The following is a 176,400-nucleotide window of genomic DNA, read 5'->3' as shown; positions in this document are numbered from 1 at the left end:
TCGCGTCACGACGGAACTGCTCCGGATACTTCGACCTGCGAGGCACCAGGACATCCTCCCTCCAGACCAGCGTCTGGAATCAAGGTGTCCGCATCGCGGGGGCAGCTCCACCGCGGTTCTTCAACTCGGTAAGCACGTGCAGCCAGTACTTGGCACCCTCGCCACCGTCGCCGACCCACAAGCCAAGGATGTCCCGACGGCCCTCGCAGGTCACCGCCAACGCGACATAGATCGGCCGGTTGGCGACCTTGCCATCACGGATCTTCACGTGGATCGCGTCGATGAAGATCACCGGATAGACCGGGTCCAGTGGCCGATTCTGCCATTCGACCATGCCCTCGACCACCTTATCGGTGATGGTGGAGATGGTCTGCCGCGACACTTCGGCGCCATAGACCTCGGCTAGATGCGCGGAGATCTCTCCGGTGGTCAATCCCTTGGCAGCCAAGGAGATCACCATCTCGTCGACCCCGGTCAGGCGCTTCTGCCGCTTCGCGACGATCTTCGGCTCGAAGCTCGCGTCCCGGTCCCGCGGCACGTCGACCTGCACAGGCCCGACGTCGGTCAGGACAGTCTTGGAGCGGGTGCCGTTACGTGAGTTGCCGGTCCCGCGACCAGCTGGGTCGTGCTTGTCATAGCCCAGGTGATCAGTGATCTCGCCATCCAGCGCGGACTCCAGCAACCGCTTGGTCAGCTGCTGCAATACCCCGCCCTCACCGGTCAGCTTCAGCCCACCGGCCTTGGCACGGTTCAGCAGCTGCTCGACGAGCTGGTCGTCCAGGCCCTCCAAACCCATCTCGGGCTTCGAGTCCTCAGCGTTCTCCACGCCGGACATCATCTCGGTCATCAGGTGCACTTCCATGATCGGGAGTTACACCGAACGTTTTACAGTCCCGCGAGTTGCTCACTAACCACACGCCTCTGGCTTACCTGACATTCGGTAGTTGCTTAGGGCGCCTGTGGCAGGGGTATGTGAATATCTCCGTGTGCGTGGGTCTGGGGAAATCAAATCCTGTTTACCTGCTGTGCTGGCCAGTCCTGGTGGGGCCGGGCCGATATGCCTGCAGCGCCGCCACGAGAAGCTGATGGTTGACACGTACGGCCTCGGTCAGTGCGTGGATCCGTGTCGGTACGGGTTCAAGGGGGTAGGTCTTTCCTCCTTGGGGAAAGCCGTCGTCGCCGGCCAGCATGGAGAGCGGGGTGCTCATGGGGGTCAGTTCGTAGACGCGCCATCGGGGCGCGGTGGACTCGGCGATCGCGAGCGTTTTGCCTTCTCTGAGAACCACGGTGGTCTTGTGCTCATTCCGGGCGAGTACCGCGGACGGTGTACGCACGAGAGTCGCGGCCCTGGCCGCAACACGTCGTGGGTTGCGGAACGTGCCGTCGATGACCCATACACCGTCCTGCATTTCGGCGGGCAGGTCCTCTTGCTCCAGCGCGGCACGGTCTTCCGCGTGCGGATCGTCGACTGCGGTCGCGGCGAGGTCGATGACGCCCTTCACCTCGCTCCACGTGGGGACCCGTGCATAGGGCTTGTCCGGGGCGTAAAGGTATTCGTCCGCGAGCTCCGGGTCGGCGTAGGCCACCAGTTCTACTGTGCCCGCCCAAGCCGACTTCGCGATGACGTCGTATTCGCCGCCACCGTGCAGCGTGGCGTCCTGAAGCAATAGGGCCAGGCATGCGGAGATCAGCGAGCTCAAAAAGTCCAGTGCTTGCCCTGGGATGCTCGATTGTTCGTCGGCATCGGGAACGAGTGAGCACGCGAGGTCACGAAGCTCCGGTCTCCAGCCTTCGTCTGTGCCCCAGACTGACGCGGCGAGCAGTACCAAGTAGGTGCGGGCGACGAGCATGCGCAGTTCCAGGGGTGGTCGGGGAACGGCCGTCGCCGCCTTCGTCCACCGGTGCGCCCAGGCTCGGTATTGACTTCTCTGCGATGTGGAAATGTCCGGTGCTGCGCGGCGAGAATCGGCTGGGGTATCGGTCAAACCCTCGATCGTGTCGTCGGACTCTCCCTCGGCAATCTCTGAATCGTTGGCTTCGGGGCCGACCGCCCACTCGGTTGTCGTGGTACCAGGACTGACGAAAGCGCCAGGGAAAAGCACACCAGTGAGGTGGGGACCGAGGCTGCGTTCCACGGATTCCAGCCAGATGCCCCAACGGTCGTCGGAGTCTGCGGCCGATGCCGTAACCGCAGTCGAGCGAAGGGGTGCCGTGGCAGTGGCCGTCTTGTGTTCCTGCACATGGCCGAGGAGTCGGAGCAGGTCGGCGTTGAACCGGCCTGCCAGGACCTTGTCGGTGAGGACGGTGTCATCGTCGCCGACGAAGGTCATCCGTGGCTGGTCGGAAGTGTCGGCGCGAGGGCGGCACCGAACCGTATCGGTGAGGAAGACGACCGGTGATACTACCTGCTGGTCTCCCACCCGGGCCTTGGCACGAACGGCGCCCCCGAGCTGTTCCGGCGCGATGAACTGCACACTTTGGACAGTGGAACCGTCAGGGGTGAAGACTTGCAGGGCCGTCCACGTGTCCGGGGAGCCGTTGGGGGAAGACTCAAGAGTGATCGGCTCTTGGGTGGTGGTGATCAGCTCGACGGTGATCGCGTGCTGGACCCGTCGCGCGCCCAGGACGACGAGCGCCACGGCGGGGTCAGTGCGCAGGTCGCCAGGGATCGTGTCCTTTCGGCTGAGCGTGGACCGGTCGACTGATGCTTCCCAGGGCAGGAGCGACGTGAGGATCGGGGCTGTGGTCACGAGTTCGCAGTTGCCACCGTCCACCGTGGTCGTGAGCAGCGCCGCGGCACTGAGGTTTGCGCTGCCGGTCATGGCCGTCGTCTTACCGCCGACGCTCCATTCCACGAGTTTGCCGTGCCGGGTGCGGTTCTCGTCCAAAAACGAGAAACTGGTTCGTGGCACGGCGGCCGTGGCATCCAACAATGCTTTCCCGCTGTATTGGGAAAGGCTTTCCTGGAGTGCCATGGAGACCTCATCAGGGCGCATCCTCCCGATCAGCGCCTCTACCGCGCGAGCACGCGCATCGAAGAACGGTGCAGTCATCCGCAACGAATCCACAGGGCTCGTCGGAAGCTGGTCGATCAGCGAGCGTCGGAGGTTGCCGAATACCCGGACCCCCGGCAGGGTGTCATCGATCTCGGACGGGGTGATCCAGTCCCCGATGAGCGCCACGGTGTCGCCGACCCAGGACGGCATCTTGACGACTCGTGGCAGGTCGGCGAGCCAAGCGCCGAGGTCGTGCAGTGCCCGTGGCCCCGTTCGGCGGGAAGCCCGGATCACGAGCCACAACTCGAAGTTGTGGCCCCAGCCGGACATGGTCGGGTTGCCTGATCCGATGGCCACCCAGACGTCGTCGTCACCGGCAAGGACGACGAGCTTCGGGTGGAATGCCCCGCCACAGCTTGCCTGACCGTGTTGGTAGGCCCGGCCTGCGTGCCGTACGTCGACGGCTTCGTGGACGGTCTGGGCGGCGTCGCCGAGCACCGTGATCCTGGCGCCCAGTGCGCGCGCGATGGAGACGCAGTGGCGTTCGAAGAAGACCAGATCGAGGGTGAAACCGGTGACGAGGAGCTCACGCAGCGGCGCGCCGTCCGTGCGGCCTTCCCACTCGTGCAGGAGCGACAGCGGCGAATGGAACTGGAAGTCGGGTTTGCTCATGTGTGCAGGTCCAGCAGTGTCTCGGCTAGCGGGGTGATTACGAGGCGGTCACCGCCTGGCTCGGTGAATCCCAGTTGCCCGGCCATGAACTCGAGCTGTTCGACCCGCAGTCCGACATTGCCCGCCCCCTCCGCACCGACCGCATAGTACCGGCCGTTCCGCTCGTGCAGCTTGGTGAACAGCTTCATCCGGCCATAGGTGTCGAATTTGAGCTTGCGCAGCGCGACTCGGCGGGATTGCGCGAGCATGTCGTCGACGAAGGAACGAGCGAGCTCGGCCATTGTTCCGCTTGCGTGTTCGCGGTGCCGGTTCGCCACCCAATTCGGATCCAGGAACTGCTTTCGCTCGGGATATCGGCCGAGAAAGGCGGCACGGCTGCGTCCGGTGAGCTGCTCTTTACGCCGTCCACCGGCCAGTAACACGGCGAGATCTGCCAGGACCGGTGGATGTTCGGCCCGCAGTTGTTGTTCGGCTGGGCTCGGTTCGTTTTCGCCATCGACCAGCGGCGGCCAATTCGCGACAAAGTCCTGTACGGTCACCGCCGTTGCCTCCGCCGAGATCCACTCGTACAGGTCATCCTTCGTCGCCGAGCCATTCTCACTGACCTCACTGACCAACTCGGCCCAGAGTCGCCGCCAGGCACCGACGGACAGCCTCCGGAGAAGGGTCCCCCGCCAAGCCGATGCCCGTTCCTCGCCGCTCAGCACCGGGTCGGTTCTGATGCGGCCGCCGTAAGCGACGCTGAGGTACAACGCATCCGACCAGGTCGAAGCCGTCGGCTCGAGTTGTGCCGATCTGGCAAGGATCCGCAGCGTCGAGCGGCGGGTCCGATCGTCACCCGTCCAGTCAGCGGGAAGGTGAAGTCCGTCGCGGGTGGCGGTGAAAAGCTCTCGCAGAGGTCCCAGATCCGCGGTCCCGGTCGCGTCCATGGCGAGCTCGGCCAGGTCGATGGCTTCCTCCGGCTGAATCGGACGATCGGCCGCAGTCTCGAGCAGAGGCGCATACATCTGCCGCACGGCAAGTGGACAGTCGCGACGACCAGGACGTAGTGCGCCTTCTTCGACCGTAACCGTTCCCATGACGACACTGGGGCCGTTGTACTGCGACCAGAAGCCCCAGGCACGAGGCGAGTAGGAGCCTCGACCGAGTTCGGCGAGTTCGTCAACCTTGCCGGTATCCAGCAGTGATGCGACTCGGTCGCCGCCGTGCGCGGCGATCTCATTGCCGCGTGAGACGAGAGCCAGCGCGACCTCAGAACGTCGCAGGACCGTCTGGCACTTTTCGGCGCCCCAGCCTCTTCGCCCTGCGATATCCGCTAGCGCCCAGTAGAGGGAGTAGTAGCGCACGAGTCTGGTCAGCGTCGAAACGCCGGGCACCAACGTGTCGACCATGCCCATCACTGATGCCTCGACCGAGAGAGGGTAGCGGCCGCCGCCCAGGTCCAGGCCTGGCTCGCACCAAGCTGGACCCGCGACCTCGGCCTGCGTCGCAGTCATCGTGTCGCGCCCCCGAAACGTCCTCGCTGGATCATGAATACTCCGTCGGTGGTCACCGATGTTTCGTTTCATGTGATCCGGCCGCGCGTCTGCGCAGTCGCTACGTGACGAACAAGTGCTCCGGAACCACGCAGAAGAGGACCGATGCGAAATGGCGACGAGTACGACCTTCAACAACGTCTGATCAGCACATCTGACTGGGGACTGAGGAGGCACAGGAAACGCCTCCGGGAGACTCGTGGGCAAACGATGGTTCTGGCCTCGGCAGGGCCGTACTTGGCATGGTGCCTACGACTGGGTGGGGTTGCCGTCGGGGTGTTGGTTGATCCAGGAGAGGCCGCCGAGGTCGAGCTGGTGCTGGGCACGGGTGACGGCGACGTAGGCGAGGCGGGCTTCAGCGGGTTCTATCTTCCCGGGCATAGGGTCTCCGCCGAGTTCGGTGTCTTCGGGGTCGTCGGGCTCGGGGAAGTCGTCGGCGATCCGGACGGTGGGCCATTCGCGGCCTTTGGCGGCGTGGGCGGTGGAGACGGTGACTTCGGCGTGGGTTTCGGCACTGAGCTGGGCCAGGGTTTGGAGGACGACGTCGACGCCGTGTTCGTCGATGACGTCGACGAACGGGAGCAGGTCGCGGCCGTCGGAGTCCCACTCGACGTACTCCTGGACCTCTCCCCAGGTGGAGAACAGCAGCAGGTCGCGATGGGTGGTGCGCTTTCCGGCTTGCAGGTCGCGGGCGGCTTCGGCGAGTTTGCGGAGTTCGGCCGCGCGGCCGGCGAGCGCGACCTGGCGGCCGTCGCCGAGCTGGGTGAGGAGCTCGGCGATCGCGCCGCCGTTGGTCCGGCACAGGATCGCTTTCGGTGCCGTGACCGGAGCGAGCTCGCTGTTGACATGCGGGGAGCCGGTGAGGCGGATCGGTGCGCCGGCGATCGCGAGCCATCGGTTCGCCTCGGCCGCGATCGCGGGGCCGAAGCGAAAGGAGTGCGACAGCGCGAGCTGCTGAGCGCGGAAGCCGGTCATGACGTCGCGGGCTCCGCGCCAGCCGTAGATGGCTTGGGCGGAGTCACCGACCATGACCAGCTGGGCGTGCGCGCCTTGGTCGAGGAAGACCTGCTCGACGACCGGGTTGGTGTCCTGGGCTTCGTCCAAGAGCAGGAACTCGCCGTGGATCCGCGGACGGGTCAGTGCCCACATCTTCAGATAGTGGTCGTGCTTGAACGGGACCTTCCCGCGGTCGGGAGTTTGCAGGTCAGCCCACATTCGGGTGGCTAACGGCAGCACGATATCCACGAGCTGGTCGTGCTCGTTCTCGTCGGTGATGCCCTTGGGCCAGGGGACGTGCAGTCGGTTGAGGACGTCGTCAGCGGAGTAGCAGTACTGCATCACGGTGTCCCGGGCGATCGAGCACAGGGTCGAGGGCTGCAGTTTCCGGGTGCCGATGGTGACGTTCATCCTGATGCCCAGCAGCTGTGCCAGCTTCACGGTGGCCATCCGCGGCCTTTCCATCCGCTCGACGAACTGGTGCCCGATCGCTTTGAACGCCAGGCTGTGCGCGGTCGAGCAACGCACGTTGCCGCGGAACTTCCGCCGCGCTTCCTGCGCTATCGCCTTGTTGAACGCCAGATACTGGCCTTGCCAGCACGTCGCCGCGCCGAGCATGGTCAGCGTGGTGGTCTTACCTGTTCCCGCTCCAGCCTGCAGCACCAGATCCGTGCCGCTGCGGAACACCTCCACAGCCGCGTCCTGCTCAGGTGTCGGACGACGTGACGAAATCAAGTTCCCTCCCCGGAACCGTTGACGATCACATGATCACATACCTGCACGACAATTTACGCGGAATGCACTTTCGCTTTGATCCAGGGTGCTCGGGTCCTGTACAACTCACGGCTGCTTCTCCGGATTGACCGGCGGCCAACTACCGCCGGGAAGCAGTTCGGTTTCCGTCAGCAGGGGGAGCTCGGCCGGGCAGTACTGAGACTCGACAAGACCTGGCACTGACGGAGCGGTTCAGTCTGATTGACGAGAATTGGCGGCGTTAGAGCTACAGTCTGCGCCATCGCGACCGCGTCGGCCGTCATTACCGGGTGATGATCTACTGGGTCAGGCGCATGGTGGCCGGAGCACAAGCCGCATCTGCGTTGTGAGCAGGGCATATACCGTTGTCGATCGCGCTGACTGCGGGCGGCGGGGCGACTGCCAGCAGATCATTCCGGTCTGTCGGGTACCGGAACGTCCGGCTGATCTGTGGTGACCTTCGTCGGGTTCAGCCCGTCCAGCAGCAGTCCCTTCCTTTGATGGGCAGGGTATCCCGGGTTCGCGAAATTTGTCGGTGGGGATCTCTAAGGTCGTGACCGTGACGATCGATGATCAGGTTCCTGGCGTGGTACTGCAGCCGCGTGGTCGCTCGGCTACTGCACGTGATCACTATGAAAGGTCGATGCGGCGAGGCATCAGTCTGGCTGAGTACGCCGGGCCATTGGACGCCCAGCTCGAGGTCCTTACCAGGTTGTATCCGGATGGTGTCGCGAGACTTTGGGGCGCAACGCCGACCGACAGCACGAGCAACGAGAAGTTTCAGGCATTGCGAGATCGGCGAGTGGGAGACATCGTCCTGTTCTATGCGGACAAGGCCTTCTACGCGCGTGCGTCGATCGCCTACCTGTTCCGAGATCCGGCAGCGGCGCGAGCAATTTGGGGCGTCGAACTGAACGAGGGGCGCGAGGTCACCTGGGAACACATGATGGCTCTGACCGATCTGCGACCACTTGATCCCCCGATGCCGGCGGAGGAACTAGGTGTGACAGTCCCGCTGCGTGGCCTGCGCCTGGCCTCGCCCGACCAGACCACGGCCATACAGATCCAACTGGACGGTCGAATGCATCACGCCGAGCATGTACCTGCGCAGTCTGCACAGGCCAGGTTGACGCGGCAAGAATTCGTCACCGCGCTCACGTTGCTGGAGCCTTCCCGATGGGCGGACACGGTGACCGTGTTATGGATGATCGGCAGGCAGGTACACGGCGGCTCCAGGCGGATCCCTTGGCCGGAAGTTCGCGAAGCGCTGGAAGAGCTGCTGGTCAAGGTTGGCTCGTCCGAGCCGCCGAAGGTGCAGGTCCTGTCGCTGTGTTCCACCGGCTTCTGGGAGGCCGATGGATTCGATCCCCAACGTGGCGACTTCGACGAGCGCGGCACGGTGGGTTTCACCGCCGCCGCGGGCAAGCTGCTCGATTCTACGAAAGCACAGGGTGAGATCATCGCAGTGCTGATGCGTAGGCTGCCCGACGAGATAGACAAGGCCGATCTGCTTGAGACTGTCGGTCTGGCTGGGTTCACCAGCGCAAGCGGACAGCCGGTCGAACGGGTCGAAGGCCGTGTTTCGCACATGCTGCGGGATGTCGAGCTTGCCAGAAGAGTCAAATCTCTCCACGCCGATACCTGCCAGGTCTGTGAAGTACAGCTGGAAACCCGAGATGGTTACCGGAGCGACGCGGCCCACATTCGTGGCCTCGGCAGCCCGCATGACGGGCCGGATGAACTTGAGAATCTACTGTGTCTCTGCCCGAATCATCATGCGCAGTTCGATGGATTCGGGATTTACGTTGACGAGGACTGGAACGTTAGGCGCACTCGGGACCGCCGGTTGCTTACACCACTTCGTCGCGAGGATGGACATGCCATCAGTGACGCTCACATTGCCTACCACCGTGCCCTGTGCGGGCGAGAGATCTGAATCGACCCGCGCCTTGGAACCGATCCGACAGGAGTCGGCTGAATCGAAACTGTCAGATCCTGGTTGTACGCTGTGATCGTACCCGCACCGACTAGCAGCCATAGCACTGGTATCGGCAGCTCCGGGCTGCCTGAGCTAAGGGCAGCCTGCGCCGACCAGCTGTAGTGTCGACACGGCCGCCGGTAATCCCTTTGTCTGCGACACTTGGCAGACAAAGGGATTCCGCTTCCGGAAGAACGAGGAGATTGTGTGGCGATCGAAGACGTCTACTTGTTGGCGATGCATGAGCCCTACCAGGCTCCAGAACACCCTGTGCCGATCAACGCCATCGTCGTGCACGCAAAAACACTGCTTCACACATCCGTTCCGCAACCCGATGGCGGCCGCATGTACAGGTGCCTCACGGAGTTTCCGGTCCGCAAACCAGGATGTCTCGTGCCGCTTTCCACGCTGACCTTCGAGCTTGGCGGTGGCCGACTCTGGCCCGTAGTCGCAGATTGGGAACGCGTGGTTGACGCTGTCGTGCATGTCGCTCGCCACAAAGGCTGCGACGCTATGCCGATGGGCCTGCCAGACGCAATGGCCGCCTTGCTGGCCCAAGGCCCCACCTCCACCTTGACGATTCATTACCCCGATGGGCGACAGGTGCAGGTGGGATGGCAGGAGCGTGAACAGCACATTGACGAGCTCATGGGTCATATCCGCGGCTACATCGCGCGGGGCGGCCCCTTTTGGCCAGGCGACGACCTCGTGGCGCCGCCCACCCAGCCGCAGGTCATGCCCTACCAGCCCTTCGGCGGGTAGGCACGTTCAATCAACTCGCTGGCGTGCACACGACTTCAATTTTCGGAAACTGAGCGACGAGCCCAGTGGGACTCAGCACTGATCAGCGCGTCCAGGATTCGTTGCTGCTCGCCGCTGCCGGTGGTCGGTAGCCGCAACAATGGCAGGTCGTGCACGCGCAAGATCTCGTTCTTGAGGGCGTCTCGCGCCAACTGAGTCGGCTTGTTCTCGTGGAAGGCGAACCCGTCGACCTCGATGGCCAGCAGCGGTTGGTTGGTCACCCGGTTGTACACCACGAAGTCGAGCGATGCCCGGTTTTTCACGTAGGTGGCTTGAGCCGGGGTGAGTCGATCGGAATTCGGCAGCAGATTCTTCAGAAGTACCTGGGGAACGGCCGTCAGATGCGCGTAACGCCGCTCAGCGAAGATGTCATGCAGCACGGTCCAGATGATGTCTTCGGATAGGTACTTGCGTTCCTTCCTGAGTCGCGCGGCCAGTGGTCGCAGCCGCTGCGAGTAGGCTTTGTAGAGCAGATCGAACACGGAGACCACGGTGCTGTCGACGACTTCGTCGCCGGGGTTGTGATAGCGGATGTAGCCGACCAAGTCCTGAATATGGCGACTGGTGGGCATCATGGCGTGGTTCGTCACGAGGATGAACCGTCGGACCGCACGTGACACCGCTACATTGATCATCTGTGGATCGTCGACGAACGGCAGTCCCGTGCGGCCGCGCCACGTCTCGTCCAGGACGGTGGTCAGGATGACCACCTGCTTTTGGCGGCCTTGAAATCGATGAACCGTGTCAGCCTGGATCTGATCGAGTATGTCGCGGGTCTTGTCAGCTTGTAGCCTGTAAGGGGTGGTGATCCCTATGTCCGCGTCGGCGAAGCCCCGGCAGTGATCCCTGATGACCTCTTGGCTGATGACGTCCACCTCGCGCTGGTTCGAGCGACCTCCTGCGTGGTGGCGGCGCATGTGATTGCCCTCGACGGTCCGTACCACGAGCATCGGCTGCTCGACGCCGCTGGTGGTGTACGGGATCAGTTCGCCTTCGTAGAACTTTTTGTTACAGAATCCGATAATGGCGGGGTCGCATCGGTAATGCTCTCGCAGCAGCGCGCTTGGTAGTTCTGCGCCGTACTGCTCCGACAGTGAGGACAAGAGATTGTGGCGTCGGTAGTCATAAGCAGGCATCGGCGGCGTGAGATCGGCTGCGGCTTCGACAGGGATGGGCGGGAGTTGCTTTTGGTCACCGACCACGATCACGTTGCGAGCGCACGACATCGCCAGGCCTGCCAGCAGGAGGTCGACCTGAGAAGCCTCATCGATGATGAGGTAGTCGAGCAGGTATCCGTCGGAGATGCTGGCCCGCAGTGAATGACACGTGCTCAACAACGCTGGGTAGTCCTCCATGAAAGTCGCGAACGTGCGCCCGTTCTTATAGGAGTCCGCGTTGTAGTTGGTACGGGGAAGCTTTCGGTATCGATCGGCGAGTTCGGCGTGGAGGAGCTGGATGGACAACTGCTGGTGGTCTTGAGCGATCTGCTCGAAGGCGGCCCGTTGCAGTCGACTGTCGAGAAGCTCGACTTCGTGCTCCAACTCGGCGATTCGTTTGGTGTAGTACGCCAGTTGCAGGCGGAGCACGACATCGGTATCGGCCGGGTCGAGTGTACGCAGCGACCCGTACTTGAAGTAGTTACTGATCCGCCTCAGTAGTCGCGGGCGCGAGCCCGCCAGGGCTAGCTGACTCTCGGCCAGGTAGTCGATGATCCGGTCAGCAGACTTCCTCAGCAGCGGGAGTTTTTCCAGCTCAGGAAGCTGCACCTGCTCGAGATGACGTTCGAAATGCCGTAGTTCGAGACGGTGGGCGTCGAGCGTCTGACGCCGGTCTGCGCGGACGCGTTCATGCTCCTGCAGCTCGCGCAGTCGCCGATCCAGATCTGTCAGCTGTCCCGGGTCAGGTGGCTGTGGGGCACCGGATACGAACTGCGAGACTGCCGCGTTGCGGGCCGGCTGTCGCGTGAAGAATTCCTCTCGCTTCTGTTTGCGGCCGAGGTTGCCGAGCATGTGTCCGAAACCGAGTTCGTCGAGTTTGTCGCGAACGTTGTCGACGGCGGCATTGCCGAACGAGACGATGCCTACGGTCTTGTGCTGGACGGCGGTGATGTTGGCGATCAGGTTGAGGATCGTCTCGGTTTTCCCGGTTCCTGGCGGCCCCTCGATGACCGAGATCGACCGGCTCAAGGCGTTCTCGACGGCTTTGCGTTGGCTGAGATTACAGCGGAACGGGAAGATCGGGGTGGTATCCAGTGGCTGCGACGCTATCGGTGCCCCTGTCAGGTACGAACTGAGCACACTCTCCGGGTGGACAAAGGTGAGCCGGTCATACGCGGATCGCAAGGGATCATCGGAGTCGAGGCGGGAGACGATCGTGCGCCAGTAGCGCAGCACGTCGTTGACGAGCGGTATGGCAGTTCCTGATGTGATGACGCGGACCTGGGCAGCGGGGTAGGTCCGGTACGACTCTCCAGCGCGAGTTCGATAGAAGACTCGACACCATGCGCCGTGGACTCCGGAGAACATGACGGTTTCGGTCGCGCTCTCCCACAAACTTCCGTCGACTTCGACTCGGTCTTCGCCCGTCACGATGCGTCGTACCGCGTTGCGCAGGACCTGCACGCGATCCGGCCCATACGAGAAGACCTTGCCTTGGCCGTTGAAGGTGATTCGGATTCGCTGACTCCCAGGCTGAAACTCGTATCGCGCTACGCTCCGGGTTTCATCCTTGAAGACACCGGTCTGGCGATCGCGGATCAGCACCGCTTCGTTGCGTAGATCGATCACGCTGCCCCCCATTGATCCACCTCTCCGCGGAGTGGCGTGCTAGTTCGGACGAACTACGAGGGTTTGTGGAATGGCACGCAAGGTGCAGGTCGTGTCCGGCCAGCCGGACAACAATGCCTCGGGAATGCCGTCAATCTGCCACTTGCTCTCGTGATGCTCGGAGTTCCAGCTCACCCCAGCGAATCAACGAGGTTGCGTCGCAGCGCGCCCATGTACAGAGGCGACGCCACGGCGAGTGCCTGGTCGAGCGTGCCCCAGTCCACCGGGTAGGCACGGCCGTCCAGCCCCGTGACGGTGGGTTCGACCAGGATGTGGGCGTGAAGGTGTGGTTGCTGGTCAGCACTGCTGAAGTGTGGGACCACCGTGGTGTTGAGGCCTTGGCAATCGAGCATGGCCGGCCCGGAGCGGGCGAATGCGGCCTTCTCGTCGAGCCAGCGAAGAGTGTCGGTCACTGCTGCGTCGTGACCGGCGATCACGGCACTCAATTTGTCGTCGTCAGGGGAGAGGAGTGCCAGCAACGCGGATACCGATTTCGGTGCCGCAAGCGTGATGTCGCGCGTTCCTGGGGGGACCGCCGCCGGGGCGCTTCTATTCGGCAGTGTGGCGGCATCGAACAAGCGAGTGGGATCGATTCGTTTGAGCTTGCGACGCAAGAAGGACACGCCAGTTGACCTTACATGCGGTTGTCGAGAGTGAGAGTGCAGGCCCGAGCCGCGGGGCCACCTGCATGTTCGACGATGCAGAAGTCGAGCGCGGGCGGTTAAATTGAAGTATGCTACGCTACGATTTTCACCGGTCGCACCGCATACTATTACTGATTCTCGAGAAAACGCGGCTTGAAATTGATGCTTTCCGTCGGGTGAGCTGACCGTGCTACCCCGAGGCTAAGCGAAGCTATCGGGCAAGTCTGTTGTGGAGGGACTCGTTCGCGTGCAGCCCTCGTTACCAAGCGCTGCTAGGTCTGCCCAAATGCGTCTTGTCCGGCATGGTCACGGAGTCTTGCGCAGCCCCTGCCGCCACGGACGGAGGTTGGGCCGTGTTGGGAAGCAGGATGTTGCGCAACGCAGGTGAGGGCACTCCAGCGATCTCGAGGGTGCAGGAGGCCGGGCCGGAGCGCTGACGGAGCTGCATACCTACTGTCGGTCTTCTGACCTAACCGTTACGAATTACGAGGGGGTTGTAACGTAACGGAGTGTGACGTCGACTCGATAGCGAGTGAGTGACTATCGACTGCCTGACCTCGTAGGGTGCAGCACCTACCTGGCGTAGGCACCTAGGATCGTCGGCGGTCGGTTGATCAGCAAAAGGGGAGGCTGTGTGTCGGGCGGTGGACCATCTGTACCCAAACCTGGACCTTCATCGCAGCGGAAGCGCTGGTTCCAGGAGCGGACATCGCCCTACCCGTGGGAGCAAGACGGGCTTGATCATGTACGCAGGCTCATGCCCAACGCGGAGCCTTACCGCGCGTGGGCGACCTTCTCGTTTACGGGGGCCTCAGGCCGGGTCAACGAATGCGACCTGCTGATCGCGGTCCCGGGCGGTCTGTACCTGGTCGAGCTCAAAGGACACCCTGGGCGGGTCGTGAACAACGGCGAGACCTGGCGGTTCTTCCAAGAAGGCTCCCGTCGGCCGCGAATCCTCCGTAACCCTCTGCATCTCACCGACCTCAAGTCCAAGGAGCTCAAGGGGAGGCTGGAGTGGGCCGCGAAGCGGCTGCAGATCAGCCAGCGGGTGCCACGCGTTGAACCCGCCGTGTTCCTGTCGGCGCCGGACTTGCGGTCCGAGCTGGACGAGGTTCAGAACACCAAGGTTTTCGCCCGCGACGGTGTCTCTCATGGTCTGCCGGAACTGTGGGCAGACCTCCTGTCCCGTCCGCCACAGCAGGACTCGCAGCGGATCACGCCTGCCTTCTCGGCGGTTCTGCCGAAGCTCCTCGAAGAGATCGGCATCCGCGCATCGACGGCGCATCTGCGCTTCGGTGATGACTGGACACTCGATTCGGAGCTGCTCGACGCAGGTCCGACCTGGGAAGACCGTCTTGCGGAGCGGAAGGGGATCGTTCGCGAAGAGGGCAGGGTGAGGATCTACCTCACTGCCCTGCAGGCGAGTGAGGAACGACAGCAGTCGGTGGAACGCGCGGCACGCCGCGAGTATCAGGTACTGCAGGGCATCACCCACCGCGGTATCGCCCAGGCGGTACAGATTCGCGACCATGGGGGCGGACCGGCGATCCTGTTCCACCATCGTGCGGACGATCTTCGACTGGATTCGTACCTCGCGGTCCATGGTGAGCACCTCGATGCCGATGTTCGCCTCGACATGGTGCGCCAGCTCGCCGAAGCCGTCCGCTATGCGCATAGCCGCTCGCTCTACCACCGTGCGCTGGCCGCCCGCTCGGTGTACGTGTCGGCCAAAGATGATGGGTCTCGCCCTGTCATGCGGATCATCGACTGGCAGGCGGCGGCACGCGACTTCGACACCACCGGTTTCTCCTCGATCGGAAACACCTCGCTGCCGGGTGAGCACGTTTCGAACTCCGCTGAGGTGTACCTCGCGCCGGAGGTCGACACACCGTTCGCTGACCCCGTCGACCTCGACGTCTTCGGGCTTGGCGCGATCGCCTACTTCGTCACGACCGGTCAGCCTCCTGCTACCCAGCGCAGTGGACTGATCGAACGGCTGGCCACCGACAAGGGCCTGCACCCCTACGCTGTCTCCGACGTCGTTTCCGACCCCCTTGACGCGCTGATCTTCGACGCGACCCGCGCCGACGTCGCAGACCGGCTCGATTCGGCCGAGGCGTTCCTGGCACGCCTGGATGCTGCCGCGAAAGACACCGCTCCCGTCGAAGAGTCCACCGCGCTGGTGGACCCTCTCACCGCCTCGCCCGGACAGATGGTCGATCGCGACTGGGAAGTCGAACGGGTCCTCGGCACCGGCGCCACGGCCCGAGCCCTGCTCGTCAAACGGGATATCGAGGACGAGGACGGCAGGCCGCGCCGTGAGCGGCGCGTCTTCAAGGTCGCGCTGGACGACGCCAAGGCAGCTCGGCTCCGTGCCGAGGCAGCGGCGCTGGGCCAAGTCGGTGGTGGCGTGATCGTCCGCTTGCTCGACGGTCCTCGCGAGCTCGCCGGCCGGACCGTGCTTGATCTCGAGTTCGCCGGTGGTGAGGACGTATCCGGTTCGACGCTTGGTGCGCTGCTGCGCGCCGAAGGGAAGCTCAGCTACCACAACCTCGACCGCTACGGCAAAGACCTGTTCACCGCCCTCGATCACCTCGCCGGAAAGGGCGTACGGCACCGGGACCTCAAGCCGGACAACTTCGGGGTATATCGGCGGGCTGACCGGTCCACCCAGCTGATGCTGTTCGACTTCTCGCTCGCGGACGCCTCCGATCGTGACGTCCATGCGGGTACTCGCGGTTACCTCGACCCGTTCCTCGGCTCCGTCCGGCGTCCTGCCTTCGACGACCACGCCGAGCGATACGCGGCAGCGGTGACCTTGCACGAAATGGCCACTGGTCAGCGCCCGGTGTGGGGCGACGGCATGAACAACCCGCAGACAACTAACGACGAGACCCCGACGATCGCTTCTGATCTCTTCGACTCGGCCCTTCGGGATGGTCTCACCGAGTTCTTCCTGCGTGCCTTCCATCGCGATGTCGACCAACGCTTCGACACGTACCGGCAGATGGAGGACCAGTGGCGCGCGGTGTTCGTCGACGCAGACACCGCCGCCCCACCCACCACGCAGGCCACGGTCGGGCTGGAAAACGGGTCACTGGAGGCCACTCGTGACGCCCACGCGGCCGCCGCCAAGCTGGACACCGCGCTCGAGCTGGCCGGCCTGACACCGCGCGCGGTGTCGGTGGCCCAGGGCTTCGAGGCCACCACCGTGGGCCAACTGCTCGATGTTCCGCTGCACCTGATCGCCAAGGCACGCGGCGCGGGCGCGGTCGTCCGCAAGGAGCTCAACCGTCGGCACAAGCAGTGGTCCAAGCAGCTCCTGCATGCTGTGGAGTCCGCAGCCGCGCATACGGCCGACGAGGACCACCAGACCATCGAGGACCTGGCCGCATTGCTGTCACCTGCGCAAACGCGCCGGGGGTCGAAGAAGGCCGACGTCATCCGGTTGACGCTCGGTCTGCCTGACGGCGGCGAGCCGCTGGAGCCGTGGGCCTCGCAAGGCGCGGTCGCCAAGCGCCTCGACATCTCGCAGCCGTCGGTGTCGCGACACCTCAACGCCGCCACGAAGGAGTGGGCGGCCGCGCCGTGGCTGACCACGATCCGCAATGAGCTCGTCGACGCCGTGGCCGAGGCCGGCCGGGTCGTTACCGTCCAAGCCCTGGCCGCCGCGCTGCGTACCCGGCACGGCGCTGGCGACGACGATGCGGAACGCACCATGGCGCGGGCGATGGCGATCGTGCGCGCCGCGGTCGAGACCGAGGTTTGGGCCGGCCTGCACACCGACGACGTCGAAGGTAGCGGCCCGCGACTGGCGGTGCAGCGGCGTGGGCAGCGGGTGCTGATTGCGCTGGAGTCGCTGCCGGGCTCCCAAGACCCGAGTGCCCCGGAGATGGCAGACTACGCCTTCGCTCTCGGTGTCCGCGCCGACGATTTGGTAGGGCGGGAGCCACTGCCCGGCCGGGGGGTCGTCGTACGCGAGCTGCGCGCGGTGCCTGCACCGGAGGGCCTGCAGCCACTGGCAGACACCCTGCTCGTCGAGCTGGCGTCGGTGATGTCCGAGCACGCGGCGGCCTCCCCGCGGCTGGAGCTGTACCCGCGTGAGCTGGACCTGGTGCGCGCGCTGCGGATCTCGCAGGCCGCCGCTGGCGTGCGTGATCGCGGCATCACCCAGCCCGACCTGATCGCCAAGGTCCGGGCCCGATTTCCCGCCCTCGACGTGAACGAGCGGCTTACTCACGTCGAACTCGAAGACGCTTTGCACGCTGCCGGCTTTCCGCTGAACTACGACACGTCGGACAAGGTGTTCCGGCCGCCGCCGCTCGAGCAGCCGCGCTTTTCCGCCTCTGCGTCAGCGCTCAGCGGACACGGACACTGGCGGGCTGCCGGCGCGGATCCCCATGAGGTTCTGGCGCGGAAGCTCACTGCGGCGATCGAGCGTGGCGGATTCCTCGCCCTCACCCTGAGAGGGGCTTACCTGCCTGGTACTCCGGAGGGCATCGCTGCCCGGTATCCGGTGCGGTCGATCGATGTCGACCGTGAGTTCGTGGAGGCATTCCGGGCGCTGGTCACCGAGCGCGGACAGGATTGGGCGAAAGTCGGCAAACTGGACGCCCGGTTCAGCGAGACCGGCGTCATCTCGCCTGGCCTGGCGTCCTATGTGCGGGCGACCTGGGACCGGGTGCGATCCCGCATCGGCGACTCGGTGCGCGGGCCCGGCGTGGTGCTGTTCCTGCACCATGCGGGCATGGTCGCACGCTACTTCGACGAAGGTGGCCACGCCTTGCTGACGGAGCTGCAGAACGCGGCCCGCCGGCCCGACGAGGCGCCGCACGGCCTGTGGCTGCTGTGCCCGGGGGAGTCGGCGCTCGACACCCCGCAGTTGGACGGCAAGATCGTTGAAGTACTGACCGACAGCGAACGTGTGGTGCTCGATCGCGCGTTCCTCGAAGAGCTCCACACCACGGATGGTGCGGCGTGAGTGAAGGACAAGGGCGACTGGTGACGACGGCAAGGCACGCGGTGGACGGCAAGCAGCTGGTGAAGGACCTGCAACGTCAGGTACTGCTGCTAGAAGACGATCTCCGGGAGCGCGCCGGCGAGGAGCCCGAGTTCGCCACCGCGCTGCGAGCCGAATACGACGACGCCTTCGAGAAGAAACGCACCGCTGCGACCTATGAGTCGTGGCTCGACGCCCGCGTTACCCAGGTTGCGGCCGCATGGGTACTCGGTACAGTGTTCGTGCGGTTCTGCGAGGACAACGGGCTCATCGAACGGCCGTTCATCTCTGGCCCTGGCGAGCGGCTCAGGGACGCCGAGGAACACCACGAGGCATACAACCGCAAGTTCACGGGGCACAACGACCGTGACTGGCTAATCGCGGCGTTCAATCACCTTGCCGCCGCCCATCCCACTGCCGCCGGGCTTTTCGACAAGCGGCACAATCCGTTGTGGGAGATCACACCCTCATACGAGGCGGCCACGTCGCTACTGAAATTCTGGCGACGCCCTGACGAAGAGCTCCGTTACGACTTCACAGATCCCGAGCGGGACACCCGATTTCTCGGTGACCTCTACCAAGATCTCTCTGAGCATGCCCGCAAAACGTACGCCTTGTTGCAGACCCCGGAGTTCGTCGAGGAGTTCATCCTTGACCTGACGCTGGAACCTGCGGTCGACGAGTTCGGCCTTAAGGGACTACGCACCATCGATCCGGCTTGCGGCTCCGGCCACTTCCTACGCGGGATCTTCCATCGACTGCTCGCGAAGTGGCGTAGCGCCGAGCCCGGGACCGATAATTGGGAACTGATCAAGCGTTCACTGGAGTCGGTGCACGGCTGTGACAAGAATCCGTTCGCGGTGTCCATCGCCCGGTTCCGGCTGCTGGTCGCCGCACTGCACGCCGCCGGCGAAACGCGCTTGGCAGCTGCGCCGACGTTTCCGATCAACGTCGGGGTCGGCGACTCCTTGATGCATGGTCGCGGCGCCCCTGGTATCCAGGGTGAACTATTCCCGTCCAAGAAACCGCACACCTACGCTACCGAAGACGTCAATGAGTTCGTCAACTCCTGCGACCTGTTAGGTAGGGCTTCTTATCATATCGTCGTCGGAAATCCTCCATATATCACGGTTAAGGATAAGCAAGAGAATCAGAACTATCGCGATCGATACGACACCTGCTCCGGCATATATAGTTTGTCGGTGCCTTTTGCGCAGCGCTTATTCCAACTCGCGGTCCGTCGCGACGGTAACGGCCGCGACGCCGGCTTTATTGGCCAAATAACGGCGAATTCGTTCATGAAACGCGAGTTCGGAAAGAAGCTCATAGAGCAATTTTTCAAGACCGTAAACCTGACCTACGTGATCGACAGCTCCGGCGCCTACATTCCGGGACATGGAACGCCGACGGTGATCCTCGTTGGTCGCAATCATCCCTATCGTCGCAATGATTCCATCAGGGCTGTTCTCGGCGTTCGAGGAGAGCCGAGTCATCCAACGGAGCCAGCAAAGGGTATGGTTTGGTCAGCGATCATCGATCAGGTCAACAAGCCCGGATGTGAATCCGAGTGGGTTACCGTCGAGGATGTTGAACGCCCTCGCTTCGATAGTCACCCTTGGAGTGTGAGTGGCGGCGGTGCAAGTGATTTGTTTAACGTGATCGAATCTGCATCGAGCAAACGGTTGTCCGAGAACGCCCTTCGCATTGGATTCATGGCCATGAGTCATGCAGACGAAGAATTCACGTTACCGCGAGGCGGCGTTCGTCGTCTGCGCCTTGATCGACAACTTTGGAAGCCGCTCGCGATTGGTCAAGACCTGCGTGACTATCAAGTCTTTGACACGCTGGAGACTTGGTTTCCTTACGATGATCGGAATCAATTGATCGATATTGATCAATTCGAGCCTTCATCGAAGCATCTCTGGTTTCTTCGTGCACAGCTAGGAAATCGAAGCACTTTCGGGGGTGGCTCATACTTCTCCGAAAAGCGTCCATGGCATGAATGGCACCAGGTGCCCCGCGATGAGGAAGCCGCAAAACTATCACTAGTATTCGCATTTGTGGCCACGCACAACCATTTCACCCTTAACCGGGGCAGTAAAATTTTCAAGCAATCGGCGCCAGTAATCAAGTTGCCAGCCAGGGCGGACGAGGATGACCACCTGGCGTTACTGGGCGTACTTAACTCATCGACGGCATGCTTCTGGCTCAAACAGGTGAGCCACAACAAAGGTCGCCCTGGCGCCGAGCAAGCTGGAGCAGATGAACCCTGGGAACATCGGTTCGAATTCACGGGAACAAAACTGCAAGAGTTTCCGCTACCTGCAAGACTGCCGCTTGAGCTGGCGCGCGATCTAGATGCACTCGCTCAACAACTGGCCGATGTGGAGCCGAGTTCCCTATGTGCCGAGACGCTCCCTAGCAGGCAGAATCTCGACGCGGCATGGACAAAGCATGAATATATCCGCTGCCAGATGATCTCACTGCAAGAGGAGCTGGACTGGACTGTTTACGGCAGTTATGGACTACTCGGCGGTTCATCAGCTGACCGGATGGTTGCTTCTGAAAAGCAAACAGTGCCGCCGGTGAAGCCGAGCGAGCGAGCATTCGCTATTGTCTTAGCTCGTGGAGTGGAACGAGGCGAGATCAGCACAACTTGGTTTTCGCATCACAATCATAAGTTTGAAGCGATGACTGAGATCCCTGAACATTGGCCCGAGTGGTATCAGCAGATCGTCCAGGCTCGCATCGACATTATTGAGCAGCGCCGCGACATCGCGCTGATCGAGCGTCCAGAGTGCAAGCGTCGTTGGGCGACGCAGTCCTGGGAGAAGAAAGAAGCAGAGGCTCTCGAAACCTGGCTGCTCGACCGCTGTGAGCGACGCGACCTCTGGTACAGCCTGCGGGACGGATTCGAGCAGCCGCGGGTACTGACGATCAGCCAGCTCGCCGACACGTTCCGGGACGACGCCGACATGCAGTCGGTCGCGCAGCTCTACGCCACCGACCATCTCGGCAAACGCGACCTCACGCTCGCCCAGGTCCTCGAACGAGTCATCGCAGAAGAGCACGTGCCGTTTCTCGCCGCGATGCGCTACAAGGACCCAGGGCTGCGCAAGCGTGCGCAGTGGGAGAAGGTCTGGGAGCAGCAGCGCCAAGAAGACGAGACAGGCAAGCGCCTCGACATCCCGGTGCCGCCGAAGTACACCTCGGCAGATTTCCGCAAGACCAGCTATTGGTCCCAGCGCGGAAAGCTCGATGTGCCCAAGGAACGCTTCATCTCCTACCCCGAGGCGAGTCCAGACGGTGACCCGACGCTGTTGCTCGGCTGGGCTGGATGGGATCACAAAGACCAAGCGCAGGCCCTGGTCAACGTCATCAACGACCGCACGCAGGAAGCCGGTTGGGAAGCCGAACGTCTGGAGCCGTTGCTGGCCGGGCTTGCCGAAGTCATGCCGTGGGTCAAGCAGTGGCACGGCGAGTACGACGCAGAGTGGGGCGGCGTGCCGGCCGAGGAATACCAGGCGTTCCTCGACGAGCAGCTGACCAAGCATCAGCTGGCGATACAGGACCTGACCGCATGGCGTCCCACGGCTCCGCGCCGCGGGCGCCGCACCAGCAGCGCAAAGGGTGATCAGCAGTGAGCGGCCCCGAGATCTACCTGCGGGACGTCATCGACATTCCGGAATCCGTCCACGCCGGCGACTTCAAGATCGACCTCACGAAGGGTTTCGTCGAGACCGACGCCCGCGTCGCCGAGTACGTGGTGACCGATCAGCTCCGACAGGCGTTCGGCAAGGCGCTGTCGATCGTGCGAGCCGCCGTTCGAGACGGTGCTTCCCATGCCGCCTACCTGCATGGCTCGTTCGGTTCCGGTAAGAGCCACTTCCTGACCGTGCTGCACGCGGTCCTCAACAACGAACCGGTCGCCCGCGCCAAGGCCGGGCTGCAGCCGGTGATCGCTGAGCATGACGACTGGTTGCGTGGCAAGAAGTTCCTGATGGTGCCCTACCACCTGGTCGGCGCCACCGACATCGACTCGGCGATCCTCGGTGGATACGTCAGCACCGTCCGCCGTCTGCACCCTCAGCACGGCACTCCGGCCGTCTACCGTGCCGATGCGATGCTCGACAACGCCAAGGGGCAGCGGCAGTTCCTCGCCGACGACGCGAGGTTTGCCGAATGGCTGGGCAGCGAAGCGCCAGCAGCCGCGGAAGACGACCTCGACGATCTGGACGTCATCGAGGGCTCCACCGTTCAGGCGTGGACGTCCGCCAAACTTGATCAGGCGTTCAGCGCTCCCGCGGGCGATCCTGTGCGCGAGGCTTTGGTCTCAGCGCTGCTCTCCGGACCGATGTCGGCGTACAGCCGTGGTGCCACGGGCGATGCCGAGGCGTTCCTTCCGCTGGAGGACGGCCTGTCGGTGATCAGCCGCCACGCCCGCGGCCTCGGTTACGACGGGCTGATCCTCTTCCTTGACGAGCTGATCCTGTGGTTGCAGGCTCACATGGCCGACCAGGAGTTCGTCAACACGCAGGTCAGCAAGCTCGTCAAGCTGATCGAGTCGGGCAACGCCGACCGCGCGTTGCCGATCGTCTCGTTCATCTCCCGGCAGCGGGATCTGTCCAAGCTCGTCGGCGAGGACGTCACCGGCGCGGACGTGAAGAACCTCGAGGCACAGGTGCAGTACCTGGCCGAGCGGTTCGACATCGTGTCGCTGGAAGACCGCAACCTGCCGGCGATCATCAAGGAACGCGTCCTCAAACCCAAGACACCGCAGGCGAAGACCGTGTTAGAAGACGCTTTCGCCGCCATCGAGTCCACGAACTCGGCCGTACGCGATGTGTTGCTGGACGCGAACGGCGCCACCGGCGCCGACTGGACGGACTTCCGCGCCGTCTACCCGCTCTCACCTGCGCTGCTCAACGTGCTCGTCGCGCTGTCCGGTGCGCTTCAGCGCGAACGCACCGGCCTCAAGCTGCTGCAGGAAATGCTGTATCGGCGCCGCGCCGACATGAAACTCGGCGAGCTGATCCCGCTGGGTGACCTTTGGGACGTTCTCGCCGACGGCACCGGGGAAGCCTTCACCGAGCGCTTGCGGCAGGATTCGGCGGCAGCACAGCGACTCCATACGAAAGTGCGCGCCAACCTGCTGGGCAAGTATGGCAGTGAAAGCGATCCGCGGTTCATCGCCGATGACCGGTTCGTCAAGACGCTGATGCTGGCCGCGCTGGCGCCGGACGTGTCCGCTCTGGCACGGTTGACCGGAGCACGGCTGGCGGCCTTGAACCACGGCTCCATCCGCTCGCGTACCGTTGCTCCCGGGACAATGGTGGTCACCCGAATGCGTGAGCTGGCCGCGGAATTCGGTGAGCTGCGGTCCGAAGGCGACGAGGACCCGGTGTTCCGCCTGCAACTGTCCGATTTGGACATCGAGCCGTTGCTGGACGCCGTCGGCGAGCAGGACTCGATCGGCGCCCGACGGATCTGGACCAAACGACAGCTGTGGCAGAAACTCGGCATTCGCGATGTCGAGAACTTCGTCTGCGAACGCGAGGTCGTGTGGAAGGGGACACGCCGAACCGCGGAATTCGTGTTCGCCAACATCCGCGACAGCCAGGACCTGCCGGACGTGCAGTTCGGTCCCAGCGTGCCCGGGCGGATCCGGATCATCCTCGACTACCCCTTCGACCAGCACGGCCACCCGCCGAGTGACGACATCGCGCGCGTGAACCGGCTTCGACGCGAGGGCTTCACCGGCGCCACGGTCACCTGGGTCCCGCACTTCCTGTCCACGCAGAAGGTCAACCAGCTGGGACGGCTGCTCAAGATCCAGTATCTGCTCGAGCGCAACCGGCTCGACGACTACGCCGGGGAAATGTCCGCGGACAACAGGGTCAAGATCCGCCACCAGCTGCAAGCCCAGGCCGACACCCTCGAATCCCAGCTCACGGCGTCCCTGATGCAGGTCTACGGCATCGCGCGAGCCGAAGAGTCCACACTCGGCGCGCAGGTGGGCGATGATGGTCACGTGCTGGCGCTGCAGCCCGGGCACACGCCACGGCTGCTGGCCGGCGCTGGCTTCGAGCAGAACGGGCTTGCCCTCGCGGACGGCTTGTTCTCCGCCCTTTATCCGAAGCACCCGGACTTCGACACGACTGGGAACCGCAAGGCGGTCACCATCGGCGAGTTGAAGACCGTCCTCGGCTGGATCACACAGGCGATGGAGGAGGGCAAGCGGCGAGTCGTGGTCGACCGGCCGCAGTTGGCACTGGTCCGGCGGATCGTGCATCCGCTCGAACTCGGTGAAGTCTCCGACGGCCCGCTCAACGTCTCCGCGGAGTGGCGGCGCCGAATCGATCAGGCAGCCGGACAGCATGGCGTCGACGGCGATTACTCCGTCGAGAACATCCGTTTGTGGATCGAGGAGCTCGGGTACACCGGGCTGGACAAAGCAGTCGCAAACTTGATCATCGCGACCTACGCGCTGCTGTCCGACCGCGCCTGGGTCATGCATGGTTCACCGCTGCGCGAGGCGCCGGAGCTGGACAAAATCGGTCCCGGGCACGCTTTGCGGGCTCAAGACCTTCCGTCAGCGGATGAGTTCGCCGTCGCGCGCACCCGGGCGTCAGCGCTCTTCGGGGTGAACGTGCCTGAATACCTGGTGGCGCGTAACGTCAACCGCCTCGCCTCCGATGTTCGCGAAAAGGTGACAAGCCTGGAGACAGCGGTCAACAACCTCCGCCGGACGCTGGAGACGCGTGCTGATCAGCTGGGTGTCCCGGTGACGGCAGCTCGCATCACCATCGCTCGCTACGCCGCCAACCTGCTCGCCCGGCTCTCCGCTACCCGCGACGCCACGACGATCGTGCGTGAACTCGCCGATGCTGACGATCACGACGTGAACGACCAGGTGTTGGGCAATGCCATCGCCACCGCGCCGCAGGTGCTCGACGCGCTCGACCAGGTCGACTGGAAGCTCGTCGAATCCGTAGGCAGGTTCGTCGGCCGGGGGGACGCCGTCGACACGCAGGCCCGTCGGCTGCTCGCCGACATCGGCGACACGGCCGCAGTCGACGAGTTCACCCGCTCGTTGCCTCCGGTGCTGAGTGGTGTCCGCCGTCGCGCCGTCGGACTGATCGAGGAAGCCGCGGAGCTCGCCGCTGTGGCGACGCCTCGTCCTGCGCCGACCCTCCCGCCGGTTCAGGAAGGGCTGCCGCTGGACTCGCCGCAGCCCCAACCTGCGGAGAACCCACAGCCAGTCAGTGGACAGGCGAAGCCCGCGCGCCGGATCACGGCCAGCGTCGTTGAACAGCGGCTGCAAGCCATTCTGGACGACTTCTCGACCGAGATTCGTGACTACGCGAAGGATCACCCGGACGTGGAGATCGTCCTGGACTGGCACATCGTCCACGAGGACCGGCCGTGACCACAGCACCGCCGCAGCTGACCAAACGGATGATCGAGACCTTGCTCACGGACTGGCTGCCGCGGGCCAAGGAGCGTCGGCTCGTGCTGATCTACGGTCGGTACGAAGACGGGAGCAGCGACTTCACCCTGAACACCGAGCAAGACCGGAAGCGGGTGCATGTCACCGATCAGCACTCCGTGCTCGGCATTGTCGAAGCGTGGCAGCGGCATCAGGCCGAGCGAGGTGCCGACGATGTCCTTGTGGTGACTACGAGCCTCGATGACGACCAGCTTGGCTGGGACATCCGGGGCTACGCGCTCGGGCGTTCCACCCACACCGCCGACCGTGCCCGGATCGTGGCGCAGCGATTCGGTGCCACGGACGTCGATCCGCGCGTTCGCGCCGAGCCGTGGCTGATCGACGCGCTGCTTGAAGCCGAACCGCCGGGTGGCTGGCCCCGCAGCGGGTCGGTGCTCACGCGCGACACGGCCATGCGCACGCTCATAGGCGCCCGGCTCGGTATCGGCACGCTGCGCGAGGACGCGCTCGATGCCGGTGCCCTGCTCGCCTGGTCGCTCCACTCGACCGGTCCGGACCGGTTTGCTCGCTTCGCCGAATCCGAGCAATCCGGTATGACCGACTGGTTGGCCAATTCGGTTGGTGAAGTCGCTCCGATCGTCCTGCGGCTGGCCTCCGCGGGGAAAGCAGCCGACGCCATGCCACTCGGTCTTGTCGGCAGGGTGGCGACTCGTCCGGACGCCTCTCCAGAGGCCGCGCTGGCCTTCGGCGGGCTACTGGCCGGCGTCCGGCCGCCGGCATTGCGTGCTTTCACCGACGCGGTCGAGGGAACGTTGGAGCGCTGGCTCAGTGAGGCCGAGTCCGGCGGGCAGGCAGCCCGGAAGCGGATCCTCGAAGTCGCGAACCGTGCCGAGCAGCTCGCTGCGAGCGCGCACCTCACCGAAGCCCTTCGCGACAGCCGGTTCCTGCCGTCCAGCTACGCAGCCGCGCTAGGAACACTGGCTAGTGCGCTGTCACCGACGCCCGTCAAAGGCAGCATCACCGAGGTCGAACGAGCGCTCGACGAGATCCGCGATCATGGCCTGGCGCGGCTCGAGCCGGACCGTCTCAAAGCAGCGGAAATGGCGGTACGGGTCCACCGATGGCTCGCGTTGCCGCTTCCGGACGTCGGCTCGGTCGCGGTCGCCGCGAACCGCCAGGTCATGGACTGGGCGTGGACGGACCGTGCCCTGACGACGTTGTGGGTCGGCGACGGCGGCGATCCAGCCGTTGCTCAGGCTTACCGGGCCTTGCACCAGGCTGCACGTGCTCGGCGGGACCGGCTTGACGAGCAGTTCGCCGCGAGACTGGCAGAGTGGGTTCCCCGCGCGTCGAGCATCGACTCCGGCGGCTGTCTGCTGGTCGAAGACGTCCTCAACACCGTCGTCCGCCCAGTCGCCAGCCGGCGCTCGCCGCTGGTCATCGTCCTCGACGGGATGAGCGCCGCGATCGCCACCGCGATCGCCGAGGAAGCCGCCACCGGCGGTTGGCGAGAAGCCTCTCCGCGCCAGGGCGAACGCATCGCTGCGGTGACGATGTTCCCTTCGGTGACTCAGGCAGGCCGCGCGAGCCTGCTTTCCGGAGTGCCGAAGGTCGGCGACCAAGCAGCAGAGCGAGCCGGTTTCACCGCGTTCTGGCAAAAGCATCGGCGGAAAGCCGCGCTGTTCCACAAGAACGACCTCGCAGGCGACGCCGGCCACCGGCTCTCCGAGGGGCTGCTTACCGCACTTGCCGAGGACGGTGTCGTCGGCGTCGTCCTCAACACGATCGACGACGCCCTCGACCACGGGCAAGAGGGCGAGCGCGCCGGCTGGTCGATCCGCGACGTCACCTACCTGCGTGAACTCCTGGACGCCGCGAGAGGGTACGGGCGCCCGGTCGTGCTCGTATCCGACCATGGGCACGTTCTGGAACGGTCGGCGGAGAAGCTGTCCAAGGCCGAGGGGACGTCGGCCCGATGGCGCACCGGCCCGGCAGACGACGGTGAGATCGAGCTGGCCGGACCGCGCGTACTGCTCGGCGACGGCCGGGTGACCGTTCCGTGGCGCGAAGACATCCGTTACACATCACGGAAGTCCGGATACCACGGAGGTGCCTCGCTCGCCGAGATGATTGTGCCTGTTCTCGTCCTCCTGCCATCCGACGAGCTCGTGCCGGTCGGGTGGCACGTCCTTCCCCCCGAAGCCGTGACCCCCGCTTGGTGGGAGCAGAGGCGTACGGTGCTTCCGGAACAGCCTGCACCGGCTCGCAAGCCCAGCCGTCGAAAGCCCGAGCCGGATTCGGCCGTACCGCTGTTCGCGGTGGGGGCGCCGGACGAATCCGTCGGTACCCGGATCGTGGCGACCGACCTCTATGCCGCTCAACGGGCTTTCGTACCGAAAGCACCGGACAAGCAGGTCGTGGCGGCGGTGATCGACGCATTGCTCGAAGCAGACGGGACGCTCTCGCTCAGTGCGGTCGCGGAGCGCGCAGGCCGGGCAGCACGCCGTCCGGAGTTCTTCGTCCGGGCGTTGGAGCGCTTGGTGAACGTCGATGGTTACCCCGTACTCACGCTGCGCGACGGCGACCGCAGCGTCAAGCTTGATCGCGAGATGCTTCAGACGCAGTTCGGAGTGCGAGTGCGATGACCGTCCAGGCGAGCGAGGCTCGGCGACGCGAGGCGGTGGATGCCCTGCGACGCGGCACAGTGCCGCAGTCAGGACTCGACCTACTCGCCGTCGGCCTGGACCGGTTCGCCGGCGCGATGGAGGAAGATCTGGCGACCGTCGCGCGCAGCGGCGCCACCTTCCACGCCGTGCGAGGTGAATACGGGTCCGGGAAGACCTTCTTCACGCGCTGGCTTGCCGAGCGCGCGAAACGTAAGGGGCTCGCGACCACCGAGATCCAGATTTCCGAGACCGAGACACCGCTGCATCGTTTGGAGACGGTCTACCGGCGCCTTACCGAGCGGCTGACCACCGCCACCCATCAGCCCAGTGCTCTGCGCGCCGTCGTCGATTCCTGGCTCTACACCCTTGAAGAACAGGTCATCGAGACCGGTGAAGTCGCCGAAGACGACGAACAAGCGCTGACTGCAGCAGTCGGCCAGTTGATGGAGCAGCGCCTCGCTGAAGTCGCTCGGACCACCCCGGCGTTCGCCGCGGCGCTGCGGGGCTACCAGCAGGCTGTGACCGCCGGCGACAACGCCACCGCAGAGGCTCTCATCGCGTGGCTGGGCGGGCAGAAATCAGTCGCCGCGGCTGCTCGCCGGACCGCCGGAGTGCGTGGCGACCTCGATCACTTCGGGGCGCTCGGCTTCCTCCAGGGACTGCTCACCGTGTTGCGCGACTGTGGGCACCCTGGCTTGCTTGTAGTGCTCGACGAAACCGAAACACTGCAGCGTGTGCGCGGCGACGTGCGGGAGAAGGGGCTCAACGCGCTCCGGCAACTGCTCGACGAAATCGACGCGGGGCGCTTTCCCGGTCTGTTCGTTGTCATGACTGGAACACCGGCGTTCTTTGACGGGCAACAAGGTGTCCAGCGCCTGCCACCGCTTGCCCAACGACTGGCGACGGACTTCAGTACTGACGCCCGGTTCGACTCTCCTCGCGCCGTGCAGCTCCGATTGCTCGGCTTCGACCTGGATCGGCTCGTGGAGCTGGGACAACGGACGCGTGAACTGTATGCAAGCGTCGCGCAGCATCCCGAAAGGATCGCGAGGGAAGTCGACGACGCGTACCTGCGGACACTGGCCTCGGCGCTGACCGGCCGGCTCGGCGGCAAGGTGGGTGTCGCGCCACGGCTGTACCTGCGCAAGCTGGTGGCCGATGTGCTGGACCGCGTCGACGAGTTCGCGGACTTCGATCCCCGCGTCCACTATGCGCTGACCGTGTCGAACACGGAGTTGACCGAGTCCGAGCGCAACGCCGCCGCGAGCGCGGACGACGTCGAGCTGGATCTGACGTGACCCAGGCGTTGGCGCGGCTGCATCCCGCGCTGGTACACCACATCGTCAACACCTTGGGCTGGCGATCGCTGCGGCCCCTGCAGGAACAGGCGATCGATCCGGTCCTCGATGGAGACGATGCGGTGCTGCTCGCCCCGACCGCCGGAGGAAAGACGGAAGCGGCGACCTTCCCCCTGCTGAGTGCGATGGAGGAACATCGCTGGACCGGCCTGTCGGTGCTGTACGTATGTCCGCTCAAGGCGTTGCTGAACAACCTGTTGCCGAGGCTCGAGACCTATGCCGCGTGGCTGGGCCGGCGAGTCGGGCTCTGGCATGGCGATATCGCGGCGGGTGCCCGCCGTGGAATCCTCCGCGACCCGCCCGACCTGTTGCTCACCACGCCCGAGTCGCTCGAGGCGATGCTGGTCAGCGTCAACGTCGACCACAAGCAGCTTTTCGCCGGTGTGCGGGCGATTGTGGTCGACGAGGTGCACGCATTCGCCGGTGACGACCGAGGGTGGCACCTCCTTGCAGTCCTCGAACGTCTGTCCCGGCTCACCGGCGCGCCGATCCAGCGCATCGGCCTCTCGGCAACGGTCGGCAATCCACATGAGCTGGTGACCTGGTTGCAGGGTTCGAACCGAGCTACGCGAGAGGGCCGCGTGGTAGCCCCGGACGTCAAGCCGGCCTCTGGGGCCACTCCGCCGGGCGAGCTCGAGATCGATTACGTCGGCTCGGTGCACAACGCAGCCACCGTGATCGCGGCCTTGCACCGCGGCGAAAAACGGCTGGTGTTCTGCGACTCGCGTCAGCTAGTCGAGGAAATCGGGGCCGCGCTGCGCGAGCGGGGCGTGACAACCTACCTGTCGCACGCTTCTCTCTCCCTTGACGAACGCAGGCAAGCCGAACAGGCGTTCGCCGAGGCGCGGGACTGTGTCATTGTGTCTACTTCCACCTTGGAGCTGGGCATCGACGTCGGCGACCTCGACCGCGTCATCCAGATCAACGCGCCGTCCACGGTGGCTTCGTTCCTCCAACGCCTGGGCCGGACAGGGCGTCGGCCGGGCAGCACTCGGAACTGCCTCTTTCTCGCCCTCGAGGAGAGCTCCCTGCTCTGGGCGTACGCGCTGGTTCTGTTGTGGAGCCGCGGTTTCGTCGAGCCGGTGCACGCGCCACCTCAGCCTCGCCACATCGTCGCTCAGCAGATCCTCGCCTTATGCCTGCAGGAGAATTCGGTCGGCAACCGGCTGTGGAGCGAGGCCTGGAACGGGCTCGCGCCGTTCGACCGTAGCGCGGAGCCGATTACCCGTTACCTCGTCGAGGAGGGCTTTCTCGACCAAGACGGTGAACTTCTGTTCATCGGCGAGGAGGCCGAACGTCGCTTCGGCCGTCAGCACTTCATGGGAATGACCGCGGTGTTCACGGCTCCGCCGCAGTTCACAGTCCTCGAAGGGCGCCGCGAGATCGGCCGGACCGATCCGGCGTTGCTGACCGAAAAAGTCGACGGCCCTCGCCTGCTGTTGCTCGGTGGGCGCAGCTGGAAGGTCACGTGGATCGACTGGAAGCGTCGCCGGTGCTTCGTGGAGCCTGCCGAGTCTGGAGGCCGCGCACGCTGGATGACACCGGGCGTTGGTGGCGTGGGGTTCGATCTCGCCCGCGCCGCGCGTGACGTTTTGCTCGGCGAGGATCCGCCAGTGAAGCTGACGCAGCGAGCCACGCGGGTTATGGCGGAGCTGCGCGAGGACCGGCTCGCCTCGGTACACCCCGGCGGCACGGTGATCAGTAGGCAGGGCATGGACGTGCGCTGGTTTACGTGGGCTGGATTCCGCGCCAACGCCACCCTCGCTGCGACCTTGAGCTCGCTGGCCGACGAGAAGCAACGGTTCGACGACGTGTCCGTCCGGCTTCGCTCCGACCTGACCCGCGAAATGTGGCGGTCAGGCGTCGCGGATGCCGCGCAGCGCCTGTGTCTGCCAGACGTCGATGAGCGGGCGATGGAAGGGCTGAAGTTCAGCGAGGCCCTACCGCAAAAGCTCGCCATGGCCACGTTGGCAGCACGGCTCGCGGACCTGGATGCGGCGGCGGCTCTGCTTAGGGAGCCCACGCGGTTCGTCACTGGATGAACGCCGACGCGTGATCCGCTTCGTCACATCGATGTGGCTGGTCTGAGCGTGAAGACCAATACATGCAGGAACAGCTAGTTTGCTGTCAACGACAAACGACCATGAAACCGACGGGGGTCTCATGGTCGTTGTTCGTTAGGTTTTCAGGCTCAATTCCCTAGGGTCTTGAGCCCCCACGTGTCCGAGGGGCGAGTTGCTCACTATCCACACGCCTCCAGCTACCGAACTGACAGACAATGAACAGACTTGACGCTTCGCCAACACCTAGGACCTGCTGTGGTTGCTGCGAATCTGTGCAGGAGGGATCGGAATCCGTCACGCTCCTGGCGATGACAGCCAACTCGGCGTCAGGAGCCGCCAGTGTGGAGACACCGGACCGGTTCGGCTTGCTTTTGCCTCGAACATGTTGGTCCCGTCGGGCCGTTCGCCCCGAGAGTCGAAGTCAAAGCTGTCATCGCCCTGGCTGCCTGCGAGTACCTTGGCTCGGTTGGTGGATACCCAGCTGGTGGACATGGCCGGGCGGCTGGATTGCACTACCCAACCACTATGCTTCTCACAATCGAAAGGCTAACAGGGACCAAGGGGGCGCCAATGGATGTGATCAAGTCCTTCATTGAGCGGTACGTGAAGGAGTATGACTTCTACGACCGGGCCGCGCGACTCGTGCGCGATCGCCTGGAAACCAGCCTTCGCGCCTCCGGGGTCCGTTGCATCGTGACCTCGCGAGCCAAAGATGTCGACCGCCTTGAAGAGAAATGTCAGCAACGCGCTGGCAAGCGAGGCGGATTCGAATCGGTCGATGAGATCTTTAGCGACATAGTAGACTTGGCCGGCGTTCGTGTTGCATTGTATTTTCCCGGCGAACGCGAGCTGGTGGATAAGGCAATTAGCAAGCTATTCGATCTCTCCGAGGAACGCAAGGAGTTTCCGAATCCTGGAGCCTTAAAGAAGAACAAGAGGTTCTCCGGATATTCAGCCCGCCACTATAGAGTTCATTTGAAAGAAGATGATCTCGCGCAAGCTGATCAGCGCTACACGCAAGCCAGGGTGGAAATCCAAGTAGCGTCTGTACTCATGCATGCATGGTCCGAGGTTGAGCACGATTTGGAGTACAAGCCGAGAGAGGGCGAATTATCCGAAGATGAAAAAGCAATCCTTGATCAGCTGAATGGCATGGTCATCGCTGGCGAGATTGCCCTGGAGGGGCTGCAGCGTGCTGGAACTCGCCGCGTCGCGGAAAGTGGGAATAAATTTGGTAACCATTACGAACTCGCAGCCTATCTCATAGGCCTCGTGGACCCACTCACGGACAAGCCGATCGACGAGACTGGCATGGGCCGAGCCGACATCTTATTCGAACTACTGGGTCGCCTGAACATAGACACTGTGAAAGCGCTAGGTCCATACGTTGATTCACTGCATGGCAATCTGGAAAAGCGCCCCCTTGTTGAACAAGTTGTAGATCAGATTGTGCGCGGCGACGAGACGCGATATGAGATCTACCGAAGCATTGTAGAACATGCACGCAGGCGTACCGGTAGCGATCAGTCAGCAGTCAGTGATAGCTATCGAGAGATGGCACGCTTCATCGAACAGTGGGCCGACCTTGAGCATTTTGTAAATGACATGCTGGGGACTAAGCGAAATGTGCAAGGGGCGCCAATGGTTACGTTTTCGCGTCAAATCGCTTTGGTTGACGCGGGGATAGCCCGCGAACTAGACGACCTTCGACAGTTGCGAAATAGGCTCGTGCACCCCAAAACCAGAGATGTGCTGCCCTCGGCTGAGTCGTTATCTGCGGCAGTAGATCGCCTCGTGTGGATTAGCTCAAGGTTGCGTCAGATGCTCGCGCCTGATAACGACAGCGAGAATGAAAACTGACTGCTATTGCTGTATTTCGTGCACGGTCAGTTCATCGATCATGAGCGTCGGAGTACTAAGCTGTTTTCGCAAAGTGCGGGCGCGTGACCGTCTCAACGAGGTCAATACCCAGCTCTTTCAGTTAGCTTCCCGAAGGTCTAAGCGTTCAACACTTGTTATCGTCGACAATTCGAAGATCATAGAAGGCAAAGCGATAGCGGGTCCTCCCGAGATCTTACCTCTGAGATGGCGAATAGTTGAATTCACCGCAGAGACGCCCGCCGCATCCTCGCATTGAGACAGTAAGCTTCGAAGCCGTATTAACTTGCGCAGCCCGGCGACATCCCCCTCGTCTAATGCATGCTTGGAGGCGGAGCTGTATAGAGCAGCCCATAGTTCATCGGAGATCAAGCGAAGCTGCCCTCGACGCAAGGAGTTGAAAAAAGTCAAGTATGCAATAAGTTGATCAAATGTCTCGCTGGAGCTTATTGTCGCGCGCGCGTCCAAGACGTTCATGACCACGCAAGACTGGTCAAGGCAAATGAAGAAAATGTTCTCAATTTCGGATGGGACGCGCGTTGCAATAGTAATTGCGTTTACTAGATTTTTGGATCGAATAGAATCGAATGTGACTTCGAGAAGCGGGGCACCATTGATAGTAATGGCACGCTGGTCATAAGATACGTCCACTTCGATGAGTGGCCAACCGAGAACTAGTCCAGATACTTGAAGCATTTGACCAATGGGGAGCTCTTCCGTGGATCCCACTAGTGAGACGATGTCGACGCCGACCTCGGCCGCGAAGACTACTACCGCGAGCGTCATCGCCAGCGATAGCACCTTTCCTGCCAGCACCAGGTCAACCAACTCGATACCACTAAGGGAACGTTTCAGATTTCCACGGTCATTTAGTATATGAACCTCACAATTTTCTGTTATCCGGTAGGACCGATGAGCAACGGCATTCCGTAAATCTACACTTAATAGATCGGTCAATTCACTTAAACCATTACGTTGCAATATGCGAATGCATTCAGCGGCCCCCTTTTCTACGGCAGACCGGTATCCAAACGGGCTGAGCAACGCCGCCATTAGCGCTATTGGATGCCGCGCGCTTGACTCGACAATGGCATGCGCATTCTGCAACAAACCATCAACTGCAAGACGATTGTTATTCGAGAGCACGGTTAGTGCGTGCAGCATTCCACCTGAACGATACATCTCGCCCACAGCCCGCGAAAAATTGTCCTGAAATACAATCGAACGAACGATTTCAGAAGACTTCGTCGAGGCTGCGCGTAAAGTTTTAAGAGTTGGCATAAAATTAGCTATAAGTGAATCTTGCTCACCGACAGAATCCGCCAGTTCGACAGCTACTTTTATAAACTCGGTAAGTCCGGGCGGAGTAGGCCGAGGGAGGTGAGAAATAAATAGATTCTCGGATGGCGCTTTAGCGATACGCGCGCCAGGCACCAAGCTGCGATACACGCCAAGTACAACTTGATCCTCGGGCGAAAGGCCAAAAACTGAAGATAACTGCGCTACCGAATCCCGCCATCTTTGAATCGATTCTTCGGCTGCGTCTAAGTGGCTCTGCATAACGCGTTGCGCTCGCTGCGCATCTAGCATTGAGGTTGCGGCGAATGCATCTAGAGCGGACGACCAGACTCCTGTCAAGTTTTTGAGAGTTGCTTCAATATGCCTGTATAGGCCGCGCCATGGCCGTATTCGCGCGATTCTCTGGAAAGATTCCGCAAGGGTGAGAAGTTGTTCAGTGAGCGCGCAAGCTTGTGCCAGTCCGCGTTCATGCGCGTTTAAGGCCTCGAAAAAACTTGGAATCCAGTTCTCTAGATCATCAAAAACTTCGTTGAATATTCCGACGCCAAACGTTGTAAACTCTATGATTGGGCCAGACTCTACGTCTCTTATTTCTTTGACCAGCCGCTTGCGACGCTGCACGGGTTCATTGATCTCATGTGGTTTCGGGCGCGCGCCGCAACCTGGGCACGGCAGACCGCGAATTCTTTCTTTCTCTCCGCAATCGCACCTGATTCTGGAGAAAGTAAGATGTAAACCACGTCTGCTAGATTTCATGGACATTTATAGCACTCCGACATCTTGCAATGGCGGCCCCAGCGTGCATCGTGGAGCGTCATGGTATTTAACACTGATACGACGTCATCGTGTCACGCGTCAGCCTCGTTACAGATCTGACTGGAGCGTTATAGTCTTGCAATATTAGTGTCGAATGCCGTTGGTTAACATTGCTGGATTCTTGAGCGGTTCGGTAGATCGTCATTCGAGCTCGGACAAATTATTAATGAGCCAGTCTCGGGTTTCTTGGCGGGTTAGAGCCTCGTTTGCGATGCGTTTAACCTGACTTTTGTAAAAAGCAACGTCATGCTCGTTTTCAAGGAAAAGGCTTGTCGTGGAATGTTGATGGTAGACGACTGGGTAGTGTCTATCGTGGCAGTATAAAGTGAATCCCATTTGAATAGCTTTCATGCTGAAGCACGCAGGGACGAGCCGGATGTGGCAATGAGGTAACGAGGATAGAATAAGCAGCTGCAGTGCCTGTTCATGAAGGCTGGCGGGATCTTCTATGCTTTTTCGCATCGTATTTTCGTGCAAGTAAAAGGTGAAGGTGACTGGCAAGCGGAGGGCTGTGGACTGGCTGGTGAGCCGCGTCTGTACTGCGGTATCGAGAACGGGCCCCTCCCTGTGACCGATTCTGGTAAGGGTCTCGTGGATATAAGGTTCGACCTGAAGCTGCCGTGGGATTTCGACGGTGGCGTAGGCCGTGACGGACTGGCTGCCACTGTCGAGCACTTTGACGAGTGGAAGGTCGTCGGGGAAGCCTGTGGGGTGGCTTCTGACCTGGTAGCCGTTGTCGGGGAGGCGGTCTAGGGCTACGAGGTCGTCGAGTTCGTGAGGTGTTGCCTTCGCGCGGGCGAGGTAGATGGCGATGTCGCCGGCTTGGTAGTTGCGGAGGCCGCTTTCCAGGCGCGAGATGGTGGAGGCGGGCCAGCCGAGCATGCGGCTCATGTCGGTTGCGAGGTAGCCGGCGCGCATGCGGATTCGCCGTAGCTCGGCGCCGAGTTCCCTCTGCTTGGCGGTCGACAGTTGCGGTGTCTTCTTCGCTTTCACAGGTTCCTGCTCAAGGTCATTGCGGGAGATGGCCGTCCCGCGTGGGCATGAGGCCGTCACAGGTGCTGTGACGGCATGAGATGGCGGACTACCTGCAGAAACTGCGTGCGTGACAGCTGCGTCGGCTTGCTTCGCACCCGTCACGTCGGCCGTAAATCGGCTCTGGGAAGTGCGGTTTCGAGAGGTGGCGGTCAGCTGTCACGTCGGCGAACGATGAGCGCCGTGTCGTGCGGTGACGAGTTGCGCGGCAGTGCCTGCGACGGCTTGGAGGGCAGTTACGTGTCCGGTCAGTCGGTCGAGCCCAAGCGGGGTGAGGCGCAGCTTGGTGCGGCGACCGGAGACCCGGACGGACACGTAGCCGGCCGCGGCGAGGCGCTCGACGTGGAGAGCGACAACGGGCTGCTTGATACGCAGAGCGTTCGCCAGAACAGCGTCTTCGTGCCAGTGCAGGTCAGCGAGAAGGCACATCACAAACAGCCGGACCGGCAAGAGGAGAAGCGGGTCGAGGTCGCGATGGGAGGACAGAACCGTAGGCCGTGATGTCGGCATCACTGCTCGCCCCTCGCCGGTGCGGCAGAGTCAGGTCTGCAGAGGCGGAGCGTTGGGGACGATTCAACAGGGCTTCTCGTCAGTTCGAGTGCGCCAAGGGCGTAGGGGGTGCCGCGGTGCGTGGCTGGGCTCTGCGGTGCGACGCCACCGCGAGGGAGCTGGCGCGCGACATGTCGGGACTCGACCGCAGGGTCGGGCCGTGGCGCGATGATCAGCTGGTCCGTCCTCAGGCGCCCTGCCGCACATCGTAAACGGTGGGCGCGGTGCCGCCCCGCGTCCACCGACGTAGTGGTCCGGCCGTCGCGCTCGGGGGTAGCACGCGCGCGTTGACGTGGGCGCGACTGCGGGACGGCCGGAGTCTGATGACGGCCGAAGGGGCAGCACCAGCGGTGAGTCTTCCGGTGTCGTCCGGGCTCAGCCGTGGGGTTGGTGGGGCGGTTGAGTGCCCGGAGTACCGCGACGCACGCGACGCATGGAGGGCCAGGCGGTACGAGGCACGAGCCGATGAGGACGACGTGACCGCAGACCGCCAGGTAACAGCCCTCCTGGAGTTCAAGCCCCTGGGCGAACGCTTCATCGGTGACGGCGTGATCGAGGCTGTCGCCTGTGCAGCGGTACCAGCGAACGTAGAGGCGGGGACGCTGTGACCTGCTTGTGCCGCTCATCTCGCCCGCCCCTAAGTCCGCTCGGTGTGTTGAAATCATCAAAGTGAGATCAATGACGAGAGACCAGGGCGAAAGTGTCGGAGTTTGGTGACAGGGCGGTGACATACTTCGTCTTCACCTGGATATATGGCTGATATGCTGAGTCGCAAGTCAAGTAGCGCGAGGTGATCGATGATCGGCGTCCGACGACGTGACGGGCTGGTTTCAGCTCGTAAGGCTGTGGGGCTGAGTCAGGAGAAGCTCGCCGAGATCATGAACGTCGATCGCCGGACGGTCATCCGTTGGGAGGCGGGCGACTTCGCGCCGCTGCCGTTCCAACGGCCGAAGCTAGCGAGAGTTCTGGGTCGTTCCCAGGACGAGTTGCGCGTGCTAATTGACGGCTCGCCGGTGGCTGATCTGCCGTATGAGCTTGGCCCTGCGTTCAGCTGGTTGGATCGTCGTGCGGGTTGGAGCCCTGGCACTACGCGTGAACGGGTAGGGGCACGTGTATCGCCAGATCGGCAACCTGGACCGCGGGTCGATCGAAGCCATGCTGCCGACGCGTTGGCGATCTATTACGGCGAACCGCCTGCTGGCTACGCGCTCTATCAAGCGCGTTACGGAGAGAAAGACGTTCGGACCAGCATTCTGAGTCGGTCAGAGTGGCTGGACTTGAGCTGTGAGCTGACGCCGGAGAACGATCAGCTGGTTCTGCGGCCTGGCCTTGAGGGCTGTTCCTGCGGCATCAACGAGAAAGCGGCCGTCGGAAGACTCGCCGAAGCGGCTGAAGGTGGCGTTCGGGTGGCTGACGTGCCGATCTACCGTCTGACGGAGCTCGATGTGGGCGGTGGCGCTCTATCGGGCAGCTTGGACGTCGCGCCCTTCGTCGAGTACGCCCTGACCTTGGATCTACTTGAGCGCGAGTTGTCCGAGATGCTGGCGGCAGGTAGAGGCCTGCGTCCTGGTCACGCGCCCCTGCGGGACAAGTACTTGCCGGACGTCACGACGGTGCTCGACCTGGCCAGCCGGTTGTGTGCGGGCGGCGTGCTTGCCTTGACCGCGATCGCTCGGCCTGCGGATCCGTATCGCGGCGGTCGCGACTACCTGCTGCTCATCCAGGAGCGGTCCAGGAACGTGCTGAACGCGGCCGGCAGCTTGGCCGTGATCCCGAAGGCGTTCCACCGGCCATCGACGGATCAACGCGCGGATGCCCGGATCGGCGCAACCCTGAGGCGTGCGCTGGAGAACGAGCTGTTCGGGCGGGTCGACGTCGACAACACCGCGGGCAGCCAGAGAGCAGCCGATCCGATGCATCCGCGCAGGTTGTCCGCGCCGATGAGGTGGCTGACCGACCAACCGGGACGGCTACGGATGGAGTGCACCGGGTTCGGTCTCAACCTCGTCAGCGGTAACTACGAGTTCGCCAGCTTGGTCGTCATCGACGACGAAGAGTTCTGGTCTCGCTTCGGCGGCGAGGTAGAGGCAAATTGGGAGTCGGCTGAGTTGCGCTCGTATTCGACGCTCGACGGCGATTTGATCGGCGGACTGATTGCCGATGAATCGTGGAGCAATGAAGGTTTGTTCTCGCTGCTCCAGGGGTTGCGTCGGCTCGCCAAAATTGGCGGCGATCGGCTGACCGTTCCGGGCGTTGAACTATGTCGCTGAGGGCCAGCGCACGGTCATGACAACCGAGTCCGTAATTGCTTCCCATGAATGGTCGACTCCTGGCCCCCACATGACGTAGTCGCCTTGCCGGGTCATGGTCTTGCCGCCGCCGGTGACATCGACGCGGAACTCGCCGGAGATGAGCAGCACGAGGGTGGTCCGCTGGTCATCGGACGTCCACTCTGGGCGCTTGTCACCAGCAGGATGGTTGGCCCACTTGACTTCTACGTCTTTCGACGAACGTACGCCCTGGGACGGGTCGATGAAGTGTCCGACCAGCCAGCCGCGGGTGTCAGCTGCGTCTTCGTTGGCGTTTCCGGCGGTCCAGCCGTCGCTCACTTGCTGAGCTCCCATTCGATCGGCGGCAACTTCACGCGTTCTCCTCCGGTTTCCGCCAGACGCCTTAAACCTTGCATCATCGCGAAGAGTCCCTCATTGCTCCACGCTACATCACTCAGTAGCTCAGTGACGAGATCTGTATCGGTCGTTGAATACTGACGAAGTGTCGCTGATTCCCAGTTCGCTTCGACCATGCCGCCGTAGCGTTGCCAGAACTCCTCGTCATCGATGACGATCAGGCTGGCGAATTCGTAGTTTCCGCTGACCAGGTTCAGGCCGAAACCTGTCGACTCCATCCGCAGCCGCCCTGGTTGCTCGGTCAGCCAGCGCATCGGTTCGGAGTGGCGTGCCGGGTGCATGGGATCCGCTGTCAGCATCTCGCCGAGCGTGTTGTCGATGTCCGGACGTCCGAACAGCTCCTCTTCCAGCTCTCGCCGGAGCGTCGCGCCCACCTGCGCGTCCCGGCGGACGTCGGTCAGTGGCTGGTGGAAGCCCTTCGGGATCACTGCGAGCCGTCGCGCGGCGTTCAGAACATGGCCTGAACGTTCCTGGACGAGCAGCAGGTAGTCCGCGTCGCCCCGGTACGGATCAGCCGGCCGGGCGATGGCGGTGAGCGCGAGTACGCCTCCTGCGCAGAGCCGACTGCCGACGTCGAGCACCGATCGAAGGTCAGGTAGGTGCCGGTCGCGAAGTGGCATGGACGGTGAGCCTGCAGCGATGGCGTCCATGAGTTCGCCTTCGAGCAGGTCCATTGTCAGCGCGTAGTGCGCGAAGTGAGTGACGCCGAACGAACCGCCGAGCTGGTGTTTGCGGATGTCCGCGCCGAGCAGGCGGTAGATCGGACTGTTCACGAGACGGGTGTTCATGGCCAGCGTCTCCGCCAGGCGCTGAACGGCGAGACCCGCCGCGCGTTCATCGAGTTCGAGGCCGGCATCCGGCCGGGCGTTCGTTGCCGTGGACCGCTCTTGCTCTGGTCGTAGCTCGCAGGCCACATCCAGCCAATCGGCGCAGGTCAGGATGCTGGTGTTCACGGTGGCAGCGCCGATTCGCCCGCCGTACAGACCGTGATTCTCGATTTGATGCCCGTAGTACTGGCGGAGAGCGTCGACGACCTCCCGCTGGCTCACCCAACTCCGTCGGGTTCCGCGGTTGTGGAGGTCTTGGACGGACACGTCGGCGACACGCGCAGCGACCGCGCGTCGAGCTGTGCCGGGAGTCCAGCGGGCTGAGCGGTCGAGCCATTCGAGAGCTGCCCCGATGTGCGGATCTGTCGTGAGTCGCTCGTCCTCGGTGGCGCCCGATGCTGCCTTAGCGGCCGGCGCTTCGCCGACCAGCTCGGTAAAGCGCGCACGCTCCGCCGCCGACGCTTGCTCAAACGCGGTGTCGAGCACCTGTTGCATCTCGGACTGCTGGACCAGGTCCGGCTTCTTGCGCCATGACGCCACGGTGCGCGCGGCGACGCCCAGCTTCTCGGCAAACCGCTCATTGCTCAATCTCAGTGCGGCTTGAAGCGCTGACGCTGATCGGCCGGTCCATTCGCTGGTCCGGCTCATCGGCGCGCCGAAAAGTCGATGTGCAGCGAATATGCAGTGGTTGTGCAGTGCTCCCGCACTGGTTGTGCATGGGATCGTGCGCCGATTCGGCCTTGAATTCTAGGTATGGAAATCACCTGGATCACCAGCCCGAATCGCCCATCTTCAACGCTTCGAGCGGACATGCTCGACCACGATCGCGAGGTTCGACTGAATGTCTTCGAGACGCTCAGTGAGCTCAGCCATGCGCTGTTCGAGCGCATCCAGTCGAGGCCAGAGATCATGCCCGTCGTCGGCTGGCTCGTCCGGGTGCGGCGGAGTGCGATTTTGCAGCACTGCCAACAGATGCTGCGGGTGCCAGCCCAACGTCGTCGACAGGGCTTCGAGCGTGCGGGCGCTCCGGCGACGCTCCACAGTGTGGTGCTGCAACTCGCGCACGATCGCCTGCGACACGTGCGACCGCTCGGCCAGCTCGCGTTGACGCCAGCCGAGTTCGTTGACGCGCATGCTGATCGCCTTCGCGACTGCCGCCCAGTCTTCCGACACGTATCCCTCCGCGCTCCGCCTCAGCGCTGAGATTAGCGGCTCATCGCGCTTTTATCGCGTCGCCTAGCGCATTAGCGGCGGCGCGTCGGACAAACGCACCATTTGAAGCGCTGAAATCAACAGCATAGTCTTGAAATCATCAGATTGGTCTTTCTTATGAACTCGCAAATGACTTTCCACACCATTCAGCAGGCCGCCTGGATTCTGGGTGTCTCGCGCTCGACTGCGAGTCAGGCGATCCGTACCGGGCAGCTGAGGACGATTCGCTCGCGGTCCGGTCTGCGGGTGTCGTCGACCGAACTCGCTCGGCTGCTCGGCACCACGAAGCAGGACGGAGGTGCGGCATGCACGCCGATGACCTCCGGCTGATCGGGATCGCGTGGCGGCTGGACCGCTTGCGGTGGATTCCCTCGGACGTCCTGACCGCCATCGTCACCAGCGAAGGGGTCTGCATGTGGCCTTCGGCGGAGGACGAACCGCCACCGGCGCAGACCGATCAGCAGCTCGCCGACCGACTGTGCGGAGGATGCCCGGTCCGGGACGAATGTCTGGAATTGGAGCTGCGTACTGCCGGGGCGGACACAGCCGGGGTCTGGGGCGGGATGACCGACGACGATCGCCGGGAGCTTCATCCGCACTGGCTTCGACGCGGTGAACGGGTCGAGCGAGGTGCGCGATGAACGGCCTCTCCTTGACGCCAACGCAGATACTCGCCGGAGTCGGCGTGCTGGTCGTGCTGTTCTGGGTTTGGCGGGCCGGCGCTCGCCGGGCGAAAGCCGCGGCAGAGAAGACGCGCAGCGGTGCACGCCTGGTCTCCCTGACCGGCCGCGTGCTTTTCAACGCTGGGTTGATCGTGGCTGTTCAGTGGGTCGTCATCTCGCATCCGAGCAGCACGTGGCTGCGGCTCGCGGTACTCGGACTACCCGCGCTGTTCGCGTCTCATGCGCTGACTCGCGCTATGACCGTGACGACCGTCGACACCTCGAAGCGGGGTGGTCGCCGATGACACGAGCGCAACAGCTGGCCCAGGACGCGGCCGAGGCCGCAGAGGTACGGGCGTACGAGACCGATCCGGACGTCGTGGCGCTCCGGATAGAACGGGTACGTCGGCAGGTCGACTGGATGTGCTGGACGGGGATTGTGCTCGGGCTGGCCTTCACGATGACGAACGTTCAGACCTTCGCCTCGGCTGGGACCCGGCCGTGGTCGCTGCCGTGGCTGGCTGCGTGGGTCCTGGACCCGACGGTGTCTCTCGTACTGCTAGCGATCCTTCGCGCGGAGCAGGTGACTGCCCGGTACCAGGTTCGCACCGGTGGATGGGTTCGGCGGGCGAAGTGGTTCACGCTCGCCGCTACCTACGTCATGAACACGTGGACGTCTTATGCGAATGGAGATCCAGCGGCGATCGTCCTGCACTCGGTGCCTCCGCTGGTCGTCTTCGCCGCGGTCGAGGCGATCACTGATCTGCGCGACAAGCTGACCGATGCTGCCATCGTGGCTGCCGGTGAACGGCGAGGTGTTCAGGGCGAGTCCATGAACGCCGGGCGCCGGAAGCTGTTCGCTGACTACCTGGCCGACGCTCGGCGACGCTGGACACCCGATGTCGACGTCACGCCGGCGTGGATCCGGCAGGCGACCGGATGTTCGCGCGGGTTGTCGCCGCGGCTGGCGCGTGCGTTGCGCGCGGAGGTGGCCGATGGCTGAGCCGGGCGCACTGCCAGTGAAGGCAGGTCCCGTGCTGGATGGCGAGCTGGTCGATGACACGTTGCCGCAACCCCGTCGCCGCACACGTCGCAACCGGCTGGTGATGTGGTGGCTGCACTCGCAACGCGTGCCGTTGTGGCTCAAGAACAAACCGCAAGCGGTTCAGGCCGCGAAGGACGCGGTTGCCTGGCTGGTCATGTCACCGGTGCGCTTCCTCGGGGCGGTTGTCCGCGGGGTGGTGGTCGGTGCGCGGTGGTGGCGTGGCTGGGTGACGGTGCGGGACTATCGGGCTGCCGCGGAGGAGGCCGAGAAGCTGGCCGACAAGTTCACGGAGATTCGCGGGCTCACGCTGTTCCGCTGGAAAGTCACGGGATTGGTGCTCGCCGTCGTTGCTCTGGCGGTCGCGATGGTGGATCTCCTGTACGGCGCCGATCCACTGTGGATCGCGGGCGCTGGTGCATCGGTCGCCTTGGCGATTCTTGGCCGACGCAAAGACGGGAGTCCGGGACGGAAACCTGCGCTCGCAGGTCCGCGCACACTGACATGGACGATGGACCCGCAGGTGCTGGTGGACGCGTTTCGGGATGCGAAGCTCATCGGCAAGGACGAGTCGCTGAGGTTGGTCGAGCGGGCAACTCGGGTCGGTGATGGCTGGGCCGTCACAGTCGACCTCCCCGCCACCCGCAAGGCCGCGGACGTCGTGAAGAACCGGGACGCGCTCGCGTCCGCCTTGGCGGTCGATGAGGTGCAGCTCATCGTGGAACGCGTCCGAGGCAACGGCGGTCACGCTGGTCGGGTCTCGATGTGGGTTGCTGACGAAGACCCATACGCGTCGCCTCCGCTACGGACGCCACTACTCGGGGCGGCCCAGTGGGATGCGTGGCGTCCGGTTCCCTTCGGGCGAGACGCACGGGATCGACGGATCGATCTCCCTCTGGTGTGGACGTCGTTGCTTGTGGGCGCGATTCCGCGACAGGGCAAGACATTCGCTGCGAGGCTCGCCGCTTCTGGCCTCATCTTGGACGCGTGGGTGCGGCTGTACGTCGCGGACTTCAAGGCGGGCAAGGATTGGGACTCGGCCGGCAAGGTCGCGCATCGGTTCATAGCGGGCGACGAATCCGAGCATGTCCTGGCCCTCATCGGCTGGCTCGCCGAGCTGGTCGCAGAGGTTCAGTCGAGGTTTCGGCGGATGCGGGATCTCGATGACCTGACGTGCCCGGAGTCGAAGGTCACGCCGGAGATGTCTCGCGACAAGGCGCTGAACATGCCGATTACGGCGATCTTCATCGATGAGGTCCAAGTCCCGCTTGAGGACCGCACATCTATTGAGGTGCAGGGGAAGAGGCTGACGGCGGGCGAGTACGTCGGCGAGTTGCTGACGTGGTTGGCGAAGAAGGGGCCAGCTGCCGGGATCGTGCTTGTACTGGCGACGCAGCGGCCGGACTCGAAGACGATTCCGTCCGGCTTACGTGCGGTGCTCGGCTCGCGGTTCGCGCTCCGAGTGATGGACTGGCGCGACTCGAACATCGTGCTCGGCGAGCAGATGAACACGCGCGGGTTCGATTCGTCTCGTCTGCTGCCGTCGCACAAGGGCGTGGGCATCCTGCGCCCGGACGGCGACACTGCAGCCGGAGCCGATGTGCTCGCGATGACAGTCCGGACCTACTACATGCCGAACGAGGACTGGCGGACGATCTGCGAGCAGGGCCGGGCGCTGCGGGAAGCGGCCGGAACGTTGACGGGGCACGCGGCGGGTCAGGACGCGACGCCAGTGCTCGACCACGCTGCGGTGGTCAAGGAAATCGGTTCAGGTGGCGGCGGTGACGCGGTTGGCGAGTTGCCTGAACCGTTCGCATCGATCGTCGACTACTTCGGCGACGACCTTGGTCCGGAGGGGCGCGAGTTCGTGCCGACTGCGGAGCTCTTGGACGCGTTGAAGATCGATCGGATGACGCTCGCGCAGCAGATGAGTGAGGCGGGATGCCGGCCGACGCGGGATCGGATCACGACCGAAAGCGGCGAGACACGGCAGGTTCGCGGGTATCTAACAGCTGAAATCAAGAGCGCCGTAGCCCGCGTGGCCAGCGGTGCCGTGTCGGAAGATTTCGGTGATCAGGCATGAGCGCCGATCATTCGAAGAATCAAGGCGTTCAAGTTATCCTACCTGCTGGATTGCCTGCTGTGTCGCCTGCGGTCGCACGCGGATTGCTCGCCATCCTGATCGAGCTGACCGAAGTGCCTGTCCTGGACGGACCGGCGGAGGAGGCAGGCAATGACGGCTGAAATCAGTAACGATCCGTGGTCAACGCTGGACGACATTCTGGGACTACAGGCCGCAGACCCGGTGGACGAAGGAATCGGAGAGCTTGCGGTCTACGGCCGTTGCTCGACCGAGGACAACCAGGACCCGGAGACCTCACGAGGCTGGCAGTTCGGCAACGCGCGCAAGTTCGTCGAGCCGCTCGGCGGCCGGATCGTGGCGGAGTACTTCGACATCGGGCAGTCGCGCTCAGTGCCGTGGGAGCGCAGGACCGAGGCATCCCGGTTGCTCGCCGAGCTGAAGAATCCGCGTCGGACGTGGAACGCCCTGGTCGTCGGCGAGGGCACCCGTTGTTGGTTCGGCAACCAGTTCTCGCTGATCGCCCCGCGGTTCGCCGCCTATGGGGTGGAGCTGTGGGTGCCGGAGCTCGGCGGGCGGTTTGATCCGCGGAACCCTTCGCACAAGATGCTGATGAGCGTGCTCGGCGGCATGAGTGAATCGGAGCGGCAGCACGTTCAGGCTCGGGTCAGGGCTGCGATGGATGCGCAGGTCCTCAACGAGGGACGGCATCAGGGCGGCCGCGCCCCGTACGGCTACGTGGTCGTGGATGGCGGACCTCATCCGAACCCCAGGAAGGCTGCGGAGGGTTTCCGGCTGCGGGTGCTCGCGATCGACGAGCCTGCTGCGGAGGTCGTGCGGCGGATCTTCGCCGAGTACCTCGACGGGAAGGGTGATCGAGCGATCGCGAACGGGCTCAATCTCGATGGGATCCCGTGCCCTTCTGCTCGGCGGCCGGAGCAGAACAGGCATCGGCTCGCCGACGGATGGCAGGGCAGCACAACGCGATCGATTCTGGAGAATCCGCGCTACACCGGGTACGCCATCTTCGGCCGATGGGCGAAGCACGAGACGCTCCTGAACCCTGACGACGTAGGTGCCGGGCATGTGGTCCGGTTCCGGCGCGCGGCACCTGACCGCATCGTGCGCTCACGGCAGCCTGCTCATCCGAAGATCGTTTCGGTTGAGGACTTCACTCAGGCTCAGCTCATGCGTCGGTCACGGGCTGCCGGTGGACTGCGTGGCATCGCGAAGCTGGATCGCGAACGTCCCGCGGCCAAGCACATATACCTATTGAAAGGGTTGGTGCGCTGCGACATCTGTGCTCGGAAGATGCAGGGTGCTGCGATTCGGAAGGGCATCTACTACCGGTGCATCGCGCGGACGATGGCGCCGGGGTCGCCGGTGCTGGCTGATCACCCGAAGACGGTGAACCTTCGCGAGGACGTCGTGATTCCACCGCTCAATGCCTGGCTGTGCCAAGTGTTCGCCCCGGACAACCGCGACGAGACCGTGGCCACGATGGTCGGAGCCCAGCCGGGTGGGTCGGGAACGGGACGCGAGACCGTTGAGAAGCGGTTGAAGGCCGCAGAGGCACGGTTGCGGCGTCATCAGGCGGCGATCGAGGCTGGAGTGGATCCGGCGGCGCTCGTGGACGCTATGAATCTTGCTCAGGCGGAGCGCCAGGCGGCACGAGAGGAGCTGGAGAACCTGCCTGAGTCCGCCACGATCGACGCGGCGGATATGTACGCCATGCTGGACTCGCTGGGTGATGTCGAGCGAGCGTTGAACTCGCGGAACCCGGACCGCATCACGCAGGTCTACCGGGACCTTGGGCTGCAAGTGCTCTACGACAACAAAAAAGAGGCGGTCGTGGTGACCGCCTCTCCCCGTGTGGATAACGTGTGTGTCCGAGGGGGGACTTGAACCCCCACGTCCGTTAAGGACACTAGCACCTCAAGCTAGCGCGTCTGCCATTCCGCCACTCGGACTTGCTGATGTGAGAAGAGTATACGGCGCCTTGAAGGCCTTAATCAGGGGGGTCCGTATCGTCACGCAGACCTACATTGAGACGATGATTGGTTACCCTCTGACAACTTTCGTACCTCGGATGGACGAGTGACGCCAATAAGCCCGCAGGTCCGAGGCCTGAAGTGCGCAGTGTGACGACTGGTTGCAATAAGTGACTGGTGAGGGTGGGTGGCAGGGAATCAAACCCGGTCACCGGACGCTTACACGTGCGTGAAGAAGATTGGTTTCCTGTCCTTCGGCCACTGGTCGGCGAGCGCGCACTCCGAGACCCGATCGGCCGCCGACTTCCTGCACCAGTCGATCGACCTGGCGGTCGCGGCCGAGGAGCTCGGCGTGGACGGCGCGTACTTCCGTGTGCATCACTTCGCGCGGCAGGCGGCGAGTCCGTTTCCGCTGCTCGCGGCGATCGGCGCCCGGACGTCGAAGATCGAGATCGGCACCGGCGTGATCGACATGCGCTACGAGAACCCGATGTACATGGTCGAGGACGCCGGCGCCGCCGATCTGATCTCCAATCGCAGGCTCCAGCTCGGGATCAGCCGGGGATCTCCGGAGCAGGTGATCGACGGTTGGCGGTACTTCGGTTACGGCCCCGCGGAGGGGCAGACCGCCGCGGACATGGCCCGGCAGCGCACCGAGGTCTTCCTCAAGCTGCTCGACGGGGAGGGTTTCGCGCAGCCGAACCCGCGGCCGATGTTCCCCAATCCGCCGGGGCTGCTGCGCCTTGAGCCGCACTCCGAGGGGCTGCGCGAGCGGATCTGGTGGGGCTCCAGCTCGAACGCGACCGCTGTCTGGGCGGCGGAGCAGGGCATGAACCTGCAGAGTTCCACCCTCAAGGACGACGAGACGGGCGAACCGCTGCACGTCCAGCAGCGCAAGCAGATCGAGGCCTACCGCGAAGCGTGGAAGGAGGCCGGCCACGAGCGGGAGCCGCGGGTGTCGGTCAGCCGCAGCATCTTCGCGTTGACCAACGATCTGGACCGCGCCTACTTCGGCCGCGATCGGAACTCGCGTGACCAGGTCGGCATGATCGACGAGACGACCAGGGCGATCTTCGGGCGGTCGTACGCCGCGGAGCCCGACGAGCTGGTGCGGGCGCTCAAGGAGGACGAGGCGATCGAGGCCGCGGACACCCTGCTGCTGACCATCCCGAACCAGCTCGGTGTCGAGTACAACGCGCACGTGCTGGAAAGCATTCTCACGCATGTGGCGCCGGAGCTCGGCTGGCGCTGAGAATGCGCGATTCGGCGGATGGGCCGGGGCTGCTCGCTGGTTACGATCAGGGCATCCCCGGCCATCGGAGGGTCCCATGAGGCTGCCCCGATCCCACTTTCTGCTCGGCCTGGTCGCGCTCTTCTGCCTCGTCCTGCCGCCGACCGCGCAAGCGAGCGCTCCCGCCCCGCTGGGCGGCGGGAGCGTCTTGCAGGGCAGCGCTGCGTCGCGGTGCACGGCCGGATTCGCCGCCGTCGCGGGGAAGGCCGGCTACCTGATCGCGAGTTCCGCCTGCGGCAAGCCCGGCGACACCATCCGCAGCGCCGGTCGTGTGGTCGGGGTCGTCCTGGGTGCCCAGGCTCCGCCGAACGGCGCGATCGTCATCCGCGTGACCAATACGACCGACTGGCGGCTGGTGGGCTCGATCCCGCCGACCGACAGCCGGGTGACGATCACCGGCTCGGTCGAGGCCCCGGTCGGCGCGTCGGTGTGCAAGTACGGCGCGACCACCGGCTGGCGGTGCGGCACCATCCTGGCGAAGAACGTGTCGATCACCTTTCCCGAGGGAACGCTGACCGGACTGACCCGCACGTCCGTCTGCGCGGAGCCCGGTGACAGCGGCGGGCCGTTCGTCAGCGGGACGCAGGCACAGGGTGTGCTGGTCGGTGGCAGCGGGAACTGTTCCAGTGGCGGCACCACCTACTTCTTCCCGGTCAACCGCGTCCTGTCGGCCTACGGGCTGACGATCCTCACCGGAACCTAGAACGGCAGCGCCCTCGGATACGGGGGAGGGGAGTGCCGCGCGAACGCGGGCGTGGTCGTGACCCGGGTTTCTCCGACGGTGTCGAAGATCGTCTGGTGTTCCGGGGCGAGCTTGCCAGCGTCGGCGTTCAGTGCGTCAGGGGCACTTGACGGCCACTGTCCGCGGTCCAGCCGCTGCTCCAGCGTGCGTAGCGCGGTGATCTCCTCGGACGCGGTGAACACACAGTGTCCGGCCCGGTTCACGAACAGCTGACGAAGTTTTCCCGGGGCACCGGCCAGCGCGACTCGCTCGGCATAGGCGCGTTCGTGCGCCGCCGGCGCGATGCCGTCCGCGACGGTGTGCATGGTCAGCACCGGAACCGGCGTGCGTCCCAGCGGCAACCCGAACCTCGCCAGATAGCCGGCCGCGGTCGGATCAGGGGAGATACGTGGCGCCTTCGCCAACTCTCCGAGGTCGACGTCGAGGTCGAGTCCCGCCTCCGCGTATGCCTGTTCGACCAGCGGCCGCTCGCCGGCCTTCGCCAGGATCCGCCGGTAGTCGATCCCCACGTTCCAGCTCGGGTTGCCGCCCGCGCGCTGTTCCAACGCGATTCTGTCGACGCCGAACGCGCCGGCGCGATAGAAGCGATCCCATACGCCCTGCCAGAAGACCTGTTCGGCGACAGCCGACGGCCGGGGTCGGGTGGCGTCGAACCAGCCGGGGATCTCGGCCAGCGCGTTCGCCAGCGCGAGTCTGGCCTGGCCTTGCGGTGTCGCGGCGGCGGCCTGGACCACGGCGGTGAACCGGTCCACGTTGGCCGCGGGATCGGTGATTCGCACCAGTTCCAACCGCGCGTCGAGCAGCGTGTTCAGCACGTATCCGAGATCGAGACCGGAGTTCCAGTGCGCGGCCCCGCCGGCGAGGTTGCCGCAGAAGGTCATCAGTCCGGCGAACCGGCGCGGGTTCCGCTCGGCGAGGAGGGTCGCGGTGATCGCCCCCACCGATTCACCCGCCGCGACGGTGCGACGCGGCGGGCCGACGGTGCGGGAGAACCAGTCGTGCAACCGGATCTGGTCGGTCAGCGCCTCTTCGATCGACCAGCCGCGCACGGCCCGATACTGGGACGCGGCCAGTGCGTACCCCTGCGCCAGCAAGAAAGTTTCGGTCGTGGGCTGTGAGGTCAGCGCGATCCGCTCCGGTTCCGGATACGCCAGGGAGTACATCCCGTGACTCCACAGCATGAGCGTGCCGTTCCAATTTTCCGGCACCAGCACCAGATAGCGTGCGCCGTCGAGTTCGCCTTCGTACCTGGTGACCGGGTCGGCGGCCGAGGCGCGGGGGACGACCACCAGCCCCAGCACGATGGTGAGCACAACAAGGAAAGTCAGACGGCGCCGCGCCATGACAACCACCCCCGGGGAGCCATCTTCCCGGCGGCCGGGGCGAATTGTCGAGATCCGCTCGGCCTAATTGAAGAGCACCGAGCGCGGCAGAAGCCTGTCCGAGCCATGGCCACCGTGGGGGCGGAGTGAAAAGTAGTCCTCGTTCTCGCACTCGTCGTCCTTGAACACCACAGCACTTGAGTCGGTGTTGTTGTCCGGACGGAAGGCGGAGGCATCCCACTCGGCGATCTCGGGAATTTCGACGCATTGTGGACCTGACCCGGGCCGGTGATCGATAGTGAGGGCATGTACACCGGCAACCCCGACGTCCCCGATGACGTCTTCGCGGACGTTCTCGGCCAGATCGACGACTTCGTGCGTAGTCGCGTGATGCCGCGTGAACTCGAGATCATGAGCACGGACGCCATCCCGGCCGACCTGCGGGCTCAGGCCGCGGAAATGGGATTGTTCGGATACGCGATCCCACAGGAGTGGGGCGGGCTCGGCCTCGACCTCGTCCAGGACGTCGAGGTGGCGATGGCGCTGGGGTACACGTCCTTGGCGCTGCGGTCGATGTTCGGCACGAACAACGGCATCGCCGGGCAGGTCCTGGTCGGGTTCGGCACCGAGGAGCAGCAGGCCCGGTGGCTGCCGGGGATCGCTTCGGGGGAGGTCGTCGCGTCGTTCGCGCTCACCGAGCCGGGTGCGGGATCGAACCCCGCCGGACTGCGGACCAGCGCGAAGCCGGACGGTGACGGCTGGGTGATCGACGGCGGCAAGCAGTTCATCACCAACGCCACCGAGGCAGGCCTGTTCGTGGTGTTCGCGCGGACGGGAACCGGGATCGCGGTCTTCCTCGTGCCCGCCGACGCGCCCGGCATCCAGGTCGGCGCGAAGGACGCGAAGATGGGGCAAGAGGGTTCGCGCACCGCGGACGTCTCGTTCTCGCAGGTCCGTGTCGGCCCGGAGGCGGTGGTCGGGGGAGACGGCGACGTCGGCTACAAGGCGGCGATGACGTCGTTGGCGCGCGGCCGGATCCACCTGGCGGGCCTGGCCGTCGGGACCGCGCAGCGGGCGCTCGACGAGTCGGTCGCGTATGCCGCCACCGCGACCCAAGGTGGCACGCCGATCGGGGATTTCCAGTTGGTGCAGGCGATGCTCGCCGATCAGCAGACCGGCGTCCTCGCCGGCCGCGCGCTCGCCCGTGAGGCCGCGCGGCTCTACGTGACCGGTGAGGACCGGCGGATCGCGCCGTCGGCGGCGAAGCTGTTCTGTACCGAGATGGCGGGGAAAGCCGCGGATCTGGCGGTGCAGGTGCATGGTGGCAGCGGCTATATGCGCGAGGTCGCGGTCGAACGGATCTACCGTGATGTCCGGTTGATGCGGCTCTACGAAGGCACCAGCGAGATCCAACGGCTGATCATCGGCGGCGGACTTGTGCGCGCTGCGAAGAAAAAAGCATGACCCGGCCGCTTGACGGGATCACGGTCGTCGCCATCGAGCAGGCTGTCGCGGGGCCGCTGGCCACTCGCCATCTCGCCGACCTCGGCGCGCGGGTGATCAAGGTCGAGCGCGTCGACGGCGGGGATTTCGCGCGCGCCTACGACCACGCCGTCCACGGCACCGGCGCGCATTTCGTGTGGCTGAACCGCGGGAAGGAATCGCTCGCCGTCGACCTCAAGACCGCCGAGGGCTGTGACGTCGTCCGGCGACTGATCGCGAAGGCCGATGTGTTCCTGCAGAATCTCGCGCCTGGCGCGGCCGAGCGGCTCGGGTTCGGCGACCTGCGGGACGAGCGGCCCGAGCTGGTCGTGGTGAACCTGTCCGGCTTCGGCGCGGGCGGGCCGATGGAGCGGCGCAAGGCCTACGACATGCTGATCCAGGCCGAGGCCGGCCTCATCGCGATCACCGGCACGGCCGAAACCCCGGTGAAGACCGGGATTCCGACCGCCGACATCGCCTCCGGCATGTATTGCGCGCAGGCAGTGCTGGCCGCGTTGCTGCGCCGCTGGCGCACCGGCGAGGGTGCGACGATCGAGGTCTCGATGCTGGAGGCCACCGTCGAATGGATGGGCTACGCGCTCAACACCCGGATGTACGCCGGAACCGAGCCCGACCGGATGGGCCTGAGTCACGGTGCGATCGCGCCGTACGACGCCTTTCCCACCAGCGACGGCCAGATGCTGATCGGTGTCCAGAACGACCTCGGGTGGCGGACTCTCGTCACCGACGTCCTCGACGCGCCGGAGCTCGCCGACGACCCGCGCTTCACCACCAACGTGCGACGCGTGGCCCACCGCGCGGAATGCGACGCCGCCGTCGCGGCCCGGACCTCGCGGTGGTCCAACAGCGAACTCGACGAACGGCTCGCCGCCGCCGGGGTTCCCGCCGCCCAGCTGAAGGACGTCGGCCAGGTCGCCGATCATCCCCAGCTGCGGGCCCGTGCTCGCTGGCGCAAGGTCGGCACCGAGTTCGCCCGCGTCGACGCCTTGCTGCCACCGGTGACCTTCGACGATTTCGAGGCGTGCATGGGCGACGTCCCGGCGCTGGGTGAACACACGCGAGCCCTGCTCGTCGAGTCCGGAGTGGACGCCGACGACTACTCGCGCCGCGGTATCGCCCGTTGAATTTCGGCCGGGCGACTGGAGGAACTCCAGGTTTACGATCAAGATCATGCGATTCGCCATCAAGACTTCGCCGCAGGACACCGTTTGGTCCGACATGCTCGCCGTCTGGCAGGCCGCCGACGAAATCGAACTCTTCGAATCCGGCTGGACCTTTGACCACTTCTATCCCATTTTCTCGGATTCGACCGGTCCCTGCCTGGAAGGATGGGTCACCCTCACCGCGCTCGCGCAGGCCACGAAACGGCTCCGGCTGGGCACGCTGGTGAGCGGCATTCACTATCGGCACCCCGCGCTGCTCGCGAACATGGCCGCGACACTGGACATCGTCTCCGGCGGTCGTCTGGAGATCGGCGTCGGCGCGGGCTGGAACGAGGAGGAATCCGGCGCGTACGGCATGGAACTCGGCACCATCAAGGAACGCAGCGACCGGTTCGAGGAAGCCTGTGAGGTGCTCGTCGGTCTGCTGACCCAGGAGACCACCACGTTCCAGGGCGAGCACTACAAACTGACCGACGCCCGCTGTGAGCCGAAGGGTGTGCAGAAGCCGCATCCGCCGATCTGCATCGGCGGCAGCGGCGAGAAGCGGACGTTGCGCACGGCCGCCAAGTACGCCCAGCACTGGAACTTCGTTGGTGGCACGCCGGAGGAGTTCGCGCACAAGCGTGAGGTCCTCCATCGGCACTGCGCGGACATCGGCCGGGATCCGAGTGAGATCACGCTGTCCTCGCACGTCCGCCTCGGGGTGGACGGCGACTACGCCAAGGTCGCCGCGGACGTCGAAGCGCTCGGCGAAGTGGGCCTGGACCTGGCGATCATCTACCTGCCGCCGCCGCACACCCCCGCCGTGCTGGAGCCGCTGGCGAAAGCGCTCGAACCGCTGCGCTGAGCGTGGGCACCGATCATCGGCCTGTGCGGGGACAACTCGTCCGCGCACAGGCCGACCGTGTGTCCGGACGGTCACTTCTTCAGCGTGAGCGGCGACCGGAGGACTGCGCCGAGTTCGCGATCGACCCGTTAAGGGACGTGGTTACTCAGGCAGCAGATAAAACTACACAAAGTGGCGACTATGTCGCCCGCGTACTCGGCGCCGAGCGCCATTGCGGAAGGGGGCCGTCTCGCTATACGGTGGCAGAACTAGAACAGGTTATAGTTCTGCACGGTGGCGGACCGAGGAGCGGGAATGGCGAACAGGGCGCCGCGCGGCGACGAGGCCGATTACGTGGTCGTCGGATCGGGCAGCTCGGGGGCCGCGATCGCGGGCAGGCTGGCGGAGTCCGGAGCCAGCGTGATCGTGCTCGAGGCGGGTAAGAGCGACGAGAGGCTGCTCGTCAAGAAGCCGGGGCTGGTCGGCCCCATGCACGCGGTACCCCAGCTCAAGAAACCCTTCGACTGGGGTTACTACTCGGTCCCGCAGAAACACGTTCTCGATCGCCGGATGCCAGTGCCGCGGGGCAAGGTCGTCGGCGGCTCCAGTTCCATCAACGGCATGGTCTACGTCCGCGGCAACCGCGCCAACTTCGATTCCTGGGCCGCGGAAGGCAACAAGGGCTGGGACGCCGACAGTGTCAACGCCGCATACAAGCGGATGGAGGACTTCGAGGACGGCGAGAACACGTTCCGCGGCGCGGGTGGGCCGATCCGGGTCACCCGCAACAAAACCCCGCAGGAGGGGACACTTCAGTTCCTCCAGGCGACCGCCGGCGCGATCGGCTGCGAGATCCTCGACGACTACAACGCCGCCTCACAAGAGGGCGTCAGCCGGATGCAGCAGAACGCCGCCGACGGCCTGCGCTACAGCGCCTCGCGCGGCTACATCCACCGTCTCGCGCCCGCGACCCTGGAGGTCCAGTCCGGGGTGCTGGCGAAGAAGGTGCTCATCGAGAACGGCCGTGCGGTCGGCGTCGAGGTCGTCGACGCGAACGGGCAAAAGCGAACGCTGCGCGCGGGCAAGGAGGTCATCCTCTCGGCGGGCTTCGTCGGATCCGCGCACCTGCTGATGTTGTCCGGGATCGGCCACGCCGAGCACCTCAAGGAGCACGGCATCGACGTCGTCGCGGATCTGCCGGTCGGCGACAACCTGCACGACCACATGTTCCACGCGCTGACCTTCCGCGCGTCGTCGAGCAAGAACAGGGGTACGCCGCCGTACTTCGCGCGCGGCCTGGTCAGCGAACTGATGCGGCCGGGCACGACGTTCCTGGCGCACTCGGTCTTCGAGGCCGTCGCTTTCCTGAGGACTTCCCAGGCCGCCGAGGTCCCGGACCTCCAGTTGCATCTCCTGCCGTGGGCCTACGTGACGCCCAACCAGGACGCGCCGATCCGGCACGACGTCGACAAGCGGCCCGCGCTCACCGTGCTGACCACGCTGATCTACCCGAGGAGCCGCGGCACGCTGCGGCTCGCCTCGGCCGATCCCACGGCGGCGCCGCTCATCGACCCCCAGTACCTGTCCGACCCGGCCGATCTCGAAGTGCTCGGCGAGGGCTCGGAGATGGTCCGCGAGATCTTCGCGTCGAAGGCGTTCAAGGGGTCGATCAAGGAGGAGCTCCACCCGGGCAAGGCGTTGCGGGGCCAGGAGTTGCGCGACGCGATCCTGAACCGCGCGACGTCGGTCTACCACGGTGTCGGCACCTGCCGGATGGGCGTCGACGAACTCTCCGTCGTCAGTCCTGACCTCAAGGTCCGCGGCGTCGAAGGCCTGCGGGTCTGCGACGCTTCGATCATGCCGTCGATCACCGGCGGCAACACCAACGCGCCCGCCATCATGATCGGCGAGATGGGCGCGCAGCTCGTCCTCTCGGACAACTGACCGGACAACTGACGGAAAAGAGGGCCATGACCGTCACTCCGCTCGCGCTCACCCGTCCGGCGTCGGTGACCGACGCGTTCCTGCGGCGTCTCGTCGCCCGAGTGCCGGGCTCGTCCGGCGCGACCTGGAAGCTCACCGAGGTCTACACCGGCGAGGTGCTCGTCGAGTTGCCTCAGTCGACGCCGGCCGACATCGAGCATGCGTTCACCACCGCTCGGGCCGCGCAGGAGAAGTGGGCCGCGACCCCGCTCAAGCGGCGGCTGGAGGTGTTCAAGCGGGCGCACGCGCTCTTCGTCGCTCGCGCGCGGATCGTCGCCGATCTCATCCAGGTCGAGAGCGGCAAGAACCGCCGGATGGCGATCGAGGAGACCTGCGACCCGGCGATGGTGATGAGCCATTACCTGACGCGGGCAGCCAGCCTGCTGGCGCCGACCAAACGCGGCGGACCGGTGCCGTTCCTGACGACGTCGACCGAGATCCGGCAGCCCAAGGGGGTCGTCGGGATCATCGCGCCGTGGAACTTCCCGTTCGCCACCGGCATTTCCGACGCCGTCCCCGCGCTGATGGCAGGCAACGCCGTCGTGCTGAAGCCGGACAACAAGACGGCGCTCTCACCGCTTTACGGCGTCGAGATGCTGGAGGAGGCCGGGCTGCCGAAGGGCCTGTTCCAGGTGGTGTGCGGAGAGGGCCCCGACGTCGGCCCCACCCTCATCGACCAGGCGAATTACGTGATGTTCACCGGTTCCACGGCCACCGGCCGGGTGATCGGCGAGCGTGCGGGACGGAACCTCATCGGCTGCTGCCTCGAACTCGGCGGCAAGAACCCGATGATCGTGCTCGAAGACGCCGAGCTGGCCGAGGCCGTGCAGGGTGCGATCTTCGGCGCTTTCGGCAACACCGGGCAGATCTGCATGCACATCGAGCGGATCTACCTGCCGGAGTCCCGCTACGACGAGTTCAAGACCGCGTATGTGGCCAAGGCCAAGGCGCTCGACGTCCGCGCCGCCTACGACTTCGGGCCCGACATGGGCTCGCTCGTCTCCGTCGACCACATGAACCGCGTCAAGGCGCACGTCGACGACGCCGTCGCGAAGGGCGCGACCGTCCTTTGTGGAGGAAAGCCGCGACCCGACATCGGTCCGGCGTTCTTCGAACCGACGATCCTCGAAGGCGTCACGAAAGACATGCTCTGCGGCGTCACCGAAACCTTCGGACCCGTTGTCGCACTGCACACGTACCGCACGGTCGACGAGGCCGTGGCGTTCGCCAACGACACCGAATACGGCCTCAACGCGTCGGTGTGGGGCGGTGACGTCGGCGCCGCACGCGCGGTGGCCGCGCGCATCGAGTCCGGCAACGTCAACATCAACGACATCCTGGCCACGGCGTACGCGTCGAAGGGGACACCGTCCGGTGGCGTCAAGAATTCGGGCGTCGGCGCCCGCCACGGGGACCAGGGCCTGCTCAAGTACACCGACGTCAAGAACGTGGCTGTGCTCAAGAAACAGGTCATGGGTCCCCGCGGCGGCCAGACCTACGAGAAGTACGTCGAGGGAATGCTTTCCGGGCTGAAACTCATGCGGCGGCTGCGCGTCCGCTAGACCTCGTCGGTGTGCCCGGGGTGCGGCCGGCACGCAGGCGATGCTGAGCACGCGCCACGAAGGCGGCGATGGTGAGCGCGTTGAGGACCAGCGATTCGGAGACGTCGACGGTGGGATCTGTCGCGTACGCCGTCGCGAAGGTGGTGACGAGGTAGTAGCCGCCGACCGCGACGGGCAGTACGCAGATGCCCAGCAGGATCGGTTTCCAGTTCGTCCGCACCGCGTAGAGGATCGGCGCGCCGGTCTCTTCGACCTTCAGCCGCACGACGAGACCGACGCCGATGAGCAGGACGGACGCGCAGAACGGGATCCGCCAGTCCCAAGTGGTGAGCCATTCGGTGCCGCCGAGGCTCAGAAGGCTGAACAGGCCGGTGGCCAGCAGTGCGTGTTTGACGGCCATGAGCACGGCGTCACCCCACCCCTCGGTCAGCGCGGCCGCCGTCAGGGTGAGGTGACGCGCCAAGGCCACCCTCGGGGTTCTCGAGCGCACCGTCCGGCGGCGCGGCGCTTCGCGTCTTCGAGCACATTTCCGCTGCCGCGCAAGGCAGAATGACGTCCGTGCGCACTCTCTTCGTAGCGGCCGCCCTTGTCCTGCTCGGGGTGACCGGATGTCAGGCCGAGGTTTCGGGCCAACCCGAGCCCGATGGTGACGGTTTCGTCGTCAAAGACGGGTCCCGGCTGCGGTTTCGGCCGGTCCTGACCGAGCTTCCACCGGGACCGGCGACAGGCTCGGCCACGAACCGGCAGAGCACGGACCCCGCCGAGCAGCGCGCCGCCGCGGCGGCGCTCGACTGCTCACCTGGACAGGACCCGTTGGAGGGCCGTGATGATCCAGCGCTCCCGTTGGTCAGCTGCGACCGCGTCGAGGGCACGAAATACGTGCTCGGCCCGGCGTTCCTCACCGGGGCGGAGGTCAGCCGGGTGCGTGCCCACCTGGATCCGCGGCAGGCGAACCCGATCATCGACCTCACTTTCACCGCCGCGGGTGCGCGGACGTGGGCGGACTGGACCACGGGGAATGTCGGCAAGCAGGTCGCGGTGGTGCTGAAGAGCCGCGTCCTGACCGCGCCGATGATCCAGTCCGCCATCACCGGCGGGGAAGCTCAGATCACCGGCAAGTACACCCTCCCGCAGGCGCAGCAGCTGGCGCGTGACATCGCCGGGGGATGAGCACCTTCGGCGACGGAATATGATCGACGAAGGACACGTTTGAGCGTTCAACTACTTTTGAGGAGTTGGACATGGGCTACGAAATCCTGAGCACGCGGCAGGAGCCGTCCTTCGGCCTGGACACCTTCGGTGACGTGGAGAACGGCGTGGACGGCCAGCCGGTGAGCCAGGCCGAGGCCATCCGCCAGGTCGTCGCCGAAGGTGTGCTCGCCGACCAGGTCGGCGTGGACTACTTCGGGGTCGGGGAGCACCACCGCACGGAGATGGCGGTGTCCTCACCGGACGTCGTCCTCGCGGCGATCGCCGGCCGGACCGACCGGATCCGGCTGGGCACCGCGGTCACGGTCCTCAGTTCGGACGACCCGGTGCGGGTGTACGAGCGGTTCGCGACCCTCGACGCGGTTTCCCGTGGCCGCGCCGAGGTCACGCTCGGCCGGGGCTCGTTCACCGAGTCGTTCCCGCTGTTCGGCTACTCGCTGGACGACTACGAAGTGCTGTTCGCCGAGAAACTCGACCTGTTCACCCATCTGCAGAAGGAAAAGCCGGTCGACTGGAGTGGAACCGTCCGGCCCGCGCTGGACGGCGCGCAGGCCTTCCCGCTCACCGAGTCCGGCAGCGTGCCCGCCTGGGTCGGGGTCGGTGGGACGCCGCAGTCGGTGGTCCGTGCGGCCGCGTACGGCCTGCCGCTGGTGATGGCGGTGATCGGTGGATCGCCGGAGCGGTTCACCCCGCTGGCCGACCTGTACCGGCGTGCCGTGAAGGAAGCCGGACACGGGGAGCTGCCGATCTCCATGCACAGTCCAGGACACGTCGCCGAGACCGACGAACTCGCGGTGGCCCAGCACTTCCCGCATCACCAGGCGGCCTTCGCCAAGATCGGCGCCGAACGGGGCTGGGGCCCGATGTCCCGCGCCGATTACGACGCCATGGCCGGGCCGCGCGGCGCGCTGTTCGTCGGTTCCGTCGAAACCGTCGCCCAGAAGATCGCGTGGGCGGTGCGGACCCTCGGCCTGTCGCGCTTCCAGCTCAAATACGGCGCGGGCGCGCTTCCGCACGAGCAGCGGCTCGAGTCGATCCGGCTGTACGGCGAGCAGGTCATCCCGCGAGTGAAGGAACTGCTCGCGCGGAGTTGACCTTCGCCGTTCGAAGCGCGCTAGCCTCGAAGTCGTGGTGTTCCACTCCGAGCGTTTCGACCTGCGGCCGTATGCCGGTTTCGACATGGCCCGCTACGTCCGGCGGACCTACTGCAGCTGGGAGGAGTCCGGCTGGCAATCCCTGCTGGTCCAGCGGTTCGACCATGTCCCCGTCGCCGAGGACATGGAAATGCCGGCCACCGCGGATCTGCACCTGGTCTTGCCGGTCTCGGGACGGGCGTTGCTGGAGACCCGCGGTGAGGGCCGCTGGAACCGTTCCGACTGGCGGCCGGGACGGCTCACCCTGGCGGTCCCCGGCAGGCCAGTGCTGCACCGGTACCGCGGTGACGAGTCGATGCGCAGTCTGCAGGTGCACATTCCGGGCACCACGGTGGAGTCGATCGCGACGCGGCTGGGCGGCCGCGCGGTCGACCACGAGGCGATGGCGGCCTCCTTGGCCGGGGGAGATCCGCTGCTCGACGAGCTGGTCCGGGCACTCGGGAACGCGAGTGAGGAAGACGACCTGTACGCCGAATCCGCGGCCGCCTTCCTCACCGTGCACCTGCTCACCCGCCACGCCCTGAAGCCGTCTCCGCCGAGGGCGGGGCGAGAAGACGCCCGCGTCCGCGCCGCTGTGGCGATGATGCGCGAGCGGCTGGCCGACCCACTGAGCCTGGCCGACATCGCCGGGGAAGTGCACCTGAGCGTCTACCACTTCATCCGTGTCTTCAAGGAGAAGACCGGCGAGACCCCGCATCGGTTCCTGGCCCGGCTCCGGATGGAGGAGGCGCAACGGCTGTTGCGCGACACCGATCTCGCGGTCACCCAGATCGCACCGAGATGCGGATTCGCCACCCCCGGCGCGTTGTCGGCCGCTTTCCTCCGGCACACCGGTGTGCGCCCTTCGGACTATCGCAATTCCTGATCGGTCCGCCGCAACCTCACGCATGGTGACCGGGCTCGCCCGTTTCTAAAGTGACGGTGTGAGTAGTTCCCGAATGCAGTCGTACGACGTCACCGCCGAATCGTCGGCGTCACCCGCGACGGTGTGGGCGCTGTTGCTGAACGCCCGAAGCTGGCCGGTCTGGTCGCGGGTCGACGCCCTGGAAACCGCCGCGTCGCAAGGACTTTCCGCCGACGGACGCGACGGCGTCGGCGCGACCCGCGCCTTCCGGACCGGCAAGATGGTCACCAAGGAGCGGATCACCGCGCTCGAACCCGAACGCCGGTTCGCCTACGAGGGCGTCGAGAACCCGACGATGGCCGACTACCAGGCGGCCGTCGAACTGCGTGAGACCTCCGGCGGCGGGACGCAGATCCGTTGGCATGGAACGTATCGCGCCCGCCAAGGCATGGCGTGGTTCTTCCAGTGGTATCTGCGCCGCTTCATGCGGGGGATGGCGACCGGGCTCGCCGACCACGCCGGCGGCCCGGCCCGGTGACCGTTACGGGTGGTGGTGCTGGTGCTGGGCGGCTTCACGGTGGAAGCCGGCGATCATCGCCTCCGTGCTCGGCGGGTTGAAGGGTTGCCCGAGCGTGCGCATGAGCGAGTTCACGCTGGGACGGTACATCCCGGTCTTGCAGTAGCGCGATCCCTCGAAGGCGCCGACCGTGCCGCCGTCGGGAGAAGGCTTGCCGAGCCAGGCGTACCACTTGGCGCGGCGGTCCCTCATCTGCGTGGCGGTGAGCGCGCTCGCGTTGGGCTCGCGCGGTTCGCGGGTTTCGCAAGTGCCGTAGTCGTATTCGTCGGCGAGCCCGCCGATGGAATGCCCGAGTTCGTGGGCGACGATCTGGCTGGCCTGGGCGTTGGCGCCCGAAGACGTGGCCACCCCGCCGCCGGCACCGCCGTACTTGGTGGTGTTCGCCAGCGCGATGACCTGATCGACGTCCGGCGCGGCCGCGGCGTACTGGTTCGCCTTGGTCTCGTTGACGCACAACAGCCGTTCGATCCCGCCACACCAGAAGTACATGCCCAGCGCGGTGTTGCGCCGCACCCCTTGGGTCGGGTCGTTCGTGACGCCGGATTGGGCGGAGACGACGTCGACCTGCCAGAGGTTGAACTGCTTGCGGTAGCTCTTGTACGGCTCGATGGCGAACAGTGCCGCGATGCTGGAGCGGACGTGCTGCGAGTAGGTGGAAAGCTGGCCCGAGGTGTAGCCGTCACCGACGAAGACCAGGTCGAAGGTGGTTTCGCTGGGGCCGTTGATTTCGATCGGGGTCACCGCGGCGGCGCTCGCGATCCGCTGCGGTAACGCGGTTCTGTCCGAAGCCGGGCGGCTGACTTCCACCCGCCTGATGGTTCCGCCGGCTTCGAAGGCCTCCATCGACGTGGTGAACCGGGGAGCCGGGGCCGCCGATGCCGTCGCGGGAAGGAGACCGGAGACGAGGACGGTGGTCAGCGCGAACATGAGACCTGCGCGTCGCATGCGTACTCCTTGCGGGGAGGGGAGGAAAGAAGAGAGGAGTACGAAAAACGATCCCGACTTTCGACGGCTTCCGGCACATCCCAAGTGGCCATAAGGTCCGCGTGATGGATGTCGAGTTACGTCATCTCCGAGTGGTGTGCGCGGTCGCGGACGCGGGCAGCATCACGCGCGCGGCGATCGGCATCGGCAGCACCCAGCCCGCGCTGACCGCGGCGGTCCAACGGATCGAGCGCGCGTTCGGCGGAACGTTGTTCGTCCGGGGCAGGGGAGGAGTCGTCCCCACGGCGTTCGGCGAACGCGTGCTCGCGCACGCGCGGACCGTCCTCGCCGCCGCGGACACGATGCACCGCGACGCGGCCCGCTGGCTGGCGGACGAGGAGAAGCGTCCGGTCGCGCTGGGTGGGATCGGCGGGTCGATGGTCGTCGAGCTGGCGGACCGCCTCGGTGATTCCGGCCGGGCACCAGCGGTTTCGGTGACGACGGAGTTCTCGCCGTTGCGGCTGCTGGATCTCGTGGCGGGCGGCCAGCTCGACGCCGCCGTCGTCGCCGACTATCCCGGGCACGTCCTGCCCGCCGCACCGCGGGTGGCGCTGCGGCCGCTGGCCGCGCAACCGGTGTTCGTGGCGATCGCCGCGGATCATCCGGCCGCCCGAGGCGCCGAAATCGCTTTGGCCGACCTCTCCGCCGAACGCTGGGTGCTCGGGCCGTCCGACGGCGCCGGCTGGCCGGAATGTTTCGAGGAAGCCTGTGCGGCGGCGGGATTCCGGCCGCAGGTGGCGCACCGGAGCACGGAACTGCGGCCGCTGCAGCGCCTGATCGCGGCGGGCCGGGCGATTTCCCCTTGCCAGGTCACGTTTCCCGCCTCGCCCGGGATCGCGATCCGGGCGCTCGCGGGGGATCCGTTGTGGATGCGGTATCTGATCGCTTGGCACACCGAAGGCGCGTTCGGCGGGAACAGTGACGCCTTGATCGCCGCGGCCGAGGCGGCTTACCGGTCCGACACCGACAGCAGCCACACCTATCGCCACTGGCTCACGCGCCGCGGCGAACCCGCCGCCGCCCGGCGTGCCATCGGGTGACACCTGGTCGGGGAATTCCCCTTGTCGGGCGGCGGTCCTAGCCTCGGATCACCTCATCGACGAAGGGTAAGAAATTGCGTCTGCGCGCCCTGCTGGCCGCTGCTGTCCTGACCATCGCCACCGCTCCGGCCGCGCTCGCCGCGCCGGCCGTCGCCCACGGCTCCGACGTCCCACCAGGGCAGTTCGGGTTCGTCGCGAAGATCGCGATGACGAAGATCCCCCGCCCGGACGGCTCGACCTACAGCAGTTACTGCACCGGTGCGCTGGTCGCGCCCGGCTGGGTCGTCACCACCGGGCACTGCTTCCACGACGCGCACCGCAAGCGCGTGGCGGGCAAGATGCCGTATCCGACGACGGTGACGCTGGGCCTCGTCGACGAGGCGATCGAGTCGGGGGTGGCCCGCAAGGCGACCGAAGTGCTGCAAGCGAAGGAAAACGACGTCGCACTCCTCCGGCTCGACACCCCGGTGAGCATGGTGTCGCCGGTGAAGGTGAGCCGCGTGCTCCCGAAGGTCGGACAGCAGCTGACCCTGGCGGGTTGGGGCAGCCTGACCGCCACGAATCCTGCCCCGGCGACCCGCATGCAGCAGGGCACCGTCCAGGTGGCGACCGTGACGCCGACGACCATCGGCGTCCGCGGCGCGGCCCCGGCGATCACGACGAGCGCCTGCACGTACGACTCGGGTGCGCCCTATTTCCTCCCCGAAGGCAAGGGCGGCACCTTGGTCTCGATCGAAACCACCGGCCCGGCCTGTCCGCACGCCGGGATCGAGACGACTTCCCGCGCCGACGTCATCGCGGACTGGATCGCCACCCAGACGGCCTAGCGAGGGCGGGCGGCTGAGCCACGGTCTGGAAGTCCGTGATGGCCTCCTTCCCTACTTTGAGAGTAGGGAAGGAGGCCATCACGGGCCTGTTTCACCTCGTGACCGAACGGGTAGCAGCGTCAACAGGAGGTAGAGCGATGACGAGTGATCGAATGACCGCGCCTCCGGCGCCGCCGAACCCCATGCCGCCGGATCCGGGGCTGCCCGACCCCGGTATTCCCGAGCCGGTGCCGGACCCCGGGAGGCCCGAGCGGCTACCCGACCCGGGGGTTCCAGAGCGACTCCCGGAGCCGGTACCGGATCGTCCGCTGCCGGAACCGGGAAGCCCGCCGGAGCCTCAGCCGGGAGCGGCCCCGCCCGGGCCGTGAGCCGGAACCGTCCGGGGTCAAAGGGTGAACGCGAGCCACAGCGCGAGCCAGGCGCAGGCCGCGACCGTGATGACGATCGCGCACACCCGCAAGCTCGCGGCGGCGATCCGGAGTGACGCGGTGCCGTTGTGGTGCCGGTGATTTCCCATGGTGCCGCCCTCCTTTCAAGATCATCTTCCGCCCTCCGGGAGTTCACCGCAGCGGAGGGGAGCTACCTGGGTGACCCCATCCGAGTGAGGGCGGTTCGCGGCGAGGGCCGCGTTTAGTCCTCTGAATGCGCTCGTGCGTGTCGCGAACTACCGCATTCAGAGGGCTAAACGCGTTGTGGGGCCGCCCCGGGCGCCGGGCGATCGGCAAGGTGCTCTGGGGGGTCAGCGCGCCGTCCCGCAGGGTGTAGACGGTGCGCGTGCCCGAATAAGTGATCCGGTCGACGGACGCACTGATGTCGTCGGCCTCGGTGGCGACGGTTTCGAACGTGCGGCCGCCGCCCTCGAGCGGGGTGCCGGTGTGGTTCATGATCTCTCCCTCCCACTTCCGGTGAACTTTTCACCGAAAGTGCTCTCGTAAAGGGAGACGGTCACGGATCAAGATCGTGCACCGGGAGTGTGATGCGCCACACGAACGCAACCCGTGACCTCGGATCTCAGAGCCAGCCGTTGTGCGCGGCGAAGACCCCGAGCTGGAACCGGCTGGAGACCCCGGCGCGGTCCATCAGGGTTTCGAGGTAGCGGAACAGGGTGCGCCTGCTGACGCCGAGTTCGGCGGCGATCTCGTCATCCTTGCGCCCGGCGGCGAGCAGGAGCAACAGCTCTCGTTCGATCGGCCGGATCGCCTGCTCGGCCGCCCGCCCCCGCTGGTCGAGCGGGAGTGCCGCGGCCCAGGAGGTTTCGAACAGCCCCTCCAGTGCGGAGAAAAGGCTGCACGGGCGCACGATGACGATCGACTGGTTCCGGTCGGCCTCCCGGATGGTCAGCGCGATGGTGGCCGCCCGGTCGTCGAAAAGCGTGAGTTTCACCGGGAGCTCGGGCAGGAGCCGGGCCTGTTCGCCGGCCCGCAGACACGGCAAGATGTTTTCGGCGAGGTAGCCGGGATCGCCCAAGGACGCTCCACTGTAGACACAGCGGTAGCTGATCCCACGCCGCAGCTGATCCTCCTCCAGGAGATTCCGGTGGCCGCCGGTGAAGTAGGGCGGCGAATCGAGACGGCGCACCTGGTGCCGCACCATGGTCGCGAGGTGCTGGAGCCTCGGGACGATGGCGTCGCCGGTGACCACTTCGAGCAGGTCCTGAACGTGTGGCATCCCGGAATGCGCTCGCCGGAAGGCGCGGTACGCGGTCTGGACCGCGAGGCGGGCGTCGTGCAGTTCGGCCTGCCGTCGCGTGGTCAGCGCGGCGAGCGCCTCACCGGGATTGGCGGGGAGGAACCCGGTTCCGTCCACTCCGGACGACACCGCCAACCCGGCGTTCGTCAGTTCTGCCAGTGCCTGACGGACGGTCTTCGCGTCGCCTTGGCTCGGCACCAGCTCCGCGGCGGTCACCGGGGCGCTTTCGAGCATCCGGCCGTAGACCCGGGCGGTGGTCTCGCCGAGGCCCAGCCTGATGAGCTGCGCGCCGAGTCCGTCCGGTGGCGTCATTCTCGACTCGTTCACCGAACCTAAACGCCCGAGGTGTCGCGGATCCAGGCGCGGTTCGCCGCGATACCGGTGTGCGTCGAACTGTCCACTTTGTTGCCGGCGATGTGTACGCCGACCTGCTTGCCGCCGACGAACACCGGTCCGCCCGAGTCGCCGCCGTTGGTCAGGCCGTCGCCCTTGCGTGCCTTGATCAGTCCACTCCCGACACTCGTCACCGTCATTCGGGCGACCTCGAGACAGCGTTGTAGCCCCAGCCGTGAACGTATTCGGTGTCGCCAGCGGCCACTGAGGATCCGAGTGACGCGTAGGTAGTGGTGGCCGAGCGGTTGAGTCGCAGGAGCGCGATGTCGGCGCCGGATTCGTCGACGCAGTGTTCGGCGGTGAGTACCCAGCGGGCGCTGATGATCGAGCCGGAGCACCACTGCTCGCCGTTCTGCTCGATCATGGCGCCCATGGTCCGGACTGGGCGTAGCCGCCGTCGATGATCGGGGCCGCGCCGGCGGCGGGCGCCGCCGTGAGTCCGGCCGCGCACAGCAAAGCGGTGAGAAGTCCTCGGATGCGCATGGGTGCCTTCCGCTGGGGACAAGAGAGAAAGGAATGGGGAGCGCGACGGGTCGCGGCGTGCCTGGCCGCGGCGGATCGCCAGGGGCGCCCGGCCGGATCCGCTGCCGGTTTTCCCATGCTAAGCAAGCGGATGCGGTCGCTGATAGCGACTAAAGACGGGAGAAGGCCGCGTCGGGCGGCAAGGCACTCGGCCTGTCGGCACGAATATGCCGATGGCACGGCTGTGTCAGGACTTGAGCGTCCCTAAGCCGTCAACGACGGCGGCTTTTCCCGGGCAGCCGCTTCGCGACTTGGGCCCGGGTCGTCGGCTTGGGGTCGATCAGTTCTTCGGCGATGAGGATGGCGCGGTCCGACAGGGTCACGGACAAGCGCTCCACCGAATCCCCGATCCGGCCCGCTTCGCGGCGCACGCCCTCGCCCACGGGCTTGCTGTGCCGATCCGCGAACCCCGCGAGCCTGCTTCCGGAGAGCAGGACCAGATCGGCGAGTTGTCCGCCCAGCTCGGTCAGCCTGTTCGCCGTCCTGCCCGCGCGGCGGGCCACCAGGTCCTCGGTTTCCCGCCGCAACTCGCGGACCGCGTGCCTCGACTCGGCCGTCGACCCGGTGAGTGCGGACTTCAGGGTTTTCGTCACGTCCATCAGGGTCGACCTCCACGCGGCTTACTTGCGCTTGAGTGTACGCCTGTACTCCTGTGCTTCGGAATACGAAACCGCCATTTGCCTGCGCTAACTCAGACATGCAACAGGCTCAGTGCACATTTGTAACCTGAGTCGATAAAACGGCGGGCGTTCCTGTGACCACTCTGACGGTTCCCCGCGCGGGCGGCAAGTAGCGGACGTCCGTCCGGCGTGATGGTCAGCGACCCGGCCCCCGCAGTCGGTCGAAAAATTCCTGATATATGTCAACTTCTTGCATTCGTCTCCGGGTACAGCATGCTCGTACGGCTCTGCCTCCCCCGCTGCCTCAAGGACCACCTGGGCCGGCCGCGCTGAAGGACCCGTCGCAGGACATCGCGCACGACAACGTGTTCGCCAACAACACGATCCAGCTTCCCTGGCGTGTCAACGGGATCGCGATCTACGGCGGATACGGACATTCCCGCGGTCGCGCTGCGGGACACCGAGATCCACGACTCGACCTACGACGGTATCCAGTACAAAACCGGCGGCGGTGTCGTGACCGCGGCAGCGCGACGCTGGCGAACGTGACGATCACGAACTCTTCCACGGGCGACATCGTCCGCGAACCGGTTCGCAATTCGTGCTCAACGGAGGCCCGGTACCGGCGGTGGTGTCGACCGGCCGGTGCGGCACGAGGTAACCCCGGAGAACGGCGTTTGACAAAACGGAACACTGCTCCGTATGTTTGTGGAACAGTGTTCCGTTTGTCTGCCGATTCAAGGGAAAAACACGTCATGAGCGTTTCGACCCTCGCGCCCACCCCTGTCCTGTCGGTCAGCCCGGTGGTGCTGCCCACCCCGGACCGCGCCGTGGACCTGCAGGTCCGGGTATCCGCGCCGATGACCGGGGACGAGCTGCCGATCGTCCTGTTGTCGCACGGCCAGGGTTACTCGAACCATCTGTCCTCACTGAACGGCTACGCCCCGCTCGTGCATTTCTGGGCGGCGCAAGGGTTCGCCGTCCTCCAGCCCACGCATCTGAGTTCGAGGACGCTGAGCCTGGACTCCGACGACCCCGAAGCGCCGCTGTACTACCGGTCCCGCGCCGAGGACATGATCCGCATCCTCGACCGGCTCGACGAGATCGAAGCCGCCGTCCCGCGGCTTCGTGGCTGCCTGGACCGGGGCAAGATCGCCGTGGCGGGGCATTCGATGGGCGGGCACACCGCGAGCCTGCTGCTGGGCGCGCGGTACACCGACTCCCATACCGGAACGGAAGTGAACCTCGCCGAGTCTCGTATTTCCGCCGGAGTGCTGCTCGCCGCGCCCGGCCGGGGCGTCGACGCCGTCACCGAGTTCGTGGCGGAGAACTATCCCGTCTTCCTGAGCACGGACTTCTCCGCGATGACGACCCCCGCGCTCGTGGTCGCCGGTGACAAGGACGCCTCCACTCACCTGACGGTCCGCGGTCCGGAGTGGCACGCCGATCCGTATCTCCTTTCGCCGGGGCGCAAGACCTTGCTCACGCTGTTCGACGCGGAGCACGGGCTCGGGGGGATCTCCGGGTTCGACGTCGCCGAGACCACGGACGAGAACCCGGACCGAGTCGCCGCGGTGGCACGGCTCACCTCGGCCTACCTGCGCAGCGAATTCTCTCCGGGAGATCCGGCTTGGCGACAGGCGTGCGATGAGCTGACCGGCGGCTCCGATCCGCTCGGGCGGGTGGAAACCAAGTAGGTCTCTGTCGGGTCAGGGCACCGCGATCTCCGCCCACACCGTTTTGACCCCGGCGCCGGTGTCCACGCCCCATTCGGTGCTGATCGCCTCGACCAGCGCCAGTCCTCGTCCGTGCGCGCTCGCCGGATCCTGCTTCGCCACACGGCGCGGCTTCAGGTGGGGGCGATGATCGTCGACTTCGACGCGGATCACGTCGCGGCCGACGGGGACGGACACCCTCACTTCGGCGGCGCCGTCCGCGTGTTCGTGCGCGTTGGTGACCAGTTCCGTGGTCAGCAGTTCGGTGTCCGACACGGTGGTGATTCCGAGGTGGCCGAGCTGTCCTCGCAGCCAGGCCCTGATCTTTCCCAGCGGTGGGGCACCGCCGCTGAGGAATTCGTAGGCGTTCGTTGTTCCCACGTGAGTCTCCTTAGCGGTTCGCCACGGGGATACCCAAGGAGGGCGGTGTTCACACTCGCCATCGCGGTTCCCCGGATCTCCGGCGCGCCGAGCCTGAAAAGGGAGGAGCTCTGGTGTTCGCATCGAATTCCTTCGGCATCGGGGAACGTGAAATCCAGGGCGGTGACGGGCAATCCCCAAGTCGCAGAGCGGGTATCCCGGCAGGCCCTGGTGTCTCGTCGCGTATCGGCCGACACTGCGCCATTCGGTGACGATTCACTGACGAACATCGGTGGGACTTCGCGTTTCGCCCGGCGAGGTGAGCACGGAGGCCGGCGGGACCTTCGACACTTCTCACACTGAAGAGTGAAAGGTGTCGAAGGTCTTGCGGTTGAACGGCGTAGCGCGGACATGGTCCGAGTAGGTCGGATTCGCGGTAACAACCCGTTGAGCGCATCGCCGCGAGGCGCTCCGGGTGATGTCCGGCTCTCGCGCTAACGAAAGCCGAGATTTTCCGTCTTCCTCAGGCAACCCACAGAATTCCGGCTGTGGCCGGGTCTCGAAAGGGAAGTCCATGTCGCGAAGACCACTGCTCGTCGTCCTGACCGCCGTCACGGCGATGCTCGTATCCACCGCGGTCGCCGCCGCGGCGCCGCCGGGTGTCGATCCGGCCACGGTCGACCTCACCCTCGCCGCGGGGCAGAGCACGACCGTGATCAAGAACGTGACGACCTCGGCGGTGCCGCCGAACCCCGATCTCGTCCTGCTCGCGGACACGACCGGCAGTATGGGCGGGCCGATCGGCAACGTTCGGGCCAACGCCAATGCCATCACCGGCGACGTGCTCGCCGCGCAGCCGACCGCGCAGTTCGGCGTCGCCGAGTACAAGGACTTCACCGACTCGGTGCCGTTCAAGGTCAACCAGGCCGTCACCGGCGACACCACCGCGGTCCAGACGGGAATCAACCAGTGGGTGGCCTCAGGCGGCGGGGATACGCCGGAAGCCAACCTGAACGCCCTCTACCAGTTGGCCACCGGTGCCGTCTCCTTCCGGCCGGACGGCACCCGCATCGTCGCGTGGTTCGGCGACGCGCCGTCGCACGATCCGAGCGGCGGGCACACGCTGGCGCAGACCATCGCGGCGCTTCAGGCAGCGAAGATCCGCGTCGTCGCCGTGAACGTCGGGGCTCTCGACGCCACCGGACAGGCCAGCGCCATCACCTCGGCCACGGGTGGGGTCCTGCTGAACAACGTCCCCGCCGGCCAGGTCTCCCAAGCCATTTTGGACGGCATCAAGTCCATCGAGGTCACGGTGACCCCGAAGGTGACCAGCTGCGACCCGCAGCTCACGGTCACCAATGACCCGGGCAGCGTCAAGGTCGCCAGCGGCGGCGTCGCCCAGTTCACCGAGACGATCACGGCGTCGGCCGAGGCCGCTCCCGGCACTTACCACTGTGTGGTCGATTATCAGGTCGACGGTGTCTCGCTGGGGTATCTCGAGACCACGACCGTGCGCGTGCTCGGCTTGCGAATCGACGACGTGACGGTCGACGAAGGTTCCGGCGGCGCACCGGTCCCGGCGACCTTCACGGTGTCACTGCTCGGTGGTCCGGGCCCGAATCCGGTGACGGTCCAGTACGCGACCGCCAACGGCACCGCGACCGCGCCCGCCGACTACGCGACCGCGAACGGCACTGTGACGTTCGCACCCGGGGAGACGGCCAAACCGGTGACCGTCCTGGTCGACCCGGACACCGTCGACGAACCGAACGAGACGTTCACGGTGACCCTCTCGGCCCCGTCGGGTGCCGGGCTCGTCGATCCGGTCGGTGTCGGCACGATCGTCGACGACGACCGTGACGGCGTCTTTTCCTGCACAGGTACCGCGGCGAACGTGCTCGGCGTGACCGCGGCGCGGGCCAACCCGGCGAATCTGCCGTGTGCCGACGACGTGAGCACCGTGGCCGCCGCGACGCTCAACGCCGGTCTGATCAAGGTGGACACCCAGGTGCTGACCGCGTCGACCGATCTCACGCCGGACAACCAGTCGACGGCCCCGGCCCCGGGCGACCGCGCGTTGGCCACGGCCAGGATCGACAAGACGGTGATCAGCACGGTCGGGCTGACCATCGAACTCGGCGTGATCCAGTCGCAGGCCACGGCGACCTGTCAGCCCGCGCCGGGCGGTCTCGCCCCGGTACTGGCTGGCAGTTCGCATGTGGCGTCGCTGAAGATCAACGGTTCGGCGGTCACGGTGGGCTCGGCGCCGCTGACCATCCCGCTGGTCATCGGCTCGCTGAAGCTCAACGGCCAGACCGTGTCGAACGGCGTCGTGAAGCAGCAGGCGGTCGCCTTGGACACCGCGCTCGCGAAGATCGTGCTCGCGGAGTCCCAGGCCGACGTGCACGGCACCACCGCGCACCCGGCGGGCAACCCTTGCCGTCGCTGACGGAATGAATCGGCCGGGCGGACGGGATCTCCCGTCCGCCCGGCCGGTCAAGCCGTGCGGTGAGTCAGGGAAGCAGCTTGACCGCGGCCACGGTGGCTCGCGCGAGTAACGCGTTGTCGATCTTGGCGTCCTTTGTGGACCGATCAGTCAGGACGGAGAGGACGATCGGCGCCCGGTTCGGCGGCCAGACGACGGCGATGTCGTTACGCGTGCCGTAGCTCGCCGTCCCGGTCTTGTCGGCGACGGACCAGCCGGGGACTCCCGCGCGGATGTTCGCGTCACCAGTGGTGTTGGCGCGCATGATGTCGACGAGGATCTTTCGTTTGTCCTCGGGCAGGGCGTCGCCAAGGGTGAAGGCCCGCAAGCTCATGGCGAGCGCGCGCGGCGTGCTGGTGTCCCGGATGTCGCCCGGAGCGGTGTCGTTGAGTTCGGTTTCGATCCGGTCGACGTGCGTCGTGGTGTCGCCGATCCCGCGCAGCACCGAGGTGAGGCCCGCGGGACCGCCGAGTTCGCGGAAGAGCAGATTGCCGCCGGTGTTGTCGCTGTAGCGAAGGGTGGCGTCCATGACCGCGCGGAGCGACATGCCGGTGCCGACGTGTTTCTCCGTGACCGGCGATCCGGTGACCACGTCCTGCTGGCTGTAGGTCACCGTCCGGTCCAGTTCGGCGACCGGCGTCCGTTGCAGGACACCGCCGGCGGTGAACACCTTGTGCGTCGAGGCGTAGGCGAACCTCTCGTCGGCGCGGAAGGCGACCTCGCGGCCGGTCGCGGTGTCCACCGCGTACACCCCGAGCCGGGCGCCGAAGGCGCGTTCGAGCTGCTCGAAGTCGGCACGGCCGTCCGTCGCGACCGCGATGGCGGCGGACGGGGTGGCCGGTGCCGGCGCGGGGGCGGGGGCGGGGGTGGAGCACGCGGCGAGGGACACGACCGAGAGCGCCAGGAGGGCCGCCCGGCCGGTCCAGTGGCGAGAAGAGACGGACACGGTGATTCCTTTCAAGATCGTTCGATGTCCGCAGTCTGGTGAGCGCCGGTCATGCTGTCCAAGACACAAACGAGCAGTTTCATGCGAATCCGGCATAGTATGTGGTCGTGGACCTGATCGGCGGCTGCCGAGCGTTCGTGAGCGTGAGTGAGGCCGGGAGCTTCACCGCGGGAGCCGCGCTCGCCCGCATTCCCCAACCGGTGGCGAGCCGCCGGATCGCCGCGTTGGAACGGCATTTCGGCGAGCGGCTGTTCGACCGCAGCACCCGCCGCGCGCGGCTCACGCCGTTCGGCCGGGACATGCTGCCGTCGGCGAAACGCCTGGTCAGCCTGGCCGACACCATGGAGCACGACGCGCAGCGCGCCAGGCTGCGGCCGACGCGGCTCGCGATGCCGGAGATCTGCACCACCCGCGAGCTCGCCGAACTCGACGCGGCGGCACGAGCACTGGACGTCTTCCTCGAGTTCCGGCAGGCCCCGCCCCGGGAACGAGCCGAACTCGTGCGGACTCAAGAGGTCCGCGCGGCTCTCACGACGGTCCCCGGGGGAGAGGGCACCTGGAAGGTCACGCTGGGCCTGGCCGGTACGAGCAGGCAGGGAAAGGGCTCCCTGCACCTGGAAACGTTGCGCGTCGGCCGGTCCGGCCGCACGCCTCGCCGGGTCTGGATCCAGCCCGAGGACGACGTTCCGCATCTTCGCGACCCCCTGTTCCGGGTCCGCGATTCAGTGGGCCTGCGACCGGCGCAGGTCGCCGTCGCCGATTCGCTCACCGCGGCCGCGGCGGCCGTGTTCGGTACGGCCGATCTGCTGCTGTGTTCGACGGCGCAGGCCATCGAACTCGGCTTGGCTTGGCGGCCCATCGGCGAGATCCGGCTCGTCCGCGGCTACGAGATCACGGCGGGGCTCGGCGAGGACGCGCAGCGGCTCCGTGCACGCTTATGGCCGGACATCGCCCGGTGTCTCGGCGCGGAGGAGACCACATGACCATGGAATCGCTGCTCGCGCGGTTGCGCGAGGAACTGGCCGACGGCGGTCTGCGCGGTTCGTTCCTGGTACGGGACCTGCGGACGGGATACGAGATCGGCATCGATCCCGACCTCGAGTTCCCGTGCGCCTCATTGGTGAAGATCCCGCTGGCCGCGGCGACCCTGGAGCGGATCCGCCGAGGCGAACTCGACGGCGCGGCGCCGATCGAGGTCAAGCCCGGCCGGGCCACCGCCCCGGGCCCGACCGGGCTGACCCGGTTCCGGCATCCGGCCAGGGTGGCGATCGAAGACCTGCTCTACCTCACCATGGCCATCAGTGATGAAACCGCGGCCGACGCGCTCTTCTCGCTGACACCGCCTGCCGAAGTCACCAGATTGACGCGGGAATGGGGTGTGTCCGGGATCTCCGCGCGGCATCCGGCGGCGGATCTGAGCGACACGCCCGCGGAACGCTTCGGGCCCGAGGACGTCCACCTCGCGCACGCGCTCGCGATCAACGCCGGCACAGCCGGACAAGGACATCCCATTCCTCAGCTTGACATCACGCGGGCGAGTTCCGGTTCGGCGCGAGCTTTCATCCGGCTGCTGGAAGCCTTGTGGAGGCCGTCCAAAGTGGACGAGCTCGTGGCGGCGAGGGTGCGCGAGCTGATGGGGCTCAACCTGTTGCGTCAGCGGCTGAGCCCGGACTTCGTCTCCGATGCCACGAAGTGGTCGTCGAAAACGGGCACCCTGCTCAACCTGCGGCACGAGGTCGGCGTCGTCGAACACGCCGACGGCGGAATCTTCGCGATCGCCGCGCTCACCGAATCCCGGGTCCCCGCGGCGATCCAGCCGGAGGCCGAAGTGCTGATGGCTCGCGTGGCGCGGACGCTGCGTGATCATCTGCGCGGTGGATGAAGGACGGTCCCGGCGTTTGCGGAAGGACCATCACGGGTACCCGGCGCACGTGCTCGACCCATCGCCTGCTCTTGCCGCGCACTTCCCCGAATTGCGGGACCAGCGTCTCGTCGTCGACTACGACGACGCCGACGACCCCGTTCTGCTCCGTCCCGACGGTTCCCCCATCGACACCTGGCGGGAGAACTATCCGTACTCGACGCGCATGCCGCGCGAGGAGTACGACGTGGTGAAACGGTCGCTGCAGATCGAACTGCTGAAACTGCAGTACTGGATCAAGGACACCGGTGGCCGCATGGTGATCCTGTTCGAAGGCCGGGACGCGGCGGGCAAGGGCGGCACCATCAAACGGTTCACCGAGCATCTCGACCCGCGTGGCGCGAGAGCGGTGGCGCTGGGCAAGCCCACCGAACGCGAACGGGGCGAGTGGTATTTCCAGCGCTACGTGAACCATCTGCCCACCGAGGGCGAGATCGTGCTGTTCGACCGGTCCTGGTACAACCGCGCCGGCGTCGAAACGGTGATGGGGTACTGCACCGACGAACAGTACGAACGCTTCATGCGGCAGGCGCCGCTGTTCGAGCGGATGCTCGTCGACGACGGGATCGTCCTCGTCAAGCTGTGGTTCTCCGTGTCGAAATCCGAGCAGCGGACCCGGTTCCTCATCCGGCAGGTCGACCCGGTGCGCCAATGGAAGCTGAGCGCCAACGACATCAAGTCGCTCGACCGCTGGGACGCCTACACCGAGGCGAAGGTGAAGATGTTCCGCGCCACCGACACGGAGATCGCGCCGTGGACGGTGGTCAAGAGCAACGACAAGAAACGGGCGCGGGTCGAGGCGATGCGCAGTGTGCTCGCCCGGGTGGACTACGCGGACAAGGACGAGGACGTCGTCGGCGAGCCGGATCTGAAGGTGGTCGGCGCCGCGGCGACCCTCCTGGAGGAGGGCGAGGACGAGGCGTCGCTCAGCCCGACTCCCATCGCGCCCTCGGCGGATTCCGACCACGGTCCCGGGTTGCACCCATAGTCGCGTCCATGGTGCCGAAATTCCGGCATGTCGGATACCCACCAACTCCGAGCCGAGTAGGTAAGCTGATCATCCGTCTTTACTTCTCGTACGGACGTCGGGGCTCCTGCCGAAAGGGATGATGGTGATCAGTAGTACGGGAAAAACGCGGAAAGGCATCGTGGCCGTGGTCGCCGGTGCCTTCCTGGCGTCGGGCCTGCTGCTGGCTCCGGCGACGGGTGCGGCACCCGCGGATAACGCGGAGCCGGACACCGCGGCGCTCGCCGGTGCGCTGACCGAGCAGCCCGTGACCTGGGGCGAGTGCTCGTTCCCTTCGGTCGCGCCCGCGGCGGAAGCCGAACTGAAGAAGGTCAAGGGCTTGGCCTGCGCGACCATCCAGGTGCCGCGCGACTGGCACAACCCGCAGGACGGCAACACCATCGGCATCCGCGTCTCCAAGACCGCGACCGCCTACCCCGGCACCGGCAGGCAGGGCATCGCGCTGGTCAACCCGGGCGGCCCCGGCGGGCTAGGACTGCCGTGGGGCGCCGCGATGGCGAAGCGCAGCCCAGTGCTGGCCGGACAGTACGACTTCGTCGGCTTCGACCCGCGTGGCGTCGGCCTGAGCACTCCGCTGACGTGCAGCTACACCGTCCCGGACAGCACCGATCAGAACGTGATCAATCGCGCGAAGGTCGACGGCTGTCTGAAGAACCCGCTGACGAAGTTCATCACCACCGAGCAGACCGCGTACGACATGGACTTCATCCGGGTCATCCTCGGCGAGAAGAAGACCAGCTACATCGGCTACTCCTACGGCACGTGGCTCGGCACCTGGTACGCCACCACGTTCCCGAGCAAGGCGCACCGGTTCCTGCTGGACTCCTCGACCGACGCCAGCCGCTCGACCCTGGAGAAGACCTGGGACCTGCAGCCGCGCAGCCGTGACCGCCAATTCCAGGAAGCCCTGCTGCCCTACATGGCGCGCAACGACGCCAAGTACCAGACGGGCACCGACCCGCTGGAGATCCGCCGCAACTGGGAGAAGGCGGGCGGCACCCGGGAATACACGGGCATGGTCTACGCCGCCTGGTTCATCATCCCGGCGATGTACGACACCACGCAGTACCCGTCGGCGGCCTCGATGGTGGCCACGGTCGCCAAGGGACCGGCGCCCACCGGGACCGACGCGGAGAAGCTCGACCAGGTCGTCGCCAAGGCACTGAGCACTCCCGGCCTGTCCAACGCGAACAAGGCGTTCCTGACCAAGGCGAAGGGCAACGCGCTGAAGGCCATCGCGAAGAAGGATTCGGTCGAACGCAAGGCCTCTTACCAGGGCGGCGCCGAGGTCGAGACCTGGAACGCCGCGTTCGAGGCGATCCGCTGCCAGGACGGGCAGTGGAACCAGAACCTTCACTACTGGAGCCACTGGCAGGCCGACCTGACCGTCAAGGCGCCGTTCATCGCGCCGATCATGGCTCTCTCGGGCGCGCCGCTGTGCGCGTTCTGGCCGACCGCCAACGCCAAGCCCGCGCCGGACCAGAAGACCTTCCCGAAGCTGCTGATCGTGCAGACCGAGCTGGACGCGGCCACGCCGTACGAGGGCGGGCTCGCCACCGCGAACACCCTGCCGGGCGCCAAGATGGTCAGCGTCGACAACGAAGGAAGCCACGGGATCTTCCCGTACAACACCGACTGCGTCGACGACCCGATCGTGGCCTACTTCCAGACCGGCTTGACGCCGAAGAAGAAGTTCACCGGCTGCCAGGGGCTGCCACTACCCGGTGAAGACAAGACGGTCGAGGTCGGGGGTCACCTGGGGCACGACGGCAAGGTCAAGATCAAGATGATCAGCCCCGAGGTGCGCAAGGCGAACGAGATCGTGCGCGAACTCCTCGGAGGTGCCGTCACCGCGGCGGCCGACGAGAAGGGGATGCCCGGCAACAGCTGATCCCGGGTTCTGCGATCCTTTCGTCACCGGTCCAGTCGCACGAACTACGGCCTTCCTCCCCAAGAACGGTGAGCGCGAGCGGAACCGCCGCGCCTGACATCGATGTCAAGGTGGCTGGCTCCGAAGCCGGTTGTGAGTGGCGATTCGGGTTAGAACCCGAATCGCCACGCACGACCCCGGCTGAACCGTGCATAGGTGTCCATCGCACAGCTGAGCGCGGGTGGCTGTCCCGTGCGGTCACTCTGGCGTGGTCGGCGCCCGGAGCCACACCTCGAAGACGCCATGAACGTGGTGGGTCGGGTCTCGTGAGTGTTTTGGGTCGTTCTAACGAACCGTCTCTTAAATACCTACTCGTGCTCTGCGGTCTTGTGGGCGTGCAGTACATGAAGGCCCCCTTCCTTGCGCTAGGCGCAAGGAAGGGGGCCTTCATGTACTGGGGAAGGGGTGAAGGTCGTGTAGTCGAGGGAAGGGGCGCCTTCGCGCGCCGCCGCTGTGACCGGTGGTGCTGCTAAGGCTCCTGATGGCGTTCCAGGCAGGTAAAAGGACTTTGAGGGACCCAGAGTCCCTCAAAGTCCTTCACGGACCGGCCGCTACCGACATCGCCCCCGTGGGTACCTAAAACACGTTCGGCTCCAACGACCCAAAACACTCACGACAACCCGAGCCAGTCGCGGGAAGCTTGTCATTCCGACGCGGGTTTCGCGCGAGGTATTCGCGGGGCCCCTTTTCAGGACTCGTGAGTGGTAATGACGGTTCTAACCGTCATTACCACTCACGAGGTGACCAATGATTCCGACGCTGGTCATGATCGCGCTCGGGGCGTTCGTCACCACTCTCGACAACACGATCGTCGCGGCGGGCGCGCCCTCGATCGCGCGTGACCTCGGCCTCGACCTTCCCACCCTGCAATGGGTGAGCATCGGCTACATGCTCCCCTTCGCCGGGCTGCTGCCGGTGGCGGGCACGCTGGTGGACCGCTGGGGGCAGGCCGCGACTTTGCGGGCCGGGCTGCTCGCGTTCGGCGCCGGAGCGGCCGTCGGCGGACTGGCCACGACGGTGTGGCTCGTCATCGCCGCGCGGGTGCTGCAGGGCGCGGCCGCGGCGTTCCTGGTCCCGGCCCTGCTGAGCCTGCTCCGCACCAATCTCGACGCGCGAGGGCGCGCGGTCGGCGCGACGGTGTGGACGGCCTGCCTCGCGGTCGCGTTGGCACTCGGCCCGCCCCTCGGCGGCGTCCTGAGCGAGTACCTGGGCTGGGGCTGGATCTTCTTCGTCAATCTTCCCTTCGTGGCGGCGATGCTGGCGTTGTGCCGCAAGGTCGCCACTGCCGGCCGCGATCCGGCGGCGAGACGGCCCGCCGTGCTCTCCATGCTGGTGGCGACCACCGCCATGGTCTTGATCACCGCCGCCGTGGTGCGACTGGGCGAGGGTGCCGTGGTGGCGCCCGTGGCCTGCGGTGTCGCGGGAACCGCCCTCGCGACCTGGTTCGTGCTACGGGAAAAACGCGCGCACGAGCGGCTGGTTCCCGCGGAACTGACCGGGCAGCGGGTCTTCACCGGCGCGCTCGGCGTGCAAATGCTGTGGGGACTGGGGGTCTCCGGGGTCTTCTTCTTCACGCCGTTGCTGCATCAGGAGTTTCTGGGCCTCGGGCCGGTGCTCGCCGGGCTTCCGCTGGTCGTGGTGGCGGTCGCGGTCGTCGCCGCGACGCCGCTGGTGCCCTGGGCGGTGCCGCGATTCGGTCCACATCGGACGGTCGCGGCCGGATTGGCCACGGTCGCCGTCGGACTGCTGATGCTCGCCGCGGTCAACCATGTCCCGGAGGTGCTTCCGAGGATTCCCGGGCTGGTGCTGATCGGCGCCGGATCGGCCTTGACCACGCCGCTGACCTCGTACGCGCTGGAGATCGTGGCGGAGCGGCACTCGGGTACCGCCTCCGGCCTGCTCACCGCGTCCCGCGAGCTGTCGAGCGCGTTGGGGGTCGCGCTGATCGGGACGGTACTGGCGGTGGTGCGTACGGCGCGCCTCGACGAAGGCGCCGCGCCGGCCTTGGCGGGTGGCTACACGGCGGGCCTGCTGACCGCGGCCGCACTGGAACTCGCCGGTGCTCTCCTCGCGTTCAGGCTGCTGAAGGAGCGCGCGGGCCGAAATCCGTCTCCAAGTGACAAGCTGGGTAACCCGTTTCTCACTTCCCCGTGAGCACGGCCGCATCGCCGTCAGCGTTTCGCGGTCCCCGCATTGACACTCTTCCCGCCTGATCCATACAGTTCGGCGCAGACAAAGAACGGTCTCCGGAATGGAATCCGCTTTCGGCAACGGTGCCGTTCCGAATTCACCCGCTCCTGCTCACGTCGTCAAACGAGGGGCCATGGAAACCATTTCGGAAACGGTCGTCGTCGCTCACGGGCAGGACGGCGCACTCGCCGGGGAGTCGTTCGCGACCCTGCTCGAGTATTGGGCCCGCCGGCTCGGTGACGAGGTCGCCGTGACCTACCTCGACCATCGTTCCGGCGCGGACGGCAGGGCCGTCACCCTGTCCTGGCGCGAACTCGACGACCGGGTCGACGTTCTCGCCACGCGGCTGGCCGACTTCGCCGTGCCAGGGGAGCGGGCGGCGATCCTGGCCAGGCAGTCCGCCGACTACGTCGTGGCCTTCCTCGGCGCGATCCGGGCCGGGCTGGTCGCCGTCCCGCTGTTCGGCCCGGACCTGCCGGGGCACGCGGGCAGGCTGGCGGCCGTGCTCGCCGACTGCGCGCCGCGGGTCGTGCTCACGACCGCCGACGCGCTCGACGGCGTCTGCGGTTTCCTCACCTCGACGGAGATCGAGCGCCCCGCCGTGCTCGCCGTCGACACCCTTACCCCGGTCGCGGCCGGTGAGCGTTCCTGGCCGCGACCGGAACCGGACGGACTGGCGTACCTCCAGTACACGTCCGGTTCCACCCGGAGCCCGGCGGGAGTGATGCTGACCCACCGCAACGCGCTCACCAACGCCCGCCAGGCCTGTGACTCCTACGGGGTCGAAACCGGCACGACGTCCACCGTCAGCTGGCTGCCGCTCTTTCACGACATGGGGCTGATCCTCGGCATCGGCGCGCCGATGGCGGCGGGCGCGGCCTCGGTCCTGATGGATCCGGTGGCGTTCCTCGAACGCCCGTCGCGGTGGTTGCGCGCGCTCACGGCCAGCCCCGGCGCGATCAGCGCGGCACCCAACTTCGCCTACGCCTACGCCGCTTCCCGCGTGACCGAAGCCGAGAAGAGCTACCTCGAACTGAGCCGGGTCGTCTCGCTGATCAACGGCAGCGAGCCCGTTCTGCCCTCGACCATCGCGAAATTCCACGACGCGTTCGTGGACTGCGGCCTGCGGCCCGAGGTGCACCGCTCGTCCTACGGCCTGGCCGAGGCCACCGTGCTCGTCTCCGTCACCGAGGCGGGCAAGGCGCCGCGGCAGGTCACCTTCGACCGCGACCGGCTCGCCGCCGGGTTCGCGATGCCCGCCGGACCCGGCGCGGCGTCCACCACCCTCGTCTCCGGCGGACTTCCCGCCGGCCAGCGGATCCGTATCGTCGACCCGGTTTCCGGGGCCACGGCGAGACCGGGCGAAGTCGGCGAGATCCAGGTGATGGGCCCCAACGTCGGCGTGGGCTATTGGGGGCGGCCCGGCGCCTCGGCCGCCGTGTTCGGTCTGCCGCCGGTCGATCCGGACTCCGGTTCGGGCTGGCTGGCGACCGGGGACCTCGGCGTGTGCTATGACGGTGAGCTGTTCGTGACCGGCAGGCTGAAGGACCTCGTCGTCGTCGACGGCCGCAACCACTATCCGCAGGACATCGAGCAGACGGTGGAGACGCATCCCGCGGTCCGGCCGCATTCCGCCGCGGCCTTCGCGATCGAGCACGAAGACGGCGAGGCGGCGGTCGTGGTGCTGGAACGAGCCAAAGGGGTCGAGGCCGACGTCGCCGTGGTGACCGCGGAGATCCGGAGAGCGGTTTCGGCCGCGCACGGTCTGCGCCCATACGACGTCGTCTTGCTCGAACCGGGTGCGGTGCCGCGCACCTCCAGCGGCAAGATCAGCAGGGTCCTGTGCCGGAAGTCCTATGTGGATGGTGCGCTGACCGCACGGCGGCTCGGATGACCGCGGGGATCCGGGACTGGCTGATCGCGCGGGTGGCGGAACGGACCGGGCTGCCCGCGGACCACGTCGATCCGGACCGGCCGCTGCACGAAAGCGGGCTTTCGTCGCGGGAGTCGATGGCACTGGCCGCGGATCTGGGCCGGTACCTCGGCCGCCCGCTGGCACCGACCCTGGTGTGGCAATGCCCGACGATCAACGCCCTCGCCGAGCACCTGTCCACAGTGGAGCATGACGACGTCGCGGCTGTGGACGGCCGCGAAGGGGAACCGATCGCGATCGTCGGGGTGGGTTGCCGCCTGCCGGGCGGGGCCGAGTCCGCGGACCGGTATTGGCGTCTGCTGGACACCGGAAGCGACGGTATCCGCGATGTCCCGGAGGATCGGTGGGAGGCGTTCGGCGCCGACCTCGGCTGGCTGCCCGGCCGCGGCGGTTTCCTGGGTGACGTCGCCGGTTTCGACGCCGGGTTCTTCGGCATCACCCCGGGCGAGGCCGAAACGATGGATCCCCAGCAGCGGATGCTGCTCGAAGTCGCTTGGGCCGCGTTGGAAGACGCCGGGATCCCGCCGTCGGTCCTGCGGGGAAGCCGGACCGGCGTGTTCGTCGGGCTTTCGGCGGGCGAGTACGGGCACCTGACCATGTCCGACCCCGCCGCCGTCGACGTGTGGTCCGCCACCGGGGCGGCGACCAGTATCGCCGCCAACCGGCTCTCGTACCTGTTCGACCTGCGCGGCCCCAGCCTCACCCTCGACACCGCCTGCTCGTCTTCGCTGGTGGCGGTGCACCAAGCGGTGCAGAGCCTGCGTCACGGCGAATGCGGGACGGCGTTGGCCGCCGGGGTGAACCTGATGCTCACACCCGCCGTCACCGCGACCTTCCACCGCGCCGGGGTGCTCGCTCCCGACGGTCACTGCAAACCGTTCGACGCCGCCGCCGACGGCATCGCGCGCGGCGAGGGCTGCGGGGTGGTCGTGCTCAAACCGCTCAAGGCCGCGCGTCGTGCGGGGGACCGGGTACTGGCGGTGATCCGCGGCAGCGCGGTGAACTCCGACGGCCGGTCCAACGGCCTCGTGGCCCCCAGCCCGGACGCGCAGGCCGCGCTGCTGCGGGCCGCGTACGCGGCGGCGGGCGTGGAACCGTCCTCTGTGGACTACGTGGAAGCACACGGGACCGGCACCGCGCTGGGGGATCCGATCGAGGCGGGCGCGCTCGGTGCGGTGCTCGGAGCCGGCCGGGAATCCGGCCGCCCGCTGCTGATCGGTTCGGTGAAGGGGAACCTGGGCCATCTCGAAGGCGCGGCGGGTATCGCCGGGCTGATCAAGGTCGTCCTCGCGATGGTCCATCGGCGGCTGCCGCCGACCCCGCATCACCACGAGCCGAGTCCGCACATCGACTTCTCCGGTCTCGGCCTGCGCGTGGTCGGCACGGCGACGGACTGGCCGCGCTACTCCGGTGTCGCGCGTGCCGGGATCTCCGCGTTCGGTTTCGGCGGTACCAACGCCCACGTCGTACTCGAAGAGTGGCCTGCGGCGTCGTTTCCCGCTCGGGGAAAGGATACCGAGGGCCCGCGGGTGTTCGCACTGTCGGCCAAGTCGCCCGAAGTGCTCCGGGCGCGGGCCGCCGACCTGGCGGACTGGCTCGACGACCCCGCCCATCGCGCGGTGCCACTGGACGCCGTCGCCGCGACCTTGGCGCGGAGCCGGGATCACCTGCCGGTCCGGGGCGCGGTGGTCGCCGAGGAGCGCGACCGCGTCGCCGCCGCACTGCGGGAAATGGCGGCCGGGCGCGGGGGTGTCACTGGTGAGGCCGGGCGCGTGCCCGGCATCGTATTCGTCTTCTCCGGCTACGGCTCCCAGTGGCCCGGGATGGGCCGCCTCCTGCTGCGCACCGAGCCGGCGTTCCGCGCGGAGGTCGAGGCACTCGATCCGGTGTTCGTGGCCGGAGCCGGGTTCTCCCTGCACGAGGTGCTTTCCGGCGAGTACGAGCTGCCGGATCTCGGCGCGACGCAGCTCGCGTTGTTCGGCGTGCAGCTCGCCCTCGCCGGGCTCTGGCGTGCGCACGGGGTCGTCCCGGCGGCGGTGCTGGGGCATTCGATGGGCGAGGTCGCGGCCGCGGTGGTCGCGGGGGCGCTGGACGTCGCGGACGGGCTGCGCGTGATGGCCACCCGGGCGCGGCTGCTCGCCGAGGTCGACGCGACCGGAGACGGCGCGATGGCCGTGGTCGAACTCTCGCCTGCCGAACTGGCCGACCTGGAAGCGGAGTTCCCCGGGATCACCGTCGCGGTGTACGCCTCCCCGGTCCAGTGCACCGTCAGCGGGGCCGCGGATCAGGTCGAGGCACTGGTTTCGCACGTCGAGAGCCTCGGGAGGCTGGCCAGAAGGCTGCCGGTCGGCGGGGCCGGACACTCGGAAGCCGTCGATGCCGTCCTCGGCCGGTTCCGTGCCGACCTCGACGGGCTTACCCCGAAACCGGTCGACATTCCTTGCTACAGCAGTGTTCTCGTCGATCCGCACCGGACTCCGAGGTTCGACGTCGAGTACTGGGCGGCGAACCTGCGCCGTCCGGTGCGGTTCAGCCAGGCGCTGGCGGCGGCGACCGCCGACGGCTACGGCGTCTTCGTCGAGATCTCCCCGCATCCGGTGGCACTGGCCGCGATCGAGCAGAGCACCGGTGCGCTCGCGCTGCCGTCGGCGAGCCGCAAGAGCGACGAGCGGACGGCGTTCCTCACCACGCTCGCCCGGCTCCACACCCTCGGCTTGCCCGGCGTGCTCGACGCGCGCGGTCCCCGCCCGGTGCCGGTGGCCCTGCCCGGCCCGCGCTGGCGGCACGAGCGGTTCTGGCCCCGGCGCCCGGCCACCCAGGCCGGATCCGGTGGCGCGCATCCGTTGCTGGGTGTCCACATCGAACAACCGACCGGCGACGGCCACCTGTGGCGCGGAGACGTCGGGACCGCGGTGCTGCCGTGGCTGGCCGACCACGCGGCGATGGGTGTCCCGCTGTTCCCCGCCGCCGGCTTCCTGGAACTGGCGCTCGCGGCGGTCAAAGCCGTGCTGCGCACCGGCAGGCAACTGCGCGTCGGCGATATCGAACTGCACCGGGTGCTCCCGCTCGCCGCGCACACCGAGGTCACGACCAGCCTCGGCACCGGTTCCGGACCGTCCGAAGTGGACATCTACGCGCGGTCGGCACACGGCGGCTGGATCCGGCACGCCACCGCGCGAGTCCGCGAGGGAGACGCCACGGTGGTGCCGTTCGGTGCCGTCACCGGGGAGGCCCGGCCGGTCGACCTCTACCAGGCGCTGGCCGAGATGGGGCAGAGCTACGGCCCCGCTTTCCGCGGGCTGCACGCGGTCATGGCCGCGCCCGGGCGCGCCTCGGCGTCGATCACCTTGCCCGCCGACCATCCGGCGTACGTCCTGCACCCGGTGATCGCCGACGCCTGCCTGCACGCGCTGGCCGCGGCGGGCGGGGACGCGCTGCGCGAAGCCGACGGCGTCTTCCTGCCGCTGACCGTGGGCGAGGTCGTCGTGGCCGGGGACCCCCGCCGCGGGGTCCGGGTCGACGCCCTGCTCGATTCACTCGATCCGGCCGGTGACGGCCTGGTCGGCGGGGTCCAGCTGGTCGACGGCGACGACGTCGTCCTGGTCGAGTTCCGCGACGTCTACTGCCGCCGGTTCCAGCGTTCGGCCCTGCCGGTGCCGATGACGGACCTGCTGTTCGAAACCGTCTGGCGGCAGGCCGAACTGCCCACGGTCGAGGCGGGCGAACACCGCTGGGTCGTGCTGTACGACGACGAACACCGAGGCGCGCCGTGGCTGAGGTCGTTGCGCGACCGGCTCACCGAGGCAGGGGACGAGCTGACGACGGCCCCGCTCGGCGACCGGGCGGCGCTGGCGGAACTGCTGCGGTCCCGCGACGTGACAGGCGTACTCGCGTGTGTCGCCCCGACGGGTGAGCCCGACCCGATGAGGGCCGGACAGACGGTCGCCACCCTCTCCGCCGTCGTCGCCGAACTGGCCGAAAACGCCGTACCCCCACGGTTGTGGCTGGTCAGCGCGGGTGCGTCGGCCGTCGAACCCGGTGAGCGCGGCGATCCCGGCCAGGCCTGCCTGCGCGGGCTGATCCGGGTCCTCGGTTTCGAACATCCCGAGCTGCGCGCGAGCCAGGCCGACTTCGACGCCGAACCGGATCCCGCCCTGCTGTGGGTCGGCAGGCTCGTGGCGGAGATCCGTGCCGACGCGCCGGACGACGAGATCGCGTGGCGCGAAGGCATCCGGTACACCCGGGTGCTGGGGCGTCCGCGGCTTGGTGAACCTGCCCGCGAAACCGTTGTGCGCGAAGGTGCTTACGTGATCACGGGCGGACTCGGCGGTCTCGGCCTGGTCGCGGCGGACTGGCTCGCCGGACGCGGCGCGACCAGGCTCGTCCTCTCCGGCAGGCGCGGCCCGGGCCCGGACACCGAAGCCGCGCTGGCGGCGCTGCGCGACCTCGGCGCCGACGTTCACGTGGTGACGGGCGACATCGCCGAGCCGGGGACGGCCGAGGCACTGGTCGCGGCGGCCACCGCGGGCGGTGTGCCGTTACGCGGCGTGCTGCACGCGGCCGGTGTGCTGGCCGACGGCGCCACCATCACCGTCGGCACCGACACGGTCGAGGCCGCCTGGCGAGCGAAGGCGCTGGGAGCGTGGCGGTTGCACCAAGCGACCGCAGGACATGACCTCGACTGGTGGCTGGCGTACTCGTCGGCGGCCGCGTTGTTCGGCTCGCCCGGCCAGACCGCCTACGCCACCGCGAACGCCTGGGTGGACGCGCTCGTCGCTTGGCGCCGGGCCGGTGGCTTACCGGCGGCGACCATCGGCTGGGGAGCCTGGGGTGAGGCGGGGGCGGCCGTCGGCAGCCGCAACCCGGTGCTCGAACCGCTCGGTACGGAAGAGGCGCTGGCGGCGCTGGACGCCGTGCTGACGCGTGACCGCCTCGCGACCGGCATCGCCCGCGTCGACGCCGGAACCGTACTGGCCCTGTTCCCCCGGCTGACCGAGCGACCGTTCTTCGAAATGCTGGTACCGGGGGAGGAACCCGGATCCGGACCATCCACTTGGGACGGATTGGACGCACTGCGCGCCGTGCTGCCCGAAGCTGCCCGCGAGATGCTGGCCGACTACCTGGCCGGGCTCGTCGCCGGGATGCTCGGCCTCGCCGCGGACGAGATCGACAGGCACGCTTCGCTCACCCGGCTCGGCCTGGACTCCCTCACCGCCATGCGCGCCCGAGGTGTCGTGGAACGCGACTTCGGCCTGCCGCTGCCGATTCCGTTGCTGTTGCGCGGCGCCAGCCTCGGCGAACTCGCCGATCACCTCGCCGAACAGGCCGGGTTCGGCACGAGCGGCCCGCGTCCCGCCGGACCGGTTGTCAAGGTCGGACCGCGTGATCCGGCCGAGCGCTGGGTCGCCCGGCACTGGCAAGCGGAATTGGGCGCGGACCCCGGCGTCCACGACGACTTCTTCGCCGCGGGCGGGGACGCCGAAGGCGCGGAACGGTTGCGGTCGGCGTTCGCGGGTCAGCTCGGCGCGGTGCCCGACGTCGACCGGCTCTTCGCCACTCCGACGATCGCCGCGATGGCCGACCTGCTGCGCGCCGAAATCGAGGGACGCGGGGACTGTCCGGTCCGGCCGCTGCGCGCAGGCGGCGGTGAGCCGGTGTTCCTGTTCCACCCGGCAGGCGGCCCGACGAGCGTCTACGAAGGACTGGTCCGCCTCCTGCCCGGCGGCAGGGCCGTCTACGGGCTCGAACGGATCGACGACGAGGACACCATCGAGGGAAAGGCCGACTGCTATGTCGAACTGATCCGGGAAATCCAGCCACGGGGGCCGTACCGGCTGGGCGGCTGGTCGTTCGGCGGCTGCCTCGCCTACGAGACGGCCCGGCGGCTGACCGCGGCGGGGGAGCGGGTCGAGGTCGTGTTCCTGATCGACAGCATCCTGCCGTTGCCGGCCCCGGGGAAACCGGCGCACGAAATCCTGCTGGATCGGTTCGACCGGTTCGCCGAGCACGTCGAACGGACCTACGGCGTCCCGCTGGACCTCCCGCGCGAGGACCTCGTCCAGCTCGGCGAGGACGCCCAGATCCGGTTGGTGATCAGCAGACTGGCCGCACAGGTGCCCGGAATGGGGCAGGGTGTGCTGCGGCACCAGTACGAGTCCTATGTGGACGCTCGGGTGGCCGAACGGTACTCCCCGGAGCCGTACGCCGGGCCGGTGCTGCTCCTGCGCGCGCAGGATCCGCATCCGCTGACCACCACCCTCGACCCGCGCTACCTGCGCACCGACGACACCCTCGGCTGGGACGCCTTCTGCGCCGACCTCGAGGTCGTCCGGATCCCGGGCGATCACCTGTCGATGATCGACCCGCCGCACGTCGAGGTGGTCGCCACGGCGCTCGCGAACCGGCTCGCGGCACCGAGGGCGGCGCGGCCATGACCGACGTCCCCTTGACGCCGACGACGGCGTTCCGGATCGCCGAGCTGGCCGCCCGTCAGGACGAAGCCGTCCGGATCGCGGAGAAGCGCGCCGTCGACCGGCAGCACGCCAAAGGCAAGCTGACCGCGCGTGAACGCGTCGATCTGTTGCTGGACCAGGGTTCCTTCGTCGAACTCGACCAGTTCGCCCGGCACCGGTGCGCCGACTTCGAGATGGACGCCAACCGGCCCTACGGCGACGGCGTGGTGACCGGGCACGGCACCGTCGACGGCAGGCGGATTTGCGTGTTCTCGCAGGACTTCACCGTCTTCGGCGGCAGCATGGGCGAGGTGTTCGGCGAGAAGGTCCTCAAGGTGATGGATCTGGCGATGACGCTGGGTTGCCCGATCGTCGGGATCAACGACTCCGGCGGCGCCCGGATCCAGGAAGGTGTCGTCTCGCTGGCGTACTACGCCGAACTAGGCAGGCGCAACGCGCTGGCGTCCGGGGTCATCCCGCAGCTCTCGCTGATCATGGGCCCCTGCGCCGGGGGCGCGGTCTACTCGCCGGCGATCACCGACTTCACCGTGATGGTCGACGAGACCGCGCATATGTTCGTCACCGGTCCGGACGTCGTCAACGCCGTCAGCGGCGAACGCGTCACCGCGCGGGAACTCGGCGGTGCCGTGGTGAACAGCGAGGTCTCCGGGAACGCCCACTACCGGGCCGCCGACGAACAGGACGCGATCGACTGGGTGCAGACCCTGCTCGGCTACCTGCCGTCCAACAACCTCGACCCCGGCCCGGAGTACGCCGACGAGACCGATCCCGAGCTGACCGCCGCCGACCTCGAACTCGACCGGCTGGTGCCCGATTCGCTGAACCAGGCCTACGACATGACCGAAGTGATCGTCCGCCTCGTCGACGACGGCGAGTTCACCGAGGTGCACAGCGGCTTCGCGCCCAACATGCTCTGCGCGTTCGGCCGGGTGCGGGGCCGCACGATCGGTGTCGTGGCCAACCAGCCGCGGCATCAGGCGGGCGTGATCGACATCGACGCCTCGGAGAAGGCCGCGCGGTTCGTGCGCTTCTGCGACGCCTTCGACATCCCGCTGCTCACGCTCGCCGACGTCCCCGGTTATCTGCCCGGTGCCGAGCAGGAGCGGAACGGGATCATCCGGCGCGGCGCGAAGCTGATCTACGCCTACGCCGAGGCGACCGTGCCGAAGGTGACCGTCGTGATCCGCAAGGCCTACGGCGGCGGCTACGCGGTGATGGGATCGAAGCATCTCGGCGCGGACGTCAACCTGGCGTGGCCCACCGCGGAGATCGCGGTGATGGGCGCCGAGGGCGCGGTGCGGGTCCTGCACCGGCGAGAACTGGCCGCGATGCCGCCGGAACAGCGGTCCGCCGAACGGCTACGGCTCACCGAGGCGTACCGCGAACGGCATTCGAACCCTTATCTCGCCGCGGAACGCGGTTACGTCGACCAGGTCATCACGCCGTCGCAAACCCGCCTTCAGGTGGCGAGGGCGTTGCACGCGCTGCGGACCAAACGGCAAACCCTCCCGGCCAAGAAGCACGGAAACATCCCTTTGTGACCAAGGAGAAATGATGAACCGAACGCGGCGGTGGGGTCTGCTGGTGCTGTCGATGGTCGCCCTGCTCGGGACGTCGATCCCGGCGAGCGCCGCGCCCACGCCGGCCACCGCCGACAACGGTGCGAAGGTCGTCGAGGAGACCTGGCTCGACGCGCGCACGGTCGACCTCAAGATCAACTCACCCGCGCTCGGCACCACCGGCATGGTGCGTCTGCTGGTCCCGACCGGCTGGGCCGCGCAACCGACGCGGACCTGGCCGACGCTGTACCTGCTGCACGGCTGCTGCGAACCGGTCGATTACCGCTCGTGGGACCAGTTCACCGACGTCAAGGCGTTCACCGCGGACAAGGACGCGCTCATCGTGATGCCGACCGGCGGACCGGCCGGAATGTACACGAAGTGGTGGAACTTCGGCCTCAAGAGCACTCCGGACTGGGACACCTTCCACACCCTGGAGGTACGGCAGATCGTCGAACGTGGGTTCCGCGCCGGAACCCGCCGCGCGATCGCCGGGCTCTCGATCGGCGGGTACGGCGCCCTCGCCTACGCGTACAAGCACAAGGGGATGTTCGGCGCGGCCGCCTCCTACAGCGGTGTCCCGAATACGCTTTACCAGGGAACTCCGCTGTTCATCCAAGGGATTCTGGCTCGCGCGGGGGTCTTCAACTACCTCGAACTCTGGGGCGACAGCTGGGGCATGCGGCCGCTGTGGTCGGCGAACAACCCCTACGACCACATCGAGGACCTGCGCGGCACCGCGCTCTACGTCTCCTGTGGCAACGGCCAGACCGGGCCACTCGACCCGCCCGGTCAGTCCGACATCTTCGAACCTTCGGCACTGGGCACCTCGGTGAGCTTCACGGATCGGTTGAAGCTCAAGGGAATCCCGGTGACCGTCGACTACTACGGCGCCGGCACGCACAGCTGGCCCTACTGGCAGCGGGCTTTGCGTAATTCGTGGCCGGTACTGGCCGGCGCGCTCGGCATCTAGAGGACTAAACGCGGGCAGGTGGGCGCCGTGCACCCGCATTTAGAGGACTAAACGCGGGTGGTGATGAGTTCCGCGAAGCGTTCCGGGCTGACGTTTCCGCCGCTGACGATCACGCCGATCCGGCCGGAGGCGGGCACCGCACCACTGAGCAGCGCGGCCAGACCGGTCGCCCCGCTCGGCTCGATGACGAGCTTGAGGCGTTCGAACGCGAACCGCATCGCTTCCCGCACGGCGTCGTCGGTGACCAGCGCGATGTCGTCGACAAGCTTCCGGTTGATCGAGAACGTCAGTTCGCCGGGCACGGAAGCGGCCTGGCCGTCGGCGATCGTCCGGGGGACCGGAATCGAGACACGTTCGCCCGCCTCCAGCGAGCGTTTGGTGTCATCGCCCGCGGCGGGTTCCACGCCGACGACGCGGATCCCGGGCTGCACGGCTTTCGCGGCGGTCGAGCTGCCCGCGATGAGACCACCGCCGCCGACCGGGACGATCAGCGTGTCCAGCGAACCGGCGTCCTCCAGCAGTTCCAGTGCCGCGGTGCCCTGCCCGGCGATCACGTGCGGGTGTTCGTACGGCGGGATGAGCGCGAGGCCTCGTTCGGCGGCCAGAGCCTCACCGATCGCGACGCGGTCGCCGGTGTACCGGTCGTAGGTGACGATCTCGGCGCCGTAGCCCGCGGTGGCGTCCTTTTTGGACTGCGGGGTGTCCTCCGGGATCAGGATGACCGCGCTGCTCCCGAGTTCTCGCGCCGCGAGCGCGACGGCCTGGGCGTGGTTGCCCGAGGAGTAGGCGGCGATGCCTTTGGCCAGCTGTTCTGGTGAGAGCCGGGAAGCGGCGTTGTACGCGCCACGGAACTTGAAGGCGCCGACGCGCTGGAGGTTCTCGCATTTGATCAGGACTTCGGCGCCGACGAGGTCGTCGAGGGTGCGGGAGCGCACGACCGGGGTCCGGTGTGCGACACCGGCCAGGCGGGCGGCGGCGTCGCGGATGTCGTCGATGGTCACGGGGGCGGTCATGATGCTCCTTGATCACGGATTTCGGACAGGTAGTTGTACGCGGAGGCGCGGGAGATCCCGATCCGGGCCGCGACCTGCGGCACCGCCCGCCGGACGGCGAAGACCCCGCGCGCGTGCAGGCTGCGGAACAGGTCGAGCCGCTCTTCGCGGCTGAGCGCGGCCCACGGTTTGGTCAACCGCAACTGGTGTTCGTCGACGATCGCGTCCACCACCGCGTCGACGTCGTCGCCGAAGGTGGTGGTCGGCGTCTCGGCGGTGGTGCCGACGTCGGCGAGTTCGCCGACGAGGGTCCGCAACTGGCCGAGCGCGGTGACGTCGAGATTGACGCACAGTGCCCCGAACACCGAGCCGCCGCTGTCGCGCAGCAGCATGGTCGAGGACTTCACGAGCTTGCCGGACGCGGTGCGGGTGACGTAGTTCAGCTGGTCCTCGGCCTCGTCACCGCGGGCAAGGAGGCCCATGCCGATCTCGCTCATCGACCCGCCGACACTGCGCTCGGTGACCGATCCCGCGATCGCCACCACCGACTTCTCCGGGCGACGGAAGTCGTGCACGACGACCTCGCAGAACGAGCCGAGGGTCGCCGCGATGCCGTCGGCGACCGGGGCGAGCGCGTCGAGGATCGCGTCCTGCTCAGACATCGCGTACCCGGGCGAGGGCCTCGACTTCGACGACGCCGCCGTAGGGCAGGGAAGCCACGCCGACACAGGTGCGCGCGGGCCGGGGTTCGGCGAAGAACTCTTCGTAGACGCGGTTGAGGCCGTCCCGGTCGGTGATGTCGGTCAGGTAGGCGACGACCTTCACCACGTCGGCCCGGCTCGCGCCTACCGAGTTCAGGGCGGCGTCGAGGTTGGCGAAGGCCTGCGGACATTCGGCGTCGAAACCGCCCGGCGCCAGCTCGCCCGTCGCGGTCACGCCGAGCCGCCCCGACACGGAAACCAGGTCGCCGCTGCGGAAGGCCGGGGGATACGGATGCTCGTTGCTCACCAGACTGACTGTATAAGAGTTGGACAAAAAGTCCAAGTGGTGCCGGTCACGGTGGGCGGTGGAGGGCGATCACCACAGCTGCGCGTGAGGACCCCCTCCCTCGGCTCAGCCGAGGAAGCTCGACCTTCACATCTTCCCCAGTACATGAAGGCCCCCTTCCTTGCGCCAGGCGCAAGCAAGGGGGCCTTCATGTACTTACCCAAGCGCCATGCCCGACTAAGCCCTACCGGCACCAGAAAGGCCTTCGTCAGACGGGATCACGCCGGCGACGGCTCCTCGGCACGCCTGGAGACCGACGGCAGAGGCGGCACCCGGCAGGACACCGTGCTCACACCACCTCGAAGTTCGCCATCATCGCCATGTCCTCGTGTTCGGCGTTGTGGCAATGGAAGACGTAGCGGCCGCGGTAGCCGTCGAAGCGGGCGATGACCTCGACCGACTCGCCAGGCTTCAGATCGACGGTGTCCTTGATCCCGCCGTCGAACGGCCCAGGCGGGCGGCCGCCGCGGGAGAGGATCCGGAAGCCCACCAGGTGCAGGTGTACGGGGTGGTGGATGTCGGCGACGAACCGCCAGATCTCGACGTCGCCAAGGCGCGGGCTCGCTGACATCAGGTCCGGTGAGAACGGTTCGCCGCCGATCACCCAGCCCGCGCGGCCGTGGACGGTCCCGGCGCGGAACGAGAACTCCCGTGTGCTCGTGGCCTGCTCCCGCGCGAGCGGCTCGATTTCGCTGAGCTTCGCCGGGACCCGGCTCTCGTCCGGTGCGCGGCGGGCGACGACGAATCGCATGACCTGGGCGGTCGAGCCGGTGCCGAGCCGGTTCACGAGGGTGACTTCGGTGCCCACCGGATACCGGCCGAAGTCGACGACGAGGTCGTACCGCTCCGCCGGTGCGATGGGGAGATGGTCGTGTTCGCGCGGCGCGTCGAGGAGGCCTTGGTCGCCACCGATCTGGACGAAGCCGCCTCCGCCGGGCGGGGGAGGGTCGAGCGCGAGGTCGTAGCGGCGGGCGTTGGAGCCGTTCAGGACGCGGAGCCGGTATCGCACGGCCGCCACCTCGTGCACCGGCCACGGCGCGCCGTTGACGAGGATGACGTCCCCGAAAACGCCTTCCACGAAAGCACTTTCCACCCCCGGCGTGGTCCGCAAGGTCCGGTCGAGCGACGGGTACGCGAAGGCACCGTGCTCGTCGAAGGAGCGGTCGGCGATCATCAGCGGCAACTCGCGTTCCCCGGACGGGAGCCCCAGCGCCTCTTCCTCGTCGTCGCGCACCAGATGGAAACCGGCGAGGCCCCGATAGACGGCGGGGCCGGTGAAATCCATGCGATGGTCGTGGTACCACAGCGTCGCGGCCCGTTGCCGGAACGGGAAGACATAGTCGCGTTCACCGTTCGCGATCCGGGCGCGGGCGTCGACCATGCCGTGCGAGCCGTGTCCGGCGTCCCAGCCGGACAGCGGCAGGACGAGGTCGGTCGGGTAGCCGTCGGAGTCGGCGGGCGTGTGCCCGCCGTGCAGATGGACCACGGTCGGGACGGGAAGTTCGTTGCGGTGGCGTACCACCGTCGTCCGGTCCCGCCGCGATTCGATCGTGGGCCCCGGGAAGATCCCGTCGTAGCCCCAGATCGGGGTCCGGACACCGGGAAGGATCTCGGCCGTCGACGCTCGCTGGGTGATCCGGTAGTGGTCCGCGTCGTCCGTCCTGTGTGGACGAAGCACCGGCGGGATCGGCAACGGTACCCGGAACGGTTCCGGCAGGGGGAGCCCGCTGCGCAGCAACTCACCGGTCCCGGGCGAACCTTGCGCGAGCAGCCTGGGTGCGGTGAGCCCGGCGGCGAGGAGGACACCGGCTCCGCCCGCGAGCCCGAGGAACGTCCGCCGGGGAAGACGGCGGCTCATCGGGCCGTCCGCCAGACTTGCGGACGCCAGAGCGCGACGGTCGTGAGCACCATCCCGGCGACGAGGGCGACGCCGAGAGGGATGTGCAGGTCGAGCGCGCCGTCCATGCCGGCGAAGTACTGCGCGGTCTCGCCCGCCGCGAGCAGCAGGCTGATCCAGAACAGCCAGCGCGGTCCGCGGACCAGCCACAGGACGAGCGCCGCCAAGATCTGGGCGTACGCCAGGAACGACACGGCGTCGGCACCCACCCGGTGCAGCGAGAGCATGTCGTAGTCGCCGCCCAGATAGCCGCCGGCGAAGACCGGCTGGCCGATGATCGCGACGGCGTGGGCGCTCACGAGCACCCGGTTCACCATCAGCGTCCCGATCGCCTTCCGGCTTCGGGTAGTCACGGTTTCACTCACGTGACCGAACGTAAGAGCCGAGGCCTTATGCTGTCCAAGACAAGATCGGTTATCTATTCATAGCAGACTGGGTATCAGCGATGGATCTTCTGGCGCTCCGGTATTTCCAGACGGTCGCCCGGCTCGAACACGTCGGCCGCGCCGCCGAGAAACTGCGTGTCGCGCAGCCCTCGCTCAGCCGGACGTTGGCCAGGCTGGAAAACGACCTCGGCGTCCCGCTGTTCGACCGGCACGGCCGCCGGATCCGGCTCAACCGGTTCGGCGCCGCGTTCCTCCGGCGCGTCGATCGGGTTCTGGCCGAACTCGAAGACGCCCGGCAAGAACTCGACGACGCCGCCGGGCTGGAACGTGGCACCGTCACGGTCGCGGCGGAAAGCCTGCTGGCCCTCACCGAACCGCTCCGCACCTTCATTCCCGGGCATCCGCTGGTGGACGTGCGGCTGTCGCAGGCATCGGCGGAGGGGATGGCGGAGAAACTGCGATCCGGCGACGTCGACCTGTGCGTCACGTCGCAACCTTTGTCCGGCAACGACATCCGGAGCCGCGTGCTCCTGGACGAACCCGTGATGCTGTGTGTGCCCTCCGGCCATCGGCTCGCCGGCCGCGGCCGCGTCGGCCTCGCGGACCTCGCCGGAGAGCCGTTCCTCACCACACGGCCCGGCTACTGGCAACGCGAACTCGCCGACCACCTTTTCGCGAAAGCCGGTCTCGACCTCCACGTCGTCTGTGAAGGCGACGAAGCGGCCGTACTCTTCCAGCTCGTCGACGCCGGTCTCGGCATCGCGTTCGTGCCCTCGCTCGGGCTGCGGGCGGAGATCAGTGGTTCGGTGATCTGGCTCGACGTCGACGAGCCCGATTGCCGCCGCGTGCTCAGCGTCGCGTGGCGCGAGGACACCTACCTTTCGGCCGCCGCCCGACGGTTCCGCGACCACACCGTCGACCATTTCCACGCGCAGGCCGAGGCCGGGCCCCGGTCGGACTGACCAGGACCCGGCCTCGGGAACCGCTACGGGTTGAGCGTGACGCTGTAGGCGCTCATGGCCTCGCCGAGCGGCTGGAAGTACGAGGTTCCGCTGCCCTTGCCGGAAGTGATGCCGAGGCCGACGCTGCCGGAGAAGAGGCAGCCGCCCGAGTCACCGGGATTGACCAGCGCGCTGGTCTGGATCAGCTGGTGGACCGAGCCTTCGGCGTAGTTCACCGTGACGTTCAGCCGCTGCACTGAACCGGAGGTGAGCCGGGTGGTGCTGCCGCTCTTGCTGATCCGCTGCCCGACGGTGGCGGATCCGGCGGAGGCGATCCGCTGGGTGGAGCCGTTCCACAGGGTGACCGCGCCGGGCGCGCTGCCGGTGGTGTTGCGGATCAGGCCGTAGTCGTTGGTCGGGAAGCTCGCACCCTGCGACGGGCCGACGTTCCATTGCGACACCGCGCGGGTGCAGTGGCCGGCGTCGAGGATGTAGTTCTGGCCGCCGCGGTTGGCGTTGAACCCGACCGAGCAGCGGGTGCCGCCGCCGGTGATGGCCTCACCGTTGTAGATCGCGGTGTGCATCTCGCCGGTGGTCCGCTCCACGCGGACCCGGTCGCCGAGCGCTTCGGCGGCCTTCACGAGGGCTTCGGCGCCCTTGGCCGCGTCGGACACGGTCAGCACGACCTGGTTGCTCTGCGGGTCGAGGCCGATCGACGTGTGCGCGACCGCGGGCAGCGCCTGCAGGGCGTTCTGCGCTCCCGCCAGCGCCGCGCTGGAGTGTTTGACCACCTTGGCGCGGGCGCCGGTCGCGGTCACCTGGTCCGCGGCGGCCTGGTCGAGCACGTTCACCACCGGTTCGGCGGCGTCGTCGAGGTAGCCGTCGGCGGCACGGGAACCCAGGGCGGCGGTGGCCTTCTGCAGGGTCTCGACGCTGCCGGTCTGCTTCCGCAGCAACTCGGTGGCGGCCGCTTTGCTGATCCGTGCCTCCGCGGCCAGCGAGGTGACCGCCTCGTGCTGCACGGTGGGGGAGTAGCCCTCGATGGTGGTGGCGGTGGCCGTGGACGGGGCGAGGAAGCCGATGACCGCGGCCGCGGCCACCAGCGTGGTGGCGGTACGGGCTGAGGGGGTTGGGCGCATACCGGTGACTCACTTTCGCGAGGGGAGATCCAGCGCGAGGGGTGGCCGCACTGGACACAGTGGGTAGCCGGGCGCGACCAAGGTGGCCCGGCACCGGTGATCCGGTGTCGATCAGGGTGATCCCGCGACACCGGACCCCGGTACCGACTTTCGTTGGACAGGAAGAAAAATAGGTACCGCGCCCTTCGCCCTACCTAAACCTCGTGAGTGATAACGAGGGTTATTGAGAAGAAAGACAACCGTGTCGTGGTTGCGGGCGGGCTTGTTCGTCGGGGTGAGGGGCAGGGCGAAGGCGTAACTCGCGTGCTCAGAGACGTAACTCGCGTGCCTGGACCCCGCACTCGGGTGTTACGCCTCCAAGCACGCGAGATCCGGCTCCAAGCACGCGAGATCCGGCGCCGCGTCACCCAAACCACTATCCCGCCCGGACACACCACGTTTGCCTTATCCCTCTATAACCGTCATCACCACTCACGAGGTTTCTTCAGCCGCCGAGGCCGAGCCGCGCGAAGCGTTCCCCGATGAGCCGGTGCGTGGCAGCGTCCGGATGCAGCTCGTCGGGCAGCGGCAGTTCGGCGTTGTCGGCCTCGCCGTACAGTTCGAGGCCGTCGAGGTACCGCAGGTTCGGGTCGGTGGCGGCGCGCTCCTTGACGATGCGCGCGAGTTCACCGCGGATCGTGGTGAGGGTCAGCTTGCCCGCCGCGGTCTCCGCCGGGTCGCCCGTGGCCACGAACCGCAGCTTTCCTTCGCCCAGCGCGCCGGGATCCATGGCGCTGGGGCCCGGCGTGTGCTCGTGGATGGCGCAGTAGATCGGCGAAACGACCAGCAGCGGCGTGGTGGGGTGTCCTTCCCTGATGGTGTCGAGGAAACCGTGCACGGCCGGGCCGAACGCGCGCAGCCGCAGTACGTCGGAGTTGACGAGGTTGATCCCGATCTTGACGCTGATCAGGTCGGCTGCCGTGTCCCGCATGGCCCTGGCGGTGAATGGGTCGAGCAGCGCGCTGCCGCTGAACCCGAGGTTGACCAGATCCATTCCGGCCAGCCTCGCCGCCAGTGCGGGCCAGGTACCGGTCGGGGTCGCCGCGTTGGAGCCGTGACTGATCGAACTGCCGTGATGCAGCCAGACCTTGCCGGTGGACTGTACATTGTGGACTTCCGCGTCGGTCCGCAGAGCGACCAGCCGGGTGGCTTCGTCATGCGGCAGCCAGAGCTCGACGTCCTTCTCGTGGCCCGGCAGGCCGGAGAAGCGCAGGGTCCGTACCGGGCCGGGCTCGGCCTGCGCGGTGCCCGTGGCCATGTCGATGGTGAGCGTGTCACCGTCTTTTACGCCGGCCTGGCCCGCGAGCCGCCCGTCGACGACGAGTTCGTAGACGCCGTCGGGCCGCGGTGGCGCGCCGACGTAGACCCGTTTGGTGGCGACGACGTCCAGCTCGACGATCGTGGCCGCGGTGCGGAACACCAGCCGCACGCCGGAGGGCTGCGCTTCCGCCATGGCCAGCAGGGCGTCGGGAATCTGCTGCCGCGCGTGCGCGGTCAGCCGGTGGGGGAGCACACCGCGTTCGGTGTACTCCAGGTCCAACGCGCCGCGGACGAGGGCGGCGGTGATCGGGGTCGTGATCATTTCCTTGGTCATTTCTTTCGGGGCCAAGCGCGCAAGAGGACATCGAGCGCGTCGAGGATTTCGGTCCAGCTCTCCTGTGAGCCGGGACTGCTGTGGCTGAAGCTTCCGGAGGACTCCAGGCCGACGTAACCGCTGAAGACACTGCCCAGCAGCCGCACCGCGTGCGTCTGGTGCGGTTCGGCGAGGTCGTAGCCGCGCAGGATCGCCCGCATCAGCTGGGCGTGCCGGATACCCGCGCTGGTGGCGGCCTGCTCCGGGGCGAGCCGGAATCTCGCGGCGGCGAACCGGCCGGGGTGTTCGAGGGCGTAGTCACGGTGGACGTTCGCCAAGGCGATCAGCGCGTCCTTGCCCGCCAGGCCCGCCACCGCCGCCGACGCCAGGTCGGCGAGTTCCGCCAAGGCCAGCAAGGCGATCTCGGTCTTCAGTTCGTGGGCGCTTTTCACGTGCGAATACAGGCTCGCCGTCTTGACGCCGCACCGCTTCGCGAGCTCCGTCGGCGTCACCTGCTCGAAGCCGATCTCGTCGGCCATCTCCGCCCCTGCCCGCACCACGCGCTCCGTGGTCAGTCCCGCCCTTGCCATGCCGCCACGTTACCATAGTCCATTCTGGATTTGCCTAATCCTTTTAGGGAACAAAACCTGGGTTCGGTAGCACCCGCTCCGGCGGAAGCTGGGCGCGAGCCGAACGGAGGTGAGCGTGATGAACACAGTGGACCCGGCGCGAGCCCGGCACGACCGCATCGAGCGCTGGAGGGGAGACCGGCGCCTGCTCATCGGCGCGATAGTGGCTTCGGCCCTCACGCTGGCCTGTGGTTTCCTGGCCGGGCACGGCTTCGGCACGCTGGTCGAGATGTTCCGGACCATGGCGATCGACAGCGTCTTCGACGACCGGGGCGACAGCGATCCGCCGTACGGGGTGATGTGGGGGACCTTCGGCTTCGTCGGCTGCCTCTTCGCGGCGACGCTCGCGGGAGGTGCCCTGCGGCGCTTCCAGGGTCGGCCGTCGGGGCCGGCGTTCCCGATCGTGCTGGTCTTCGCGGCCATCACAGTGGGCACGGGGGACTCGTCTCGCGGGTGGCTTCCGCCGCTCGCCGTCGGCACCGCGGTCGACCCCGTCTTCCACGAGGACGAAAAGTGGGGGTTCTGGGCGTGGCTGATGTACTACGCGGACCGGTGGGTGCCCCTGCTCATGCTCGTCTTGACGCTTCTCGTGCTGTGGTACGGCGTTCAGATCTCGCGCCGGTACGCCGAAATGGTCCGGACCCGGGACCGGCTCCTGACCTACGGCCGTCGTGTGCCCGCCCGGATCGTCGAGGTGAAGGTCCATCTCGGCGGGGACGAATCGGGGAAACGGGCCGTCGGCGCGACCGTCACGCTGTGCTTCCTCGATCTCGCGGGCGTCCCGCACTGGGTGACCCGCCGCACCCGGGACACCACGATCGCGACCGCCGAAGTGCTGTTCGACCCGGCATCACCGGACGACGACAAGAAGATCTTCGTGGCGCTCCGGCGCTGTCCCGCCCTCAGCGACTGGCTGCCCGCGGCCTGACCGCCGCCCGAAACTCTGGAGTACGTCCATGTCGGTTGCCCCCGCACCCGCCCGGCCCGGTCCGCTCGCCGTCGTCCGCGGATTCCTGGCCGGGATCGTCATCGGGACGACACTGTGCGCCTTCGTCGTCGGCATCATCATCGAGTACGTCCCCCTGATCGTCGCGGGTGTGGGGCTTCCTCTGGTCTACGGTCTTCTGCTTTACGCCGCCGGGGCTCCGCGACGCGCTCGCGAGGCGGCGATCGTCCCGGTGGTGGCGCTCGCCAAGATCGAGAGCCTGCGGGCGAGTGGCACGGAAACGGGAGACATCCCGGTCGACTTCGACCTCACCGTCGCGCCCGACGGCGCGGCGTCGCACCGCGTGAAGATCACGCACGGCGTCAATCTGGTCGACATCCCGGACCACCGGCCGGGCAACGTCCTCGTCGTGCAGTATCCGCCGGACCGGCCGTGGAAGGCGAAGATCGTGGAGCGGCTGTCACCGGAGTGGGAGCGCCGCGTGGCCGAAGCCGTGATCGAATCCGCCCCGGAGTCCAGCCTGGTGCAGGAGCCGCCGGAGGGCTGTGTGTTCGGCGCGGTCGCGTTCCTCGGGGTGCTGCTCGGCGCGGCGCTCGTGCTGTTCCTGTTCCGTGCGGAACTGTTCACGCCGGAAGCGCCCGCCCGGACGGAAGAGACGCAGTCCAGCGTGAGCACGTCATCGTCGGGTTCCGCGACGGTCACCGTCGACCGGCCGCTGCTGGGCGAGGGGGAACTGCGGCGGGCGATCGACTCGCTGGCGCGGGCCACGGACGTCTCGCAGGTGCTCACCGCGGTGGTCGAAGAGCGGCGGCTGACCGTGGTCTTCGCGCCGACGGACGCGCAGGTGCCGCGGTTCGACCTGCGCGCACTGGCCGTCGACCGCGTCCCGGCACTGGTCGAGCGGGCGAGGACCACGATCGACGTCGGTTCGCCGCGGACCTGGCAGGTCACCGTCGTCCCGTTCGGTGGCGACGTCAGCCTCCGGGTCGTCGTGACCGGCCCCGACGGGAGTGGATCGCTCCCGGAGGGCGGCTGATAGAACTGTCCGATGCGGGATTTCTTCAAGGGTTTCAAGATGTTCGGGCAAGGCCTGAGCATTCTGCTGCGATCGCCGAAACTGCTGCTGATCGGCGCGCTGCCCGCGGTGCTGACCACACTGCTGCTGCTCGGCGGTGTCGTCGCGCTGGCGTTCTGGATCGACGATCTCTCCCTCCTGATCACCCCGTTCGCGGACGACTGGGATCCGGGCTGGCGGACCACGATCCGGGTGGCGGTCGGCGTCACGGTGTTCGGGGTGGTGCTGGCCCTGTGCCTGATCGGGTTCACGGCGATCACCCTCGCCGTCGGCGGGCCGTTCTACGAGCACATCGCGGAGAAGGTCGAAGATGACCTCGGCGGGGTTCCCGGCGCGGTGGACCTGTCGTTCTGGCGGTTGCTCGGGATGGGCCTGAAGGACGGGCTGTCGCTCGTGCTGCGCTCGCTGATGTTCACGATTCCGCTGTTGATCGCGGGCTTCATCCCCGTGATCGGGCAGACCGTGGTGCCGGTCCTGCTGGCCTTGGTCACGGCGTGGTTCCTGGCACTGGAGCTGATCGCCGTGCCGTTCTACCGGCGCGGGATGGACCTGAAGCAGCGACGGTCGCTGCTGCGGAAACGCCGCGCGCTCGCCCTCGGGCTCGGACTTCCCGTCTCCTTGCTGAGCCTGATTCCGTTCGCCGTCCTGATCGTGATGCCGGTGGGCTTCGTCGGCGGTGTTCTCGTCGCCCGTGAAGTCCTCGCGGCCGATCTTGGTGCCCAGAAGCTCTGAGCCGGTATCCGAGTGAGAGTGACCGGCAGGCCCTGTCGCGGGCCTGCCGGTCACTCTTTCGTTGTCAGGCGACGGGTTCGATCCAGATGTTGCGGAACCGCGGGTTCTCCCCGGGGTCGCCGTGGTCCTGGAGCCGGATCGCGCCCGGCCCGGCGTTCTCTGGGTTGCTGTCGCCCGTGCCGCCGTCGATCTCCACGTTGTCGTGGACCACGACGCCGTTCCACACCACGGTCACCCGGGCGTTGTCGGTCTTGTTCCCGGCGCCGTCGAACCGCGCGGCGCGGAAGGTGACGTCGTAGGTCTGCCACGTTCCCGGCGCCGCCGCCATGTTCCGGTCGGGCGCCTTCTTCAGGTAGATCGCCCCGGCTTCGTTGCTGGCGAGAGTGGTGTCGCCGAACGATTCCAGCACCTGAAGCTCGTAACGTTCCTGGAGGTAGACGCCGCTGTTGCCCCTGGCCTGCCCGGTCACCTCGGGCGGATAGTTCGGCTCGTTCCACTCGACGTGCAGCCGGAAGTCGCCGAACTGCTGCTTCGTGCGGATGTCACCGCCGTTCGACTCCATCGCCCCGCCCGCCACCGGCCAGGTCGCGGCACCGCCCGCGCGTTTCTCCCAGGCGTCGAGGTTCTTGCCGTCGAACAACTGGATGCGCTGGGTCGCGGTGACGGTGAGGCTGTCGAGGTTGACGTTGCCCGCGTCGCCGCTGTCGTAGCGATAGGAGATCGAGTTCGTTCCGGCGGCGAGGGTCAGTGTCTCCGGCTGGGAGTTCCACGTGTCCCAGTTGCCCGTGCCGGCGAGCCTGACCTGTTTGACCTTGGTGCCGTTGACGTAGACGCTCACGGATTTGGTCCCGGGCGCCGGATCCGGGCCGTTCGCGTAGCGCAAGGCCGCGTTGTAGGTCCCGGCCTTGGGGACGTTCACCGTGAACGTCGTCGCGGCGCCCTGGTTCCAGTAGCCGTCGACGAAGCCGGTGCCGGTGTAACCCGCGTGGTTGGTGTTGGCCGCGGCGCCACCGCTGAGCGCGGCGCGTTCCGCTTCGTAGGTCGTACTCGCCGCCGGGCCACCGACCAGGGAATTCAGCGTGTACCACGCCTCGGTGCTCCACAGTGCCGCACCGGACTCCGCGGCGAACGGGCGCGGGGACCGGACGTGCACCACGTGTCCCGCCTTCAGGCCGGACATCCGCAGCGTGACCTTCTTGCGGTCGGGCGACAGGCTCGCGGAGGTGACGGACAAGGTCTGCTCGTCGATCTTCGGTCCGCCGTACGCGGGAGTGGGCTGGTAGCGCCACTGCTGCGCCTGGTACTTCGCCGCGAGGTTCTGCGCCGTCTCGGCCGACAGCGGCTGGGTGTACTCGAGTTCGAAGCCGCCCGCGACGGCGCGCATCGCGCGGATGTCGAAAGCGTTCGTGCCGTTCGGCGTCACCTTCTGGAGGCCGTAGGCGAGCTTGCCGGGCTGGCCCCAGTTACCGCCGCCGTCGATGCCGCCAGTGTAGATCGCGCCGTCGGGGCCGAGGCTGATCCGGCTGACGCCCGACTCGAGTCCTTGCGTCATCCTGAATACGGCGCCCTGGTACTCGCCGTTGACCTTCTCCAGGAACGCCCGCTGAAGCCCGCCGTAGGTCACGTCGCCGTACACCATCTGCCCGGCGAACGGACCTTGCGACAGCATCACCATGTTGCTCGGCGAGTTCGCGATCTCGTTGTGCGGCAACCACAACACGGGCGCGGTCACCGGCTTCGCGTCGAACGGTCCCGGAGGATTGGTGTAGTGATTGAAGAAGCGGTCCTGCTTGATCCGCACGAGCTTGTTCGCGGGCAGCCAGCCGCCCTGGTTGTCGGTGACGAAGACGTCGCCTTCCGGGCCCCAGCCGATGCCGTGCGGGGTGCGCAACCCGCCGGCGATGTAGGAAACCTGACCGGTCGCCTTGCTGATCTTGATCGTGGTGCCGCGGTTCGGCGCGGGCTGCGGGTCGGTTGTGGCGCCGCCGTAGTTGATGGACACGGAAAGGTTGGCGTAGAAGAAGCCGTCCTTGTACAGCAGGCCGAACGCGAATTCGTGGAAGTTGCCGCCGAACGGCCAGGTGGCGACCGTGCGGTAGTCGTCGGTCACGCCGTCGCCGTTGGTGTCGTTCAGTTCGACGAGCCGCGTCTTCTCCGACACGTACAGCTTGCCGTCGACGTACTTGATCCCCATCGGTTCCTTCAAACCGCTGGCGACGCGTTTGGTCTGGACCTTGGTCGGGTCGGTGTTCCCGGTGACGTTGCTCAGCAGGTGGACCTCGCCGAGGACCTTGTCGGAGCCGCCCCACGTGGCGATGGCGAGGCGTCCGTCCGGCAGCCAATCCATCCCGGTGACCTGTGGCTGGAACCCGCCGGGCCGCAGGTTCGTCAGTGTGAACCCGGGGTGGACACCGTTCAGCGGCAGGCCGTCACCGGGTGAGTCCGCGACGCCCTCGCACTCCTTGCGGCCCGGCGAGGTCACCCGGACGACGTCGGCGTCGGTGCTGAGCACCGAATTCGGCACGACCGTGAAATCGGCCGCGCCCGGTGGCCGCCATTCGAGGGTGATCTGCTGGTCGTAAAGGTTGTCGAAATGGTCGATCCGCAGCGCGCGGTAGCCCGTGGCCAGTTCGACGGAGCCGGTCGCCGGGGTCGCGCCGTGCAGGCCGTCGTGGTTGATCACCCGCTGGCCGTCGATGAGCAGCCGGGAGCCGTCGTCGCTGGTGAGACGGAATTCGTAGCGGCCGGCGGTCGCGACGTTGAGGTTGGCGGTCACTTCGGACACGAACTGCTCGCCGATTCCGAAATCGGCCGTGCTGGTCCAGTTGATGGCCGGCATCAATTTGTCGACGTTGGGGGTCTGACCGGACTTGATCACGCAGAGCTTGTCGATTTCGCGCTGGAGGTCGTACGTGCGGAGCGTGACCCCGGGTTGCTGGGGCGGGACAGCCGCTTCGGCCGGTGCGGTCGCGAGTCCTGACAGGGCCGTGACCAGCGCCAATGAGGCGACGATGGACCGGTTGAAGCGCTTGCGGACAGACGGAAGCATCGTTGCTCCTCGAGGTTGGCGGCGGAGCACCTCTGTGACGTCCGCTGAACCTAAGAGGACTTTCGTCCGAAGTCAACGAAAGTCTGTACAACTCGGACGAAAGTTAGTCCGAACGGCCGCGTTGTGTCCACAAAGGACGGAGAGGGCGCTACCGGGCTTGCGCCATTCAGGTGGCAACCCGGCGAGTACGCGACGATCGCCGGTGCCGGGACGATTGAGCCGGTATGGATGGTCCGGGTGGGGGTTCGCCGTTGACCCCACATCAACTGCCTGCCGTGCCCGCCACGTTCGTCGGACGGGAGACGGAGCTGGCCAAGCTCAGCGCTCTCGCCGACCGGGCGAGGGACGGGCAGTCGATCGCCGTCGCGATCGTGGCCGGGGCGCCTGGCGTGGGAAAGACCGCCTTGGCCGTGCAGTGGGCGCGCCACCAGCGAGAGCGGTTTCCGCACGGCGACCTCTACTGCGACCTTCACGGCTACTCACCGGGGCCGCCGAGCACGCCCCACGAGGCCCTCGCCGGGTTTTTGACCGCGCTCGAAGTGCCGGGGAAGCTGATCCCGCGCAGTCTCGAAGCGAAGTCGGCCCTGTTTCGTTCCCTGGTGAACGATCGCCGCCTCGTCATCGTCCTCGACAACGTCACGTCACCGGACGAGGTCCGTGCCCTGCTGCCCAGTACGCCCGGCTGCTTCGTGATGGTGACCAGCCGCAGCAGCCTTTCGGGTCTCGTCGTCCGCAACGGCGCGCATCGGATCACCCTCGACATCCTGACCCCGGCGGAATCCGAAGCCCTGCTGCGCAAGGTGATCGGGCGGGAACGGGCGGACGGCGAACCCGGCGCGATCGGCGACCTGGCCGGCCTGTGCGGGCATCTGCCGCTCGCACTGCGGATCGCGGCCGAGCGCGTGGCGGCCCATTCTTACCTGCGGGTCTCCGACCTGCTCGGCGAACTCACCTCGGAGGCGCAGACCCTGGACGCCCTCGAGACGGGTGACGACGAGATGTCCGCGCTGCGGCCCGTTTTCTCGTGGTCGTACCGAGCCCTCGACCCCGAGACCGCCCGCGTCTTCCGGGTGCTCGGCCTGCATCCCGGTCCGACCATCAGCGTGGCCGCCGCGACCGTGCTGACCGGTTCCCCGGCCGCGGACGTCCGGCGCAGGCTCGACAACCTGACCGGCGGGTGCCTCCTGTTCGAGGTGGGTCGCGACCGGTTCCGGTTCCACGATCTCCTGCGTGTATACGCGAAGGAGCGGGTCGAAGCCGAGGAAACGGCCGACGAAAGGGAAAACGCGGCGAAGCGGCTACTGGAGTGGTACCTGGCCTGTGCCGATTCCGCGGATCGCGTGCTCACCCCGATGCGCAGGCGCGCCCCGCTCGGCTTCAGCGTCGCCCCGTCCGAGCTGCTCGAATTCGGCAGCTATGGCGACGCCCTCGCCTGGTGCGAGGCCGAACAACCCAATCTGGTGGCGTCCGTACACGCCGCGCCGGCCGCCGACTGGCCGGAGATCGCGTGCCGGCTGCCGCTCGCGTTGTGGGCCTTTTTCACGTTGCGCAAGCCATGGGCGGACTGGATCGCGACCTACAAGGCCGGCGTCGAGGCCGCCCGGCGATGCGCCGACCCGTTCAGCGAAGCCTCTTTGCTGGCCGGGCTGGGCATCGCCCACCGGGATCTGTGCCGGTTCGAGGAAGCTCTGGAATACTTGGGATCCGCACTCGCCGTCCGGCGCCGGATCGGTGACTCGTGGGGACAGGGACAGGCCTTGGTCAGTCTCGGCATCGCTTATCACGAACAAGGGAAGTTTTCCGAGGCCCTCGACCATCACGGCGAAGCGCTGGCTTTATTCCAGGAACTCGACGACGAATGGGGAGTCGCGCAGACCCTGCACTTCCTCGGCCTGACCAATCACGAACTGGGCCGTTCCGACAGGGCCTACGAGAACCTGCAGGAGGCCTTGGACATCCGGCACCGGATCGGTTATCGCTACGGTGAGGCTGAGTCGCTGGTAGGGCTCGCGCTCGTCTTCCAGAAGATCGATCGGAGCGGTGAGTCCCACGGTCACCTCGATCGCGCGCTCGAGATCCGCCGGGAAATGGGGGATCGCTATGGGGAAGCGGCGGCGCTCGATCACCTCGGCCAACTCTGGGAGGCGACGGGCAAGGTGGGCTCGGCGAAGGCGTGCTGGGTTGCCGCCTTGAAGATCTTCACCGAGCTGGGCGCTCCCCGGGCCGCCGACGTGTACGCCCGCCTCCAGCGGATCTCTTGAGGGTTAAGGCAAACGTGGCGTGTTGCGGGCGATGTCGGCTCGCGCCGCGACCCCATGCCCCCAATGCGGCATGGGGGACGCTGACCGTCTCCAATGCCGCATTGGGGACATGCCCGGCACCGATTCGCCGCTCGCACCACCTTTGCCCAGGGACACCGATGCCCCAGGCGTCGAAGCCGTCAGGACACGCCATGTGCGAAGAGAGGTCCGCCACCACCGTCGGCACGTTCCGGCGCGTCAGCAGCCGCGAGAGTGCCCCGGTGCCGCCTCCGACGTCCAGTACGAGTGAGCATCCTTCGGCCGCGAGCCGCTCGGCGATCTCCGGATGGACGTCGCCGCACGAGGAGAACCACGCCGTCGAGAGGACGTTGGCCGCGAAGCGTCCGGGATCGGTGTCGTAGTCGACGGGTATGGCATCGTTCGCCGACGTCGACATTCGAGGCTCTCCTCCCGCCCGCTGCCTTCCAGAGTAGGGACCGGGAAAAGCCGCTCGCGTCGTCTGCTCGGTTAGAGTGCAAGCAGCGCGAGGGGAGGGTGATGACGACAAGTTCGGGCGACCCCCGACTGCGATCGGCCGTCCTCGCGCGGGCATGGGAGAAGATCCCGGGGGTGGAGGTGCTCTCGTCCGCCGACGGAGGCCCGCTGACCAGGACGATCAAGAAGATCATCGATCCGCTGGTGATCCGCACGGTGGCGCGTCCCCAGCTCGGCCGTCCGGTGCTGGACCCGGTCGCGGCCGCCGAGCTGACGGAACTGCTGCTGGCCGACGCGGACAGGCTGCGCGCCACCGCCGCGTGGTTCACGCACCTGAAGCGCGAGCGCCGCGCGTTGCGCATCACGGCGGGCAACGTCCAGGACGTATGCTTCCCGCTGGCCTACGAGCTGGCGACGGGATTCGGCGCGCCGGGTCCGGAAGCGCCCGCGACGGCCGCGGCGACGTTGCGTGATCTGCACGGTGAGGGTGGCGCGGCCGGTGTCGATCAGCTCACCGGATATCTCGCGGACCCCCGGGTGTCGGCGGATCTGACCGCCGAGCTTCATCGCCGCTGGCACGCCGAATCCGGGGCGCCGCAGGACATCCCGGCGCTTCGAGCGTTCGTCGAAGGTCTTTCCGACTCCGCGTGGCGTGCCCTCGCCGCTTCGGCCACCGGGCACGCCCTCGGGCTGGCCCTCCGCGGTCCGGACGGGATACGCGCCTTGAGCGAGACCGTCCGAGAGAGCTCCGGTCTGCCCGTGCCGGATCTCGGTCTGCAGCGCGGGGAGCGCACCGAGGTCCCGCCGTTGAACCGGCGTGACGAGACCGGCGCCGAACTGCTCGAACGCAGTGTCGAACGGCGGGTGCGGGCCACCCTGCGCCGTCTCCCGCCGGACGAGCGGGCCCCCGTCGCCGACCTCGTCGACGACGAACTCACCCGGGTCGCCGCCGGGTTCGGGCTCGGTCTCCCCGCGCTGGCCACCTGCTTCGCGGTCGGTGTCGTGCTCGCGCCCGCGCTCCGGCCGCTCGACGGCGCCGCGCCCGCCGGTGTCCCCGAGTTCGCGCGGCAGCTCAACGCCCAGGTCGCGAGGGAGGGTTACGTGTTGCACGCCCGCCGGGCAGTGGCCGGGGCCACCCCGCTCACCCCGCGACCCGACGCCGAACTCCTGCGTGATCTGCGCGAATTCGCCAAGCAGTTCCTCAGCAGGCTTTGGGTGCGGCTGCACGGTTTCGACGTCCGCGGTGACCTGCCCGCCGACGCCGCCGACGTCCGCGACCTCGTCACCGGCGTGGTGCGGTCGACTTCGATGGACCTGCGGACGAAGGTGCGGCGCGCGCTCGTGGCCCGCCTCCCGGATCTGGAGGCCGTGTCGTGACGCATCCGGTGCACACTCCCGTTGTCGCGGCGGACGGCGCTCTCCTCCGCTTCGCTCTCGCCGATCTCCTTTCCGGCAGGGCTTCATCGATGCGGATCGAACTCAGCGACGCCGGGGTCGCCGAACCGTGGCTCACCCGGCTCGTCGGTGAGGAAGCCAGTCTGGACGCGCTCGGCAAGGGACATGCCGACGTCCCCGCCCGGCCCGAACTGGCCAGGCTCGCTTTGCTGCTGTGGATCCGTCGCTGGTGGCCCGCCGGCCCGTCGCTCGGCGTGCCGTCGCTCGACCCGGCGTTGCTGGACCTCGAATCGGCGGTCGCGACGGCCGCGGTCGAGGATTTGGCCGAAGGCCTCCTCGAAGGTTTCGAGGCCTCTCCGGCGGAGCTGTTCGACACGGCGATCGCGGACGACGCCTTGCCGGCCGCCGCGCCTCCGGTCGCCGACGAGGTTCGTGGCCTGTGCGGCCGCCTCGCGGCCTGGTTCGACGACCAGGACGACGTCGTGCGCGCCGAAGCCGCGGCGGAAATGGTGGCACGCCTGGAAACCGCGGCGCCGACCCAACGCGCGTACACGCTGGCCGCCGGAACCGAACCCGTCGCGTCCGGTGAAGGCGTACTGGCTTCAGGCCGGGCGAGCGTCGACTGGGCACGGGTACCGCCGGGGATCCTGGACGCCGCCGAGGACACAGTGACCTGGCGGATCGTCATGGCGGCGGCCACCGGCCGGCTCGAAGTCGACGTCGCGGGCGCGTTCGCCGACGCGGCCCTCACCGCGACAGCGATGTATGACGGAGAGCCGTTCGCGGAGGTCCCCCTTTCCCTCGGCGCCGGACGGTTCACCGGGACCGCCGACCTCGACGAGGCCTCGACCCGGCTCGCGGCGAGTGCCCAGAGCGTCCGCAGTGTCCACAGTGGACGGATAACGCTCGTCGTCGGCGTTGCGGGGGAGGGGACCACCGGGACCACGGCGGAAGACCGGGCGGAAGTGGTCGCGCTCGTGCGGGCCCGCCCGCCGGAAGACCGGACACTCGCCGAACGGGCGGCGGCCGCTTCCACCGAAGAGGAGTTCTGACGTGCTCGTCGGCATGCCGCCGCCCCAGACCCCGCCGGACCGGCCGCTCCCGCCCGAACTGAGCCCCGCGACCTCACACGGCTACAACTGCCGTTGTGTCGCAAGGCATTTCGGTCTCGACCCGGCTTCGTACGGCGAAGTGCCCGCGTGCTCGCTGTCGGAGGGGAAATACCGCAAGCTGCTCATGGAAGCCGCCAAGGTCCAGGACCAGGCCAAGCGACTCGCCGCGGCGCGGAACGTCGCCGGCGCGCACCGGAAGTACGCGCGGCTGCGGGAGATCGCGCGGAAACTCGACCGGACCGACCTCGAACTCGCCGCCGTCAGTGATCTCGCCCACGTCTGCTACTCCGCGGGCGACCTGCGCAACGCGCGGCAATGCGCCGAGGCCGTGCTCGAGGTCTTCAAAGTGAGCGCCGCCGCCATCGTCCACTTCGGACAGTACACCGAGGCGCGGATGATCGAGGGCTCCCGGGAGGTCGCCGAGCGCGTGCTGATCTCACTGGCCACGGAGGAAGGTGACGTCGCCAAGGCGCGTGAGCTGATCGCCGGGCAGCGCCGCCGGGCGGCGTTCCGCAAGGAAGCGGGACCGGACCAGTATCCGCCCGAGTTGCTCGACGTCCACGGTGCCGACGAGCTGGAACTGCGGATCTTCGAAGTGCGCGTCCAGATCGCCGCCGGGGAGCCGGCGGGGGCGCGGGCCGCGCTCGAGGAGATCCTGGCGGCGTTGGACGTCCTCGCGGAGATCGACGAGGTCCGCGAGCGGGCCGTCCAGCAGCAGGCCATGGCCAGGGCCGAACGTGCCCGGATCCTCCACGCGGGAGGTGAGGACGCCGACGCGCGGGCCGACCTACTCAGGCTGAGTGCCCAGCACGAGGGCGCCCCCGTGGCCGCGAAGGCCGACATCGGGCTGGCGGAGGCGCGTGCCCTGGCGGGCGACTTCCCCGGCGCGGTCGCCGCGATCATCGCCGCCCGCGACGAACTCGCGGCGGCCGGCCTGACCGGCGATGTCGCGGAGGCGAGCCACGCGCTGGGCACATTGCTGCTGTACGCGGGCGACGTCGCGCAGGCCAGGGCCCAGTTCGAGCACGCGAAGACGATCCGGACGGCCAACGGTGACGTTCCGGGCCTGCGCCTCGTGGACACGGCGCTGGCGCGGTGCGCCGCGGCGGCAGGTGACTGGGCGGCGGCGGAGGAGTACGCGAACCGCGCCAGGGAATCGGCGCGGACGTCGGGGGACTGGTCGGACCACCTGCACACGGATTTCGTGGCGGCCACCATCGGGTTCGCCCGCGGGGAAGACCTGCGGGTCGTGCTGGATCTGGCGCTCCCGCTGACCCTCGCGGCGGCGGATTACCGGTTCGAGTTCGTTTCGCCACCGGCGCGCACGGCTTGGGCGCGCGACATCGCGGCTCCGACGATGGCTTTGACACTGGCGTTGCTGGCCCGGTTGGAGGAGCCGAGGCTGGCGGCCGAACTGATCGAGCGTACCTGCGCGGTCGGGGCGTACACCGGGGTCGAGGGGCCGTCGCTCGGCCTGACCGGAACGCTCCCGACCCTCGAACTGCTTCCGTCCATTGAGGACGATCGGCTTCCCTTGGCGGCACTGGGTTCCGTCACGTCGTCCCTGCCACTCAGGCTCGCTCCACCGCCCGCCTTGCGCTGGTCGCCGTCTTCAGCCATGGAGCTGGACCCGTGGCTCCGCCTCGCCGCCGAGCGGTACCGCCTGCCGCGGCCCGCCACGGAAACCGTCGAGACGTGGCCCGCCGCGCGGCCCGGACGCGAGACGTTCCTCCTGCGGTTCGCCGACGCCGGCCACACCTTCCTCACCTGGCGGACCACCGAGGACCTCGACACCGTCCACACGCATCCGATCGACGCCGCCCTGGTCGGCACCGCTCGCGAGTACCTGGACGCCGCCTCGCCGACCCCGCACGACGGCGAGAGCGTCACCGACGCCGTCCGGCGGTCGCTGAGCGAAGAGGCCTTCGGCAGCCACGTCGGTGAGCAACGCCTGGCCCGGGTCCTCGCTCTCAATCTCCTGCCCGCCGACCTGGTCGAACGGCTCCGGCTGGCCGCCGCCGGAGGAAACCGCCCGCTGCTGCGGATCCAACCGTCGCCGAGCCTCGCCGGAGTTCCGTGGGGACTGCTCGCCCTGCCCGAGCGGCGGGCCGATCACGTGCTGGACATCGGCGAGATCGGCTCGTGTTTCGACGGCGACGAGCGCGTTCTCGACCTCGCCGACGTCTCATTGCTCGCCCCGGCCGGGATTCCGCGCCGTCCACCCGCCGCTGACGGTCCGCCCGTCTACCTCCTCGACCCGCGCGTCCCCGGCCAGAGTGCCTTCGGTGAGCTGGGGTCCGTGCTCGGCAAGCAGGACGCGGCGTCGCCGCTGATCCGGCATTTGGACGCGCGGCTGGCCGAAGGCCCGGTCCTTCCCGCCGTCGCACGCGGGGTCGAGCTGGTCCGCCGCACCGACACCGACCGTCGTCTGCTCGCCGACCTCCTGGCCCGGCCCTGTTCGCGGCTGGTGTTCGTGGGACACGTCAGCCGCGTCCGCGACGAGTACGGCGCACAGACCGCGCTGCACCTGTCCTGTACGGCGGAGCTGCCCGGCACGGCGGCGCCGATCGGGACGCACCGGCCGTTCACCGCCGCCGACCTCGCACTGTCCGAAGTGGACACCATGCCCGCACGGGTGGCGCTGATCGGCTGCGCCAGCGCGAGCGACTTCGGCCTGGCAGAGCCGTTCGGCGTGCTGCTCGCCGCCGTCGCGGCCGGAGCGGGCCTGGTCGCGGCCACGGTCTGGGCGCTGCCGACGTCGGCCGCGGTCCCCGGCGCGGACCCGATGTCCGATCTGGTCATCGCCGTCGACACCGCCCTCGCCGGTGAGGATCCGGTCACCGAGCTGAACGCCTGGCAGCGAGCGAGGCTCGACCGCTGGCGCGAAAAACCGGAGCCGGCGGGCTCGCCGGTCTTCTGGGCGGCCCTGACCTGCCTCGACGCCACCGACGACGGGAAAACCTGGGTTCGGTAGCGCCTCGCCCCGCCGAAGCTGTGTCCAGCGAGAACGACACGGCGAAAGGCGGCACCCGATGTTCAAGAAGATCCGCGACAAGATCAACGACGCGACACAGCAGGGTATGGCGCGGGGTGCGCAGGACTTCCAGCGGCACGCCGAGCAGTTCCGGCAGGCGGCCGCCGCGCAGGGCCACGACATCACCCCGCAGTTGCCGACACCGCAGCTGGCCGCGCAGGCGTTCCGGAACCTCAACGCCGACCCGGACATGGCGGCGTTCCTGGCGCTCCCGATGGAGGAGCAGCTGCGCCAGCAGCAGGAACTGCAGGCCTACGGCACCGAACTGCGGCGGCTCTACGACACCTGCGAGCCGGCCACCCTGGTGATCCGCGCACTGGAGCCGACCGGCCGGAAGATCGCCGGGCAGGCGCAGTACACCGCGACCCTGGAGGTCACCCGCGCCGACGGCACCACCTACGAGACGGTGACCCCGCTGATCGCGCCGCTGGCGACGGTCCAGCAGTACGCGCCCGGCACCCGGCACGAAGCCCGGGTGGACCCCGCCGACCCGGCCAAGGTCGCGGTTTTCGGCCCGATCTCTTAGAGAGGCGGAAATCATGTTCGGGTCCTTCGAGTTCGGCGTGCCGGGCGATCCCCGGCAGGCCGGCCGTCCCGGCCTGCGCCTGTGGCTGCTCGGCGTGCCGACGACGCTCGCGTGGGCGGTCGTCGGCTGGTCCGGCGCACTCGGGCTGCTGGACAGTTTCCGGCTGATGTCGCTCAACCGTGTCGACGCGTGGGGCGCCGACACGGGTCCGGCGGTTTCGCTCGTCCTGTTGTTCAGCATCTCGATCACGGTCGCCTCGTCACTCGGCTTCGCGATGCTGTGGAGTGGCGGGATGTCGTTGCGGGGAATGGGGGTCGGCTTCCGGGCGAGCTCACTCGCGGCGTCTCTCGGGGTGGCGCTGGGCAGCGGTGTCGCGATTCCATCGTGGACCCCGCCCGAGGCGGTGGGGCAGCGGCTGCCGGTCGGCCGGGGCGCGGCCGAACCCTGGACCGACGTCGACTGGGTCGTCTACTACGAGCCGTATCTCCTGCCGGGGGTGGCCGGGATGACGGCGCTGGTCATGATCATGGTGCTGGGGCGGGCGTTCGTCACCAAGGCGGAGGCGGACGACCGTGCGGAGGCACTGGCACAGACCGGCCGCCAGGTGATCGGCCACCTCGACGGCGTCGAGTTCACGAACGTCTGGGTGATGGGGAACCCGCGGTTCGCCGTGCGGGTCCGGTTTTCCACGGAAACCGGGGAGCGGACGGTGGACACGACGATGATCACCTCGCCACTGCAGGCCCCGTCCCGTGGCTCGACGGTGAAGGTCACCTACGACCCGCGCGACCCCGGCACGGTCCAAGTGGACCCGGATCCGGCTGATCGGGCAGCGGGCGGAAATTTCGGTGCCTTTCTTCCCCCGCTGTTCTGATCGCCCCCTACACTCGCGCGATGGACGAACAGACGGCAGAGGTGTCCACCGCGCCAGCGGTACGCAAGGCGATGATCCGGCTGGTCCCGTTACTCGGGCTGCTCTACCTGCTCAACTATCTCGACCGGGTCAACGTCGGGTTCGCGGCGCTCACCATGAACGCCGACCTCGGCATCAGCTCGGCCGCCTACGGGCTCGGCGCGGGCCTGTTCTTCGTCGGGTACTTCTTCTTCGAGGTACCCAGCAACGTGATCCTGCACAAGGTCGGCGCCCGGATCTGGATCGCCCGGATCATGGTCACCTGGGGCATCGTCGCCTCGGCGACCGCGTTCATCCAGGGCGAGGTCAGCTTCTACATCGTCCGGGTGCTCCTCGGTATCGCCGAGGCCGGTTTCTTCCCCGGCATCATCCTGTACCTGACCTACTGGTTCCCGCGTAAGCAGCGAGCGAAGATCGTCGCGCTGTTCTTCCTCGCGGTGCCGCTCTCGTCGGTCATCGGCAGCCCGGTTTCCTCGCTGCTCATCAAACACGGCGACGGCGTCCTGGGCTTCGACGCCGGCTGGCGTTTCATGTTCTTCGCCGAAGGAGTGCCTTCGATCCTGCTCGGGGTGGCGGTGTTCTTCCTGCTGCCGAGCAAACCGAAGGACGCGAAGTGGCTGACCCCGGGGGAGCGCACGGCGTTGCAGTCGGCCATCGACGCGGAAGACACCCGTGAGGTCGGCAAGGAGGTGAGCACGCGATCGGCGCTGACGGATCCGCGCGTGCTCGCGTTGAGCGCCGTCTACTTCGGGATCGTCTTCGGCCTCTACGTGCTCGCGTTCTTCCTCCCGCAGGTGGTCAAGGGCTTCCAGGAACAATTCCAGACCAGCTACACCATCGTGGAGATCGGCCTCATCACGGCGATCCCCTACGCGGTGGCCGCCGTGGCCATGGTGCTGTGGGCACGCCATTCGGACCGCACCGGCGAACGGGCCGGGCACGTCGCCATTTCCGCGTTCGTCGGCGCGATCGCGATCGCCGTCGCGCTGTACCTCGGCTCCCCACTGTGGGTGATGATCGCGGTGACCCTCTGCGCGGTCGGCGTGTTCACCGCCATCCCGGTGTTCTGGCAGCTGCCCAACGCCTTCCTCACCGGGGTCGGCGCCGCCGCGGGCATCGGCTTGATCAACTCCTTCGGCAACCTGTCGGGCTTCGTCGGCCCCTACCTCACCGGCTGGCTGCAGGGGCTGACCGGCAGCTTCCGCGCCGGGATGTGGGCCGTCGCGTTCTTCATGGCGATGGCGGGCTTCATCGCGTTGTCCTTCCGCCACAAGGACAAACGCGCGATCAAGTGAGGTGGTCGAAGTCGCCGTTCACCCACCGGATATGGGTTTCGGCGCTGCGGCGCACGACGGCACGGGCGTCCTGATCGATGGTGTCGCCGCCGAGGGTGTAGAGCCGGTCGTAGCCGAAGTCGTCGAGCCGGTCGACGATGCGGCGGACCACGGCGGCGGACATCGGAATGTGCTTGGGGAAGTTGCGCTGGAACGACACCCAGTTCGGCGCGAGCCCGCCGCTGATCGTGTCGCCGGCCAGGATGCTGCCGTCCGGCGTGCGGGCCACGGCGCTGCCGCGCATGTGCCCGCCGAGCCGGACGAGTTCCAGGCCCGGCAAGGGCTCGCTGTACTCGTCCCAGAACTCGAAGGCGGGATCGGCCGCGGGGAGCCATTCGCGGTTGCGCTCGTTGACCAGCACCGGGACGCCGCCCAGCGCGCGGCTCCAGCTGAGCTGGGCGCCGAACATGTGCGGGTGGCTGGTGGCGATCGCGGCGACGTCACCGAGGTCGCGGACGACGTCGAGCACTTCGGTGTCCAACCAGGACGGCGGATCCCAGAGCAGGGAACCCGCCGGGGTCACCGCGATGAACGACCAGTGTCCGATCGCGAAGTGCGGCTCTCGTTTGATGCTGTGCAGGCCACGGCCGTGCTCACGGTGCAGGGTCCGGTGCGGCACGGAGAGCAGTTCCTCGTGCGTCCACCATCGTCCGGTGTGCGGGCCGAGGTCCCCGGCTTCTTCGATGCCGACCTCGCCGCGGTCGAGCACGCACCGGGGCGGCTCCGGGGTGGCTGGATGTTCGATACCGCACCTGTCGCAAATCCACATGATCGACAGCTTGCGACCTCCAGTGCGCTGGAGGTCAAGACGCGTCTTCCCCCGGCTCGCCGAGCCGGGGGAAGACGGGTGGTCAGCTGACGGTCGTCTTGCCGAGGACGGCGTCCTGGTCGGGCGGGTCGAGCGTGAGGTCGACGTCGAATTCGCCGAGCGAGCTGTCGGTCTTGATATGCGAGGTCGCCGCGGCGTCCACGCTGCTGGTCGCGTCACCGGCCGGGGTACCCGCCGGGATGGTGAAGTCGACCTTGCCCGTCGCGGTGAACTTCAGCGAACCCTCGGCGGGCACCTCGGTGTCCGGGATCGGCAGCTCGATAGGGATCGCCACCTTCTGCTCGCCGAGCGCGATGTTGACCTTCGAACTGATCGTGCCGGAGAGCTTCTTCGCGCCGACCAGCCGGAGCCCGTCACCCGCGGCCTGTCCGGAATCGACGTCGAGGGTGAACGGCACAGAAATCGGCTCACCGGCCTTCGCTGTCGCCGGGATTTCGGCCTTCACGACCACCGCGACCTGCTGGTCGCCGATGATGGGGAAGCCGCCCTTGTACGTGAGATTCTTTTCGACGGCGGCCGCGGTCCCCGCCGCGGTGAGCATTACGGTTCCGGCGACCGCTGCCGCGATCCCGGCCGCGCAGAACCGGCGAACGCCCTTTCGTACGAGGGTTTCCGTCATTTCCAGGTCCTTTCGTCGTTGAATGGGCTCGGAGCCGAATGTAGGTGGAAAGTCACCAACGAGGAAAGGGAAAGATCGCTCGCGTTTTCTTTACGCGTCGATCTTGTCACGTGTATACGGAATAGCCTTGTCGCGAATTGTCACGTGAAGGCCTGAAGGGGAAACGCGGGCCGGATTGTTGTCACCCCGGTGACAGGTGGTCCGGTCCGCCGGCGGGCGGGCTATCGTCTTGATCGTGACCGACCGACCCGAGCCGTGGCACCTCCGGACCCGCCGCTTCCTGCGCGCGACGGACCAGCGAGGCGAACTGGTGCGCGGGGCGCGGTTCCTGCGGAGGCTCGTCCCCGGTGACGACCCGCTCGCGCCGTCGACGAGCCGCTCGTCCGATCGGCTCGCCCGGCTGCTCGCCGAGGCGGGCGCCGACCGGCCCAGCGCGACCCGTGAGCTGGGGCTGGCCGCCGTGCAGGCGTGGAAGGCGCTCAGGCGGACCGGAACACAGCCGAGGGCGGCGAACGGCGTCACGGTCTTGTTCACCGACCTCGTCGGCTTCTCGACCTGGGCACTGCACGCCGGCGACGACCGCGTTCTCGAACTGCTCCGCGCGGTCTCCGACGTCACCGAATCGATCGTCACCGGGCATGGCGGCAGCATCGTCAAAGGGCTCGGCGACGGCGTGATGGCCGTGTTCGCCGACCCGGGCGAAGCGGTGAACGCCGCCTACGAAACGTGCTCCGCCGTGAGCGTGATCAAGGCCGAGGGTTACCTGCCCCATCTGCGGGCGGGTCTGCATCGCGGGAACCCGCAGCGGGTCGGCGACGACTACCTCGGCGTCGACGTGAACATCGCCGCCCGGATCATGGCGGCCGCGGACGGCGACGAGGTACTGGCCAGCGAAAGCGTCGTCGAAGAACTCGACGCGGACACGGTCACCGTGCGGCCGCGCCGGAACTTCCGCGCCAAAGGCACTCCGAAGGATCTGCGCGTCTACCGCGTCGTCCCGCGCTACTCGTCCGACGGCTAGCGGCACCCCACGCGGAACCGCACATAGAGACATCAAGGGACACCCAGTCGGCAGGAGATCGCGGACTTCGTGGCTTTAGGCTCCGGTGAGGAGTGGGCTGGGTTGGTCGTGAGTGGCGATTCGGGTTCTAACCCGAATCGCCACTCACGACCCTCCTCCGAGAGCCGCACACTGCCGGAAGCTCCTCCTGCTGCCCTGAAGCCAGCGAACAAGCCTCCGCGGCAGAGCGTGGGCTGGTTCGTGCTCCGCCTAGCCGGGCATCTCCGAAGGTTGCGAATCCAGCCCTGCGCGAGGCTTCGTCCAGCCACCGCGCGTGAAGTCCGGCACGGCGACCGGCTTCCCGCCTTTCGCCAGCGAGACCACGCTCAACGGCACGGGGGAGCACCAGGCCGCGGAGTCGTAGACGTCGATGTCCGGCACCAGCCCGGCGCGCATCTGTTGCACGATCCGCCACTGCAGCACGTAGTCCATGCCGCCGTGGCCGCCGAGGTTCGGGTCGTCCTTGAGCTTCTTCCACAGCCAGTGGTCGTGGCGGTCGCGGTACGGGCCGAAGTCTTTCCACGCGTGACCGCTGTGGTCGGGCTCCACGTAGATGCGGGCGGGGTAGTCCTCGACGATGCCGCGGCTGCCCGCGAGGCTGTTGATGCGGCTGTACGGGCGCGGCGAGCTGACGTCGTGTTCGGCGCGGATGACCCGGCCCCGCGCGGTCTCGATCAGGCAGGTCACCAGGTCGCCGTTGATGTAGGTCTCTTTCCACGACGGGTGGCCCGGCGGCATGTGCCGTTTCCGGTAGTCGGCGAGACCCTTCGGCTCGGTCGCCGTGGCGCGCAACGTGGCGAACCGGTCGCCGCGGTTGACGTCCATGCAGGCGGCGATCGGGGCGAGACCGTGCATCGGGTAGAAACTCGCGGTGCTGCGGGTGTGCCACTTCCGGCGCCACGCGTCGGTGTAATACGTGTCGGAGAACAGCAGTTCGCGCAGGTCGTGCAGGTAGCCGCCGTGCCCGTTGGTGACCTCGCCGAAGACGCCACCGTGCGCCATCTTGAGGATGGCCAGTTCGTTGCGGCCGTAGCTGCAGTTCTCGGCGAGGAACAGGTGTTTGCGGGTCTGCTCACTGGTGTTGACGAGGTCCCACAGCTGGTCCAGCTCGGTGGCGATCGGCAGTTCGACGCCGACGTGCTTGCCGGCCAGCAGCGCGGCTTTCCCTTGCGGGTAGTGGAACTCCCAGGGGGTGGCGATATAGACCAGGTCGATGTCGGCGCGGGAGAGCATCTTCTTGTAGGCGTCGGCCGATCCACCGTATTCGGCCGGGCGTGGCCGTCCGTCGGCGGCGAGCTTGTCCGCGGCGGCCTTCGCGCGTTCGGCGCGGATGTCGCAGACCGCGGTGACCACCGCGCCCGGCACGGCGCTCCACCCGCCGATCATGGACATACCGCGGTTCCCGAGCCCGATGAGTCCTATTCGGACGGTCTGGTGCCGCTCGAACGGCACCCCGATCATGCTGCGCTGACCCGGACGACGGGGCGTGCTTTCCGCTTCGACGGCCTCTTCCGCGGCGGCGGCGCTCGTCGGGATCGCGGCGAGCGCCCCGGCGGCGAGGGCGCCACCGAACAGGGTCCGCCGGGAGACAGAGGGCAGGTCGGCCATGAAGAACACTCCTTCGTGTCACCTTCGATGCCCCGACTGTGTCCAATCGCCGCCAGATATGTCAAGAGATGCGTCAAAGTGTGCAGTAAACTGCACTAATGCGCAGTTTGGCTGTGTAAAACCGGATGTTTCGCGCAACCCGGGTGTTCGTACACCCGGGTCGCGCGGGTGGTCAGCGGCGGATCAGCACCTGGTCGATGGACTTGCGCACGAGGTTCGGCACCACGCAGTCGTCCGCCGGATAGCCGACCGGGATGACGGCGAACGCCTTCTCGTTCTGCGGCCGCTCGAGCAGTTCGCCGAGGAAGCGCATCGGCGACGGCGTATGCGTCAACGCGGCCAGGCCGGACAGGTGCAGCGCCGTGATGAGCATGCCGACCGCGATGCCCACCGATTCGTCGACGTAGTAATGCTTGTGTTTGGTGCCGTCCTCGTCGAGGAAGTAACGCTGCTGGAAGACCACGATGAGATACGGGGCGTCGGTGAGGTGGGTCTTGACGGAGTCGGTGCCGAGCGGGCGCAGCGCGGACAGCCACTCTTCGCCGAGCCTGCCCTCGTAGGAGATCCGCTCCTCCTCTTCGGCGGCCTCGCGGATGCGCTGTTTGGTCTCGGCGTCTTTGATGAGCACGAAGGTCCACGGCTGCTGGTGCGCGCCGCTGGGCGCGGTGGCCGCCACCGCGATGGCGTCCACCAGCACCTGCTCGGGTACCGGGTCGGTGGAGAACATCCGCACGGTGCGCCGGGTGTCCATGCGGCGGCGCAGATCGGCGGCCGTGGCCAGCGATTCCGCCGCGGACGGACGAGTGGGCCGGTAGGGCACCGGTTCGAAGGGGTCGCCGTAGGTCGGGGTCCAGTGTGCTGCGGTCATGATCCGATTGTGGTGGCGGGCGGGGCTTTCGGGAAGTCCCGAGGCGAGGTTATGTCCCTGGGGTTATGCCGCCATCTGTCCCCAGTGGACGGACGTCGGGTGGAGTAGTCGCCGACCTGTTCCGCTACCTAGAGGAAACCCCTAACGGTCACCGCGGCGAAGAGATAGGTACCTACTGCACGACTTTCGTCGGTGTCCGATTTCTCTTGCCGCGTCCCAGAATCAGCACACCCGTCCCCATCGCGCGGCCGAACCCGGGCCGCAGAAATGAGTCGGAACCATGCGACTGCGCTCCTTCGCCCTGATCGCCGGCACCGCCTTCATGGCGCTGCTCGGCGTGACCGCTCCCGTGGCGTCCGCCGCGGAACCGGCCACGGACCCCGCCGGTGTCCAGCCGATGATCATCGGCGGCCAGTACGCCCAGAGCGGGCCGTGGGCCGCCAGGCTCTTCGCCAACGGCCGTCAGACCTGCACGTCGACCATCATCGCTCCGCAGTACATCCTGACCGCCAAGCACTGTGTGGCGAGCAGTGGCACGTTCACGTTCCGGATCGGCAGCCTCGACCAGCAGAGCGGCGGCACCATGGCCACCGGCTCCACGGTGACCCGGCATCCGAGCGCGGACCTCGCGATCGTGCGGCTGACCACGTCGGTCAACGCCACCTACTCGCCGCTGGGCACCACCAGCGACGTCGCGACCGGGCAGACCGTGCAGGTCTACGGCTGGGGCGCGACCAGCCAGTGCGGTTCGGAGATCAACTGCCAGTCGCGGTACCTGAAGGTCGCCAACGTCCGGGTCACGTCGGTCGCTTGCCGTGACTACAACGGCGGAGTCGCGGTGTGCGCCAGCCGCGGGGACGGCATCACCGCCGGTGGGGACTCGGGTGGCCCGATGTTCGCATCCGGCCGTCAGGTCGGCGTCGCTTCGACCAGCGACCGGCAGACCACCACCGCGTACACGAACATCACCCGGTACCGGCCGTGGATCCAGCAGGTGGCCGGCGTCTGATCCGTGGTGGAGCCGGAGCCCTCTCCACGAGCACAGGGGAGGGCTCCGCTCCCCATCCCCCTCCCGGTCGGATGGCGTTGGTCGGCTAGCCCAGCTTCGCTTCCCACCTGGTGTTGGAGCCGGCGGCGTCGGCTGGGAGGCGGTCCCGTGCGGCGGTGTCGCCGTACATCGTCCAGCGGGCCCAGTCGACGACGGTCCTGGGGAAGCGCTGGTCGCCCCAGAAGCTGGTGTGGCTGCCGCCGACGAAGGTGAGGAAAGCCTTGGGCGAGGCCATCTCGTTGTAGGCCTGGCGGGCCGAGTCGTACGCCGTGGTCGAGTCCCGGTCGCCGTGGACGAACAGGACCTTGGCGGAAACCGAACCGGCCGGATTGCCCATGTCGACACAGGACTGCGGGGTGGCGGAGATGATCCGGCGGTCGGGCCAGGAGGTCAGCAGGCCGTGGGTGATCATGCCGCCCAAAGAGTGCCCCGAGACGCCGACGCCGATGGTGGTGTTGATGTGCCCGGCCAGCGGCCCGCTCGTGTTGAGCCCGAGGGTGTTGGTGAGGATCTGCGAGACGTCCTTGGAAGAGTTGCCGTTGCCGACGTCGCCGAAATTGTGGTTGAAATGCGGGGCGGGGACGATGAAGCCAGCCGAGGCCAGCGCCCGGATGATGAACAGGGAGTTCTGCGGGCTGCTGCCGTAACCGTGGGTGAAGTTGTAGAGGGGGAAGACACCGGTGGCGACGGGGGCGTTGGTCACCGGGTTGCCGCCGGCGGTACCGGTGGCGGGATAGTAGACGTAAGTGGTGCACGGTCGGCTGCCGCGGGTCCAGTCGTACCGCCGCACGCCGACCGCGAACGGCGTGGTGGGCGCCGTGCCCAGCGGCCCGACTGTGGCCAGAGCGTGTCCCGCGCCGAGCAGGGTCAGGCCGACGCCCGCCGCTCCGGCCGCGGTCGCGCTGAGGAAGGTCCGGCGCTGCATGGTCATGAACGACTCCTTGGGTGTGGGGAGAGGGTCAAGGTGGTGCCGCGGCCAAGGTGATCCGTGTGCCGAGCCTTCGGTCAGACCGACGAAGGCACCCCGGCATCCCGGCGCCGCGCGGTGCCGCGGACGAGGGCGAACCGGCCGGGACCGATGGCCGCGATGACGAGCAGCGCCCAGCAGAACAACGCGGCCGCCTCGCCGCCGTTCTGAATCGGCCAGAGCGCCGACGGCTGGTGTACGACGAAATAGGCGTAGGCCATCGAACCCGCCCCGAGAAGGGCGGCGGGCCGGGCGAAGATGCCCAGACAGACCAGCACGCCGCAGACCAGCTGGATCACCGCCGCCCACCATCCGGGCCAGGTGCCGACCGGCATCGGGGCCTTGGCGCCTAACAAGCCGAACAGGGTCTTCACGCCATGGCAGGCGAACAGGAATCCCACGACGATGCGATGGAGCCCGATGATGTGTTCTTTGGCCGCGTCGAGCCGGTGCACGTTACCTCCATTGTGGACATCGGAACGGCGTTGTCAGCGCAGGAGACCGGCCAGGGCCAGGTTCAGTTCGCGAACACCCTGCACGACGAGGTTCGCCATCTCCGCCCCGCCTTGCGCGGAGAAGTGGGTATTGTCGCCGGTTTCCCTGGTGAGGTAGATCCGCTGGGACGCTGTCGAGCCCAGTGACTCGACCAACGCCTTGCTCTTGGCGGTCAGGTCGATCACCGGCACGTTCGCGCTCCGGCCGAGTGCCCGGATCACCGACGGCAGGTCCACACCCACGCCGTTGACGTGTAAGGCGGTGGGCGTGAGCTTGGTGCCGTCGAACTGCCTCCGCACCGGTGGCGTCACCAGCACCGGAACTCCGCCGCGTTCGCGAACCCCGGTGACCACCTTGGTGAGGTTGTCGCGGAAGGCCGTCGCGGTGGTCGTCTTGTCGTTGTGCCCGAACTGGATGAGTACCAGGTCCTTGCTCTTGATCAGGGGTTTCATCGTCGGGAAGAGCGCGCGGTTGGACAGGAAACTGCCGGAACCCTCACCGGAGTCGCCGTAGTTCGCGACCACCGCGCCGCCGCGCACCCGGGCAGGCAAATGCTGGCCCCAGCCGGCGTAGGGCGCGGTCGGCTGGTCGCAGACGGTCGAGTCGCCCGCGAGGTAGGTCACCAGCGGTGCTTTGGCCGGCGTCACGGTCAGCGAGCCGATCGCGGGCGCGCTACCGCTGAACGTGATCTGCAGACCCGGCGTGCCGCTGCCGCCCTGGCCGGTCGGCTGGCCCTCGGGATTACGGACATTGACCGTCGCGGTGGTGCGGACCAGCTGGCCGGCGGTGGTGGAGACGGCGTTGAGGACCTCCCTGCGTGCCTCGACCGACATCGAGGTGCTGGCCGCCTTGGCGGGGCTGCCGATCTCCACCGAGACGTCGTAGTTTCCCGGTGCCACGGGAAAACTGCAGTTGATCGGCGCGGTACCGGAGCACTGCGGTGGTAACGCTGTGGTCGCCGCCATGGCCGGGATCGGGACCAAGGCTGCCGCGGCGGTAGCGGCGGTGAGGATCGCGAGACGTTTGAGAGACAAGGATTGTCCTTTCCCGCGGTTATGAGAGGCCCCTCATGATGGCGTCGATGATTCCCCGCTGAGTCACGGCTTGGGAGCGCCGGTCGAACAGCCCGAAGCCGTACCGTCCGGTCGCGCCGTTGTCCCAGTAAACGGATACTGCTCCGTATTTCTTGGAAGTGGACACGATGGCGCGGGCGAAGTCCGCGCGATACCTGTTGTTGGCCGAATCGAACGACGACTTGTCGATCGACCCGTATTCGCCGACCACCACCGGGTAGCCTTTCACGACGAATTTGTCGTACATCAGCTTCAGCTGGGAATCCAGGTAGTCCTCCTGCCCCCAGGTGGACTTCCTCGCCGGGTCGGTCGCCGCCCGTCCCCACTGCGTGATGGTGCTGTTCTCCTCGCCGGCGAAGTCCCACGGGCTGTAGTAGTGGACGGAGATCATGATCCGCTGTTCGCCGCCGGGGATGGCGGGGGACCGGTACTGGTCGGTCGGGAGCACGAAGCCGTAGTTCCCGGCGGTGTAATCGATGTTCGTGTTCCAGCCGGGAACGAGCAGCCACCTCGAAGTGTTGTTCCCGCCTGCCTTGCGCACGGTGTCGACGAAGATCTGGTTGTAGGCATTGATGTTCGAATAGCACGGTTGGGTCGGACGGCCGAACTGCCCGTCGAACTCCTCGTTCATGGATTCCAGGATCAGGTGCTGGTCATAGCTTCGAAACCTGGTCGCGATCTGCTGCCAGACCTTCTGGTACTTGGCCTTGATCGTGGCCTGTGAAGAGGAGTCGCAGATCAGCCACGAACCGGTGATGGTCTTGTAGCCGTCGCCATGCATGTTGATCAGCACGTAGAGGCCTCGGTGGTAAGCGTAGTCCACGACCTGTTGGATTCGGGCCAGCCAGCCGGAATTGATCGTGTAGTCCGGCCCTGGTCCGATGTTGTTCAAATAGGACATCGGGATGCGAATCGTCTTGAACCCGGCCGCTTTGACCTTGTCGATGAGTGCTTGCGTCACGGTCGGTTGACCCCATGCGGTTTCGCTGGGAGTGCCATTCGAGTTGGCTTCCAGCTGATTGCCCAAATTCCAGCCCGCGCCCATGTCGGCGACGATCTGTGCGGCGTTCAGCTGTGCCGCCGTCTCCGCCGACGCGGGATTCGCCAAGCCGGACATGGTGCCGGTGGCCGCCATGACGGCGGCGCAAACAATTACCCTGAGCTTCCGTGCTTTCGAACCCATAGGTCTCGTGCTCTCCCTGTTCGGCTTGTCTCTCACTTTTTCGGCGCAGGAGATCGACGCGCTTCGGCGGGTGCGCGTGATTGCCGGGTTTTTGTCGGCGCGGGATCTCTCTGGCGCCTGGATTGTTCGAGTGGATTACCGCAGAGCGCGGACGCGGCCGTTCGCCCCAGTCCGGGCGGTGGCCGGTGATGATGTCCCTGCCGACGCCGGGGTGACGACCGGAATCGTGGCGATTCCGCAGGTCAGAGCACATACGTAAGCGCGCATGGATGAGTTCCTTCCGAGCGACTTTGCGCGGACGGGCGGCAGGGGGTGGTGTATCGAAGCGATTCGACAACTATGGCACCGACCACATCCGGGGTCAAGATTTTGTGCGCCCATGGAGCATTGGCGGCCGGAATCGGTGCCGCGAAAACGACAAACGCTCAATGTGGGGAGACGATGAGGATCGCGGCCCGCGGGGCGTTGCCAGGTCACGCCGGAGTCCCTGAGTGCTCAGGGTGGATTTCGGCATCGACGCGTCGTGGCCCGCCGTCTTCTACGTCAATGTCCCACTCGCGGGGTTCGTCGCCCTCGCCGCCTTGTACTTCGTCCCGCGTGGCGAGCGTCAGACCGATTCCCGCGGGTTCGACCTCTCCGGCGCGCTGACGGTGACCGTCGTTGAAAGGCGCTCAGCACCTCGCGTCGCGTTCCGCATCGGAGAGGCGGGCCGGTCGATCGGCGAGCGGGCCACCCGGGCGAAGGAGGGATCCCAGGGTTTCGAGCGGTTCGGGGACGACGCGGTACCAGCTCCAGGTGCCGCGTCGTTCCCGTTCGAGGACGCCGGCGGAGACCAGTACCCGAAGATGATGGCTGAGCGAGGGTTGGGGCATGTCGAAATCTTCGGCCAGGTCGCAGAAGCACGCCTCGCCGCCGGGGGAGTACCGCACGAGCGACAGCAAACGGATCCGCACCGGATCCGAGAGCGCTTTGAACAGCTTCGCCGCCGCCTCGGCGTCGCCGGCATCGACGACGGCGGCGGGTTCGGCCATCAGGAGGGTCACCGCGATCGGTTTCCGGGTGCGGCTGTTCGCGCTCGCCATGGTCCCTCCCTCGCTCCTGGTGGCCACCGATCCCAGCATACCTGCTGAATTGACAAAATTCGATCCAGACTCTTCAATTGGATCGGCATACTTCGATTCAGTTCCGCCCCCTGCGATCAAGGAGACCGGGCATGACCCGCACGCCTGAGGTGCTGTTCGTCTGCGTGCACAACGCGGGCCGGTCGCAGCTGGCCGCCGCGTTGCTGCGGCACTACTCGCTCGGCCGTATCGCCGTCCGGTCCGCCGGTTCGGAGCCCGCCGAGCAGGTGAACCCGGCCGCGGCGGCCGCGCTCGCGGAGTGGGGGTTGGACATCACCGACGAGGTGCCGACCAAGCTGTCCACTGAAGGACGTCGAAGCGTCCGACGTGGTGATCACCATGGGCTGCGGTGACACCTGTCCGGTGTTCCCCGGCAAGCGGTACCTCGACTGGCCGCTGGAGGATCCGGCCGGTCAGGGAGTGGCGGCCGTGCGGCCGATCAGGGACGAGATCGACCGGCGCGTCCGCGGCCTGGTCGCCGAAATCCTCGACGCCTGACCTTCCCGCCGCCGACCTCAGGAGATCAGCACCGTGACCCGAACCGCGGATCCGGCCGAAGCCGACGTCCTGCGCAAACTGTCCTTTCTGGACCGCTTCCTCCCCGTCTGGATCATCGTCGCGATGGTGGCCGGTCTGCTGCTCGGCAGCGTGATCCCCGGTCTGCAGGGGGTGCTGGACGCGGTCAAGATCGGGCAGGTGTCGCTGCCGATCGCCCTCGGGCTGCTGCTGATGATGTACCCGGTGCTGGCGAAGGTCCGCTACGACAAGCTCGACACCGTCACCAAGGACAAGCGCACGATGGTGCTTTCCCTGGTACTCAACTGGATCCTGGGGCCGGCGCTGATGTTCGCCCTCGCCTGGCTGCTGTTGCCGGACCTGCCCGAGTACCGGACCGGACTGATCATCGTCGGGCTCGCCCGCTGCATCGCGATGGTGATCATCTGGAACGACCTCGCGTGCGGTGACCGCGAGGCCGCGGCGGTGCTGGTCGCGCTGAACTCGGTCTTCCAGGTGATCATGTTCGGCGTGCTCGGCTGGTTCTACCTCGACCTGCTTCCCGGCTGGCTGGGCTTGGACACGACGACCCTCGACTTTTCGCCGTGGGAAATCGCGCTCAGTGTCATCATCTTCCTTGGTATCCCGCTCGCCGCCGGATATCTGTCCCGCCGCGTGGGGGAGCGGAGCAAGGGCCGCGACTGGTACGAGGGGAAGTTCCTGCCCAAGATCGGCCCCATCGCGCTCTACGGCCTGCTGTTCACGATCGTCATCCTGTTCGCGCTGCAAGGCGACAACATCACCTCGCGGCCGCTCGACGTCGCCCGGATCGCGTTGCCGCTCTTGGTGTACTTCGCGGTCATGTGGATCGGCGGCTATCTGCTGGGCAAGGCCTTCGGCCTGTCGTACGAGCGCACCACCACGCTGGCTTTCACCGCCGCGGGCAACAACTTCGAACTCGCGATCGCCGTCGCCATCGGCGTCTTCGGGGTGACCTCCGGGCAGGCGCTCGCCGGCGTCGTCGGCCCGCTGATCGAGGTGCCGGTGCTGGTGGCCCTGGTCTACGTCAGCCTCTGGCTGCGAAAACGCTGGACCGTGGGATGACAGGAACAGTGCGCGGTCAGGCCCGGCTGGTGCCCATCCCTCGCCACAGCAGGTCGAGAAGGTCCGCGACGTCGCGCTGCCAATCGCCCTCCGGATCGAGGTACAGTAGCCCGCCCAGGCCGCGAAGGACCGTCTCGGGTCGGAGGTCCGCGCGGACGGTGCCGGCGTCGACATTGGCCTTCAGCAACGTGGAAACCGCGCCGATCATGGCTTCGTAGGCGTTCGCGGGTAGTTCGCCGTGATGCGCCGTCGCGGTCCGCAACGCGTCGGCCAGGCCGCGCTTGGTCATCATGTAATGCGCCAGGTGGTCGATCGTCCACTTCCGGAAGGCCTGCTCCGGGGCGTGCTTCTCGAGCAGGCTCGGCACGATGTCGACCAGTTGGCGGACCTCCCGGCGGTAGACGGCCAGGATGAGGGCTTCCGGAGTCGGGAAGTGCCGGTAAACGGTACCGACGCCGACCTCGGCCTGCTTCGCGATGGCGTTGAACGAGACCTCGCCCGAGCGGCCCAGTGATTTCGCCGCCGCGGTGAGGATGCGTTCGTGGTTGCGCCGGGTGTCCGCCCGTCGCGGGCTGACCGAACCCGTCGTCATGACCTCTCCCGTCCGCCGATCCAGTTCCCCGTGAATGTAGCCGAGGAATCGCTGGACCTGGAGCGACTCCAGGAAATACGGGCGTTGCGCGGGGGATGGCAATCCGCTAGCGTGAAAAATGAAGCGGATGATTATCCGGTTCAGTCCGTGAACGGACTACCCACCACCACAACCTACGCCGTCCGGCCACCCGGCTGTGACGATCCGCGGAAGGGATTCAGTGGACATCTCACTCGAAGTCAACGGCCACACGGAACACCTGAGTGTCGATCCGGGTGTGACGCTGCTGGACGCGCTGCGGGAGCGGCTCGCGGTCACCGGTCCGAAGAAAGGCTGCGACCGGGGGCAGTGCGGCGCCTGCACGGTGCACGTCGCCGGACGGCCGGTGCTCTCCTGTCTCACTTTGGCCGCCACCGTGAAACAACCGGTGACCACGGTCGAAGCACTGTCCACAGGGGACGAACTGCATCCGGTCCAGCAGGCGTTCGTCGATCAGGACGCCCTGCAGTGCGGGTTCTGCACGTCCGGGCAGATCATGTCGGCGGTCGCCGCCGTCGAACAGGACGTTCAGGACGTCCGGGAATTCATGTCCGGCAACCTCTGCCGATGCGCGGCCTATCCGAACATCGTCGCCGCGATCGAACAGGCGAGGCGGGCCGATGCGTCCCTTTGAACTGACCGCACCCAAGACCGTCGAAGCCGCGGTCACCTCGCCGGGCACGTTCTTGGCCGGCGGGACCACCCTCGTCGATCTGATGAAACTCAACGTCCTGGCGCCGAGCCAGGTCCTGGACATCAACGAGGTGCCGTTGCGCGGCATCGACATCTCCGACGGGTTGCGGATCGGCGCGCTGGAGCGGATGGGCGACATCGCCGGGCACCCCGGCGTGTACCCGGCGATCTCCCGGGCGCTGCTGCTCAGCGCTTCCCAGCAGATCCGGAACATGGCCAGCATCGGCGGGAACCTGCTGCAGCGCACCCGCTGCTCGTACTTCCGTGACGTCACCATGCCGTGCAACCGCCGGGAGCCCGGCAGCGGCTGCCCGGCGATCTCGGGCGCCAACCGCATGCACGCCGTGCTGGGCACGAGCGATTCGTGCGTGGCGACCCATGCCAGCGACGTGGCCGTCGCCCTGGTCGCCCTCGACGCGGAGCTTCGGCTGGTCAGCGCCACCGGGACCCGCACCGTCGAGCTGGCCTCGTTCTACCGCTTGCCAGGGGACACCCCCGAGGTGGAGAACGAGCTGCGCCCCGGCGAACTGATCGCCGAAGTCGTGGTTCCCCCGTTGGCGTGGGCGTCGAACTCCACGTACGTCAAGGTGCGGGACAGGCAATCCTACGAGTTCGCGCTGTGCTCCGCCGCGGTCGCGCTGGACGTGCGGGACTCGCGCGTCGTCGACGCGAGGGTCGCGGCCGGTGGCGTGGCGACCGTGCCGTGGCGGCTGCCCGAGGTCGAAGCCGCCTTGCGCGGCGCACCCGTGACGGCAGCCGCTTTCGAGGAGGCCGCTGCCCTGGCCGCCGAGGGGGCGCGGCCGTTGTCCGGGAACGGATTCAAGATGTCGTTGCTGCGAAGGACCATCGTCCGCGCACTGCTCGAGCTGACCGAGGTGAGCCACTGATGACCAGCAGGGTGGACGGGCCGCTGAAGGTCACCGGTCAGGCCAAGTACGGGGCGGACCACACCTTCCCGGGGCTGCTCCACGGGTTCGTCGTGACCAGTTCGATCGCCCACGGTGAGATCGAGGCGATGGACGTCAGGCTGGCGAAGGGAGCTCCGGGCGTGATCGGCGTTTACACGCCTTTCGATCCGCTGGAGTTGCGCGTCCCGGTCACGCCCTTCTTCGGCGAGACTTGGGTTCCGTTGCAGGACAAGGAAGTCGTCTACCGGGGACAGCCGATCGGCTTCGTGGTGGCCGAGACCTACGAACAGGCCCGCGACGCGGCGATGCTCGTCGACGTCTCCTACCTGCCTCGGCCCGCGCTGACGTCGCTTCAGGACGGACTGGCCTCGGCCGAAGACGCCCCTGCCGCACGGAACGGCGAGCCGCCGTCGCTCGAAATCCTCACCCCCGGCGTGGAGTCCATCGAGGACGCGCTGGCCGCGAGCCCGGTGGTCGTGGAAGCCACCTATTCCACCGCGCCCCAGCATCACGCCGCGATGGAACCGCATTCCGCGGTCGCGGTATGGGGCCCCGGCGGCTTGACGGTCTACAGCGGCAATCAGGGCTCCCACCTCCAGGCGGCGGAACTGGCAGGCGCGCTGGGCACCGAGCCGTCCGAGGTGCACGCGGTCAACCCGTTCGTGGGGGGTGCGTTCGGCGGCAAGGCCCGTACCTCCGCGCCGGCCTTCCTGGCCGCGGCGGCGGCCAGAGTCCTCGATCGGCCGGTCAAGGCCGTGCTCAGCCGGGAACAGGTCTTCACCGCGACGGCTGGCCGGGCCGCGACCGTGCAGAAGATCGCCCTCGGCGCGGAGCACGACGGCACGCTCAACGCGCTGCGTCACGACTCGTGGGCCAGCACCGCGATGGACCGGTCGTTCGTCGAGCCGACGTCACACGGCACCTCGCGGGAGTGGTACGCCACCCGGAACCTGGCCATCAGCCAGAAGATGGTGCCGCTGAACATCCCGCCGACCACCTTCATGCGGGCGCCGGGCGAGGCACCCGGCTCCTTCGCGCTGGAGAGCGCGATCGACGAGCTCGCGATCGCGCTGGGCATGGACCCGGTCGAGTTGCGTCAGCGGAACAACTCGACCGCGCCACCCGGCAACGATCTGCAATGGTCGAGCAAACACCTCGACGAATGCTTCCGCGTCGGCGCGGCCCGGTTCGGCTGGGCGGATCGCGCTCCACAGGGGCGGGTCGACGGCGACTGGCTGGTGGGCCTCGGCACGGCCACCGCGATGTTCCCCGCCCTGCGGTTCCCGGCCACGGTCGAGATCACCCTGCGGCCCGACGACACGGCCGTCGTCGCGACCAGCGGTGCGGATCCGGGTACCGGCCTGCTGACCGTGCTTTCCCTGGTGGGCGGGGAATCGCTGGACATCTCCCCGGACCGGATCGTGCCGAAGCTCGGTGACTCGACGCTGCCGTCCGGCGGCCTGTCCGGCGGTTCGACCGCCACCGCGAGCGCGGGATCCGCCATCATGATCGCCGCCGCCAAGGCGATCGACGATCTGCTGGGACTGGCGTCGGCCCCGGGCGCGCCGTTCGACGGCATGGAAGTGTCCTATGCGGACGGCCGGGTGCTGGCCGGAGACCGGACGATGACCTTCGGTGAGCTGTTGCGGAGGATGAACCGCCCGTCGATCTCCGCGACCGGTTCATCGGCTTCCGGCGAAGAACTGACGAAGCATTCGTTCAGCTCCTTCGGTGCCCAGTTCTGTGAGGTCCGCGTGCACAAGTGGACGCGCGAGATCCGGGTGTCCCGGATGCTCGGCGTGTTCGACGCCGGCCGGATCATCAACCCGAAAGCGGCTCGGAGCCAGCTCATGGGGGGCATGATCTGGGGAGTGTCGGCCGCTCTGCACGAGGGACTGGAGCTCGAGGCCGACGGGCGCTTCGCCAACGGTGACTTCGCGAGCTACCTGATCCCGGTGAACGCGGACATTCCTGAGGTCGACGTCCACTTCGTCGAGTATCCGGACACCCTGCACAACCCGGTCGGCGCGAAAGGACTCGGCGAGATCGGCATCGTCGGGATGGCGGCGGCGGTCGCGAACGCCGTCCACAACGCCACGGGGATCCGGGTACGGCACATTCCCATCCTGGTCGAGGATCTACTCGATCAGGGGTAGGGCCGGCGAGGGGAGTGGTGGTCCCTTGACTGTCCACAACGGACGCTCCCCTGCGCGGAGGGTCGTGAGTAGCGATTCGGGTTAGAGCCGAGAGTATTTTAGGTACCTGCGGTGGGTGGGTCCGATAGTGGCCGGGCCGAGCCGTCACCGGCAGCCTCAGTGACACCACCAGCCACAGCGGCGGCGCGTGAGGGCCCCCTTTCCCTGGGGTCAGCCGAGAAACTCGACCTTCACACCTTCCCCAGTACATGATGGCCCCCTTCCTTGCGCTAGGCGCAAGGAAGGGGGCCATCATGTACTGCACGCCAGCAAGGCGGTAGGTACGAGTAGGTACCTAAGAGACGGTTCGGTTGTTGAGGGGTAAGGCAAAGGTCATGTTGCGAGTGACGTCGGTTCGCGCCGCGGCCTGATGTCCCCAATGTGGCATGGGGGACGCTGACCGTCTCCAATGCCGCATTGGGGACATGCCCGCCTCCCGATTATCTGCTCACACCGCCAGGGGTGACCGACCCTCCCCGGCCCTCAAAAAGGTGTCGCGAAAGCCACTTTCGGGACATGTGATGTCCCGAAAGTGGCTTTCGCGACACCTTCGGGACGCCACTGCCCAGTGCCGAAGCCTGATGCCTAACGTCTCGCAGGCCCTCCCGACCACGCCACGTTTGCCTTACCCTTCAATAGAACCCGCATCGCCACTCACGACCACCCCGGCCCACTCGTCATCGAACGCCTCAGGTCAGGAAGTCCGCGAAGGCCTCCTTTCCCGCCACGAGAGTCAAGGGTCCCGGCAAAGTCGGGATATTGCCAGCCTGATTTTGGACGCCGATAGGGCTTCAATGTCCACAATGGACATTATCCGACGATTGAGTGTCCGGTTGACGTCTTTATGTACGGTTCCGCGGCGGGTCGTGAGTGATAACGAGGGTTAGAACGAGCCAAATCATTCACGACCCCCTCGCGAAACCGTACCAATCGACCAACCCGGGCACCTTCGTCGCGAGCAGTGTCCCTTATGGACAGTCAAGGGCCGGTTGAGACTCTCGTGCGCGCCGGCTCCATCGCGACACGTTCGCCTTGTCGCGCTGTGGCAGTGGCGCCGACCGGTATTCGCGGGCACGCCTCCTTGCGTTACCTCTCAAGAGAACCCTCTTTGTCACTCACGAGTCCCCCTCGCGCCGCGGCCTGCCGGGCTCGGTGGTTGGCGACGTTGACGCGGTTCCCGCACAAGCCCGGCATGCAGTAGCGACGCCGCCCCGGTCGGGTGGTGTCGATGAACGCTCCTCGGCAAGTGGGTGCGCCGCAGGCACGAAACCGTTCGGCGCCAAGAGTCCGTACGACGCCGAGGATGCCCACGCCGCAGGCCAGCGAGAGCGCGTCGGCGACGGTCGCGCCCGGCCGGAGTGAGGCGGTCCACCGGGGTGGCGAGTGGTCGGCGAGCAGGGTGATGGCGCCGACGGGAGCCGTAAGTGCGGAGGCGCCGGCGACAAGACGGTCAGGCGAGGGATGGTCGATCAGCTCTCGTACCGTCGTGCGCAGCCCGTGTACCGCTCGCAGGTCGGCGCCCCGGGCGCGGCGGGCGAGCTCGGTCAGTGGATCAGATCCGTGAAGCTCGATGAAGGCGACTAAAGACGTCAGGTCCGGTAGGTGGTCTTCGCCGTGCCAGACCTCCGCGGCGGTGTTGGCCAGTTCTGTAGCGAGGCCCGCCGCCCAGACGTAATCGTCCAACGCTACTTGCATCCCTTACCGACCTCTCGTACGTTCACGGTAAACAGGTACTTTAACCCTTACCGGAAGGTCGTGTCCGTGGAGATCGACGCTTTGGTGTTCGACGTGCTCGGCACGCTCGTCGACGAGCCGGCCGGGATCCGCGCCGGTATCCGTGACGTCGTACCGGACGCCGACGTCGACGGGTTGCTCAAGCTCTGGCAGGACCATGTCGAGAGCGAGCAACAGCGCATCGTCGAAGGTGGCAGGCCGTACGTGGCCAGCGACGTTCTCGACCGTGAAGCCGCTCAGCTCGTCGCCGCTGCCTGTGACCGTGATCCCGGCGAGTTCGCGATGGCCGGACGACGGCTCCCGGCCTGGCCCGACACCGTGTCCGGGCTCGCCAGGCTCGCCGAGCGGTTTCCGCTGATCGGACTCTCCAACGCCAGCCGGGCCTCCCTGCTCCGTATCAACGCCCACGCGGGCCTCCGCTGGCACCAGGCGCTCTCCGCCGAGGACGCTCGGACCTACAAGCCGGACCGGGCCGTCTACGAACTCGCCGTCAAGGTGAGCGGTGCGCCCCCGGAGCGCTTGCTGATGGTCGCCGCCCACGCGTGGGACCTGAGGGGAGCGCGGGCCGCCGGTCTGCGGACCGCCTACGTCGCCAGGCCCGTCGGGGACCCTCCATCGCCTTCGGACCGCTTCGATCTCCATTTCGATGATCTCGCCGGCCTCGCCGACCGGTTCGGCAGGTGGTGAGACAGAACTGTCGGTGCCTCCCGCTAGGTTCTTCCCAGTCCCCACCGAGGCACCCCCGCAAGGAGAAGATGCGTTGTCAGACTGGGAAAGAGCGAGCACGGCCAGGGTGTTGCCACCCGCCCGTCCGCGCAAGCTCGCCAAGGTCCCGTTCGTCGAACTGGCCGACGGGCGAGTACAGGGCGTGGTGTCCAGCGGTTCGGACATCGGGCGCGTGTACGTCTCGTCGGTCGCGGCGGGCACGTACGAATTCGCCTGTAGTACCAACAACAATCGGCCCTGCGGCGGGGCGAGGGGCATGTTCTGCAACCACATCCTCGCCTTGCTCAACGAATCCGCTCTTCAGTACGGCGCCGAGCGGGTCGCACGGTATCTGCGGGTGGAGGTCGCGGCCGAAGAGCTGACGGCCCAGGCCATCTCGCAGGCCATGAGCGCCACCGGACCGTCGCAGGGCGACAGTGCCGCCGCGTCCGTGTTCAGCCAGTTCCTGCGGCATCTGGCGTACCTCGAATTCGAGCCGTCGACGACGCCCGTGCCGGAGCTGCAGTGGTTCCCGCAGACCAGGGCGGTGGTGTGATGAGGATCGATCTGCTCAGTGACCCGATCGCCGGGCTCGACGAGGCTTTGGCGGCGGTCGACGCCTTCGATCACGTGCTCGTGGGCGGTTTGCTCCGGCCACAGAAGACCGCCGGATTGACCGGCCTGGCCGACGCCGTCGCGGGGGCGCCGCTGGCCGTGCGCGTCGCCGAGGCCGCCGAGAAGACAGCGGCCGGTGCGGCGGGGGAGGAGCACTTCGTTTCCCTCGCCGCGGCGAGGATCGCGGTGTTCGGCTCGGTGCACGACGCACTCGTGCACCGGCTGGCCGAGGCGACCGGGCGGCCGCCCGGCGAGGAACCCGCACCGGATGCCGCGTCGACCGAGTCGCCGAATCTGCTGGCCGCTGCCCGATCGTGGCTTTCCGATCTGGCCCGTGCCGGCTGGCAGGGCATCGATCACGACCTCGTTTCGGCCGCCGCGCCGGTGATTTCCGCGCTGCTCGCGGAACCCGGCCTGCGCCGGCTGGCGGTCCTGCTCGACGGCTTCGCGGCGGAACTCGCCGCGTCCTGCCCCGGCGCGGCGCTGGAGCGGGTCCCGGTTCGGCGCTGGGGTGACCTCTGGTCGCGCGGGATGCTGCTGACGGTGCCCGGGGTGGCGGCGACGCCCGCGATCGGCACGGTCACGGGCCGCCTTCTGCCGCTCGGCGTCGACCTGCTCGAACACGCGACGGCGGCGCAGGCCCAGGTCCACGCGGTGTTCGAACCGGAGGACGGCGGCGCGCCGCGGCTCGTGCGCGCGAGTGTGACCGCGCCGAAGCCGGACACGATCATCGGCGCCGGTATCTGGCAGCTGCTGCGCCCGCGGCTGTCGCTGCTCGCGGCGGTCAGCGAGGGCCGCTCGATGGACCTCGTCGACATGCCGGTCACCGCGGAGGGCGACCTTCTCTGGCGGGACGAGCAGGCTCGCATCGGTGAGCCCGCGGACGCCTTCGCCACCGCGCGAGTCGCCCTGGCCACCGCCACCACGCCGGTGGTCGTGCCGCTGGACCGGCATCCGGCGTGTATCGCTGTTCCCGTCTTCCTGGAGGGTTATGGCATCGAGGGTGACGAAGACGCGCTCACGTTCACTTTCGCCGGGAATCGCCTCGCCGTCGACACCGATCGCATCCCCGCCGCCGGCCCGCTCATCCCGAAGGCGGTCGCGAACTCCAGCGCGTGTCTCGGCCTGATCCGGTGGGACGACGGTGGTTTCCGGCTCCAGCCGCTCGCCGTCGAAACCACCGTGCGCAAGAAGACCACCGCCGTGCACGCCGGAGCGTGGGCCGGGGGCACCACGGACAAGGCCGGGCTGAAAGCCGAGAAAGCGGCCATCGACGCCGCGGCCGTACTGCGCGAACGCGCCGGAAGGCTGCTGCGGAAATGACCGAACCCGAAGACAACCGCCGCCAGGTCTTGTACTGGCGTCTGCTCGCCCGGCTTTTCGACACCGACGAACAGGCCTCGCTCGAAGCGGCGAGCGTGGCCGTGGTCGAGGACATCGGCCTCCCGGCCGCGGTGCTGGACCCGAACGTCGCCGTCGACTCGATCGTTCAGCGTCATCCGGAGCTGGCCGCCGAATTCGACGGGCTGATGGTGCCCGAAGCCGAGGACCGCCGGGACAAGGTCGCGGAAGTGCGGCGTGCGGCGCTGGTGTCGAAGGTGCTGCTCAACGTCTTCGCTCAGGCGCCCAGCACGGTGACGGCCGGGCAGCTGTCGTCCTGGCAGGCCGACGCGGGCTGGTTCGAGCGTGCGCTGGGGTGCCGTCCGGGCGAGCTGCGGGGCGGTCGTCCTGGGGGAGCGCCAACCGGGCTCGGTGGCACCGGCGGGGGCGGGACACCCGATCTGAGCACGCTGCTCCCGGCGATCGGGCCGGAGCTCGGCGCCATCGAGGCCGACCTCGTCAAGCGGATGCATCTACGTGAGGTGCTCGCCGATCCCGCGCTCGCGGCGAAGCTCAGCCCGAGTATGTCGCTCATCGAACAGTTGTTGCGGGACAAGGACAATCTGTCCGGAGTTGCGCTGGCCAACGCCAAGTCGCTGATCCGCCGCTACGTCGACGAGATCGCGGAAGTCCTGCGCACCCAGGTCGAGAAGGCCTCGACAGGCAAGGTGAACCGTTCGGTCCCGCCGAAGCGCGTGTTCCGCAACCTCGACCTCGACCGGACGATCTGGAAGAACCTCACCAACTGGAGCCCGGAAGAGGAACGGCTTTACGTAGATCGCCTTTACTACAAGCAGACCGCGAAGAAGACGACGCCTCAGCGGCTCATCGCGGTCGTCGACCAGTCCGGCTCCATGGTCGACTCGATGGTCAACTGCGCGGTACTGGCCTCGATCTTCGCCGGACTGCCCAAAGTGGACGTTCACCTGATCGCCTACGACACCCAGGCACTCGACCTCACCCCGTGGGTGCACGACCCGTTCGAAACCCTATTGCGCACCAATCTCGGCGGCGGCAACGACGGCATGGTCGCGATGGCGCTGACCCAGCCGAAGATCGCCGAGCCCGCCAACACCGTGGTGGTGTGGATCTCCGACTTCTACGAGACCCGCGTCGAGCAGCTGTTCGAGAGCATGGCGGCGATCCACCGCTCCGGGGCGAAGTTCATCCCGGTCGGCTCGGTCACCAGCGCCGGCCGCGGCAGCGTCAACCCGTGGTTCCGTGAGCGCTTCAAGGACCTCGGCACGCCGGTGATCTCCGGCCACATCACCAAGCTCGTCCACGAACTCAAGACCTTCCTCACCTCCTGACTTCCTGAACTTCTCGAAAGGCACGACATGTCCGACGTCCTGCGCGCCCCCGCCGAACTCAAGTACGCCGAAGAGCTGGATTGGCTGGAGTCGATCGACGACAGCCCGAAGCCGTTCGCCTGGCGTCTGTCCCCGAAGATGGTGCGCCTGTTCGTCCTCGGCGCCGAACGCGCCGATGGCCTCGATCGCGAGATCGCGCAGAAGTGGTTCGGAGACCGCAGCATCGTCGAGCGAGCCATCGTCACGCTCGCCTCGGACCGGGGGCTGCTGCTGATCGGTGATCCCGGCACCGGCAAGAGCTGGCTCGCCGAACTGCTGGCCGCGGCGATCTCCCGCAACTCCACGCTCGTCGTCCAGGGCACGGCGGGGACCACCGAGGACCACATCAAGTACTCGTGGAACGTCTCCATGGTCATCGCCAAAGGCCAGTCGCGCGAGTCGATGATCCCGTCGCCGATCATGACCGCGATGGAGGCCGGATCGATCGGTCGCTTCGAGGAACTGACCCGGTCCACCAGCGACGTGCAGGACGCGCTGATCTCGATCCTGTCCGAGAAGTACATCTCGGTGCCCGAACTGGACAGTGACGGCATCGTCTTCGCCAAGCCCGGGTTCTCCGTGATCGCCACCGCCAACAGTCGCGACCGGGGCGTCAACGACCTGTCCTCCGCGCTCAAGCGCCGGTTCAACTTCGTCCGCATCCCGGTGGTGACGAACAAGAAGAGCGAGGCGGAGATCGTCCGCTTCCGCACCGAGGAGCTCCTGCACCGCCATCAGATCGAGCTGGACGTGCCGCCGACGCTGCTCGACGTGCTGCTGCGCAGCTTCGGCGACCTGCGTGCCGCGGCGGCGTCGGCGGGCAGCGACGACGAGAAGCTGGAGTCCGCCTTGTCCACCGCCGAACAGATCGGTGTCCTCGAAGACGCGGTGCTGCACAGCAACTTCTTCGGGGACCGAGCCTTGACCGCCCGTACGCTCGCGTCTTCCCTCGTCGGCTCCCTCGCCCGCCGTGAGCCGGAGGATCTGGCGATCCTCAACAAGTACCTGCACGGCGTCGTCGAGCCGCGCAGCAAGGACGAGGGCGGGGACTGGCCGGAGTTCCTCGACGGCGGCCGCGACGCGATCGCCACCCTGTCGTGAGCGGCGCCTTCGAGGCGTTGCGCGGCCAGTTACGGGAGGCCGCGGCCGCCTTCGCCGACGGGCCCGGCGCGCTGGAGGGCATCCTGCTCGGGCTCGTCGACGACGTCGATCGCGCGGTGCGGGAGCCGTTGGAGATCTTCCCGGTCTGCCACCATTCCCCGGCTTCGGCCGTGGCGATGGCACGGCGGCTGCGGGAGAAACAGCCGAAGGTCGTCTACCTCGAACTGTGCGAGGACATGGCGCCGCTGCTGACCGAGCTGCGCAACTGCCGCCTTCCCGTGGCGGTACAGGCTTTCGCGACGGACGTTAAGGGGTTCCCGGCCGAGTGGGCGCCGCTGTCGGTGGTCGCGCCGATCACCGAGGCCTCGGCCGAGTACCAGGCGATCGCCTACGCGCTGGACACCCCGGGGGTCGAACTCGTCCTGGTCGACCGGTCGGCCGACCACGTCTTCCAGTGGGACGAGCGTGAGCAGCCCGCGGATCCGGACGCGCCGCCCGCCGAGGAGGAAGCCGCGTTGCACGGTGACGCGGTCGGGGTCGAGATCGGCGATCTGCGGCCCCGGTTCGCCGAACTCGAGGAACACCTGCTGCGTCACGGGCGGGTACGGCATTGGTCGGAGTGGTGGCACCAGTACGTCGAGCTGCCGCTTGGCGACAGCGACCACGACACCTATCGCCAGGTCATGTTCCTGATCGGCAGCCTGTTCCGGCGGCTCGCTCCCGGAGACACCCGTCGAGTCCGGGTGGACGAGGATCGCGAGCGCTACATGTGGACCCGCATGCGCGAGCACCTCGCCGCTTCGGGCGCCGACCCCTCGGACTGCCTTTACGTCTGCGGCGCGTTCCACGCCGCCAGCCGGGTCGCGGAGTTCGGCATCAAGGGCACGGACGGGTTCGTGATCAGCCCGCGCAGCGCGAGCACGTGGCAGTACGGGCTGATCCCGTCGAGCCACGCGTCGATCGAGGCGCAATTCGGCCTGGCCGGGGGATCGGTCTCGATCGCGGCGACCGAATGGGCGAAGAACCTCAAGCGCACCCGCGTGAAGCAGTTCCAGCTGGACGGACAGGTGGGCGGGCCGAAGCGGAAGAAAGCCGCCGGGCTGCCCGAGCCCACCGCTGATCCGGTCTCCTCGGATCAGTTGACCGGCTTCCTGCGGCGGCCACCGGTCCTGGACGAACTGGACGAGGCCGAGCTGCTGGGCTGGTCGGTCGAGATCGTGCGGGCCGCGCGCCGCAACGGGTATCTGTCCTCGACAGCCGACGCCATCGCGGTGTTCGAGACGTCGATCCTGCTGGCGGGTCTGCGCGACCGGGCGAAGCCGACGCCCTACGACTTCCAGGACGCGGCCGTCACCTGCATCGAGAAGGACGTCGTACCCGGCAGGCGCGACGTGCGCCGCCTCGTCGAGATCATGATGGGCGGCGACCGGATCGGCCAGGTCGGCTACGACGCGCTTCCGCCGCTGGCGCGCGACGTGCACGACAGGCTCGCCCCGCTGAACCTCAAGCTGCAGCAACGAGGTGTGCAGCGGGCGCTGCTCGACATCGCGACGCGGCCGGAGCTCGAGCCTTGCTCCGATCTGCTGTGGATGCTGCGCTACCTGATGCCGCACGGTGCCGCGCGGCCGATCATGGGGGAGCGGCGGCTCGGCGAACGGCCGATCCAGGAGTCGTGGGATCTGGCGCTGGTCACTCACCAGCGAGCCCTCATCGAACTGGGCTACGAGGGCGTCAGCATCGAACAGGTGCTGGAGCAACGGCTTCGGCGCGCCGCCTACCATCCGCAGGCCACCGCGGCGAAGGTGCTCGGAGCCGTCGAGGACGCGACGCTCTATCTGCGCAGTGCCCGGTTGGCGGGGGAACTGGGCACCCGTGCCCTGGAGGTCCTGGCCACCGAACGCACCGTGGACGGCGCTCCCGAAGTGCTGCGGCGGGTGCGGCGGCTGCTGGCGCACTACCGGACCAGTGAGCCGGTCCTGCCTCGGTGGATCGAGGAGTTCGTCAGGACGGGCTACGCGCACTACTGCACCCTGCTGCCCGCCGCCTTCGCCGACGAGGAGGCCGGTGTCGAGCAGGTCGCCGCGATGCTGGGCTTCCTGTTCAGCATGGAGGCGCTCGCCCTGTCACTGGGATGCGACCGCACCCAGCTTGAACTGGCGATCACCGGGTCGCATCCGCAGGAGCCGTCGAAGGTGGCGCTGCTGTGGGCGGCTCAAGTGCAGCTCGGCCGGCTCTCGCGCGCGGAGCTGCGCGAGCGGTGCGCGGGGCTGCTGGCGAATCCGTTGGTACTGCCCGCTTATCCGCGCTATCTCAGCGGGTTCGTCCACGCGCTGGAACCGGCGCCGGGGTTGGCCGACTTCGTCGTCGAGGCGGTGTCGAACGCTTTCGCCGAGCTGCCGGACAGGTTGCTGCTGCCGTGGTTGCCGACGTTGCTCACCACACTGCGGTCCCGGGGCGCGGAACTCGTGCCGTTGCTCGTCCGGGAGGCGGGACGGCTCTTCCCCGGCCGTCTCGCGGCGCTCGACGAATGGGTTCCGCCGTGGAAGACCCCACCGGAAGCCGTTGCCGTGACCAGGAAGGCCTCCGGGACCGGCTTGGCGCTGCTGGCCGCGCATCCGGCGACCTGTGACGCCGTCGCGAACCTGCTGGGTTGCGAAGGCGAGTGGGTCGCCCCCGGCGCGGCTCCGACCGGTGCGGCGCTGATCGGTCAGTACCCGGAGACCGCCGTGGCACTCGAGGAGGTGCTCACGGCCGTGTGACCACAGTGGACGGTCACCGGCGCCCCGCGAAAGAAGGCGCCGGTGACCATCGGCCCTCAGTCGGCGACCCCGCTGCCGTGGAAGCCCAGCGGCACGGCCTGGCAGGTGGGCGCGGGTCCGGGCGGTGAGTGAATTCCGGCGCCCGCGTCTCGAGGAACGGGGCTGTTCGCGCGTCACCGCCGTGGTCTCCGGTGGAGGCTTACGGCGAGGAAGGCGTCGAGGACGACGACGTCGAGTTCGGCCTCGGCCGCATCCTGGACGGCATCGAGGCGCTCATCAGCCGCCGGTGAACAGGCCGTCGAGCCGGTAGTCGACGATCTTCGCCGCCTGTTCGGTGGTGTAGGCGTCGACCAGGATCCCGGTGAGGAGTCCGGCGGACATGGTCGCGAGCGTGTCCGCTTCCAGCCGGGGATCGAGGTGTGCCGGGACGGCGCCCTTCGCCTGCGCCTGCCGTAGGAGTTCGGCGAGGGCTCGCACCAGATGTGGCAGCAAGGCTTCTTGATCCGGTGCTTGGCCACCGCGGGTGACATCGACGGCGAAGTAGGCGATCTGGACCGCGGCCAGCATGCGGCCGCGTTCATCGGTGGGCAGGACGCCGGTCAGGTAGGCCCGTACGATCGCGCGTTCGTCGCCGGTCTTCATCGCCTGTCCGATGCTCGCACCGGCGCTCTCCCCGGTCAGCTCGACGATTCGCCGCCAGGCGAACCGCAGCATCTCCTCCTTGGTCGGGAAGTAGTACTGGACCAGGTTCATCGAAATCCCCGCCTCCGCGGCGACCGCACGCAGCGTGACCGCTTGCAGGCCCTGGGCGGCGGCGATCCGGAAGAGGGCTTCCGCGATCTCGCGCCTGCGCTCTTGGTGGTCCACACGTTTCGGCACGCGATCACTCTTTCACGTCGGTGGAGCTGGCCGGGAGCGGCCACCGACTGTTATGGTGCAAGTGCACTATAACATCGAGGAGGTGCGATGCTGGGGGATTTTCCGGACAAGAAGGCGGAAGAGCGGTTCTTCGCCGTCTACGACGACGTCCTGCGAAGGTGGCCGATTCCCGCCGAGGAGCTGGACATCGAAACCAGGTTCGGCCCGACCAGGGTCCGGCGGTGCGGCGCCGAGCGGGGCACGCCGATCGTGCTCCTGCCGGGAGGGCGGGGCACCTCGCTGTCGTGGTATCCGCATATCGCCGAACTCGCTCAGCGGCACCGGATCTACGCCGTCGACACGATCGGTGAACCGGGCCGATCGCTGCAGGCGGCTCCGCTCGAGAACTCCGAAGACTGCGCGGACTGGCTCTCGGAAGTACTCGACGGTGCCCTCGCCGGTTCCGGCCACGAAAAGGCCCACCTCGCCGGTGTTTCGCGCGGAGGCTGGCTTTCGCTCAATCTCGCCTCCCGGACCACCGAACGTATCGCCGGTGTCGTCACCTTCGAGGCGTCGGGGTTCGGGGTGATCGGCCGGAGCTTCATCTGGTGGAGCCTGGGGGAGATCTTCCGATGGTTCCTGCCGAAGTGGCTCCTCCGGCTGATCGCCTCGGGGGATCCGGAGGTGCGGCACATCCTGCGCCCCTTCCTCTTCGCCGCCCTCAAATACCGGGATCAGCTGCCCGAGATGCACCTGTTCGGCGACGACGAGCTGGCGTCGATCGACGTGCCCACCCGGATCGTCGTCGCCGAACGCAGTGTCATCCACGATGCCCGGCAGGTGGCTGCGCGCCTCGAAACACTGGGCTCGCACCTTCGCGTCGAGGTCGTGCCCAAGACCACGCACGGGCTGTCGCTCGAGAGGCCGAAACTCGTCACCGCCCGGATTCTCGAGGCGGCGCAGGAACGTCACGCCGACGCGGTGGACTGACTCGGCGCGGGATCCGGCCACGACGGGGACCGGCCCAGCAGCGCCACGATAGTGTCCAAAGTAGACGTTCCGGTCGGCTTGACGGCCGGGCCGAAGGCGGCCCCCGGCGCCACCCGGATCTTTCCGTCGGGAATCGACTCCGCGAGCTTCAGTGCGACGTCGAGTACCTCTTTTTCGAAGCTGACGGGCAGGCCCTGGGTCTTGGCCACATCCCAGGAATGCACCACGTAGTCGATGAAGTGGAAGCCCAGGGCCTTGTCCGCGGTGAAGGTGAATTCCGTGGAGAACTCCGGAAGGGTGAACTTGCGGTCTTCGAGGTCGTGGACGGCGAAGGCGCTCAGTACCCGCTTGACCGACGCGCGGTAGTCGGCGACGGGATCGTCGCCGAGCGGGATCGGGCGCCAGTGGGCAGGGTCCGCGCCGTCGCCGTCGGCCGCGGCGGCGAAGCCGTAGTGCTGGGTGGCCATATGGGACAGGAGGCCGTGCAGGGTCCAGGAAGCGCACGGCGTCGTCCTGGTCAGGTCTTCGGGAGTGACGCGTGCGACGAGGTCGAGGCTTTTGCGGGTCGCGATGGCGTCGAGGAAGCGAAGCTCGTTGGTGTGCATGCGCATATCATCTACATATGCGTACGAGTTAGTCAACCGGATTCGCGGTCCGGGTCGGTATGGTCTGCGCATGGCGGAGCAGCGGAGGCCGGATCTCGCGGCGATGCTCGGCGGGCTGATGCGACGGCTGATGGCGGCCGAGTCGCCGGTGCTGGCCGAGCACGGGTTGACCATGTGGGGCTACGTGGTGCTCAGCGCGCTCGACGACGGGCCCGTCCGCGCGCAGGCCGCGCTCGCGAAGGCGATCGGCGCGGACAAGACAAGGATCATCGGCACCCTCGACAAGCTTCAGGAGGACGGGCTGATCACCCGCGAGCCGGATCCGAACGACCGCCGGGTCCGGCTGCTGGAGATCACCGACGCGGGCCGCGCCGCCCGCCGGTCGGCTCAGGCACGGATCCAGGAGCAGGAGGAGCGGCTGCTGGAGCGGTTGCCTCCCGCTGACCGCAAGGCGTTCCTCCGCGCCGCGCGTGTGCTGTCCGAAGTGTCAGGTCCCTGAGGCCGGGACTGCCCGCGTCTTCGGGTCGCGCTTGAACCAGCCGAACAGCGACACGGCGACCGCGAGCGGTCCGCGCCAGCTCCGGTGAACGTGGCGACATAAGGGCCGATCACGCGAGCGAACGCTCGGGTGCGTCGCTGCGCTTCGGGGCTTGCCGTGGTCATGGCGCCATCCCTTCTTCGGATGCGGCCGATAGCCGACCTGATGGAGTGCGGCCCGGAGGTAGCCCTCGGCGTCGGCGGGCGCACTGGTGTCCGGACAGGTCGCGAGGTGTTGCCAGAGTGCGCCGGTGAGCAGATCGAGCAGGACGTCCGGATCGACGTGTCCGGGTGGGTGCCCGCTGTCGCGCGCACGGGCAAGCACGTCAGGTCCGATAGGTGCGGCGGGAGGTCCCCAATGTGGCATTGGGGCCACTGAACGTCTCCAATGCCACATTGGGGACACCGGCATGGAGGCGGCACGCCAAGCGGCCCCGCGAACCGCTGCTCGCGACCTTGCTTGGAGACCGAATAGCCGCCAACCAGGCGTTTCCCAGCCCATACGCGTCTTATGGACTCCCAAGAGCATGTGCCCGCTCAGCGCGGCGCGCGGATCGATCGCGTGCAGAAGGGCGGCTGATTCCACCGGAGGACTGCTATCCGGTGAGGCACTGACCGGCCGCTGATCGGGCACGGGCATGCTGGGTGGACAGACCACGGAAAGGGGGAGCCATGCCGCCACTCGTCGTGCACGGCCTGTGGTCCCCTCGCCGGGGGATCGTGCTGTGGGGTGAGCACGGTGACCGGCCGGCGACGACGTCGATGCGGCCGTCGAGTTCGGCCCGGCCGCATCCGTTCGCGGCGTCGGTGGCGGATCTGACGGCGCTGCATCCCGGCAAGCCGGCGTCGGCCACCTTGCTGTTGCCGTCGCGACGTGGTGGCCCGGTCGCCTCACCCGAGCTGGGTGTCCGCGGCCGTCCTCAGCAGGAACTGTCGCTGGAGCCCTGGTCGGTGCCCGCGATCCTGATCGATCCGTCCGAATTGGACGATCCGGTCGACTCGGTCCACTACGGCACCTCTGTCCGGCACCTTCGCGCCATCGCCCGGTTCGCGGACGATCTCGTGCGCCGCGGCCGGGTGCTGCCCACCCTCGTGCGGACCGAGGTCGTGGCGCGAGCGCGGTGGCGGCCGGTGGCCAGAGGCGGTGACGCGGTCGCGCTCCGGGCGCTGATCGCGGCCACCCCGCCGGTCGGCCGGGCCGAACACACCGAACCGGATCCGGCGGCGCTCGTCACCGACGCGCTCCACAGCCTGGTCGACGCCGCCGTCCGCGATCGGCTGGCCGCCGCCGGTCACGCCACGGAAAGCGATGGGCGCGAAGGACCGTTCGGATCTTGGCTCCACGCGCTGAAGAGCGCCGACGACCGGATCAGCCAAGCGCCGGGACGGATGGGGATCGTCGCCGAGGGGATCGCGGCCTGGGACGCGGTCACCGACACCGACCTGACCGAGGGCACCGTTTGCATCCGGCTCGACGAGGTGCCCACCCTGTACGGGCCGGTCGACGATCCCGACGACCAGACCGGCGACGGCACCAAGTGGCAGCTGCGGTTCCTGCTGCGCTCCACGGCCGATCCGAGCCTCCTTCTCCCGGCCGAGGACGTCTGGTCGGGCAAGGCGGGCGCGCGGTTCACCGACCCCGAAGGGCTCTTCGCCGCAGAGCTGGGGCGTGCCGCAGGAGTGCTGCCGTTGCTCGCTCCGGCGGTCCAGACCGATAGACCGGGTATCTACGACCTCACCGTCGCCGAAACCGTCGAGTTCCTGGACGGTGGCGCGGAGCGGCTGGTCGCGGCCGGTTTCGACGTCGAGCTCCCGGCGAGCTGGGGTGGCAGGCGCAAGCTCGCGCTCAAGCTGTCCGTCCGCGGCGCGCCCGTCGACCAGGCCGCCGTGTACCGGCTCGGCCGTCATCAGCTCGCCTCGTACCGCTGGTCGCTCGCCGTCGGGGAGGACGCCCTGACGGACGAGGAACTGGCCGGGCTCGCCGCCGCGAAGTCGTCGCTGGTGCGGTTGCGCGGCCGGTGGGTGAGCGTCGATCCCGAGCTGCTGCGCGCCGGTCTCGAGTACCTGCGCCGCGACCCGGACCGCGAGAAGCCGCCGCTGCCCACCCCGGCGGAGCTGCTCGCCCTGCTCCACGGATTCGACGACACGCCACTGCCGGTCACCGAGGTGACGACCGACGGCTGGATCGACGACTTCCTCGCGGGGCGGGTCCACCGCGTCATCGAACCGGTCGAGCCACCGCCGACCTTCCTGGCGACCCTGCGGCCCTATCAGGAACGAGGCGTCGCCTGGCTTTCGTTCATGGCTTCGATCGGGCTCGGTGCCTGTCTCGCCGACGACATGGGCCTCGGCAAGACCGTCCAGCTTCTCGCGCTCGAAGCGATCGAGCGTGCACGCGCCGAGTGCGGACCGACGCTGCTGGTCTGCCCGATGTCCTTGCTCGGGACCTGGCAGCGGGAAGCGGCCAAGTTCGCCCCCGATCTCCGGGTGACCATCCATCACGGGGCCGCGCGGGACCACGGCGCCCGGCTGGCCGCACGCGTCGCGGCCGCCGATCTCGTCGTCACCACCTATTCGACCGCCGCCCGGGACGCCGACGAACTCGCGGGCACCCGGTGGCACCGGCTGGTGCTCGACGAGGCGCAGGCGGTCAAGAACCAGAACACCGGTCCGGCGCAGGCGCTGCGGCGGATCCCGGCGGAGCACCGGGTCGCACTGACCGGCACGCCGGTGGAGAACCGGCTCGCCGATCTCTGGTCGCTTTCGGATCTGCTCAACCCCGGCGTTCTCGGGGGCAGGCAGGATTTCCGTGAGCGGTTCGAGGTACCCATCGAACGCCGGGGCGATCTGGCCGCGGCCACCGAACTGCGCCGGCTCACCCGGCCTTTCCTGCTGCGCCGGCTCAAAAGCGACCCCACCGTGCTCGTGGATCTGCCCGAGAAGATCGAGATCGTCCAGGAATACCGCCTCACCCGCGAGCAGGTCACGCTCTACCGCGCGACGGTGGACGAGATGATGACCAAGATCACCGACAGCGCCGGGGTCAAACGGCGCGGCAACATCCTCGCCGCGATCACCAAACTCAAACAGATCTGCAACCACCCCGCGCATTTGCTGCACGACGGCTCACCGCTGGAGAACCGCTCCGGAAAGGTCAACCGGCTCGAAGAACTCCTCGCCGAGATCCTGGATTCCGGTGACCGTGCGCTGTGCTTCACGCAGTACGCCGAGTTCGGGCATCTGCTCGTGCCGCATCTGTCGAGCAGGCTGAACGCGAAGATCGCGTTCCTGCACGGCGGGTTGTCCCAGCAGCGCCGGGATGCGATCGTCGAGCATTTCCAATCGGGTACCGGGCCGCCGATCCTGCTGGCGTCGCTGAAGACCGGGGGAGCTGGGCTGACTCTCACCGCCGCCACCCACGTCCTCCACCTGGACCGCTGGTGGAATCCGGCGGTCGAAGAGCAGGCCACCGACCGTGCCTTCCGCATCGGTCAGCGGCGGAGCGTCCAGGTGCGGAAGTTCGTCTGCCCCGGCACCATCGAGGAACGGATCGACGCCGTCATCACCAAGAAGGAGTCGCTGGCCGGGATGGTCGTCACCGACGGCGAAGACTGGCTCACCGGGCTGTCCACCGACTCGTTGCGGGAGGTCTTCGCGTTGGGACGGGAGGCGGCGGATGACTGACCGATTCCGGCGCACCCTCGACGAACTCGGCGTCCACAAAGGACTTGTGCCGCCCTGTCGCGTCGACAGCCTCGCGGTCGGGCCCGGCGCCGCGGTCGCCCAGGTGCGCGTGACGCGGCAACGGTTCTACGAGGCCCGCATCGGACTGCCGACGTTCGGCAAACAGGTGTGGACGGCGGTGACCGCGGCCGTCGTCGAGGACGAGGTCACGACGGCGGCCCTGCTCGACGGACGGGTGCCGGACGACATCGAACGCTTCTTCACCGCGGAGCAGGTACCGCTGTTCCCGGAAACGAGGGAGTTGTCGCTGGACTGCACTTGCCCCGGTACGAAGGTTCCGTGTGATCACCTCGTCGCGGGCCTGATCGCTTTGGCGGACGAGACCGGCAGCGATCCGTTCGCGATGTTCGCCCTCCGCGGCCGTGACCGGACCACCCTGCTCGAAGAGATCGGACGACAGGCGGGCGCCAGGATCACGGCACCGCCCACTGAAGCGGAGACACCTGGCCTCGCCGAGGTGATGGACGACTTCTTCGACTGGGGCCCGGCGGGTGAAGTCACGGGGTCGGCCCGGCGACAGCCGCCGGCCGGGGCCGCGCTGGGGCTGCTCGGTGAGGTGCCGCCGCTCGTGGCCACGGTGGACGGAACCTCGGTCACCGAACTGCTCCGGCCGCTGTACCGGGCGCTCACCGGCCAGGAGTGAAGAACCTCTGTTCGGCGTCCCCGAGATCGGCGAAGTAGGAATCGACCAAAGTGTCGTCCACTTCGGCCAGGGTCGCCGGGGACCAGCGCGGTGAGCGGTCCTTGTCGATGATCTGTGCCCGGATCCCCTCGGTGAATTCGGCCGAGGAGAACGCACGGTGCGAGACGCGGTATTCCTGCGCCAGCACGGTCTCCAGGTCGGGCAGCGAGGCCGCGGTGCGGAGCGCGCGCAAGGTCACCTTCAAGGCGGTGGGTGACTTCGCTTCGATCTCCTTGGCGGTGGTGGCCGCCGCGTCGCCTCCGGCGCGGAGCCGGGAGAGGATCTCCTCGACCGTGTCCGCCGCGTAACAGTGGTCGATCCATTCCGCGTCCGCGGCCAGTTCGCTCGGCGGCGCGGGTTCGGCGATCAGCTCCAGCGCGGTGTCCGGTGTGTGCGACGTGAGCGCGTCGAGCAGGTCCGGGATTCTTTCACTGCGCAGAAAATGATCAGCGAGTCCACAGTGGATCGCGTCGGCCCCGCTGATCGACCCCGCCGTGAGGGCGATATGCGTGCCGAGTTGTCCGGGAGCGCGGGAGAGCAGATACGTGCCGCCGACATCGGGGACGAAACCGATGCCGACCTCGGGCATGGCGACGCGGGAGCGTTCGGTGACGATCCGGTGGCTGCCGTGCGCGGAGACGCCGACCCCGCCGCCCATCACGAGACCGTCCATGAGCGCCAGGTACGGCTTGGGGTAGCGCGAGATCAGCGCGTTCAAGCGGTATTCGTCGGCCCAGAACCGCAGGGAGGCGGAACCGCCGCCGCGGGCGTCCTCGTGGATGGCGCGGATGTCGCCGCCCGCGCAGAGCCCGCGTTCACCGGCGCCGTCGATCAGCACGGCGTGGACCGCGGGATCGGAGCGCCAAGCCTCAAGACGCGCGGTGATGGCACGGACCATGTCGTGGTTCAGCGAGTTGAGCGCACGCGGCCGGTTCAGGGTGATCCTGCCGATTCCACTGTGGACGGAGAACAGCACGTCGTTCATGAAACCTCCTGAGGGCATCTTAAAGTAGGACGTCCGACTGATCGGCGATGGGCCGACCATCGGAAAGGCCCACGCGAATACGGTCCGGTCTGGTAGATCTCGGGTATGAGTGATCAGCCGACCGCGGCGGAACTGGCCGAAGACCTTCTCGACGCGCTCGCCGCCGAGACGCCGCTGGAGGCGACTCTGGAGGGCATTCCCGGGCACGACGACGAACTGCGGGACGTCTCGGAGGCGGGTGACGGCCGGTTGCGGGAGCGTGCCGCGAGAGTGGCGGACCTCGCCGCCCGCTCCACCGATCCCGACCGGGTGACCCTCGGTGTGGTCGCCCATCACGCGGAAGGCCTGCTGGCCAGGCTGGAGTCCCGGCTCATCGAGTTCACCATGGCCGAACCCATGGCGGCCGAGGGCGCCGCCGCGCTGACCTGGCTTCCCCAGCTGGCTCCGTCAGGGGTGAAGGCCGAGGAGGACTACCTGACGAGGCTGGCGGCGGTCCCGGAGTTCTTCGGCACGCTGGCCGACCGGTTCCGCGGTGGGCTGGAGGCGGGCCGCACGCCGGTGGAGCGTGCGGTGCGCAACGCCATCGCCCACGTGGACCGGTTCCTGGCCACCGAGCCCAACGCGCTGCTGGTCCCGCCGCTGACCGGGGACCGGGTGGCGCGGCGGGAGCGGTTGTTCGCCGAGCGGGTCCGGCCGGCGCTCGTCACCTATCGCGAGACACTGGCGCGCGAGATCGCCGGACGTGGGCGTCCCGACGAGCGGCCGGGTCTTTGCTGGCTCGAAGGCGGGAAGGAGAGCTACGCGCGGCTGGTCCGGATGCACACCACCAGCGGGCATACGCCGGAGGAACTGCACCGTATCGGCCTCGAACTCGGACGTGACCTGGACGAGGAGTACCGCCGGATCGGCACCGCCGTCTTCGGTGACGGCGATCCCGCGGCGGTCCGGCACCGGCTGCGCACCGATCCGTCACTGCGCTGGCGGGACGCGGACGAGATGCTCGCGGCCGCCGAGGCCGCGATCGCCCGGGCCACGGCCGCCGCACCCGCGTGGTTCCGCCGGACGCCGTCGGCCGCCTGCGTGGTGCGTGCCGTATCGGAGGCGGAAGGGCCGGTCGCTCCGGCCGCGTACTACGTGCCCCCCGCCGCGGACGGCAGCCGTCCCGGCACGTACTTCACCAACACCCATCGGGTGACCGACCGGTTCCGGTTCGTCGCCGAAGCCACCGCTTTCCATGAAGCCGTTCCGGGGCATCACTTCCAGGCCGTCGTGGCACACGGCCTCACCGGTCTGCCGCTGCTGCGGACGGCGATGCCGCTGTCGGCCTACGACGAGGGCTGGGCGCTGTACACCGAACGGCTCGCCGACGAGATGGGCCTGTACTCCGACGACCTGATGCGACTGGGCATGGTCGCCGAGGACTCCGTGCGCGCGGCGCGGCTCGTCGCCGACACCGGGCTGCACGCACTGGGCTGGACGCGGCAGCAGTGCGTCGACTACCTCAGCGGGCACTGTGTGCTCAGCGACGTCGAGGTCCAGTCCGAGACCGACCGGTACATCGAACGTCCCGCCCAGGCGCTCTCGTACATGACGGGCAGGCTGGAGATCCAGCGGCTGCGCGCGTTCGCCGAAGAGCGGCTGGGGGAGGCCTTCGACATCCGGGACTTCCACGACGTCGTGCTGGGCCAAGGGCAGGTGCCGTTGCCCGTGCTCGGTGACGTCGTCCGGGACTGGGCCGGCGCGGAGTCGCGGTAGCCGGAGCTTCTTTCCGTGCCGGGCACGCGGCGCCGGGGAGCCGCCCCGGCGCCGCGTGGTCCGCCTCAGTCGCGCTTGGCGAGCGTCGCGACTTCGGCGTCGGACAGCGGCCGGTCGTAGAGCCGGACGTCGTCGACCGCCCCGCGCAGGAAGTCGACCTGCTGACCGCCGTACTGACCGCGGCCGATCACCGTGTGGCCGGTGCTCTGCGCGGCGGAGCAGGCGTTCTGCGAGGCGACCTTCTCGCCGTCGACGTAGAGCGACAACGTGCCCGCTTTGGCGTCGCGGACCCCGGTCAGGTGGTACCAGCGACCGACTTCCGGCTTCTCCGGTGACAGGGCGCGGAGACCGACGAAGCTCATCGCCCACCGCTGGTCCTGCCCGGAGTACTGCAGGAAGAACGCGCTGTCGCGGCCGGTGTCCTGGCTGACGACGGTCTGGAACGCGCCGCTCGCCTCGTCCAGCTTCGCCCACGCCGAGACCGAGTAGCTGCCCGCCGTGTCGACGAGGCCGGCGCCGGTGTCGGCCTGTCCGTTGCCCGCGAAGGCCAGCGCGCCGCCTTCGACACCGCCTGCCCACTGCGCGTTGGTCAGCGTGGCGTGCGCGGTGCCGACCGAGTCCGCGGCACGGGATCCGGTGCCTTCGTCGAACTTGTAGGCGTGCACACCGGTGAGTCCCGGGGTACCGGGGCCGGGGTCCGGAGCGCCGGAACCGCTGCCGTCGGCGTTTCGGATGATCGCCTGGTTGACCGCGCGCACCTGCGCGAAGTCCATCTTCTTCACCTGCCTGTCGTAGGTGAAGAAGCCGTTGACCTCGTGCTCGACGTCGGTGATCTGCGTGTAGATCGATCCGCTGATGCCACAGCTCTGCGCCGACGCGAGCACGTCACGCTGGTTCTGGACGTAGCGGCTGTTCAAGGTCGCCTGGTCCTTCACCATCTCGTAGGCGTGGCCCTCGCCGAACCACATGTGGTCCTTGACCTCGAGACCGTAACCGCCGTGTTCGCCGTCGATCGAGATCCGCTTGCCGTCGGGCATCGGCTTCGCGGGTCCCGGGTAGGCGTGCCAGTCGATGACGTCACCCTTGCCGGAGTCGCCGAGGGAGTCACAGCAGTTGACCCCGCTGTGCGCGTTGACCAGCCTGGTCGGGTCCTGTGCCTTGACGTCGTCGGCGATCCGCCCGGTGGTGTCGCGCGACCATTCACCCCAGCCTTCGTTGAACGGCACGTATCCGACGATCGAGGTCCAGTTCTTCTTCTGTTCCACCAGTTCCTTCAGCTCGACCTCGAACTGCTTCTGCGCGTCGGCAGGCGGCCGCCCGCCGGTGCGCATCGACGGCATGTCCTGCCAGACGAGCAAACCGAGCTTGTCGGCGTGGTGGTACCAGCGGTCGGGCTCGGTCTTGATGTGCTTGCGGACCGTGTTGAACCCGAGCACCTTGTGCTGTTCGAGGTCGAAGCGCAGCGCCTGGTCGGTCGGCGCGGTGTAGATGCCGTCCGGCCAGTAGCCCTGATCCAAAGTGGACTGCAGGAAGAGGATCTTGCCGTTGAGCGTGAACCGGAGCTTGCCGTCGGCGCCCTTCGCGGTGCCGAATTCCCGCATGCCGAAGTAGGACGACACCTTGTCGACGGTGCGGCGGCCGTCCTTCAGTTCGACGTCGAGGTCGTAGAGGAAGGGCGAGTCCGGCGTCCAGAGCTTCGCCTTGGGTACCGGCAGCGAGATCGTCCCGGCAGCGGACGCCTTGCTGCGGCTGACCACCTTGTGGCCGTCGCGAACCACGGCTTCGACGGTCAGGCCGGGGTTCCCGCCGGTGTCGACGGTGAGCTTGAGCGTGGAGGACTCGAGGTCGGGGACCATGCCGAGCGTGCCGATGTGCCGGGCCGCGACCGGCTCCATCCACACCGTCTGCCAGATGCCCGAGGCGCCCTCGTAGAAGATGCCACGGTCGGGGACCAGGCGCTGCTTGCCGACGGGTTGCCAGGTCGCGTCGGCGCGATCCTCGACGCCGACGATGATCTCCTGCTCCCCCTGGGGTTTCAACGCCGAGGTGACGTCCGCGGAGAACGCGCCGTAGCCGCCCTGATGCGAGGCCACCTCCTTGCCGTTGACGTAGACCTTCGCCTTGTAGTCGACGGCGCCGAAGTTGATCCGGAGAGTGTTGTCCTTGCCCACGTTCCAGTTCCTCGGCACCGTGAACGTGCGGCGGTACCACATGTGGTCCTCATGCCGCTGGATACCGGAAAGCGCCGATTCGGTGGGGTAGGGGACCAGGATCTTCTCGGCGAGCCGGTCGCCGAACGGCGGGACCTCACCGGGAGCGGCACCGGCGAATTCCCAGAGCCCGTTGAGGTTCTGCCAGTTCTCGCGCACCAGCTGCGGCCGGGGGTACTCGGGCAGCGCGTTGGACGGCGACACCTGATTGGTCCACGGCGTGGTCAGGCGTGGCTTGCCCATCTTCCAGCCGCTCTCCGCTGCCGTCGCGGAGCCCGACGTCAGCGACAGCGCCGTGAGGGTGGCGACCGCGAGGGTCAGGGTTTTGCGGAAGCCTCCGGAACTTCGGGACTTACCTCGGGGGCGATGCGGTGACAACGTTGACAACATCTGCTCGACACCCTTCTCCGGGGACGGCCAACCTCGGCGGAGGTGCGCCTCCCGCTGGACCTGTGCAGGCGTGAAACCACGACCCCGTGGCCAAGGGGGAACCGGTGTGAGGCAGGCCACGGTAGGTCGTGAGAACTTTTTACATCGTTGATACAACGTTGTAAAGCGGCGAATGGCTCGAATCGGCCCGTGGTCAGGGGCGGGCGGTCGTGAGTGGCGATTCCGGGTTCTGCGTGAAGTACATGAAGGGGGCCTTCATTGCGCCTGGCGCAAGGAAGGGGGCCATCACGTACTGGGGTAACTTACTGGGAAGTCAGCTGGAACGGAGGCGCCGATGCCTGCCGGAGAACGGTCCTGGTGGGGCTGGGGACACACTGCCGAAGCCTTGACCACCGAGGAATCCGACGCGCTCGTCGCCCGTACGGCCGCGGTCCTTCCCGATCACGACTTCACCGACCACGCCCCGCCTGAACCGTCGGACCTCGCCGTCCCGCCGTCGCGGCTCAGCCCGCCTCCGACGCTGGCCGCGTTGTGCGGCGACGACCCCGCCGACCGGTTGTCCCACGCCCGGGGCAAGGCCTTCCGTGACGTCGTCCGCAACCTGCTCGGTCGGCTCGAGCACGTCCCGGATCTGGTCGCCCGTCCGCGTTCGGAGCAGGACGTCATCGACCTGCTCGACTGGTGCACGAAGTCGGGCACGCCGCTGATTCCTTACGGTGGCGGCAGTTCCGTGGTCGGCGGTGTCGAACCGCGCTTCGACGGACCCGCTGTCTCGATGGATCTTTCGGGGCTCGACACCGTGCTCGAAGTGGACACGGTCAGCCGCGCGGCCCGGGTCCAGGCCGGGATCTTCGGGCCGGCCCTGGAAGACCGGCTTCGTCCCTTGGGGCTGACGCTGCGGCATTTCCCGCAGTCGTTCGCCCATTCCACCCTCGGCGGCTGGCTCGCGACCCGCGCCGGCGGGCATTTCGCCACGCTCGCCACGCATATCGACGATCTCACCGAGTCGCTTCGGGTCGTCACCCCGGCCGGGATCAGTGAATCGCGCAGGCTGCCAGGATCGGGCGCCGGACCGTCGCCGGACCGGATGTTCCTCGGCTCCGAAGGTACCCTCGGCGTGATCACCGAAGCGTGGATGCGCCTGCAGGACAGGCCGGTCTGGCAGGTCACCGCGTCGGTCACCTTCGAACGTCAGGAGGACGCGGTCGCCGCCACGCGCGCGATCGCGCAGTCCGGGCTGTATCCGTCGAATTGCCGCCTGCTCGATCCCGCCGAAGCGTTCATCAACGCGGGTGCGAGCGTGGGCGGCGGACTGCTGCTGGTCGCGTTCGAGTCCGCGGACCATCCGGTCGACGGCTGGCTGGACCGCGCGCTGGAATTGGCCATCGGTCACGGTGGAGTGGTGAAAACCAGGCGCGGTAAGGATTCCGCTCGCCAGGACAGCGCTTCGGCGTGGCGAGCGTCGTTCCTGCGGATGCCGTACCAGCGTGACGCGCTCGTCCGCCGGTCGCTGATCGTCGAGACCTTCGAAACCGCGTGCACGTGGGACCGTTTCGACGAGTTCCACGACGCGATCACCTCGGCGGCTCGGACCGCGATCGACAAGGTGTGCGGTGGCGCGGGCGTCGTGACCTGCCGGTTCACCCACGTCTATCCGGATGGGGCCGCGCCCTACTACGGCATCTACGCCGCCGGGCGCTGGGGCAGCACAGTCGCGCAGTGGGACGAGATCAAGGCCGCGGTGTCCGAGGCGATCGAAGGCCACGGCGGCACGATCACCCATCACCACGCCGTCGGCCGTGACCATCGGCCCTGGTACGACCGGCAACGGCCCGATCCGTTCGCCGCCGCGCTCACCGCGGCGAAGACCGCGCTCGACCCGGCGGGCATCCTCAATCCCGGCGTGCTGATCCGCTGACCGGCGCCCCGCCCGGCTTACGCTCGTCGGCACCACACGGCGAGTGAATCGGGAGAGCACGTGGCAGTCCCCGCAGAACTGGTTTCGCAAGCCCGGCAACACGTCGACTCGGGGGCCTTCTTCGCCGAGCTGGCCGAACTGGTCCGGTATCCGACCGTGAGCGACCGCCCGGCCGGACGCGTCGCCATCAAGGCCTACCTCGACGACGTGCTGACACCGGCGCTGACCGCACTGGGCTGCTCGGTGGCGACTCATCCCAATCCCGACCCGGCAGGTGGCCCCTTCCTGATCGGCACCCGGATCGAGTCTCCGGAGCTTCCGACGCTCCTGTGCTACGGGCACGCGGATGTCGTCGACGGGCACGAGGGGCGGTGGAGCGAAGGCCGGGACCCGTGGACGCTGACCGCCGACGGGGAGCGCTGGTACGGCCGCGGCTCGGCAGACAACAAGGGGCAGCACCTGATCAACTTGACGGCGCTGAGGCTCCTTCTGGCCGACCAGGGCTCCCTAGGGTTCAACCTCAAGTTCCTGTTCGAGACCGGCGAGGAGATCGGCTCACCCGGACTGGACGAGTTCGTCGCGGCGCAGCGGGATTCGCTGCGCGCCGACGTCCTCATCGCCTCCGACGGGCCTCGGCTGGACGCGGCGACGCCGACGGTGTTCCTCGGCGCGCGAGGCAGTGTCCGGATCGCGCTCGACGTCGATCTGCGCCCCGACGCCTACCACTCGGGGAATTGGGGAGGGGTGCTGCGCAACCCCGCCACCACGATCGCCGGGGCGATCTCGTGCCTGGTCGACGGGCACGGCCGCATCCGGGTGCCGGAACTCCTGCCGCCCGGGCTCCCCGGCAGTGTCCGCGAAGCGCTCGCCGGTCTCGAGATCGCGGGAGGGCCGGGGGATCCACTGCCCGACGAGGGCTGGGGCGACACCGGGTTGACCGTGGCCGAGCGGTTGTACGGCTGGAACACCCTGGAAGTCCTCTCCCTGGGAGCCGCGGACATCGAGCGGCCCGTCAACGCCATCCCCGGCCGGGCCCGCGCGATGCTGCAGCTCCGTTACGTGGCGAGCACGGAGGTCGGGGGAGTGGCGGACGCGATCACGAAACACCTTGCCGCGCACGGGTTTTCGATGGTCGACGTCGTCACCGAAAGCAGTTTCAGTGCCAGCCGCACCCCTGTCGACGACCCCTGGGTGGGCTGGGCGAAGGGCGTGCTCGACGAGGTCGCCGACCGGCCGGTGGCGATCCTGCCCAGTTTCGGAGGCGGGCTGCCGAATCACGTGTTCACCGACCTGCTCGGCTTGCCGACCCTGTGGGTGCCGCATTCCTATCCCGGCTGCCTGCAGCACGCGCCGGATGAGCATCTCCTCGCCCCGATCGCCCGCGAAGGCGTGGTCCTCGCGATGGCGCTGTTCCACGCGCTCGGGCGCCGCGGAAAGGAGATCCGCTGAGGGGCCCGGTTCACTCGAAAGTCCGCAACAGGTACCGCTGCAACTTCCCGCTCGCGTTACGCGGCAACGACTCGATGAACCGGACGCGTCGCGGGTACTTGTACGGCGCCGCGTTCGCCTTCGCGTGCTCCTGCAACGCACGGGCGACATCGGGACCTGACGCGGCACCGGACCGGAGCACGACGAAAGCCGTCACGACCGAACCCCGGTCCGGGTCCGGCGTCCCGACCACCGCGCATTCCTCCACATCGGGATGCGTGAGGAGGACTTCCTCGACCTCGGGGGCGGCGATGTTGTACCCCGACGAGATGATCATGTCGTCGCTGCGCGCGACGAACCTGAAGTAGCCGTCGGCGTCGCGGATGTAGGTGTCGCCCGTGATGTTCCAGCCGTCGCGCACGTAGTCGCGCTGGCGCGGGTCCTCCAGGTAGCGGCAGCCGGTGGGGCCGCGGACCGCCAGGAAGCCGGGCGTGCCGTCCGGAACGGGCACGCCGTCGATGTCCAGGACGGCGGCCTGGTAGCCGGGCACCACCTGTCCGGTCGCGCCGGGCAGGGCGGCCTCGTCCGCGGCGGAGATGAAGACGTGCAGCATTTCGGTACTGCCGAGACCGTCGATGAGGGGCCGTCCGACGATCTCCCGGAACTGTTCGGCCACCGGAGCGGGCAGCGATTCGCCCGCCGAGACAGCCCGCCGCACACCGGTCAGCAGCCGTCCGTCGCCGGAGTTCAGGATCGCGCGGTACGCCGTCGGGGCGGTGAAGAGGACCGTCACGCCTTTCTCGGCGACGATGGCGGCGAGTTCCGCCGGCGTCGCGCGTTCGACCAGAAGCGTCGCCGCTCCCGCGCGCAGGGGGAAGACCAGCAGCCCGCCGAGGCCGAACGTGAAGGCCAGCGGGGGCGTGCCGCCGAAGAGGTCGTCGGACGTCGGGCGTACGACGTGCCGCGAGAACGTGTCGGCGATCGCGAGCAGGTCGCGGTGGAAGTGCATTGTCGCCTTCGGGGATCCCGTCGTGCCGGAGGTGAAGGCGAGCAACGCGACGTCGTCCGCCGCGGTCCGGACGTCGGTGAACGCCGACGGATGCCGTTCCACCCGGGCCGCGAGATCTGTTCCGTACGACACGACCGGCAGTTCGGGCGGCAGTTCGACGAGCAGGCGTTCGTCGCAGATCGCGAGCGTGGGTTCCGCGCGGCCGACGATCTTGTCGAGCTCGTTTCGCCGGAGCATCGGCATCGTGGTGACGGCCACCGCGCCCGCCTTGAGCACGGCCAGCCAGCACGCCGCGAGCCAGGGGGTGTTGGTGCCCCGCAGCAGGACCCGGTTCCCCGGCACCACGCCGAAGTCGGTGACCAGGACGTGGGCGATGCCGTTGGCGCGGGCGAGAACCTCGCCGTACGTCCAGGTTTCGGTCGGCGACAGCAGGCAGGCCCTGTCCGGGCCGAAGCGTGCCACGGTGTCGTCGAGCAGTACGGTCGCGGCGTTCAGCCGGTCGGGATACCGCAGTTCGGGGAGGTCGAACTGCAGCCGGGGCCACTGGTCGGCGGGCGGCAGCCGGTCACGGCAGAACGAGTCGGCGTGCGCGCTGGGAGAAAGCCTCATCGTCGCCACTCCTCGGTCCGGCCGGCCCCCTCCGGCGAAGGTAGCATTTGTTACGACCGTCGAGTAGGCGCAATGTCCCCTCGGTGACGATGACACCGGACAAGACATGGACCAGCCTCAGAAGACGACGCCCACGTCTTCGGTGACGACCTCGTCCATCGCCCGCTCGAGACCGGCAGTGCGCGAGCCCATCCCGGTGATCCGGCCCGCCGCGTCATCGGCGTCATCCTCGACGGGTTTCTCGCCGGGCGTGGCCTGAGCCCGGGGCGTTCAGGCGACGACGTCGGTCACGGCGCGGCGCAGGGTGTCGCGGACGGTCTCCGCGTCGTCGAGGTTCCCGCCATGAAGCGCTCCGTCACGAAGGAGGACGAGGGTGCGGGCGGCGTGTTCCGGATCGGCGTGGCCCGCATCCGTTGCCAGGTCGCGAAGCGCGCCGAAGAACCACTCGCGGTGGTCGTCGATGACCTGGCGGACTCGGTGTCCGGGGTCGGGGTATTCGGCGGCGGCGTTGAGGAACGGGCAGCCGCGGAAGTCGTCGTCGAGGGTCCGGTCACCGATGATGCCCAGCGCGGCGAGTAGCGCTTCCCGCGCGGATTTCCCGCGTGTCACCTCGCCGACGCCCTCGCGAATCCGCTCGCTCGTGGTGCTCAGGTAAGCGGCGACGAGATCGTCCTTGGTGGGGTAGTGGCGGTAGAACGTCGCCCTGGTGACGGCCGCCTCGGAGACCAGGCGCTCCACCCCGACGGCGTGGATCCCTTCGGCGTAGAACAGCCGGGACGCGGTCTCGAGCAGCCGGATCTTCGGGTGGACTTCCCGGGCGGCAGTCGACATTCCCCGACCTTAGAGAAAGAACGGTCATTACGCCACGTTGCCTACGTCACCTTGCGGAAGGCATCCGGGACAGGCATTGTTCAGGGAGAAAGACCGATCGTTCTGCCCAGCTCTGAAGGAGCAACCATGAGCACCCAGAAGCCCACCATCGTCCTGGTCCACGGTGCTTTCGCCGACTCGTCCAGTTGGAACGGCGTGGTCCCGAAGCTGCGCGAGCAGGGCTACTCGGTGCTGGCGGCGCCGAACCCGCTGCGCGGGATCGAGTCCGACGCGGACTACGTCGCCGATTTCGTCAACGGCGTATCCGGTCCGGTAGTACTGGCCGGGCATTCCTACGGCGGCGTGGTGATCAGCCGCGCGGCGGCCACCGCGCCGAACGTGAAGGCGCTCGTCTACATCGCCGCCTTCCAGCCGGAGGCGGGGGAGAGCGTGTTCGAACTTTCCGGCCGGTTCGAGGGAAGCAAGCTCGGCCCCGACACCACGAACGTCCTCGCGGCCCAGGGTGAGCTGTCGATCAAGCCCGAGAACTTCTCGGACGTGTTCGCGGCCGACGTCCCCGCCGAGACCGCCGACGTCATGGCGGTCACCCAGCGTCCGGTCACCGAGCGCGCGCTGGCCACCCCGTTCGACGGCGAGCCGGCGTGGAAGACCCTGCCGACCTGGGCGCTGATCGCCGAGCAGGACCACGCGATCCCCGCCGCCGCCCAGGAGTTCATGAGCGAGCGCGCCGGTTCGGAGGTCACCCGGGTCGACGCCTCGCACGCCGTTTCGGTTTCGCGGCCGGACGTCGTCGCCGAGGTCATCCTCGCGGCGGCCGCCAAGGTCGCCTGACCTCGGTCGCTTGACAGCGGGCGGCCGCGCGGCCACGGTGCGGCTGAACGCGCGTGAGTCCACCAGCCGTTGGGTGCCGTTGGTCGTGAGTGGCGATCCGGGTTAGAACACGAATCGCCACTCACGACCAACCCGGCTGGCCACGCACGCCTAGGAACTCCGGCACACCGCGAGCGGCGTCGCCCCACCCTCGCCGTCGACGGTCGCGATGAAACCGAACGTGGTCGTGCCGCCCGCGGGCAGCACCGCGTTCCAGTCCAGTTCGGACACCCGCACGCGGTCGCCTTCCTGTGCCAGGGAACCGTTCCACAGATTGGCGATGCGGGTTCCGGGCGGCAGGGTCCAGCTGACCTCCCAGCCGGTGAGCCTGGTGTCCTTGGGGTTCCGCACGGATACCCGGATCTCCGAACCGCCGGGCCAGCGATTGGTCACCTCGTAGCTCGCCTCGCACACCGGTTTCTCCGCGGTGGTGCTCTGTTCACCCAGGGGTTCGGCCCCGGGTGGCGCCGCCACGGGAGCGTCGGCCGGGCCGCTGTCGAACAGCAGGAACCCGGCCAAGACAGCACCGGCGACCACCACGCCACCGCCGAGGGCGAGCGGCAGCTTCGACCGGCGGGTGGGCGTGGGAAGTCGTTTCGTGCCGGACAGGATCGCCGGACGGCCGTCCGCGACCGCGCGGAGCAGGCGCTCGGCCTCGGCCATGTCCGGCCGCTCGCCGAGATCGCGCCGGAGCAGCCGCAGCAGGACGTCCGTGAGCGGGCCGGTGGTCTTCGGCGCGGTGATGTCGCCGCGGGCGACGCGTTTGAGGAGCGCGATCTGGTTGCCGTCCGTGCCGAACGGCGGCACGCCTTCCAGCGCGGTGTAGAGCGTGGAACCGAGGGAGAACACGTCCGACGGATAACCGGGTTCTTCGCCGTCCGCGACCTCGGGGGAGAGGAACGCCGGGGTGCCGACGACGAGACCGTCACCGGTCATGGTCCCTTCGCCCGTGGCGTGGGAGAGCCCGAAGTCGGCGATCTTCGCCCCGCCGTCCTCGGTGATCAGGATGTTGTTGGGGGTGACGTCGCGGTGCAGGATCCCGTCCGCGTGGGCGGCGGCCAGCGCCGAGGCGACCTGCGCGCCGAGCTCCGCCACCCGTCCCGGCGTGAGCGGGCCGTCGTCCGCGAGTAGATCCGTCAGCGGCCGCGACGGCAGGAACTCCATGACCAGGAACGGAATCCCGTCCTGCTCGGCGACGTCGTACACGGTGACGGCGTGCGGATGCTTGAGCCGGGCGGCGACCCTCGCCTCGCGCATCGCGCGCACGATCGACCGGAACGGGGCGTCGTCCGGCACGGTGCCCGGCAGCAGCTGCTTGACCGCGACCGTCCGGCCGAGCCGTTCATCCCGCGCCTGCCACACCACGCCCATCGCGCCCCGGCCGACCTCGCGCTCCAGCCGGTAACGGCCGGCGAGGATGGAGTTCCGGTTCACGGGGCCACTGTATCGGCTAAGGCCGGTGAACCTCCTCGACCGGCGCACCGGCCGTCGCCAGCCAGGCCTCGGCGAGCAGCCGGTGACCGAGCGGGCTGGGGTGGACGCCGTCCGGCGCGAGCGTCGCCGCCCCGTGCTCTTCCGCCGCCCGCGGCATGAACACGTCCGCGCGCACCAGCCGCGCGCCGAATTCGGTGGCGACCTCCAGCGCGACCTCGATCCGAGGCGCCAGATCGTCGAGCCACTCCTGCTGTTCCGGTTCGACCGGCAGCAGGAACGGCGTGATGACGTACAACTCCGCCGGGAGGTGCTGCCGCGCACTGGCCAGCAGACGTCGGTAGGCGGCGCGGAACTTGTCGATCGGGCTCGGCAGGCCGCGGTCGAAGGTCCGCCACGTGTCGTTGATGCCGATCTTCACGGTCAGCACCGTGGGCCGTTCCGCGAGGACGTCGGTGGTCCAACGGGCTTCCAGGTCGTAGATGCGGTTTCCGTTGAGGCCCTTGTTGAGCACCACCGGCCCGCCGGGCAAGCAATCCGCGATCTGCCGGACGTAACCCTTGCCGAGCGACGCCGGATCGGTGCGGTCGCGGCTGGAATCGGTGATCGAGTCGCCGGCGAACAGCAGCCGGTCGGTACCGGTGAACCTCACGCGCCCGCCTCGATCAGCTTGCGGAGGGAGTCGGCCTCACCGGGGAGCAGGGCCGGATCGTTGTCCGGGACGAATTCCAGCAGCGCGTCGAGCGGCCGCCCGGTCTTCGCGAGCAAGCCGAACGCCCGCGTCCACAGCTCCGCCCGGAAGTTCAGCGGATGCCGTTCGTTGCTGGGCCACCACGAGAAGACGTGCACCGCGCGAACCCGGTCGATGACCAGCTTCAGTCCCGCGAGAGCGGGCTCGTCCGGCAGATCCTGCGGTGGTTGCCAGTAGGTGCCGAAATTGTCGCGGCCGACCTCTTCGAGCAGCTGGACGGTCGATTCGGCGGTGTCGGTGAGTGTCCCGCCGTGAAACTCCAGCGTGACTTCCAGGCCGTGTTCGTGCGCGACGTCGGCGGCCTCGCGGAGCCCGGCGACGACCTGCTCCCGCTCGTCGGGGTCGACGTCCGCCGAGCCCGCTTTGCCCGCCCACACCCGGATCCTGGTGGCACCGAGCCGGACCGCGGTCGCGGCGATGTCGCCGAACTTCCCGGTTTCCACCGGGGTGGCGCGGAAATAGGAACCGTAGGAATCGCAGGTCAGTCCGTGCCGTGCCATGGCTTCGAGCGCGCGGTCGGCGGCCCAGTCGTCGCCAGGGCGCACGTGGACGTCGGCGCCCCATTCGATCACCCGCAGCCCCGCTTCCGCGGCACGGCGGGCGACCTCGTCGGCGTCCAGCCGCCGCAGCGTCACCGAACACAGTCCCGGGCGGATCATCGTTCCTCCAGCAGTTGAGTACTTTCCCGCAGCACGACCTCGCCGGTGACCGGGCGGACGCGAGGGCTGTCCGCGCGGTCGGCGAGGACGAAGTCGAGTGCCTGTTCGCCCATTGTTTCGATCGGGACGCGCACAGTGGACAGCGAAGGCCTGATGTCGCGCAAGGTGATGATGTCGTCGAATCCCGCGACCGCGATGGGTGACGGCACCTCCAGCCCCCGGTCGCGGCAGGCGGCCATCGCGCCGACGGCCATCACGTCGTTGACCGCGAAGACACAGCCGTGCCGGAAGCCGCCTTCCAATGCCCGCACCATCGCCGCGTGTCCGCCGTCGCGGGTGAACTCGGCGTGCAGGACGTGGTGCGGGGGCAGGGAGGCGCCGTGGCGCGCGAGCCCGTCGCGGAAGCCCAGCACGCGATCGCGGGAGGTCAGCAGCCCCGGCGGTCCGGCGAGCACACGGAAGTCGCGGTGCCCGACTTCGGCGAGCCGCTCGCCGAGTGCCGCCGCACCCGGCCGGTTCTCCAGCATGACGGTGTCGAACGGCAGTTTCCGCTGCCCGATCACCACGACCCGGCCGTCGGCGGCCTCGAAGGCCTTGAGTTCCTTGGTCAGATTCCGTTGCAGGGCACTGTCTTCGTTCCGCGAACCGGCCAGGATGACCGCGCGTGCCCGTTGCCCGCGCAACGTCGTGACGTATTCGAGTTCCTTCTCCGGCCGGTTTTCCGTGCTGGCGATGGTGACCGTCAGCCCGTGCCGGGCGGCCACGCGCATCACACCGGAGGCGATCGAGGAGAAGTACGGGTCGACGATGTCGTGCACCAGCAGGCCCACGACGTTGCCGCGACCGCGCGCCATCGCCTGCGCGGGCACGTTCGTGGTGTACCGCAGCCGTTCCGCGGCCCGCAGCACCGATTCCCGCAGGCCACCGCTGACCTGTCTGGTGCCACCGTTGAGCGCCCTCGACGCCGTCGCGAGCGACACTCCCGCCTCACGGGCGACATCGGCCAAGGTGACCGAACCCGCGGCGCGCTGCGGCATGGTTCCTCCTCGGTGGTGCGGTGGGCTCACGCCGGCGAGGACGGACGCCGGCGTGAGCCCGGTTTCGCTACGGAGCGCCGGGTCCGACGTCCGCGGTGGTGAGCGGGCGGTTGGCGATCGCGGCCGTCGAGTACTCGTCGGCACCGACGTCACGCTGGCTGCCGCGGGCCTGACCGTCGATGTCCACCGTGACCGGCGCGGTCGACAGGGTCGCCGCGTCGATCGCGGGGCTGCCCGCGGCGAGCCGCGAGATGCCGTCGCTGCCCTGTACGAGCTTCGGGTCGACCCGGCGGAAGGTGCCCGCCGGGATGTTGCCGTTCCCGCCCGCACCCCACAGGATGTTGCCGGACCAGGTGAAGTTGCCCGTGGTGCTCATCGCGACCAGGTCCTCGTTGCTGCCGACGAAGATGTTGTCGGAGATCGTGCAGTCGCGCGGTTCGATCGTCCGTTTGGTCTCGCCCGACAGCGTGCCGCTGTTGTTCAGCAGCGTGTTGTGCGCGATGAGCACGCGGTCCGCCGCGTCGTTTCCGCGCCGTGATTCCTTGGATTCACCCGGGAAGTGGTCCCGGACGGAGCCGCTGCCGACGACCAGCGCGTTGCCGGAAACTCCGGCGACGTAGTTGTTGAGGATCTTGTGGTCGTTGCCGTAGATCCGGATGCCTTCCTTGCCGCCGAGGATGAAGTTGGCTTCGACGACGGACTTGTTCCCGTGGCGCAGCACGATGCCGCCCCGGCTGTTCCGGATGGTGTTGTTGCGGATGAAGTTGCCCGACGACTTGACCGAGATCGCCTCCGGGTCGCCGTTCGCGCGTTCGAAGAGGTTGAACTCGATCTTGGCACCGGCGGTGGTGAGCGCACGCGGGCTGACGCCGAGCCGGATCGGCTCGCCGCCGTTGTCGCCGGCGAAGGTGTGGTCGGAGAAGTAGTTCCGGAAGACCTCGACACCCGTCGCCATCTTCTCTTCGTCCGCGCCCTCGATGCAGAGCATGACGCCGAGCGTCGTCTTGTGGTGGAAGTGGTTGCGGTCGATCTTGCTGTAGTCGGCGCGGACCATCACCCAGTGCAGGTCCGGGAGGTCGGCGAACTGGAGATCGTTGCGGGTCAGGCGGATCCGGGAACAGTTCGCCGGGATCTCCAGCGTGGTGCTCTGGCGGAACTTGAACCCGCTGATCGTGACACCGGTTGCGTCGTCGAAGACGAAGCTCTGTTCACCGTTGAGCGTCACGCCACCGCGAGACTGGGCGACGATGGTGATCGGCTGGTCCTTGGTGCCGCGCCTGCCCTTGATGCTGATCGGTTTGCCCGTCGGCACGGTGTACGTGCCGTTGTTCACGGTGATGACCGCGCCGGGCCCCGCCTGGTTGATCGCGTTCTGCAGTTCGGTCAGCGAACTGACGTTCAGGGCGCACAGCCCCTTCGGTTTGGCCGACGCTGTCCCGGCTGTGACCCAGGGGACGGTGACCAGCGCGGCGCCGAGGGTGGCGCCGCTGAGGAACCTTCTGCGATCCATGATGCCTCCGTGCTCAATCGGTGGGGAGGGTTTCGGCGGCGGGGCTCTCTGCGTGCAAAAACAGTTCGATCACCGGGACCGGGGTGTCCGGTTTCCGGATGGGGAGTTTGAGGGTGAGCGTGCCTGCCGGCTGCCCGCCCATCTGGGTGTTCTGCGCGGTCTGCCCGGGATCGGTGTGCACCTGCCGGATTTCCGACGCGTCGTCGAGCAGCTGGGCGTAGCGCACCCGCCCGGCCATCCCGGGCAGGTGGACGTGGTTCATCGGCCAGCTGAAGAGATGCAGGTAGAGCCGATCGCCGCGCTGGGTGTAGCGGCCGTCCGCGGGCGCGGTGAACTCGGCGGGACCGCAGCCGCGGATGGCGCGTTCGTGCCGGTCCATCCAGCGGCCGAGTTCGGCGAGCACGTCGAGCGCTCGCGGGTCGATCTCGCCCCGGCCGTTCGGTCCGACGTTGAGCAGCAGGTTGCCGTCTTTGGACACGCCGTCGACCAACATCCGGATGAGCAGTTCCGGGCTCTTGTAGTCGAGGTTGTCGCGGTCGTAACCCCAGCTGCCGTTCAGCGTCTGGCAGGCTTCCCACACCACGGGGACGCCGTCACGGGTCATCGGGCCGGACGGCTGGTACTGCTCCGGGGTGATGAAGTCGCCGGGAATGCCGGTGCGGTCGTTGACGAGGATGCCGGGCTGCAGTTCGCGGACCATCGCGAGCAGGGCGGGGGAGTCCCAGTCGTCCGGTCCCTTGCCGCCCCACCATTCCTTGCGGCCCTGGTAGGAGAAATCGAAGAACAGGTAGTCGATCTTGCCGAAGCGGGTGAGCAGTTCGCGGACCTGGCCGTGCAGATAGAGCTGGTACTCGGCGATGTCGGCGTACTGGTGCGCGGCGATGTACTCGGCGTCGTCGCGACGGGGATGGGTGCCGTCGACGGGGAAAGCGGGATGGTGCCAGTCGATCAGCGAGTGATAGAAGCCGACCTTGAGGCCCTCTTCGCGGCAGGCGTCGACGAACGGGCCGAGCAGATCCTTGCCGTAAGGGGTGTTCGTGACCTTGAAGTCGGTGAGATCGCTGTCCCACAGGCAGAAACCGTCGTGGTGCTTGGTGGTGAGCACGACGTAGGTCATGCCCGCGGTCTTCGCGGCCCGTGCCCAGGACAGCGGGTCGTACTTGTCCGGCTCGAAGTGGTCGAAGTAGACGCGGTACTGCTCGTCGGTCAGTTTTTCGCGGTTCTGCACCCATTCGTGCCGGGCGGCCAGCGAATACAGTCCCCAGTGGACGAACATCCCGAACCGGTCGTGGGTGAACCAGGCGGTGGAACTCACTTCAGGATCGCTCCTTGATTGTCTCGGTCAGCCCTTGAGCGCGCCCGAGGCGAGCCCGCGGACGAACGAACGCTGGAAGAAGAGGAACGCGGCGACCGAGGGGAGCAGCGCCAGCAGCGACGCGGCCATGATCACGCCCGGCGTGACGTTCGTGTCGATCCGCAGTGTCCGCAGGGCCAGCGGCAGGGTGTAGGTCGACGCGTCGGTCGACACCAGCAGCGGCAGCAGATACTGGTCCCAGATCATCGTGAAGCCGAAGACGCCGATCACGCCGAGCGCGGGCTTGCACATCGGGAGGATGATCTGCGCGAAGATCCGCAGATCTCCGGCTCCGTCGATCCGCGCGGCCTCTTCGAGTTCGCGGGGGACGTCCTTCATGAACTCGGTCATCACCAGGATCGAGAAGGCCCACGCGCCCAGCGGCACGATCATCCCGGCCAGGCTGCCGATCAGGTTGAAGTGCACCACCGGCAGGTCCGACAGGATCAGCGACAGCGGGATCGCGAGGATCTCCTCCGGCAGCATCAGGGTCGCCAGGATCGCGACCAGCACCAGCGTCATGAACCGGAACTTCTTGCGCGCCAACGCGTAGCCGGCCAGCACCGAGACGATGACCTGAAGCAGCAGGCCGAAACCGACCACCAGGAACGAGTTGAGCAGGTACTTCCCGACACCGAGGTCGAAGGCGATGCCGAAGTTGTCCAGGGTGGGACTCGACGGCACGACGCTCAGCGCCGTCGGATCGGAGACGTCGTTGAACGCGCTGACCAGCAGGGCCAGCAGTGGTCCGGCGAAGACCAGGAGCAGCAGGGCGTACAGGACGAACTTCAGGATCCGTCCGCCCGGCGACTTGACGGCGTCGAGGCCGAGTGCCGAATCGTTGGCCGCGGTCATGCGTCTCGCCTCCGTCGGAGCACCTGGACGAACAGGGTCAGCACGAGCGTCGCGAGGAACAGCAGGACCGCTCCCGCCGCGCCGACGCCCAGCCGGTTCTGTTCCAGGCCGAGTTTGTAGATCAGGGTCATCGCGACTTCCGTCGAGCCGTTCGGCCCGCCGTTGGTCAGCAGGAACACCTCGGTGAACACGCGGAGGCCGCGGATCGCCGCGAGGACGAACAGGATCGAAAACACCGACCGCAGGCCAGGCAGCGTCACGTGGAGGATCTTGCGCCAGCGGGAAGCACCGTCCACAGTGGCCGCTTCGTAGAGCCCACGATCGATACCGGCCAGGCCCGCGAGGAAGATCATCATGTCGTACGGCGCGCCGCGCCAGATACCGGTGACGATGACCGAGACCATCGACGTGTCGGGATCGTTGATGAAGCCCGACGGTCCCAGCCCGACCATGCCGAGGATGGAGTTCAGCATCCCGTCCTCGGTCGGGTGGTACATGATCCGCCAGAGTTCGGCGACCACCGCGATCGGCACGACCACCGGCAGGAACGCCGCCGAGCGCAGGAACTTCAGCCGCTTGCTCTGGCCCTCCATCAGCAGGGCGAGCGCGAGGCCGATGACCATCGACCCGACCGTCTGCCCGACCGCGATGATCACGGTGTGCCAGATGGCGGAGTGGAACGCTTCGTCACCGAGGACGGTGCCGTAGTTCTGCCCGCCGACCCACTGGTTGCCCAGGTACGGCTGGACGTCCTGGAAGGACATCGTCACCGCGGTGATCATCGGGATGAACTTGAAGTACACGAACAGGATTAGGGCGGGGGCCAGGAACAGCCACGGCGTCCACCACTTCCCGTCGCGGTCGCTGCGCCTGCGGGCCTTCGGCGCGGGTGCCCGCCGGGTGGCGGGACGCTCCGCGCCGGCGGCCGCCGGCTTGGCGTGATCTACGGTCATGACGCGCTGATCCCCTGTTGCTGCAAGGTCGCGGTGAGCTTGGTGTCGAGTTTGGCCAGTTCAGCCTTGGTGTCGAGCTTGCAGTCGGCGACGAGCGCGCTGACCGTGTCGGCGGTGTCCTGGCGGACGGGCGTCCAGTTCGGGATGGACGGCGCGTAGTGGCCGGACTTGGCGTAGATCTCGGCGTAGGTCTTCCAACGCGGGTCCGGGCGGACCTGGGTGATGTCGACGTTCTTGTTCACCGGGAGCTGGACGATGAAAGCGGTGTCACCCTCCATGCCGATCTTCTGGCCTTCGACCGAGATCGCGAAGTCACCGAAGGCGTCCTGCCCGGCCTGGTTCGGCGAACCGGCCATCATGTAGATCGACAGCCCCTCGGCGAGCACGTCCGCGTTCTTGGCGCCCTTCGGCATCGGGACGACCTCGTACTTGTCCTTGCCGAGCGCCTTGTCGAACCGCGGCAGCAGGTACGGGCCGACGACGTACATCCCGGCCTTGCCCGCTTCGAACGTCTCGTTGGTCGCCGGGGTCGGCATGGTGACCGAACCGGGCTGGATCACGTTGTCCTTGCAGCCGAGGTCGCGGAACCACTGCACCGCGGCCACCGATTCGGGGGTGCTCATCGACGGCTTGTACTTGCCGCCGCCCGCCTCGGTGATGAAGTCACCGCCGCCGGCCCACAGGAAGTTGGAGAAGTACCAGGAGGCGTAGCCACGCTTCGTCGACAGCGTCGCGTTCAGCCCGGCGGTGTCGTTCTTGCCGTTGCCGTCGGGGTCGCCGGTGGTGAAGGCCTTGGCGAGGTCGACCAGTTCGGGCCAGCTCTGCGGGACGCTCTTGCCGAGCTTCTCCCGCCAGTCCTTGCGGATCAGCAGCGCCGAAGCCTGCGCGCTGTAGGGCAGGCCGTACAGCTTGCCGTCCGGGGTCTGGTTGGACTTCAACGCCTGCTCGGTCAGCTCGGCGGCGTGCTTGATCTTGCCCTGTTCGACCTCACGCACGAGACCCTGGCTCTTCAGGGTGCCGACCTGCGTGACGTCGTTCATCACGATGTCCGGCAGGTCGCGCTGGGCGGCGCGCTGCGCCAGCTTCGTCTCGAAGTCGTCGAAGATCGCGGTGACCTGCACCTTGAACCCGGTGGCCTTCTCGAAGGCTTCCGCGAGCCGCTTCGTGGCCTGCTCACCGGCACCGCCGGGGGTCGTCCGGGTCCACAGCTCCAGTGGGGCCTTGGTGTCCTGCGCGACGTTCGTGCCTGCGGGGCCTGCCGAGCAGCCCGAAAGAACCAGCGCTGAGACAGTGAGTCCCACGCCGATCCACCGCGATTTCCGCATCGCTTCTCCTGTTCACTGTGGACCACGCCGTCTACTCCGCAGGGACGGTAAGCGCTTTCCTGACCCGGGGTCAATGGTCCGATGATTACGAATTTCAATCGGCCGACTTTGCCTCGGCGTAGGGCTCGCCGCTCTTGGGCCGGGTTAAGCATCCGATGTATGGTGCCGTCGGAGGTAGGAATGACAGAGCTGCGACACCGGCCGACGGCACTCCTCGTGATGGAGGAACGCCGTCGTGACGATGTTTATCCCGAGGCTGTCCGCGACGAGATCAAGGCGCTGGTGGACCTGCGTGAGCCGCTCACCCGCGAGCAGCTTGCCGAGCGCCCGGAGGCGCTGCGCGGGGTCGAGATCCTGCTCTCGGGCTGGGGGGCGCCGGTCCTCGACGCCACCCTGCTTGGAGCGGCGTCGGACCTGCGCGCGGTGCTCGTCGCCGCCGGCTCGGTCCGCCCGCTCACCACCCCCGAGTTCTGGGCGCGCGAGATCCCGATCGTGTCCGCGGCGGCCGCGAACGCCGTTCCGGTCGCCGAGTTCACCCTGGCCCAGATCCTCTTGGGACTGAAGCAGGTGCACCGGATCTCCCGCGAGATCCGGGAGCGGCGGGCCTACCCGCCCGATCCGAGGGTCGCCGGGGCGTACCGCTCCAAGGTCGGCCTGCTCGGCCTCGGCGAAATCGGTGCTCTCGTCGCGACTCACCTGCGGAGCTTCGACGTCGAGGTGCTGGCGAGCGACCCCGTCGTCGACGCCGCGGCCGCCGCGCAGCTCGGCGTGCGGCTGGTGGACCTCGACGAACTGTTCGGCACCTGTGCCGTGGTCAGCCTGCACGCGCCGCTGCTGCCGGAGACCGAGGGGCTGGTGAACGGGAAGCTCGTGGCCGCGATGGGCCTCGGCGCGACCCTGATCAACACCGCCCGCGGCGCCGTGGTCGACGAGCCGTCGGTCGTCCCGGTGCTGAGCGAGCGACCGGACCTCACGGCGATCCTCGACGTCACCTGGCCCGAACCGCCCGAGGCGGACTCGCCGCTGTACGCGCTGCCGAACGTGGTGCTCACCCCGCATCTGGCCGGGGCGCTGGGCGCCGAGCGCGCGCGAATGGGGGAACTCGTCGCGCGGGAACTCCGGCGGTTCGTCCTCGGGCAGCCGCTCCAGCACGCCGTTGTGCCGGAACGGGCACACCTGCGGGCGTGAGTGTCGTATAACGCCCTATACCGCGTGCCGGCTGGCAGCCAGCACTGCCGCGAGCCCCTCTTGCAGATCTTTGACGAAGTATGCGGGCAGCTCCAGTGACGGGAAATGGCCCCCGGCTTCGGGTGCCCTCCAGCGGACGATCTGCCGGTACCGCTGCTGCGCCCACGGGCGCGGATACTTCTCGATGTCGCGGGGATAGACGGTGATCGCCGACGGCACGTCGACCCGGAGTTCGGGATCGAGTGAGTTGTGACTTTCGTAGTAGATGCGAGCCGACGACGCGCCGGTCCGGGTCAGCCAGTACAGGGTGACGTCGTCGAGGACACGGTCTCGGGAGATCGTCTCGAACGGGCTGTCTTCGGTGTCGGACCACTCGGCGAACTTGTCGAGGATCCAGGCGAGAAGCCCGACCGGTGAGTCGACGAGCGAGTAGCCGATGGTCTGCGGCCGGGTCGCCTGCTGCTTCGCGTACGCCGCGCGATGGTGCCAGAAATCGTGCGTCTCTTCGGTCCACTTGCGCTCGGCCGCCGTCAGTCCGTCCGTGGTCAGCCCGGGTGGCCCCGCCGCGAACGTCGTGTGGATGCCGAGGACGTTCGCCGGGAACCGGCCGCCCAGAACCGTGGTGATATTGCCTCCCCAGTCACCGCCGTGGGCGGTGAACCTGTCGTAGCCGAGCCTGCTCATCAGCTCCACCCACGCGGCCGCGATCTTTTCGGTGCCCCAGCCGGTGGTGGACGGCTTGTCGCTGTACCCGAAGCCCGGCAGCGAGGGGACCACGACGTGGAACGCCGGCGCGCCCGCGTCCTTCGGGTCCGCCAGCTCGTCCACCACATCGATGAATTCGGCGATGCTGCCCGGCCAGCCGTGCGTCAAGACCAGGGGCACGGCATCCGCGCGCGCTGACCGGCGGTGGAGGAAGTGGATTCCCAGACCGTCGATGGTCGTGCGGAATTGGCCGATCCGGTCGAGGCGCTTCTCGAAGGACCGCCAGTCGTACCCCGTGCGCCAGTAGTCGACGACATCGACGAGGTCGGCGAGAGGAACGCCCTGGCCCCATCGGTGCTCGACCGTCTCGGCTTCCGGGAGCCGCGCCGCGGCCAAGCGCGCACGCAAATTCTCGAGGTCGGCGTCAGGTGCGTGGGCTTCGAAGGGGCGTACGTCGCTGGACATGAGACCTCCTGTCATCGCGGAACCGGCTAAGACGGTTCTAGCAGGACTTCAGGTCGGGGTGCAACCGGCTAAGGTGGTTCCATGGCTGATGGGTTTCCCGACTTCCGCCTTGGCACCGTGCTGGCGACCAGCTTCACCGCGACCCTGACAGAGCGTCGTGGTGACGCCGTGGAACGCATTCCCACGCCGCACCGACTCGGCGACTGGCTGGCGGTGAACGGTCTCGCCGTGGACTCCTGCACCACCGCCCAGCTCGAACTCGCCCAGGAACTGAGGGAGTCGATTCACGCCGCGGCGACCGCGGCCGCGCTCCAGGCCGCGCTCCCCGCTTCCGCGGTCCAAGTCATCAACGATCGCAGCACCCAGGGCCGGGCCGCGGCCGTCCTGACGCCCGAAGGCAAGCGACGATGGCAGCTCGGCCCGGCCTCCCGCGTGGAAGACGCCCTCAGCGTGATCGCCGCCGACGCGGTCAGCATCATCTCCGGCGAACGCGACGGAAAGCTGGCCTTGTGCGCATCGCCGACCTGCCAAGCCGCCTTCTTCGACACCAGCCAAAGCCGCTCCCGCAAATGGTGCGACATGAACACGTGCGGGAACCGGCAGAAGAAGGCACGGTTCAAGGCCAATCAGCGGCAGAGGTCTCTGTGAGTGCGTCGCTGGGCTCGGAGGTCGTACGGTTTCTTTGGCGAGGTGCTTTGTCGCCAGGGAACGGCAACGGGTTCGGGCAATGGTGACGCCGGCTTGGGGACGTGGCCGGCTGGCCTATTGGTGCGAAACGGCGGCAAGGGTACCGCCTTTGTGACCCGGCCATTTCGGGTCGTTGCCGTGAAACGGCGATGGTCGCAGGGCAGCGTGACCGGCTTCGCTCCGGACCGTCGCCAAGGAACGGCAACAGGCCAGGCAGCGCCGTTGCCGAAGAACGGCAACCGAATCGGGCGGCGGCGGTGGTGTGGACGGCTTCGCAAGGTGACCGGCTGGCGTGTTGGCGCGAAACGGGGACAAGGCGGAACGGTAGCGGTACCGCCTTTGAGACCCGGCCATTCCGGGTCGTTGCCGTGAAACGGCGATGGTCGCAGGGCAGCGTGACCGGCTTCGCTCCGGACCGTCGCCAAGGAACGGCAACAGGCCAGGCAGCGCC

138 protein-coding genes, 1 tRNA gene and 2 pseudogenes are annotated in these 176,400 nt (G+C 67.5%); 79 read left to right on the top strand and 62 right to left on the bottom strand.

What is annotated here, in order from left to right; genetic code table 11:
* Nucleotides 1-109: 109 nt before the first annotated feature.
* From ACZ54P_RS20515 to ACZ54P_RS20500, 4 genes and pseudogenes are all read right to left on the bottom strand, one after another.
* Nucleotides 110-796, bottom strand: a pseudogene (locus ACZ54P_RS20515) (IS256 family transposase); the annotation flags it as partial.
* Nucleotides 797-1,016: 220 nt separating this feature from the next.
* Nucleotides 1,017-3,668, bottom strand: a complete 2,652-nt coding sequence (locus tag ACZ54P_RS20510) for a hypothetical protein (RefSeq protein ID WP_465463142.1) — start codon at nucleotides 3,666-3,668, stop codon at nucleotides 1,017-1,019.
* Nucleotides 3,665-5,164 (bottom strand): hypothetical protein, encoded by a 1,500-nt coding sequence (locus tag ACZ54P_RS20505; protein WP_465463141.1) that lies wholly within the window; start codon nucleotides 5,162-5,164, stop codon nucleotides 3,665-3,667. The genes ACZ54P_RS20510 and ACZ54P_RS20505 overlap by 4 nt, the downstream gene beginning before the upstream one ends.
* Nucleotides 5,165-5,452: 288 nt before the next feature.
* Complete coding sequence (locus tag ACZ54P_RS20500) at nucleotides 5,453-6,934, bottom strand: UvrD-helicase domain-containing protein (RefSeq protein WP_465463140.1); 1,482 nt, start codon at nucleotides 6,932-6,934, stop codon at nucleotides 5,453-5,455.
* 577 nt (nucleotides 6,935-7,511) lie between these two features.
* Here ACZ54P_RS20500 and ACZ54P_RS20495 point away from each other — a divergent pair.
* Together ACZ54P_RS20495 and ACZ54P_RS20490 are read left to right on the top strand one after the other, a co-directional pair.
* On the top strand, nucleotides 7,512-8,888 hold the full coding sequence (locus ACZ54P_RS20495) for a phosphorothioated DNA-binding restriction endonuclease family protein (protein WP_465463139.1): 1,377 nt from the start codon (nucleotides 7,512-7,514) through the stop codon (nucleotides 8,886-8,888).
* A gap of 249 nt (nucleotides 8,889-9,137) precedes the next feature.
* Nucleotides 9,138-9,692, top strand: coding sequence for a hypothetical protein (locus tag ACZ54P_RS20490; RefSeq protein WP_465463138.1), 555 nt, complete (start codon nucleotides 9,138-9,140; stop codon nucleotides 9,690-9,692).
* Nucleotides 9,693-9,727: 35 nt separating this feature from the next.
* On the opposite strand, the gene ACZ54P_RS20485 is transcribed toward ACZ54P_RS20490, so the two are convergent.
* Nucleotides 9,728-12,517, bottom strand: coding sequence for an AAA domain-containing protein (locus ACZ54P_RS20485; protein ID WP_465463137.1), 2,790 nt, complete (start codon nucleotides 12,515-12,517; stop codon nucleotides 9,728-9,730).
* A 170-nt stretch (nucleotides 12,518-12,687) separates the two neighbouring features.
* Nucleotides 12,688-13,179: a relaxase domain-containing protein gene (locus tag ACZ54P_RS20480; RefSeq protein ID WP_465463136.1), complete on the bottom strand. Its 492-nt coding sequence runs from the start codon at nucleotides 13,177-13,179 to the stop codon at nucleotides 12,688-12,690.
* A gap of 655 nt (nucleotides 13,180-13,834) precedes the next feature.
* Here ACZ54P_RS20480 and pglW point away from each other — a divergent pair.
* The 7 genes from pglW (at nucleotide 13,835) to ACZ54P_RS20445 (ending at nucleotide 33,596) form a co-directional block, all read left to right on the top strand.
* Nucleotides 13,835-18,181: a BREX system serine/threonine kinase PglW gene (gene pglW, locus ACZ54P_RS20475; RefSeq protein WP_465463135.1), complete on the top strand. Its 4,347-nt coding sequence runs from the start codon at nucleotides 13,835-13,837 to the stop codon at nucleotides 18,179-18,181.
* Entirely contained in the window at nucleotides 18,178-21,843 is a 3,666-nt protein-coding gene (gene pglX, locus ACZ54P_RS20470) for a BREX-2 system adenine-specific DNA-methyltransferase PglX (RefSeq protein ID WP_465463134.1), read from the top strand. The genes pglW and pglX overlap by 4 nt, the downstream gene beginning before the upstream one ends.
* A complete protein-coding gene (locus ACZ54P_RS20465; RefSeq protein WP_465463133.1) occupies nucleotides 21,840-25,628 on the top strand; it encodes a BREX-2 system ATPase PglY family protein in 3,789 nt (1,262 codons plus the stop codon). Before pglX ends, ACZ54P_RS20465 begins: the two co-directional genes overlap by 4 nt.
* Entirely contained in the window at nucleotides 25,625-28,294 is a 2,670-nt protein-coding gene (pglZ, locus tag ACZ54P_RS20460; RefSeq protein WP_465463132.1) for a BREX-2 system phosphatase PglZ, read from the top strand. The genes ACZ54P_RS20465 and pglZ overlap by 4 nt, the downstream gene beginning before the upstream one ends.
* The gene (gene brxD / locus ACZ54P_RS20455) at nucleotides 28,291-29,613 is read left to right on the top strand and encodes a BREX system ATP-binding protein BrxD (RefSeq protein WP_465463131.1); all 1,323 of its coding nucleotides are present in this window, start codon (nucleotides 28,291-28,293) and stop codon (nucleotides 29,611-29,613) included. The genes pglZ and brxD overlap by 4 nt, the downstream gene beginning before the upstream one ends.
* Entirely contained in the window at nucleotides 29,610-31,715 is a 2,106-nt protein-coding gene (locus tag ACZ54P_RS20450) for a DEAD/DEAH box helicase (protein WP_465463130.1), read from the top strand. Before brxD ends, ACZ54P_RS20450 begins: the two co-directional genes overlap by 4 nt.
* Before the next feature lie 591 nt (nucleotides 31,716-32,306).
* Nucleotides 32,307-33,596 (top strand): GTP pyrophosphokinase, encoded by a 1,290-nt coding sequence (locus ACZ54P_RS20445; protein ID WP_465463129.1) that lies wholly within the window; start codon nucleotides 32,307-32,309, stop codon nucleotides 33,594-33,596.
* A 117-nt stretch (nucleotides 33,597-33,713) separates the two neighbouring features.
* Here ACZ54P_RS20445 and ACZ54P_RS20440 read toward each other — a convergent pair whose 3' ends face one another.
* The 3 genes from ACZ54P_RS20440 to ACZ54P_RS20430 all read right to left on the bottom strand — a co-directional run bounded on the left by ACZ54P_RS20440 (nucleotide 33,714) and on the right by ACZ54P_RS20430 (nucleotide 37,190).
* The gene (locus ACZ54P_RS20440) at nucleotides 33,714-35,534 is read right to left on the bottom strand and encodes a hypothetical protein (protein WP_465463128.1); all 1,821 of its coding nucleotides are present in this window, start codon (nucleotides 35,532-35,534) and stop codon (nucleotides 33,714-33,716) included.
* A gap of 336 nt (nucleotides 35,535-35,870) precedes the next feature.
* The gene (locus ACZ54P_RS20435; RefSeq protein ID WP_465463127.1) at nucleotides 35,871-36,722 is read right to left on the bottom strand and encodes a helix-turn-helix domain-containing protein; all 852 of its coding nucleotides are present in this window, start codon (nucleotides 36,720-36,722) and stop codon (nucleotides 35,871-35,873) included.
* Nucleotides 36,723-36,920: 198 nt separating this feature from the next.
* Entirely contained in the window at nucleotides 36,921-37,190 is a 270-nt protein-coding gene (locus ACZ54P_RS20430; protein ID WP_465373932.1) for a MarR family transcriptional regulator, read from the bottom strand.
* Nucleotides 37,191-38,107: 917 nt separating this feature from the next.
* Here ACZ54P_RS20430 and ACZ54P_RS20425 point away from each other — a divergent pair.
* Nucleotides 38,108-39,580 (top strand): helix-turn-helix transcriptional regulator, encoded by a 1,473-nt coding sequence (locus ACZ54P_RS20425; RefSeq protein WP_465463126.1) that lies wholly within the window; start codon nucleotides 38,108-38,110, stop codon nucleotides 39,578-39,580.
* On the opposite strand, the gene ACZ54P_RS20420 is transcribed toward ACZ54P_RS20425, so the two are convergent.
* The 3 genes from ACZ54P_RS20420 to ACZ54P_RS20410 form a co-directional block, all read right to left on the bottom strand.
* Complete coding sequence (locus ACZ54P_RS20420; RefSeq protein WP_465463125.1) at nucleotides 39,569-39,919, bottom strand: signal peptidase I; 351 nt, start codon at nucleotides 39,917-39,919, stop codon at nucleotides 39,569-39,571. The two genes, ACZ54P_RS20425 and ACZ54P_RS20420, sit on opposite strands and share 12 nt — an antisense overlap.
* A complete protein-coding gene (locus ACZ54P_RS20415; protein WP_465463124.1) occupies nucleotides 39,916-41,472 on the bottom strand; it encodes a transcriptional regulator in 1,557 nt (518 codons plus the stop codon). The genes ACZ54P_RS20420 and ACZ54P_RS20415 overlap by 4 nt, the downstream gene beginning before the upstream one ends.
* Nucleotides 41,473-41,616: 144 nt before the next feature.
* A complete protein-coding gene (locus tag ACZ54P_RS20410; RefSeq protein WP_465463123.1) occupies nucleotides 41,617-41,997 on the bottom strand; it encodes a helix-turn-helix domain-containing protein in 381 nt (126 codons plus the stop codon).
* A gap of 168 nt (nucleotides 41,998-42,165) precedes the next feature.
* Here ACZ54P_RS20410 and ACZ54P_RS20405 point away from each other — a divergent pair, with 168 nt between their 5' ends.
* From ACZ54P_RS20405 to ACZ54P_RS20375, 7 genes are read left to right on the top strand one after another with little or no spacing between them, the layout of a single operon-like run.
* Complete coding sequence (locus ACZ54P_RS20405; RefSeq protein WP_465463122.1) at nucleotides 42,166-42,366, top strand: helix-turn-helix domain-containing protein; 201 nt, start codon at nucleotides 42,166-42,168, stop codon at nucleotides 42,364-42,366.
* A complete protein-coding gene (locus ACZ54P_RS20400; protein WP_029715463.1) occupies nucleotides 42,342-42,677 on the top strand; it encodes a WhiB family transcriptional regulator in 336 nt (111 codons plus the stop codon). The genes ACZ54P_RS20405 and ACZ54P_RS20400 overlap by 25 nt, the downstream gene beginning before the upstream one ends.
* On the top strand, nucleotides 42,674-43,003 hold the full coding sequence (locus ACZ54P_RS20395) for a hypothetical protein (protein WP_465463121.1): 330 nt from the start codon (nucleotides 42,674-42,676) through the stop codon (nucleotides 43,001-43,003). Before ACZ54P_RS20400 ends, ACZ54P_RS20395 begins: the two co-directional genes overlap by 4 nt.
* Complete coding sequence (locus ACZ54P_RS20390) at nucleotides 43,000-43,701, top strand: hypothetical protein (RefSeq protein ID WP_465463120.1); 702 nt, start codon at nucleotides 43,000-43,002, stop codon at nucleotides 43,699-43,701. The genes ACZ54P_RS20395 and ACZ54P_RS20390 overlap by 4 nt, the downstream gene beginning before the upstream one ends.
* Nucleotides 43,694-45,823 carry a P-loop NTPase family protein gene (locus ACZ54P_RS20385; RefSeq protein WP_465463119.1) on the top strand — a complete coding sequence of 710 codons (2,130 nt, stop codon included), beginning with the start codon at nucleotides 43,694-43,696 and terminating at the stop codon, nucleotides 45,821-45,823. Before ACZ54P_RS20390 ends, ACZ54P_RS20385 begins: the two co-directional genes overlap by 8 nt.
* Complete coding sequence (locus ACZ54P_RS20380) at nucleotides 45,820-45,984, top strand: hypothetical protein (RefSeq protein WP_465463118.1); 165 nt, start codon at nucleotides 45,820-45,822, stop codon at nucleotides 45,982-45,984. The genes ACZ54P_RS20385 and ACZ54P_RS20380 overlap by 4 nt, the downstream gene beginning before the upstream one ends.
* Nucleotides 45,974-47,725, top strand: coding sequence for a recombinase family protein (locus ACZ54P_RS20375; RefSeq protein ID WP_465463117.1), 1,752 nt, complete (start codon nucleotides 45,974-45,976; stop codon nucleotides 47,723-47,725). The genes ACZ54P_RS20380 and ACZ54P_RS20375 overlap by 11 nt, the downstream gene beginning before the upstream one ends.
* Here ACZ54P_RS20375 and ACZ54P_RS20370 read toward each other — a convergent pair.
* Nucleotides 47,707-47,790, bottom strand: a tRNA-Leu gene (locus ACZ54P_RS20370). The two genes, ACZ54P_RS20375 and ACZ54P_RS20370, sit on opposite strands and share 19 nt — an antisense overlap.
* 250 nt (nucleotides 47,791-48,040) lie before the next feature.
* Here ACZ54P_RS20370 and ACZ54P_RS20365 point away from each other — a divergent pair.
* Nucleotides 48,041-49,063 (top strand): LLM class flavin-dependent oxidoreductase, encoded by a 1,023-nt coding sequence (locus ACZ54P_RS20365; RefSeq protein ID WP_465463116.1) that lies wholly within the window; start codon nucleotides 48,041-48,043, stop codon nucleotides 49,061-49,063.
* Nucleotides 49,064-49,139: 76 nt separating this feature from the next.
* Complete coding sequence (locus ACZ54P_RS20360) at nucleotides 49,140-49,805, top strand: S1 family peptidase (protein ID WP_465463115.1); 666 nt, start codon at nucleotides 49,140-49,142, stop codon at nucleotides 49,803-49,805.
* Here the strand turns inward: ACZ54P_RS20360 and ACZ54P_RS20355 are convergent.
* The gene (locus ACZ54P_RS20355; protein WP_465463114.1) at nucleotides 49,802-51,187 is read right to left on the bottom strand and encodes an alpha/beta hydrolase; all 1,386 of its coding nucleotides are present in this window, start codon (nucleotides 51,185-51,187) and stop codon (nucleotides 49,802-49,804) included. The two genes, ACZ54P_RS20360 and ACZ54P_RS20355, sit on opposite strands and share 4 nt — an antisense overlap.
* 285 nt (nucleotides 51,188-51,472) lie before the next feature.
* On the opposite strand from ACZ54P_RS20355, the gene ACZ54P_RS20350 reads away from it, so the two are divergent.
* The 5 genes from ACZ54P_RS20350 (at nucleotide 51,473) to ACZ54P_RS20330 (ending at nucleotide 58,203) form a co-directional block, all read left to right on the top strand.
* On the top strand, nucleotides 51,473-52,630 hold the full coding sequence (locus ACZ54P_RS20350; protein WP_465463113.1) for an acyl-CoA dehydrogenase family protein: 1,158 nt from the start codon (nucleotides 51,473-51,475) through the stop codon (nucleotides 52,628-52,630).
* Nucleotides 52,627-53,793, top strand: a complete 1,167-nt coding sequence (locus tag ACZ54P_RS20345; protein WP_465463112.1) for a CaiB/BaiF CoA transferase family protein — start codon at nucleotides 52,627-52,629, stop codon at nucleotides 53,791-53,793. Before ACZ54P_RS20350 ends, ACZ54P_RS20345 begins: the two co-directional genes overlap by 4 nt.
* 46 nt (nucleotides 53,794-53,839) lie before the next feature.
* Nucleotides 53,840-54,679 carry an LLM class F420-dependent oxidoreductase gene (locus ACZ54P_RS20340; protein WP_465463111.1) on the top strand — a complete coding sequence of 280 codons (840 nt, stop codon included), beginning with the start codon at nucleotides 53,840-53,842 and terminating at the stop codon, nucleotides 54,677-54,679.
* 294 nt (nucleotides 54,680-54,973) lie between these two features.
* On the top strand, nucleotides 54,974-56,602 hold the full coding sequence (locus tag ACZ54P_RS20335; protein ID WP_465463110.1) for a GMC family oxidoreductase: 1,629 nt from the start codon (nucleotides 54,974-54,976) through the stop codon (nucleotides 56,600-56,602).
* Between the two features lie 26 nt (nucleotides 56,603-56,628).
* On the top strand, nucleotides 56,629-58,203 hold the full coding sequence (locus tag ACZ54P_RS20330; protein ID WP_465463109.1) for a succinic semialdehyde dehydrogenase: 1,575 nt from the start codon (nucleotides 56,629-56,631) through the stop codon (nucleotides 58,201-58,203).
* On the opposite strand, the gene ACZ54P_RS20325 is transcribed toward ACZ54P_RS20330, so the two are convergent.
* Nucleotides 58,178-58,672 carry a hypothetical protein gene (locus ACZ54P_RS20325; protein WP_465463108.1) on the bottom strand — a complete coding sequence of 165 codons (495 nt, stop codon included), beginning with the start codon at nucleotides 58,670-58,672 and terminating at the stop codon, nucleotides 58,178-58,180. The two genes, ACZ54P_RS20330 and ACZ54P_RS20325, sit on opposite strands and share 26 nt — an antisense overlap.
* Before the next feature lie 89 nt (nucleotides 58,673-58,761).
* On the opposite strand from ACZ54P_RS20325, the gene ACZ54P_RS20320 reads away from it, so the two are divergent.
* The 4 genes from ACZ54P_RS20320 (at nucleotide 58,762) to ACZ54P_RS20305 (ending at nucleotide 61,948) form a co-directional block, all read left to right on the top strand.
* Nucleotides 58,762-59,373 (top strand): SecDF P1 head subdomain-containing protein, encoded by a 612-nt coding sequence (locus ACZ54P_RS20320; protein WP_465463107.1) that lies wholly within the window; start codon nucleotides 58,762-58,764, stop codon nucleotides 59,371-59,373.
* Between the two features lie 71 nt (nucleotides 59,374-59,444).
* Nucleotides 59,445-60,506, top strand: a complete 1,062-nt coding sequence (locus ACZ54P_RS20315; protein ID WP_465463106.1) for an LLM class flavin-dependent oxidoreductase — start codon at nucleotides 59,445-59,447, stop codon at nucleotides 60,504-60,506.
* Between the two features lie 34 nt (nucleotides 60,507-60,540).
* Nucleotides 60,541-61,431: a helix-turn-helix domain-containing protein gene (locus tag ACZ54P_RS20310; protein WP_465463105.1), complete on the top strand. Its 891-nt coding sequence runs from the start codon at nucleotides 60,541-60,543 to the stop codon at nucleotides 61,429-61,431.
* Between the two features lie 73 nt (nucleotides 61,432-61,504).
* Nucleotides 61,505-61,948, top strand: a complete 444-nt coding sequence (locus tag ACZ54P_RS20305; RefSeq protein ID WP_465463148.1) for an SRPBCC family protein — start codon at nucleotides 61,505-61,507, stop codon at nucleotides 61,946-61,948.
* A gap of 3 nt (nucleotides 61,949-61,951) precedes the next feature.
* Here ACZ54P_RS20305 and ACZ54P_RS20300 read toward each other — a convergent pair whose 3' ends face one another.
* Nucleotides 61,952-62,932: a M64 family metallopeptidase gene (locus ACZ54P_RS20300; protein ID WP_465463104.1), complete on the bottom strand. Its 981-nt coding sequence runs from the start codon at nucleotides 62,930-62,932 to the stop codon at nucleotides 61,952-61,954.
* 104 nt (nucleotides 62,933-63,036) lie between these two features.
* Here ACZ54P_RS20300 and ACZ54P_RS20295 point away from each other — a divergent pair, with 104 nt between their 5' ends.
* The 3 genes from ACZ54P_RS20295 (at nucleotide 63,037) to ACZ54P_RS20285 (ending at nucleotide 65,206) form a co-directional block, all read left to right on the top strand.
* Nucleotides 63,037-64,011 (top strand): LysR family transcriptional regulator, encoded by a 975-nt coding sequence (locus ACZ54P_RS20295; protein WP_465463103.1) that lies wholly within the window; start codon nucleotides 63,037-63,039, stop codon nucleotides 64,009-64,011.
* Between the two features lie 74 nt (nucleotides 64,012-64,085).
* Nucleotides 64,086-64,838 carry a S1 family peptidase gene (locus tag ACZ54P_RS20290; protein WP_465463102.1) on the top strand — a complete coding sequence of 251 codons (753 nt, stop codon included), beginning with the start codon at nucleotides 64,086-64,088 and terminating at the stop codon, nucleotides 64,836-64,838.
* A gap of 137 nt (nucleotides 64,839-64,975) precedes the next feature.
* Complete coding sequence (locus ACZ54P_RS20285) at nucleotides 64,976-65,206, top strand: hypothetical protein (RefSeq protein ID WP_465463101.1); 231 nt, start codon at nucleotides 64,976-64,978, stop codon at nucleotides 65,204-65,206.
* Nucleotides 65,207-65,223: 17 nt separating this feature from the next.
* Here the strand turns inward: ACZ54P_RS20285 and ACZ54P_RS20280 are convergent, their stop codons facing one another.
* The 7 genes from ACZ54P_RS20280 to ACZ54P_RS20250 all read right to left on the bottom strand — a co-directional run bounded on the left by ACZ54P_RS20280 (nucleotide 65,224) and on the right by ACZ54P_RS20250 (nucleotide 68,041).
* A complete protein-coding gene (locus tag ACZ54P_RS20280; protein ID WP_465463100.1) occupies nucleotides 65,224-65,355 on the bottom strand; it encodes a hypothetical protein in 132 nt (43 codons plus the stop codon).
* Between the two features lie 43 nt (nucleotides 65,356-65,398).
* Nucleotides 65,399-65,722: a hypothetical protein gene (locus ACZ54P_RS20275; RefSeq protein ID WP_465463099.1), complete on the bottom strand. Its 324-nt coding sequence runs from the start codon at nucleotides 65,720-65,722 to the stop codon at nucleotides 65,399-65,401.
* 127 nt (nucleotides 65,723-65,849) lie between these two features.
* Complete coding sequence (locus ACZ54P_RS20270; RefSeq protein ID WP_465463098.1) at nucleotides 65,850-66,839, bottom strand: LuxR C-terminal-related transcriptional regulator; 990 nt, start codon at nucleotides 66,837-66,839, stop codon at nucleotides 65,850-65,852.
* A 20-nt stretch (nucleotides 66,840-66,859) separates the two neighbouring features.
* Entirely contained in the window at nucleotides 66,860-67,060 is a 201-nt protein-coding gene (locus tag ACZ54P_RS20265) for a trypsin-like serine protease (RefSeq protein ID WP_465463097.1), read from the bottom strand.
* On the bottom strand, nucleotides 67,057-67,284 hold the full coding sequence (locus ACZ54P_RS20260; RefSeq protein WP_465463096.1) for a trypsin-like serine protease: 228 nt from the start codon (nucleotides 67,282-67,284) through the stop codon (nucleotides 67,057-67,059). The genes ACZ54P_RS20265 and ACZ54P_RS20260 overlap by 4 nt, the downstream gene beginning before the upstream one ends.
* Nucleotides 67,281-67,403, bottom strand: a complete 123-nt coding sequence (locus tag ACZ54P_RS20255; protein WP_465463095.1) for a hypothetical protein — start codon at nucleotides 67,401-67,403, stop codon at nucleotides 67,281-67,283. The genes ACZ54P_RS20260 and ACZ54P_RS20255 overlap by 4 nt, the downstream gene beginning before the upstream one ends.
* 251 nt (nucleotides 67,404-67,654) lie before the next feature.
* Nucleotides 67,655-68,041 (bottom strand): hypothetical protein, encoded by a 387-nt coding sequence (locus ACZ54P_RS20250; RefSeq protein WP_465463094.1) that lies wholly within the window; start codon nucleotides 68,039-68,041, stop codon nucleotides 67,655-67,657.
* A gap of 420 nt (nucleotides 68,042-68,461) precedes the next feature.
* Between ACZ54P_RS20250 and ACZ54P_RS20245 the strand changes: the two genes are divergently transcribed.
* Together ACZ54P_RS20245 and ACZ54P_RS20240 are read left to right on the top strand one after the other, a co-directional pair.
* Entirely contained in the window at nucleotides 68,462-68,611 is a 150-nt protein-coding gene (locus ACZ54P_RS20245) for a hypothetical protein (protein ID WP_465463093.1), read from the top strand.
* A 206-nt stretch (nucleotides 68,612-68,817) separates the two neighbouring features.
* The gene (locus ACZ54P_RS20240) at nucleotides 68,818-69,759 is read left to right on the top strand and encodes an alpha/beta hydrolase family protein (RefSeq protein WP_465463092.1); all 942 of its coding nucleotides are present in this window, start codon (nucleotides 68,818-68,820) and stop codon (nucleotides 69,757-69,759) included.
* Nucleotides 69,760-69,771: 12 nt separating this feature from the next.
* Here ACZ54P_RS20240 and ACZ54P_RS20235 read toward each other — a convergent pair whose 3' ends face one another.
* A complete protein-coding gene (locus tag ACZ54P_RS20235; RefSeq protein WP_465463091.1) occupies nucleotides 69,772-70,158 on the bottom strand; it encodes an ATP-binding protein in 387 nt (128 codons plus the stop codon).
* Between the two features lie 553 nt (nucleotides 70,159-70,711).
* On the opposite strand from ACZ54P_RS20235, the gene ACZ54P_RS20230 reads away from it, so the two are divergent.
* The gene (locus ACZ54P_RS20230; protein ID WP_465463090.1) at nucleotides 70,712-72,586 is read left to right on the top strand and encodes a Calx-beta domain-containing protein; all 1,875 of its coding nucleotides are present in this window, start codon (nucleotides 70,712-70,714) and stop codon (nucleotides 72,584-72,586) included.
* 64 nt (nucleotides 72,587-72,650) lie between these two features.
* Here the strand turns inward: ACZ54P_RS20230 and bla are convergent, their stop codons facing one another.
* A complete protein-coding gene (bla, locus tag ACZ54P_RS20225; RefSeq protein ID WP_465463089.1) occupies nucleotides 72,651-73,568 on the bottom strand; it encodes a class A beta-lactamase in 918 nt (305 codons plus the stop codon).
* Nucleotides 73,569-73,669: 101 nt separating this feature from the next.
* Here bla and ACZ54P_RS20220 point away from each other — a divergent pair, with 101 nt between their 5' ends.
* From ACZ54P_RS20220 to ACZ54P_RS20180, 9 genes are all read left to right on the top strand, one after another.
* Nucleotides 73,670-74,551 carry a LysR family transcriptional regulator gene (locus ACZ54P_RS20220; protein ID WP_465463088.1) on the top strand — a complete coding sequence of 294 codons (882 nt, stop codon included), beginning with the start codon at nucleotides 73,670-73,672 and terminating at the stop codon, nucleotides 74,549-74,551.
* A complete protein-coding gene (locus ACZ54P_RS20215; RefSeq protein WP_465463087.1) occupies nucleotides 74,548-75,450 on the top strand; it encodes a serine hydrolase in 903 nt (300 codons plus the stop codon). The genes ACZ54P_RS20220 and ACZ54P_RS20215 overlap by 4 nt, the downstream gene beginning before the upstream one ends.
* Nucleotides 75,443-76,477, top strand: coding sequence for a polyphosphate kinase 2 (ppk2, locus tag ACZ54P_RS20210; RefSeq protein WP_465463086.1), 1,035 nt, complete (start codon nucleotides 75,443-75,445; stop codon nucleotides 76,475-76,477). Before ACZ54P_RS20215 ends, ppk2 begins: the two co-directional genes overlap by 8 nt.
* A 160-nt stretch (nucleotides 76,478-76,637) precedes the next feature.
* Nucleotides 76,638-78,407, top strand: a complete 1,770-nt coding sequence (locus ACZ54P_RS20205; RefSeq protein ID WP_465463085.1) for an alpha/beta hydrolase — start codon at nucleotides 76,638-76,640, stop codon at nucleotides 78,405-78,407.
* Between the two features lie 786 nt (nucleotides 78,408-79,193).
* Complete coding sequence (locus tag ACZ54P_RS20200; RefSeq protein WP_465463084.1) at nucleotides 79,194-80,600, top strand: MFS transporter; 1,407 nt, start codon at nucleotides 79,194-79,196, stop codon at nucleotides 80,598-80,600.
* A 169-nt stretch (nucleotides 80,601-80,769) separates the two neighbouring features.
* On the top strand, nucleotides 80,770-82,530 hold the full coding sequence (locus tag ACZ54P_RS20195; RefSeq protein WP_465463083.1) for a fatty acyl-AMP ligase: 1,761 nt from the start codon (nucleotides 80,770-80,772) through the stop codon (nucleotides 82,528-82,530).
* Nucleotides 82,527-89,003 (top strand): SDR family NAD(P)-dependent oxidoreductase, encoded by a 6,477-nt coding sequence (locus ACZ54P_RS20190; protein ID WP_465463082.1) that lies wholly within the window; start codon nucleotides 82,527-82,529, stop codon nucleotides 89,001-89,003. Before ACZ54P_RS20195 ends, ACZ54P_RS20190 begins: the two co-directional genes overlap by 4 nt.
* Nucleotides 89,000-90,583, top strand: coding sequence for an acyl-CoA carboxylase subunit beta (locus tag ACZ54P_RS20185; RefSeq protein ID WP_465463081.1), 1,584 nt, complete (start codon nucleotides 89,000-89,002; stop codon nucleotides 90,581-90,583). The genes ACZ54P_RS20190 and ACZ54P_RS20185 overlap by 4 nt, the downstream gene beginning before the upstream one ends.
* Before the next feature lie 13 nt (nucleotides 90,584-90,596).
* Complete coding sequence (locus tag ACZ54P_RS20180; RefSeq protein WP_465463080.1) at nucleotides 90,597-91,574, top strand: alpha/beta hydrolase; 978 nt, start codon at nucleotides 90,597-90,599, stop codon at nucleotides 91,572-91,574.
* A 47-nt stretch (nucleotides 91,575-91,621) separates the two neighbouring features.
* On the opposite strand, the gene ACZ54P_RS20175 is transcribed toward ACZ54P_RS20180, so the two are convergent.
* The 5 genes from ACZ54P_RS20175 to ACZ54P_RS20155 form a co-directional block, all read right to left on the bottom strand.
* Entirely contained in the window at nucleotides 91,622-92,587 is a 966-nt protein-coding gene (locus ACZ54P_RS20175; protein WP_465463079.1) for a pyridoxal-phosphate dependent enzyme, read from the bottom strand.
* A complete protein-coding gene (locus tag ACZ54P_RS20170) occupies nucleotides 92,584-93,228 on the bottom strand; it encodes a helix-turn-helix transcriptional regulator (protein WP_465463078.1) in 645 nt (214 codons plus the stop codon). The genes ACZ54P_RS20175 and ACZ54P_RS20170 overlap by 4 nt, the downstream gene beginning before the upstream one ends.
* Nucleotides 93,221-93,574 (bottom strand): RidA family protein, encoded by a 354-nt coding sequence (locus ACZ54P_RS20165; protein WP_465463077.1) that lies wholly within the window; start codon nucleotides 93,572-93,574, stop codon nucleotides 93,221-93,223. The genes ACZ54P_RS20170 and ACZ54P_RS20165 overlap by 8 nt, the downstream gene beginning before the upstream one ends.
* 328 nt (nucleotides 93,575-93,902) lie before the next feature.
* Nucleotides 93,903-95,471 (bottom strand): multicopper oxidase family protein, encoded by a 1,569-nt coding sequence (locus ACZ54P_RS20160; protein ID WP_465463076.1) that lies wholly within the window; start codon nucleotides 95,469-95,471, stop codon nucleotides 93,903-93,905.
* The gene (locus ACZ54P_RS20155; protein ID WP_465463075.1) at nucleotides 95,468-95,875 is read right to left on the bottom strand and encodes a hypothetical protein; all 408 of its coding nucleotides are present in this window, start codon (nucleotides 95,873-95,875) and stop codon (nucleotides 95,468-95,470) included. Before ACZ54P_RS20155 ends, ACZ54P_RS20160 begins: the two co-directional genes overlap by 4 nt.
* A gap of 80 nt (nucleotides 95,876-95,955) precedes the next feature.
* On the opposite strand from ACZ54P_RS20155, the gene ACZ54P_RS20150 reads away from it, so the two are divergent.
* Entirely contained in the window at nucleotides 95,956-96,858 is a 903-nt protein-coding gene (locus tag ACZ54P_RS20150) for a LysR family transcriptional regulator (protein ID WP_465463074.1), read from the top strand.
* Nucleotides 96,859-96,881: 23 nt separating this feature from the next.
* On the opposite strand, the gene ACZ54P_RS20145 is transcribed toward ACZ54P_RS20150, so the two are convergent.
* The 3 genes from ACZ54P_RS20145 to ACZ54P_RS20135 form a co-directional block, all read right to left on the bottom strand.
* A complete protein-coding gene (locus tag ACZ54P_RS20145; RefSeq protein WP_465463073.1) occupies nucleotides 96,882-97,976 on the bottom strand; it encodes a S1 family peptidase in 1,095 nt (364 codons plus the stop codon).
* A gap of 484 nt (nucleotides 97,977-98,460) precedes the next feature.
* Entirely contained in the window at nucleotides 98,461-99,597 is a 1,137-nt protein-coding gene (locus ACZ54P_RS20140; protein WP_465463072.1) for an SGNH/GDSL hydrolase family protein, read from the bottom strand.
* Nucleotides 99,598-99,605: 8 nt separating this feature from the next.
* Nucleotides 99,606-100,178: a TetR/AcrR family transcriptional regulator gene (locus ACZ54P_RS20135; protein ID WP_465463071.1), complete on the bottom strand. Its 573-nt coding sequence runs from the start codon at nucleotides 100,176-100,178 to the stop codon at nucleotides 99,606-99,608.
* A gap of 118 nt (nucleotides 100,179-100,296) precedes the next feature.
* Here ACZ54P_RS20135 and ACZ54P_RS20130 point away from each other — a divergent pair, with 118 nt between their 5' ends.
* Genes ACZ54P_RS20130 through ACZ54P_RS20120 form a run of 3 tightly spaced genes read left to right on the top strand, consistent with a single transcriptional unit; the run spans nucleotide 100,297 to nucleotide 102,970 of the window.
* Nucleotides 100,297-101,145: a hypothetical protein gene (locus ACZ54P_RS20130; RefSeq protein WP_465463070.1), complete on the top strand. Its 849-nt coding sequence runs from the start codon at nucleotides 100,297-100,299 to the stop codon at nucleotides 101,143-101,145.
* A 28-nt stretch (nucleotides 101,146-101,173) separates the two neighbouring features.
* On the top strand, nucleotides 101,174-102,199 hold the full coding sequence (locus tag ACZ54P_RS20125; protein ID WP_465463069.1) for a hypothetical protein: 1,026 nt from the start codon (nucleotides 101,174-101,176) through the stop codon (nucleotides 102,197-102,199).
* A 12-nt stretch (nucleotides 102,200-102,211) separates the two neighbouring features.
* Nucleotides 102,212-102,970: an EI24 domain-containing protein gene (locus ACZ54P_RS20120; RefSeq protein ID WP_465463068.1), complete on the top strand. Its 759-nt coding sequence runs from the start codon at nucleotides 102,212-102,214 to the stop codon at nucleotides 102,968-102,970.
* Nucleotides 102,971-103,034: 64 nt separating this feature from the next.
* On the opposite strand, the gene ACZ54P_RS20115 is transcribed toward ACZ54P_RS20120, so the two are convergent.
* Nucleotides 103,035-106,019, bottom strand: coding sequence for a 3-keto-alpha-glucoside-1,2-lyase-like domain-containing protein (locus tag ACZ54P_RS20115; protein ID WP_465463067.1), 2,985 nt, complete (start codon nucleotides 106,017-106,019; stop codon nucleotides 103,035-103,037).
* A 275-nt stretch (nucleotides 106,020-106,294) separates the two neighbouring features.
* On the opposite strand from ACZ54P_RS20115, the gene ACZ54P_RS20110 reads away from it, so the two are divergent.
* From ACZ54P_RS20110 to ACZ54P_RS20075, 8 genes are all read left to right on the top strand, one after another.
* On the top strand, nucleotides 106,295-108,280 hold the full coding sequence (locus tag ACZ54P_RS20110; protein ID WP_465463066.1) for an ATP-binding protein: 1,986 nt from the start codon (nucleotides 106,295-106,297) through the stop codon (nucleotides 108,278-108,280).
* A 191-nt stretch (nucleotides 108,281-108,471) separates the two neighbouring features.
* Nucleotides 108,472-108,681 (top strand): hypothetical protein, encoded by a 210-nt coding sequence (locus ACZ54P_RS20105; RefSeq protein WP_465463065.1) that lies wholly within the window; start codon nucleotides 108,472-108,474, stop codon nucleotides 108,679-108,681.
* A 136-nt stretch (nucleotides 108,682-108,817) separates the two neighbouring features.
* Nucleotides 108,818-110,131, top strand: coding sequence for a hypothetical protein (locus tag ACZ54P_RS20100; protein WP_465463064.1), 1,314 nt, complete (start codon nucleotides 108,818-108,820; stop codon nucleotides 110,129-110,131).
* Nucleotides 110,128-111,201, top strand: a complete 1,074-nt coding sequence (locus tag ACZ54P_RS20095) for a hypothetical protein (protein ID WP_465463063.1) — start codon at nucleotides 110,128-110,130, stop codon at nucleotides 111,199-111,201. Before ACZ54P_RS20100 ends, ACZ54P_RS20095 begins: the two co-directional genes overlap by 4 nt.
* Nucleotide 111,202: 1 nt before the next feature.
* A complete protein-coding gene (locus tag ACZ54P_RS20090; protein WP_465463062.1) occupies nucleotides 111,203-114,235 on the top strand; it encodes a hypothetical protein in 3,033 nt (1,010 codons plus the stop codon).
* Between the two features lie 58 nt (nucleotides 114,236-114,293).
* Nucleotides 114,294-114,821: a hypothetical protein gene (locus ACZ54P_RS20085; protein WP_465463061.1), complete on the top strand. Its 528-nt coding sequence runs from the start codon at nucleotides 114,294-114,296 to the stop codon at nucleotides 114,819-114,821.
* Nucleotides 114,822-114,834: 13 nt separating this feature from the next.
* Entirely contained in the window at nucleotides 114,835-115,695 is an 861-nt protein-coding gene (locus ACZ54P_RS20080) for a DUF3592 domain-containing protein (RefSeq protein WP_465463060.1), read from the top strand.
* A 20-nt stretch (nucleotides 115,696-115,715) separates the two neighbouring features.
* Nucleotides 115,716-117,029, top strand: coding sequence for an MFS transporter (locus ACZ54P_RS20075; RefSeq protein ID WP_465463059.1), 1,314 nt, complete (start codon nucleotides 115,716-115,718; stop codon nucleotides 117,027-117,029).
* Here the strand turns inward: ACZ54P_RS20075 and ACZ54P_RS20070 are convergent.
* The gene (locus ACZ54P_RS20070) at nucleotides 117,022-117,837 is read right to left on the bottom strand and encodes an MBL fold metallo-hydrolase (RefSeq protein WP_465463058.1); all 816 of its coding nucleotides are present in this window, start codon (nucleotides 117,835-117,837) and stop codon (nucleotides 117,022-117,024) included. The genes ACZ54P_RS20075 and ACZ54P_RS20070 overlap by 8 nt on opposite strands.
* Before the next feature lie 82 nt (nucleotides 117,838-117,919).
* On the bottom strand, nucleotides 117,920-118,516 hold the full coding sequence (locus tag ACZ54P_RS20065) for a DUF6801 domain-containing protein (protein WP_465463057.1): 597 nt from the start codon (nucleotides 118,514-118,516) through the stop codon (nucleotides 117,920-117,922).
* Between the two features lie 229 nt (nucleotides 118,517-118,745).
* On the opposite strand from ACZ54P_RS20065, the gene ACZ54P_RS20060 reads away from it, so the two are divergent.
* Nucleotides 118,746-119,537, top strand: a complete 792-nt coding sequence (locus tag ACZ54P_RS20060; RefSeq protein WP_465463056.1) for an adenylate/guanylate cyclase domain-containing protein — start codon at nucleotides 118,746-118,748, stop codon at nucleotides 119,535-119,537.
* A 249-nt stretch (nucleotides 119,538-119,786) separates the two neighbouring features.
* Here the strand turns inward: ACZ54P_RS20060 and ACZ54P_RS20055 are convergent, their stop codons facing one another.
* Together ACZ54P_RS20055 and ACZ54P_RS20050 are read right to left on the bottom strand one after the other, a co-directional pair.
* A complete protein-coding gene (locus ACZ54P_RS20055) occupies nucleotides 119,787-121,184 on the bottom strand; it encodes a Gfo/Idh/MocA family protein (RefSeq protein ID WP_465463055.1) in 1,398 nt (465 codons plus the stop codon).
* 172 nt (nucleotides 121,185-121,356) lie between these two features.
* The gene (locus tag ACZ54P_RS20050) at nucleotides 121,357-122,052 is read right to left on the bottom strand and encodes a nitroreductase family protein (RefSeq protein ID WP_465463054.1); all 696 of its coding nucleotides are present in this window, start codon (nucleotides 122,050-122,052) and stop codon (nucleotides 121,357-121,359) included.
* A gap of 280 nt (nucleotides 122,053-122,332) precedes the next feature.
* Here ACZ54P_RS20050 and ACZ54P_RS20045 point away from each other — a divergent pair, with 280 nt between their 5' ends.
* Nucleotides 122,333-123,061, top strand: a complete 729-nt coding sequence (locus ACZ54P_RS20045; RefSeq protein WP_465463053.1) for a S1 family peptidase — start codon at nucleotides 122,333-122,335, stop codon at nucleotides 123,059-123,061.
* 85 nt (nucleotides 123,062-123,146) lie between these two features.
* Here the strand turns inward: ACZ54P_RS20045 and ACZ54P_RS20040 are convergent, their stop codons facing one another.
* The 4 genes from ACZ54P_RS20040 to ACZ54P_RS20025 all read right to left on the bottom strand — a co-directional run bounded on the left by ACZ54P_RS20040 (nucleotide 123,147) and on the right by ACZ54P_RS20025 (nucleotide 126,752).
* On the bottom strand, nucleotides 123,147-124,031 hold the full coding sequence (locus ACZ54P_RS20040; protein WP_465463052.1) for an alpha/beta hydrolase family protein: 885 nt from the start codon (nucleotides 124,029-124,031) through the stop codon (nucleotides 123,147-123,149).
* 74 nt (nucleotides 124,032-124,105) lie between these two features.
* The gene (locus ACZ54P_RS20035) at nucleotides 124,106-124,522 is read right to left on the bottom strand and encodes a DoxX family protein (protein WP_465463051.1); all 417 of its coding nucleotides are present in this window, start codon (nucleotides 124,520-124,522) and stop codon (nucleotides 124,106-124,108) included.
* 33 nt (nucleotides 124,523-124,555) lie between these two features.
* Nucleotides 124,556-125,596 (bottom strand): rhamnogalacturonan acetylesterase, encoded by a 1,041-nt coding sequence (locus tag ACZ54P_RS20030; protein ID WP_465463050.1) that lies wholly within the window; start codon nucleotides 125,594-125,596, stop codon nucleotides 124,556-124,558.
* A 19-nt stretch (nucleotides 125,597-125,615) separates the two neighbouring features.
* Nucleotides 125,616-126,752: a glycoside hydrolase family 5 protein gene (locus ACZ54P_RS20025; protein WP_465463147.1), complete on the bottom strand. Its 1,137-nt coding sequence runs from the start codon at nucleotides 126,750-126,752 to the stop codon at nucleotides 125,616-125,618.
* A gap of 7 nt (nucleotides 126,753-126,759) precedes the next feature.
* On the opposite strand from ACZ54P_RS20025, the gene ACZ54P_RS20020 reads away from it, so the two are divergent.
* On the top strand, nucleotides 126,760-127,077 hold the full coding sequence (locus ACZ54P_RS20020; protein WP_465463049.1) for a hypothetical protein: 318 nt from the start codon (nucleotides 126,760-126,762) through the stop codon (nucleotides 127,075-127,077).
* Nucleotides 127,078-127,489: 412 nt separating this feature from the next.
* Here the strand turns inward: ACZ54P_RS20020 and ACZ54P_RS20015 are convergent, their stop codons facing one another.
* Complete coding sequence (locus tag ACZ54P_RS20015) at nucleotides 127,490-127,900, bottom strand: ArsR/SmtB family transcription factor (RefSeq protein ID WP_465463048.1); 411 nt, start codon at nucleotides 127,898-127,900, stop codon at nucleotides 127,490-127,492.
* A gap of 131 nt (nucleotides 127,901-128,031) precedes the next feature.
* Between ACZ54P_RS20015 and ACZ54P_RS20010 the strand changes: the two are divergent.
* A pseudogene (locus tag ACZ54P_RS20010) lies at nucleotides 128,032-128,437 on the top strand (arsenate reductase ArsC).
* 33 nt (nucleotides 128,438-128,470) lie between these two features.
* Nucleotides 128,471-129,538, top strand: a complete 1,068-nt coding sequence (gene arsB, locus ACZ54P_RS20005; RefSeq protein WP_465463047.1) for an ACR3 family arsenite efflux transporter — start codon at nucleotides 128,471-128,473, stop codon at nucleotides 129,536-129,538.
* A 16-nt stretch (nucleotides 129,539-129,554) separates the two neighbouring features.
* Here the strand turns inward: arsB and ACZ54P_RS20000 are convergent, their stop codons facing one another.
* Nucleotides 129,555-130,130 (bottom strand): TetR/AcrR family transcriptional regulator, encoded by a 576-nt coding sequence (locus tag ACZ54P_RS20000; protein ID WP_465463146.1) that lies wholly within the window; start codon nucleotides 130,128-130,130, stop codon nucleotides 129,555-129,557.
* Between the two features lie 220 nt (nucleotides 130,131-130,350).
* Between ACZ54P_RS20000 and ACZ54P_RS19995 the strand changes: the two genes are divergently transcribed.
* Genes ACZ54P_RS19995 through ACZ54P_RS19985 form a run of 3 tightly spaced genes read left to right on the top strand, consistent with a single transcriptional unit; the run spans nucleotide 130,351 to nucleotide 133,926 of the window.
* A complete protein-coding gene (locus ACZ54P_RS19995; RefSeq protein ID WP_465463046.1) occupies nucleotides 130,351-130,803 on the top strand; it encodes a (2Fe-2S)-binding protein in 453 nt (150 codons plus the stop codon).
* Nucleotides 130,790-131,749, top strand: a complete 960-nt coding sequence (locus ACZ54P_RS19990) for an FAD binding domain-containing protein (RefSeq protein WP_465463045.1) — start codon at nucleotides 130,790-130,792, stop codon at nucleotides 131,747-131,749. Before ACZ54P_RS19995 ends, ACZ54P_RS19990 begins: the two co-directional genes overlap by 14 nt.
* Nucleotides 131,749-133,926: a xanthine dehydrogenase family protein molybdopterin-binding subunit gene (locus tag ACZ54P_RS19985; RefSeq protein WP_465463044.1), complete on the top strand. Its 2,178-nt coding sequence runs from the start codon at nucleotides 131,749-131,751 to the stop codon at nucleotides 133,924-133,926. The genes ACZ54P_RS19990 and ACZ54P_RS19985 overlap by 1 nt, the downstream gene beginning before the upstream one ends.
* 1,125 nt (nucleotides 133,927-135,051) lie before the next feature.
* On the opposite strand, the gene ACZ54P_RS19980 is transcribed toward ACZ54P_RS19985, so the two are convergent.
* Nucleotides 135,052-135,660: a CGNR zinc finger domain-containing protein gene (locus tag ACZ54P_RS19980; RefSeq protein ID WP_465463043.1), complete on the bottom strand. Its 609-nt coding sequence runs from the start codon at nucleotides 135,658-135,660 to the stop codon at nucleotides 135,052-135,054.
* A gap of 66 nt (nucleotides 135,661-135,726) precedes the next feature.
* Between ACZ54P_RS19980 and ACZ54P_RS19975 the strand changes: the two genes are divergently transcribed.
* The 6 genes from ACZ54P_RS19975 (at nucleotide 135,727) to ACZ54P_RS19950 (ending at nucleotide 143,608) form a co-directional block, all read left to right on the top strand.
* Nucleotides 135,727-136,386: a haloacid dehalogenase type II gene (locus tag ACZ54P_RS19975; protein WP_465463042.1), complete on the top strand. Its 660-nt coding sequence runs from the start codon at nucleotides 135,727-135,729 to the stop codon at nucleotides 136,384-136,386.
* Nucleotides 136,387-136,459: 73 nt separating this feature from the next.
* Nucleotides 136,460-136,960 carry a hypothetical protein gene (locus tag ACZ54P_RS19970; protein WP_465463041.1) on the top strand — a complete coding sequence of 167 codons (501 nt, stop codon included), beginning with the start codon at nucleotides 136,460-136,462 and terminating at the stop codon, nucleotides 136,958-136,960.
* A complete protein-coding gene (locus tag ACZ54P_RS19965) occupies nucleotides 136,960-138,342 on the top strand; it encodes a hypothetical protein (protein WP_465463040.1) in 1,383 nt (460 codons plus the stop codon). Before ACZ54P_RS19970 ends, ACZ54P_RS19965 begins: the two co-directional genes overlap by 1 nt.
* Entirely contained in the window at nucleotides 138,339-139,709 is a 1,371-nt protein-coding gene (locus ACZ54P_RS19960; protein ID WP_465463039.1) for a VWA domain-containing protein, read from the top strand. The genes ACZ54P_RS19965 and ACZ54P_RS19960 overlap by 4 nt, the downstream gene beginning before the upstream one ends.
* Nucleotides 139,710-139,736: 27 nt before the next feature.
* A complete protein-coding gene (locus ACZ54P_RS19955) occupies nucleotides 139,737-140,849 on the top strand; it encodes an ATP-binding protein (protein ID WP_465463038.1) in 1,113 nt (370 codons plus the stop codon).
* Nucleotides 140,846-143,608: a DUF5682 family protein gene (locus ACZ54P_RS19950; protein WP_465463037.1), complete on the top strand. Its 2,763-nt coding sequence runs from the start codon at nucleotides 140,846-140,848 to the stop codon at nucleotides 143,606-143,608. Before ACZ54P_RS19955 ends, ACZ54P_RS19950 begins: the two co-directional genes overlap by 4 nt.
* A gap of 276 nt (nucleotides 143,609-143,884) precedes the next feature.
* On the opposite strand, the gene ACZ54P_RS19945 is transcribed toward ACZ54P_RS19950, so the two are convergent.
* Entirely contained in the window at nucleotides 143,885-144,487 is a 603-nt protein-coding gene (locus ACZ54P_RS19945; protein ID WP_465463036.1) for a TetR/AcrR family transcriptional regulator, read from the bottom strand.
* Between the two features lie 87 nt (nucleotides 144,488-144,574).
* On the opposite strand from ACZ54P_RS19945, the gene ACZ54P_RS19940 reads away from it, so the two are divergent.
* A complete protein-coding gene (locus tag ACZ54P_RS19940) occupies nucleotides 144,575-145,456 on the top strand; it encodes an alpha/beta fold hydrolase (RefSeq protein ID WP_465463035.1) in 882 nt (293 codons plus the stop codon).
* Here the strand turns inward: ACZ54P_RS19940 and ACZ54P_RS19935 are convergent.
* A complete protein-coding gene (locus ACZ54P_RS19935) occupies nucleotides 145,435-146,061 on the bottom strand; it encodes a TIGR03086 family metal-binding protein (protein WP_465463034.1) in 627 nt (208 codons plus the stop codon). The genes ACZ54P_RS19940 and ACZ54P_RS19935 overlap by 22 nt on opposite strands.
* A 70-nt stretch (nucleotides 146,062-146,131) precedes the next feature.
* On the opposite strand from ACZ54P_RS19935, the gene ACZ54P_RS19930 reads away from it, so the two are divergent.
* On the top strand, nucleotides 146,132-146,560 hold the full coding sequence (locus ACZ54P_RS19930) for a MarR family winged helix-turn-helix transcriptional regulator (RefSeq protein ID WP_465463033.1): 429 nt from the start codon (nucleotides 146,132-146,134) through the stop codon (nucleotides 146,558-146,560).
* On the opposite strand, the gene ACZ54P_RS19925 is transcribed toward ACZ54P_RS19930, so the two are convergent.
* A complete protein-coding gene (locus tag ACZ54P_RS19925; RefSeq protein WP_465463032.1) occupies nucleotides 146,549-146,923 on the bottom strand; it encodes a TetR family transcriptional regulator C-terminal domain-containing protein in 375 nt (124 codons plus the stop codon). The two genes, ACZ54P_RS19930 and ACZ54P_RS19925, sit on opposite strands and share 12 nt — an antisense overlap.
* A 347-nt stretch (nucleotides 146,924-147,270) precedes the next feature.
* Between ACZ54P_RS19925 and ACZ54P_RS19920 the strand changes: the two genes are divergently transcribed.
* Together ACZ54P_RS19920 and ACZ54P_RS19915 are read left to right on the top strand one after the other, a co-directional pair.
* On the top strand, nucleotides 147,271-150,282 hold the full coding sequence (locus ACZ54P_RS19920; RefSeq protein WP_465463031.1) for a DEAD/DEAH box helicase: 3,012 nt from the start codon (nucleotides 147,271-147,273) through the stop codon (nucleotides 150,280-150,282).
* Nucleotides 150,275-150,985: an SWIM zinc finger family protein gene (locus ACZ54P_RS19915; protein ID WP_465463030.1), complete on the top strand. Its 711-nt coding sequence runs from the start codon at nucleotides 150,275-150,277 to the stop codon at nucleotides 150,983-150,985. The genes ACZ54P_RS19920 and ACZ54P_RS19915 overlap by 8 nt, the downstream gene beginning before the upstream one ends.
* On the opposite strand, the gene ACZ54P_RS19910 is transcribed toward ACZ54P_RS19915, so the two are convergent.
* Nucleotides 150,969-152,009 carry an enoyl-CoA hydratase/isomerase family protein gene (locus ACZ54P_RS19910; RefSeq protein ID WP_465463029.1) on the bottom strand — a complete coding sequence of 347 codons (1,041 nt, stop codon included), beginning with the start codon at nucleotides 152,007-152,009 and terminating at the stop codon, nucleotides 150,969-150,971. The two genes, ACZ54P_RS19915 and ACZ54P_RS19910, sit on opposite strands and share 17 nt — an antisense overlap.
* 105 nt (nucleotides 152,010-152,114) lie before the next feature.
* Between ACZ54P_RS19910 and ACZ54P_RS19905 the strand changes: the two genes are divergently transcribed.
* Nucleotides 152,115-153,764 (top strand): DUF885 domain-containing protein, encoded by a 1,650-nt coding sequence (locus ACZ54P_RS19905; protein WP_465463028.1) that lies wholly within the window; start codon nucleotides 152,115-152,117, stop codon nucleotides 153,762-153,764.
* Between the two features lie 65 nt (nucleotides 153,765-153,829).
* Here the strand turns inward: ACZ54P_RS19905 and ACZ54P_RS19900 are convergent, their stop codons facing one another.
* On the bottom strand, nucleotides 153,830-156,364 hold the full coding sequence (locus ACZ54P_RS19900) for a LamG-like jellyroll fold domain-containing protein (RefSeq protein ID WP_465463027.1): 2,535 nt from the start codon (nucleotides 156,362-156,364) through the stop codon (nucleotides 153,830-153,832).
* A 334-nt stretch (nucleotides 156,365-156,698) separates the two neighbouring features.
* On the opposite strand from ACZ54P_RS19900, the gene ACZ54P_RS19895 reads away from it, so the two are divergent.
* Nucleotides 156,699-158,282: an FAD-binding oxidoreductase gene (locus tag ACZ54P_RS19895; RefSeq protein WP_465463026.1), complete on the top strand. Its 1,584-nt coding sequence runs from the start codon at nucleotides 156,699-156,701 to the stop codon at nucleotides 158,280-158,282.
* A gap of 60 nt (nucleotides 158,283-158,342) precedes the next feature.
* Nucleotides 158,343-159,731 (top strand): M20 family metallopeptidase, encoded by a 1,389-nt coding sequence (locus ACZ54P_RS19890; RefSeq protein ID WP_465463025.1) that lies wholly within the window; start codon nucleotides 158,343-158,345, stop codon nucleotides 159,729-159,731.
* A 10-nt stretch (nucleotides 159,732-159,741) separates the two neighbouring features.
* Here the strand turns inward: ACZ54P_RS19890 and ACZ54P_RS19885 are convergent, their stop codons facing one another.
* Complete coding sequence (locus ACZ54P_RS19885; protein ID WP_465463024.1) at nucleotides 159,742-161,328, bottom strand: AMP-binding protein; 1,587 nt, start codon at nucleotides 161,326-161,328, stop codon at nucleotides 159,742-159,744.
* A gap of 270 nt (nucleotides 161,329-161,598) precedes the next feature.
* Nucleotides 161,599-162,159 (bottom strand): TetR/AcrR family transcriptional regulator, encoded by a 561-nt coding sequence (locus ACZ54P_RS19880; protein WP_465463023.1) that lies wholly within the window; start codon nucleotides 162,157-162,159, stop codon nucleotides 161,599-161,601.
* Between the two features lie 126 nt (nucleotides 162,160-162,285).
* Between ACZ54P_RS19880 and ACZ54P_RS19875 the strand changes: the two genes are divergently transcribed.
* Entirely contained in the window at nucleotides 162,286-162,990 is a 705-nt protein-coding gene (locus ACZ54P_RS19875; protein WP_465463022.1) for an alpha/beta fold hydrolase, read from the top strand.
* Nucleotides 162,991-163,140: 150 nt separating this feature from the next.
* Here ACZ54P_RS19875 and ACZ54P_RS19870 read toward each other — a convergent pair whose 3' ends face one another.
* The 9 genes from ACZ54P_RS19870 to ACZ54P_RS19830 all read right to left on the bottom strand — a co-directional run bounded on the left by ACZ54P_RS19870 (nucleotide 163,141) and on the right by ACZ54P_RS19830 (nucleotide 172,904).
* Complete coding sequence (locus tag ACZ54P_RS19870; protein ID WP_465463021.1) at nucleotides 163,141-164,463, bottom strand: serine/threonine-protein kinase; 1,323 nt, start codon at nucleotides 164,461-164,463, stop codon at nucleotides 163,141-163,143.
* A gap of 16 nt (nucleotides 164,464-164,479) precedes the next feature.
* Entirely contained in the window at nucleotides 164,480-165,112 is a 633-nt protein-coding gene (locus ACZ54P_RS19865; protein WP_465463020.1) for an SGNH/GDSL hydrolase family protein, read from the bottom strand.
* Nucleotides 165,109-165,870 (bottom strand): sugar phosphate isomerase/epimerase family protein, encoded by a 762-nt coding sequence (locus tag ACZ54P_RS19860; RefSeq protein WP_465463019.1) that lies wholly within the window; start codon nucleotides 165,868-165,870, stop codon nucleotides 165,109-165,111. Before ACZ54P_RS19860 ends, ACZ54P_RS19865 begins: the two co-directional genes overlap by 4 nt.
* Nucleotides 165,867-166,907, bottom strand: coding sequence for a LacI family DNA-binding transcriptional regulator (locus tag ACZ54P_RS19855; protein ID WP_465463018.1), 1,041 nt, complete (start codon nucleotides 166,905-166,907; stop codon nucleotides 165,867-165,869). Before ACZ54P_RS19855 ends, ACZ54P_RS19860 begins: the two co-directional genes overlap by 4 nt.
* Nucleotides 166,908-166,974: 67 nt before the next feature.
* Complete coding sequence (locus ACZ54P_RS19850) at nucleotides 166,975-168,417, bottom strand: chondroitinase-B domain-containing protein (RefSeq protein ID WP_465463017.1); 1,443 nt, start codon at nucleotides 168,415-168,417, stop codon at nucleotides 166,975-166,977.
* Nucleotides 168,418-168,430: 13 nt separating this feature from the next.
* Nucleotides 168,431-169,732 carry an alpha-L-fucosidase gene (locus tag ACZ54P_RS19845; RefSeq protein WP_465463016.1) on the bottom strand — a complete coding sequence of 434 codons (1,302 nt, stop codon included), beginning with the start codon at nucleotides 169,730-169,732 and terminating at the stop codon, nucleotides 168,431-168,433.
* A gap of 27 nt (nucleotides 169,733-169,759) precedes the next feature.
* A complete protein-coding gene (locus ACZ54P_RS19840) occupies nucleotides 169,760-170,626 on the bottom strand; it encodes a carbohydrate ABC transporter permease (RefSeq protein WP_465463015.1) in 867 nt (288 codons plus the stop codon).
* Nucleotides 170,623-171,579 (bottom strand): carbohydrate ABC transporter permease, encoded by a 957-nt coding sequence (locus ACZ54P_RS19835; protein WP_465463014.1) that lies wholly within the window; start codon nucleotides 171,577-171,579, stop codon nucleotides 170,623-170,625. Before ACZ54P_RS19835 ends, ACZ54P_RS19840 begins: the two co-directional genes overlap by 4 nt.
* Complete coding sequence (locus tag ACZ54P_RS19830; RefSeq protein WP_465463013.1) at nucleotides 171,576-172,904, bottom strand: sugar ABC transporter substrate-binding protein; 1,329 nt, start codon at nucleotides 172,902-172,904, stop codon at nucleotides 171,576-171,578. The genes ACZ54P_RS19835 and ACZ54P_RS19830 overlap by 4 nt, the downstream gene beginning before the upstream one ends.
* Nucleotides 172,905-173,084: 180 nt before the next feature.
* Between ACZ54P_RS19830 and ACZ54P_RS19825 the strand changes: the two genes are divergently transcribed.
* The gene (locus ACZ54P_RS19825; RefSeq protein WP_465463012.1) at nucleotides 173,085-174,092 is read left to right on the top strand and encodes a hydroxyacid dehydrogenase; all 1,008 of its coding nucleotides are present in this window, start codon (nucleotides 173,085-173,087) and stop codon (nucleotides 174,090-174,092) included.
* A gap of 15 nt (nucleotides 174,093-174,107) precedes the next feature.
* On the opposite strand, the gene ACZ54P_RS19820 is transcribed toward ACZ54P_RS19825, so the two are convergent.
* On the bottom strand, nucleotides 174,108-175,262 hold the full coding sequence (locus ACZ54P_RS19820) for an epoxide hydrolase family protein (RefSeq protein ID WP_465463011.1): 1,155 nt from the start codon (nucleotides 175,260-175,262) through the stop codon (nucleotides 174,108-174,110).
* An 81-nt stretch (nucleotides 175,263-175,343) separates the two neighbouring features.
* Between ACZ54P_RS19820 and ACZ54P_RS19815 the strand changes: the two genes are divergently transcribed.
* On the top strand, nucleotides 175,344-175,910 hold the full coding sequence (locus ACZ54P_RS19815) for a CGNR zinc finger domain-containing protein (RefSeq protein ID WP_465463010.1): 567 nt from the start codon (nucleotides 175,344-175,346) through the stop codon (nucleotides 175,908-175,910).
* The last annotated feature ends 490 nt before the right edge of the window (nucleotides 175,911-176,400 follow it).

The sequence above is a fragment of the Amycolatopsis sp. NPDC034160 genome (assembly GCF_055575355.1).
Note: the sequence above shows the minus strand (reverse complement) of the source record. Positions and strands in the feature narration are given on the sequence as shown.

Coding starts and splice junctions, on each gene's coding strand:
- ACZ54P_RS19875 (WP_465463022.1), top strand. CDS start 162,286: ATGAGCACCCAGAAGCCCACCATCGTCCTGGTCCACGGTGCTTTCGCC.
- ACZ54P_RS19850 (WP_465463017.1), bottom strand. CDS start 168,417: ATGGATCGCAGAAGGTTCCTCAGCGGCGCCACCCTCGGCGCCGCGCTG.
- ACZ54P_RS20265 (WP_465463097.1), bottom strand. CDS start 67,060: ATGACGGTGACGAGTGTCGGGAGTGGACTGATCAAGGCACGCAAGGGC.
- ACZ54P_RS20305 (WP_465463148.1), top strand. CDS start 61,505: ATGCAGTCGTACGACGTCACCGCCGAATCGTCGGCGTCACCCGCGACG.
- ACZ54P_RS20430 (WP_465373932.1), bottom strand. CDS start 37,190: ATGTGCCTTCTCGCTGACCTGCACTGGCACGAAGACGCTGTTCTGGCG.
- ACZ54P_RS20080 (WP_465463060.1), top strand. CDS start 114,835: ATGTTCGGGTCCTTCGAGTTCGGCGTGCCGGGCGATCCCCGGCAGGCC.
- ACZ54P_RS20285 (WP_465463101.1), top strand. CDS start 64,976: ATGACGAGTGATCGAATGACCGCGCCTCCGGCGCCGCCGAACCCCATG.
- ACZ54P_RS19960 (WP_465463039.1), top strand. CDS start 138,339: ATGACCGAACCCGAAGACAACCGCCGCCAGGTCTTGTACTGGCGTCTG.
- ACZ54P_RS20050 (WP_465463054.1), bottom strand. CDS start 122,052: ATGACCGCAGCACACTGGACCCCGACCTACGGCGACCCCTTCGAACCG.
- ACZ54P_RS20380 (WP_465463118.1), top strand. CDS start 45,820: ATGAGCGCCGATCATTCGAAGAATCAAGGCGTTCAAGTTATCCTACCT.
- ACZ54P_RS20275 (WP_465463099.1), bottom strand. CDS start 65,722: ATGAACCACACCGGCACCCCGCTCGAGGGCGGCGGCCGCACGTTCGAA.
- brxD (WP_465463131.1), top strand. CDS start 28,291: ATGACCGTCCAGGCGAGCGAGGCTCGGCGACGCGAGGCGGTGGATGCC.
- ACZ54P_RS20115 (WP_465463067.1), bottom strand. CDS start 106,019: ATGCTTCCGTCTGTCCGCAAGCGCTTCAACCGGTCCATCGTCGCCTCA.
- ACZ54P_RS19940 (WP_465463035.1), top strand. CDS start 144,575: ATGCTGGGGGATTTTCCGGACAAGAAGGCGGAAGAGCGGTTCTTCGCC.
- ACZ54P_RS20445 (WP_465463129.1), top strand. CDS start 32,307: ATGGATGTGATCAAGTCCTTCATTGAGCGGTACGTGAAGGAGTATGAC.
- ACZ54P_RS20415 (WP_465463124.1), bottom strand. CDS start 41,472: ATGAGCCGGACCAGCGAATGGACCGGCCGATCAGCGTCAGCGCTTCAA.
- ACZ54P_RS20150 (WP_465463074.1), top strand. CDS start 95,956: ATGGATCTTCTGGCGCTCCGGTATTTCCAGACGGTCGCCCGGCTCGAA.
- ACZ54P_RS20200 (WP_465463084.1), top strand. CDS start 79,194: ATGATTCCGACGCTGGTCATGATCGCGCTCGGGGCGTTCGTCACCACT.
- ACZ54P_RS20175 (WP_465463079.1), bottom strand. CDS start 92,587: ATGACCGCCCCCGTGACCATCGACGACATCCGCGACGCCGCCGCCCGC.
- ACZ54P_RS19915 (WP_465463030.1), top strand. CDS start 150,275: ATGACTGACCGATTCCGGCGCACCCTCGACGAACTCGGCGTCCACAAA.
- ACZ54P_RS19880 (WP_465463023.1), bottom strand. CDS start 162,159: ATGTCGACTGCCGCCCGGGAAGTCCACCCGAAGATCCGGCTGCTCGAG.
- ACZ54P_RS20135 (WP_465463071.1), bottom strand. CDS start 100,178: ATGGCAAGGGCGGGACTGACCACGGAGCGCGTGGTGCGGGCAGGGGCG.
- ACZ54P_RS20230 (WP_465463090.1), top strand. CDS start 70,712: ATGTCGCGAAGACCACTGCTCGTCGTCCTGACCGCCGTCACGGCGATG.
- ACZ54P_RS20040 (WP_465463052.1), bottom strand. CDS start 124,031: ATGACCATGCAGCGCCGGACCTTCCTCAGCGCGACCGCGGCCGGAGCG.
- ACZ54P_RS20250 (WP_465463094.1), bottom strand. CDS start 68,041: ATGGACGTGACGAAAACCCTGAAGTCCGCACTCACCGGGTCGACGGCC.
- ACZ54P_RS20385 (WP_465463119.1), top strand. CDS start 43,694: ATGGCTGAGCCGGGCGCACTGCCAGTGAAGGCAGGTCCCGTGCTGGAT.
- ACZ54P_RS20160 (WP_465463076.1), bottom strand. CDS start 95,471: ATGAGCCGCCGTCTTCCCCGGCGGACGTTCCTCGGGCTCGCGGGCGGA.
- ACZ54P_RS20215 (WP_465463087.1), top strand. CDS start 74,548: ATGACCATGGAATCGCTGCTCGCGCGGTTGCGCGAGGAACTGGCCGAC.
- ACZ54P_RS20000 (WP_465463146.1), bottom strand. CDS start 130,130: ATGACGACGGGTTCGGTCAGCCCGCGACGGGCGGACACCCGGCGCAAC.
- ACZ54P_RS20335 (WP_465463110.1), top strand. CDS start 54,974: ATGGCGAACAGGGCGCCGCGCGGCGACGAGGCCGATTACGTGGTCGTC.
- ACZ54P_RS19825 (WP_465463012.1), top strand. CDS start 173,085: ATGACAGAGCTGCGACACCGGCCGACGGCACTCCTCGTGATGGAGGAA.
- ACZ54P_RS20395 (WP_465463121.1), top strand. CDS start 42,674: ATGAACGGCCTCTCCTTGACGCCAACGCAGATACTCGCCGGAGTCGGC.
- ACZ54P_RS20280 (WP_465463100.1), bottom strand. CDS start 65,355: ATGGGAAATCACCGGCACCACAACGGCACCGCGTCACTCCGGATCGCC.
- ACZ54P_RS19895 (WP_465463026.1), top strand. CDS start 156,699: ATGCCTGCCGGAGAACGGTCCTGGTGGGGCTGGGGACACACTGCCGAA.
- ACZ54P_RS20070 (WP_465463058.1), bottom strand. CDS start 117,837: ATGTGGATTTGCGACAGGTGCGGTATCGAACATCCAGCCACCCCGGAG.
- ACZ54P_RS19980 (WP_465463043.1), bottom strand. CDS start 135,660: ATGCAAGTAGCGTTGGACGATTACGTCTGGGCGGCGGGCCTCGCTACA.
- ACZ54P_RS20390 (WP_465463120.1), top strand. CDS start 43,000: ATGACACGAGCGCAACAGCTGGCCCAGGACGCGGCCGAGGCCGCAGAG.
- ACZ54P_RS20360 (WP_465463115.1), top strand. CDS start 49,140: ATGAGGCTGCCCCGATCCCACTTTCTGCTCGGCCTGGTCGCGCTCTTC.
- ACZ54P_RS20065 (WP_465463057.1), bottom strand. CDS start 118,516: ATGACGGAAACCCTCGTACGAAAGGGCGTTCGCCGGTTCTGCGCGGCC.
- ACZ54P_RS20015 (WP_465463048.1), bottom strand. CDS start 127,900: ATGGCGAGCGCGAACAGCCGCACCCGGAAACCGATCGCGGTGACCCTC.
- ACZ54P_RS19840 (WP_465463015.1), bottom strand. CDS start 170,626: ATGACCGCGGCCAACGATTCGGCACTCGGCCTCGACGCCGTCAAGTCG.
- ACZ54P_RS20240 (WP_465463092.1), top strand. CDS start 68,818: ATGAGCGTTTCGACCCTCGCGCCCACCCCTGTCCTGTCGGTCAGCCCG.
- ACZ54P_RS19910 (WP_465463029.1), bottom strand. CDS start 152,009: ATGAACGACGTGCTGTTCTCCGTCCACAGTGGAATCGGCAGGATCACC.
- ACZ54P_RS20025 (WP_465463147.1), bottom strand. CDS start 126,752: ATGTCCGGCTTGGCGAATCCCGCGTCGGCGGAGACGGCGGCACAGCTG.
- ACZ54P_RS20125 (WP_465463069.1), top strand. CDS start 101,174: ATGTCGGTTGCCCCCGCACCCGCCCGGCCCGGTCCGCTCGCCGTCGTC.
- ACZ54P_RS20330 (WP_465463109.1), top strand. CDS start 56,629: ATGACCGTCACTCCGCTCGCGCTCACCCGTCCGGCGTCGGTGACCGAC.
- ACZ54P_RS19855 (WP_465463018.1), bottom strand. CDS start 166,907: ATGCCGCAGCGCGCCGCGGGTTCGGTCACCTTGGCCGATGTCGCCCGT.
- ACZ54P_RS19830 (WP_465463013.1), bottom strand. CDS start 172,904: ATGCGGAAATCGCGGTGGATCGGCGTGGGACTCACTGTCTCAGCGCTG.
- ACZ54P_RS20300 (WP_465463104.1), bottom strand. CDS start 62,932: ATGCGACGCGCAGGTCTCATGTTCGCGCTGACCACCGTCCTCGTCTCC.
- ACZ54P_RS20185 (WP_465463081.1), top strand. CDS start 89,000: ATGACCGACGTCCCCTTGACGCCGACGACGGCGTTCCGGATCGCCGAG.
- ACZ54P_RS20075 (WP_465463059.1), top strand. CDS start 115,716: ATGGACGAACAGACGGCAGAGGTGTCCACCGCGCCAGCGGTACGCAAG.
- ACZ54P_RS20105 (WP_465463065.1), top strand. CDS start 108,472: ATGTGCGAAGAGAGGTCCGCCACCACCGTCGGCACGTTCCGGCGCGTC.
- ACZ54P_RS20180 (WP_465463080.1), top strand. CDS start 90,597: ATGAACCGAACGCGGCGGTGGGGTCTGCTGGTGCTGTCGATGGTCGCC.
- ACZ54P_RS20355 (WP_465463114.1), bottom strand. CDS start 51,187: ATGGCGCGGCGCCGTCTGACTTTCCTTGTTGTGCTCACCATCGTGCTG.
- ACZ54P_RS20405 (WP_465463122.1), top strand. CDS start 42,166: ATGACTTTCCACACCATTCAGCAGGCCGCCTGGATTCTGGGTGTCTCG.
- ACZ54P_RS20505 (WP_465463141.1), bottom strand. CDS start 5,164: ATGACTGCGACGCAGGCCGAGGTCGCGGGTCCAGCTTGGTGCGAGCCA.
- ACZ54P_RS20270 (WP_465463098.1), bottom strand. CDS start 66,839: ATGACGCCACCGGACGGACTCGGCGCGCAGCTCATCAGGCTGGGCCTC.
- ACZ54P_RS20295 (WP_465463103.1), top strand. CDS start 63,037: ATGGATGTCGAGTTACGTCATCTCCGAGTGGTGTGCGCGGTCGCGGAC.
- ACZ54P_RS19965 (WP_465463040.1), top strand. CDS start 136,960: ATGAGGATCGATCTGCTCAGTGACCCGATCGCCGGGCTCGACGAGGCT.
- ACZ54P_RS20425 (WP_465463126.1), top strand. CDS start 38,108: ATGATCGGCGTCCGACGACGTGACGGGCTGGTTTCAGCTCGTAAGGCT.
- ACZ54P_RS19990 (WP_465463045.1), top strand. CDS start 130,790: ATGCGTCCCTTTGAACTGACCGCACCCAAGACCGTCGAAGCCGCGGTC.
- ACZ54P_RS20255 (WP_465463095.1), bottom strand. CDS start 67,403: ATGCGCATCCGAGGACTTCTCACCGCTTTGCTGTGCGCGGCCGGACTC.
- ACZ54P_RS20190 (WP_465463082.1), top strand. CDS start 82,527: ATGACCGCGGGGATCCGGGACTGGCTGATCGCGCGGGTGGCGGAACGG.
- ACZ54P_RS20195 (WP_465463083.1), top strand. CDS start 80,770: ATGGAAACCATTTCGGAAACGGTCGTCGTCGCTCACGGGCAGGACGGC.
- ACZ54P_RS19900 (WP_465463027.1), bottom strand. CDS start 156,364: ATGTTGTCAACGTTGTCACCGCATCGCCCCCGAGGTAAGTCCCGAAGT.
- ACZ54P_RS20100 (WP_465463064.1), top strand. CDS start 108,818: ATGACGACAAGTTCGGGCGACCCCCGACTGCGATCGGCCGTCCTCGCG.
- ACZ54P_RS20260 (WP_465463096.1), bottom strand. CDS start 67,284: ATGATCGAGCAGAACGGCGAGCAGTGGTGCTCCGGCTCGATCATCAGC.
- ACZ54P_RS20145 (WP_465463073.1), bottom strand. CDS start 97,976: ATGCGCCCAACCCCCTCAGCCCGTACCGCCACCACGCTGGTGGCCGCG.
- ACZ54P_RS20340 (WP_465463111.1), top strand. CDS start 53,840: ATGCGATTCGCCATCAAGACTTCGCCGCAGGACACCGTTTGGTCCGAC.
- ACZ54P_RS20055 (WP_465463055.1), bottom strand. CDS start 121,184: ATGGCCGACCTGCCCTCTGTCTCCCGGCGGACCCTGTTCGGTGGCGCC.
- ACZ54P_RS20085 (WP_465463061.1), top strand. CDS start 114,294: ATGTTCAAGAAGATCCGCGACAAGATCAACGACGCGACACAGCAGGGT.
- ACZ54P_RS20345 (WP_465463112.1), top strand. CDS start 52,627: ATGACCCGGCCGCTTGACGGGATCACGGTCGTCGCCATCGAGCAGGCT.
- ACZ54P_RS20170 (WP_465463078.1), bottom strand. CDS start 93,228: ATGTCTGAGCAGGACGCGATCCTCGACGCGCTCGCCCCGGTCGCCGAC.
- ACZ54P_RS20400 (WP_029715463.1), top strand. CDS start 42,342: ATGCACGCCGATGACCTCCGGCTGATCGGGATCGCGTGGCGGCTGGAC.
- ACZ54P_RS19930 (WP_465463033.1), top strand. CDS start 146,132: ATGGCGGAGCAGCGGAGGCCGGATCTCGCGGCGATGCTCGGCGGGCTG.
- ACZ54P_RS20350 (WP_465463113.1), top strand. CDS start 51,473: ATGTACACCGGCAACCCCGACGTCCCCGATGACGTCTTCGCGGACGTT.
- ACZ54P_RS19935 (WP_465463034.1), bottom strand. CDS start 146,061: ATGCACACCAACGAGCTTCGCTTCCTCGACGCCATCGCGACCCGCAAA.
- ACZ54P_RS19820 (WP_465463011.1), bottom strand. CDS start 175,262: ATGTCCAGCGACGTACGCCCCTTCGAAGCCCACGCACCTGACGCCGAC.
- ACZ54P_RS19815 (WP_465463010.1), top strand. CDS start 175,344: ATGGCTGATGGGTTTCCCGACTTCCGCCTTGGCACCGTGCTGGCGACC.
- ACZ54P_RS19920 (WP_465463031.1), top strand. CDS start 147,271: ATGCCGCCACTCGTCGTGCACGGCCTGTGGTCCCCTCGCCGGGGGATC.
- ACZ54P_RS20140 (WP_465463072.1), bottom strand. CDS start 99,597: ATGATCACGACCCCGATCACCGCCGCCCTCGTCCGCGGCGCGTTGGAC.
- ACZ54P_RS19955 (WP_465463038.1), top strand. CDS start 139,737: ATGTCCGACGTCCTGCGCGCCCCCGCCGAACTCAAGTACGCCGAAGAG.
- ACZ54P_RS20375 (WP_465463117.1), top strand. CDS start 45,974: ATGACGGCTGAAATCAGTAACGATCCGTGGTCAACGCTGGACGACATT.
- ACZ54P_RS20315 (WP_465463106.1), top strand. CDS start 59,445: ATGGGCTACGAAATCCTGAGCACGCGGCAGGAGCCGTCCTTCGGCCTG.
- ACZ54P_RS19885 (WP_465463024.1), bottom strand. CDS start 161,328: ATGAGGCTTTCTCCCAGCGCGCACGCCGACTCGTTCTGCCGTGACCGG.
- ACZ54P_RS20130 (WP_465463070.1), top strand. CDS start 100,297: ATGAACACAGTGGACCCGGCGCGAGCCCGGCACGACCGCATCGAGCGC.
- ACZ54P_RS20120 (WP_465463068.1), top strand. CDS start 102,212: ATGCGGGATTTCTTCAAGGGTTTCAAGATGTTCGGGCAAGGCCTGAGC.
- ACZ54P_RS19835 (WP_465463014.1), bottom strand. CDS start 171,579: ATGACCGTAGATCACGCCAAGCCGGCGGCCGCCGGCGCGGAGCGTCCC.
- ACZ54P_RS19985 (WP_465463044.1), top strand. CDS start 131,749: ATGACCAGCAGGGTGGACGGGCCGCTGAAGGTCACCGGTCAGGCCAAG.
- ACZ54P_RS20510 (WP_465463142.1), bottom strand. CDS start 3,668: ATGAGCAAACCCGACTTCCAGTTCCATTCGCCGCTGTCGCTCCTGCAC.
- ACZ54P_RS20045 (WP_465463053.1), top strand. CDS start 122,333: ATGCGACTGCGCTCCTTCGCCCTGATCGCCGGCACCGCCTTCATGGCG.
- ACZ54P_RS19860 (WP_465463019.1), bottom strand. CDS start 165,870: ATGATCCGCCCGGGACTGTGTTCGGTGACGCTGCGGCGGCTGGACGCC.
- ACZ54P_RS19905 (WP_465463028.1), top strand. CDS start 152,115: ATGAGTGATCAGCCGACCGCGGCGGAACTGGCCGAAGACCTTCTCGAC.